228 protein-coding genes and 3 pseudogenes (1 of these 231 cut by a window edge) are annotated in these 227,059 nt (G+C 59.4%); 120 read left to right on the top strand and 111 right to left on the bottom strand.

Features of this window, described 5'->3' with window-relative positions:
* The 12 genes from C4S59_RS16990 to C4S59_RS16940 form a co-directional block, all read right to left on the bottom strand.
* A protein-coding gene (locus C4S59_RS16990) for a strawberry notch family protein (RefSeq protein ID WP_102875867.1) crosses the window boundary here: on the bottom strand, positions 1–2,372 show its 5' portion. It extends 1,891 nt beyond the left edge of the window; 2,372 of the gene's 4,263 nt are visible here — the first part of the coding sequence; it begins with the start codon at positions 2,370–2,372; its stop codon lies off the left edge, out of view.
* Between the two features lie 102 nt (positions 2,373–2,474).
* A complete protein-coding gene (locus C4S59_RS16985; RefSeq protein ID WP_043754116.1) occupies positions 2,475–2,627 on the bottom strand; it encodes an antitoxin PaaA2 family protein in 153 nt (50 codons plus the stop codon).
* Positions 2,617–2,781, bottom strand: a complete 165-nt coding sequence (locus C4S59_RS19735; protein WP_009819683.1) for a hypothetical protein — start codon at positions 2,779–2,781, stop codon at positions 2,617–2,619. The genes C4S59_RS16985 and C4S59_RS19735 overlap by 11 nt, the downstream gene beginning before the upstream one ends.
* Positions 2,782–2,875: 94 nt before the next feature.
* Positions 2,876–3,394 (bottom strand): type II toxin-antitoxin system YhaV family toxin, encoded by a 519-nt coding sequence (locus tag C4S59_RS16980; protein WP_024099306.1) that lies wholly within the window; start codon positions 3,392–3,394, stop codon positions 2,876–2,878.
* The gene (locus C4S59_RS16975) at positions 3,391–3,717 is read right to left on the bottom strand and encodes a type II toxin-antitoxin system PrlF family antitoxin (protein ID WP_005668772.1); all 327 of its coding nucleotides are present in this window, start codon (positions 3,715–3,717) and stop codon (positions 3,391–3,393) included. The genes C4S59_RS16980 and C4S59_RS16975 overlap by 4 nt, the downstream gene beginning before the upstream one ends.
* Before the next feature lie 124 nt (positions 3,718–3,841).
* Positions 3,842–4,495: a DUF6927 domain-containing protein gene (locus tag C4S59_RS16970; protein ID WP_043872250.1), complete on the bottom strand. Its 654-nt coding sequence runs from the start codon at positions 4,493–4,495 to the stop codon at positions 3,842–3,844.
* A complete protein-coding gene (locus C4S59_RS16965; protein ID WP_043872249.1) occupies positions 4,495–5,088 on the bottom strand; it encodes a hypothetical protein in 594 nt (197 codons plus the stop codon). The genes C4S59_RS16970 and C4S59_RS16965 overlap by 1 nt, the downstream gene beginning before the upstream one ends.
* Before the next feature lie 76 nt (positions 5,089–5,164).
* The gene (locus C4S59_RS16960) at positions 5,165–7,147 is read right to left on the bottom strand and encodes a ParB/RepB/Spo0J family partition protein (RefSeq protein ID WP_043754129.1); all 1,983 of its coding nucleotides are present in this window, start codon (positions 7,145–7,147) and stop codon (positions 5,165–5,167) included.
* Positions 7,148–7,301: 154 nt separating this feature from the next.
* The gene (locus C4S59_RS16955) at positions 7,302–7,691 is read right to left on the bottom strand and encodes a DUF3768 domain-containing protein (protein WP_043754131.1); all 390 of its coding nucleotides are present in this window, start codon (positions 7,689–7,691) and stop codon (positions 7,302–7,304) included.
* 88 nt (positions 7,692–7,779) lie between these two features.
* Positions 7,780–7,989, bottom strand: a complete 210-nt coding sequence (locus C4S59_RS16950) for a DUF6330 family protein (RefSeq protein WP_043754132.1) — start codon at positions 7,987–7,989, stop codon at positions 7,780–7,782.
* Between the two features lie 23 nt (positions 7,990–8,012).
* Positions 8,013–8,951 carry an ArdC family protein gene (locus C4S59_RS16945; protein ID WP_103911592.1) on the bottom strand — a complete coding sequence of 313 codons (939 nt, stop codon included), beginning with the start codon at positions 8,949–8,951 and terminating at the stop codon, positions 8,013–8,015.
* A gap of 40 nt (positions 8,952–8,991) precedes the next feature.
* Positions 8,992–9,477: a hypothetical protein gene (locus C4S59_RS16940; RefSeq protein WP_043754136.1), complete on the bottom strand. Its 486-nt coding sequence runs from the start codon at positions 9,475–9,477 to the stop codon at positions 8,992–8,994.
* Positions 9,478–9,921: 444 nt separating this feature from the next.
* Here C4S59_RS16940 and C4S59_RS16935 point away from each other — a divergent pair, with 444 nt between their 5' ends.
* Positions 9,922–10,272: an MbcA/ParS/Xre antitoxin family protein gene (locus C4S59_RS16935; RefSeq protein ID WP_027264271.1), complete on the top strand. Its 351-nt coding sequence runs from the start codon at positions 9,922–9,924 to the stop codon at positions 10,270–10,272.
* A complete protein-coding gene (locus C4S59_RS16930) occupies positions 10,272–10,784 on the top strand; it encodes an RES family NAD+ phosphorylase (protein WP_043754138.1) in 513 nt (170 codons plus the stop codon). Before C4S59_RS16935 ends, C4S59_RS16930 begins: the two co-directional genes overlap by 1 nt.
* Positions 10,785–10,958: 174 nt before the next feature.
* Here C4S59_RS16930 and repC read toward each other — a convergent pair whose 3' ends face one another.
* The 4 genes from repC to C4S59_RS16910 all read right to left on the bottom strand — a co-directional run bounded on the left by repC (position 10,959) and on the right by C4S59_RS16910 (position 15,673).
* Complete coding sequence (repC, locus tag C4S59_RS16925; RefSeq protein ID WP_103911591.1) at positions 10,959–12,014, bottom strand: plasmid replication protein RepC; 1,056 nt, start codon at positions 12,012–12,014, stop codon at positions 10,959–10,961.
* A gap of 240 nt (positions 12,015–12,254) precedes the next feature.
* The gene (gene repB, locus C4S59_RS16920; protein ID WP_223229246.1) at positions 12,255–13,223 is read right to left on the bottom strand and encodes a plasmid partitioning protein RepB; all 969 of its coding nucleotides are present in this window, start codon (positions 13,221–13,223) and stop codon (positions 12,255–12,257) included.
* Positions 13,223–14,422: a plasmid partitioning protein RepA gene (repA, locus tag C4S59_RS16915; protein WP_043754158.1), complete on the bottom strand. Its 1,200-nt coding sequence runs from the start codon at positions 14,420–14,422 to the stop codon at positions 13,223–13,225. The genes repB and repA overlap by 1 nt, the downstream gene beginning before the upstream one ends.
* 342 nt (positions 14,423–14,764) lie before the next feature.
* Positions 14,765–15,673, bottom strand: coding sequence for a recombinase family protein (locus C4S59_RS16910; RefSeq protein ID WP_043754160.1), 909 nt, complete (start codon positions 15,671–15,673; stop codon positions 14,765–14,767).
* Positions 15,674–15,899: 226 nt separating this feature from the next.
* On the opposite strand from C4S59_RS16910, the pseudogene C4S59_RS16905 reads away from it, so the two are divergent.
* From C4S59_RS16905 to C4S59_RS16885, 5 genes and pseudogenes are all read left to right on the top strand, one after another.
* Positions 15,900–16,961, top strand: a pseudogene (locus C4S59_RS16905) (hypothetical protein); the annotation flags it as partial.
* A gap of 163 nt (positions 16,962–17,124) precedes the next feature.
* Positions 17,125–17,718, top strand: coding sequence for a TetR/AcrR family transcriptional regulator (locus tag C4S59_RS16900; protein WP_095591009.1), 594 nt, complete (start codon positions 17,125–17,127; stop codon positions 17,716–17,718).
* 2 nt (positions 17,719–17,720) lie between these two features.
* Positions 17,721–18,800, top strand: coding sequence for an efflux RND transporter periplasmic adaptor subunit (locus C4S59_RS16895; RefSeq protein WP_095591008.1), 1,080 nt, complete (start codon positions 17,721–17,723; stop codon positions 18,798–18,800).
* Positions 18,801–18,804: 4 nt separating this feature from the next.
* Entirely contained in the window at positions 18,805–21,855 is a 3,051-nt protein-coding gene (locus C4S59_RS16890; RefSeq protein ID WP_103911589.1) for an efflux RND transporter permease subunit, read from the top strand.
* 434 nt (positions 21,856–22,289) lie between these two features.
* Positions 22,290–23,909, top strand: a complete 1,620-nt coding sequence (locus C4S59_RS16885; protein WP_456119752.1) for an ISL3 family transposase — start codon at positions 22,290–22,292, stop codon at positions 23,907–23,909.
* 410 nt (positions 23,910–24,319) lie between these two features.
* On the opposite strand, the gene C4S59_RS16875 is transcribed toward C4S59_RS16885, so the two are convergent.
* The 6 genes from C4S59_RS16875 to C4S59_RS16850 all read right to left on the bottom strand — a co-directional run bounded on the left by C4S59_RS16875 (position 24,320) and on the right by C4S59_RS16850 (position 28,066).
* Positions 24,320–24,769, bottom strand: a complete 450-nt coding sequence (locus tag C4S59_RS16875; RefSeq protein WP_103911588.1) for a DUF411 domain-containing protein — start codon at positions 24,767–24,769, stop codon at positions 24,320–24,322.
* An 11-nt stretch (positions 24,770–24,780) separates the two neighbouring features.
* Complete coding sequence (locus tag C4S59_RS16870) at positions 24,781–25,788, bottom strand: cation diffusion facilitator family transporter (protein ID WP_234994811.1); 1,008 nt, start codon at positions 25,786–25,788, stop codon at positions 24,781–24,783.
* Position 25,789: 1 nt separating this feature from the next.
* Positions 25,790–26,452: a TVP38/TMEM64 family protein gene (locus C4S59_RS16865; RefSeq protein ID WP_008327266.1), complete on the bottom strand. Its 663-nt coding sequence runs from the start codon at positions 26,450–26,452 to the stop codon at positions 25,790–25,792.
* Between the two features lie 3 nt (positions 26,453–26,455).
* Positions 26,456–26,905 carry a DUF6010 family protein gene (locus C4S59_RS16860; RefSeq protein ID WP_008327267.1) on the bottom strand — a complete coding sequence of 150 codons (450 nt, stop codon included), beginning with the start codon at positions 26,903–26,905 and terminating at the stop codon, positions 26,456–26,458.
* A gap of 161 nt (positions 26,906–27,066) precedes the next feature.
* Positions 27,067–27,504 carry an ion channel gene (locus tag C4S59_RS16855; protein ID WP_222481193.1) on the bottom strand — a complete coding sequence of 146 codons (438 nt, stop codon included), beginning with the start codon at positions 27,502–27,504 and terminating at the stop codon, positions 27,067–27,069.
* 88 nt (positions 27,505–27,592) lie between these two features.
* Positions 27,593–28,066, bottom strand: coding sequence for a rhodanese-like domain-containing protein (locus C4S59_RS16850; RefSeq protein WP_008327269.1), 474 nt, complete (start codon positions 28,064–28,066; stop codon positions 27,593–27,595).
* A 188-nt stretch (positions 28,067–28,254) separates the two neighbouring features.
* Here C4S59_RS16850 and C4S59_RS16845 point away from each other — a divergent pair, with 188 nt between their 5' ends.
* The 7 genes from C4S59_RS16845 (at position 28,255) to ccmI (ending at position 34,943) form a co-directional block, all read left to right on the top strand.
* Complete coding sequence (locus C4S59_RS16845; protein ID WP_103911587.1) at positions 28,255–28,977, top strand: response regulator; 723 nt, start codon at positions 28,255–28,257, stop codon at positions 28,975–28,977.
* A complete protein-coding gene (locus C4S59_RS16840; protein ID WP_009807480.1) occupies positions 28,977–30,443 on the top strand; it encodes an ATP-binding protein in 1,467 nt (488 codons plus the stop codon). Before C4S59_RS16845 ends, C4S59_RS16840 begins: the two co-directional genes overlap by 1 nt.
* A complete protein-coding gene (locus tag C4S59_RS19830) occupies positions 30,379–30,684 on the top strand; it encodes an SHOCT domain-containing protein (protein ID WP_228069713.1) in 306 nt (101 codons plus the stop codon). Before C4S59_RS16840 ends, C4S59_RS19830 begins: the two co-directional genes overlap by 65 nt.
* Positions 30,685–30,749: 65 nt before the next feature.
* The gene (locus C4S59_RS16830; protein WP_012187039.1) at positions 30,750–32,750 is read left to right on the top strand and encodes a heme lyase CcmF/NrfE family subunit; all 2,001 of its coding nucleotides are present in this window, start codon (positions 30,750–30,752) and stop codon (positions 32,748–32,750) included.
* 8 nt (positions 32,751–32,758) lie between these two features.
* Positions 32,759–33,325, top strand: a complete 567-nt coding sequence (locus tag C4S59_RS16825; protein WP_009807483.1) for a DsbE family thiol:disulfide interchange protein — start codon at positions 32,759–32,761, stop codon at positions 33,323–33,325.
* A complete protein-coding gene (locus tag C4S59_RS16820) occupies positions 33,322–33,795 on the top strand; it encodes a cytochrome c-type biogenesis protein (RefSeq protein ID WP_103911586.1) in 474 nt (157 codons plus the stop codon). Before C4S59_RS16825 ends, C4S59_RS16820 begins: the two co-directional genes overlap by 4 nt.
* Positions 33,792–34,943 carry a c-type cytochrome biogenesis protein CcmI gene (gene ccmI / locus C4S59_RS16815; protein WP_103911585.1) on the top strand — a complete coding sequence of 384 codons (1,152 nt, stop codon included), beginning with the start codon at positions 33,792–33,794 and terminating at the stop codon, positions 34,941–34,943. The genes C4S59_RS16820 and ccmI overlap by 4 nt, the downstream gene beginning before the upstream one ends.
* 28 nt (positions 34,944–34,971) lie before the next feature.
* Here the strand turns inward: ccmI and C4S59_RS16810 are convergent, their stop codons facing one another.
* The gene (locus tag C4S59_RS16810; RefSeq protein WP_009807485.1) at positions 34,972–37,101 is read right to left on the bottom strand and encodes a protein-disulfide reductase DsbD family protein; all 2,130 of its coding nucleotides are present in this window, start codon (positions 37,099–37,101) and stop codon (positions 34,972–34,974) included.
* A 283-nt stretch (positions 37,102–37,384) separates the two neighbouring features.
* Positions 37,385–37,687, bottom strand: a complete 303-nt coding sequence (locus C4S59_RS16805) for a DUF2933 domain-containing protein (protein ID WP_007803398.1) — start codon at positions 37,685–37,687, stop codon at positions 37,385–37,387.
* A 155-nt stretch (positions 37,688–37,842) separates the two neighbouring features.
* On the opposite strand from C4S59_RS16805, the gene C4S59_RS16800 reads away from it, so the two are divergent.
* The 7 genes from C4S59_RS16800 (at position 37,843) to C4S59_RS16765 (ending at position 43,423) form a co-directional block, all read left to right on the top strand.
* Positions 37,843–38,403, top strand: coding sequence for a L,D-transpeptidase (locus C4S59_RS16800; RefSeq protein ID WP_009807486.1), 561 nt, complete (start codon positions 37,843–37,845; stop codon positions 38,401–38,403).
* A 28-nt stretch (positions 38,404–38,431) separates the two neighbouring features.
* Complete coding sequence (locus C4S59_RS16795) at positions 38,432–38,890, top strand: c-type cytochrome (RefSeq protein ID WP_007803401.1); 459 nt, start codon at positions 38,432–38,434, stop codon at positions 38,888–38,890.
* Positions 38,891–39,259: 369 nt separating this feature from the next.
* Positions 39,260–39,853 (top strand): c-type cytochrome, encoded by a 594-nt coding sequence (locus tag C4S59_RS16785; RefSeq protein WP_007803403.1) that lies wholly within the window; start codon positions 39,260–39,262, stop codon positions 39,851–39,853.
* Between the two features lie 2 nt (positions 39,854–39,855).
* Complete coding sequence (locus C4S59_RS16780) at positions 39,856–40,773, top strand: c-type cytochrome (RefSeq protein WP_103911583.1); 918 nt, start codon at positions 39,856–39,858, stop codon at positions 40,771–40,773.
* Positions 40,774–40,816: 43 nt separating this feature from the next.
* Positions 40,817–42,211: a multicopper oxidase family protein gene (locus C4S59_RS16775; protein ID WP_103911582.1), complete on the top strand. Its 1,395-nt coding sequence runs from the start codon at positions 40,817–40,819 to the stop codon at positions 42,209–42,211.
* Complete coding sequence (locus C4S59_RS16770; protein WP_007803408.1) at positions 42,208–42,690, top strand: c-type cytochrome; 483 nt, start codon at positions 42,208–42,210, stop codon at positions 42,688–42,690. The genes C4S59_RS16775 and C4S59_RS16770 overlap by 4 nt, the downstream gene beginning before the upstream one ends.
* Position 42,691: 1 nt before the next feature.
* Positions 42,692–43,423: a DsbA family protein gene (locus C4S59_RS16765; protein WP_009807488.1), complete on the top strand. Its 732-nt coding sequence runs from the start codon at positions 42,692–42,694 to the stop codon at positions 43,421–43,423.
* A 42-nt stretch (positions 43,424–43,465) separates the two neighbouring features.
* Here the strand turns inward: C4S59_RS16765 and C4S59_RS16760 are convergent, their stop codons facing one another.
* A complete protein-coding gene (locus C4S59_RS16760) occupies positions 43,466–43,666 on the bottom strand; it encodes a heavy-metal-associated domain-containing protein (protein WP_007803412.1) in 201 nt (66 codons plus the stop codon).
* 152 nt (positions 43,667–43,818) lie between these two features.
* Between C4S59_RS16760 and C4S59_RS16755 the strand changes: the two genes are divergently transcribed.
* On the top strand, positions 43,819–46,329 hold the full coding sequence (locus C4S59_RS16755; RefSeq protein WP_040182674.1) for a heavy metal translocating P-type ATPase: 2,511 nt from the start codon (positions 43,819–43,821) through the stop codon (positions 46,327–46,329).
* A 12-nt stretch (positions 46,330–46,341) separates the two neighbouring features.
* On the top strand, positions 46,342–46,740 hold the full coding sequence (gene cueR / locus C4S59_RS16750; RefSeq protein WP_007803416.1) for a Cu(I)-responsive transcriptional regulator: 399 nt from the start codon (positions 46,342–46,344) through the stop codon (positions 46,738–46,740).
* 21 nt (positions 46,741–46,761) lie between these two features.
* Here cueR and C4S59_RS16745 read toward each other — a convergent pair whose 3' ends face one another.
* Complete coding sequence (locus C4S59_RS16745; protein ID WP_012187037.1) at positions 46,762–47,526, bottom strand: MauE/DoxX family redox-associated membrane protein; 765 nt, start codon at positions 47,524–47,526, stop codon at positions 46,762–46,764.
* Positions 47,527–47,538: 12 nt separating this feature from the next.
* Positions 47,539–48,375 (bottom strand): DUF305 domain-containing protein, encoded by an 837-nt coding sequence (locus tag C4S59_RS16740; protein WP_012187184.1) that lies wholly within the window; start codon positions 48,373–48,375, stop codon positions 47,539–47,541.
* A 179-nt stretch (positions 48,376–48,554) separates the two neighbouring features.
* Here C4S59_RS16740 and C4S59_RS19870 point away from each other — a divergent pair, with 179 nt between their 5' ends.
* The 4 genes from C4S59_RS19870 (at position 48,555) to C4S59_RS16720 (ending at position 51,858) form a co-directional block, all read left to right on the top strand.
* A complete protein-coding gene (locus C4S59_RS19870; RefSeq protein WP_012187183.1) occupies positions 48,555–49,136 on the top strand; it encodes a L,D-transpeptidase in 582 nt (193 codons plus the stop codon).
* Positions 49,137–49,261: 125 nt separating this feature from the next.
* Positions 49,262–50,524: a multicopper oxidase family protein gene (locus tag C4S59_RS16730; RefSeq protein WP_007803424.1), complete on the top strand. Its 1,263-nt coding sequence runs from the start codon at positions 49,262–49,264 to the stop codon at positions 50,522–50,524.
* Between the two features lie 113 nt (positions 50,525–50,637).
* Positions 50,638–51,150 carry a disulfide bond formation protein B gene (locus tag C4S59_RS16725; protein WP_456119751.1) on the top strand — a complete coding sequence of 171 codons (513 nt, stop codon included), beginning with the start codon at positions 50,638–50,640 and terminating at the stop codon, positions 51,148–51,150.
* Positions 51,151–51,192: 42 nt separating this feature from the next.
* A complete protein-coding gene (locus tag C4S59_RS16720) occupies positions 51,193–51,858 on the top strand; it encodes a L,D-transpeptidase (protein WP_012187180.1) in 666 nt (221 codons plus the stop codon).
* A gap of 76 nt (positions 51,859–51,934) precedes the next feature.
* On the opposite strand, the gene C4S59_RS19925 is transcribed toward C4S59_RS16720, so the two are convergent.
* Positions 51,935–52,492, bottom strand: a complete 558-nt coding sequence (locus C4S59_RS19925) for a hypothetical protein (protein WP_012187179.1) — start codon at positions 52,490–52,492, stop codon at positions 51,935–51,937.
* Positions 52,493–52,889: 397 nt separating this feature from the next.
* Here C4S59_RS19925 and C4S59_RS16710 point away from each other — a divergent pair, with 397 nt between their 5' ends.
* From C4S59_RS16710 to C4S59_RS16690, 5 genes are all read left to right on the top strand, one after another.
* Positions 52,890–53,501 (top strand): EF-hand domain-containing protein, encoded by a 612-nt coding sequence (locus C4S59_RS16710; RefSeq protein ID WP_228069711.1) that lies wholly within the window; start codon positions 52,890–52,892, stop codon positions 53,499–53,501.
* 141 nt (positions 53,502–53,642) lie between these two features.
* Entirely contained in the window at positions 53,643–54,029 is a 387-nt protein-coding gene (locus tag C4S59_RS16705; RefSeq protein ID WP_103911580.1) for a DUF302 domain-containing protein, read from the top strand.
* A gap of 96 nt (positions 54,030–54,125) precedes the next feature.
* Entirely contained in the window at positions 54,126–55,046 is a 921-nt protein-coding gene (gene lgt, locus C4S59_RS16700) for a prolipoprotein diacylglyceryl transferase (protein WP_103911579.1), read from the top strand.
* Positions 55,047–55,181: 135 nt separating this feature from the next.
* Positions 55,182–57,470, top strand: a complete 2,289-nt coding sequence (locus C4S59_RS16695) for a copper-transporting P-type ATPase (RefSeq protein ID WP_407703078.1) — start codon at positions 55,182–55,184, stop codon at positions 57,468–57,470.
* A gap of 48 nt (positions 57,471–57,518) precedes the next feature.
* Positions 57,519–58,844 carry an APC family permease gene (locus C4S59_RS16690; protein ID WP_103911578.1) on the top strand — a complete coding sequence of 442 codons (1,326 nt, stop codon included), beginning with the start codon at positions 57,519–57,521 and terminating at the stop codon, positions 58,842–58,844.
* A gap of 7 nt (positions 58,845–58,851) precedes the next feature.
* Here C4S59_RS16690 and C4S59_RS16685 read toward each other — a convergent pair whose 3' ends face one another.
* Positions 58,852–59,496: a hypothetical protein gene (locus tag C4S59_RS16685; RefSeq protein ID WP_103911577.1), complete on the bottom strand. Its 645-nt coding sequence runs from the start codon at positions 59,494–59,496 to the stop codon at positions 58,852–58,854.
* A 109-nt stretch (positions 59,497–59,605) separates the two neighbouring features.
* On the opposite strand from C4S59_RS16685, the pseudogene C4S59_RS16680 reads away from it, so the two are divergent.
* The 3 genes and pseudogenes from C4S59_RS16680 to C4S59_RS16670 all read left to right on the top strand — a co-directional run.
* Positions 59,606–59,725, top strand: a pseudogene (locus C4S59_RS16680) (IS5/IS1182 family transposase); the annotation flags it as partial.
* Positions 59,713–60,435, top strand: a complete 723-nt coding sequence (locus tag C4S59_RS16675) for a cytochrome c biogenesis CcdA family protein (RefSeq protein ID WP_007803446.1) — start codon at positions 59,713–59,715, stop codon at positions 60,433–60,435. The pseudogene C4S59_RS16680 and the gene C4S59_RS16675, both read left to right, overlap by 13 nt.
* Before the next feature lie 194 nt (positions 60,436–60,629).
* The gene (locus tag C4S59_RS16670) at positions 60,630–61,295 is read left to right on the top strand and encodes a L,D-transpeptidase (protein ID WP_103911576.1); all 666 of its coding nucleotides are present in this window, start codon (positions 60,630–60,632) and stop codon (positions 61,293–61,295) included.
* Between the two features lie 39 nt (positions 61,296–61,334).
* On the opposite strand, the gene C4S59_RS16665 is transcribed toward C4S59_RS16670, so the two are convergent.
* A complete protein-coding gene (locus C4S59_RS16665; RefSeq protein WP_005613342.1) occupies positions 61,335–61,604 on the bottom strand; it encodes a hypothetical protein in 270 nt (89 codons plus the stop codon).
* Between the two features lie 169 nt (positions 61,605–61,773).
* Here C4S59_RS16665 and C4S59_RS16655 point away from each other — a divergent pair, with 169 nt between their 5' ends.
* Together C4S59_RS16655 and C4S59_RS16650 are read left to right on the top strand one after the other, a co-directional pair.
* Complete coding sequence (locus C4S59_RS16655; protein ID WP_234994810.1) at positions 61,774–64,170, top strand: heavy metal translocating P-type ATPase; 2,397 nt, start codon at positions 61,774–61,776, stop codon at positions 64,168–64,170.
* A 99-nt stretch (positions 64,171–64,269) separates the two neighbouring features.
* Positions 64,270–64,746, top strand: coding sequence for a L,D-transpeptidase family protein (locus tag C4S59_RS16650; protein ID WP_043872282.1), 477 nt, complete (start codon positions 64,270–64,272; stop codon positions 64,744–64,746).
* 3 nt (positions 64,747–64,749) lie between these two features.
* Here C4S59_RS16650 and phnE (C4S59_RS16645) read toward each other — a convergent pair whose 3' ends face one another.
* From phnE (C4S59_RS16645) to C4S59_RS16630, 4 genes are read right to left on the bottom strand one after another with little or no spacing between them, the layout of a single operon-like run.
* Positions 64,750–65,508 carry a phosphonate ABC transporter, permease protein PhnE gene (gene phnE, locus C4S59_RS16645; protein WP_103911574.1) on the bottom strand — a complete coding sequence of 253 codons (759 nt, stop codon included), beginning with the start codon at positions 65,506–65,508 and terminating at the stop codon, positions 64,750–64,752.
* Complete coding sequence (locus tag C4S59_RS16640) at positions 65,508–66,290, bottom strand: phosphonate ABC transporter ATP-binding protein (protein ID WP_103911573.1); 783 nt, start codon at positions 66,288–66,290, stop codon at positions 65,508–65,510. Before C4S59_RS16640 ends, phnE (C4S59_RS16645) begins: the two co-directional genes overlap by 1 nt.
* Positions 66,287–67,132 carry a phosphate/phosphite/phosphonate ABC transporter substrate-binding protein gene (locus C4S59_RS16635; protein ID WP_234994809.1) on the bottom strand — a complete coding sequence of 282 codons (846 nt, stop codon included), beginning with the start codon at positions 67,130–67,132 and terminating at the stop codon, positions 66,287–66,289. The genes C4S59_RS16640 and C4S59_RS16635 overlap by 4 nt, the downstream gene beginning before the upstream one ends.
* A gap of 29 nt (positions 67,133–67,161) precedes the next feature.
* Complete coding sequence (locus C4S59_RS16630) at positions 67,162–69,042, bottom strand: cytochrome c peroxidase (RefSeq protein ID WP_103911571.1); 1,881 nt, start codon at positions 69,040–69,042, stop codon at positions 67,162–67,164.
* A 94-nt stretch (positions 69,043–69,136) separates the two neighbouring features.
* Here C4S59_RS16630 and mntR point away from each other — a divergent pair, with 94 nt between their 5' ends.
* The gene (mntR, locus tag C4S59_RS16625) at positions 69,137–69,607 is read left to right on the top strand and encodes a manganese-binding transcriptional regulator MntR (protein WP_009820125.1); all 471 of its coding nucleotides are present in this window, start codon (positions 69,137–69,139) and stop codon (positions 69,605–69,607) included.
* Between the two features lie 243 nt (positions 69,608–69,850).
* Here the strand turns inward: mntR and C4S59_RS16620 are convergent, their stop codons facing one another.
* Genes C4S59_RS16620 through C4S59_RS16565 form a run of 13 tightly spaced genes read right to left on the bottom strand, consistent with a single transcriptional unit; the run spans position 69,851 to position 80,406 of the window.
* Entirely contained in the window at positions 69,851–70,843 is a 993-nt protein-coding gene (locus C4S59_RS16620) for a cytochrome c oxidase assembly protein (RefSeq protein WP_040652273.1), read from the bottom strand.
* A complete protein-coding gene (locus C4S59_RS16615) occupies positions 70,840–72,759 on the bottom strand; it encodes a penicillin acylase family protein (RefSeq protein ID WP_043872280.1) in 1,920 nt (639 codons plus the stop codon). Before C4S59_RS16615 ends, C4S59_RS16620 begins: the two co-directional genes overlap by 4 nt.
* Before the next feature lie 24 nt (positions 72,760–72,783).
* Positions 72,784–72,951, bottom strand: a complete 168-nt coding sequence (locus tag C4S59_RS19730; protein ID WP_043872279.1) for a hypothetical protein — start codon at positions 72,949–72,951, stop codon at positions 72,784–72,786.
* Positions 72,951–74,522: an apolipoprotein N-acyltransferase gene (gene lnt / locus C4S59_RS16610; RefSeq protein WP_052453652.1), complete on the bottom strand. Its 1,572-nt coding sequence runs from the start codon at positions 74,520–74,522 to the stop codon at positions 72,951–72,953. Before lnt ends, C4S59_RS19730 begins: the two co-directional genes overlap by 1 nt.
* Entirely contained in the window at positions 74,519–75,013 is a 495-nt protein-coding gene (lspA, locus tag C4S59_RS16605) for a signal peptidase II (protein WP_009820121.1), read from the bottom strand. Before lspA (C4S59_RS16605) ends, lnt begins: the two co-directional genes overlap by 4 nt.
* Positions 74,994–75,779, bottom strand: a complete 786-nt coding sequence (locus tag C4S59_RS16600) for a ZIP family metal transporter (RefSeq protein ID WP_040652270.1) — start codon at positions 75,777–75,779, stop codon at positions 74,994–74,996. The genes lspA (C4S59_RS16605) and C4S59_RS16600 overlap by 20 nt, the downstream gene beginning before the upstream one ends.
* A 22-nt stretch (positions 75,780–75,801) precedes the next feature.
* Entirely contained in the window at positions 75,802–76,260 is a 459-nt protein-coding gene (locus C4S59_RS16595) for a DUF411 domain-containing protein (RefSeq protein ID WP_009820119.1), read from the bottom strand.
* Between the two features lie 3 nt (positions 76,261–76,263).
* The gene (locus C4S59_RS16590; RefSeq protein ID WP_103911570.1) at positions 76,264–77,637 is read right to left on the bottom strand and encodes a M23 family metallopeptidase; all 1,374 of its coding nucleotides are present in this window, start codon (positions 77,635–77,637) and stop codon (positions 76,264–76,266) included.
* Positions 77,634–78,260, bottom strand: coding sequence for an SCO family protein (locus C4S59_RS16585; RefSeq protein WP_043872276.1), 627 nt, complete (start codon positions 78,258–78,260; stop codon positions 77,634–77,636). Before C4S59_RS16585 ends, C4S59_RS16590 begins: the two co-directional genes overlap by 4 nt.
* Positions 78,260–78,727 (bottom strand): copper chaperone PCu(A)C, encoded by a 468-nt coding sequence (locus C4S59_RS16580; RefSeq protein WP_103911569.1) that lies wholly within the window; start codon positions 78,725–78,727, stop codon positions 78,260–78,262. Before C4S59_RS16580 ends, C4S59_RS16585 begins: the two co-directional genes overlap by 1 nt.
* Before the next feature lie 28 nt (positions 78,728–78,755).
* Entirely contained in the window at positions 78,756–79,415 is a 660-nt protein-coding gene (locus C4S59_RS16575) for a DsbA family protein (RefSeq protein ID WP_009820115.1), read from the bottom strand.
* Complete coding sequence (locus C4S59_RS16570) at positions 79,412–79,834, bottom strand: disulfide bond formation protein B (protein ID WP_009820114.1); 423 nt, start codon at positions 79,832–79,834, stop codon at positions 79,412–79,414. The genes C4S59_RS16575 and C4S59_RS16570 overlap by 4 nt, the downstream gene beginning before the upstream one ends.
* Positions 79,835–79,839: 5 nt before the next feature.
* Positions 79,840–80,406 (bottom strand): SCO family protein, encoded by a 567-nt coding sequence (locus C4S59_RS16565; RefSeq protein WP_043872275.1) that lies wholly within the window; start codon positions 80,404–80,406, stop codon positions 79,840–79,842.
* A 213-nt stretch (positions 80,407–80,619) separates the two neighbouring features.
* Here C4S59_RS16565 and C4S59_RS16560 point away from each other — a divergent pair, with 213 nt between their 5' ends.
* The 6 genes from C4S59_RS16560 (at position 80,620) to C4S59_RS16535 (ending at position 85,177) form a co-directional block, all read left to right on the top strand.
* Entirely contained in the window at positions 80,620–81,048 is a 429-nt protein-coding gene (locus tag C4S59_RS16560; protein ID WP_037239845.1) for a MerR family transcriptional regulator, read from the top strand.
* A gap of 1 nt (position 81,049) precedes the next feature.
* Complete coding sequence (locus tag C4S59_RS16555) at positions 81,050–81,376, top strand: YnfA family protein (RefSeq protein WP_043872274.1); 327 nt, start codon at positions 81,050–81,052, stop codon at positions 81,374–81,376.
* A 78-nt stretch (positions 81,377–81,454) separates the two neighbouring features.
* Positions 81,455–82,189, top strand: a complete 735-nt coding sequence (locus tag C4S59_RS16550; RefSeq protein WP_008282973.1) for a cytochrome c biogenesis CcdA family protein — start codon at positions 81,455–81,457, stop codon at positions 82,187–82,189.
* 93 nt (positions 82,190–82,282) lie between these two features.
* Positions 82,283–83,053 (top strand): transglutaminase-like domain-containing protein, encoded by a 771-nt coding sequence (locus tag C4S59_RS16545; protein ID WP_008282972.1) that lies wholly within the window; start codon positions 82,283–82,285, stop codon positions 83,051–83,053.
* Positions 83,043–83,987, top strand: coding sequence for a cation diffusion facilitator family transporter (locus C4S59_RS16540; RefSeq protein ID WP_008282971.1), 945 nt, complete (start codon positions 83,043–83,045; stop codon positions 83,985–83,987). Before C4S59_RS16545 ends, C4S59_RS16540 begins: the two co-directional genes overlap by 11 nt.
* A gap of 434 nt (positions 83,988–84,421) precedes the next feature.
* Entirely contained in the window at positions 84,422–85,177 is a 756-nt protein-coding gene (locus C4S59_RS16535; RefSeq protein ID WP_085976983.1) for a hypothetical protein, read from the top strand.
* 103 nt (positions 85,178–85,280) lie between these two features.
* Here C4S59_RS16535 and C4S59_RS16530 read toward each other — a convergent pair whose 3' ends face one another.
* The 6 genes from C4S59_RS16530 to C4S59_RS16505 all read right to left on the bottom strand — a co-directional run bounded on the left by C4S59_RS16530 (position 85,281) and on the right by C4S59_RS16505 (position 89,369).
* Positions 85,281–85,505, bottom strand: coding sequence for a hypothetical protein (locus C4S59_RS16530; RefSeq protein WP_008282968.1), 225 nt, complete (start codon positions 85,503–85,505; stop codon positions 85,281–85,283).
* A gap of 488 nt (positions 85,506–85,993) precedes the next feature.
* Positions 85,994–86,641, bottom strand: coding sequence for a glutathione S-transferase family protein (locus C4S59_RS16525; protein WP_103911568.1), 648 nt, complete (start codon positions 86,639–86,641; stop codon positions 85,994–85,996).
* Positions 86,641–87,543 (bottom strand): NAD(P)H-binding protein, encoded by a 903-nt coding sequence (locus C4S59_RS16520; RefSeq protein WP_103911567.1) that lies wholly within the window; start codon positions 87,541–87,543, stop codon positions 86,641–86,643. Before C4S59_RS16520 ends, C4S59_RS16525 begins: the two co-directional genes overlap by 1 nt.
* 42 nt (positions 87,544–87,585) lie before the next feature.
* Entirely contained in the window at positions 87,586–88,083 is a 498-nt protein-coding gene (locus C4S59_RS16515; protein WP_103911566.1) for a luciferase domain-containing protein, read from the bottom strand.
* An 8-nt stretch (positions 88,084–88,091) separates the two neighbouring features.
* On the bottom strand, positions 88,092–88,907 hold the full coding sequence (locus C4S59_RS16510) for a DODA-type extradiol aromatic ring-opening family dioxygenase (protein ID WP_103911565.1): 816 nt from the start codon (positions 88,905–88,907) through the stop codon (positions 88,092–88,094).
* A gap of 66 nt (positions 88,908–88,973) precedes the next feature.
* Positions 88,974–89,369 carry a DoxX family protein gene (locus C4S59_RS16505; RefSeq protein WP_160006931.1) on the bottom strand — a complete coding sequence of 132 codons (396 nt, stop codon included), beginning with the start codon at positions 89,367–89,369 and terminating at the stop codon, positions 88,974–88,976.
* Between the two features lie 145 nt (positions 89,370–89,514).
* Between C4S59_RS16505 and C4S59_RS16500 the strand changes: the two genes are divergently transcribed.
* From C4S59_RS16500 to C4S59_RS16480, 5 genes are all read left to right on the top strand, one after another.
* The gene (locus C4S59_RS16500; RefSeq protein WP_234994808.1) at positions 89,515–89,868 is read left to right on the top strand and encodes a winged helix-turn-helix transcriptional regulator; all 354 of its coding nucleotides are present in this window, start codon (positions 89,515–89,517) and stop codon (positions 89,866–89,868) included.
* A 239-nt stretch (positions 89,869–90,107) separates the two neighbouring features.
* Positions 90,108–90,716 carry a TetR/AcrR family transcriptional regulator gene (locus tag C4S59_RS16495; RefSeq protein ID WP_103911563.1) on the top strand — a complete coding sequence of 203 codons (609 nt, stop codon included), beginning with the start codon at positions 90,108–90,110 and terminating at the stop codon, positions 90,714–90,716.
* 67 nt (positions 90,717–90,783) lie between these two features.
* The gene (locus C4S59_RS16490) at positions 90,784–91,335 is read left to right on the top strand and encodes a TetR/AcrR family transcriptional regulator (protein WP_103911562.1); all 552 of its coding nucleotides are present in this window, start codon (positions 90,784–90,786) and stop codon (positions 91,333–91,335) included.
* A gap of 31 nt (positions 91,336–91,366) precedes the next feature.
* Positions 91,367–92,470, top strand: a complete 1,104-nt coding sequence (locus tag C4S59_RS16485; protein ID WP_234168062.1) for an efflux RND transporter periplasmic adaptor subunit — start codon at positions 91,367–91,369, stop codon at positions 92,468–92,470.
* 28 nt (positions 92,471–92,498) lie between these two features.
* Positions 92,499–95,579, top strand: coding sequence for an efflux RND transporter permease subunit (locus tag C4S59_RS16480; protein WP_050685819.1), 3,081 nt, complete (start codon positions 92,499–92,501; stop codon positions 95,577–95,579).
* A gap of 12 nt (positions 95,580–95,591) precedes the next feature.
* On the opposite strand, the gene C4S59_RS16475 is transcribed toward C4S59_RS16480, so the two are convergent.
* The gene (locus C4S59_RS16475; RefSeq protein WP_050685821.1) at positions 95,592–95,825 is read right to left on the bottom strand and encodes a hypothetical protein; all 234 of its coding nucleotides are present in this window, start codon (positions 95,823–95,825) and stop codon (positions 95,592–95,594) included.
* Here C4S59_RS16475 and C4S59_RS19820 point away from each other — a divergent pair.
* The 16 genes and pseudogenes from C4S59_RS19820 to C4S59_RS16390 all read left to right on the top strand — a co-directional run.
* Positions 95,782–96,204 (top strand): annotated as a pseudogene (locus C4S59_RS19820) (IS66 family transposase); the annotation flags it as partial. The gene C4S59_RS16475 and the pseudogene C4S59_RS19820 overlap by 44 nt on opposite strands.
* Before the next feature lie 123 nt (positions 96,205–96,327).
* Positions 96,328–97,539, top strand: a complete 1,212-nt coding sequence (locus C4S59_RS16460) for a CaiB/BaiF CoA transferase family protein (protein WP_050685825.1) — start codon at positions 96,328–96,330, stop codon at positions 97,537–97,539.
* A gap of 8 nt (positions 97,540–97,547) precedes the next feature.
* Complete coding sequence (locus tag C4S59_RS16455; RefSeq protein WP_082204796.1) at positions 97,548–98,702, top strand: acyl-CoA dehydrogenase family protein; 1,155 nt, start codon at positions 97,548–97,550, stop codon at positions 98,700–98,702.
* 105 nt (positions 98,703–98,807) lie between these two features.
* Entirely contained in the window at positions 98,808–99,662 is an 855-nt protein-coding gene (locus C4S59_RS16450) for an SDR family oxidoreductase (RefSeq protein WP_050685930.1), read from the top strand.
* 37 nt (positions 99,663–99,699) lie between these two features.
* Positions 99,700–100,506: an ABC transporter ATP-binding protein gene (locus C4S59_RS16445; protein WP_050685828.1), complete on the top strand. Its 807-nt coding sequence runs from the start codon at positions 99,700–99,702 to the stop codon at positions 100,504–100,506.
* Complete coding sequence (locus C4S59_RS16440; protein ID WP_050685830.1) at positions 100,499–102,418, top strand: AMP-dependent synthetase/ligase; 1,920 nt, start codon at positions 100,499–100,501, stop codon at positions 102,416–102,418. Before C4S59_RS16445 ends, C4S59_RS16440 begins: the two co-directional genes overlap by 8 nt.
* The gene (locus C4S59_RS16435) at positions 102,419–103,306 is read left to right on the top strand and encodes a branched-chain amino acid ABC transporter permease (protein WP_050685832.1); all 888 of its coding nucleotides are present in this window, start codon (positions 102,419–102,421) and stop codon (positions 103,304–103,306) included.
* Between the two features lie 3 nt (positions 103,307–103,309).
* Positions 103,310–104,383 carry a branched-chain amino acid ABC transporter permease gene (locus C4S59_RS16430; RefSeq protein WP_028095207.1) on the top strand — a complete coding sequence of 358 codons (1,074 nt, stop codon included), beginning with the start codon at positions 103,310–103,312 and terminating at the stop codon, positions 104,381–104,383.
* A gap of 10 nt (positions 104,384–104,393) precedes the next feature.
* A complete protein-coding gene (locus C4S59_RS16425; protein ID WP_050685932.1) occupies positions 104,394–105,203 on the top strand; it encodes an ABC transporter ATP-binding protein in 810 nt (269 codons plus the stop codon).
* A 33-nt stretch (positions 105,204–105,236) separates the two neighbouring features.
* Positions 105,237–106,475 carry an ABC transporter substrate-binding protein gene (locus C4S59_RS16420; RefSeq protein WP_027238720.1) on the top strand — a complete coding sequence of 413 codons (1,239 nt, stop codon included), beginning with the start codon at positions 105,237–105,239 and terminating at the stop codon, positions 106,473–106,475.
* Between the two features lie 97 nt (positions 106,476–106,572).
* Positions 106,573–107,823 carry an ABC transporter substrate-binding protein gene (locus C4S59_RS16415; RefSeq protein WP_027238721.1) on the top strand — a complete coding sequence of 417 codons (1,251 nt, stop codon included), beginning with the start codon at positions 106,573–106,575 and terminating at the stop codon, positions 107,821–107,823.
* A 79-nt stretch (positions 107,824–107,902) separates the two neighbouring features.
* Complete coding sequence (locus tag C4S59_RS16410; protein WP_027238722.1) at positions 107,903–108,679, top strand: enoyl-CoA hydratase/isomerase family protein; 777 nt, start codon at positions 107,903–107,905, stop codon at positions 108,677–108,679.
* Positions 108,680–108,690: 11 nt separating this feature from the next.
* On the top strand, positions 108,691–109,473 hold the full coding sequence (locus C4S59_RS16405; RefSeq protein ID WP_050685834.1) for an enoyl-CoA hydratase/isomerase family protein: 783 nt from the start codon (positions 108,691–108,693) through the stop codon (positions 109,471–109,473).
* Positions 109,474–109,515: 42 nt separating this feature from the next.
* Positions 109,516–110,274, top strand: coding sequence for an electron transfer flavoprotein subunit beta/FixA family protein (locus tag C4S59_RS16400; protein ID WP_027238724.1), 759 nt, complete (start codon positions 109,516–109,518; stop codon positions 110,272–110,274).
* Entirely contained in the window at positions 110,274–111,200 is a 927-nt protein-coding gene (locus tag C4S59_RS16395) for an electron transfer flavoprotein subunit alpha/FixB family protein (protein WP_050685836.1), read from the top strand. The genes C4S59_RS16400 and C4S59_RS16395 overlap by 1 nt, the downstream gene beginning before the upstream one ends.
* A gap of 222 nt (positions 111,201–111,422) precedes the next feature.
* Positions 111,423–112,580: an acyl-CoA dehydrogenase family protein gene (locus C4S59_RS16390; protein WP_103911560.1), complete on the top strand. Its 1,158-nt coding sequence runs from the start codon at positions 111,423–111,425 to the stop codon at positions 112,578–112,580.
* 21 nt (positions 112,581–112,601) lie between these two features.
* Here C4S59_RS16390 and C4S59_RS16385 read toward each other — a convergent pair whose 3' ends face one another.
* Together C4S59_RS16385 and C4S59_RS16380 are read right to left on the bottom strand one after the other, a co-directional pair.
* A complete protein-coding gene (locus C4S59_RS16385) occupies positions 112,602–113,768 on the bottom strand; it encodes a CaiB/BaiF CoA transferase family protein (protein WP_050685936.1) in 1,167 nt (388 codons plus the stop codon).
* Positions 113,769–113,801: 33 nt separating this feature from the next.
* Positions 113,802–114,947 (bottom strand): CaiB/BaiF CoA transferase family protein, encoded by a 1,146-nt coding sequence (locus C4S59_RS16380; protein WP_050685839.1) that lies wholly within the window; start codon positions 114,945–114,947, stop codon positions 113,802–113,804.
* 104 nt (positions 114,948–115,051) lie between these two features.
* On the opposite strand from C4S59_RS16380, the gene C4S59_RS16375 reads away from it, so the two are divergent.
* The 10 genes from C4S59_RS16375 to C4S59_RS16330 all read left to right on the top strand — a co-directional run bounded on the left by C4S59_RS16375 (position 115,052) and on the right by C4S59_RS16330 (position 124,162).
* Positions 115,052–115,429: a Zn-ribbon domain-containing OB-fold protein gene (locus C4S59_RS16375; protein ID WP_050685841.1), complete on the top strand. Its 378-nt coding sequence runs from the start codon at positions 115,052–115,054 to the stop codon at positions 115,427–115,429.
* Between the two features lie 3 nt (positions 115,430–115,432).
* Positions 115,433–116,584 carry a thiolase gene (locus C4S59_RS16370; protein WP_057817220.1) on the top strand — a complete coding sequence of 384 codons (1,152 nt, stop codon included), beginning with the start codon at positions 115,433–115,435 and terminating at the stop codon, positions 116,582–116,584.
* Positions 116,585–116,607: 23 nt separating this feature from the next.
* Positions 116,608–117,465, top strand: coding sequence for a MaoC/PaaZ C-terminal domain-containing protein (locus tag C4S59_RS16365; protein ID WP_173644469.1), 858 nt, complete (start codon positions 116,608–116,610; stop codon positions 117,463–117,465).
* A gap of 10 nt (positions 117,466–117,475) precedes the next feature.
* The gene (locus C4S59_RS16360) at positions 117,476–118,612 is read left to right on the top strand and encodes a CaiB/BaiF CoA transferase family protein (protein ID WP_103911559.1); all 1,137 of its coding nucleotides are present in this window, start codon (positions 117,476–117,478) and stop codon (positions 118,610–118,612) included.
* Between the two features lie 63 nt (positions 118,613–118,675).
* Positions 118,676–119,395, top strand: coding sequence for a transglutaminase-like domain-containing protein (locus C4S59_RS16355; RefSeq protein ID WP_103911558.1), 720 nt, complete (start codon positions 118,676–118,678; stop codon positions 119,393–119,395).
* A complete protein-coding gene (locus C4S59_RS16350; RefSeq protein ID WP_103911557.1) occupies positions 119,392–119,841 on the top strand; it encodes a MaoC family dehydratase in 450 nt (149 codons plus the stop codon). The genes C4S59_RS16355 and C4S59_RS16350 overlap by 4 nt, the downstream gene beginning before the upstream one ends.
* Positions 119,828–120,952 (top strand): acyl-CoA dehydrogenase family protein, encoded by a 1,125-nt coding sequence (locus tag C4S59_RS16345; protein WP_103911556.1) that lies wholly within the window; start codon positions 119,828–119,830, stop codon positions 120,950–120,952. The genes C4S59_RS16350 and C4S59_RS16345 overlap by 14 nt, the downstream gene beginning before the upstream one ends.
* Positions 120,949–122,100 carry an acyl-CoA dehydrogenase family protein gene (locus tag C4S59_RS16340; RefSeq protein WP_050685852.1) on the top strand — a complete coding sequence of 384 codons (1,152 nt, stop codon included), beginning with the start codon at positions 120,949–120,951 and terminating at the stop codon, positions 122,098–122,100. Before C4S59_RS16345 ends, C4S59_RS16340 begins: the two co-directional genes overlap by 4 nt.
* 28 nt (positions 122,101–122,128) lie before the next feature.
* Complete coding sequence (locus C4S59_RS16335) at positions 122,129–122,938, top strand: enoyl-CoA hydratase/isomerase family protein (protein ID WP_050685854.1); 810 nt, start codon at positions 122,129–122,131, stop codon at positions 122,936–122,938.
* Positions 122,939–122,965: 27 nt separating this feature from the next.
* A complete protein-coding gene (locus C4S59_RS16330; RefSeq protein WP_234994807.1) occupies positions 122,966–124,162 on the top strand; it encodes a phenylacetate--CoA ligase family protein in 1,197 nt (398 codons plus the stop codon).
* Between the two features lie 216 nt (positions 124,163–124,378).
* Here C4S59_RS16330 and C4S59_RS16320 read toward each other — a convergent pair.
* The 12 genes from C4S59_RS16320 to C4S59_RS16265 all read right to left on the bottom strand — a co-directional run bounded on the left by C4S59_RS16320 (position 124,379) and on the right by C4S59_RS16265 (position 138,379).
* Positions 124,379–125,337, bottom strand: a protein-coding gene (locus tag C4S59_RS16320; RefSeq protein ID WP_103911555.1) for an IS630 family transposase whose coding sequence is annotated in 2 segments (ribosomal slippage) — positions 124,379–124,981 and positions 124,984–125,337 — 957 coding nt in all. Because the reading frame shifts where the segments join, the coding sequence is not laid out codon by codon here.
* A gap of 184 nt (positions 125,338–125,521) precedes the next feature.
* Positions 125,522–126,361, bottom strand: coding sequence for an FAS1-like dehydratase domain-containing protein (locus C4S59_RS16315; protein WP_050685873.1), 840 nt, complete (start codon positions 126,359–126,361; stop codon positions 125,522–125,524).
* Between the two features lie 11 nt (positions 126,362–126,372).
* Complete coding sequence (locus C4S59_RS16310; RefSeq protein WP_050685875.1) at positions 126,373–127,524, bottom strand: acyl-CoA dehydrogenase family protein; 1,152 nt, start codon at positions 127,522–127,524, stop codon at positions 126,373–126,375.
* Positions 127,525–127,527: 3 nt separating this feature from the next.
* A complete protein-coding gene (locus C4S59_RS16305; protein WP_050685943.1) occupies positions 127,528–128,322 on the bottom strand; it encodes a citryl-CoA lyase in 795 nt (264 codons plus the stop codon).
* Positions 128,322–129,236, bottom strand: coding sequence for an SDR family NAD(P)-dependent oxidoreductase (locus C4S59_RS16300; protein ID WP_050685877.1), 915 nt, complete (start codon positions 129,234–129,236; stop codon positions 128,322–128,324). Before C4S59_RS16300 ends, C4S59_RS16305 begins: the two co-directional genes overlap by 1 nt.
* Before the next feature lie 12 nt (positions 129,237–129,248).
* Complete coding sequence (locus tag C4S59_RS16295; protein WP_050685879.1) at positions 129,249–130,208, bottom strand: hydroxymethylglutaryl-CoA lyase; 960 nt, start codon at positions 130,206–130,208, stop codon at positions 129,249–129,251.
* Positions 130,209–130,212: 4 nt separating this feature from the next.
* Complete coding sequence (locus C4S59_RS16290; RefSeq protein ID WP_103911554.1) at positions 130,213–132,219, bottom strand: ATP-binding protein; 2,007 nt, start codon at positions 132,217–132,219, stop codon at positions 130,213–130,215.
* Between the two features lie 10 nt (positions 132,220–132,229).
* Positions 132,230–133,837: an acyl-CoA carboxylase subunit beta gene (locus C4S59_RS16285; protein ID WP_050685883.1), complete on the bottom strand. Its 1,608-nt coding sequence runs from the start codon at positions 133,835–133,837 to the stop codon at positions 132,230–132,232.
* Complete coding sequence (locus tag C4S59_RS16280; protein WP_050685945.1) at positions 133,834–135,225, bottom strand: phenylacetate--CoA ligase family protein; 1,392 nt, start codon at positions 135,223–135,225, stop codon at positions 133,834–133,836. Before C4S59_RS16280 ends, C4S59_RS16285 begins: the two co-directional genes overlap by 4 nt.
* A gap of 26 nt (positions 135,226–135,251) precedes the next feature.
* Positions 135,252–136,412, bottom strand: coding sequence for an acyl-CoA dehydrogenase family protein (locus tag C4S59_RS16275; protein WP_050685886.1), 1,161 nt, complete (start codon positions 136,410–136,412; stop codon positions 135,252–135,254).
* A 9-nt stretch (positions 136,413–136,421) separates the two neighbouring features.
* Complete coding sequence (locus tag C4S59_RS16270; RefSeq protein ID WP_050685888.1) at positions 136,422–137,201, bottom strand: enoyl-CoA hydratase/isomerase family protein; 780 nt, start codon at positions 137,199–137,201, stop codon at positions 136,422–136,424.
* Positions 137,198–138,379, bottom strand: a complete 1,182-nt coding sequence (locus tag C4S59_RS16265; RefSeq protein WP_050685898.1) for an acyl-CoA dehydrogenase family protein — start codon at positions 138,377–138,379, stop codon at positions 137,198–137,200. The genes C4S59_RS16270 and C4S59_RS16265 overlap by 4 nt, the downstream gene beginning before the upstream one ends.
* Before the next feature lie 126 nt (positions 138,380–138,505).
* On the opposite strand from C4S59_RS16265, the gene C4S59_RS16260 reads away from it, so the two are divergent.
* The 3 genes from C4S59_RS16260 (at position 138,506) to C4S59_RS16250 (ending at position 143,556) form a co-directional block, all read left to right on the top strand.
* Positions 138,506–140,506, top strand: coding sequence for an FAD-dependent oxidoreductase (locus C4S59_RS16260; RefSeq protein WP_050685900.1), 2,001 nt, complete (start codon positions 138,506–138,508; stop codon positions 140,504–140,506).
* Positions 140,507–140,768: 262 nt separating this feature from the next.
* Complete coding sequence (locus tag C4S59_RS16255; protein WP_027238795.1) at positions 140,769–142,130, top strand: IS5 family transposase; 1,362 nt, start codon at positions 140,769–140,771, stop codon at positions 142,128–142,130.
* A complete protein-coding gene (locus C4S59_RS16250) occupies positions 142,075–143,556 on the top strand; it encodes a class I adenylate-forming enzyme family protein (RefSeq protein ID WP_050685902.1) in 1,482 nt (493 codons plus the stop codon). The genes C4S59_RS16255 and C4S59_RS16250 overlap by 56 nt, the downstream gene beginning before the upstream one ends.
* Positions 143,557–143,576: 20 nt before the next feature.
* On the opposite strand, the gene C4S59_RS16245 is transcribed toward C4S59_RS16250, so the two are convergent.
* From C4S59_RS16245 to C4S59_RS16225, 5 genes are all read right to left on the bottom strand, one after another.
* Positions 143,577–144,032 (bottom strand): PaaI family thioesterase, encoded by a 456-nt coding sequence (locus C4S59_RS16245; protein ID WP_050685904.1) that lies wholly within the window; start codon positions 144,030–144,032, stop codon positions 143,577–143,579.
* A 21-nt stretch (positions 144,033–144,053) separates the two neighbouring features.
* A complete protein-coding gene (locus C4S59_RS16240) occupies positions 144,054–144,758 on the bottom strand; it encodes a helix-turn-helix domain-containing protein (protein WP_234994806.1) in 705 nt (234 codons plus the stop codon).
* A gap of 4 nt (positions 144,759–144,762) precedes the next feature.
* Positions 144,763–145,617 (bottom strand): SDR family oxidoreductase, encoded by an 855-nt coding sequence (locus tag C4S59_RS16235; protein ID WP_050685908.1) that lies wholly within the window; start codon positions 145,615–145,617, stop codon positions 144,763–144,765.
* Positions 145,614–147,551, bottom strand: coding sequence for an AMP-binding protein (locus tag C4S59_RS16230; protein WP_050685910.1), 1,938 nt, complete (start codon positions 147,549–147,551; stop codon positions 145,614–145,616). The genes C4S59_RS16235 and C4S59_RS16230 overlap by 4 nt, the downstream gene beginning before the upstream one ends.
* A gap of 113 nt (positions 147,552–147,664) precedes the next feature.
* Complete coding sequence (locus tag C4S59_RS16225; RefSeq protein ID WP_103911552.1) at positions 147,665–148,426, bottom strand: glucose 1-dehydrogenase; 762 nt, start codon at positions 148,424–148,426, stop codon at positions 147,665–147,667.
* A gap of 89 nt (positions 148,427–148,515) precedes the next feature.
* On the opposite strand from C4S59_RS16225, the gene C4S59_RS16220 reads away from it, so the two are divergent.
* Entirely contained in the window at positions 148,516–149,916 is a 1,401-nt protein-coding gene (locus C4S59_RS16220) for a TetR/AcrR family transcriptional regulator (RefSeq protein ID WP_234994805.1), read from the top strand.
* On the opposite strand, the gene C4S59_RS16215 is transcribed toward C4S59_RS16220, so the two are convergent.
* The 6 genes from C4S59_RS16215 to C4S59_RS16190 are packed head-to-tail and all read right to left on the bottom strand — an operon-like array spanning position 149,898 to position 154,881.
* Complete coding sequence (locus tag C4S59_RS16215; RefSeq protein ID WP_050685913.1) at positions 149,898–150,299, bottom strand: PaaI family thioesterase; 402 nt, start codon at positions 150,297–150,299, stop codon at positions 149,898–149,900. The genes C4S59_RS16220 and C4S59_RS16215 overlap by 19 nt on opposite strands.
* The gene (locus tag C4S59_RS16210; protein WP_050685915.1) at positions 150,299–150,781 is read right to left on the bottom strand and encodes a PaaI family thioesterase; all 483 of its coding nucleotides are present in this window, start codon (positions 150,779–150,781) and stop codon (positions 150,299–150,301) included. Before C4S59_RS16210 ends, C4S59_RS16215 begins: the two co-directional genes overlap by 1 nt.
* Positions 150,782–150,793: 12 nt before the next feature.
* Positions 150,794–151,597, bottom strand: a complete 804-nt coding sequence (locus C4S59_RS16205; protein ID WP_050685917.1) for an enoyl-CoA hydratase-related protein — start codon at positions 151,595–151,597, stop codon at positions 150,794–150,796.
* Positions 151,590–152,405 (bottom strand): SDR family NAD(P)-dependent oxidoreductase, encoded by an 816-nt coding sequence (locus tag C4S59_RS16200; protein WP_268810636.1) that lies wholly within the window; start codon positions 152,403–152,405, stop codon positions 151,590–151,592. Before C4S59_RS16200 ends, C4S59_RS16205 begins: the two co-directional genes overlap by 8 nt.
* Before the next feature lie 48 nt (positions 152,406–152,453).
* Positions 152,454–153,653: an acyl-CoA dehydrogenase family protein gene (locus C4S59_RS16195; RefSeq protein ID WP_050685921.1), complete on the bottom strand. Its 1,200-nt coding sequence runs from the start codon at positions 153,651–153,653 to the stop codon at positions 152,454–152,456.
* Between the two features lie 13 nt (positions 153,654–153,666).
* Entirely contained in the window at positions 153,667–154,881 is a 1,215-nt protein-coding gene (locus C4S59_RS16190) for an acyl-CoA dehydrogenase family protein (RefSeq protein WP_103911599.1), read from the bottom strand.
* Between the two features lie 139 nt (positions 154,882–155,020).
* Here C4S59_RS16190 and C4S59_RS16185 point away from each other — a divergent pair, with 139 nt between their 5' ends.
* Genes C4S59_RS16185 through C4S59_RS16165 form a run of 5 tightly spaced genes read left to right on the top strand, consistent with a single transcriptional unit; the run spans position 155,021 to position 161,222 of the window.
* Positions 155,021–155,806 (top strand): enoyl-CoA hydratase-related protein, encoded by a 786-nt coding sequence (locus tag C4S59_RS16185; RefSeq protein ID WP_074964315.1) that lies wholly within the window; start codon positions 155,021–155,023, stop codon positions 155,804–155,806.
* Positions 155,807–155,827: 21 nt separating this feature from the next.
* Complete coding sequence (locus C4S59_RS16180) at positions 155,828–157,627, top strand: acyclic terpene utilization AtuA family protein (RefSeq protein ID WP_050685923.1); 1,800 nt, start codon at positions 155,828–155,830, stop codon at positions 157,625–157,627.
* Positions 157,628–157,639: 12 nt separating this feature from the next.
* Complete coding sequence (locus C4S59_RS16175; RefSeq protein WP_050685926.1) at positions 157,640–159,109, top strand: acetyl-CoA carboxylase biotin carboxylase subunit; 1,470 nt, start codon at positions 157,640–157,642, stop codon at positions 159,107–159,109.
* Positions 159,109–159,612 carry an acetyl-CoA carboxylase biotin carboxyl carrier protein subunit gene (locus C4S59_RS16170; RefSeq protein WP_234994802.1) on the top strand — a complete coding sequence of 168 codons (504 nt, stop codon included), beginning with the start codon at positions 159,109–159,111 and terminating at the stop codon, positions 159,610–159,612. The genes C4S59_RS16175 and C4S59_RS16170 overlap by 1 nt, the downstream gene beginning before the upstream one ends.
* 2 nt (positions 159,613–159,614) lie before the next feature.
* Positions 159,615–161,222, top strand: a complete 1,608-nt coding sequence (locus C4S59_RS16165; protein WP_027238778.1) for an acyl-CoA carboxylase subunit beta — start codon at positions 159,615–159,617, stop codon at positions 161,220–161,222.
* A 111-nt stretch (positions 161,223–161,333) separates the two neighbouring features.
* Here C4S59_RS16165 and C4S59_RS16160 read toward each other — a convergent pair whose 3' ends face one another.
* Positions 161,334–161,945, bottom strand: coding sequence for an acyltransferase (locus C4S59_RS16160; RefSeq protein WP_027238779.1), 612 nt, complete (start codon positions 161,943–161,945; stop codon positions 161,334–161,336).
* Positions 161,946–162,198: 253 nt separating this feature from the next.
* Between C4S59_RS16160 and C4S59_RS16155 the strand changes: the two genes are divergently transcribed.
* The 10 genes from C4S59_RS16155 to C4S59_RS16110 all read left to right on the top strand — a co-directional run bounded on the left by C4S59_RS16155 (position 162,199) and on the right by C4S59_RS16110 (position 173,033).
* On the top strand, positions 162,199–163,383 hold the full coding sequence (locus C4S59_RS16155) for a lipid-transfer protein (protein WP_027238780.1): 1,185 nt from the start codon (positions 162,199–162,201) through the stop codon (positions 163,381–163,383).
* 24 nt (positions 163,384–163,407) lie between these two features.
* Positions 163,408–164,238, top strand: coding sequence for an SDR family NAD(P)-dependent oxidoreductase (locus tag C4S59_RS16150; protein ID WP_027238781.1), 831 nt, complete (start codon positions 163,408–163,410; stop codon positions 164,236–164,238).
* Between the two features lie 180 nt (positions 164,239–164,418).
* Entirely contained in the window at positions 164,419–165,048 is a 630-nt protein-coding gene (locus tag C4S59_RS16145) for a TetR/AcrR family transcriptional regulator (RefSeq protein ID WP_027238782.1), read from the top strand.
* 4 nt (positions 165,049–165,052) lie between these two features.
* A complete protein-coding gene (locus tag C4S59_RS16140; protein WP_027238783.1) occupies positions 165,053–166,651 on the top strand; it encodes an acyl-CoA carboxylase subunit beta in 1,599 nt (532 codons plus the stop codon).
* A 9-nt stretch (positions 166,652–166,660) separates the two neighbouring features.
* Positions 166,661–167,455, top strand: coding sequence for a crotonase/enoyl-CoA hydratase family protein (locus C4S59_RS16135; RefSeq protein ID WP_027238784.1), 795 nt, complete (start codon positions 166,661–166,663; stop codon positions 167,453–167,455).
* Positions 167,452–169,455, top strand: coding sequence for an acetyl/propionyl/methylcrotonyl-CoA carboxylase subunit alpha (locus tag C4S59_RS16130; RefSeq protein WP_234994801.1), 2,004 nt, complete (start codon positions 167,452–167,454; stop codon positions 169,453–169,455). The genes C4S59_RS16135 and C4S59_RS16130 overlap by 4 nt, the downstream gene beginning before the upstream one ends.
* Complete coding sequence (locus C4S59_RS16125; RefSeq protein ID WP_103911550.1) at positions 169,452–170,618, top strand: acyl-CoA dehydrogenase family protein; 1,167 nt, start codon at positions 169,452–169,454, stop codon at positions 170,616–170,618. The genes C4S59_RS16130 and C4S59_RS16125 overlap by 4 nt, the downstream gene beginning before the upstream one ends.
* Positions 170,619–170,666: 48 nt before the next feature.
* Entirely contained in the window at positions 170,667–171,233 is a 567-nt protein-coding gene (locus tag C4S59_RS16120) for a biotin transporter BioY (protein ID WP_103911549.1), read from the top strand.
* A gap of 186 nt (positions 171,234–171,419) precedes the next feature.
* Positions 171,420–172,253, top strand: a complete 834-nt coding sequence (locus C4S59_RS16115) for an MBL fold metallo-hydrolase (protein WP_234994800.1) — start codon at positions 171,420–171,422, stop codon at positions 172,251–172,253.
* Positions 172,254–172,337: 84 nt separating this feature from the next.
* A complete protein-coding gene (locus C4S59_RS16110) occupies positions 172,338–173,033 on the top strand; it encodes a hypothetical protein (RefSeq protein WP_234994799.1) in 696 nt (231 codons plus the stop codon).
* A gap of 219 nt (positions 173,034–173,252) precedes the next feature.
* On the opposite strand, the gene C4S59_RS16105 is transcribed toward C4S59_RS16110, so the two are convergent.
* Genes C4S59_RS16105 through C4S59_RS16090 form a run of 4 tightly spaced genes read right to left on the bottom strand, consistent with a single transcriptional unit; the run spans position 173,253 to position 176,535 of the window.
* On the bottom strand, positions 173,253–174,626 hold the full coding sequence (locus tag C4S59_RS16105) for a TRAP transporter large permease (RefSeq protein ID WP_046212151.1): 1,374 nt from the start codon (positions 174,624–174,626) through the stop codon (positions 173,253–173,255).
* On the bottom strand, positions 174,616–175,137 hold the full coding sequence (locus C4S59_RS16100; protein ID WP_223229250.1) for a TRAP transporter small permease subunit: 522 nt from the start codon (positions 175,135–175,137) through the stop codon (positions 174,616–174,618). The genes C4S59_RS16105 and C4S59_RS16100 overlap by 11 nt, the downstream gene beginning before the upstream one ends.
* Positions 175,138–175,174: 37 nt before the next feature.
* The gene (gene lspA / locus C4S59_RS16095; protein WP_036538122.1) at positions 175,175–175,684 is read right to left on the bottom strand and encodes a signal peptidase II; all 510 of its coding nucleotides are present in this window, start codon (positions 175,682–175,684) and stop codon (positions 175,175–175,177) included.
* Entirely contained in the window at positions 175,681–176,535 is an 855-nt protein-coding gene (locus tag C4S59_RS16090) for a cation transporter (protein WP_028284971.1), read from the bottom strand. The genes lspA (C4S59_RS16095) and C4S59_RS16090 overlap by 4 nt, the downstream gene beginning before the upstream one ends.
* Before the next feature lie 56 nt (positions 176,536–176,591).
* Here C4S59_RS16090 and C4S59_RS16085 point away from each other — a divergent pair, with 56 nt between their 5' ends.
* The 3 genes from C4S59_RS16085 (at position 176,592) to C4S59_RS19920 (ending at position 178,040) form a co-directional block, all read left to right on the top strand.
* Entirely contained in the window at positions 176,592–176,936 is a 345-nt protein-coding gene (locus C4S59_RS16085) for an ArsR/SmtB family transcription factor (protein WP_046212131.1), read from the top strand.
* A gap of 51 nt (positions 176,937–176,987) precedes the next feature.
* Positions 176,988–177,455, top strand: a complete 468-nt coding sequence (locus C4S59_RS16080) for a DUF411 domain-containing protein (protein WP_074637346.1) — start codon at positions 176,988–176,990, stop codon at positions 177,453–177,455.
* Positions 177,456–177,680: 225 nt separating this feature from the next.
* On the top strand, positions 177,681–178,040 hold the full coding sequence (locus C4S59_RS19920) for a c-type cytochrome (protein ID WP_074637348.1): 360 nt from the start codon (positions 177,681–177,683) through the stop codon (positions 178,038–178,040).
* Here the strand turns inward: C4S59_RS19920 and C4S59_RS19725 are convergent.
* From C4S59_RS19725 to C4S59_RS16060, 3 genes are all read right to left on the bottom strand, one after another.
* Positions 177,944–178,150 carry a hypothetical protein gene (locus tag C4S59_RS19725; protein ID WP_162797850.1) on the bottom strand — a complete coding sequence of 69 codons (207 nt, stop codon included), beginning with the start codon at positions 178,148–178,150 and terminating at the stop codon, positions 177,944–177,946. The two genes, C4S59_RS19920 and C4S59_RS19725, sit on opposite strands and share 97 nt — an antisense overlap.
* 494 nt (positions 178,151–178,644) lie before the next feature.
* Positions 178,645–178,902: a helix-turn-helix domain-containing protein gene (locus C4S59_RS16065; protein ID WP_028284972.1), complete on the bottom strand. Its 258-nt coding sequence runs from the start codon at positions 178,900–178,902 to the stop codon at positions 178,645–178,647.
* A 124-nt stretch (positions 178,903–179,026) separates the two neighbouring features.
* Entirely contained in the window at positions 179,027–179,278 is a 252-nt protein-coding gene (locus C4S59_RS16060; RefSeq protein ID WP_317963157.1) for a hypothetical protein, read from the bottom strand.
* Positions 179,279–179,488: 210 nt separating this feature from the next.
* Here C4S59_RS16060 and C4S59_RS16055 point away from each other — a divergent pair, with 210 nt between their 5' ends.
* The 15 genes from C4S59_RS16055 to C4S59_RS15990 are packed head-to-tail and all read left to right on the top strand — an operon-like array spanning position 179,489 to position 190,987.
* A complete protein-coding gene (locus tag C4S59_RS16055; RefSeq protein ID WP_093363101.1) occupies positions 179,489–179,857 on the top strand; it encodes a hypothetical protein in 369 nt (122 codons plus the stop codon).
* Between the two features lie 43 nt (positions 179,858–179,900).
* Complete coding sequence (locus tag C4S59_RS16050) at positions 179,901–180,515, top strand: lytic transglycosylase domain-containing protein (RefSeq protein ID WP_103911547.1); 615 nt, start codon at positions 179,901–179,903, stop codon at positions 180,513–180,515.
* Positions 180,512–180,805 carry a TrbC/VirB2 family protein gene (locus tag C4S59_RS16045; RefSeq protein WP_009503803.1) on the top strand — a complete coding sequence of 98 codons (294 nt, stop codon included), beginning with the start codon at positions 180,512–180,514 and terminating at the stop codon, positions 180,803–180,805. Before C4S59_RS16050 ends, C4S59_RS16045 begins: the two co-directional genes overlap by 4 nt.
* Entirely contained in the window at positions 180,798–181,076 is a 279-nt protein-coding gene (locus C4S59_RS16040) for a type IV secretion system protein VirB3 (RefSeq protein WP_008282962.1), read from the top strand. The genes C4S59_RS16045 and C4S59_RS16040 overlap by 8 nt, the downstream gene beginning before the upstream one ends.
* On the top strand, positions 181,066–183,441 hold the full coding sequence (locus tag C4S59_RS16035) for a VirB4 family type IV secretion/conjugal transfer ATPase (protein WP_103911546.1): 2,376 nt from the start codon (positions 181,066–181,068) through the stop codon (positions 183,439–183,441). The genes C4S59_RS16040 and C4S59_RS16035 overlap by 11 nt, the downstream gene beginning before the upstream one ends.
* Positions 183,438–183,605 carry a hypothetical protein gene (locus C4S59_RS19720; RefSeq protein ID WP_008327378.1) on the top strand — a complete coding sequence of 56 codons (168 nt, stop codon included), beginning with the start codon at positions 183,438–183,440 and terminating at the stop codon, positions 183,603–183,605. The genes C4S59_RS16035 and C4S59_RS19720 overlap by 4 nt, the downstream gene beginning before the upstream one ends.
* Positions 183,595–184,749 carry a lytic transglycosylase domain-containing protein gene (locus C4S59_RS16030; RefSeq protein ID WP_200813242.1) on the top strand — a complete coding sequence of 385 codons (1,155 nt, stop codon included), beginning with the start codon at positions 183,595–183,597 and terminating at the stop codon, positions 184,747–184,749. Before C4S59_RS19720 ends, C4S59_RS16030 begins: the two co-directional genes overlap by 11 nt.
* Complete coding sequence (locus C4S59_RS16025) at positions 184,749–185,558, top strand: type IV secretion system protein (RefSeq protein WP_103911545.1); 810 nt, start codon at positions 184,749–184,751, stop codon at positions 185,556–185,558. Before C4S59_RS16030 ends, C4S59_RS16025 begins: the two co-directional genes overlap by 1 nt.
* A gap of 17 nt (positions 185,559–185,575) precedes the next feature.
* Positions 185,576–186,229 carry a virB8 family protein gene (locus C4S59_RS16020; protein ID WP_103911544.1) on the top strand — a complete coding sequence of 218 codons (654 nt, stop codon included), beginning with the start codon at positions 185,576–185,578 and terminating at the stop codon, positions 186,227–186,229.
* 5 nt (positions 186,230–186,234) lie between these two features.
* Positions 186,235–186,930: a TrbG/VirB9 family P-type conjugative transfer protein gene (locus C4S59_RS16015; protein ID WP_407658948.1), complete on the top strand. Its 696-nt coding sequence runs from the start codon at positions 186,235–186,237 to the stop codon at positions 186,928–186,930.
* Complete coding sequence (locus tag C4S59_RS16010) at positions 186,927–188,306, top strand: TrbI/VirB10 family protein (RefSeq protein WP_103911542.1); 1,380 nt, start codon at positions 186,927–186,929, stop codon at positions 188,304–188,306. Before C4S59_RS16015 ends, C4S59_RS16010 begins: the two co-directional genes overlap by 4 nt.
* 4 nt (positions 188,307–188,310) lie before the next feature.
* On the top strand, positions 188,311–189,297 hold the full coding sequence (locus tag C4S59_RS16005; RefSeq protein ID WP_103911541.1) for an ATPase, T2SS/T4P/T4SS family: 987 nt from the start codon (positions 188,311–188,313) through the stop codon (positions 189,295–189,297).
* Complete coding sequence (locus tag C4S59_RS16000) at positions 189,294–189,488, top strand: hypothetical protein (protein ID WP_072702183.1); 195 nt, start codon at positions 189,294–189,296, stop codon at positions 189,486–189,488. Before C4S59_RS16005 ends, C4S59_RS16000 begins: the two co-directional genes overlap by 4 nt.
* The gene (locus C4S59_RS15995) at positions 189,485–189,898 is read left to right on the top strand and encodes a hypothetical protein (RefSeq protein WP_103911540.1); all 414 of its coding nucleotides are present in this window, start codon (positions 189,485–189,487) and stop codon (positions 189,896–189,898) included. Before C4S59_RS16000 ends, C4S59_RS15995 begins: the two co-directional genes overlap by 4 nt.
* 12 nt (positions 189,899–189,910) lie before the next feature.
* The gene (locus C4S59_RS15990; protein ID WP_103911539.1) at positions 189,911–190,987 is read left to right on the top strand and encodes a type IV secretion system protein; all 1,077 of its coding nucleotides are present in this window, start codon (positions 189,911–189,913) and stop codon (positions 190,985–190,987) included.
* A gap of 248 nt (positions 190,988–191,235) precedes the next feature.
* On the opposite strand, the gene C4S59_RS15985 is transcribed toward C4S59_RS15990, so the two are convergent.
* Complete coding sequence (locus tag C4S59_RS15985) at positions 191,236–191,655, bottom strand: winged helix-turn-helix transcriptional regulator (protein ID WP_103911538.1); 420 nt, start codon at positions 191,653–191,655, stop codon at positions 191,236–191,238.
* 89 nt (positions 191,656–191,744) lie between these two features.
* Between C4S59_RS15985 and C4S59_RS15980 the strand changes: the two genes are divergently transcribed.
* Positions 191,745–192,488, top strand: a complete 744-nt coding sequence (locus C4S59_RS15980) for a YdhR family protein (protein WP_103911537.1) — start codon at positions 191,745–191,747, stop codon at positions 192,486–192,488.
* Positions 192,489–192,596: 108 nt separating this feature from the next.
* Here the strand turns inward: C4S59_RS15980 and C4S59_RS15975 are convergent, their stop codons facing one another.
* From C4S59_RS15975 to C4S59_RS15960, 4 genes are all read right to left on the bottom strand, one after another.
* Positions 192,597–192,734: an integrase core domain-containing protein gene (locus C4S59_RS15975; RefSeq protein ID WP_407703077.1), complete on the bottom strand. Its 138-nt coding sequence runs from the start codon at positions 192,732–192,734 to the stop codon at positions 192,597–192,599.
* 109 nt (positions 192,735–192,843) lie between these two features.
* Positions 192,844–193,728 carry an ArdC family protein gene (locus tag C4S59_RS15970; RefSeq protein WP_103911536.1) on the bottom strand — a complete coding sequence of 295 codons (885 nt, stop codon included), beginning with the start codon at positions 193,726–193,728 and terminating at the stop codon, positions 192,844–192,846.
* 621 nt (positions 193,729–194,349) lie between these two features.
* Complete coding sequence (locus tag C4S59_RS15965; RefSeq protein WP_103911535.1) at positions 194,350–197,988, bottom strand: hypothetical protein; 3,639 nt, start codon at positions 197,986–197,988, stop codon at positions 194,350–194,352.
* Between the two features lie 760 nt (positions 197,989–198,748).
* Complete coding sequence (locus C4S59_RS15960; RefSeq protein ID WP_103911534.1) at positions 198,749–199,624, bottom strand: LysR family transcriptional regulator; 876 nt, start codon at positions 199,622–199,624, stop codon at positions 198,749–198,751.
* A 109-nt stretch (positions 199,625–199,733) separates the two neighbouring features.
* Here C4S59_RS15960 and C4S59_RS15955 point away from each other — a divergent pair, with 109 nt between their 5' ends.
* The 5 genes from C4S59_RS15955 to C4S59_RS15935 all read left to right on the top strand — a co-directional run bounded on the left by C4S59_RS15955 (position 199,734) and on the right by C4S59_RS15935 (position 205,049).
* Positions 199,734–200,885: an ABC transporter ATP-binding protein gene (locus tag C4S59_RS15955; protein WP_103911533.1), complete on the top strand. Its 1,152-nt coding sequence runs from the start codon at positions 199,734–199,736 to the stop codon at positions 200,883–200,885.
* 1 nt (position 200,886) lies between these two features.
* Positions 200,887–201,849 carry a carbohydrate ABC transporter permease gene (locus C4S59_RS15950; RefSeq protein WP_103911532.1) on the top strand — a complete coding sequence of 321 codons (963 nt, stop codon included), beginning with the start codon at positions 200,887–200,889 and terminating at the stop codon, positions 201,847–201,849.
* A complete protein-coding gene (locus tag C4S59_RS15945) occupies positions 201,849–202,811 on the top strand; it encodes a carbohydrate ABC transporter permease (RefSeq protein WP_103911531.1) in 963 nt (320 codons plus the stop codon). Before C4S59_RS15950 ends, C4S59_RS15945 begins: the two co-directional genes overlap by 1 nt.
* Before the next feature lie 102 nt (positions 202,812–202,913).
* Positions 202,914–204,161, top strand: a complete 1,248-nt coding sequence (locus tag C4S59_RS15940) for an extracellular solute-binding protein (protein WP_103911597.1) — start codon at positions 202,914–202,916, stop codon at positions 204,159–204,161.
* Positions 204,162–204,221: 60 nt separating this feature from the next.
* Positions 204,222–205,049, top strand: a complete 828-nt coding sequence (locus C4S59_RS15935) for a metallophosphoesterase (RefSeq protein ID WP_103911530.1) — start codon at positions 204,222–204,224, stop codon at positions 205,047–205,049.
* Positions 205,050–205,150: 101 nt separating this feature from the next.
* On the opposite strand, the gene C4S59_RS15930 is transcribed toward C4S59_RS15935, so the two are convergent.
* The 9 genes from C4S59_RS15930 to phnG all read right to left on the bottom strand — a co-directional run bounded on the left by C4S59_RS15930 (position 205,151) and on the right by phnG (position 212,114).
* Entirely contained in the window at positions 205,151–206,347 is a 1,197-nt protein-coding gene (locus tag C4S59_RS15930) for an alpha-D-ribose 1-methylphosphonate 5-triphosphate diphosphatase (RefSeq protein ID WP_103911529.1), read from the bottom strand.
* A 147-nt stretch (positions 206,348–206,494) separates the two neighbouring features.
* The gene (phnN, locus tag C4S59_RS15925; protein ID WP_103911528.1) at positions 206,495–207,046 is read right to left on the bottom strand and encodes a phosphonate metabolism protein/1,5-bisphosphokinase (PRPP-forming) PhnN; all 552 of its coding nucleotides are present in this window, start codon (positions 207,044–207,046) and stop codon (positions 206,495–206,497) included.
* The gene (gene phnL, locus C4S59_RS15920; protein WP_103911527.1) at positions 207,043–207,726 is read right to left on the bottom strand and encodes a phosphonate C-P lyase system protein PhnL; all 684 of its coding nucleotides are present in this window, start codon (positions 207,724–207,726) and stop codon (positions 207,043–207,045) included. The genes phnN and phnL overlap by 4 nt, the downstream gene beginning before the upstream one ends.
* Before the next feature lie 3 nt (positions 207,727–207,729).
* Positions 207,730–208,512, bottom strand: coding sequence for a phosphonate C-P lyase system protein PhnK (gene phnK / locus C4S59_RS15915; RefSeq protein ID WP_103911526.1), 783 nt, complete (start codon positions 208,510–208,512; stop codon positions 207,730–207,732).
* Positions 208,512–209,420: an alpha-D-ribose 1-methylphosphonate 5-phosphate C-P-lyase PhnJ gene (locus C4S59_RS15910; protein WP_103911525.1), complete on the bottom strand. Its 909-nt coding sequence runs from the start codon at positions 209,418–209,420 to the stop codon at positions 208,512–208,514. The genes phnK and C4S59_RS15910 overlap by 1 nt, the downstream gene beginning before the upstream one ends.
* Positions 209,417–210,010, bottom strand: coding sequence for an HAD family hydrolase (locus C4S59_RS15905; protein ID WP_103911524.1), 594 nt, complete (start codon positions 210,008–210,010; stop codon positions 209,417–209,419). Before C4S59_RS15905 ends, C4S59_RS15910 begins: the two co-directional genes overlap by 4 nt.
* Positions 210,007–211,095 (bottom strand): carbon-phosphorus lyase complex subunit PhnI, encoded by a 1,089-nt coding sequence (locus C4S59_RS15900; RefSeq protein ID WP_103911523.1) that lies wholly within the window; start codon positions 211,093–211,095, stop codon positions 210,007–210,009. The genes C4S59_RS15905 and C4S59_RS15900 overlap by 4 nt, the downstream gene beginning before the upstream one ends.
* The gene (gene phnH, locus C4S59_RS15895) at positions 211,096–211,659 is read right to left on the bottom strand and encodes a phosphonate C-P lyase system protein PhnH (protein ID WP_103911522.1); all 564 of its coding nucleotides are present in this window, start codon (positions 211,657–211,659) and stop codon (positions 211,096–211,098) included.
* A complete protein-coding gene (phnG, locus tag C4S59_RS15890) occupies positions 211,659–212,114 on the bottom strand; it encodes a phosphonate C-P lyase system protein PhnG (protein WP_103911521.1) in 456 nt (151 codons plus the stop codon). Before phnG ends, phnH begins: the two co-directional genes overlap by 1 nt.
* Positions 212,115–212,230: 116 nt before the next feature.
* Here phnG and phnF point away from each other — a divergent pair, with 116 nt between their 5' ends.
* Positions 212,231–212,938 carry a phosphonate metabolism transcriptional regulator PhnF gene (phnF, locus tag C4S59_RS15885; RefSeq protein ID WP_103911520.1) on the top strand — a complete coding sequence of 236 codons (708 nt, stop codon included), beginning with the start codon at positions 212,231–212,233 and terminating at the stop codon, positions 212,936–212,938.
* Here the strand turns inward: phnF and C4S59_RS15880 are convergent.
* The 10 genes from C4S59_RS15880 to C4S59_RS15825 all read right to left on the bottom strand — a co-directional run bounded on the left by C4S59_RS15880 (position 212,935) and on the right by C4S59_RS15825 (position 225,493).
* Positions 212,935–213,552 (bottom strand): LbetaH domain-containing protein, encoded by a 618-nt coding sequence (locus C4S59_RS15880; protein ID WP_103911519.1) that lies wholly within the window; start codon positions 213,550–213,552, stop codon positions 212,935–212,937. The genes phnF and C4S59_RS15880 overlap by 4 nt on opposite strands.
* Positions 213,552–214,865 (bottom strand): phosphonate ABC transporter, permease protein PhnE, encoded by a 1,314-nt coding sequence (gene phnE, locus C4S59_RS15875; protein WP_103911518.1) that lies wholly within the window; start codon positions 214,863–214,865, stop codon positions 213,552–213,554. Before phnE (C4S59_RS15875) ends, C4S59_RS15880 begins: the two co-directional genes overlap by 1 nt.
* A 1-nt stretch (position 214,866) precedes the next feature.
* The gene (gene phnE / locus C4S59_RS15870) at positions 214,867–215,721 is read right to left on the bottom strand and encodes a phosphonate ABC transporter, permease protein PhnE (protein ID WP_103911517.1); all 855 of its coding nucleotides are present in this window, start codon (positions 215,719–215,721) and stop codon (positions 214,867–214,869) included.
* A 102-nt stretch (positions 215,722–215,823) separates the two neighbouring features.
* Positions 215,824–216,735: a phosphonate ABC transporter substrate-binding protein gene (gene phnD / locus C4S59_RS15865; RefSeq protein WP_103911516.1), complete on the bottom strand. Its 912-nt coding sequence runs from the start codon at positions 216,733–216,735 to the stop codon at positions 215,824–215,826.
* A gap of 52 nt (positions 216,736–216,787) precedes the next feature.
* The gene (phnC, locus tag C4S59_RS15860) at positions 216,788–217,588 is read right to left on the bottom strand and encodes a phosphonate ABC transporter ATP-binding protein (RefSeq protein WP_103911515.1); all 801 of its coding nucleotides are present in this window, start codon (positions 217,586–217,588) and stop codon (positions 216,788–216,790) included.
* 760 nt (positions 217,589–218,348) lie between these two features.
* Positions 218,349–220,349: a type IV secretory system conjugative DNA transfer family protein gene (locus C4S59_RS15850; RefSeq protein ID WP_103911596.1), complete on the bottom strand. Its 2,001-nt coding sequence runs from the start codon at positions 220,347–220,349 to the stop codon at positions 218,349–218,351.
* 8 nt (positions 220,350–220,357) lie between these two features.
* The gene (locus tag C4S59_RS15845) at positions 220,358–222,691 is read right to left on the bottom strand and encodes a relaxase/mobilization nuclease domain-containing protein (RefSeq protein ID WP_103911513.1); all 2,334 of its coding nucleotides are present in this window, start codon (positions 222,689–222,691) and stop codon (positions 220,358–220,360) included.
* Positions 222,678–223,271 carry a helix-turn-helix domain-containing protein gene (locus C4S59_RS15840; protein ID WP_103911595.1) on the bottom strand — a complete coding sequence of 198 codons (594 nt, stop codon included), beginning with the start codon at positions 223,269–223,271 and terminating at the stop codon, positions 222,678–222,680. Before C4S59_RS15840 ends, C4S59_RS15845 begins: the two co-directional genes overlap by 14 nt.
* Positions 223,272–223,818: 547 nt before the next feature.
* Positions 223,819–224,025: a hypothetical protein gene (locus tag C4S59_RS15835; protein WP_103911512.1), complete on the bottom strand. Its 207-nt coding sequence runs from the start codon at positions 224,023–224,025 to the stop codon at positions 223,819–223,821.
* Between the two features lie 538 nt (positions 224,026–224,563).
* Positions 224,564–225,493: a DUF2493 domain-containing protein gene (locus tag C4S59_RS15825; RefSeq protein ID WP_103911511.1), complete on the bottom strand. Its 930-nt coding sequence runs from the start codon at positions 225,491–225,493 to the stop codon at positions 224,564–224,566.
* A gap of 861 nt (positions 225,494–226,354) precedes the next feature.
* Between C4S59_RS15825 and C4S59_RS15820 the strand changes: the two genes are divergently transcribed.
* A partial coding sequence (locus C4S59_RS15820; RefSeq protein ID WP_103911510.1) for an Abi family protein occupies positions 226,355–227,059 on the top strand: 705 nt, incomplete at its 3' end.

Genomic DNA, 227,059 nt, shown 5'->3' with positions numbered 1-227,059 from the left:
GCATTGCCTGCCGCCAGGTCGTCCTTGATCGCACGGATGATGGTCGGGGCTTTCATGCCCATCAGGAGATGGTTGAAGAAGCGCTGCTTCGTGCTCTCGAAGCGGGACTTGGCCGAGGCGCGTGCGGCCGACGCATTAGTTTCCCCCGAGGCGTCGTTGACGCCGGTCGCAGTCAGCGCCGCTTCGAGATTGTGGTGGATCATCCGAAAAGCACCCGCGTATGCGTCGTAGATCTCGATCTGGGCCGGGGTCAGCGCGTGTTCGAGCACGTCATACTCCACCCCATCAAAACTGAGGGCACGCGCCGTGTAGAGCCCGAGCGTCTTGAGATCGCGCGCGACCACCTCCATGGCAGCCACGCCGCCGGCTTCCATCGCAGAAACGAAGCTCTCGCGGCTTGGGAAGGGGTATTCGGGGCCCTGCCCCCAGAGCCCCAGCCGCGCGGCATAGGCGAGGTTGTGGACGCTCGTCGCACCCGTGGCCGAGATGTAGAAGACGCGAGCGCGGGGTGCTGCCAGTTGCAGCCGGAGGCCAGCAAGGCCCTGCTGGGAGGGTTTGACCCCCCTGCCCTGCTCGGACCCGGCCGCGTTCTGCATGGCATGGGCCTCATCAAAGGCCAGCACGCCTTCAAAGTCTTCGCCCATCCAGGCGAGGATCTGGCTCAGTCGCGTGGTGCCGCATTTGCCCGCGGACCGCAGCGTGGCGTAGGTGACAAATAGGATGCCGTCGCCCATCGGGATGGACTGGTCCGGTTTCCATTTGGAGACCGGCTGGATGTCGGCGGGCGAGCCGCCGAGATCGGTCCAGTCGCGGATGGCGTCCTCGATGAGCGTGGCGGATTTGGAGACCCAGATCGCCTTCCTGCGCCCGGCCAGCCAGTTGACAAGGATGAGCCCCGCGCATTCGCGCCCCTTGCCGCAACCGGTGCCGTCGCCGAGGAAATAGCCAAGGCGATAGGCACGTGCATCCGGGTCATCATCGGCGCGCGTCAGCTTGGTCTGGTCGTCATCGATGGTAAACCGACCGGGCAGGTCGCGCCCATGGGCGTCATGCGCCATGATGATGGTTTCCAGCTGCGCCTCGGAGAGGTGACCCTCCTCGACCAACCGTGCGGGCAGGCGCAAGTCATCACGACCCGTATTTGAGGGCATGGGCGGGGCAACCGAGGCCATGGCGATGCTCTCGACGAGCGGGGTGGGATGTTCCTGCGCACCCGCGATCTCGATCCGTTGCGGACGGTAGCGCGCATAGATGTCCGAGATGGGCGTGTTGTCGCGCGGGATATCAAAGCTCGTGAAAGTTAGCGGGACAACGGCATTGGCCCGAGGCTTGGAGGCGGCGACAGGCGCAGCGGCGGTCTTGCGCGGAGCAGAGGATGGAACGGTCGGCCGAATGTGCGGGATCGCTGCTGCCCGTTGGGCGGGGTGCATCTCAGGCCGGGTTGCGGCCACGGCGTCGACAAAAGGAAGGGCTTCATCCAGATCGCACACAACGGCGCGGATCATCTCGCAATCCTCCTGCACCTTGTCGAAGATCATGAGCTGGGTTTCGACAGAGGTGCCGAGCTTGCGATAGACCTGTCCCGGCATCGTCAGCGCCAATCGCGGCGTCAGGAGACCGCAGGCGCGGGACCAATGCGCGGCATCGCGTTCGGGCGTGAATCCCGGCGGCATGATCGCCACCAGCCGCCCGCCGGGTGCCAGGCGCTTTGCAGCCGCGATGAGATGCTTGGCGGCGATGTGCTTGTCTCGGGAGCGATCGACCGAGGAGGCGAAGGGCGGGTTCATCACCACGACCTCGGGTAGAACCGGCGTCTGCAGCAGATCATCGATATGCTCGCCGTCATGGCCTGTGACCTCGCCGCCGAAAACCGCGCGCAGGAGGCGCTGGCGAAAGGGGTCGATCTCGTTGAGCAGAAGCGTGGCACCGGCCCGGGCGGCGAAAGCAGCCAGGGCACCGGTGCCAGCCGAGGGCTCCAGAACGGTCTCGCCCTTGCGGATCGCCGCGGCCCGCAAAACCAGCGCCGCGAATGGCAGCGGCGTGGAAAACTGCTGTAGCCGGATCTGCTGCTCTGACCGGCGGGTTTCCGTCAGGAGCCGTGAGGCAAGTAGCCTTGCAGCGGCGGTGTCACCTGCCGCGCCGTTCCCACGCAGCAGCACCTGGACAGCCGCTGCCTGCATCATGTCATAGGCCATGCGCCAGTCCCAGGCGCCACCGGCATCGCTGCCATGAAACGTCTCGCGCATGATACGCGCGAGCGCTGAACTGCGCAGGGGCTGGTCATCGACCTCCGTGCCGATTTGCGCGAGGGCAGAGGCGAGATCGGCTTCGGAGATTGCGAGAGCCGGGTTGGCCGTTCTGGGTTTGGACATGGGGATTTTCCTTTGGATCAGGGTCTGAGTTCCAAAGGACAAAAAGCCCGCTTTCGCTTTTCAGGGTGACGTAGTCAGACCGCGCCGACCTCAAAGGCTTGGTCAGGACTTGGGTTCGACCTGCCGCTTCGCATCAATCAATGCCTGTGCGGCCTGCATCACCTGAACCTGAGATGTTCCCGAGCGTGCATCCTCCAGCGCGGCCTGCACCTGCGCGCAAAACCACGTGTCATAAGAATTCGCTTCAGCGGCCACGGAAATGCTCCTCGAGCCCGATATCCAGCAGCTTGCCGAGGTCATCGGGCATGTCTGCAACGCGCACAGCAATTGGGAAACGGTGCCCCGTCAGGTCAGGCGCGCATTGCTCCTCTAGACCGAGGTGCTGCCTATCCTTTTCCGTCTCATTCATTGTGCTTTCTCCGACCGCATTATCAGCCGATGCTACATCTTCGATCGTGGCGTCGTAAATGATAATGCCAAAGGGTCATAGCAAGCTGGCCCACTTACCGATCGGGCACCGCTTCAAGGGATTTCTCGAACCGCTTGCCTGCCGCTGCAGCTTCTTTCAAGAGCGCGTCGAAATTGTCAGGTGGGTTGCCATCTTCCAGCATCCCTTTGAACGTCGCATAGGCATCCGTCTTGCTGCCATAGGCGCGCAGGGTCTTGTCGTCGTTCACCCATGCCACCACGATGACCTTCGCATCGCTGTTGAACCGGTAGAACAGCCGATACTGCTGGAAGAATTTCGCCCGGAACCAGTGCTTGCGGTGATCGCCGAGTGTGCCGCCTTGCCGGAAGGCGGCGGCACCCGGATCTGCAGGTATGGCCTCGGTGACCAGCTTGAAGATGGCGGCCAGCCGTTTCGTCGGGTTTTTCTTGTGCCAGGTCTTGGGATCGCGAGCCTTACGCGCCTCTACCTCCTCGACCAGCCCTTCGAGCTGGTCCAGAAAGAGTGGGTGCGCATAAATCGACCATCCATTCACGACAAGGGGCGCTTGGGCGGGCACGCTATCGCCGCTCATTCATCCTCGAGCGATAGCGGCGCATCGAGATCGACATCAACGTCTCCGACCAGTGCTGCAAGACGGTCATGCAAAGCCCCATCGAAAGCCCGAATGCGGTCCGGATGCGCCTTGATATCGGCCTCGACAAAATCGAGAAAGGCTCCGAGCACGGGATCTTCCTCGTCGCTGCGCACGGGCTCGATATAGACCCTGCCACTCGGCTCGGTGCAGTAACGAATCTGGTCGCCCTTGCCCAGCTTGAGCTGTTTGCGCACACCCGCCGGCACGGTCGTCTGATACCGATCCGTGAGTTTCGAGACATCTTGTGCGAGGGCTGTCATGGCAGTCTCCTGAAGAAAAGGTTCTTTGCTGCCCGCGATAGGTAATGCATTTGCATTGCCTTGTCAAGACAAGCCGCAGCATCTGCTGTCGCCGGGCAGGTCGATGAACCGTCCGGCGCAGGACCTAATTTCGCCCCGCCAGGAACTCCGCCAGCACCGGGCTAGCCGCACCTTTCGCGGAGCTGAGCAGCTCCGAGCCCGCAAGCGAGGCCTTCGACAGGCGTACGAGCCCACCAGTTTCCTCGATGCGGTAGCAGCGGCGCTTTTGCCGCCCGCGCCTGTAGTGGGTCGCGGTGACAATCTGGCAGGTACTGCCATCGGTGAGCGTCACAGGTGCTGCGAGCTTGATCTTGTCGCCTTCCTCGTAGTCCGGGATCGCAGCCCAGTCCTGGCAGCGCTGGCGCCAGGCATGAGCATAGCTGTCTGGGTCTTTCAGCTCGGACAGCAGGGCCAATAGGCTCAGTGGCGCGCGGGATTCGACCGGTCCCGCGCTTTCCTCCATGTCCTTGTAGCCCCAGCAGCCGTCATCATATCGGGTAAGGAATACGGCGGCGAAAGTGATGGAGCCATCCGCATCGGTGACATAGGTCGTGTCTTCGACAGGGGTGCCGTCGATATTTGTGACCTTTGCCGCCGCGTACCAAGTCGAACCCACCTTGCAGGCTTTGACCAGTTCCGTCTTGCGCCTTTCGCCATGAGAGGTGCAGAGCCGGGCAATCTCCGCTTTCTCATCCGCGTAGGTCTGGACGCGGCCGTCGGTGTAGAAGAGCCAACCCATCACGCCGCCCTCCGGTCATCGATTTCCATCAGCGCATCGAGCGGCACGCGGTAGGGCTGCATGGCGTCGAAATCCTCGCAATTGCCGCAGTTCTGCACGATCGCGAAGGTGTCGCAGGCATCCTTGAGGATGACCCGGAAGGTGCCGCCGAGGCCCGAGGGCACCTCGTAGGTCCCGCCGATGAGATAGTCCGAGGCCCGGCGTTTGAGGACGCGGATGCTGTGGCCATCGGTGGCGAGCCGGATCGCACCCCGCCCCCGGTCGATGAGCACCTGCACGTCATCCAGGATGTCGGTGTAGAACTGGCCGGTCAGATCGCGAAACGCCATGCGGCGCTGCGCCATCCAGTCGGTGTCCCGAAACGGGTTCATGCCATCGGCGAAAGCAAAGGACGGATCGGCCTGCTCGGTGGTGACGATACGGGTGGTCGTGCCATCGATGCCGTTTGAGCGCAGATGCACGCCATTGCCGACGATGAGGATCAGGGCGGGCCTGTCCACGGGCCCGTTCCAGTTGGGCAGGAAGGTTTTGCAGGCGCGTGCATGGGCGATCTGCGCCGCAACAGCGGACGCAGAGAACTTGAGAATAGCCATGGGGATGTCTTTCTGTTCGGTTTGGAAGGGTCGACCCGCGCGGGCGGCATGGTCCACGCGCGGGTCGCGTGAGGACTCAGGCCGCTTGCGCGATGTCGCCGTCAGGCTCCGGGGTTTCCGCCGCGGGCTCCGCCTCATCACAGGCGACACCGGCTGTCTGCATCATGGGCGGGCACCAGGCGGCCACGGCAGCGCGCTGCGCGTCCGTGAGCGTGGCGAAGGGCTCGGCGAAGAGCTTGTCACAAAAGGCGACGATCTCCTTCTTGCTCGACGAGGCCAGCGTCACCGCCTCCTGGGCGAGACCCAGATCCTCGCCGAGGATCTTCAGGAGCCAAGCCTTCTTGAAGCGGTTGAAGAGCGCCGCATTCGGCGTCCAGTGGGAGCGGATGTCGGGCATGATCTCGATCTCGAACGCATGCATCAGGCTGTCGCGCTGGCGGTCCCGCGCGAAGCAGGACTGCGTGGTGCTGGCCGTGGCATAGGCCACGAGCTTGGCCTTTTCGCCTGCCTCCAGCGCGCGAAACGCCGCGAACTGATCGGCGGGCGCGCGGGTGTCATCGAGCCAGGAGAGGTCCAGCGCCTCATGCGCCGCCGCCACCTGCTCGAGCGAGGTTGCGTCGATCTCGTCCATCTTGGCATGGCTGCGGTATTCCTTGCGGGCATCGATCTTGATCGCCTGCGTGACACTCATGCCGCTGGCCAGAACGTCGCTCACCAGCTTGAAGAGCGTCAGATCGAGCGTAGCTTCCGGATGCAGCGCCATCGCGGCCCCAAGCGCCATGGCTCGCTCGGTCTTGAGGTCCTCAGCCAGTGAGGCCGGATAGGTGATTTCGCCGGCGTCTGGGGCCTCCTCCCCGGTCGGGCTAGCCGAGGAGCCGCGCGCGCCCTCCTTTTTGACGGTGTCTTCCGGGCGGACGAGGCCAACATGGAGGGTCACCTGCCCGCCCGACCAGGACGCGATTACCCCAGACCGCGCGAGGTCCTCGGCGCTGTAGGCCTCCTGCAGGTCGCGGGCTTCCTCTTCCAAGGCGTCCACGCGCTCGTAAAGCGCGTTGTAGGCACCGTCCTCGAGCCCCTCATCCTCCATCTCGAGCTGCAGTTTCTCAAGCTCGGCGGTGATCTCATCGATGCGCTTTTGCGCAGCCTCATCAGGCTCGATCGGGCCGGGATAAACGCGGCCGTAGTCGGCCATGGTCGCGTAATCATAGCGGACCATGGCATCGGCCCAGGCAAAGCCCAGCTTTATGCGGGCCTCTTCGGCGGCGGCACCGAGCTTCTCGAGCAGGATGGTCTCGACCAGCGCGGCGTCTTCGAGCACGGAATGCTCTTCCAGAAGGTCAGCGGCGACAGCGCCGCCCCGCGCCTCGTAGTCCGCGCGCACGAAGGCCCCGATATCGTCACTGACCTGCACGCCGCGGGATTTGAGCGCCTGGCGGACCGTATAGGCCTGCAGGTAGCTATCTTCCTTGGTGAGCGCCTCGAAGACTTCGCGCTGCACCTCCTGGCTCGGATGCTCCGCAAAGGCCTTCATCGTGTCGAGCGTGATCGTCTTGGCCCGGGCCGCGGCGCGGATGTCGGGGTGGATTAGGCCATAGCGCAACCGGCCTTTCACGGCCGCCACCGTGGTGCCGAAGGTCTTTGCGATCGTCTCGGGCGTCTGGTCGTCGACCTCCATCATCCGCGCGAAAGCCTCGAACTCGTCGATGGCATTCATCGGCGCCTGGGTGATGTTCTCAGCGAGCGACAGGGCCGTGGTGACATCGCAATCCTCTGGCACAAGACGGCAGTCGATCTTGGCCTTCGCCGTGAAGCCTTTCGCGGCCCTGTCCGCGACCAGCTCCTTCAGCGCGGCATGCCGACGGCCACCGGCGAGGACAGCATATTTGCCGTCGAGCTTCTGGACCATGAGCGGCTGCAGGAGACCCAGAACGGCGATGCTTGCCTTCAGATGGGCGATGTTCTCAGGATCATAGGTTTCCGGCGAGTTGCTGCGCACATTGGCGGGATGTGAGACCAGATCGCCGATGGCGACGGAGACGGGTTTGAAGCTTGTGGTCATGGCGTTTCCTTTTCGGTGGGTTTGGAGCGGCCCGCGCATTCAGATGCGCGGCCAATCCCCGTCTTCAGGGATCACCACAACAAAAGGCCCACTCTCCCTTTGAGGGGTCAGCGGGCCTTCATCGCCTGGGCTGTCAGGAGGGGTGTCCCCTCCCCTACCAGTCGCGCGCCAGCATGATGGTCAGCACGCGCATGGTGGTGGCGGGATTGTCCGGGGCCTCGGCGCCATAGCGGAAGTCGGAATCCGCTTCGTACAAATCCAGTTTCCAGAACACGGTCTCGCCGCGGACCTCGACCGCCCCGAAATCATGCCATCCTTCGGGATCGTTCTCGGGCTCGAAGGTCTCGAACATGCCCGTGGCCTTCACCGCCTCGGCCATGAAGCCGTCACCGGCATTCATAATTGAGCGGGTGACATGCATGCGGCCCTGAATAGACTGGGCGGTTGGCACACCGAGGCACGCGAGCTTGCGAAACGCGTCGTTCTGCGCTGCGATCACACTCGGATCAGGGCGGTCTGTCTGGGGTTGTCCTGTCATGGACATGGGGTGCTCCTTTGAGAAGTTGAAACACCCTTCCAAAAGCCAGCTTTTTCTTTTTCCCCCTGGCGGCAGGACAGAAGCAGAAGGGGCCCTACCCGAACAATCGCTTGGGTCTGTAATTCGGGTTGGGGATGGTTTCGATCCAGCCGCCTTGGTGCTTGATGGTCTCAAGTGCCGCCGAGAGCGGATAAGCGCCCTCGGACGGGCTCCACCAATAGGCGCCGTGCTTGAAGGTGATGATCTTGCGGCGGCCGTCGTTGAAGCAGGCCACCCGCAGCGTCTTGGGTTCCTTACGTGACATGGGCGTCTCCGTTCTCCCTGTGGTCAGGCGGCCTTGGCTCGGCCCCCTGCCCTGCCCGCCTCCGATCTGGCGATCAGGTAATCACAGGCGCGCTGCGCATCCGCGGCGTGCTTGAAGATCGCACCCTTGTCCGACCGAAGAACGCGCAACCAGTTATGGAGGTAGGCAGCATTCATCTCGAGCGTATGCGCCGTAAAGCCGAGCGTCTGACCCAGGAACACCGAGGTCAATTCCGCGACGATCTCCTCGCGCGCGTAAGAGGTGTTGCCAAACTTCGAGAACCCGAAATCACGGTTCAGTCGATGCCGGGCCTTCGTGGCATGGGCCAGCTCATGCGCCCAGACCCCGTAGAAATTGCGCGGGTCCTGGAACCGCGTGATGGATGGCATGTAGACCTTGTCCACGGGGGGCAAATAGTACGCCTCCGTGCCCGTGAAGACGGTCGTGATGTCGATGGCATCGAAAAACGCCTGCATGTGCGGGATGGGCTCGGACGGCGGATACTCGGGCGCGGGCTCCGGGTCTGGGAAGAAGCTGTCGGGCAGGCCATCGATCTGGCAGGCATTGAACACGCGGTAGGATTTCTGGAAGCGGAAGATGCGGGCTTCCTCGGAGCGATCATCGCCATCGCTGCGGTCGTCCTCGCCGCCCGCGTCTTTCCGGCTTTGGCCGTAATAGACGACGACAGAGGATTTCTCGCCCTTGCGGACCTTTGCGTCCAACGCATTGGCCTGAGGCAGAGTCATCCAGAAGGGAGAGCTGTGGCCCGCCATCACGGTCCGCATCGTCAGCAGGAAGTTGTTCACCCCCTGGTAGGGTTCGCCGCCCACGCGCAGGGGGCGTGAGCTGCCGCCTGCGGTCCAGGGCTTGCGCCACGGCAGGACGCCGCGCTCGATGATGCGGATGATTTCGTTTGTGATGACCTCGGAGGCATCGAATTTGGGCGTGGGGGATCGGGCCATGGCTGGCCTCCTTTCGAATGTTTGTGAGAGGGAGTGGTGATCAGATTGACTGACGGGGCCGCGGATCGTTGACGATCCTCGCGCCGAGCCGCTCGACCGTGTCGATGTAGGTGGTCAGCGAGACGCACCTGCCGGCACCTGAAAGGTCAGGATCGACAGATCTGTCCCGCGCCACCCGCGGCAAGTTCGCGAATGCGATAACATCGGTGACGGGTCGGATATCGATGAACGGGGTCCCTCGTGCGACCGCAAGAGCGGCCAAGGGAAAGCGTTCGATCGGCGCGAAAGTCGACACTGTGGTCCAGCCGAGATGAAGGAACGTCCCACCCTCCCCGCAGATCACATGCGCGTTTGGCAATAATGCCGCCTGCCTGAGGTAGCCAAGATCGCGCAGGACGGTCTCGCGCTCGAGTTGCCGCGATAGCGCCGTCTGGCCAGTTCTGCGCAGCTCTCTATGCCGCCACCAGGAGGCGGCGGTTGTGCGGAGCACGCGCAAGACACCTGTTTCCATTAGAATGCCCTTCATTAGGAAAGACAGACCGGAATCCGGTCCGGACCCATCCGAGGGACCCCAAAGGCCCTCATCCGTCAGTCACAAAACCCGAAGGACACTTTTACTTTTCAGCAGCCAACTGGTCCGGGGTAACGGCCGAGGGTCCGACACCACCGCGGACCCCAGTGACGGCATGCAGTAAGTGGCGGTTTCGATCCAAGATCGGCAAGCCATATCGGCAACTCCGGCCCGACTGCTGCAGTCTTTCTCATATTATCAATAGCTTATCTGACGTTCTCGATCGGCAAAAGCGCTCCAACGGTGACCTCTCAGGCCCAAAGATCAGGATTTGCTTCGTTCAGAGCACTGCAGCGTTACGGATAAGCACGGGAAACGAAGGCGCAGCGCCTCCTGTCAGCTTGAATTTCAGCGATGTTGCCGCTATATACCGTCAGTATCACCGTAGGAGCATAGATCATGCACATCACGAACTTTGCTGAAGCTGGGCAATTCGAACCGCGCAAGATCGCCGCGGTGCTACGCACATCAGCAGAAGAGATCGCATTGACCGTCGGCTTGGGCAAAGACGCGTTGCAGAGGCGAGCCCGCATCGGTTCGGACAAGACGCAGCGCCGCCTGCGCGAATTGGTAGAGGTGCTGAACAAAGTTGAGCCCCGCTTCGGCTCGGAACTGATGGCCTATGCATGGTACCGGTCAGAGCCCCTGCCCGGCTTTGATGGCCGGACAGCCATGCAGCTGGTGCAGGAAGGCAAAGCTCAGCAAGTTCTGGAATACATCGATGCGGTCGATGCGGGCGTCTTTGCCTGATGCCGCTGAAAGATGGACGCTACACAGGGCCACTCTATCGCGCCCTGAACCCGGTCTATGCGCGTGAACCTCTGTCCGGACGAGGCGCTGAACTCTATGGAGGGCGCTTTAACGCCAAGGGCACCCCTGCCCTCTACACCTCGCTGGATCCCGCGACCGCTCTTAGAGAAGCCAACCAGGTAGGCAGCCTGCAACCCACGATCCTGGTGTCCTACAAAGCCGACCTTGGGCCTATTTTCGATACCCGCGATCAGGACAAGCTCGAACGGTATGGTGTGACCGAGGCGATGCTTGCCGACTCTGCATGGCGCATGAAGATGCTCGATGGCCAATTGGTACCGACACAGGAGCTAGCACGCGCCCTTATAGCAGATCGGTTTGCGGGGCTTCTGATCCAAAGCTTTGCGAAGGGTGCGTCATCAACGGACTTCAACATCGTCCTGTGGGCCTGGACTGCCAACAAGGGTTCTTTGGAAGTGGTGGATGACGAAAAGCGGCTGTCGCGCATGTGAGTTGTGAGACTTGGTGCCGGATCTGTCCACCGCGGTGGACATCGGCGGGTCGGAGGTACATGGATTGACTGTGTAGTATCGCCCTAGTGGAATTTGGCTCTGTCGCTTTGATGCATGTGGCGAGACCGCGCGTCATTGGACTAGTTGATGGCCAGACGTCCACCGCGGTGGACACTAGGCGGTTTGCATAGCAGTTTTGGATAGACGCTTGATCAAAGCCACTGGATCAAACTGGTCTTGACGTTGGCCCAAGGTGATACTGTGAAAGTACGCTCCAAAATCCCTGATGCGTTGTCCAAGTTGTAGCATGATGAAGATCGCGCATGACGCTTTCTGAGCTCCTACTGCATTCTTGGCTTTCTCAAATGTTTCTGGGTGAATCCCCATCATGGGTGCAAGAGTTCGAGCATGGTTTTCAATGTCCAACCAGTCTCTAAGTCTCTCTGTGGAGAACGATGTCGCTTGATCGCAGACTGAGGTTAGCAAGTCTGGTTTCAGAGCTTCATTGCCTGTGTTGCTATCTAAATCTTTTTTTTCTTCTTCAGACATAGATTGGTGCCGGACAGTTTGTCCGTCATTGGCGGGCAACTCCACAGTTTCTGGTGGGTTATCTGGGGTATACAAAGTCTGGCATTCTTTGTCCGTGTCGGCGAGCAGCGCGTGGTATTCGGTAAGGCTCAGCTTCCTGCGTAGAGCTCTCCGTGCGTGGTTGATGAATGTGTTGCTGGGATCATGCTCTTCCAAATGGGCGAGCTTTGTCAGGATCTGTTTGCGGACAAATATCCGATCCCGCCGGTTATTTTCCATCTCATGTGCGATGGCGATAAGCTCGCTCGCACGTTGGAGGAGGGGGGTTAGAGACAGTCCATAGCTGATGCATTCCCCGCTGGATGAGCGAACGCGGTAGCGCTTTCTGTTCGAGCTGTCATTGCGTTTGATGAACCCGAGTTCGACGAAGCGGTTGATGTGCCTGCGGAGTGTCCGTTCGTCGATTCCGCCGACGCGCTGGCAAATCGAGTCGTTGGACGCGAAAACCGTTTCGCCATGGCCGGGCTTCAAGAAACTGAGCATGGCTTGAAGTGTTTGGATATGGCCAGGACGCAGACCGAATACGCTACGTGCATCTCTTAGTGCCCTGAAGATGGTCCAGATGTCGGTTTCAGCCGCAGAAATTGAGCCGCGTGATGAATCAGCATCAGCGGTTCTGATCGATAGTTTTGTAAATGCCATGGTTTCTTCACGACGACCGTTCGGCCCACAACTTCCCAGTCTCTTCCCGAGATTTCGCTCAGAAAAAGGCAATAAAAACCCGTCCACCGAATCGGTGACTCTTGACCGGTTTGCTGGAGGTTGCTACATCATGAGTGCTAATCGAATGATGAGGGCTCTCCAGGGGAAACTTTGGGGGGCTCTTTTCTTTCTGGTCTTCGCTTTTCTCCTCTGCTCGAGTTACTCTGTGTGGCTCGGGGCTTAGGACCCAGAGCCGCTCTCATTCCGCCACTGTTCGAAGAGCTTCAAAAGCGCTGCCTCCGCGCGCTCTTCGATCCATTGGCCGAATTCTGGGTTGTCCTTCTTGGTGATCTTGATAGCGATCGTTTTCTGGTCGACTGTCAGCGTTCCCACAGAGCTACCGTCCCCATCTTTGACAACGGACGTTAGGCTGCGGTTGGCTTGCTTCTTGTCGCTACGCGCCTTGTTCGAGCAAGCCGAGTAGACTGCCTGAAACTTATCCGCGCTTGGAGTGTCGTCGGGCAGGGCGGCGATCACCTCTTTGGCTGTGTTCACCAGATCTATCTTTTTCGACAAAGCGGCCAGGTCACCCCATTGCCGTCGTCCGATGCCATGTGCCGGCCCGATCAGCTGTACAAGCCCTTCTGGCAGTTGCTCTATGACGACGCGATGATTGGACACGCCCTGCCGTGTCAAGCCGAGAGCATCCTGAATGACGTTTGGCTTGTAACCTGATTCCTGCATCTCTTTGATAAAAAGAGATTTCTCAATGAAAGACGGGTCTAGTCGGAGGTTGTTCTCTTGGCCCTGTGCGATCAGAGATGCGTCGTCATCCAGGCTTCGAACGATCGCCTTGACCGTTCCGCCGACCATGCGGATCGCTGCGAGCCTGCGTCGTCCGTAGATGATACGGTATCTGTCCGGTTGCGCTGATGGACGGACCATAATTGGTACTTGTTGTCCATGCTTGCGAATGCTTTCGGCCAACTCATCAATACTGGAATCCTCCAGCACCAACCGATCGCGCAGACCATCCATGTCAATCTGATCGGGCTCGATGTCACGGATCGAATTCGCGGTAATCTCGCGCAAAGAGTCGCGCAATCCGCCAACAGATCCTGGCAGTTTTGCTGCTTTTGGCGGGGTAGGGGAGGGGGCCGCGCTCTCCTTCTCGTCCTTTGGAGGCTGATTGAAGATATTTCGGGCCATCAGCGACGCCCCCATGCCATTTGGATTGTCTGTTCCAACTCATCTCCAACGCCATTCACGCTGGTCAGAGCGCGATCAATCGTTTTTCTAATGAATTGGCTCGGATCAACTTCGTAGACGGTTTGCTGGGTCATACCGGCGTCCGAGATTGCTGTAGATTTCAGCATTGGCTCAGTCATGACCTGTCCGGCCAAGATCGATCTCAGGTAGCCCGCCATCTGGGTCTGAGGCCCGTCCGACGGCTCGTATCTCGTGATCAAGAACTTTACGAAGTCCCATGTAACGCGCCTGCCAATGGCTTCTTCGACAGCCTTTACCGTTTCCGAAGCAAGTTTCAGGAACTGGCTCATTGAAGCAATGTCGAGCATGCCAGGCACGACCGTTACTAGGAGTCCCGTCGAGGCTGCCAACGCCGTTAGGGTCAGAAAGCCAAGTTGAGGTGGGCAGTCGATCAGAACGATGTCGTAATTCGCCTCTACTTCCTCAAGCGCTAAGGCAAGACGCTCCGCAAATATGGGTTGCACCCGGCGGGCGAGGGCGTTTGCCGTCTCAGTTTCGTATTCCGAGAGCATCAGGCCCGCTGGGACCATATCGAGCTTATGGAAGTAGGTTTTTTGGATGACGGCTGAGAGCGGAACTTGTTCCTCATATCTCAGGGCATCATAGATTGTGCCGCCTTCGGCGAACTCGAGCTCTGGCCGAAAGCCGAAAAAGGTGGTCAAACTTGCCTGCGGATCGAGATCCAAGACCAACACTCGGTAACCTCGCAAAGCATACCGTTGTGCAAGATGGATCGTTGCTGTTGTTTTTGACGATCCGCCTTTGAAATTGACGACAGATATCACCTGGAGACGATCGCCTTCACGTCGACCGGGGCGGTAGCTTTCTGCGTTCTTTCCGGTGCGCCCCAGAATGTCGCGCAGCTTATCGATCTCTTGGGCTGTGTAGAACCGGTGTCCGCGGTTGTCTGTATGAACTTCCGGGAAGCTGCCGTCCTTGTGCCGGTTGCGCAGGTTAGATGTGCTAACGCGCAGGAGGCTGGCAACTTCGGTAGAACTGAATCGGCGCAGGGACTTTCGTTCTTCGGGCTCGAAAGCGATCTTCATCTGGCGATCCAAAGATTCAGCCAGATTGTCGGCAAATGCTCCGATGTCGGAAGAGCCTATGCCTTGCGCGTATCCAACGTTACGATCATCCATGTCCTGCCGCCCACTCTCGGCCTCTGTTGAGGCTCTTGGTCATTCTGACGGTGTACAGCGCGACTGACGCGTTTTACCGTCAGAATGGGAATGCCACGATCAAGTGAGTCCGGCAAGAAGAATCTAGATGTAGTGTGAAAGTTATCCACAGCACCAATACGTACAGTCACATCAAGATAACTGCAAGTTGTTGATTTTATGGTGATAAATCCAAAAGACCGTGCTTCAAGCCATTCATGGGGATTGTTTGGATGGTATTGGCTAAACCCATGCAACCAATGGCACAATTGACCTTCTGACGGTGTTTAGAGCGATAGATTCAGCTGTTTGAGCCTCTGCTAGTTACAGTTGGGAGTGAGCCGATTCTGATGAAATTAGGCCAAGCCGCTCCGCTCGTTCGAGCAACATTTTGACCGAAGACGGCTGCCAGCTGGCACGACCTCGAGGGGTCCGTTCGCGCATCGACTCTAGCCGATCGCAGATCGCCTGCAGCGTGATTTCGGGGTCCGCGCCTTTGATCGCTGCGACGATGGCCGGCAGGCGGTCATCGGTTTCGCGGCGTCCGGCGCGGCCAAGCACCTCGGCAGGAAGGAACCCGTCGCGCACATATGCCTTCACAGCGCGGAGCAGTCGGCCTTGTGTCCAATGGTGATCTGGGGGCAGGGGGGCATTGATAATTCGCAGCACGTCTTCCCAAGCCATATCGGGGCGCAGGCGGCGCACATGAGGCACCCAATCCTGCGCGGTCTCGTTCAGGCGTTCCATATAGCCGTCCTGCCGTGCCAGCCGCACCTTGCGCAGCGCGGCGGGATCCTTGGCGCGTAGCCCTGGGTTGCCGCCTACGCGCCCTTTGGCGCGCGCAGAGGCAAGCCCGGCCTTTGTGCGCTCGCGGATCAGAGCGCGTTCGAACTCAGCCGCAGCGCCCAGAACCTGCAACGTGAACTTGCCCTGGGGCGAGGCAGTGTCGATCGGGTCCTGGAGCGAGCGGAAGAACGCCCCCTTTCCCTCCAGTCTTTCGATCACCTCCAGCAAGTGCGACAGAGATCGCGCAAGCCGGTCGATCCGCACAACGACCAGCGTATCGCCGCTCTGGACGCGTTCGAGCACGCGTGCCAGCACCGGTCGCGCGCGATTGCCGCCCGAGGCGTGCTCTTCAAAGATCTCGGCGCATCCCGCAGACTGCAGGGCCTCAGACTGGGGCAGGGGGGTCTGATCCTCTGTGGAAACACGGGCGTAGCCTATCAGGGGCATGAAAACGGGCCGTTTGCAATTTTATGTATCATCAATAAACGACCGTTTGTAAACGAATGCAAGTAAGTGCTCTCTCGTCGTGCTCGTCCAAAAACCCTTGGTTTCCTTGTGCTGAGCCCGATCTGAGAGGTTCCGCCGACAGCCGCGCACGCGTACCATATAAAGAGCGTGGGCAACTGCATCAAAATCACTTGGGTAATGTGCAAAAACACAGTATTTTGCACATATGAGACCACAGGCCTCTACTTTGAATGATGATTTTGACGACCCCCTCATCACAATCGAAGGGGAGGAAGAGGCTCGCGAGGATGATCTCTGGTTCCTGCCTGGGCCACTCGAAGAAGAGCCGGATGATTTGCCTCCCGGGCCGCGGGCAGAACCGCCCGACACTGCTGTCATCGAAGACTGGACAAGGGCAGAGGGGCTTCACGCTGCGCGGCTGGCCCGCGTGGCTGGACGCCTGGGGGCTCTGGATGACCGGCTGCTGCGAGGCCCGGAAGGTTGGCGGCATCGGCTCGCGTTGATCGAGGCGGCGGACCTCAGTTGGTTTGCAGGGGATCGGGTGAGTTTTGATCGTCTGGCGCTCTGGGTATCGATGCGGCTGTCAGGTGCACAGGATGACCCAAATGCGCTGGCACGCGCCCACTGGGCTGTTCGACGCCTGACAGGCGGTCCCGGACCGGAGGCCGATTTGGCCGCCTTCCTGGATCGCCGCGACCCCGAGAATATTGAAGACAGCGCTGAGCGTTTCGGGGATCGCGCAGGCGGATGGCTGGACGTCATGGCCGCTGCGGGCGACTTGCATCCAATCACGCGGGCTTGCATGGGTTTTCATCTCTGGGGCTTGGCGGGCCTCGGTGGGCACGACGACCTGATGGAAGCCGCCGTCACCGCGTCCAGGATCGCGGCCAGCGACGGAAGCGGCGCCATCTTCGCACCGCTCGCCATGGGCGGGGCAGGGGGGCTGCGTGTCTCGGGCTTGCCACCCGAACGCCTGGCCCACTGGCTGGATGGGATGAACAGCGCAATTCTAACGGCGACGCGAACACTTGACGATATCGAAGCGTGGACCGCGCGCGCAGAGACCATCATGGCGCAATTGTCTGGCCGCACGCCGGTCGCCTTGCGAAACACTTTCTCTCAATGGCCCTTGGTCTCCGCCCCAATGGCTGAGTCCATGACCGGAGCCAGCCGCGCCGCCGTTCAGCGCAATCTGGCGTGGATGGAGGAAAAGGGTTTGACCCGCGAAGTGACTGGGCAGGGGCGATATCGGATGTGGCGCATCGATACCGAGGGTATGCGCACAGGTCGCAATGCCTGACCCACAAGACCGCACCAGGCGGCCGACTAGGAGAACCGCGGCTTTCTGGACGCAGTTTTACAGATTTACAGATTGACAATCTTGGTGCTTTTGTCCACTTTCGGCCTTCATGCAAAGGCAGAACGGGTCGATGGCCGAACTGGAATCAACAATATTGGACGCAGCACTGCATGTCTTTTCGCGTTACGGCGTGAAGCGCACCAGCATGAGCGACCTGTGCGAAGTAGCGAGCGTGTCGCGTCAGACGCTCTACAATCATTTTCGCAACAAGGACGATATCCTGCGCGGATTGATCAAACGATACACGGACCTTGCCCTTGCAGAGATCCACGCAGACTTGCAGGCGGCGAATTCATTGGGGGCCAGGCTTGACCTGATCTTCGACCGAATGGTGGTCCGTGGGTACGACACGATACAGACAATGCCGAATGCGCAGGATTTCATCGACGGGGTCAATGCCGTCAGCGAAGAGGCTCTGCAGCAGTCGGCCGAACGTTTTCGCGCGGTAATCTTCGACACGCTTGTACCGCATGCGCAGGTTTTTTCGAAAAGGGGTCTGGACGTGGCCGAGCTGTCGGACTTCGTGCAGCGTGCGGCCAAAACCGCCGGCATGACCGCACGGGATCGCGCAGACCTGATTCAGCAACTCGTAACGCTTCGGCAGCTTTGCACCACGGCGGCATCGCAACCCGAGGCAGACCCTACAGAGAACAAGGAAGGCTAAGCATGGTCAAAGCTTATGAGATTGCCCATCGGGCGATGCGATTCACTTGCCGTTTTGGCGGTATGCTGGGCATTGCGTTGGGAGTGATCGTCACGGCGGCCCACGCGGACGACGCTCCTTTCGTGAAGCTTGCGCCAGTCACCGCGGGCGCGTCCCAATTAGAGCGCGTTTTCTTTGGCAAGGTTGTTGCACGGGCTACCGTTGATCTGGCGTTTCAAGTCAGTGGACAGATCGTCGAATTGTCGCTGGACGAGGGGGCGGCGGTCTCCAAGGGCAGCGCGTTGGCTCGGATGGATCTGGAGCCTTTTGAGCTGGCGCTGGAACAAGCGCAAGCGAACGAAGATCAGGCACGGCGCACTGTGGAACGGTTTGAAAAGCTGGCCGGGTCTTCGGTCGCGGAAACCAACCTTGAGGATGCGCGGACAACTATGACAATCGCCGATGTTGCTCTGCGTGACGCACAGCGGAACCTGGAACATGCCACGCTGGTTGCGCCCTTTGACGGTATTGTCGCCTCGCGTCTGGTGCCGAATTTCTCAACGGTAACCGCTGGCACGCCGATTGTGCGGCTGCACGATCTGTCCGAACTGCGGATCGAGATCGACGTACCCGAAACGCTATTTCAGCGCGCGGGCCAAGATCCCAACGTGGTGTTCACGGCCCAATTTCCGGCAAGCGATCGCAGCTTCCCGCTTGAGGTGCGTGAATACAATGCCGAGACGGCGGAGATCGGGCAGACCTACTCCATCACGCTTGGCATGCCCTTGCCCGAAGATCTGATCGTTCTTCCGGGGTCCTCCGTCGAAGTCACAGCGGTCTTGCAAACCGGCGGTCAAAGTCTTGAGGTGCCAACCTCAGCCGTCGTGATTGGGAATGACAATGAGACCTATGTCATGGTCTTTGGCCCGACCGGAGCCAGCAGGGGCACTGTGACCAGAACCCCAATCACAATAGAGCCGACCAATCGCGGCACTGCTCAAGTCGTTGAGGGTCTGAGCGACGGTCAAGAGATTGTCGTCAGCGGCGCGAGCGCGCTGGCCGATGGCACTGCCGTGCGCCGCTTTATTGGCTTCGGAGACTAACACCATGGATGTTGCGCGCGGATCCATCGACCGCCCGATCTACACTTGGATCATCATGTTGATCTGCCTGCTGGGTGGTATCTGGGGCTTTGCGAACCTCGGCCGACTGGAAGACCCTGCCTTTACTATCAAGACCGCTGTGGTTGTCACCCAGTATCCCGGCGCTTCTGCCGAAGAAGTGTCGCGTGAGGTAACTGAACCGCTGGAATCCGCGATTCAGAAGATGGGCGAGGTCAAGGACATTGAGTCCATGAACCAGCCTGGCCTGTCTTGGATCACTGTGAACATGCAGGATACCTATGACGGCTCCGAGTTACCCGAAATCTGGACCAAGCTGCGCAATCGCGTGGCCGAGGCGGCGTTGCCCAGCGGGGCGACGCCGCCCTTTGTGAACGATAGCTTTGGAGATGTGTACGGGCTCTACTATGCAGTCACAGCGCCGGGCTTCTCCGATGCAGAGGTGAATGATCTATCTTCCTTCCTCAGGCGGAAGTTGCTGCTGGTGGATGGCGTGTCAGATGTTGTGCTCTCAGGCGTGCCTAACGAAGTGATCTACATCGAGCCGCACCTTGCGCTTACTGCGACGCTGGGTATTCCGCCCGCCGCTGTTGCCGGCGCCGTGAACAGCGCCAACGAGATTGTTGACGGTGGCATGTTGTGGGGACCGGATGGGCGAACTCTGCTCCAACGGCCCGAAGGATCCGATAGCGTATCCGAAATCGCAGCCCTTTCTGTCGGCGCGGGTGGACAGGTCCTCAACCTTTTTGATTTTACCGATATCTTTCGTGGGCGCGAAGCCAACCCCAGTCTGATTACCCGTCATAACGGGCAGGAGGCCTTCACACTTGGCGTTGCGGGCCTTGCAACAGAGAATATCGTCGAAGTCGGGAAGCGGGTCGATGCCCAGCTGGACAAGTTGCGCGCGGAGTTGCCGCTCGGCATCTCGATCCAGTCGATCTATCGCCAACATGTTGTGGTCGAAGAGGCCTCGAACGCCTTTCTCGTCAACCTTGCCATGTCGGTTGGTATTGTGGTCGCGGTTCTGGCGGTTTTCATGGGGTGGCGCGCGGCCATCGTTGTGGGATCCACGCTGCTGCTGACCGTGGTGGGGACGCTGTTTTTCATGGCGCTTGGTGCGATTGAGATGGAGCGTATCTCGCTGGGTGCTTTGATCATCGCAATGGGGATGCTCGTCGACAACGCCATCGTGGTGGCGGAGGGCATGCAGATTTCAATGCGGCATGGCAAATCCTCGCGCGACGCCGCCACAGAGGCCGCAAGCAAGACGCAAATCCCGCTGCTGGGTGCGACCGTGATCGGCATCATGGCCTTTGCCGGAATTGGCCTGTCTCCAGATGCCACGGGGGAATTCTTGTTCTCGCTCTTTGCGGTGATCGCGATTTCGTTGCTGTTGTCCTGGGTGTTGGCCCTGACCGCGACCCCTCTTTTGGGGCATTACTTTTTCAAGAAAGGCGAAGAAGGGACGGCAGATGGGTATGATGGCGCGCTCTTCCGGGGCTATGCCGCCGTGCTGCGCGCCTCTTTGAAACTGCGTTGGCTGGTCATTCTTGCGCTGATCGGCGGCACCGTTGTTTGTTACGCGATGTTCGGCCAAATCAAGCAGCAGTTCTTTCCCGACAGCAATACGCCGCTCTATTTCGTGCATTACAAACTGCCGCAGGGCGCATCAATCCACCAGACCTCTGATGATCTCGCGGTTCTCGAAGACTGGTTGCGCGACCGCGACGCGGTTTCTGCCGTGACAGCCTTTGTCGGGCAAGGGGCGGCGCGGTTCATGCTGACCTACCAGGCTGAGGATCCGAACCCCAGCTACGGTCACCTGATCGTGCGCGTGGACTCGCTCGAAGTGATCGAGCAAGAGATGGACGCGTTGGAAGCCTTTGCAAATGCAAGTCTTCCGCAGGGTGAATTCCGGGTAAAACGGTTGGCCTTTGGCCCCGGCGGAGGTGCGCCAATCGAGGTGCGGTTTTCTGGCCGTGACCCTGATGTATTGCGCGCCTTGGCAGATCGGGCGATTGCCCGGATGCAGGCCGCTTCGGACAACATCATCAGCCCGCGGCAGGACTGGCGCGAACGTGAATTGGTGCTGCGCCCTGTTTACGCTGCGGAGCGCGCACAGAACGCGGGCGTGTCCCGGACTGACATCACAGAGACGCTACAATTCGCCACCGAAGGAAATAGCGCCGGGACCTTCCGCGAAGGAGATCGGCAAATCCCTATCGTGATCCGGGCACCGCAAGATGCGGCGATCGCGCTGACCGATCACATGATTTATTCAGAGAGCGGTGGCACCCTGGTGCCTATGGAACAAGTAATCGAAGGCTTCCGCTTCGTGCCGCAAGACACGCTGCTACAACGTCGAAATCGCGAAGAGGTGATCACCGTCGGGGCTGATATTCCGCGCGGCCTGACAGCGGCAGAGGTGCAAGCCGAGGTCCAAAAAACCATTGAAGAGATGGACATCCCCGAGGGCTATACCATGGAGTGGGGCGGAGAGCTTGAAAGCGCGTCCGAGGCCCAAGCCGCCCTTGGCGCGCAATTGCCATTCAGCGTCATTATCATGGTGTTGATTTCGGTGCTTTTGTTCAACGCGCTGCGCCAGCCAATCATCATCTGGCTTCTGGTGCCAATGGCGGTCAACGGCGTGAGCCTGGCTCTACTGGCGTCAGGTTTGCCGTTTACATTTACCGCGCTTCTGGGGCTATTGTCGCTGTCGGGGATGCTGATCAAGAACGGCATCGTGCTGGTTGAGGAGATCGATCTGATCCGAGCAGCCGATCCGGCTCTGTCTCTGGACGAGGCCATTGTCAGTGCCTCCACCTCGCGTCTGCGGCCGGTGTTTCTGGCCGCGGCGACGACAATTCTTGGGATGTTGCCACTGTTGTCGGATGCGTTTTTTCAGTCGATGGCGGCGACGATCATGGGCGGGCTTGCCTTTGCCTCGATCCTTACGCTGATCGCAGCACCCGTGCTGTACTACGTCTTTTTCAAGCGCGGCGCCGAGCGGGCCACTACGGTCATGAGCGCCGCATAACCGAGGCTGACCAAGCGGTCTGGGCTCTGTGTCACGAGAAAGGGACACAGGCTGGATGAGTTGCGAGGCGTGTCCGGAAGATTGGCAATGTTGTATAGTAATTACTTCGGTTCTCGCAGCGCCGGAGCTGGAAATATCCAGCTTCCGAAGGTCCAAACTTGGGGAGCAGCGCACGTAGATACGGACCTCTACATCAAAACGAGGGAAGTTCAGGGTAGCAGGTCACGCGATCTACGCATTGGTAACGATCGTTTCAGCAACAGGCACTAAGGCACCGGATTGCTGCACGACACGCCCAGCTAGCTCGCAACCCTGCTGAATGCTTGTGTGTAGACTGAGCCCCCTTAACAGGTGTCGCGTAGCCCTTAATTGGGTTCTGCCTCAATCTGTGTGGTGCAACTATCCTGAGCTTGGAGCTTTCAGGAGGGATAGTCGTGATTTCAAAAAAGCACTGGTCGCCCGGGAGCGACGTTTGGGTTCAAGGCGTTAAGCGGCGTGATTCCGGCGAGTGGCTTGTATCGGGCGTTTTGGCACCGAGAGGCATCTGCCCAGATTGTGGTTTGCATTCTCGGCGTCGTCACGGGTGGCGGCAAAGGCGACTGCAGGATTTACCCGCACATGGCGACAAGGTAACAGTCGCACTCTGGGTCTGCAGATGGCGATGTCCCGCTTCCACGTGCCCGCGACGGACGTTTTCAGACTACACCTCGTCAATTGCGCGCCCATTTGCACGTCGAACTTCGCGTGCTGATGACATTGTCGGTCACCTGGGGCATGCCACGGGTGGACGGCCTGCCGAGCGGCTCTTGCGCCGTTTAGGCGTCGGTGTCAGCAATGACACGGTGCTGCGACACCTCAAGAAGTGTGCGGAAAGCGTCGCCCCGCCGCCAACGGTCATTGGCATCGACGATTGGAGCTGGCGCAAGTCGCAGACTTACGGAACCATCATCGTCGATCTCGAGCGGCAGACCGTAATTGATATTCTTCCGGATCGGAGCGTTGAAAGCTGTGCGAGCTGGCTGCGGCAGCACCCTGAGATTGAAGTCATCAGTCGGGATCGTTGTGGCGGATATGCGAAGGCCGCACGTCAGGGTGCACCGCAAGCCCTGCAGGTCGCAGACCGTTTCCATCTCGTCCAGAACCTGCGCCAGGCCATTGAAGAGCAGATGAATATGCATGGCCGCGCCACCGGGCGGGCGCTATTGTCAGATGCCGAAAACATCAGCACGGCCAATCATCTACTGCGATCGCGTCTTGCTCATCGGAAATCACGTGAGGAAATTTTCCGAAACATCCATGCACTTCGTGATCAAGGGCTGTCTTGTAGCGAAATTGGACGTCGGACCGGCCTCCCGCGTCGTAGTGTGGCGAAGTGGTTGAGCTCCGACTCGCCACCAGACCGCCGCCGAGCTGCATTGAAGCCCACGTCGCCGTGGTATTTTGAGAGCATACTGGCCGATCTCTGGAAACAGGGTATCCGGTCCGGCCAGGAATTATTGGTCGAAATTCAACGCCATGGCTATGAGGGCAGCTTGTCTCATTTGCAACGTCTGCTGGCCGGATGGCGAAGGGATGAACAAACCGTTCTAGCAGGCCCGACCGACACGCCGCTGCCCCTGGCGCCTGTGCGGGACCCGCAAACCGGTCACGCCATTTCGCCGGTTGTCGCAGCGGCGCTCTGTATCAAGCCGCGACGCAAATTGACCGCAGACCAGGCCCAAAAGGTAGATGCATTGAAGGCCGGATCGCCAAGCTTTGCCACGATGCGGAGCCTTGCCATGCGGTTTCAGGGCATTTTGCGCGGCGACCAGTCCGCCCCGCTGGACGCATGGATCGACCTGGCCATTGAGACTGGCATCCCACCAATCATGCGCTTTGCCCGCACGCTGCACCGCGACATCGAGGCCGTGCGCAATGCCATTGAACTTCCTTGGAACAACGGTCAGGCTGAAGGCCAAGTCAATCGCCTGAAGACACTCAAACGCGCCATGTACGGTCGCGCCGGACCAGAACTCCTCAGAGCCCGAATGCTGCCTCTGCGCCACACAGATTGAGGCAGAACCCTTAATTGTGAGATGAGAAATCCAACCAAATCAACGGCTGTGCTTTGCCCTTAAACATGAGATTTTGCCTTTAGTTCTGATATTTTTTGCCCTTAAATCTGAGGCAAGGTTCGACCAAAGACTCCGCAGAAAAACGAGGAAACTCCACTCGAAGGCGCTGGCATCTCGCATTTAAGGGCAAAATTCGGTGCTCAACGCGCCATATCTCGGACTTATGGGCTACGCGACAACCGGGTAATGGCGGGGTTGGTCGCGGGCGTGCTCGACGGCTCCGTCGTCGAGTTCGCCGCCCGGTTACAGCTGAGCCATGAGGCAACCTACAGGGCGCTGCGAAAGCTCGTGCAGGACGGGCGGGTCAAAAACACGTGCCGCGGGATTTATCACTTGCGCCCATGACCCAATCAGCTGTGGCTCGCGAAGACCGAGGTCACCCCGTCGGAGCCGACAAGCAGGGTATCAAAAGCGTCACCGGCCCCGGGACCGCCCATGCCGGGCGAACTCATCGGCATGCCGGGTACCGTCAACCCGCGCGCCACCGGTTGCTCTGCCAACAGCCGCGTGATGTCAGCGGCAGGCACGTGGCCCTCGATGAAATAGTCGCCCAAGAGCGCCGTATGGCATCCAGCAAGCTCTGGTGAGATTTGCAGCCGCTCTTTGAACGCCCAAAGTTGATCCTGATCGACATCCTGCGCCTCGACCGCGAACCCCGCTTGCCGGACATGATCGATCCAGGCGGAGCAGCATCCACAGGTTGGTGTTTTGAGCACCTTCAGAAGGGGTGCCGTGTCAGCGGCAACGGGTAATGCGAGGGTGGCAGCCGCGCCTGTCATCAAAAATGTGCGTCGTTTCATTCGGAGGTCCTCTAGGAGTTGTCAGTGAGTCTAGCGTCTTGCGCTGCGCTGTCGAGCGGGTCCGCATGGGCGGCATGGCTATCGGCGGCGTCGGGCGACACACGTTGGCTTTCTGGGAGCGTCACATCGAGATCCCGCGCGTGGCGCTCGTCGAGACACGCGGTTTCGAGCTGCAGCGTGACCATGTGAAACCCATATCGTTCCGTCAGTCGATGATAGGCCCGGTTCAGCAGGTCCGCGGCCTCTGCGGGCACACCATGGCGGATATGGGCAGAAAATGCGTGTTTGCCGCTGGTCAGCGTCCAGGCATGCACATGGTGAACGTCCAGAACCCCGTCCTGGCCGCGCAGGTCCGCCGTCACAGCCTCGAGATCCGTTCCCTCTGGCGTGCCTTCCATGAGGATGTGGACCGCTTCCTTGATGACGCCGACGGAGGCCCAGAGGAGAACCACCCCGAACGCCATGCCGAGGATCGGGTCAATCGCCAGAAAGCCGGTGAACTCGATCACTAGAGCGGTGACGATGATCAGGAGGCTGCCGACAAAGGTCTGGATGATGTGCCAGAGCGCACCACGGGCATTCAGATCGTCCTTGCTCGATTGCCACATCAGCCCCAGCGAGATCACTTCGGTGACCAGGCCTCCGAAGGCGACCCAGAGCATGGGACCCGTGGCCAGGTGAATCGGATTCCCGAGCCGCATCGCGCCCATCCAGATCACCAGAAGCGCCATACCGAGAAGAAAGCCGCCATTCACCAGTGCCCCGATGATCTCGGCGCGGTACCAGCCGAAACTCCGCGCCGAATCCGCCGGGCGGCGCGCAATGCGCTGCGCGATGATGGCCACCAGAACGCCGCCAACCGCCGACAGGGTGTGAAACGCATCCGACAGGACGGCAATCGAGCCAGTCCAGAGCCCGACGGCCAGTTCAATCACGAAGTAGACGCCGGTGAGCCAGGCCGAAATCACAAGGGCCTTGCCGGAACTCGGCATATGCCCGGCGTGGGAATGACTGGCCATATCAGCTCTCCTTCCGTTTCGTACCGGTCTTTCGCGTCGCGGCGAAGAGAACCGACAGGCCGGTAAAGCCACCCAGCGCAAGTGCGGTCCATGTGGCAGTGCGGGCATCGCCGTTCATCGCCTGGCTGCCCATGTGAGCGAGCAAGAAACTCGCTGGAATAATCCCGGCCATCGTGGCCAGCGCGAACCTCCAAAGATGCAGCTTGCTCAGACCTGCGGCGTAACTGATCATATCGAAGGACAGAAACGGCAGCAGGCGACTGCCGAAGACCAGGAAGGTCAGAGTGTTCTGGGACCCGAACAGGCCTGCGTTAATCTTCTGACCGAGATGACGCTCAACGAAGGGACGACCCAAGCCGCGGGCCAGACCAAAGGCGGCAAGCGCACCGAGTTCCGCACCTAGAACGACGAAGAGCGTCCCGTACGTGTGTCCATAAGCCGCTCCGGCGGCGAGTGCGATTGGCGCCGAGGGCAGGGGGCTTGCGACAATAGCGATTGTCATGAGCGCCACGATGACAATTGGTCCGGCAAGACCTGCCGCCTCGATCCAGCGGTCAATTTCCGCGCGATCCGGCAGGCGAATGTCAACGCCAAGGACGTCCGGGAAGGCCAATGCGACGACTCCCATCAGGAACACCGCCATAAGAAGGATGCGCATCATCATGGATCAAAACACGGCATAGAGCAGAACGAAGAACGTCGCTGCCAAAAGGTCAAAGGCCACGCAGAATGGAATATACCAGTTCGGAATCCGGGCGAGACGATAAGAATTGTGGTGTGACATGTCCCAAAGGGCGTGAAGGGCCAAGCCCAAGGGGAGGAAGGCCCACTGCCATATCAGCCCCAGGAACGCTGCTAAGCCGAACAAAAGGGCGACCGCGAGCTCTGCCCAGAACACGCGCGCTCTGCCGTCCGCAGCGCCAAAGCCGATATAGGCACCGCCAATCAAAGCAAGCGTGATCGAAGCAAGAGCTATCGAGCTTTGCTCATCCAAAAAAAGGTGAGCCGGCAATGTGAGAACGACAAGCAACACGCCAACCCATACGGGAGATTTCAAGATATCCCCGTGTCGATGGTGCGATACGTGATCGCCTGTCTTTTCGAAAATCTGTGCCATGGCTTTGTACCTAGGGATTCCAGCAACTGGAAGGTCAAGGGCTATTCATCCACGCGCGCAACGCAGCGCTCACTCAACCGTTCCACGGTGAGGTCAAAGGACCGATATCAGGACGTATTTGACGCTGACGCCAAGCTCATGTCCGACGCGCGTGGCGATTTTCAGTCATCTTTCGCCTTCTGCCAGACTTGCTGGCAGGCTGAGTAAAGAAACGTCGCTGACCAGGTCAGCAACATGAAGCCCAAAAGCGATTGCAGCATCAGCAATAGTCGAAAGGGCCCGACCACCTCTATGGACGAATAGCCAAGGGTCGAGAACGAGATGCCCGTAACATAGAGAACATCCTGAAACATCGGAGGGCTGTTGCTGAACGATTGCGGCAGAACGCTTGCCACCACCATCGTGTTGAACACGGCGAGCGTCACAAGTTCCAAGACATGCAGCAACAGCAACGTGGAAAACGTCAGGATGATCCGAAAGCCGGAGCCATCCGACCGCTGCGGGGAAAACTTCAGAATGCCCGACAACGCATAATGATGGACAATTCCCATCACGATCGCCGCGCATATTCCGACAAACATAGCCATCAACTCGGTCATACACCCAAACCCGTCTTCCTGTTCAAACAGGTCAATTTGACCATACATCAGGCTTTTAGCACAACGGGACCAATTGATTCTTCACTGGTCAGGCCAACGCGGGGGGCAACCCGTTCAGGGCGACATCCACCGGAACGGTCGGCAAGTTCGATGCGATCCAGCCAGGCCCTTCGCCTGATCCCAACATCCCTTCCGAGATATCGGCGTAGCCCGAATAACCAGCTTGTCTCAACGCTCGAAGCAGCGATGCGGAGCGTCCGCCAGTGGCGCAGATCAGTCCAACAGTGCGATCACCGCTCAGTTCCTTGGCCCTGAACAATCGGTCCGGAAAACCGGACGCGTGCATGCTTATCGGCCATACACCAGCACCTACGCCGGTTTCTTGCCACTCTTTGTGCGTTCTGACATCGATGATCCGCGCCGTATCCGATAGAAGCGCGTCAAAGGCATTCTCTGCCGACCAGACAGATCGGCTCTGCGCCAACAGCGGTGACGCCGCGACGGTCAGCACCGTCATATGAGCACCCAGAACGAAACGGCGCCGGTTCAAATCAAGAGCCATATTCGAAAACCTCATCCTTTGATCGGTTGCGATCCCAAAGGTCACATAACATACGCGCGACGCTACCCGGGAGCACGACACGGTGCAGGCACAGATTTGTATCCATCTGTAGCAAGGGACTGACCTGATACAAACGGCTACAATTCTGCCCATGAAACAGAATGCAACGATGATCTAGGAAGGACGCCATGGGACCGCTACCTCATATCCTTATCGTGGACGACCACGCTCAGATACGCGAAAGCGTCGCGCGCTTCCTGGAGAAGAACGGAATGCGCACGACCGTCGCCAGGGATGCCGTGGAGATGGATGCCAAGCTGGCCACTGGTCACTTCGACCTCCTCGTGCTCGATGTCATGATGCCGGGCGAGGACGGTTTGTCGGTTTGCCGCAGACTTGCGCCAGAGGGTGATCTTCCGATCATCATGCTGACGGCGCTTGGTGAGGAAACGGATCGGATCGTGGGTCTGGAAATCGGTGCGGACGATTATCTCGCCAAGCCGTTCAATCCACGAGAACTGCTCGCCCGCATCAAGTCGGTTCTTCGGAGAAGCAACCGCGACGAACCTGTGGCCGGAAGCCTCGCTGGGAGGAAAGTCTCTTTTGCGCACTGGATACTGGATACCGACCGGCAGGTGCTGATTGACGAGTCCACCACCGAGACCCCATTGACGACCTCCGAGTTCAAATTGCTGGCGGTCCTGCTGGAACGCGCGAGGATGGTGCTCAGCCGTGACCAGTTGCTTGACCTGACCGCTGGTCGGACGGCAGGCCCGATGGATCGCACCATCGACAATCAGATCAGCCGTCTCCGCCGCAAAATCGAGCCGGATGTACTTAGGCCCAGTGTCATCAAAACGGTGCGGAACGGCGGATACTGTCTGGCTGCCGATGTCGAGGATGCGCCGTGATGCGCCGTGCGATGAGATCTCTGAGCGGCCAATTGATCCTGCTTGTGGTCGCGGCACTTGTCGTGGCCCAGGTGATCAGCCTGTTCCTGTTCGCCGACGAGCGCAGCCTTGCGATCCGTGCAGCTTTAGGATTCGAGGCCGCGGGTCGCGCAGCGAATGTCGCGCGGTTGATCGAAGAGGCCCCGCTGGATCTGCAGGACTCGATCCTTCGCGCGGCAAATTCGCCTCTGATCCGGTTCGATCTGTCGGACGCTCCGATCGTGGATCACACCGGTCATTCGGACGGCGGCATCGTGGAAGCACGCATACGCGCCCTGATGGATGACAGCTACAGCCGGGATATTCGCGTTGAATTGCACGAGGTCGAGGGCGAGTTGCGGCCTCTTCCCAATCTCTCGGACGAGATGACAGAAATGCATCTCGCGATGATGCGCGGAGAGTTGACAGCGGTTGAAATGAACCTGTCCATCGCCATCAAGGGAGCGCGTTGGCTGAATGTCGGAACGCGGTTCGAGCGACCGCCGATCCAATGGCCTTTCTATTCGATGCTGACCTTCGGGATTTCCGCCGGACTGCTTCTGGTGGCGATCTTCTGGTTTGTAATGACGCGCCTGACGCGTCCTTTGCGGCACCTGTCGAAGGCCGCGGACCATCTTGGCCGGGGCGAAGATGTGGGCGAATTGGCGGTCACAGGGCCGACCGAGGTCAGAGATCTGACCGTCGCATTCAACCGCATGCAACGACGGCTGACCCGGTTTGTCAGTGATCGTACACGTATGCTCGCAGCCCTTGGCCACGATTTACGCTCGCCGTTGACTGCCATGCGTGTCCGCGCGGAGCTGGTTGACGAAGAAGAGACGCGGGACAGCCTCATCGCATCGGTCGAAGAGATGCAGAGTATGGTCGAAGCGACGCTCACCTTTGCACGCGGCCTTACCGGATCCGAAGGTGCCGAAGTGGTCGATCTGCGCAATTTTCTGGACAGCTTGTGCAGCGATATGGCGGCACACTGCACCTTTGCCCCGAGTGATGATGTTGCCGTGCGGCTTCGACCCAACGCGTTCCGAAGGGCACTGAGGAACTTGCTTGAGAACGCCGTTCGCTACGGTGGTGCCGCAAAAGTCAGCTGGGCGACCCACGGTTCGAACCTCGTACTCAACATCGATGACAATGGGCCCGGCATTCCCGTCGACCAGTTGGAAAAGGTCTTCGATCCGTTCTATCGCCTCGAGCAATCGAGGTCTCTGGAAACGGGCGGTTATGGGCTTGGGCTCTCAATCGCGAGGACAATCGTCCAATCCCATGGCGGCGATATCCAGCTGGTCAATCAGAACAGCGCGGGTTTGCGCGCTGTTGTCACCATCCCGTTGGATGAAACCGAACTGATCGAAGGAGAAACAGATGAAACTGAACGCGTTGATCCTGCCGTTGCTGGCCAGCTTGCCCGCCAGCATGGCGCAGGCTGATGGACCAGGCTCCTGGACGGGGCACATGTGGGGCAGTGGCTATGGCTTTGTGGGCGGCTTCATGATGCTCGCCTTCTGGGGTGCGCTGATCGCATTGGTGGTGTTTCTGGTGTTCAGGCTGCGGGACAATGGCACCCGTCCCCCGGACTCGGACGCGCAGGAAGCGCTCAGGCGCCGCTTTGCAAATGGGGAAATCGACGAAGAAGAGTTCCGTCGCCGCAAAGCAACGCTCGACGAATAGACCCCGCCGCGGACGCCAAAGCCGTCCGACGCGACGCCCACCGACGCTGAATAGGAAAGAACGCCATGGTCCCGGAAATTGGTCACTTCGCACTGGCCCTCGCACTGGCGCTTGCGCTTGTTCAGAGTGTTCTACCGATTGCAGGTGCGTCGCGTAGAAATGCCGTCTGGATGAAATCCGCCCAGGCGACGGCAATAGGACAAGTGCTGTTTGTGGCCATCGCCTTCGCAGCGCTGATGCAGGCTTTCATCGTCAGCGATTTTACCGTCAGGAACGTCGTCGAGAACTCCCATTCGCTCAAGCCAATGCTCTACAAGGTGGCCGGGACCTGGGGCAGCCATGAGGGTTCGCTGCTGCTCTGGATCCTGATACTCGCGGTGTTCGGCGCGGGCGTCGCCTGGTTCGGATCGAACATCCCCGCCGAGACCAAGGCGCGCACCTTGTCGGTGCAGGCGTGGATCAGCGTCGGCTTCCTGTCCTTCCTGCTGCTGACGTCGAACCCCTTCGAGCGGGTGTTTCCGCCGCCGCTCGACGGCAATGACCTCAACCCGTTGCTTCAGGACATGGGTCTCGCCATGCACCCGCCGCTCTTGTATTTCGGGTATGTCGGCTTCTCCATCGTGTTTTCCTTTGCCGTTGCGGCTCTTCTGGAAGGGCGCGTCGATCCGGCCTGGGCCAGATGGGTCCGCCCGTGGACATTGGCCGCGTGGGTCAGCCTTACGGCAGGTATCGCTCTTGGATCGTGGTGGGCCTATTATGAACTGGGCTGGGGCGGCTGGTGGTTCTGGGACCCGGTCGAGAACGTGAGCTTCATGCCCTGGCTTCTGGGCACGGCGCTGCTGCATTCCGCCATCGTCACCGAAAAGCGCGACGCGTTCAAAAGCTGGACCATCCTACTTGCCATCCTGACTTTCTCGCTTTCGCTGCTCGGGACGTTCATCGTCCGGTCAGGCCTGCTTACATCCGTGCATGCCTTCGCCGTCGATCCAGAGCGCGGGCTTTACATTCTGGGTCTGCTGGCCGTGTCCATCGGTGGGTCGCTGGCGCTCTACGCCTGGCGGGCGCCCGAAATGGAGCCGGGTGGTCTGTTTCGCCCGATCAGCCGCGAGGCCGGGCTGCTCGTGAACAACCTCATTCTGGCCGCCGCTACGGGAACGGTCCTGTTCGGGACGCTTTATCCACTGATCCTGGAGGCTGTCACCGGGGACAAGATCTCGGTCGGTCCACCTTTCTTCAACGCGGCCTTCATTCCGATGATGCTGGCACTGGTCGTGTTCATGGGTCTTGGTCCATTCCTGTCGTGGAAGCGGGCTGATATCGCCGGTTTGCTCGATCGCATCCAATTCGTGGCCGTGCTGGCGGTCATTGCAGCCTTGGCCGCATGGTATCTTCTGAACGGTGGGCCGATCATGGCCTATCTTGCCATCCTCGGCGCAGCGTGGCTGCTTTTTGCGACCCTGCGGGAATGGGCGCTACGCATCCGTCTGTTCGAGGTTTCCCTTGCAGAGAGCGCGAGACGCGTGCGCAACCTGCCACGCGCCTCTCACGGTATGACGCTTGCCCATGCCGGCGTCGCTGTGTTGATGATGGGGATGATCGGCTCGACCGGATGGAAGAGTGAGGAGATCGTCTTTGCCGCCCCCGGGACCGAAGTCACGATCGCCGGGTTCGACATCACCTTCGAAGGGGCCGCAAAGGTTCAAGGGCCGAACTACATCGCGGATCGCGGCACCCTTGTGGTGCGTCGGGATGGCGAATTGGTCACGACACTTTTCCCGGAACGGCGGTATTACCCGGTCGCGGAAAGCCAGACGACGGAGTCGGCCATCCGCTCCACATTGGCGGGTGATCTCTATACGTCGATTGCAACGCCAGCCTCCGATCAAGTGAACAACGCCGGAGCATGGACCCTTCGGATCCTCTATGAACCGCTCGTCAACCTGATCTGGATCGGCTCGATCCTGCTGGTGATCGGTGGCTGTTTGTCCTTGTCGGATCGCCGTTTGAGGGTCGGGGCGCCGCGCCGTGCCAAACAGCCAGCCACCGATGCCGTTCCTGCCGAGTAGGAGAGAAGATGAAACGTCTCATTGCCGGGCTGCCGTTTATTGCGGCGGTCATATTCGGTGGGTTTTTTCTCTGGGGGCTCAATCCCGACCGGGATCCCAACGAGATCCCTTCCGTCCTGATCTCGCAACCGGCCCCGGCGTTCGACCTCGATCCCGTGCCGGGGTTGGAGACACCCGGCCTGGCCCGAAGCGATCTTGTCGGCAACGAACGACCGGTCGTGGTCAATGTCTTTGCGTCCTGGTGCGTGCCCTGCCGCGCGGAACATGCCGTGTTGACAAGATTTGTCGAACGAGACGGCATGCGGTTGTTCGGAATAAACTACAAAGACAAACCTGAGGATGCCGTGAAGTGGCTCAATGACCTCGGCAATCCCTACGAGCGGATCGGGTCCGACCTGTCGGGCCGGACCGGGATCGAATGGGGCCTGTCGGGCGTGCCGGAAACCTTCATCGTCGATAGCGATGGCACCGTTTTGTTTCGCTATGTCGGGCCGGTCGTGGGTCCGGACGCCGTCGAACGGTTCACGCAAGCCCTGAAGCAGGCAGGCGCACTGCCAAATGGAGCAGGTTCATGAGACAGTTGATTTTCGCGTTTTGCATCGGGCTCCTTCCCTTTGCCGCCAATGCGGTGGAACCGGACGAAATGCTGACCGACCCGGTATTGGAACAGCGTGCGCGGGAGATTTCCAAGGATCTACGATGCGTCGTCTGTCAGAACCAGGACATCGACAGTTCGAACGCGGGTGTGGCGCGGGACTTGCGTCTGCTCGTACGCGAGCGCCTGGTCGTTGGAGACAGCGACGCGGAGGTGATCGAATACATACGGGCGCGGTACGGGGATTACGTGCTGCTCAAACCGCCTCTGGAGCCTGCGACCTACGCGCTTTGGTTTGCGCCGATCGCTTTCGTTCTGATCGGGGTTTTCGTTGGTGGCGGGGTACTGATGAGTCGGCGAAAGCAAGAGGCTTTTGAAGATTTGGGCGCGGAGGATGAGAACACCGTGTCCGAAATTCTCAGACAAAACGAAGCGGGGGATGCGTCATGATCTGGGGTATTTTCGGTCTTCTGACGCTGGTCGCGATCGGAATAGTCCTCTACCCGCTGCTGCTGTCCAAATCGAACACTCTCACCAGAGGAGATGCGGTACCGGCCATCCTCGCCGATCAGATGCGGGAAATCCAACGAGACATGGACCGCGGTTTGATTTCTGAACAGGAAGCTCAAGCGGCCAGACTCGAGATCAAGAAACGGATCCTCGCGACGACCCGCAATTCGGAAGAAAAAGCCGGATCATCCCGTAATGGTGGCAGAGGCACTCTTGTTGTCGCGGCGGTCCTCGCGCCGGTTATTGCCGCGGGCTACTATCTGACAATGGGATCGCCGGAGGTGCCTTCAATGGCCTTCGCTGCCCGTGCAGAGGAGCGCGCACAGACTGATGAAGTGACGGCGCTGGCAATACAACTTCGCGAAAGGCTTGTATCCGATCCGACCGGCGGCCCTAGCGAAGGGTGGATGCTGTTGGGCCAGACCTATCAGCGCATGGGCAGAGCAGCCGATGCCGTCGAAGCCTTCGAAGTCGTTGCCGAACGGGAGGATGCCACCTCCGCGACATTCTCCATGCTGGCAGAGGCTGTCGCGGTTGCCAATGACGGCGTTGTTATTCCACGGGCGAAATTGGCCATTGATCGCGCTTTGGACCTTGACCCATCCAATCCTGCGGCAACCTACTTCGAGTCTCTGTATTACTTTCAGCAAGAAGAGACGCGTAAGGCCTACGATCTGCTTGTTTCACGACTGAATCAGGAAGAGGCTTACGTTCCCTGGATGGAGACCTATGCAGCGCAGATCAACCGGATTGCAGCGGCAGCTGACCTTCCGGTCGTCAATCTACCCAGCGGGCCGACGTCGCAACCAGGCCCGAGTGCCGCAGATGTCGCGGCGGCGTCGGAGATGAATGACGCGGATCGCGCGGAGTTCATCCGATCGATGGTCTCGCGGCTGGCCGAGCGTCTTGAGGATGAACCGGACGATCTGGATGGTTGGATGCGGCTGGCAAATGCCTATACCGTCCTTCAGGAGCCCGATCGCGCCGTTGAGGCCTACCGCAAGGCTGAAGCGCTGTTGGAGCAGCAGCCCGCCAGTGATCCTCGGCGTGCGGCGGTCCGTGCCGCGCTTGAGCGGCTCGGCGGCTGACTACTGCTCGGTGTCCCGGTCGAGCAGGTCACTCCTGTCCGGCAACCTTTGCGGAAACATCCCGACCACTGGCTTGCGCCAAGGCGTTCATCACGTCCTCGGTTTTTAGCAATTCGGACAGCACAATGCCGTTCGGTGCCGATGGTCCGTAGACGGCATTGAAGGGGATGCCGTATCTGCCGAAACTCTCAAGGTAGCGGGAAATGCGCGTGTCCGGGCGTGTCCAATCTGCCTGCATCGCCGTGACTCCAGGCGCTTCAAGCGCGCTCCGGACTGGCTCCCGATCGATGATAAGTGTCTTGTTCGCTTTGCAAGTCAGACACCAGTCAGCGGTCACATCGACAAAAACGACCTCTCCTGCGGACACGCGTTTCGCTATTTCCGAACGATCAAATGCGATCCAAGCCATTGCCAACTGCGGCGTCGAACGCGCAGGTGCTGATTGCTGCAAGAGAGGACCTGCGGCAATGGCCAGGACAAGGCTGGCTATGGCAATAGACCACCTGAATTGGGACTGCACATTCGGGAGAGATAGTATCAGAACGGCGAGACCGGACAACGCCGCGACCGCGATGACAGACGCAAGCCCGGCGACACCGTCGAGCACCCAGAACAGCCACACGGCGGTTGCAAGCAACAAAACCCCCATGACGCTTTTGATGATCAGCATCCATCGACCAGGCTTGGGCATGAATGCGACCAGACGCGGGAACGCGGCGATGACGAGATAGGGCAGGGCGAGGCCGAGCCCGAGGCTCGTAAAGACGATGAGGATGTCCACGCCACGCCCGGCCAAAGCAAAGGCCACCGCGGTGCCGAGGAACGGTGCCGAACAAGGCGTCGCCATGACGGCACCGAACATGCCAGTGAAAAAGTCGGCGGAATACCCGTTGCGTCCTCCGGCCCCTGCAAGCCGCGTCTGCATGCCGTGTGGAAGGGCGAACTCGAACGCTCCGAACAGATTTGCCGAAAAGACGAGCAGGACAGCGATCATCGCCGCAAGAAACAGCGGGCTTTGAAACTGCAAACCCCACCCGACGCTGAGGCCTGCCGTCTGGAGCGCCCAGAGGACGAGCGCCAGACCCCACATGAACGTCATGATGCCGGCGCTGGCAGCGACGAAACCGAACCGGACACGGGTTGTGTCGTGATCGGTGTGTTTGAGCACAGACGACACCTTGATGGACAGCACCGGCAGCACGCAGGGCATCACATTCAGGATCAATCCGCCCAGCAGCGCGATCGCGGCAATCCAGATCAGTTCCATCATGTCCGGTGTCGTGGCGGCCAGTTCAAAGGGTGGTGCTATTCCTTGCGCCACGCGATCCGCGATGATCGTGAAGGCCCGGTTCTCGCCGTCGGTGACGGTAATCGACGGAGCCACTGTCACATCCGTATTCGACGAGAGGATCGGCAAGCGCGCCCAAAGCAAACGATCCTCTTCTCCCAAACGGATATCGGGTTTGCCAAGCGCAACACCCATACCCAGTTCGGGAAACACATCCGGCGACTGGAGTGGTTCATCGACGCGAAGGCTGACGATCAACTCCGTGAGGTCTTCGTCGATGAAGGCATTTGCCTCGCTGACGCCGCTCGTCTTGGCCCCTTCGGGGACGCGCTCGGAAAACGTACCGATCAGCCCAGCCGAAGTGCTGTCGATGACGTTGCCCCGTCCGAGGCGAAGTGACAGGTCAAACTCTTCCGGGACACAGACATTGGAGCACACCAGCAGTTTGACCTGCGCGGAAAGAGTCACAGGTGCGCCGGGATCTTTGAGCGTTATGCGCAGCGGAAAGACGACTTCACCCGCATAACCAAAATTTTCGATGCCGAAGGCGGTGAAGCGCGTCGGGGCGGGCCACATGAATTCGACATCTGCGACGTTTTCGGAACCGCTCCATTCGACCGAAGGCGGTATTCCCACCTCGCCCGCCGACCGCCAATAGGTCTTCCAGTTTTCGTTCAGTTGAAGGTGAAGCCCGGCTGACAGAGTCTGTGTGTTCTCGGGAACGCCGTCCTGTACACTAATGAGATGCGCGGTGAGTGGCGCGCTCTGGTATTCAGCAGAGGTTGCTGCCGCGACACTTCCAGAGACAACGGCCAGGAGCACGAAGGGAATAAGCAAAACCCGTCGCAGGATCAAAAGGCAATCGATCAAGATACCTGCTTCCTTCCCATATTTTCCGCAGATTTCGCCAGGACGGCGGAAATTGCGTCAAAGTCCACCTGTGGCAAAACCCTGACGACCGTCCGCACAGACAATTCGCGCAACGCCAGTCGCAGAAGATGAAAGGGTTCGACACCCATCCGGCAGAAGGTCTGACGCTTGCTTCGTGGACACGATAGCCTTCAGATCTAGGCAGTCTGCAAGGCTTCCCGCGCAACCTCCAAGTAATGTAACCATCAACAGCAATACGAATACCTTTGCTTTCCCTCGCACATCACTGCCTGTTGCGGGCGACGCTAGGAATCACGGAACTTATGGGCTCGGGCGCTTCCTCGATAGTATCGTTTGCCTTGTCGGAATGGCACGATTTCCCCATGAATCTATGCATCACAAGATGCGCTCCAACGCACAACAGGAGCGGGGCGAAAGCCGATGCATTGCCCCACATACCCGCAAGCGTTCCGCCAGCGAGAAAAAAACCGATCACGGGCAACAGCATCACAATGCAACACGCCATCATTCCGTAATGCATGAGCTTGTCTGTAATCGGCTTATTCTTGGGATTTTCGTCGTCCATGACACCCTCTTTGTCTCGTTCCTGGCGTCATTTGCGACCCTCCAGCAGGGTAAGGTCAAGGATACAAATGGATACACTTCTCGCGGCCTTGTCAGGTTGCCTGATGCCGGGTCTCCCGTAAAAGACATGTACAAACCGTAGGCTAGGAGTGTGTCATGACGACATCGCGAAACAACAAGATCAATCGACGAAGCCTGTTGGGGTATGCGGCTGTCGCTTTGGTTGCACCAAGCGTGGTTCGAGCCGAAACCATTCGCCGCAACATTTCTTCTTTCCGAGTTCATGACTGGCAAGACCATTTCGACACGCTCGGCAAAGGGATCATCATCTCAGACACCGTGACGATGGCGCTACAGCACTGGACAGCGGACGGCGAGATGCGGATTTACCCGACATCCGTTCCGCTGACCGACGAACTCACCAAACGCGGTTACACTGAAGTGGTGGAAAAACGCAAAAACCCCAGTTGGGCGCCGACGCCCTCCATGCGGGAACGCAATCCGGAATGGCCGGCACGTATCGAGGGGGGTGATCCGGACAACCCCTTGGGTACTCGCGCACTGTACCTGTCGTGGCAGTACTACCGTATTCACGGGACACAGGACACGCGCAAGATCGGCCGCCGGTCGTCAAACGGCTGCATCGGTTTGTTCAACGAACAGATCGAGGAAGTCTACGAGCGAGCGCCTGTCGGCACTCAAGTCAAACTCATCTGACCCAACGGGCAAGGCGGAAGATACAGGCATGGACAAATTAACTGCGCTGATTGGTGCCGTTTTTGTTATCGGCGGGGGTTTTGCCGTTTGGCAGTTCGTTGGAGCCGAAGATTTAGCGGTTGGCCACTCCATGACGCCACCTGACACAAGCGAGATTGCCGAAGGCGATCCGATCGTCCAGGTCCAGCTGCCTGACGCACTCTCGCAGCAGGCGGCGCTTGGGAAGAACATATTCGAGGCAAAATGTTCCGAGTGTCACGGCGAAAATGCCGCCGGTCGCAACGGTGTTGCGCCGCCTCTCGTGCACAAGATCTACGAACCGAGCCACCATTCGGACATGGCTTTTGTTCTGGCAGCTCAAAACGGCGTCCGTGCACATCACTGGAATTTCGGTAATATGCCTAAGATCGAGGGATTGACCCAAGGAGACGTCAAGATGGTGGCCGCCTATGTCCGCGAATTGCAGCGGGCCAACGGGATCAACTGATGCGTTGGTCGAAGACGAACCGATGGATTCTGTCGGCCGTTTTCGGCCTTTTCCTTGTAGTACTCGGGGTGCCAGAGGCGCCGGTATATCATGGTGAAACGTCGTTGGGGCAGGAATACCATGGTCACGAAGACGCAGGGCCATCGACCGAGGCCTCTGGCCACTGCCATCCAGGCCTCGATTGTTCTGTCCCGGCAGCGTTATTGCTTCAGCCGAACATGGCGTACGAGCCTTCTTTTCTGAAAGCCGTCATGCAAGACGGCGCGATCCAACGAACCGAATTGCGCCCGATCAGCGATCCTCCACCGCCCCGACGGTGGGTCTGATTTCACATCGCTCGAAAAGCAGACCCAAAGAAGGATCGAAGACATGAAAAAGACGACTATCGTAGCGGCAGTGTTGATTGCAGGTACTGCGGTCACGGCATTCGCGCATAGCGGTGCCACCGGCATCGTGAAAGAGCGCATGGATGCCATGCTTGCAATGGGGAAGGCGGTCAAGACCGTGGCCCCGATGATGCGGGGCGAAACGGCCTATGACGCAGAAACAGTGCGCGATGCCGCGCGCCTGTTCCAGCAGCACGCCGGTGAGAGCATGACAAAGCTGTTCCCAGAGGGCACAGGGGGCATGCCCTCGGAAGCCAAGGACGAGGTGTGGACCGACTGGGAGCGCTTCGCGGCATTGGCAAGTCAGCTGGAAGAATACTCTGAGGGCCTGGAACGCGCAGCCGACAATGGATTGGGCGGCATGAGCGGCAATACCTCCATGGATGGCGCCTCGATGATGGGCGGCGGGTCAATGATGGGAGGCGATACAACCATGATGGGCGGGAGCACGATGATGGGCCGAGGCGACATGATGGATGCGGCCGCCATTGCCGAAATGCCCGCCGACGCAGCATTCGCGATGACGACCCAGGTCTGTTCCGCATGCCATGAACGCTTCCGGGCGGAAGAAGACTGACCATGCGCCGGTTCTTGACACTCGTCAGCGGGGCCGCCGTGCTGGGCGCGGCCAGCCTCGGCGTCGTGATTGCATGGCCTGTCGGCAGTGCAGTGACTCCGATTGCAATAGAGGGCAATGTCGACCGGGGCGCATATCTGGCGCGCGCCAGTGGGTGCATTGCCTGTCATACCAATTTTGAAGCGGGCGGCGCACCACTTGCCGGAGGGGCGCCGCTCGAAACCCCGTTCGGAACGTTCTACCCGCCCAACCTGACGACAGACCCGGAACATGGCATGGGCGAATGGACGGCAGAACAGTTCGCAAAAGCCGTGCGGCAAGGCATCGGCCCCGATGGAACGCCGTACTATCCGTCTTTCCCGTACACCTTCTATGCGGATTTTTCTGATCAGGATATCGCTGACCTCTGGGCGGCGTTTCAAACCGTGCCGCCCGTGGACGAGCCTGCACCAGAAAATGATGTCAGCTTCCCATTCGACCAACGATGGGGGCTGAAGCTCTGGCGAGCGGCGTTCTTCTACGATCCGGATACCGAACCGATTGAAGGGCGAAGCGACGCATGGAATCGCGGACGGGAATTGGTGCGCGGTGCGGCACATTGCGGAGCCTGCCATACGCCGCGCAATCTTGCGGGAGGCCGCGATATCGGTGCTTCCTTTGCAGGCAACGCCCAGCTTCCCGGTGGCAGCAAGGCCCCCGCGATACGGCCAAAAGACCTGGCCAAAAATGACTGGACGGTTTCAAACCTCGCTTATGCGCTCCAGACCGGCATCACCCCTTCGGGCGATGCGTTCGGCGGCAGCATGGCGGAAGTCGTTCGCGACGGAACTCGGTTTCTGACACCTGCCGATCGCGAAGCGATGGCGCTTTTCCTACTGAACAAGGACACGGTCGAGGCGGAGAACTCCGCTTCGAACTAACATCACGCGGGGGCGACACGCCCCCGCTTTCTCGAGGATCGAAATGAAACAAACACGTAGGGATTTCTTGCGCAATGCAACTCTGGCGGCCTGTGCGGCCGCCATCCCGCGGTCGGCTTATGCCGCAACCCCGTTCGAGGACGTGGTTACCAAGGTTGCGCGTCGACAACTTCTTCCGGACACCTACCCGGAAACAGAGATCTGGGGCTATGACGGTCTTGTTCCGGCCCCGGAAATCCGGGTTGCACAAGGCGATCGGGTGCGTCGCAGGTTCCGCAACGAGGTACCCGATCCCAGTTCGGTTCACTGGCACGGAATCCGGATCGATAACGCGATGGATGGCGTTTCAGGACTGACCCAGAAAGCCGTGGCACCAGGTGAAACCTTTGACTACGACTTCGTCGTACCGGACGCGGGCACCTATTGGTATCACGCGCATAATCGCTCATACGAGCAAGTCGCGCGTGGTTTGCGCGGTGCCTTGATCGTCGAAGAGGTCGATGGACCGGACATCGACCGCGAGGAAGTCATCGTTCTGGAGGACTGGTTGCTCGACCCTGAGAGCGGGCAGCTGTTCGACAATTTCGAACAGCCTATGATGATGAGCCACGGTGGACGCATCGGCAACTTTATCACGACCAATGGGCGCTATGACCTGACCTTGCCCGCGAAGCGCAACGAACGCATTCGCTTGCGGATCATCAACGCAGCAAGCGCTCGAATTTTCCCGCTGAGGCTCTCTGGATTCAGTGGCTGGACGGTGGCCGTGGATGGAATGCCAACCGGCCAACCCCAGTCGGTTGACGGCGAGTTGATCCTCGGCCCGGCACAGCGCGTCGACTTAATTGTGGATGTGACCGAAGGCGAAGGCGGCACCGCCCAATTGCTTCGCATCGGCGATGATGATCAACTGACCCCGTTGGTGAGTTTTCTGGTCAACGGCACAGCCAGTTCAGTACCAAGAGGCAAGCCACTGCCGTTGCCGCCGAACCCCGCGGCACACGCCCCGGACCTTGCCGATGCGCGTGATTTGCGACTGGTCATGTCCGGCGGGGCAATGGGGCGAATGCAGTCCGCATTGCTTGGCGGGGAACGTCTTGGATTCCGTCAGCTTGCCCAAGCGGGCAAATTCTGGGCCCTGAATGATGTCGCCGAAATGACCTACACGCCACTGGCCGATCTATCCCTGAACGAGCCGGTGCGCCTGAAGATCGAGAACCAGACCGTTTTCCCACATGCGATGCACCTGCACGGGATGCATTTCCGCGAGCTGCGCCCCGGCGGCGCGTTCGGGCCGATGCGGGACACGATCCTGTTGGCCGGCAACGAGTCCCGGGAGATCGCCTTTACGGCAGACAATCCCGGCAAGTGGCTGTTCCATTGCCACATGCTCAGCCACGCCGCATCTGGCATGACAACCTGGATACGGGTCACATGAGATATCTCGTTTGGTCCCTTCCGATCACTGTCGCAGCAGCCGCCTTCACGTATTGGCTCTCGACCAGTGCATCCTCGGATGTCGGCAGCGCGTCCAGGGCGGAGAGCTACGACATCGAAGAAGGCGCGTTGCTCTACGCAGAAAACTGTGCGTCTTGTCATGGCGCGGGTCTGGAAGGCCAGCCGGAATGGCGAACGCCCGGCGCGGATGGGCGCCTGCCAGCACCACCACATGATGAGACGGGTCACACCTGGCATCATCCTGACAGCCTGCTCTTCGATTACACAAAACTGGGGGGTGCGGCGCTTCTGGCGCGTCAGGGCGTCGAATTCGACAGTGGCATGCCCGGTTTCGCAGACGTGCTGACCGACCAGCAAATTCACAACATCCTGGCCTTCATCCGGTCCACCTGGCCAGACCGCATCCGCGAAGTCCAGGCCGCGCGGACAGAAGCCGACGAACAACGGGGAGAGAACTAAAATGCGTTTCAGACAAGCCTTCACGACGGTCGCGATAGCTGCCTTGCTTCCGATACCGGCACTCGCGGACGAACTGTCAGAGTCCCGGGTCAAGGAACTTGTGCTCGAGGCAATCCGCGAGAACCCGGAGATTGTCATGGAGGCCGTGGCGATCCTCGAACAAAGGCAGGCGCAAGCGCAGGAGCTCAGTCAGGCCCAAGTTCTGAATGACCAGCGCGATCTGATCGAGAACGATCCGAATGCGCCGGTTCTCGGCAACCTGGAAGGGGACGTCACTGTTGTGGAATTTTTCGACTACAACTGTCCCTATTGTCGGCGGGTCAAACCCGAGGTGCGGGCTTTGATCGAAGACGATCCCAACATTCGCCTCGTCTATCGTGAATGGCCCATTCTCGGAGACGGATCGGTGTTTGCCGCGAAAGCGGCCTTGGCAGCGCGCAAGCAGGACAAATACGAAGAGTTTCACTGGGCAATGATGGGGCTGGAAGGCCGCGCGGAAGAGGCCTCCGTGCTGCGCGTGGCCGAGGAGATCGGCCTGGATATCGCGCAGTTGCGCAAGGACATGGAGGCCCCCGAGGTCGAAGAGCACATTGCGACCTCCATGCAACTGACCCAAGCTCTGGGCTTTAACGGCACGCCGTCTTTCGTGATCGGGGATGCGCTGGTCCCGGGCTTCGTCGAAAAGGCGCAGCTTGCCGACTTGGTCGAGGAAGCCCGCAAAGTCGAAGACTGAAATTCTGTGCCCGGACCACCCTTGGGTGGTCCAGGCACTGCATCAAGCGGCCGCAGGTTCCACGTTGTAGCCCGCATCCCGAATGATCGCTTGGACCTGATCGGCTGGTAACACGCTGTCGACATGCACCTGTCGGGCAGAAAGGTCACATTCTACGCCTGCATTCGGATCTGCGCTCTTCACCGCGCTTTCGATTGCTGCGGTGCAATGCCCACAGCTCATGTCCGGAACGCTGAACTTCATCGGAACCACTCCTTGATCTGATTTCTATCGGTGACATGGGGCTTCCCCCCGCTGGAAGGTCAAGTGAAGAAATTTATTTGGCGCCCTCCCATTGACCCTCCAGTAACTGGAAGCCTCATATTCCACTTCGAATGGAAAAACAGGTGACACATATGCCCGAACCCAAACAGATCAGCCTGCCGATCGAAGGCATGTCATGCGCGTCCTGCGTTGGCAGGGTCGATCGCGCATTGAATGCAATCGACGGCGTAGAGGATGTGTCGGTGAACCTTGCCTCGGAAACTGCTCGCATGAGCGTGGACGCGCTCAAGCGCATTCCCGACATCATCGAATCCCTTCGCGAGCTGGGCTACCCCGCGCGGAAGGCCAGGGCCGAACTCACGATTGCAGCGATGTCCTGTGCCTCTTGCGTCGGGCGGGTCGATAAGGCGCTTGCCGCGGTGCCCGGGGTGGTCGAGGTGAACGTCAACCTCGCCTCAGAGACGGCGACGGTCGTTTACGTCGAAGGTCTTGTCACGACATCCGATCTGATCGAATCAAGCGGCGCGGCAGGGTATCCAGCAACCGTGGCAACGGCCCAGGCCGGTGACGACAGAGTTGCGCGCAAGGAGGAAGAGGCTCAGGCGCTTGCCAAACGGGTCACCTTTGCGGCCATCCTCGCCTTGCCGGTCTTCCTGATCGAAATGGGTGGCCACGTCATTCCGGCCGTTCATATGCTGATCGAGACCACGATTGGCCAGCAGACGAGTTGGCTTCTTCAGTTCGTGCTGACGACAATCGTTCTCTTCGGCCCGGGCCGGACGTTTTACACCAAGGGTTTCCCGGCCTTGTTCCGGGGTGCCCCCGACATGAACAGCCTCGTCGCGGTCGGCACCGGGGCGGCTTACCTTTATTCCGTGGTTGCGACATTCGTACCGTCGGTCCTGCCTGACACGCTGCGCACCGTCTATTTCGAGGCGGCAGCGGTCATCGTCGTTCTGATCCTTCTGGGGCGGTTTCTTGAAGCGCGCGCCAAGGGGAGAACGGGCGCGGCCATCCAGAAGCTATTAGGGCTTCAGGCGCGGACTGCACGCGTGATGCGGGACGGAGAAAGCGTCGAGATCGAGATCGATGCGCTGGTTCAGGGTGACATCGTCATCGTGCGCCCTGGTGAACGCATCGCGGTCGATGGCGAGGTCATCGAGGGGACCAGCCGCGTCGACGAAAGCATGCTGACAGGCGAGCCGATCCCCGCTGAAAAAGGTGCCGGAGATACGGTGACCGGCGGGACGGTCAACGGCGCCGGAAGCCTACAGTTCCTCGCCACGCGGGTCGGCGCCGACACGACCCTGGCGCAGATTATTCGCATGGTCGAAGAGGCCCAGGGCGCCAAACTGCCGATCCAGGGATTGGTCGACCGGATCACCTTGTGGTTCGTGCCTGCCGTGATGGCGATCGCGGCGGCGACCGTGCTGGTCTGGCTGTTTTTCGGGCCTGATCCGGCCCTGACGATGGCGCTGGTCGCCGGTGTGTCGGTGCTCATCATCGCGTGCCCCTGCGCGATGGGGCTTGCGACGCCGACCTCGATCATGGTCGGGACGGGACGTGCTGCGGAAATGGGTGTCCTGTTCCGTAAAGGTGACGCCTTGCAGCAACTTGATTCCGTTGATGTGGTCGCCCTCGACAAAACAGGCACGGTGACCGAGGGGCGACCCGCACTGACTGACCTTGTGCTGGCGGAAGGGTTCGATCGCCCAACAACGCTCTCGAAGATCGCTGCCGTGGAGTCGCTCTCCGAGCATCCTGTCGCGGACGCCATCGTGCGGGCCGCGCGGGCCGAGGGCGCACCTCTTGTGGCGGCCGAAGGCTTTCAATCGGTCACAGGTTACGGCGTGCGCGCCGTGGTCGAAGACGTGGAGGTGTTGGTTGGGGCCGACCGCTACATGGCGCGCGAAGGCATTGACGTCTCGGCATTGGCTCCAGAGGAAACGAAGATCGCAAGCAAGGGTCGCACGGCGCTTTACGCTGCCATAGATGGGCGTGTCGCCGCCGTGATCGGCGTGGCCGATCCGGTCAAACCGGCAAGCCGCGCAGCCATCGCAGCGCTGCACGAAAAGGGTCTTGCGGTTGCGATGATCACCGGCGACAAACGCGAAACCGCCGAAGCCATCGCCCGCGAAACCGGTATCGACCACGTCATCGCCGGCGTCCTGCCGGACGGCAAGGTTGCGGCGCTCGACAGTTTGCGCCAAGGGAACAAGCGCATCGCCTTTGTCGGCGACGGGATCAACGACGCCCCGGCGCTGGCGCATGCCGATGTGGGCATCGCCATTGGAACCGGCACCGATGTGGCCATCGAATCTGCGGATGTCGTCCTGATGTCGGGCGATTTGCGCGGCGTGGTGAACGCCTTCGAAGTATCGCGGCGGACCATGCGCAACATCCGGCAGAACCTGTTCTGGGCCTTTGCCTACAACGTGGCACTTATTCCGGTCGCTGCCGGGGTGCTTTATCCCGCCTTTGGGTTGCTCCTGTCACCAATCCTTGCGGCGGGTGCGATGGCGTTGTCCTCGGTGTTTGTCCTGACCAATGCCCTGCGGCTGCGGCGCATCGCGCCTGCGATGGACGAGCAGCGCGCAATCCCGGCAGAGCTGGCAGCCGCCACTCCTGCTCCAGCAGAATAACGGAGGTTCGACATGAACATCGGAGACGTTGCCCGACAATCGGGTGTGCCCCCAAAAACAATCCGCTACTACGAGGACATCGGGCTGATCCGCCCGAACCGTAGCGAGAACGGCTACCGCGCGTTCACCGAGAGCCACATTCACAAGCTGGCGTTTCTGGGTCGCGCACGGGCCTTGGGGTTCACCATCGAAGATTGCAGGACGCTCCTGTCGCTCTACGAGGATGAAAACCGCGAAAGCATGCAAGTGAAGGCGGTTGCGGAAGACCATCTGCGCCAGATCGAGGAAAAGATCGCGAAACTGCAATCCATGCGCGCGACGCTCGCCGAACTGGTGGAAAAATGTGCCGGGGATCACCGGCCCGACTGCCCCATCATCGAGGATCTGTCGCCGGAGCGGTTGGCCAAGTGACAGGCAAGAAGGGGCTGTACCTCAGAACCAGATCGCGCGGACCGGCATCCAGATACCCATGAAGATCATCATCAGGTTTTCCGTCAGCGAAATGAACCCCAGCGGGACGGAACTGTCACCGCCGACGCAGGCGCATTTCAGCTCTCTCTTGTCGATATAAACAGCCTTGAACACGCTGACAGCGCCGACCGTGCCGATAAACAGGGCGACAGGCGCCGAGAGCCACAGCAGCGCGCCGGCAGTCATCAGGACACCTGCCAACGCTTCGCCGAACGGGTAGACCTTGCCGTATCGCACCCATTTGCGCGCCAGCAGATCGTAGTTGAGGAACATCGTCGAAAACCCTTCGACATCCTGCAATTTCTGGATCGCGAGAATGGTCATGGACAGCGAAATGAACCATTCGAACCCCCGCAAGGTAAGGACCGACCCGTACTGGTGCCAAGACAGGCCCAATGCCAACAGCGCGGCAACGGAAAAGATCGCGATGACCGGCTGGTAGGTCGTGTCGCTTTGCTCTTCCTCGGGTGGGTCAATGTCGAAAAACACCCTGAGATCATCGTAACCGCCGATCCGTTCGTCCCCGATGAAAGTCTGCGGCGTCGTCTCGACCCCGTGCTTCTCCATGAAAGCATCGGTGTCTTCACGGGTGTCAAGCGGATGGTCTTCCACCTCGAAGCCTTGCCGCTCCAGCAGGTCTTTCGATTTCAGACCGTAGGGGCAGACATGGCCCGGCATGACCATGCGATAAAGCTGCGCGGATTTACTGTCTGTGTCGCGGGGCATGTCCTTTCCTCCTTATCCGCTGCACGTAAGTTGACCACGGAACCCGGCTTCGTAGTCGGTTCCCGCGCTGACGATCAGATCGGTCAGGTCACCGTTCGTCTCTGCGATCTCGGCCGACAGCGGGCCTTCAGAAAATGCATTTTCGCCCTGCGCATTCAGGCGCACCAGATCACCGCTGATCTTCATTGCGGCGGCAGACCCTTCGCCGGTTTCACCAGTCACCAGTACAGCCGGACTGTCCGAGGTGTAAGCAAAGCGGCAATTTCCGCCATTCGGGAACACCGCAGCGATTTCGTCTTCCGTCAGAAACTCAGGATCGACCTTCGACACGACCTCCGTTTGAAGCGCCTGTTGCGCATCCACAACCTGCGCCGGCGTTTCGCTTCGCGTGGCCGATGCTTCGCCGTTTGCTCCAATGTCAGCAATAAGGTAGCGCATTTCGGCGATTTCCTTGTCCTGCGCATAGATAATGTCGTCTGCGAGCCCCCGGACGCGCGGGTCGGTGATCTCGGCACGAGTCGACGTCATGATGGCGATCGAGTGGTGCGGGATCATGGCGCGCATGTAGGACCTGTCCTGCACCGTGAATTGTCCGCGAACCAGCCAGAGGCTCGCCGCGAAAAGGACTATTGCGCCAACGAAAATCGCGATGTTGGCTTTGGTGTTCTGATACATGGACAACATGTACGCCAACATGATCACGGCCATGGTCGCCCCCATCAGGATGGCCATGTAAAGGCGTGTCTCCGAAAAGAAGATATGGCCCCAAAGATAGGTGTTCAGGTACATCAGAACGAACATGACCACGGTCGATGTTCCGATCATCATAAAGAATCGTGAGTAGTGCATTTCCAGTCACCTCCTTGCAGTTCTCTGTAAAACAACAACATTCCAGCGCTGGAGAGTTCCAAAAGCACGAATTTTCGTAGTTTCAAGGCAACAAAGGCGCGTCGTTTGCCCCGGTTCACGGCTTCTTTTCTTTGCCCCTGACGCGCACTGAATTTTCATGGGTCCGAGGAGATCGCGCCATGCAGAATTTCACGAGACGAGAATTGATTTGTGCCGGAGCGATGGGTTGCTTTCTGCCCACAACTGCCTGGGCCCACAAAGTCAAATTGCCCGAACGGTTCGAACCACAATTGGTAAACACCCGTCGTGGTGACTGGGTTAAAGGCGATGTCCACGTCGTTCCCGACGATTTTTTCCTTTATTTCATGCTCGAGGACGGGATGGCGATCCGCTACGGGGTCGGGGTAGGGCGCAAAGGTTTGTACGAACCCGGAGAGTTCACGGTAGCGCGCAAGGCCAAATGGCCATGGTGGCGGCCAACGAACGCCATGATCCGGCGCGAGCCACGCAAATACGCAAAGTACAAGGATGGACTGAAAGGCGGGCCAAACAACCCGCTCGGGGCCCGCGCGCTCTATCTCTACGATGCCGAGGGACGCGATACCTATCTTCGCATTCATGGAACGAACGCCCCGGAGACAATTGGGTCTGCCGTGTCGAATGGATGCGCGCGGTTGACGAATGAACATGTGAAGGATCTGTACGAACGCGTTGAAATCGGCGCCCGCGTCTTCCTGTATCCCAAAGTGACAACGGCGTGAGGAGTGTTCTGTCGCCTTGAAGTTCCTCTTCCGGAAATGGCACAAGTGCGGCAGTTGGCGAAAGCCAGTCTATCATTCATGAGGTGACGGAATTGTCTTTGAGCCGGAGGTCTTTCCTTGGCGGGATGACCGTTGCGCTGGCTGGTACCCGCTTGCCAGCAGCGACACACGAGTTGATCCTCGCGCCCCAATCGATCAAGGCGCACCTTGCTGGGTACGACGTGTCGATGTTGGGCTTCAACGGTGGTCTGCCGGGCCCAGAAGTCAGAATGCGACAAGGACAAACCGCCCGCATTACCCTCGATAACCGATTGGAGGAGGGCGCTCTCGTTCACTGGCATGGGTTGCGGGTTCCAAATCGGATGGATGGTGTCAACGTCCTCACTCAGGATGTGGTCATTCCGGGCGACTCGTATCGTTATCAATTCGGCGTCCCGGATGCCGGCACGTATTGGTATCACTCGCATTACCTGTCTTACGATCAGGTCAGCCGCGGTCTTTTCGGCGCCTTCATCGTCGAGGAGCAAAATGCGCCGGCTGTCGACCATGACATCGTTGTTCAGTTCTTCGATGTCTTGCTGGATCAGTCCGGGCAGTACGACGAAGCGTTCAACCCGGCCCACTTCGCAACCGAGGGCCGTATCGGCAATACGGTCACGGCACTTGTTTTCAATGGAACCGGCAAGACTGTGAAACGAGGCGACCGTCTGCGACTGCGTCTCATAAATCCCTCTATCGACAGGGTGTACCGTGTCGGCCTGGATGGTTTGATAGGCAAGATCGTTGCACTGGATGGCATGCCTCTGGCGCATCCTCGGACGCTCGAACCGATCCTTCTCGCTCCGGGGCAAAGATGCGATGTGATTGGTGATGCGACCGGGCCTATTAGATTCGACGACAGCTTTGGAGAACAGACGTTGAGCCTTGGCGAAATCGCTGTTTCCGGTTCCCGTGAGCCCGCGAAAGCGCCCATCACCGCATTGCCCGCCAACCGAATGCCCGCCCCGAAAGACCCCGGCCAAACCGCGGAGCTGGTGCTCCAGGGAGGTGCGGGAAGCGCGTCCCACAACGGCACAGGGACATGGGCGCTCAATGACGTATCCGGCCTGCCTCGAAGGCCTTTCCTATCCGCCGCGCAGGGGACGACCGCGCGCATTTCGATCCGCAACGAAACCGGGTTCCCACACGTCATGCATCTGCATGGCCACCATTTCTGGGAACTCGATGCGGCGGGTGAAGCCGGTCCATACCGGGACTCGACCTATCTGGATACCGGCGAGACGCGGGATATTCTCGTCGTCCTGGACAATCCGGGATCCTGGATGCTGCATTGCCACATGTTGAGCCATCAAGCCGACGGTATGGCAACGTGGATCAGAGTCGGCTGAGGGTCGCGACGGATACATACCGTTACAAATCTCTGAATGATAACAGGCCTTCTGCCGTTTACGTAACCTGACAAGCGAGAAACAGGTCCATCGATTGCCAACGGGAGCGTTCATTGACCCTGACACCAAAATCTCTCGGCATGACTGCGGCGGCAGGATCAGCCGCCTTGCTGTTAGGGGCCTTCGTTTTCCAGGCTCTTGGCTACGCGCCTTGCGCAATGTGCATCTGGCAACGCTACCCACACGCAATCGCCATTGGAATGGGCGCTATGTTGCTCTTTGCTCTGCCGATCCTGCCAATCCTGATAATCGGTGCCCTGTCGGCACTCAGCACATCCGCGTTGGGAGTGTTTCATACCGGGGTCGAGCGCGGCTGGTGGGAGGGACCGACTTCTTGCACAGGATCCGGCGTCGATGTCTCCCAAATGTCGGTATCGGAATTACTGCCCTCTGCCAGTTCAAGTGCTTCGACCCTTGTTCTGTGCGATGAGGTTGTCTGGGAATTTCTGACGTTGTCCATGGCCAGTTGGAACGCGATCCTAAGCGGTGTCCTTGCTTGCCTCTGGTTGGTCGCGATCGCAAGACATCAAAAGGTTCGGTGGCATGGGGTCGCGGACGTTTCTTGAATCGTCCCGCATTCATCGAAAACAAACAAAGGGCTTCGCTTCATGGTTACAAGACGACACTTCCTTGCACTTTCCGGCTCGCTGTTTTCAGCGTCTCTGAGTTCGCCAGCATTCGCTAAGACCTGGCCGTCAACAGCCGAAAAAGCAGCTTGGGATGCGCAGATCACGCCCGCCAACTATGACCCGGCAACAACCAACCCATGGGGGCTGCATCCCAGGCTGCTGCCGCAACGCGTTTTGGCGAATGACGGTTTGCGCCCGGGTGACATTCACGTCGATGCGATCGCGCGCTATCTGTACCATATCGAGGAAGGTGGCACCGCGATGCGATACGGGGTGGCGATTGCCAAGGGCGATCTCTATGAACCCGGCACCTATACGATCCGCCGAAAGGTCGAATGGCCGCACTGGACGCCAACGCAGTCAATGATCGAACGCGATCCGGAGGCTTACGAGCGGTTTGCCGACGGTATGGAGCCCGGCCCCAACAATGCCTTGGGCAGCAGGGCTTTGTATCTATTCGTCGGAGATCGGGATACGTACCTTCGAATTCACGGAACGCCGAGCCCTCGCAGCATTGGCGGCCGGGCCAGTTCGGGATGCGTGCGCATGGTGATGGCCCACATCAATGATCTCTATCCGAATGTCGCTGTCGGATCGACGGCGTTCCTTTACTCGGCCGAAGACAGCGTTACCGCTCGAAGCTAACCTATTGCATCTTTGGCTCACACGCCGAGGACTGCGTCGTGCAGGGACATCTTCCAATGAATTGTTGGACGAACACTCACGGCTGTGTCGCAAGTGAACTTTCGAACTGTGCGATCGCTACGGATTTGTCGTCCTCATCGTTCTCGAACAGCTTTGTGGTTCGCACGCCCGGCAACTTGCCAAAATCCGCCATCAGGCGCTTTGGAAAAAATGTGCGTCCGATGGATTCAAATCCTGGTAATTGTCTGAGTACCGCGGAGGTACTGGCACTACAAAAACCGGAAGCGGCTGGGCCGCTGGCAATTGCAAGGCGCAAAGCCTGCTCCGCGACTTCGGGAGACACATCGATCTCTTGTATGACGACATGGTAAGTCTCGCGAGCATGAGCCCGCGCATAAAAATCGGCCACTTGTGGAGTAATGCCATAAAGCACATCTCCCCGTTCCGGTACAGCGCTCAGCCGGACCGTTCCTGCCGGATCGAAGATAACACGCTGCGACCCATTAATCATGACGCTGCTATGCGCACCCGCCCCGGACCTGTTGTTGATCATGGTGTACAACGTCAGCGCGGCCGGTCCATCGTGACGGTAGGATGCGCTACTGATGACTTCGGCTGAAGCATCCGGGCGCATGTCGTTTCCTGCACCGCACCCCGCCAAAATTACCAAGGTTAGAACTGAGAAAATGCGGTTCAAAAAGAGCACCCTGCAGCCTCCTGCCATGGGTTGAATGATTGAATTTTCGGGATATTCAGGGCCTCTAGCAATCTCGACATCAACTCTTCCGGATTTCACCTCTACCGAAACATGGGTTCGGTTTCGGTTGGTATACGGATCCTCGACACCTTTTTTTCTGGATATCGCATGTTTCAGATGAAGAGGAGCGTTCGCCCCGAATTGATTTGTCGCAATTTGTAACAGACCCCGCCTTTGTGACCTCGCGATACAAAACACCGGCTCGCGTGGCATTCCGCATCTGCAGGTGCCCCCCATATGCTGGGTATCGCAACACTGACACGAGGTGATCGAAATGAAACGCAACACTTTACTCGCTGCAATGACCCTGGCTGCAACCGCCCTTGGCGGTGCCGCATTCGCGGACGCCAACCACGGGCGTGGGGGACAATTTGGCGCCCAGAGCGGACCAGGCATGATGCAGAACGGTGGTCCCGGTATGATGGGGAACATGGGCGGAATGATGGACATGATGAAGCGCATGCACGGAAACATGATGGGCGCAGGCATGATGGGCGCAGGCATGGGCAGTGGTATGATGAGCCCAGGCATGGCTGGCGGCATGATGCAAATGTTCGACACTGATGGAGACGGAACAACGACGCCGGAAGAAATGCGCACGCAGCTGGAGGCCAAGCTTTCCGAGTTTGACAGCGACGGGGATGGAAGCCTCTCGATTACTGAATTTGAAGCTCTCCACAGCGCGATGATCCGCGAAATGATGGTGGATCGCTTCCAACACCTCGATGCCGATGGCGACGGCGCGGTGACGCCGGAAGAGATGGCCGCTCCGGCCGATAGGATGGAACGGATGCAGATGATTCGGTCGAACATGGCAGATGACGCGCCCGTGCGGCCCGGCAATGGCCAGGGCATGGGCGACGGCACCATGATGCAGGACAACTGAGTCGTGGCGTGCCGGTTCTTTTACCGGCACCCTTTCTCGAAGCGCCAAAACCATACGCCGGTGGGACATTGAACCCAACAGCGGCATGAGGCGTTCAGCCTCCGTAGGCAGACAGTTTTAGAAACGGAAAGGAAACAACCCATGTCATATACCCATGATCGCGTCTTGAAAGATACCACTATCGATGACGCGGAGATGCGCGTCCGAGACGCTCTGTCAGACAAGGGATTCGGCGTTCTGACCGAGATCGACGTCAAGGCGACGATGAAAAACAAGCTGGATGTGGATATGCCAGCCTACCGCATCCTGGGGGCCTGTAATCCGGGCATGGCGCACAAAGCCATCGAGATCGAGCCTCGTATCGGCGCGATGCTCCCGTGCAACGTGATCCTGCGGCAAGTGGACGGCGGTACCGAAATCAGCGCCGTCGATCCTGTCGCTTCGATGCAGGCGGTACAGAACGAAGACCTGGCCGCGGTCGCCGGCGAAGTCCGCGATCTACTCCGGGACGCCCTCGACGCCGCGTGATGGGGATTGGATATCCTATCTCCGATTGAGCACCTTTGGCATTGCTCGATCAATGCCATTTGAACCCACATCTGTCTTTTATTAGGAACTCACCCAGTGTTGCCAGCGGCTTTGCCATTTCCGGACATCGGAACCGACCTCTTCTCCTTCGACATCGGGGGGGTCACATTTGCACTCCGCTGGTACGCGCTAGCCTATATCTTCGGTATCCTGATTGGCTGGCGCATTTGTTTGAGTGCCATAAGCCGTCCAGCGCTCTGGACGTCAGCTGGACCGCCGCTTGACCGAACGCAGATCGAAGATCTTCTGACGTGGATTATCATCGGCGTGATTGCTGGCGGGCGTCTGGGCTTTGTATTGTTCTACCAGCCCGCATATTATCTCGCCAATCCCTTGGAAATTCTGATGGTCTGGCAAGGCGGCATGTCTTTCCACGGGGGGTTCGCGGGAGTTGTCATCGCGGCCTTGCTGTTCTGCCTTAGACAGAACGCGTCATTGCTCAGCACTGGCGACTTGCTGGCTTTGGCAACACCACCAGGCTTGTTTCTTGGAAGGCTGGCGAACTTCACCAACAATGAGTTGTGGGGGCGTCCAACGGACGTTCCCTGGGCGGTGATCTTTCCCGGCGAAGTCGCGCAGGCCTGCCCAGGGGTTAGCGGCCTCTGCGCCCGACACCCGTCCCAGCTGTACGAGGCGGTATTGGAGGGGCTCATTCTTGGAATACTGCTCATTTATCTCGCTTGGGGCCGGGGCTGGCTGAAAATGCCCGGTGCCTTGGCTGGCGTGTTTCTGACCGGCTATGGTCTTGCCCGAAGTTTCGTCGAGATGTTCCGGCAACCGGACCAACAATTTGTAACGGCGGACAACCCGATTGGCCATGCGTTTCATTTTGGTGAGTGGGGTTTGACGATGGGCCAGTTGCTCTCCATGCCGATGGTGTTGGTCGGGCTGGCGTTGATGGTGTTCGCCAGGCGGGTATGGGGCCGGAAAGCGCCACCCCGCAGAGCCGCAATGTAATCTCCATACTGATCTCTCTTGACCTTCCTGTGGATGGAAGCCTTAGGCAAGAGAAGCATTCTCGGAAAGGACCGCAAAATGAGCACCCCCGACAGTTCTCAAACCACAGCAGCTTCTTCGGTATTCGTTTGCCCCATGCACCCTGAGGTGCGGCAGGACGAGCCCGGCAATTGTCCGAAATGCGGGATGCACCTCGTGCCGGAATCGGAGCTCGAGGTCCATTCAGCACATGATCATCACGAACACCACGCGGGTGCCACGCCGGCCGATGGCCGATATGATCTGGTTCCTACAGGACATGATGGTCCCATTTTCACCTGCCCGATGCACCCTCAGGTGCGGCAGCCTGATCCGGGCGCGTGTCCGATCTGTGGTATGGGATTGGAACTGGAATCCGGTGTGCCGGGCGATGAAGGTCCAAATCCCGAACTGGTGGATTTCACACGGCGGTTCTGGGTCGGCACAGTCCTGACGATCCCGCTCCTTGTCCTCACGATGGGGCCATTCGTCGGTTTCCCCGCAGTCCGGACTTTTTTTGGCGAAAGCACCACACAATGGATCGAATTGATCCTGGCAACGCCAGTGGTCTTGTGGTGCGGCTGGCCGTTTCTGGAACGCGGATGGATTTCGTTCCGCACATTGAACCTCAACATGTTCTCCCTGATCGGCATGGGCGTTCTTGCCGCCTGGCTCTTCAGCGTCGTTGCCGTTCTCGCACCGGACATATTCCCTGATGGGTTCCGAGACTCCGAAGGCCATGTCGGCGTCTATTTCGAGGCGGCGGCGGTGATCGTGACGCTGGTGCTGCTCGGCCAGGTGATGGAATTGCGCGCACGTGAAGGAACCGGTAAGGCGATCCGTGCGCTTCTCGACATGGCCGCCAAGACCGCGCGGGTCATGCGGGACGATGGCTCCGAGGAGGAGATTCCGCTGGAGGACGTACAGGTCGGCGACCGTCTGCGCGTGCGGCCCGGCGATAAAGTGCCTGTCGATGGCGTGGTTCTGGACGGCCGGTCCTCGATCGACGAAAGCATGATCTCCGGTGAACCTGTGCCGGTCGAGAAGACCGAAGGCGACCCGGTAACTGGTGCGACGATCAACGGCACTGGCAGTCTGGTGATGGAGGCGACGCGTGTCGGGTCCGACACGATGCTGGCTCAAATTGTCGAGATGGTGTCGAACGCGCAGCGCTCGCGCGCCCCGATCCAGAAATACGCCGACAAGGTGGCGGGATATTTCGTTCCGGCCGTCATCGGTATCGCGGTCCTGTCCTTCATCGCCTGGGCGATCTGGGGGCCCGCGCCTGCGCTTTCCTACGCATTGATTTCGGCGGTGGCGGTTTTGATCATCGCCTGTCCCTGTGCGCTTGGCCTGGCGACACCGATGTCGATCATGACGGCGACGGGACGGGGGGCTCAGGCCGGGGTGCTGATCAAGAACGCCGAGGCGCTGGAGCGGTTCGAGAAAGTCGATACCCTGATCGTCGACAAGACCGGCACGTTGACCGAAGGCAAACCGCGGCTTGTCGACGTACTCCCGCAACCCGGCCACGACGAAGCCGAAGTCCTGCGTCTCGCCGCATCGCTTGAGCGCGGATCGGAGCACCCTCTCGCCGAAGCGATCGTCAGGGGCGCGGAGGCGCGTAACGTCACGATGGCCGATGCCGACGACTTCGAGGCGGTTACCGGCAAGGGCGTAAAGGGGGTCGTAGACGGCAAGGCCGTCGCCCTCGGCAATCTGGCGATGATCCGCGAATTGGGGCTTGAGGCAGGCGACCTGACCGCCAAGGCCAACGCCCGCCGCGACGAAGGCGAGACGGTGATGTTCGTGGTGCTGGACAGTGAGATCGCCGGTCTTGTCGGTGTCGCCGACCCGGTGAAGGAAACGACGCCCGTAGCCATCAAGGACCTGCACGAGCTGGGATTCCGGGTCATAATGGCAACCGGCGACAATGAACGCACGGCCAAGGCCATCGGCGCGCGGCTCGGCATCGACGAGATCCGGGCCGACGTTCTGCCGGAGGACAAGGCGCGGATCATCAAGGAATTGCAGGCCGAGGGCCGCAAGGTCGCCATGGCCGGGGATGGCGTCAACGACGCCCCCGCGCTCGCGCAGGCCGATGTCGGCATCGCGATGGGCACCGGCGCAGATGTGGCCATCGAAAGCGCGGGCATCACGCTGGTCAAGGGCAACCTCGACGGTATCGTGCGCGCGCGGCGGCTGGCTCGGGCCACTATGCGCAACATCCGCCAGAATCTGTTCTTCGCGCTGATCTACAATGCCTCCGGAGTGCCGGTCGCGGCGGGAGTTCTGTTTCCCTTCTTTGGCATCCTCATCAGTCCGATGTTTGCTGCCTTCGCCATGAGCGCGTCGTCAATCTCGGTGGTGCTCAATTCGCTGCGCCTTCGCGGCGTTCGTATCTAGAAGCGCGCAACAGCGTTCGGACGAACCAAAATTAAAAGGGGATCATTTATGCAGAGCGATCAAGACACGTACCGCGAAGGTTCCATAAGTCTGGGCGGAGCCATTGCGATGGGAACAGGCGTGATGATCGGCGCCGGAATCTTTGCGTTGACGGGGCAAATCGCGCAGCTCGCCGGCCCTCTATTCCCGCTTGCATTCATCGCCGGCGCGGTCGTCACAAGCTTCAGCGCCTACAGCTATATCAGGATGTCGAACAAATGGCCTTCCTCGGGTGGCATCGCCATGATCCTGCAAAAATGCTATGGCCCCGGAGCCATCGCAGGCGGGGCCGCGTTGCTGATGGCGCTCAGCATGGTGATCGCGGAAAGCCTCGTCGCGCGAACCTTCGCCACCTATGTCCTGCGCCCTTTCGATATCGAAGGTGGCCCACTGGTCCCCGCTCTGGCCGTGGCCGTGATCATTTTCGCCTTTTTGGTGAACATCGCCGGAAACCGCTCGGTCCGGCTGTTCTCGCTGATCATGGCAGCGATCAAGATCGGAGGCATAGCTCTGTTCGGCATCGCGGCCCTGTGGTCCAGTGGTTTTGCGTTCGCCGCGGCCTCCGAGACGCTTCAATCCTACGGGCTCACCGGGTTCATCGCCTCTACGGCGCTGGCCATCCTCGCCTTCAAAGGGTTCACAACGATCACAAACAGCGGGGCCGAGATCACCGAACCCAACCGCAACGTTGGGCGAGCGATCATGTTCTCGATCGGAATCTGCGTCGTCGTTTACCTGTTGGTCGCCTTCGGGGTCGGTTCGAGTCTGACGATCGAGGAGATCATTTCGGCGCGGGACTATTCACTGGCACAAGCGGCGCAGCCCGCCCTTGGACAAACCGGCTTCATATTGACGGTGATCCTGGCCGCTGTCGCAACCGCATCGGGCGTTCTGGCCAGCGTCTTCGCGGTGTCGCGTATGCTGGCGATGTTGACCGACATGGAAATGATCCCGCACAGCCACTTCGGTATGTCCGGCCCAATCCAACGCCACACGCTGGTCTATACCGTTGTCATCGCATCAGCGCTGGCCGTGCTTTTCGACCTGGGCCGAATCGCATCCCTCGGTGCTTTCTTCTACCTAGTCATGGACATGATCATACATTGGGGCGTGTTCCGCTATCGTCGAACAGACGTCGGCGCCTCCGGTATCGTGCTTTTGACTGCCCTGTCGCTCGATGTAGTTGTATTGGCAGCTTTCACCGTGATGAAGCTTCAAAGCGACCCGATGATCGTTCTCTACGCCGCTGTCGGAATGATCGCTGTCTTCGCCTTCGAGCGTGTTTACTTGTCGCGGTGGGTGGCACCGCAAGTCGCACACGCCCACGGTGATTAGCCTGCCATCACTTGGCCTGAAGAGATGCGATGGCTTGTGCGCCGATCGTGATCAGCCCGACCGACAAGGCAAACGCAGCCAAGGCAAGCAACATCACGCCCGTGTTCATGGGAAAGCGACGACAAATCGGTCCAAGAAAGTTCGACCGCCCGAGAGCCGAAACGTAGAGCGGCAACGCGCTAATCATGGTCGCATAGAGGTAAACGCCGGAGATGTTCTCGAAAAACGCCGAACGCGCAAGAGTCGGGGACACGACCGCCAAGGCGGTTGAACGATTGCCACCGAATGACCCGAACCAGTCGGCAGATAAAACGTAGATAAGCGCGTGGAGGCCTAGAAAGAGAAGGGCTCTGAGCAAGACATCGACCAGCACGAAAAACGCCGTGTCTCTTGGGCCGGCCTTTGGATGTTTTGTAATGGCGAACAGGAAAAAACTGACATAGTTGACGGCAAACACTACGAGCAAACCGTTGGTCGCAACCTGCCTTAGAAAGCGCATGAGTGCCGGTCCGCCGGCAGCAAGAGCCTGAGCAAAGCCCGGAGCCAGTAAGACATAGAGAAACAGGACTGGCAGTAATGCAGCGAAGCTGACCAGCAGGACATTCCTAACAAACTGAGCCGCGGGCATACTGATAGAGAAAAATCTATCCATTGAAATAGCCTGCCATGTGGGCACCACTAGGTCGATGATACGGGGCGTTGTTGCACAAGTCTGACGCCTCAGGATTCCCTTCGCGAACCCATGCTGTTAGCCGCATTCCATGAGCAACCCATCTCCCGCCCGCTATCGTACGACCAACTGGTCCAGCTACAACGCATCGCTGCGCAAGCGGGGGTCCCTGCTGATCTGGGTCGACGAAGACATCACTTGGCGCGCGCCCTCACCGCCGCCCTCCTAGCCGGCACGATATCATTTCTGTCCCCCTGCGTGCTACCTCTTGTGCCAGGTTATGTCTCCTACGTAACCGGGCGCACAGCCGCTGAGGGCGGGGTGGTCGGCGCTTCGCCGTCGCGCGCGGTCTGGCTGAGCCTGTGTTTTGTCCTCGGCTTCTCCACCATCTTCATGGGACTTGGCGCATCCGCGACTGCAATGGGTCAGGCCCTGCTTCGGTGGCGGTATGAACTCAACCTCGTTGGGGGCGGCATCATCATTTTCTTCGGGCTCTTCATGATAGGAGCCGCGCGTGTTTCGGTCATGGAACGCGACTTCCGATTCAATCTCAACATCCCCGGGGGCCAACCCGCTGCGTCCTATGTCCTCGGTCTTGCCTTCGGTTTCGGCTGGACTCCGTGCATCGGCCCGATCCTCGGCGCGATCCTGACAGCCAGTGCGGCGAGTGCCACGATGGGCGAAGGTATCATGCTGCTTGCCGTCTATTCCGCCGGCCTTGGAATACCGTTTCTGATCGTGGCCGGATTCACCGACCAGATCGCGGGACGGTTGCGGGCCATCGGCCGGGTTGGCCGCCGCCTCCACCAGCTTGCGGGCATAGTGATGATCTTGATGGGGCTGGCGATGATGACAGGGCAGTTGAGCGCGCTGTCATACTGGATGCTCGACGTATTTCCGGTTCTGGGACGGATCGGATAGCTCCATTAGTAGCAGCGTCTATTGATAACAGAAAATTTCTCTTGAACCTCTAGTAGCTTTAGGAGTTAAGCCACCGACATAGAACGGCACCATGGAGCAAGTTGCCAATAACGCCTCACTCTTTCCCGGGCGAACAACACTGCGTTCGGGGTAAGGTTCGGTTTGCCGTCCAATGCGTGAACGGAGCAATCTATATGCTGACAAGACGACACTTCATCCAGACGACTGCCGCATTGTTCTCGGCGTCTATCTCGAGTCCGCTCCTCGCTGACACCTGGCCCACTGAAGCGGAAAAGGCGGCTTGGGATGCACAGATTACACCGCCGGGCTATAACCCAGCCACATCAAACCCGTGGGGCCTGCACCCGCGCTTTCTGCCGCAGCGGGTTATAACTAAAGATGGTCTTGTGGCCGGTGACATCCATGTCGATGCTGTCGCGCGCTATCTTTACCATATCGAGGAAGGCGGCACGGCGATGCGCTATGGCGTAGCGATTGCTCGTGGCAAACTTTATGAGCCGGGTGTCTACACGATTAAGCGCAAGGTCAGGTGGCCGCATTGGCAGCCAACACAGAACATGATTGACCGCGACCCGGAGCTCTACGCCGATATCGCTGACGGTATGGAACCCGGACCTGAGAACGCGCTCGGGTCACGGGCGCTTTATCTCTTTGTCGGGGACCGAGACACCTATCTGCGCATCCATGGTACACCACAGCCGCGAAGCATCGGCGGCCGAGCAAGTTCCGGTTGCGTCCGGATGGTCATGGCGCACATAAACGATCTGTATCCGAATGTGGAGATTGGCTCGATGGCGTTCCTATATTCGGCCGAGGACAGCGTGACTCCGCAGAGTTGACCCAAGCCGCGCCGTCAATCCGACGCTTGGACGCGTCAATCAGGATTGGCGCGCGACGCAGATGGGATTGCCGCCTGCCGATCGCAACGGGACCAAGGTCGTTTCCACAGGCCCACTATGGGCATACCAATAGCAATTATCTTCGGGACGTAGCCGTGCCGTGATGAGATCCTGGTCGGGTGCAGCGAGGGCTGCGACAGATTCTGGAACATTGCCGATCCTGAATGGATCGTTGTCTTCCTTAGAAGGCACCGCGCAGCCAGCCAGGGCCAATGTTGCAACCATGATCACCGCATATTTTTGAAGCATATCTATCTCACTCTTTGGCAGGTCAGCCGCGTCTTCAGACTTAGCGGCGCGTTTCAAGGTTCCGCAGGTCTGTGTCCTTACTTGACCAAATTTTTGTTTTAGCTCTTGAAGCTCTAGTTACTGTAGGGGTTATTTCAATGTGGAATGAACGAATCCCGAGGTCAATCCCATGTCTTCCAATGGCCACCGCCACGACCACAAGCACAGCTCTGACTGCAGTCACGATCATGTTGATGATCACAAACATGCGAGCGTAGCTCGCTACTCTCATGGAGATGGTGCTGCGTGCTGCGGTGCTGGAGCCAACACGGGACCGGCAGAATCCATCCCGTCGAATGGGCGAAGTTTTCAAGTTTCCGGTCTGGATTGTGCCGAAGAGGTGGCAATCCTGAATAGGGTGGTCGGTCCAAAAGTCGGCGGGACTGAGCATCTGGCGTTCGATGTCATCAATGGGCGGATGACAATTCTGGATACCGCAGTCGGGATTTCGGACAACGAGATTTCGCAACTGGTCGCGAGTACCGGCATGAGCGCAAAACCGTGGGACGCCGACAACGCAGCAGAGAATCAGGCCGCGCATCTGGCACGTCAAAAGCGGTTTACCGCGCTCAGCGGCGGCTTCTGGGTGGCAGGTTTTCTCTACCACATCGTCGAAACCGGCATGGGTGGTGCGCTCGGGCTATTCGCAGGGCACGGAGAAATGCCGATGCCACTCGCGGAAGCAGGGTTATTCGCGGTGGCAATTCTCTTCGGGGTCTGGCTGGTCGCGCCCAAGGCTTGGTCTTCCGCGCGACGGTTTTCCCCTGACATGAACTTGTTGATGGTGGTCGCAGTGGCGGGTGCCATCGGGCTGGGCGAATTCTTCGAGGCCGCGACGGTTGCGTTTTTCTTCTCACTTTCGCTTTACCTTGAGAGCTGGAGTGTGGGGCGGGCCCGCAACGCGGTATCGGCCTTGCTGGATCTGGCGCCGCCGACAGCTCGGGTGATCCGATCAGATGGCAGCGAAACCGATGTGCCTGCGGCAGAGGTCGCCGTGAACGATCGCTTCATTGTGCGCGGCGGCGACCGCATCCCCCTCGACGGTGAAGTGGTGGAGGGGGCGGGAGCCGTCGATCAGGCTCCCATTACCGGAGAAAGCGCGCTCGTGCCAAAGGAGCCGGGCGATGAGGTCTATGCCGGCACGATCAACGGCGAAGGCACACTGACGGTACGAGCGACCAAGGCAGCTTCCGACACAGTGTTGGCCAAGATCATCCGTCTGGTCGGTGATGCCCATGCCCGCCGCGCGCCGGTCGAGCAATGGGTGGCGAAATTCGCGCGCATTTATACACCCATCGTGATGGCGGTGGCGATCACCATCGCGGTGGTGCCGCCACTCTTGCTCGGCGGCGCCTGGGACTATTGGTTCTACAATGCGCTGGTCCTTCTTGTCATCGCATGTCCTTGCGCACTGGTCATTTCTACGCCGGTGTCCATTGTAGCAGCGCTGGCCGCTTCGGCGCGAGCAGGGGTGCTCATCAAGGGCGGCGCTTATGTCGAAGCGCCAGGGCGCACCACAGCGCTGGCGATGGACAAGACGGGAACGATCACCATGGGCGAGCCTGAGGTGGCGGCGGTTCACCCGCTGGGTGAAGCCTCCGCTCGCGAAATCATCACGCTGGCAGCCAGTCTGGAGGCGCGGTCCTCGCACCCGCTGGCACGCGCCATCCTCGCGCGCGCAGAAAGCGATGGTGTTTCCGTGTCTGCCGCAGAGGACACGCGGACCGTGCCTGGGCGCGGGCTCGAAGGACGCGCCGACCGGCGCGCGATCTGGCTCGGATCAGATCGGTTTGCCCAAGAGAAAGGTTTCAGCAATGCCATTCCGGCGGATCTTCGGGACCGGATCGAAGGGGCAGGCAGCACCCTGGTTGCCGTGGGTGACGAGACCGGCGTGACCGGCGTGCTGGAGCTTCGTGACCGCATTCGCCCCGATGCAAAGGGTATCGTTGCGCGTCTGCACGCGCAGGGTGTGAAGACAATCGTGATGTTGACGGGCGACAACGAACGCACCGCACGTGCGGTGGCGGCCGAGGTCGGCATTGACGAGGTGCGCGCCGAACTCTTGCCAGAAGACAAGGTGAAGGCCATCGAGGAACTGGTGGAATGCCACGATATGGTGGCGATGATCGGCGACGGCGTGAACGACGCGCCCGCAATGGCGCGCGCGCATTATGCCATTGCCATGGGGGCTGTCGGATCGGATGCGGCGATCGAAACGGCAGATATTGCACTGATGACCGACGATCTGGCTCGAGTGCCGTGGCTGATTACTCACTCTCGGCGGACAATGACGATTATCCACCAGAATATCGGTATATCGCTGGCAACAAAGGCGCTGTTCGTCGGGCTGACCGCGTTCGGGATGGCCTCGATGTGGGGCGCCATCGCTGCGGATGTAGGCGTTTCCCTGTTGGTGGTCGCCAATGCGCTGCGGCTTTTGAACGGCCATCGGATCAAGGACGGGCCTTCGGGCGGTGAACCGGTGGGCGAGCAGATGGCGAAGGGAGCACTGGCGCACGGTCATTGATCCGACGTCTTCGGTAGAGTAACCTCTGGCACCAACAGACCTCGCAAAAAGGGGCGTCGAGCAGTGACAAACACCAGATTTCCACGGCGCGCCTTTTTGATGGGCGGATTGGCCTCCTTCCTGTCAGGTTGTGCCAGCAAGTTCCGGTCTTACAACGGACCCGAAGTGACCCGGCTACGCATGTATAAGGCACAGCGGTTTCTGGTTCTGGACGGGGTGGATGACGTCTTGCGGACCTATCCCATCGGATTAGGCTTCGCGCCCGAAGGTCACAAGCAGTTCGAGGGGGACGGCCGTACGCCGGAGGGCTCCTACGTGATTGATCGGCGCAACCCGGAGAGCCTCTTTCACCTGTCGATTGGCATCTCATATCCCAACGCGGCAGACATCGCTTTTGCGCAGGCTCAAGGAAAGTCGCCCGGTGGCGACATTTTCATCCACGGAGGACCGCGCAAGGGGATCGACCCAATGAATGTCCGCGACTGGACGGCAGGCTGCATCGCCGTCACTGACCGCCAGATCGAGGAAATCTATGCCATGGTCAGGGACGGGACACCGATCGACATTTACGCCTAAGGATCAGGTGAAGCGGCGCCGCAGTGCGACGTTGATCGCCTCAATGGCCATGACCATGACGACGACCGCAATCGTGACGCTGGCGGCCTTATCATACTGGAAGGATCTCACGTAGGTCTGGATGTAGAAGCCGATCCCACCCGCGCCGACAATGCCGAGGATCAGCGACTCGCGCAGGTTCAGTTCGAACCGGAAAATCGTGTCGCGGGCAATGACTGGGGCCATCTGCGGCCAGATCGCATGCCTGAGCCGCACGAGCGGTCCGGCGCCCGCGCTTTCCAGCGCGGCGATCGGCGCGCGGGACACGCCGTCGATCGCCTCGGCATAGAACTTGGCGAGCATCCCCGTTGCATGAAAGGCGACCGCGATGATGCCGGGCAGCGGCCCGAGCCCGACAGCGCCCACCATGAGCATGGCCACGAGGATCAGCGGAATCGCCCGGATGAAGGCAAGCAGCGTTCGGATCGACCGGAACACCGCAGGGGATACCATCGTCTCAGACGCGAGAATGCCGAGGGGAACGGACAGGATCACAGCACCGAGGGTGCCGAGGATCGCGATCCTCAGCGTTTCCGCGCTGCCCTTCTTGATCTCGGCCATCACCGTCGGGTCAGGCGGAAACATGCGACCGAGGAAATCGGCAATGCGCGGGCCGGCCGACATGAGACGCGACAACTCGACATCGGTCGTGGCGAAGGACCACAGGATCGCGGCTGCGATCAGACCGCTCGTCGCAAAGCCGCCAAACCCGCGGAACGCCATCAGGACACCGCCCTGAGGCCGATACCGGGGATTGGCTCTACCTCCCGATAGAGCTCCGCCGTCGCATCATCGTTCAACTCGGAGGTCGGCACATCGAAGGCGATCCGCCCGGCCCGCATGCCGATGATGCGCTGCGCGAAACGCCGCGCCAGGTCGGGCTGGTGCGACGAAAACAGCGCCGTCGCGCCGCGCGCTTGCGCCGCCCCGGCCAGCAGCGCCAGGATCTCACCTGCACGCGCGGGGTCGAGGTTGCTTACCGGTTCATCGGCCAGAATAAGCCGTGGTTCCTGCGCTAGACACCGCGCGATGGCGACGCGCTGCCGCTGCCCGCCGCTGAGGCTGTCGACCCTGCGTTCGGCAAGATCGGAAATGCCGCAATCGGCAAGTACCGTGCGCGCAATCTCCAGATCGTGCTTGGTCGATGACCCCATCAGGGCGCGCAGGGGAGACATGCGCCCCAGGCGGCCATTGAGGACGTTACGCAGAACCGTGGAGCGTTCGACCAATGCAAACTCCTGAAACACGAAACCGGTATCCGAACGGCGCGCGCTCGGCGGCGGGAGGTCGGGATCGAGCGGCGCACCCAGAACCGATACCCGCCCGCTCCAGCCTTGGAGCCTGCCGTCGAGCAGTGCCAGCAGGGTCGTCTTGCCCGCCCCGGACGGGCCGAGCAAAGCGACGCTCTCGCCCGCCGAAACCCGAAACGAGACCCGCTCCAGCGCCGGGAGGTCCGCGCCCGTATGGGCAAAACTCAGGTCGTCTATTTCGATAGCTGTGCTCATCGCAACAGCCCGTATTGCTTCGCCATATCGCGTACGCCGTCATAGGCGGCCCCGTCGGCCCTGACATAGCCATCCGGTCCATAAAGAAAGCCCAGCTTGTTGCGGTGCTCCGGCTCGTTGAGCCGCAGCATTGCGTCGACAAAACGGTCCCGCAGAGCGGCATCGAGCCCCGGGCGAGCGATCACCAAATGGCTCGGGATCGGCGCGCTTTCCGCGATCCAGGCTACCTCCGCCTGTTGCTGCGGCGTCAGAAGCAGGTCGGCATACTGGCTGGCGCCTGCGGCATCGACCAGGCCTTCGGCCATCGCCTGCATCGCCTGCTGGTAGCCGCCCGCGAAGAAGATGCGGCCGAAGAATGCCTCTGCCTCTCCGGGGCCTTCGACCAGCCCGGCCTCAACGAATTCGGCGAGCGGATAGAGATAGCCCGATTCCGAGATCGGATCCGCGAATGCGATGTCGCGCCCGCGCAGGTCGGCGAGCGCTCGGATGCCGCTGTCGCGGCGCACGAAGATGCGGCCCGTATAACTCGGCGCGTCGCGGTAGACTTCGGACAGGAGCGGCACGGCACCGATCTCGGCCTCGGCCAGAACGAAGGGCAGGGCGCCCATGAAGGAGATATCCGCGTCGCCGTTTCGCAGCGCCTCGACCGCCGCTGCATGGTCGATGGTAACGAACCCTTCGACAGGGACGCCGATCTCACTGGCCAGCCAGCCGGTGATGGCCTCGATATCGCCAAGCAGCTTCTCCGGGTTCTCCTGCGGGATGAAGGCAAGCCGCAGTGCATCGTCCTGCGCGGCGAGAGGTGTCGCCAAAGACACCGCGCCCGCGCCGATCAAGGTCATTATCGTTCTGCGGGTCAGATGGACTGGCATCAGAATGCCCTCTCTTCGATTGCGTCGGCTTCGGACTTGAACGCGGTCCAGCTTGCTTCAGCGGCCTCCCAGTCTTCCACGCGAACAGCGGCGCCGACCGCGGCCAGACGTTCGGCCAGCGCATAGACCTCGGGCCGGGCGGGGAGGTTCGACATGGTACTGGCGTCCGCCGAGAGGTCCGCGGCCACGGTGTCGGTCAGCAGCAGGATATGCTCCGCGTCCCGCCGCGGCAGTAGCGTATCGATTGTCGAGGCGAAGGTCGTCAGTTCGGCGAATGCCAGCCGGAAAGCGGTGTTCTCGGTGTCGAAGGCCTCATAGGGCTCGTCTGCCGCGCCAACGGTCTCGAGATAGGCGGTCAGATCGGCGCGGTCATCCTCGGTCAGCCCAAGCGATTTCGTCTCGTCGAACCAGTCCACGACGGCGGCCAGCGTCGGCAATGACCCGTCGTGGAAATAGGGGGCGGTATAGGCCGTGCCGAGCAGCGTGGGCGTGTCCAGCGCACCGGCGCGAGCCCCCTCGTAGCCCGGCGCGACGGAGCCGATGTCGTGGGCCTGCCGGTCGAGGAAGTTCGCGTCTGGCACGTGGCAACTGGCGCAGGACCGATCGCCGAGCCCGGCGAAGGGCCGGTTGAAGATCTCCTCGCCGCGCCGGGCGGCCGCTTGGGCCGTGTCGGTCAGGCGGCCATCAGTCGTCAGCATGGAATTCGGCAGGAAGTCGAACTCGAGCATGTAGGCGACGAGAGCGTCCATCATGAAGGGCGTCGGTTCATCCCCGCCGAACTCGTTGACGATCACGTTGCGGGTGAAATCGCGCAAGGAGGCGAAGCGGCCATCGCGGCCGTAGGGCCCGGTGAAGCGCAGGCCACGGAGGCTGGGGATGTCAATCGGATCATCACGCCGGTCATTGAAGATCGGGTTGAAGAAGGCGCCATCGACATCGATCGCGCCTGGTTGATGGCTCGCACCCGGAATGAAAAGCCTCTGGTTAACGTCCGATCGGTTGTGACAGGTCGAACAAGCGACCCCGAGACCCTGCGCCGGATTGCCAAAGATTTGCGCGCTGTCGAATAGCATGTCGCCATAGGCCACCAATGGCAGGTCGGTCTCGTCGATGCCCTGCTCCTCGAAATTGAGGACGAGGCGCGGCAGCGGATCCTGATCGAAGATGTCAAACCCCGGCGGCAGGCTAGGCGGCACCTCGATGGTGCGGCCACTCAGGACAACAGTTTCCGGCAGCGCGCTCAGCGTCCGGCGCGGCGCGAAATCGTCAACGAGGTAATTCTCGGCGAGATAGAGGGAGATGACTTCGCGCGCGGCTTCCATGGTTTTGCGACTCGCGGGTGTGGCACCAGCACCAAGAACACCGGCGGAACCTGTGCTGCTGTTGAGTTCCAGCCAGGCGAGGCCGATGCGTCTCGAAGCGTCGGGATCAGCAGCCGCGATACCGTCCGCGAACGAGCGATAGAGTTCTCGGGCTGTCCGCACGGCCTGCTGCGCACGTGCAGGGTCGTCGGCCATGACTGCTCGGTCCAGTTCCTCGTCGATCCGGCGCGCGATCAGCCGCGTCGCCTCGGCGAAGACCGCCTGGCGGTCTTCGCGAGTGATGGCGTCCAGAAGGGGGGCGGGTCCGATGTCGCTGTTGCCGTCCAGCCATGCCAATGCACCAACAGAGAATTCCGAACCCCGGTAGGGTTCGGCCCAGGCGGTCCCGACGTCATCCCAAGGCAGCGGTTCGAGATTTCCGAGGAAGAGAGTCAGCCGGTAGGCCGCCGCCTCGGGAAGCCATGGAGCCTCCTTGGCAGGCGTCGCAGCGACAGGTCCGGACAGGACGAGCGCACTTGCGAGTGCGACAATGAACGCTCCAAGGAATTTCTGAATCACCGCAGTCTCCGAATTCAAAAGTTAGACACGGCTAATTTATCTACCCTAAGCAAACAAGTTGTCAATCCTGCAGTTTCCCTGCAAAGTCCCAACTATGACAAAGCTGCAATCACAGGAACATGAACCGTTCGAAACTGTCGACAGGGCTCCCGAAGCACAGGCTGAGGGGTTCGCGACCGTGCGTCAGGCACATGAGAGCGAAATGGCGGAAGATTACGTTGAACTGATCGCCGAACTGATCGAGTCGCGCGGAGAGGCAAGGCCGGTGGAAATCGCCGAACGTTTTGGAGTGAAGCCGCCGACCGTGACCAAGAACATCTCGCGGCTCAAAGCTGCTGGCCTGGTGCGGCGGGAACCTTACCGCGCCATATTCCTCACGGATGCCGGTCGGGAGTTGGCCGAGGCCTGCCGCCGACGACACAGGATCGTCGTCGCGTTTCTCCTCAGCCTGGGAATCGACGAAGAGACTGCGGAACGCGATGCGGAAGGGATCGAGCATCACGTCAGCACGACCACGCTGGAGGCCTTCGAACACGCCCTCCTGCAATCTCAAAGCGGCAAGTAGCGCAGCATCAAGTTCTCGCGAAATTCAGAAAAGCAAGACTCAGGAGGCGGCGGCGTCAGCAGTCAAAGGCTGGTGGGTTGGCATTTGTTCTGATGGTCAACCTTAGTGCAGAAAATCGTTCGTGTCCTCTGAGCTTGGCCAGCCCGAGATAGTGTGCCCAAAATCTCTGACTGCGACGACGGTGCAGCGAGAATGTCGATCGCGGGAAAAGACGTGGATACAACCTTTGATTTGCTCCTCTGTTCAAAGCGCATAGACAATTGTCACCACCGTCGTCATGACGATGAAGAACATGACCAAGGCACCTATGGCGAGCGTCCGGCCCATGTCGCGGTTTGGCTCTGCTACTTTCAGACGCAATTCTTCGGCCGTTTCCGGAAACTCGAGCGCCGCGGAGTTTGACCCTCGCACCAACTCGTATCGTGAATTCCAGCGACGCACCTCGGCCGCGTTCCACCCGTTCATGACCAGAATGATCGCGGCGATCATCAGCATCGAGGACGGGACCCAGATCGTGTAGCCACCCATGGTTTCGTCGGACAGGGGATCGAGAAACCCGGTTCCCGCCGTTTGGTAGGAAGCATAGAGGCTCACCTCTTTGAGTGTCGTCAAGGAACCCAGAAAAATGTTTGAAACGATCACCGCGAAACCGGAGATCAGCCTTGCGCCGCGCCTCGCGCCCTCAGGGGGATCTCTCGGGTCGAAGAGCATGCCGAAATACCAGATCCCTGCCAGCACCATCGCAAAATGGGCGAACACCTCGATCGCCGCGATGCGCTGAGCAAGTCCGTAAAGCACTGGAATCTGCCAGATAAAGAGCGACGTGATGAGCGCGGCAGTGGCGGTTACCGGATGTGCCAAGAACCGAAATGCAAAAGATTTTCCAAGAGCGTCGAGGTATCGACGCCACCGTCTGTTCAAACCGGCTTGCAATAATCGCCACGGCTGAGAGACCGCGAAGAGTAGTGGTCCTGCAAGGCGGAGGAGAAGGTGCTCCACTTGGTGCACCGAAAAGAGGCTATGCCCCAACGAAGCCAGAGGCGCATTTGTGGCCGCGAGAATGCAGGTCAAGCCAGCGAGGAACAGGGCTTGCCGCCACATAGACACCGTCCCGCGAATGCGAGCGGATCGCACGAGGCCGCGCATGTAGACCCATGCGGCCAAGCTGACGGAAACAAGGGACACTGGCGAAATCGCATACCCAAACGGGTCGAAAAGGAGGAAGTAAGTGATCATCGGCTCCTGTCATTTTGTATTGTCGGCGTATCGACGGATACCGGTGAAAGTCGGGATGTTCCCACAGCGCCACCCCGGGCCAAGGACAGATCAGTGGACATCGTGAGATATTTGCCCTGCATCCACATGAGAAAAAGGTTTTCATAGAAACGTGAGAGCGGGTGGCCGGACTGACCGGCTGGCGCGATGAAATAGGATCCGGCTTCTTCCGAAAACGACATGACCGCCTGAAAATTGGTGCCCGCGCTGGCCGCGAAGGGGCGGTCATTGTCAGAAGATAACAGCGTTGCAATCAGTGTGTATGGATCGCCCGAAGATGGGGCTTCGAGAGACAGCAGATCGCTGATGATCCCACTCGATCGGATTGGCGCCCACCCCATATTCAAAGCGTGTGCTTCGCCCCAGACCCAATCTGACGGATCGGGTCCGTAGCGGTCGACAAGCCAGCCGATGGCATCATCCAGGGCCGCACGAACCTGATCCTGGCAGGTCTCGATGCGGGTGGACGGGCGGATGTCGCACCAGATTGCGCTCCCTCCGCGATCTGAAAGCACCGCAAATAGGATATCGGCATTTGGCCTGGCCCAGACCGTTGTCGCGGATGGAAATTCATCCTGAAGTATCCGTTTTTGCAACGCGCGCGCCCAGGCCCAGAACACGAGCGGTTCCGGTGAAAAGCGATCCATGTCGCCATTCCATTGGGCAAGTTGACCCAGAATATCGCCGCGAAACTCATCTGCGCGGTTCTCTTCGAGAGCGCCTGCGGAACCCACGAACCAGAGCTCTTTTGCCATTATAGGAAGAAGCGCCCGCGCGGCAGTGCTGACCGTGTCGCGCTGCGCCGCAATCGCGCCCTCGACCGAGAATATCGGTTGCCGCACATCAAGAGCTGCCAGACGGGCGTCTCGAAACGAGAAAGGCGTTTCGACCTCCCTGTCAGGCCAGCGAGCAAGGATTTCTCGGCCGATGGCAAGAATCTCCAATCCGGCTGGTGCCAGGTTCATGCTTGCGTCCATAGCATCGTTCACATCGGCGGACCGCGCCAGACGGTCAAGCATCATCAGAAAATTGCCGGCCTTGGCAGCGGTGGGACTCACTGGCTCTTTAAGGGCAGTCAGTGACAGAGATCGGAACGCCCAAGCGACGCGTTCGCTGCGACCGACGACAATGAAGGGCACACCCGGCATTGTAGCCCCAATCGCGGCTCCGGTCGGGAGTTGAATATCCGCCAGGTACCATTCAGAAGGCAGCGATAAGGGGCCACGTATATCGGCGGCGAGAATTGGTGCTCCCGAAGCTGTTCTGTCTCCAGGCAACGCCCAAGCATCGAGGCTGACCTTGGGCGAGGTCACAAACAGCTCGGGCAAAAGAGGTCGATCTGACAAGCCGGACAGGTCACTCTGGCGTCTCTCGGGTTGAAGATCGTTCAGAAACGCTTGGGCAAGTCTGAGACTATCGACGGGTCTCCAGGCAGCGATCATTCTCTCATCCGCGATCAACAGATCGGGTGAGCCTCTGCCGCGCCCGCCTTCGGATACCAGACCAAGCCACGCGTTGACACCAGCGGCATATGCGTCGAGCGCTTGGGCTGTCGAAGGCTCGACTTCGATCGTCTGGTCAAGTGGCAACAAGGCTTGCGCTGCCCGCCTTGCCCTCAATAACTGGCCAAGCCTGTCCTGAGCGTGAACGAAACCAAGCGCGAAATAGGCGTCCGCAGCGGAGTCTGCAGAAATGTGCGGTATGGCCGCAGCATCTCGCAGAATATCGACTGGACCTTCGATTCCCGCAACACTGAAATCCTCGTCATAGTCGGGGACGGAGGCGCGCAAAAGAAAGTAGACGACACCGGATACGGCCAGTCCTGATGCAAAAATCGCCAGGAGCAAGTACAGTAATATGTTGAACAGTCGTTTCAATTCGTTGCCGGTGCCAAAGCAATCTCAAGACGTGATGCGCAAGAGGATCACCGAGGCGAAAAAAGCGAGTAGGCCGAAAGCAATACCGAAGCCTGTCGCGTATTGAAGTATATCCAGGCGGTTCCCTTTCTGCCGTTGCGCCAGATAGCCACCCCAGAGCGCCCCTCCGACAAAGCCTGCGAGCACCAGCATCACGATTCCTCCGATTTTGATTTTTCTGAATTGAAACGTCGTCTGGCCGATCCGACGGTAAAGGCTAAGGCCCAGACCGCACAGATGAGCGCCAGCGATGTCCAATCACCGAAACGTGCGTAAGGTGTAGGCGCAAGCGCTGTCGGCAGGGTGGCATCTATGACTCCAGTTTGTCCGGTCTCGAGGCGCGCGATGATCTCTCCCTTGGCGTCGATGATCGCGGAAATCCCCGTGTTGGCCGCCCGGACCACAGGAAGCCCTTCTTCGACCGCGCGCATGCGCGCGGAGGCGAGGTGCTGCTCGGGGCCGATGCTGGTACCGAACCAGGCATCATTTGTTGCGTTGAAAATCCAGTCGGGGCGAAAAAGGTCATCGACCACCTGGCCCGGAAAAATGATCTCGTAACAGATCGCCACCGCGACCAGAGGCGCACCCGGGATCGCCAGCGTGCGTGGCCCTGGTCCTGGCGTGAAATCGCCCAAACCTTCGGTGAGCCGCTCGATCGGCAGCCAGCCTCTCAGGGGCACATATTCCCCGAACGGAACAAGATGATGTTTTGCATATCCCGTCAGAATTTCGCCGTTGCCGTCATAGGCTTGAACCGTGTTGAAATATCGGGTTTCCCCATCGCCCTCTACGCGGTCAGGCACTCCTGTCAAAAGGATCCTGCCGTCTGGCAGAACCGTGGATAACCGCCTGCGCGCCAAGGCGTCCTCGTCCAGAAAACCGGGAAAGGCCGTTTCCGGCCACAGCAGCAGGTCGAAGCGTCCAGGTTGCGCAGACAAGCTCAAGTATTTTTCCAGTGTTCGCTCGCGGCTGCCCGGTGCCCACTTCTCGACTTGCGGCACATTGCCCTGGACGATGCGCAAAGCGATGTCCGTCGGCGGCACATCCGTCCCTGAACGCAGCGCGCCGCCACCCCAGAGGCCCATCACCGCAGCGGCGAAGAGCACGAGAACAGGCACGCGTCTGTTTGGTGCCGCCACAATCAACACACCGGGCAACAGCCCGATAAAGACCGTGAGAAAGCTTAGCCCATAGCTTCCGACCCAGGCGGCCGGTTGGCGCAGGGCGGCATGTTCGACAAGAGCATAAGCGGCAAGGTTCCAGGGAAACCCCGTCAGGACATGACCGCGCAGCCATTCTGCGGCAACCCAGCAGGTTGCAAGCAGAAGACCTGCCGTAATGCCGCCGACAGCACGGCGCTGCATGATGGTGGCAAATAACATCGCCGCAATCGCTGGGAATATGGCCAGTCCGGCGGACAGTCCCGCGACTGCCGGGATCGCAAGGGCACCGAAACGTTCGGCATCGACGTAGAAGCTCTCGGCGATCCAGGAAACTCCAAACCCGAACTGGCCCATTCCGAAGACCCAGCCGATGAAGAAGGCGGGCGCTGTCGAAACCTGCCGGAGGACGAGAAAGAGTGCTGAGAAGGCGACCGGAACAACGATCAGCCATGAGAATGGTGGAAGGGTTAAAACCGTTAAACCGCCCGCTGCAAAGCTAATCCCTGATCGCAGGGGAATGTAACGGCCACGACCCGTCAGTGGTCGCAAGCCCGCCATCATGTGCCAGTTTTCAACTTGGCGCTCAACCAAGGGGCTATGAGCAGTAGGCCCACGCCACTGACCACGAAAACATCCGCCATGTTGAAGGCGGGCCAATGCGTGGATCCGACATAGAAATCGAGGAAGTCCGTCACACCCCGAAACCGGATGCGGTCGAGGACGTTGCCGAGCGCGCCACCGATAATCGCACCATAGGCGATAGCCTCGGCCCGGTTGTCAGTGCGCAATAACATGACAGTCAACCAGCCGCAGACCGCGAGGGCCAACACTGTAAGGCTCCACCATGGCGCTCCACCAAGTAATCCAAATGTCACGCCATCGTTGCGCAGGTAGATGAGATTGAAACCGGGAAAGACCGGAACTCCGGCGCTCAAATCTGCCGCATTGGCGACGACAATTGCTTTTGTCACCTGATCAACAAGAAAAGCAGTTCCAGCCGCAAAGAAACCTTGGAAATGGGACTGTTTCATCTCATCCTCCCAGCCATACATCGAGGAACAACATGATCACCAGGCCAACCGCGAGACCGAGTGTCGCCCTGTTTTGATGGCCAGAACGGTGGGTTTCGGGAATGATTTCGTGGCTGATGACGTAGAGCATCGCCCCGGCGGCGAAGGCGAGGCCCCATGGCAACAGCGGCTGCGAGATGCTGATGATCCCAGCCCCAAGAAGCCCGCCTACCGGCTCGACAAGACCTGTCAGGGCGGCAATGCCCCACGCACGGCGCCTGGAATATCCCTCACCAAGCAATGAGACCGCTACGGCGAGACCCTCGGGAGCGTTTTGCAGCCCAATGCCAATCGCAAGCGGCAAGCCACCAGAAAGACCGTCAGCCCCGAACCCGACACCAACGGCGAGTCCTTCGGGGAAATTGTGGATCGTGATCGCGATGATGAAGAGCCAGACGCGGCGCAGCGAAGCAGAGTCAGGGCCTTCCCGCCCCGACTTGAAATGCTCATGCGGCAGCCGTTCGTTCATCAGAGCGACCGCGCCCATGCCAAGCAAGATAGCAACACAAACGATGGCCGCCGGGAGAGCACCGTTGTCGAACTGTCCTTCGGCTGCATCGAGAGCCGGGATGATCAGCGAGAAAAACGATGCAGCGAGCATGACACCCGCTGCAAAGCCAAGTAGCAGATCGCGTGTAGCCCGGGATGGGATGCGCCCGAAAAGAACGGGGATCGCCCCGACCGCTGTCAGCGATCCGGCGGCCAGACTTCCTAGAAAGCCAAGGGTAATTGGGGAGAGGGGTTCCAAGCGTTGAGGTCTCGTCGATACGTCAGTCAGCGGCCGAATAACTGCTAAAGATCTCGGTCGATCCATCGCCGCGGATCAGGAAGACCTCATAAGCCTCTCGATCGTCTTCCGGTCCCATGCCCGGCGATCCATAGGGCATTCCGGGCACCGCCAACCCCACTGCATCTGGACGCTCATCCAACAAACGCTGAATGTCTGATGCCGGTACATGTCCTTCGATCACGTAGCCGTCGACCAAAGCCGTATGGCAGGAGACCATGCGCTGAGGCACGCCATTGTCGAGTTTGAAGCGCACAAGAGATCCCCCGAACATGTCCTCGCCTGTCGGCGCGAATCCGCTTTCCTCGAGGTGCTTCATCCAGGACAGACAACAGCCGCAGCCGTTTGTCTTCCGGACATCAATCTGGATCGCATCGGCGACCGCTTGCGCTGCGGGAAACAAGGCCAGCGTGACTGCAAGGGCGGGAGCCAGTCGTTTCATGGATTAAAGCCTTTCGGTTGTTGTTTGCACAAATTCGCTGGTGAGCCTCTCGGCCAGTAGCGAGCGTGCCTCAGCCAATCGCTCAAGTGCAGCCGTGTCATCCGCATCCCGCTCGGCCGCCTCTGCCAGTCTGTCGTCTGAGAGAGGATCGGTCGGGCGACCATCGACTAGAACCTCATAATGGAGATTTGGGCCGGTCGCGGTGCCGGTCGCACCGACGCGACCGATCATGTCTCCGGCCAAAACGCGCTGCCCTTGTTCGAGTGTGTCCGGCACCTCGCTGAGATGTGCGTATCGTGTCAGGGTGTCGGATCCATGCGCTATCTCCACCACCCGGCCATATCCACCACGACGTCCGATGAAGCTCACGCGTCCGGGTGCTGTCGCTTTCACCGGCGTACCGCGGGCCGCAGCAAAGTCGACCCCGGTGTGCATGCGCACATTCCCATAGACCGGGTGTGTGCGACGGCCAAAGACGGAACTCAGCCGCGCTCCTTCCACCGGTTGGGCAAAAACACGCAGGACCTCTCCATCGACATAGATCGTTGCTTCACCGCTGCCGTCATCCGGCCAGACGATCTCGTAGACCGTTTCACCAAGGTCCAGTGTGGCAAAGGCAAGTTCGGGCTGACCGATCCTCTCGTTTCCGTCGCGGGCTTCGCGCCAAAGAATACGCATCGTCTCGCCACCGGAAAGTTCGCGTCGAAAATCTACTGTGCCGCCCAGCACCTGCGCCATGTCGACCGCAAAACGAGCAGGGATGCCTGCTTTGTCCAACGCCGCGAAGACAGAGCTTTCGATCACTGCCTCGCCCGCGAACGTCACCATTTCAGGGTCTGGCTCCAACACGCGTGTGACAAGTTCTTGACCAAAGACCGTTTCGATCCGCACCCCATCGTCAACTGCCAGTTCCACGCGGCTCGGATTTCCGTCCACCTTTGAGATCACAGTGATCTCATGGCCCGGGCGCAATCGGCGCAGGTCATATTCTGCACCAAGCGCGAGCGCGATTTCGGCACGCGCAGGCGCAGCGATACCCGCGTTCGCCAGGACCGCATCCAGCGTCTCGCCCGACGCGATCTCACGCGACCAAGTGATCAAAGGCGGTTCAATCTCGGGCAAGGCGGTTTCTGCGAAGACAGATTGCAAGAGCGGCAGAGGTCGCATTGGGCTAGCATTGTCGGCGTGAAATGCAGCGGGCGGTGTCACATCGTAGTCGGCGATCTGAGGCATCGAGAGCGGATCGGGAGTCCAGAGGGTCGCTTCAGCAATCGCAGGAGGCACTGGCTCTTTAGAAAGAACGCCAGAAATGGCGATGGCGGTCAGCGAAAAAGCGCCTGCGACCACAGCGCTCGCCAAAACAATTCTAATCTTCATGTTGCCCCCTCTACGTCTTCTGTCAGTGCACGCCGGATCTTCGGCACTGCGAATTCTCTTGGCTCGTGATAGTCAATCATGGTGACGAGTTCACCCTTGGCATCGAACAGGAATACGCTTGCCGTATGGTTCATTGTATAGTCGCCGCCTTCGGTCGGGACGCGCTCATACGAGGCACGAAATCCTTCTGCAGCGCGGGCAACCTGGTTTGCCGGCCCAGTCCAGCCGCGAATAGCCGGATGAAAATAGCCGACATATTCGGCCATGGCCTCGACCGTGTCCCGCTCCGGATCGACTGTGATGAAGACCACGTTCATCCGCGCGGCGTCGTCCCCGAGATCTTCAAGCCAACCTGAGATATCCGATAACGTCGTGGGGCAGACATCCGGGCAGTAGGTGAACCCGAAAAACACCATGGTCGGGCGTCCGATCAGGGTTTCCGGGCCCACTTCATTGCCTTCGTGATCGGTCAGTCGGAAATCCATCGCCGACAGGGGGAGAGGCCTTTGGCCGGCCGGTTTTGGTGCACCGGGACCATCCACCCGCCACCAACCGACGCCGAGCATCAGAGCGACAGCGCCTACACCGGCTGCACCGTATTGGACCACATGTCGACGCTGCATCAGCTCTCCGGCCCGCGCGCGGCGATCCCCAGAATTGGGACCTCGACCGTCACCTTGCCGCCATCCGAGAAGGTCAGTGTCAGCGGGAAATTCTCGCCTTCGGTCATCGGCTCTTGCAGCTTCATGAGCATGGCGTGCAACCCGCCCGGCTCCAATGCCACGCTTTGGCCGGGCTCAATCGTGATTTCGTCAGCAGGCGCCATAGAACTGACGCCGTCGGCGTTGGTTTTCGACTCATGGATCTCGGGCATCACGGCCAGTGGTGTTGTAAGCCCGGTCAGCGTAACGGCGTCTTCACCCGTGTTGCGCACGGTCATATAGGCGGCACCTGGCCTGTTGACGCCGATCGAGGCGCGGGACCACGCATTCTCGACCACGACATCCTCCGAACCGGCAAATGCCGGAGTCGACATGCCCGAGAGTAGCAAGACAAGGGGCAAACCATTGATGTAAGATCGTTTTGTCATGAAGAATTCTCCTGTATCTGGCCGAGCATCAACTTTGGCTGGCCGCAACTTCCGCAGCCACCAGTCGCCGCAGTTCGGCCTCACCGAACGGGTCTAATGGCTTGGCGTTGACGAAGAACGTGGGCGTTTGTCGCACGCCTACCGCTTCGACATCAGCGCGGTCCTGATTGAGCACCGCCACGACACCGGGGGCCAGCATCTGTGTCCGGGCAGCTTCGACATCCAGACCACCGCTTGCGGCAATCTCAAGGATCAAACCCGGTGCCGGAGTGCCATGGGACGCCCATCGCGGCTGCTCGCGCAGGACCGCTTCCAGCACGGGTTCGAACACATCCTGCATCCGCGCAGCTTCGAGAACACGGATCGCTTCCACCGAAGCGTCCCCGTGAAACGCGGTGTATCGAATTACGACACGGATCGCATCACCGTGCTCAGCCATGATCTCTTTGACCACGGGATAGAATGCGCGGCATGCCTCGCAAGCTGGATCGAAAAACTCGACAATCGTGACAGGTGCCGTTTCGGGGCCGAGGATCGGGGAATAGGGCCGGATCAGCACATCGTTCACTTCGGGCGCGACAGGGACTGCCTCTGCCATGGGTTGGGGGCGGGTGGCATACCAGGCCGCGCCGCCAAAACCTGCGGCGCCAACAGCCAGAACGGATAGAACGAGGCCGCGTCGATTCATGTTTGTTTTTCCTTCAGTGAAAGGGCCGACAGCATCCCGATCATCGTGAAGGCGACAAGCGCCAACAGCGGAATCGGAATGCCGAAGACCACCTGGTTGTCGTCGGTACAAGAGGGGCCGGTCGCCGTGCAGGGCTGGATCGCCTCGGGGATCAGCCCGACATAGAGGCCGATGTGATACAACGCCACTGCCGCCCCCCCAAGCGCTAGCGCAACGCCATAGCGCCCCACGCGGGGATCCTGCCACCACAGCCCGAGCCCAAGAACGATAGCCAGGGGGAACATGAAGGCGCGCTGGAACCAGCAAAGGACGCAAGGCGTTTGACCAAGCACCTCGCCAATAAAGAGCACGGCAAGCGATGCGATAAGCGCAATGATCCAAGCAAGAACAAGGGCCGCTTCTCCGGAAAGGCGGGTCATGGCAATCAGATCCTCTTTCTCAGATCCGCAAGGATCTCTTCGGCGGGTGTGCCGTAGGGCCAGGAATTGGCGAAGCCCGCCCGCGGATCAAAAAGAAACAGGTGCGATGTGTGCCCCATTGTGTATCCACCCGGCGCGGTGGCCTCCTCGATCCTCTCAAAGAAAATTGGGAAGGTCTCGGATGTTGCGGCGATCTGCTCCGGCGTGCCGGTCAGCCCGATGATCCCAGCGTCGAACAGGGGCACATACCCGGCAAGTGCTGTCGGCGTATCCCGCTCCGGATCAATCGTTATAAAGATCGGCTGGACCTTTGCCGCCTCGTCGCCCAAGCCCTCCATCACGGCCGCGACTTCGGACAGTGTTGTTGGACAGACGTCGGGGCAATTGGTGAAACCAAAGAAGACCAGCATCCAGCGCCCTGCGAAATCTTCGTCTGTTTGGACCATGCCGCGATGATCCGTGAGTTCGAACTGCGCAAAGAAAGGTGGTTCGGTCTCGGCTTGGGCAAGGTCGGCGCGGTAGTCCGCCCACATTAGCAGCCAGATGAAAACGAACGCCGCCGCGCCCGCCAAAACCCATAGTACTTTCTGAAGATTTGAAAGCTTCACGCGCTCCGCCCGAATTTGATTCTATATTTTCAGCGAGTTTACACCCTCTAGCTACTGTAGGTTCAAGACTTATTATGGATGGAAGAGCGATGTTCACTGACCTGTGAGATGCCAAGCGGAACTTGTGCAAAAAAACGCTTAAAGCTACACGGGCTGTAGATAGTCTGGAGAGATGATATGCTGACAATCGGCACTTTGGCAAAAAAGACCGGGACGAAGGTGCAGACGATCCGCTATTACGAGCAGATCGGACTCTTGCCCGAGCCCGGGCGATCGGCTGGCGGTCAGCGGCGCTATGGAGATAGTGAGCTTGACCGTTTGTCTTTCGTCCGGCATGCGCGGCAACTCGGGTTCTCGCTGGACGCGATCCGTGAGCTTCTCGATCTGAGCGATCATCCGGACAAGTCTTGCGCGGAGGCCGATGCCATCGCTCGCAGGCAACTTAAGCAGGTTGAGCAACGTATGGCCCGACTTGAAGCCCTTCGGACAGAATTGCAGAGGATGGTGCATGAATGCAGCGGCGGGCACACGGCCGATTGCCGTGTGCTGGAGGTGTTGCGCGACCATTCCGAGTGCCTGACGGACCACGACGAGATCGGCGCCTGAGATGACCGCAGTGCTCGTCTATCCGCTCGCGGCCTTGGCTGAGATCGCCGGATGCTTTGCCATCTGGGCATGGTGGCGTCTTGGCGCGTCCCCTCTTTGGCTTGTCCCCGGTGTAGCGGCGCTGGTGGCGTTCGGCTGGCTTCTGGCTCAGGTCGACACTGTGGCTGCGGGACGCGCCTTTGCGGCCTATGGTGGGATCTATATTGCCGCGTCCATTCTCTGGATGTGGCTCGCCGAAGGGCACCGGCCGGACAGGTGGGATCTGCTCGGCACCGCTGTATGCTTGTTGGGTGCCGCTATCATCCTCGCGGCACCCCGCGGAGCGTAAAAAACGGCATTGCTCCTACAGTAGCTTTAGCTTTTACAACGGTGCGCGTTTCACAGGCTAAAGCAAGGCAGGAATTGAATGTTCGAAATCTCAGGTGTTGGAATCGTCGCGGCTTTTCTGGGTGGCGCTATATCCTTTCTGTCGCCTTGCGTCTTGCCTCTTGCACCTGGCTACGTCTCTTACATCGCGGGACAGCCCGCCGCGAAATCCGGGGCGGCGCGCAGCATTGCCGAACGGGCGCGCAGCGTGGTCCTGAGTTTGTGGTTCGTGCTCGGGTTTTCGACAGTCTTCGTGGCGCTCGGGGCCGGGGCAAGTCTTTTGGGCGGGATGCTCTTGCGCTGGAAATACGAACTCGGGCTTGCGGGTGGCTTCTTGATCGTCTTGTTCGGACTTGTCATGATGGGCGCGATCAAGATCCCCGCAATGATGCGTGACACGAGGCCCGACGTAAAAGTTGACGGCGGCAGCGCCGTTGGAGCCTACCTTTTGGGTCTTGCCTTTGCCTTTGGCTGGACGCCCTGCATAGGCCCTGTGCTTGGGTCGATCCTGGCAGTAAGCGCGACATCTGGAGCGGACGGGATGGCCTTGCTGGCAATCTACTCCGCAGGGCTTGGACTGCCGTTTCTAATCATAGCGCTCTTCACCAACGAGATTGCAGGCAGGCTAAAGCGGATCGGTGCGGCTGGTCGATGGCTCTATCGTATATCGGGCGGACTGATGGTGCTGATGGGTATCGGCGTGATGACAGGTCAGATCAGCCGCCTTGCCTTCTGGCTGCTCGAAACCTTCCCGGCCCTTGGCACTATCGGATAGAGCTGTGATCGAAAGTAACATTTGAGAAAAGGCTTGTCTCTCTAGTCACTGTAGAGATTAAGACTCCTCGTGAACGATTCGAGGAGAGACCCTGTGGCACCCACCGATTCCTATTTAACCGCAACAAGACTGCTGGATTTTGACTCGCCCTCAATCTCGAACCTGGTACGAGATCGTGGCTGGCATGACCTTGCCCGTGTCGACCGGATTGGCGCGGTTTATGACTTTGTCCGGAACGTGATTGCGTTCGGCTACAACCGCGTCGACGACATTCCCGCCTCTGCGGTGCTGACCGACGGCTACGGGCAGTGCAACACGAAAGGGACGCTTCTCATGGCACTGCTGCGCAGCGTAGGCATCCGCTGCCGACTGCACGGCTTCACCATCCACAAGGCCCTGCAGCGTGGCGTGGTGCCCGAATTGGTCTACCCCCTCGCACCGTCCGAAATTCTGCACTCGTGGGTCGAAGTCGAAACAGAAGAGGGCTGGATCAATCTCGAAGGCTTCATTCTGGACGCCCCCTTCCTGCAGTCGCTTCAGAAGGAATTCAGCGAAACAGAAAGCCTTTGCGGCTACGGCGCTGGAACGGATTGCCTGAGTGCGCCACCAGTCAGTTGGAACGGCGGCAGCACTTATATTCAGAAAACCGGTATCGTTCGTGATTTTGGAACCTTTGATGCGCCCGATGACTTTTATTTGAAATATAGTCAGAACTTCGGATTTGCGCGTGACTTTCTCTATCGCCACGTCATCCGTCACTGGATGAATGCCCGGGTTCGCCGCATCCGTCGTGGAATGTTGCCAAAGGTCCCTGGTCTCAGTCGACCGAACCACAGCCATGAGGAGAACAACCGTGCCGCATGATCATGGCCATACCCACATTGATCCTGAATCAGGTGATCGTAGGGTCTCCATCGCAATCTGGGCCAACGGGCTTCTGACCGTCGCGCAGATCGTTGGCGGCATCCTTTCCGGCAGCCTGGCGCTGATCGCAGATGCCCTACACAATTTTTCGGACATGGCGTCACTGGTGATCGCGTTCGTTGCGCGCAAAATCGCCAGACGACCCGCCGATGAACGCATGACATTCGGCTATGGTCGGATTGAAATCGTCGCGGCACTCATCAACTACACGACCCTGATCCTGATCGGTTTCTACCTGATCTATGAGGGTGGCATGCGGATGATCGACCCGCCCGAGGTCGCTGGTTGGACGGTGGTGATCCTGGGCGGTGTGGCACTCGTCGTCGACACGTTGACGGCGCTGCTCACCTATTCGATGCAGAAAGGCAGTGTGAACATCCGTGCGCTTTTCCTGCACAACCTGTCGGACGCTTTGGCCTCTGTGGCAGTCATCATTGGAGGGTCCCTGATCATCCTCTACGACATGCGATGGGTCGATCCCGCAATCACCATCGGCATTGCCCTTTACATCCTCTATCTGGCTTTCACTGAGATTGGCGGTCCGATCAGAACCCTGATGCTCGGCAGCCCACCCGACATCGACAATGCAGCCGTCGTTGAGGCGCTGCGGAGCGTCGATGGTGTAGCGGACGTTCACCACGTGCATCTGTGGCAGATGGAGGAGCACAAGGCGGCGCTGGACTGCCACGTGGTGCTGACAGCGGGCGGCTGGGGTAAAATCGAAAAGATCAAGGCAGCGATCAAGGACCGGCTGAAGGAGGACTTCAACATCGCCCATTCCAGCCTGGAGTTCGAACACGAAGACCGCGCACACGAAAACGCCGACCTCTACGGTCACGGCAAGCCTGAAGAGGAGGAGAACCGTTTTCACTGAGCTTGTGAGAGGTCATGAAGGTGTGATCGACGTCGATTGCGAGTGCAAGCTAAGCGACAGCGACCTGAAACGGGTGCACGGCCTGCTTCAAGCCAGCCTGGCCTGGTCCTCGAACTCACGAGGTTCGAAGCCTTCAAGGTTCCGTCTGCTTCTGAGCCGTTGCAGAACTGCTGAGAGCCCGAATGCGTCCTATTCGCCAAACAGATTTAGGTAGAACCGATTTAAGGGCAATTCGAGACTCATTTGACGATCGAGATGGCTCGGACGCTTTGACATGCCGTGGGATTGGCGCAGCGCGGAACGTGGCGGATGACGACGGGCGGCTCGGTCACCTCGCGATCTTGCTGACCGCCGCAACCGCAACACGCATCATCATTGTTGCAATAGTATATTTTCGTAGGTATGCTGGGTGAAGATTGTCAAGGGTCCTTGCCATGCGTTTCGAATTCAAAAACCTCCCTCTGGCGGCCTTTTTAGCTCTCGCCTTGACCGGCCCAACAGTTCCGACACAAGCACGCGCCCAAACCTATCAGATCGATTGTGCCATCCTGCTGTGTTTGTCCGGTGGATGGCCAGCTTCCGTGCCCTGCGCCCGCGCACGGGCCGAGTTCATCCGGCGCATAACTCCATGGCCGGTGGAGCCGCCGCTTCAGATTTGGCGCTGCCCGATGGGTGCGTCTTACGATGGACCTGCTAGATCGCGGCCCGCGGACCGGATCTTCGATGCCCTATATGGTGATTCAGGAACCCCTCCAAACTCTTCAACCCCGCTCTTCGATCAGGCAGCCAGGGCAGGCGGGATGCTTGGGCGCAAAGGCTCCAACGCGGCTTGGGACAACCTCGTAAGGGCTGATTACGCCCTCCAGCTCGTAAAAGACCGCGCCGACATCGATATCAGCGGGCCGGAATTCAACTTCGTGCGTTCCATCCGCGTCTTTGACGTTCGTTATGCCCGCCAGCACGAATCCGGGCGAGATGGCGACTGCAACCGCAGCGCCGCCGTTGTCCTCGGCACCTACGGGATCCAGGGCGATTTTTCTTGGAGGGTGTCGTCACCCGCAGCGCTTCCTGATGCGCATGCCGGTCTCGAGCGATGGGGCGAGCACTGCCCGAGCATTTATCACAGATCCGTCTTCGTTGAGTGGCGTGACTATAGCGGGAATTACGGTTTTGAGCAGGTCAATTACTGACTATTGAGCCGCAGCGAAGTCGCGCAGGGCCTTGTACGAAATCAAACCTGCAACGCAGGCACACTCACACAATCGAGGGCCATAAAGGCCATATTCTACCATGTCAGTCGTTGCGACAGGGCAGCTGCATGAGAGACGCGAAGTCAATTTCGGCTTTATCCGCATCGCAGAGCTCCGGGTAAATCTTTGAGACACGCTGCGGGCCATGGATGTCCCACCGGATTGCCAGAGCACCTGTGTTCCAGCGATATACCCAGCCGACAATGGTTTCTTCATCGGTTGCAATCAAATTGGCGATCGCGACGCCTTCGACCTCATTTTCGTTCACTGTTTACTGACTTCCTGCAATTTGGCGTTGCGGATAGCAGCTGTCGCGTAGCCCTTAATTGTGAGATGGGAAATTCAAGGAAATCAACGGCAGTGCTTTGCCCTTAAATATGAGATTTTGCCCTTAATTCCGATATTTTTGCCCTTAAACCTGAGACAGGGGTCAAAGACTTGTGCTGCAAATGTCGATGGAAAATGATGGCGAAGACTCGGTTGCCTTCGGTGCTGAGGAGGAGCGTAGGGCTGCGGTGCCACGTCTGCTTGCCGCAGTTGGTCACATTGCACAAAGGCGGGCGAGAAGCAAAGGCCCCATGACAGCCGAATCTCGCAATTAAGGGCAAAACTCGATGCCGAAAGCGTCTCGTCTCAGATTTAAGGGCAACGCGACAACTGTCCGGTTTTCTGGGACCACTTCACATGTCTAAATCTGATAGCGCGCCGATCGCCGGACGTCATGCAGACCGACCAATCATCGCGGCGAGCGCGATGTCAGGCGAAGAGCGCAAGAAGCGGTGCTACGGCCTTCTGCCAGCTGTCACGCGCTTCAAGCCGGCCGATCCAGCCCGCGATTCTGGGGAATTCGTCCAGCGAAATCCCCGCTTGGTCGCGATACATGAATGTGGTCGCCAGATAGAAGTCGGCAAGGCTGAGTGTGCCTGCGATCCAATCCCTATTGTCGAGTCCGGTTTCCAGAACGGCAAGAAACTGATCTGTGGCTTTCCGTTCCGCTTCGACTACAGTCGGATCAGGATCGCCCATGCCGAATTTCTCTTTGAGGAACAGCTCAAAGGACAACTTCTGCATCGCAGGGCCAAGGTGGATGGCTTGCCACCAGGCCCATTGATCGACGAGGGTCCGCGCCTTGAGGCCATCAGGATAGGGCCCCGCCTCGGGCCGGATCCCGGCCAGATAGGCACAGATCGCCCGGGATTCCCAAAGCACGAAATTCCCGTCCTCCAAAACAGGCACCTTTGCATTGGGATTGCGGGCAAGAAATTCCGCCGCGCGGTTGTCCCCGGCACGGATGTCAACCTCGACGATTTCGAGTTCCACGCCCAGTTCGTGCGCCACCGCCCGCACACGCAGCGCATTCGGTGAGAAGTTCGCGTTGTAAAGCCTCATGACATTCACCAGCATTATTGTTCCTGCGGCGCCTGAAGAAGCGCCGCGCGGTTAGCAGCCAGGAAATCGGCCACCGACTGTCCGGGCTTGCCGGTGAGCGATTCGAGATCGCCGCTGGCCACATCGAGATAGCCCTGCGCGATTGCTTCGTCGAAGGAGGCAAAGACCCTCGCCATGAACTCCGGCAGTCCATTTGCGATCATCGCCTGCACCAGATCCTCGGCGGGCAGGGCGACATAGGGGATTTCCTTACCCGCAATTTCGGACAAGATCGCCGCGACCTCGGCCTGGCTGACCGTCTCCGGCCCGGTGATATCGAGGGTCTCCCTTCCCGTAGCTTTCATTAGCGCCGCGGCTGCCGCACGGGCGCAATCCGCCCGCGTCACATACCCGGTCTTGCCATCTGCCGCAGCGGCGAAATGCGTGCCCATGGCGACGCTCTGCTGGCCGCCCATCAACAGAAAGTCGGTGTACATATTGTTGCGCAGGATCGTATGATCCGCCCCACTTTCCGCGATCAGCTTCTCGGTCCCTTCGTGGTCTTGAGCGAATCCGATCGGACTTTGCGCGACTGGGCCTGCGAAGGAGGTATAGACGATGTGGTCGATACCTACCGTCTTGGCCGCAGCAATCGCGTTGGAATGAGCTGCGAGCCGCTTGCCCGGCTCCAGATCGTCGGTCGAGATGACGAGAAGACGCCTGCCGCCCGCGAAGGCTGCTTCAAGAGAAGCCGGGTCGTTGAAATCGCCCTCGCGCGCCTCGACTCTTTTTCCCGCCAGATGGGCAAGCTTGTCGGGGGTGCGCGAAATCGCGATGACCGGACCGGCTCCTTCCTGAACCAGCAGATCGACCACCTGCCGGCCAAGTTGGCCGGACGCGCCGGTCACAATGAAGGGGCCGTTCTGGATGTTGGACATGGTATCTCTCCTGTCTTGGTACTTCTGCAAGCGCGCTTGCGATCAATCGTGGATTTGGATGGGGGCGGGATTTGCCAGCTTGCCGCGCGCGAAACCCCAGCTAGTGGTCAGGATTTTGATCATCACATCGATCTCTGCCTCATCGCGCGGCGCAAAGGCCATGACCGCATTGGCCGGGATATATCCGGTCGACGCCATCGGGTGCGGTTCGCCCCAGCCTTTTGCGATGAGTTCCTCGACCGCCGCCAGCGGCAGCATCATGTGCGACGAACCGTCATAGGCGGGATGCACATGGGCAAATTCCCGCCCGATCATGAAGGCTTCGCGCGGGCCGCAGGCATGTTCCCGCGGCAGGACCAATGCCTCGGCACCGGGGACCGAAATACCCGATCGGCAACGCTCGACGAAGGGCAGGGCGAAGGCCTTCTTCTTGAACAATGCGTGAATCTCGGCCGAAGAGTTCTGCGACACTTGCTCATGCGGGGCGCACTCGGTGGTTTCGGGGCGCGGACCCTGCCGCAAGGGAAGTTCGAAGCACATATCTGGTCCTATCCAAATCTGAACGCGCTTTCGACCGCGCCCAATACGTGATCCTCGAGGGTCTTTTCCCCCCGATCCGCAAGCGCGGCGCCGGCCACGACGTGCAATGGAATTAGATGTTCCTCGCGCGGATTGGCGTCGCGTGCGCCGGGTGCCCGATCCCAAGCAGCCAGCATGGCGCGGCGCGCCCCGGGGTCTTCATGGGTCACCGCACCCGTGAGCCATCGGTCAAAGTCGCCGCCGTTCACCGGGCCATCCGGTCCGCCCCTCATCGCCCGCATCATCTTGCCCATGTTGTGATAGGTGTTGCCGGACCCGATGATCAACACACCTTCATCGCGCAAGGGCGCCAACGAGCGACCGGCAGCAAGATGTGCCTCAGCGTCGAGATCGTCGCGCAGGCTCAATTGGACGGTGGGGATGTCGGCCTCAGGAAAAGCCACCTTTAGCGGAACGAACACCCCATGATCGAAGCCACGCGTAGCGTCGGCCCGGGTTTCAAACCCCGCGCCGTTCAATAGCTCGCTTGCACGGGCCGCCAGCGTAGGATTGCCTGGCGCGGGCCAGGTCAGCTGATAAGTATGGGGGGGAAACCCCTGATAGTCGAACAGCAGCGGCGGCGCGGGGTTGGTCTGCACGGTAAACACCCGTTCCTCCCAATGGCCTGAGATCACGAGAAGCGCCTTGGGCTTTGCCGGCAGGCTCGCAGGCAAAGCCTCAAGGAATCTGCGGTGCCTGTCCCAGGTGTCAGGCGGGTTCCAGTCCATGAAGAAGCAAGGGCCGCCTCCATGGGGAACAAACACTGTCGGCTGCCTTTCGGTCATTCTGTCTTCCTTTTGAACCCCAAGTCCGAGGGTGGATGGCCAGCGCCGTGGCAACTCCGCATCGGATTAATTCGTCTCTGTCGGAAACGTCGGCGCATATGCCGACTTTACCGCACGCACGCGATTGGCTGTCATCCACGAGGCGATCAGAAGCACCCAGGTCGCAAGAGCCGGTGGCCAGCCTGGATCGCCCGCGCCCACATGCGCCCCGAACGCCAGCACCAGATGCCAGAACATCGCCGCATAGGCCCAGTCCGCCAGCATCGCCGAAGGGCGCCAAAGAACCACCACCGCGCCGACGATCTTCAATATCGCGAGCGGCCAGATGATGTATGTGGGATAGCCCAACACCTCGCGATACATGCCCGCGACCAAGTCGTGGGATGAGATGTAGAAAGTCGCCGCACCCATATAGACCAGCGCCACAAGGCCGGTCGCGATCCAGTAGACATACTTTGCCACGTTGTCACTCTTCACCATACTCCCTGTTTGCAAGGGCTTGTTCAGCCGTAGTTTCCGCTTTAAGTATCTTTAGGTGTCTCGCTTCGTTCTTGAAAGTAGGCACTTAAAAGTAACTAGCTTACTTGGACCGCGAGGATTATCCACGATGAAGAGAGTCCAGCCCCCCTCATGCCCGATGGAGGCGCTTTTGCGTGTCATCACAGGCCCTTGGACGATCTATATACTCTGGGTTCTGTCCGAGCAGGGACCGCAGCGATTCGGCGCGCTCAAGCGTTTGGTGCCCGGAATTTCCACTCGCGTCCTGACCGAGAGGCTAAGAATGCTGGAACATGCTGGCGTTGTATGGCGCGAGCAGGCCATGACCATACCACCCGCTGTCACATACGGGCTGACTGAGCGAGGCGCGGAACTGCGCGGCGTGCTGGACACGCTTGGCTCGATCGCACGCCGCTGGGAGGCCGAGGGTGCCTTTGTCGGGACCGCAAGCGCGGCGGAATGACGTTGCCCCTCCTGTTCGCGGGATAATCCCGCGCCCGAGAACAACTCAGGCGGGCTCAGACCCGAAGTTCATGACGAATTGAAAACGGCGCTAGACAAAGCCGCGCCAGGCGGCGCTTGGTCGGGTAAATCCGCACAGCTCTATGACTTGCAGCAAAATCAACTATTATTCACTATACCAACTAGACGGTACAGTAAAGTTTGCAACCGCATAATCCCGCGTGGGATAGGGAGAACGAGATGCGCGAGAGAAAAATGGCCGACGTTTTGGTCGGTGCGCGCGAGGTCTTCTTCCGATGCGGCTATGAAGGCGCCAGCGTCGATGCCATCGCCGCCGAAGGAAAAGTGTCAAAAGCGACCATGTATTCGTATTACCCAAGCAAGGAGCAGCTGTTCCTCGGCGTGGTGGAATCCGAATGCGGTCGGCTTGCGGAAGAGATCCTCCGGTCTTTGACGACAGCATCGGAGCCGCGCGCCCAATTAGAAGAACTCGCTCTGCGCATTGTCGACCTCACCTTGGACGACACCTACATCCGTCTCCTGCGAACGTGCATTGGCGCTTCCGAGGCGCTGCCCGAAGTGGGTGAGGTGTATTTTCGCGCAGGCCCGAAACCTGCGCGCGAACTCGTCGGTCGGATTCTGGAGCGCCTTACACGCGAAGGCGCGCTTGATGTCGATGACACCCGGCGCGCGTCCGATTACTTCATACACCTGTGCGTTTCGGGGTTACTTATGCCGCGCCTTCTCGCAGTGAAACGAGCAGTCAACCGCGAGAAACATGCAGGCGAAGCGGTCGCTGCATTTCTACGACTTTACAGTAGCGGCCACAGAGACAAATTTTCAGATTGAGCTCGCTTGCCAAATACGGGGCAGCGCATTAGCTCGCCCAATGACTTCACCGACCGGACGGTACAGGATGACTGCACAACTAAAAAAGCAACCGAAAAACGCATCGCCGAATATTCTCGGCGCCGCGCGGGCAATTGCACTGCGAGAAGGCGCGGGAAAGATCACGATCGACGCCGTCGCTCGGGAATCCGGCCTCAGCAAGGGTGGGGTGTTGTACAATTTCCCCACCAAGAAGGCACTTCTGGCCGGGCTGCTCGACGAAATGCTGGCCGAGCACCGCGAACGTCTGGCGTCCGTCCCGGAAGGGCAGAGTTCCCGCACCCTACGAGGGCATCTGGAAACAGTCCTGCAAGCCGGAAGCACCGATGATGACCTTTCGATGGCTATTCTCGCGGTTTCGGCGTCGGATCCGAATCTTCTGGACCCGCTGAGACGAGAGCTGTCCCGTGATGTCGAGCGCATCCGTTCGGACGCGCAGGACGACACTGCGGCGATGGTTCTCTTGTTGGCGATCCAGGGTCTTCGTTTCCAGCGGCTCCTTCGCCTCGCAGATGGTGATGCCGATCAGCAAGACGCCGTCATAGACCGATTGAAGGACATGATCGATGAGCTCGAATAGAACCGGATACTTCCGAGGAGGCGCCGCTGGATTGATCGTCTTACTGCTCGCCATTGTCCTTCTCGTGCAATTCAGCCCGGACATCGCATCCAAGGTCTTCGCGCAGACTACGGATGAGGTTTCCGGTGCCGATGCGCAAGGAAGCGCCGAGCAAGATTTGGTCCAGCCGGTCACGGTCGAAGTTTCGCGCGCTGAGCTTCGCGACAGCGATAGGGCGCGCAGCCTGGCAGGTCGCGTGGAGCCCGCCCGGACCGTGGATATTGCCTTTCAGGTTTCGGGTCAGCTTTCCGACCTCGCGGTAGATGCTGGGACTCGGGTTGAGAAAGGCGATTTGATCGCTGCGCTCGACCCGGTCGATTTCGAATTGGCCTTGGACCGGGCACAGGCCTCTTTCGACCTCGCAAAATCCGAATACGATCGTGCGTTGAGTCTGACCGAGAGGGGGGTGGCGACGGACGCCCGTCTCGAAACGAACCGCGCGCAGCAGGTCCAAGCAGAAGTCGCCCTCCGTGAAGCGGAGCGACGCCTGGCTCAAGCCACGATCACCGCGCCCTTCGACGCCATTGTCGCGCGCATCTTTCTGGAGGAGTTTTCGAACGTCACCCCTGCGGCTCCGATTGCCAGGTTGCAGGACATCAGTGAAATGCGGGTCCGGATTTCCCTGCCCGAGGAACTCGCCGCGATGGCACGGGCCCAGCCCGATGCATTCAGGGTAACCGCCACTTTCCCCGCCGTGCCGGGATATGAGGCAACTCTTTATCCGCGGACATTCGTGACCGATGCGGACACCACGGCCCAAACCTATGACGTCGAGTTCGTGATAGAGGGCGCTATCGACCCACGATTACTGTCCGGAATGACGGCGAATGTGCGCGTAACCGCCGCCGCGGAGGGTGCGCAATCGCGGTCGGTAGTGGTTCCCGTCTCGGCGATCGACACGACGAGCCGGAACGAGCCGTCCGTCTGGCTCTACGACAAAGACTCCGGCCGGGTGTACCGAAAGACAATCCGGCTGGGGCTACCCAACGACGACGAAATCGTCGTGCTTGAGGGACTCGCCGGGGATGAACTGGTGGTGTCAGGCGGCTGGTGGCGCCTGAAGGAAAACGAACCGGTCGCGGTTCGCGGCCTCTGAACACCCCTGGACCGGACAAGTCGAAACCATGACAATGAGTATTTCACGCGCAAGCATCCGACGTCCGGTCGCCGTTTGGCTGGCAATTGTCTTTTGCCTTATCGGCGGCTTGTGGGGACTGAACACGGTCGGACGCCTCGAAGACCCGAGTTTCACGCTCAAGACGGCGCTCGTTTTCGTGCCCTATCCGGGCGCGACCGCGATGGAAGTGGAAGAGGAAGTCGCCGATGTCGTGGAGAGCGCACTCCAACAGATGAAGCAGCTCGACCGGGTGGAATCGAAATCCATGCCGGGCATGGCCCAGATCACGGTCGAGATCGAGATGACCTATGGGCCCGACGAGATCCCGCAGGTCTGGGACGAAATGCGCCGCCGCATCCGCGACATTGAAGGAGATCTCCCCTCCGGTACGCAGCCTCCGATCATCAATGACGATTTCAGCGACGTCTACGGCATGTTCTATGCTGTAACGGTCGATGGGTTGAGCGCCACGGAACAGCGAGACCTCGCGACTAAACTGCGGCGCGGCCTTGTCGCCGTCGACGGGGTGGCCAAGGTCGAGGTTCAGGGGCTGGCGGAAGAGGAGATCATCATCTCGGTCCCTTCGGCGCGCCTGACCGAACTGGGGCTGCCACCGGACCAGATCCTCGGTATCATCGCCGACGAAAACCAGGTTTTCTCCAACGGCGAGATCAGCGAAGGGCTGTCTCGACTGGGAGTGTCCGTTCCGCCAGGTTATGTCAGCGTCGAGGGCATTGAGGCGCTGCGGCTCGGCGCTCCCGGAGAAGTTGGGCAGATTGCGCTCTACGACATCGCCCGCGTGGTTCGAGAGGAGACGGAGCGACCGAGCCAGATCGTGCGCCACAATGGCACGCGGGCTTTCACCCTCGGGGTCTCGGCGCTCGTCGACCGCAACGTGGTCGAGGTCGGCCGATCGGTCGAGGCGCGGCTGGACCAGCTGAAGGCCGAACTGCCGGACGGCGTCGAGATCGTACCTATTTATGAACAGCATAAGGTCGTCGACGAAGCGGTCTCGAGCTTTCTCGTCGGCCTCGGTCAATCCGTGGCCATCGTCATCGGGGCGCTGATGCTGACGATGGGTTGGCGCGCGGGTCTGGTCGTGGGTGCCACGCTGGGCCTCACGGTGTTTTCCACGCTGTTCTTCATGTCCGTCTTCGGCATCGAGATGGAACGGATCAGTCTCGGGGCACTGATCATCGCTATGGGTATGCTGGTCGACAACGCCATCGTGATCGCCGAAGGCATGCTGATTGGCATGGCGCGGGGCAAGTCCGCCGAAGACGCCGCCGCCGATACCGAGACCGCGACAGCGTTGCCCCTGCTTGGGGCCACCGTGATCGGGATCATGGCGTTTTCGGGTATTGGGCTATCGCCAGATGCTACCGGAGAATTTCTGTTCTCGCTTTTCGCGGTTATCGCGATTTCGTTGCTGATGAGCTGGATCCTCGCGGTAACCGTCACGCCCTATTTGGGCAAGCTCCTTCTGAAGGCACCGAAAGACACATCCAAGGACCCCTATGGTGGCTTCATCTATTCGGCCTATCGCGGTTTCCTCTGGATGGCGCTGCGCGCCCGTGTGCTCGTCGTCCTGACGATCGTCGGAATCACGGTCTGGTCGGTCATGGCCTTCGGCCAGGTCAAACAGGCGTTCTTTCCGGCGTCGAACACCCCGATATTCTACGTCGAGCTCCAGATGCCGCAAGGCACGGACATTCGAGTCTCGAATAAAGAAATGGCCCGGCTTGAGGAGATCATCTTAGGCGAGGGGATCGTGACGGACGTGACGACGCTTGTGGGGCGAGGGGCCAGCCGCTTCATGCTGACCTACAACCCTGAGCAGGCCGATGCGAGCTACGGTCAGCTGATCGTGCGTGCGACCGATGCCACACTCATCCCCGATGTTGCGGCGCGTCTCAATCGCGAACTGCCGGCGCAATTCCCCAATGCTCTTGTCCGCGTCGAGGAAATCGTCTTTGGTCCGCCTGCCGGGGCCGATGTCGCCGTTCGTTTTGCCGGACCAGATCCGGTGGTCCTCCGGCAGCTATCGGATAATGCGCTTGCAATCTTCGACGAGGCCGGCACAATCACAAACCCGCGCACAGACTGGCGGCAGCGTGAGATCCTTATCGAACCCATCGTCGACGAGTCCCGGATGCGGCTGGCCGGTGCGACCCGCGGTTCGATCACCGACACCGTGCAATACGGCACCTCGGGCCTGCGGGTCGGCACCCTGCGCGAAGGCGATGCCGAAATCCCGATGTATCTGCGGCTTCCCGAGGTCGAGCGCGACGGGCTGGACCGTTTGCGCGATCTCTCCGTCTGGTCGCCAGGTGCAAATGGCTATGTGCCCATGGCCAACCTCGTCTCCAGTTTCGAGCCCCGCCTCGTCGAGGCGCTTATCCACCGCCGCGACCGTGAGCGCACGATAACGGTCCTCGGCGGTGCAGGCGGCGACCTGACAGCAGATGAGGCATTTCGCAGTGTTCGCACTGATATCGAAGCCATTCGGCTTCCCGAAGGCTACACGATGGAATGGGGAGGCGAATTCGAAAGCGCGGGAGAGGCGCAGGCAAGCCTCGGCAAACAGCTTCCCTTGGGTTTTCTGGTAATGCTGACAATTTCGATCCTGATGTTCAACAAAGTGCGCCAGCCACTGATCCTATGGCTCGTGGTTCCGATGTCGGTCACGGGGATGGTTCTCGGTCTGCTGTTCACTGGGCTACCGTTTACGTTCACGGCGCTTCTCGGCTTCTTGTCCCTTTCCGGGATGCTGATGAAGAATGCCATTGTGCTGGTGGAAGAAATCGATCAGCAACGCGCCGAAGGTGTCGAGGACTATCAGGCGGTGATCGATGGCTCGGTCAGCCGTTTGAGGCCCGTCGTGCTGGCTGCGGGCACAACGATTTTCGGTATGATTCCGCTCTTACCAGACGCCTTCTTCGCATCGATGGCCGTGACGATCATGGGTGGCCTCGCGTTCGCCTCGATCCTGACCCTGGTCGCGGTTCCTGTATTTTATGTACTGTTCTTCCGGATGAAGCCGCCCAAAAAAGAAAACGCTCCTTCAGGTTCCCCAGCGACAGCCTGAACGCAGATGCAGTTATAAGCGCTTCTCTGCGCGCCCTCGACCCGTCTTAAGGACGGTGTAGGCATATTCCGCCGCCTCAAGCGCGCCTTCGAGAAAACCGCCGAATGTCGGAGCCACTTCGGAGCCGCCAAAGACGAGCGCTTCGTCCCGCAGGCCTGAAAGAACGCACGGCAAGCCATAGTTCGGGTGGGCAAAAAAGACAGCGGAACTGCGGCTGGCAGCACGCCAGACGCACTCCCGCTCCATGGTCTAGGCCTTCAAGGCATGGACCGAGGCCCAACTGCTACGCATTCCCGGCAAGGGCGATCTCGTGAAGGCCTTCCGCTATGGTCTCAGCTGCTGGCCGTCATTCGAGCTCTTCCTTGGAGATGCCCGCGTCGGCATCGACGACAACACGGCCGAGCGCGTCATGCGCCCGATCTGCATCGGGCGAAAAAACTGACTTTTTGCAGGCTCCGACAGCGGTGGCGAAACGCTGTCCCGGGCGATGTCCCTTGTCGAGACAGCCAAGATGAACGGCCACGATCCGCAAGCCTGGCTGGCCGAAATCCTCGACCGCATCCACAATCACATGACCAACCCGCTCAACGAACTGCTTCCATGGAACTGGACGCCGATGAACTGATCCGCGGTAACAACCGGGCGGTTACGTTTTCGGGAAGGTGATTACCTTTGAATCTTGAGGTCCGACTTCGCCTTTGCTAGGAATCGAACAACAATTAGAAAAACAGCAAAGTCGAAAGTGCAGATGTCTGGACCCCTTGAGCAACTGAGGATTGTAGAACTTGGTCACGTAATTGCCGGACCACTTGCGGCAGCTTTACTCTCGGATTTTGGTGCAGATGTCATCAAGATCGAAGCCCCCAACCGGACGGATATGATGCGCGACCTTGGACCCAAGGCAGAGGATGGGGTGGGCGTCTGGTGGAAGACTTTGGGCCGCAACAAGAAAACACTAGGCCTGGACTGGAAGTCCGACGAGGGCCGGGACATCCTGCGCAGGTTGGTTGAAGATGCCGACGTGCTGATCGAAAATTTCCGTCCGGGTGTGCTAGAACGTGCTGGTGTTGGGCCAGACGTGCTGCACGATTGGAACCCGGACTTGGTTGTCTTGCGGGTTTCAGGTTACGGACAGGACGGTCCGATGCGCGACGTGCCAGCGTTTGGGCGTGCTGCAGAGGCCATGAGTGGATTAGCGCATCTGACCGGTTTTCCCGACGGGCCGCCGATGCACCCCGGCTTTCCGGCGGCCGACAGCACGACAGGGCTGATGGGCGCTTTGGGAATCATGATCGCGCTATTTGCTCGCGAAAAGGGCATTGCACGCGGTCAGGTCGTCGATCTTGCGGTGTTCGAGGCGTTGCTTCGGTTGATGGACTATCCTGTTCCCGCATTGACTGGCGCTAACCTCTCGCCGCGACGCAATGGGCTGCGCCAGCCGATGGACTTTGCTCCGGGGGGGATGTTCCGAACGTCCGATGGGGTGTGGCTGACCGTTTCGGCAGGGAGCGCGGAAACCGCGCAGCGCCTGTTGCGGGCGGTCGGAGGCGATGCCCTCGCCGATGACCCGCGGTTCGCGACATTGGGCGAGATGTCGCGGCACATGACGGTGGTCTTTGACGCGATCAATGATTTCGTCACGCAGCACACGGCTAAGGAAGTGGAAGCGGTATTCGCCCGCCATGATGCGGTTGCCTCGCGTGTGTTGAGCGTCGAAGAGATCATGACGAACGAGCAGATACGCCATCGTGGGGACATCGTGTCGGTCGACGGCAAACAGACCAAGGTCATCGGCCCGATCCCGCATCTAAGCGCCACACCTGGCGAAGTTCGCTGGCTGGGACGACCGCTTGGCGCGGACAGCCGAAGTATTCTGCGTGATCTTGGCTTTGACGATGATCGGATCATTGCCCTTTGTGAGGCAGGGCTCGTTAGTCTGGAAGAGAAGGGGACACCGTGACATTTCGAATGACGGACGATCAGAAGGAAATTCGCGACCAGATTCTGCGGATTTGTGCAAGGTTCGACGGCGACTACTGGCTGGACCGGGATCGTAACGGTGGTTTTCCCCATGATCTGCACAGGGCAATGGCCGATGGCGGCTGGCTGGGTATCGCCATGCCAGAAGCTGTCGGCGGCGCGGGTCTGGGGATCACCGAAGCGACCATCATGATGCAGGCAATTGCCGAGTCGGGGGCCGGCGCAAGCGGAGCCTCGGCCATCCACATGAACATTTTCGGGCTCAACCCGGTGGTGAAGTTTGGGACCGATGAGCAGCGCGCGCGTATGCTTGGCCCTCTAATAGCAGGCGATGAAAAGGCCTGTTTCGCCGTAACCGAACCGACGACCGGGTTGGATACCACAAAGCTGAAGACCATGGCGGTGCGGCAGGGGGACAGATATGTCGTGCACGGACAAAAAGTCTGGATTTCTACCGCGCAGGTGGCGGACAAGATGTTGCTTCTGGCCAGAACAACGCGGCTAGAGGATGTGAGCAGCCCGACCGAAGGGCTGAGCCTATTCTATACAGATCTCGACCGAAATTTCGTTGACGTGCGAGAGATCGAAAAGATGGGTCGAAAGGCTGTCGATTCGAACGAAGTCTTCATCGATGGATTGCCGATTCCGGCTGAGGACCTGATCGGGGAGGAGGGCAAAGGCTTTAGGCAAATTTTGCACGGGTTGAATCCCGAACGCATCCTGGTGGCCGGTGAATGCATCGGTATTGCGCGCAACGCACTGGCGCGAGCGGCGCATTATGCAAACGAACGTGTGATTTTTGACCGCCCGATCGGCCAAAATCAGGGTGTTCAGCATCCACTCGCCAAAGCCTGGGCGCGAGTGGAATCTGCCAATCTCATGGTGATGCACGCTGCAGCCCTCTACGATGCGGGAGAACCCTGCGGCGTCGAGGCGAACGCTGCCAAGCTTTTGGCCGCCGACGCCGCGGTCGAGGCGACCGAAGCCGCGCAAATTACATTTGGCGGATTCGGATACGCCAAGGAATATCACGTGGAGCGACTGGTACGGGAGGCTCTGCTGTTCCGCATCGTACCGGTGACACCGCAGATGCTTTTGTCGTTCATAGCAGAAAAAGCCCTTGGGCTTCCAAAGTCTTACTGATCGGAGATGACGGGCGGGGCTGGTGCGAAAAGTTGTCTTGACCAATTTTCTAACACCCGTTAGATTACTGGCAGCTGCCCCTAATGGGGAATGGGAGGAGGCGTCATGAATAAGACGCAGTTTGGGTCTTCGAGGGAGGACCTATTAAAACGTGCAACCGTTTACGCAAGCGGTTTATTCACCGGCAAAGTCGTTGTGGTGACCGGGGCCGGAGGCGGATTGGGGCTGGCAATTGCGACTCTGTTCGCAAGGCTCGGGGCCAATCTGGCGATCAATGGACGCAACGAAGAGAAACTGGCTTTGGCCAAGGAGTTCCTTGAAAGTTTCGGGGGCGAAGTTTTCGCTGTGCCTATGACCATCCGGGAGCCTGAGCAGGTCGAGGATTTTGTCGCCAAGACGAACCAGGAGTTCGGGGCGATTGACGTATTGGTGAACAATGCTGGGGGTCAGTTTCCGCAAGCAGCGTTGGAGTTTAGTCCAAAGGGCTGGAATGCGGTCATAGACACCAACCTGAACGGCACGTGGTGGATGATGCAATCCACGGCGCGCCACTGGGTTGCCAACAAGCAATCGGGCTCCATCGTCAACATCGTGGCCGATATCTGGCGCGGCATGCCCGGCATCGCGCATACCTGTGCGGCCCGGGCAGGGGTAGTTTACCTGTCCAAGTCGGTTGCGGTGGAGTGGGCCCCGCACGGTATCCGAGTGAACTGCGTGGCGCCGGGTTGCTGCGAAAGCAACGGTTTCGGGAACTACCCTCCGGAGGGTTCTGCGACCTTTCAGGACTCCAACCCGATGCGGCACGCCGGGGACGAATGGGATGTCGCTGAAGGGGTTGTCTATATGGCGGCGAATTCAGGGAAATTCGTAACCGGAGAAGTTCTGAACATCGACGGTGGGCAGCAATTGTGGGGGGATCCATGGCCAACGGGGCGGCCGGACTACTTCCGGATTACCTGATGTTGGCCGTGAACCTTAGGGGGACAATGATATCTAGATGACGACAAGGATTAAAACAGCAATCGGAGCCGATGATGGGGCGATACTGGAGTGCAGCGGGGTCGAACGACGGTTCGGCGGCATCGTCGCTGTCACCGGTGTTGACCTCGTTATTCGACAAGGGGAAATCTTTGGACTTGTCGGTCCGAATGGCAGCGGCAAGACAACGCTAACAAACGCAATTACCGGATTTTACCCGCCAAACGAGGGCAGGGTCCGGCTGGCAGGAAACGACATTACGGGTACGGCGCCTCACAAGGTTGCCAAGCTCGGCGTTGCCAGAACGTTCCAAAATCTTGCCCTGTTCAACGGGATGAGCGTTCTGGACAACATCCTGCTCGGGCGGCACATCCACATGAGCCCAGGCGTTTTGCGTACGGCGCTATATTGGTGGGCAGCACAGCGTGAAGAAATCGAGAACCGTAAAATCGTCGAGGAGGTGATCGAGTTTCTACAGCTCGAGAGCATTCGGCATGAGTTGGTCGATGGTCTTCCGATCGGGTTGAAAAAGCGGGTCGAGCTGGCGCGGGCATTGGTGGCCGAGCCACAGATGCTGATTCTCGATGAACCGATGGCCGGCATGAACCAGGAAGAGAAAGGGTATATGTCCCGTTTCATTCTGGATGCCCGTGCCGAACGCGGCGTCAGCGTTCTGCTGATCGAACACCATATGGATGTCATCACCGGCATTTGTGATCGGATGCTGGCACTGAATTACGGTGAAATGATCGCCAGTGGCATCCCCAAGGAGGTTGTGAAGGACCCGCGGGTCATCGAGGCATATATCGGAGGGTCGCATGACTGATTTGACGAAGAACCGGTCTTCAGGCGGCGAAACGATTGGTGCACTTCTGGCGAAGAACGCGTCGCTCCACGGAAAGGATATCGCCCGTCGCGAAAAAGAGCGTGGGATATGGAAAGAAACCACCTGGGCGGAATACGCCCAAGAGGTGGTGGCCTGTGCGGCTGGGCTTGAAAAAATCGGCGTGAAGCCTGGCAAAGCAGTGCTTGTTCTGGGCGATAACCGTGCGCGGCTCTATGGCGGCATGCTGGCTGTTTCGTTGCTTGGTGCCTACGCCATGCCCGCTTATCCGGGCGCAACTCTTGAGGAACTAAGGCACTTTCTTGGCGAAGTCGAGATCGTCGCGGCCATTGCGGAAGATCAGGAACAGGTTGACAAGATCCTGGAACTGAAGGACGCGGGCGCCGAGGGCATCGACCACATCATTTATGATGAAGCGCGCGGTCTTGGCTTCTACGAGGTTGAAGGGTTGTTGTCCTGGGATCACCTGATCGAAGTTGGTCAGCACGATCTGAACGAAACCCCGGGCCTGCGTGAGGAACTGCTTAGTCGTGCGAAGCCGGAAGATCCGGCCATTTTTCTGCACTCCTCCGGAACGACGGGCGCGCCGAAGGGCATCGTACTGAGTCAGAAGAACGTTCTTGCTGCTGCTCGGAATGGACATGCGGCGGGTGCCTTCGACGAAAATGAGGAGATCCTCGCGTACTTGCCGATGGCCTGGGTGGGAGACTACGCCATAACCGTTGCCGCGGCACTCCTTTGGCGTTTCACCGTGAATGTGCCTGAGCGCCAGGAAACGGTCGTGCGCGACATGCGCGAGATCGCTCCGACCTTCTATCTGGCGGCTCCGAGAAGCTGGGACCAGATGCTGACGACAATCCAGGTGGGTATCGAAAATTCGACCCCTTTAAAGAAACGGCTGTACCATTTTTTCATGGATCGGGCCATCGCGGCGGAAACGCGCAAGCTGAATGGCAAAAGCGGCGGTGTTCTTGAGCCTTTGGGCCGACTTTTGGGCGAGGCAATCATTTTCGGTCCGGTCAAGGACCAGTTCGGAATGAGCCGACTCAAGAACGCGTTCACCGGCGGTGAAGCAATCGGCGAAGACACCTTTGTTTTCTACCGAGCCTTGGGAATCAAATTGCGCCAACTCTACGGCCAAACCGAAAACAGCGCGATCAATGCAATTCAGTCTCCGGGTGAAGTGCGCCTTCATACGGTTGGCAAACCCGCGCCCGGCGTCGAGGTGACCATCGCCGAGGACGGGGAGATCTTGGTACGCTCGGACAGCGTATTCGAAGGGTACTTCAACAAACCCGAAGCGACCGCCGAAGCCCTTGAGGGCGGGTGGCTGCATACAGGTGATGCCGGGTATTTGGAGGAAGATGGACACCTGGTTGTTCTGGGGCGCGTCTCCGAGGTCATGCATACGGCCGGAGGCGAGCGGTTTGTGCCAAACTACATCGAGAACCGGTTGAAATTCAGCCCTTATATTAAGGATGCTGCCGTAATCGGCGCCGGGCTTGACGAATTGACGGCTATGGTCTGCGTGGATTTCGAAGCCGTTGGCCACTGGGCAGAGGTGAACGGCGTGCCCTATGTGTCTTATGCCGATCTTTCTCAGCGTGAAGAGGTCGCGACGTTGCTTCGCGAGGCCTTCCAACGGGTCAACAAGGCCGTCACCGAACCATTGCGCCTGCAACGCTTTGTAAGTCTGCCGAAAGAATTCGACCCGGACGATGGTGAAATCACGCGAACCCGAAAACTGCGGAGGAAGGTCGTTCAGGAACGCTATGCCGACGTGATCGCGGCGCTCTACGACGGTTCAAAAGAGGTCCATGTAAGCGCGCAGGTGACTTACGAGACCGGGGAAGTAGGGAAGGTCGAAAGAAGCCTTCCCATCAGGGAGGTATAAATGGACTGGGTCTTTCTATCAGAGCTTGCGATCAACGGAGCCTTGACGGGTCTGCTGTACTCGCTATTCGCCATCGGCCTTGTGCTGATTTACAAGGCATCTTCGGTGCCCAATCTGGCTCAGGGCGGGTTGACCATGGTAGGGGCCTATGTGGTCCTGGCGCTGGCACGCGACGTGGGTTTACCCTTGTGGCTGGCCATCCCTCTGGCTGCGGTTGTCATGTTCGGCCTTGGGTTCGGCATTGAGCGTGTTGCTCTGCGCCGTCTCGCAGGTCGGCCGGTTGTCATGATCTTGATGCTGACACTCGGCCTCGACATTTTCCTGCGGGGTACAACGCTTGCGATTTGGGGCGGGACGTCACGTTCGATGGAATTGGGCGTCAGCTATGATCCACTGTTTTTTGACGACATCTTCATCAGCCGCATCCATCTGGTTGGTGCCGGTGTTGCGCTCGCCTTGTTTGTCGCATTCATGCTGTTTTTCCGAACCCGGACCGGGATCAAGTTGCGGGCGATCGCGGATGATTACATGGCTTCGTGGTCGGTAGGTATCTCGGTTGAACGCGGAGTTGGCCTGTCCTGGGCGCTGGCATCCGTTGTTGCCGTCGCTGCGGGCGTTATCTGGGGCGAGATTCAGGGTGTCGATCAGGCGCTGTCGCTGTTGCTTCTCAAAGGTCTGACAGTTGCCGTTCTCGGTGGTCTCGACAGTATCCTTGGCGCCGTGATCGCAGGCATCATCCTGGGCGTCGTCGAAAACGTTGTTTCTGATTTCCTCGATCCGCTTGTCGGAGGCGGAAGCCGTGAGCTTATCGTCGCCGCCGTGCTCATTCTTACCGTCATGATCCGTCCGCACGGGCTGTTCGGTCGTCACGACATCGAAAGGGTGTAAGGGATGTTTTACAGACTTTCCGGCGTCCATCACGCCAACTACGTTTCGGACAGCCGTATCTTCAAGGTGCCTGCCGACAGAAATCTGACAGCATTCATCTTTCTGATCGGTCTTGCCGCGCCATTCATCATCCCGTCGCTTTATCTGAACAGCTACATGCTTCCCTGGCTGATCTGGACGGCCGCCGCGCTTGGATTGAATCTGGTGACAGGTTGGGCAGGCCAACTTCACTTGGGTTATGCTGCGGTCATGGCCGTCGGAGCGTATTCGTCGATCCATGCCGCGCGTTTCGGGGTGCCGTGGGAATTCGCCCTGATCATCGGCGGATTGACGTCATCCGTGATCGGCAGCCTGTTTGCTTTTGCCGCTTTGCGGGTCAAGGGACTGTATCTCGCCCTTACCACTCTTGCGATGCAATTCGTGATGGACTGGGTTCTGACCCACTCTCCGGCGATCTCGGGGGGTTCACACGCGTCGCTCCAGTCACCGACATTGGCTCTGCTCGGGCAAGAGATTACCACTGATACTGGCTTCTACTATGTCGCCTTCGGCTGGTGTGTGTTGGTGACGATCTTCATGCTTAATCTCAAGCGTACTGGACTCGGTCGCGCCTTGGTCGCTGTCCGGGAAAAAGACTTTGCGGCCGCGATCCTGGGTGTGAACAGTTTCTACTACAAAATCCTCGCGTTCGCGACTTCGTCGTTCATCGCAGGCGTCAGCGGTGCGTTGCTTGTTGCCACCTTTTTCTTTCTCGCCGCACCCGAGCAATTTTCGGTTGCCGTTTCGATCCAGGTTCTTGCGATGGTGATTGTTGGCGGCCTTGGCAGCATTATCGGTTCCTATTTCGGTGTTGCCCTGATCCTTCTTGTTCCGGGTATCGTGAACGGTCTCGTCGTCACGCTGAGTGACGGGCTTGGCATGCAGATCGATGTTGAAACACTCGCTCACATCCCGAACGCAGTCTATGGCGCACTGATCGTCATTATCCTTCTGATCGAACCACTCGGTTTGGGAAAACTCTACGGCAACATCAGAGACTATCTGATGGTCTGGCCCTTCGATCAGTTCAAGAAATAGGGGAATGCCGATGCAAGAAAAAGTTGAAGCCCAGAACATTCTATCCATGAACAGCGTCGAAGTACTGTACGACAATGTAATACTGGCGATCAAAGGTGTTTCGGTCCAAGTCCCAAAGGGCGAGATGATCGCACTCTTGGGATCGAACGGAGCGGGAAAAAGCACCACGTTGAAAGCGATCAGCGGTCTTTTGAAGGCTGAGCGCGGACGCATCAGCCGAGGTGAGATAACGTTCCAGGGAGTGGACATTACCGAAGCGCTCGCGCAAGAACGCGTCGAGATGGGCATCTGTCATGTCATCGAAGGGCGGCGGGTCTTCGAACATCTGACCCCCGACGAGAACCTGACCGCCGCCGCGCCGCGCGGAATGTCCCGATCAACGCTGAATGCGGAAAAGGACAAGATCTACGGATATTTTCCGCGGCTTGCCGAACGCAAAAGTTCGCAAGCAGGCTATTTGTCGGGTGGTGAGCAACAGATGCTTGCCATTGGGCGGGCCCTCGTGACCCAGCCGAAGCTGTTGATGCTTGATGAACCAAGTCTCGGGCTTGCTCCGTTCCTGGTCGAGGAGATCTTCGGCATCTTGCAAAAGATCAATAAGGATGAGGGCCTGTCCGTCCTGCTGGTGGAACAGAACGCCCTGGCGGCTCTGGAAATCGTTTCGCAAGGGTACCTTATCGAGAACGGCCGCGTTGTTATGCACGGCACCGCCGAGGCGCTCAAATCTAACTCCGACATTCAGGAGTTCTATCTAGGCGGCGGAGAGACCGACTTTCACAACGTCAAGCACTACAGCCGACGCAAACGTTGGTTGAGTTGAGGTACTAATCAGAAGTTGTTCAGGGAGGAACAAATGAAGAAATTTACCAAAGCGTTGGCTGTACTATCCATGTTCGGAGGAGCAGTGTTCAGCACCCAGGCGCTGGCCGAGCCATTCAAGATCGGCATCTGCTACGACCTCAGCAAAGCCTATACCTTTGCCACGCCGCAGGTTTCGCAGGCCGCGATGGACCTTGCCAAGCTCATCAACATGAAGGGCGGCATCGGTGGCGAACCGGTCGAAGTCATCGTGCGTGACCACGGGAACGAACCGCAGCGCGGAATCGAGTGCTACTCGAAACTCAGCCGCGAGGGCGTCTTTGTTTTCGATACCCTGTCCACTCCGGTGTCTCTGGCTATCCTGCCGCGGGCCATGGAAGACGGGCGTATCCTGATGCAGTCTCTTGTCGGGCGCGGCGATGCCGTTGATGGCACCGTCTTCGATTGGGTCTATCCGATCGGGCCGACCTATTGGGGACAGGCCGCCAACGATGTCGCCTACATCAAGCAATTGCATGACGGCGATCTGTCAGATGTGAAGGTCGGGTTTGTTTACTTCGATTATCCCTTCGGGCAGGAGCCGATCGAGATCCTGGAAACCCTGTCCGAGAAAGAGGGTTTCGAGCTTGAACTGTACCCCGTGCCACTGCCTGGCAGCGACCAGGCCGGCGTGTGGTCGAAGGTGCGCCGCGACAAGCCCGATCATGTGATCGTCTGGATGCTGGGCGGTGCCCATGTGGTTGCCTCGAAAGAGATGAAGCGCAATCGCATTCCGATGGACAAATACATCTCGGTCAACTGGCTGAACGAAGTCGATATCGCCAACATCGGTAAAGAGGCCGCCAAAGGTATCAAGCGCGGGACCAATGTCGTGGGCGGTCAGGATATTGCCCTGTATCAGGAAATCATGGCCGAGCTTTATGACAAGGGCGAGGGATCCGGCCCGATCGAGAAGACGCAGGACGTTTTCTACAACACCGGGCTGGCCATGTATTCGATCATGTTCGAAGCCGCGCGCAAGGCGGCGGAAGCCGAGGGGCTGCCGATCACTCCGACATCCTACAAGGCCGGACTGGAGTCGCTTGAGGGCTATGACGCGAACGGGCTGATGGCCCCCGTTACGGTGACGGCCGAAGATCATGGCGGCGGGGGCAAGACCCGTATCGAAATGTGGGACGGAGAGACTTGGGTGCCGCAAACCGACTGGATCTCTGCGTACACGGACGTTGTGTGGGGTGTGGTTAAAGAGAGTTCCGCGAAATACGAGCAGTGAAAGACTGGTAGCAGGAAGGGCGACGCTACGCGGGGCGGCAGCGGCGTTTACAAAGCGGTATCACCGCCCCAAACCAAACCAACGGGAGAGAGAAAACATGAAAGTCAAACAGCACATTAAGGCAGTGGTACTTGCTACTGCGCTGGCAGCAAGCGCGACTGTTGCCTCAGCGCAGGACAAGGAGCCGATCCGCTTCGGACTCTGCTTCGACCTCAGTAAATCCTACACGTTCATTTCGCCGCAGGTGGCCCAGGCCGCGCAGGACCTGGCGATGTACACCAACGAAAATGGCGGTATCGAAGGGCATCCGGTTGAAGTCATCATTCGCGATCACGGCAACGAACCGCAGCGCGGTGTGGAATGCTACGAGCAGCTCAAGCGCGAAGGCGTTTTCCTTTTCAATTTTCTGTCCACGCCGGTCACGAACGCGGTTCTGCCGCGTGCGATGAAGGACGGCAACGTGTTGATGCAGTCCTTTGTTGGCCGCGGTGACGCGGTGGACGGCGAAGTGTTCGAATGGGTTTTCCCGGTCGGTCCGACGTACTGGCAGCAGGCGGCAAATGACGTTGCCTTCATCAAGGGTCAGATGGGCGGTGACTTGAGCAAGGCGAAGATCGGGTTCATCTATCTGGATTATCCCTTTGGCCAGGAACCGATCGAGATCCTGAAAACGCTTTCCGAAAAGGAAGGGTTCGAACTGGAGCTGTATCCCGTGCCGCTTCCCGGGTCGGATCAGGCCGGCGCATGGAGCAAAATCCGCCGCGACAAGCCTGACTACGTGATCAGCTGGCTGCTGGCGGGCGGGCATGTGGTCGCCTCGAAGGAAATGCGCCGCAACCGTTTCCCGATCGACCGCTATCTGTCGGTGAACTGGCTGAACGAAGTTGATATCGCCAATATTGGCGCACAAGAGGCGAAAGGCATCCTGCGCGGGACCAACGTGGCCGGTGGCCAGGAAGTTCCGATCGTCAAGACGATGCTGGACACCTACTATGCCAATGGCAAGGGCAGCGGTCCCGAGAGCCTGGTGCGCGACGTGTACTACAACACGGGCATGGCGATCTACTCGGCCGGTTTCGAAGCCGCGCGGATCGCAATTACTGAAAACGGTTGGCCGATCACACCGGAAAGCATGAAGAATGCCTATGAATCGATCGAGGACTTCGATGGAAACGGCATCATGGCCCCGGTTACAGTGACCGACAAAGACCACGGTGGTGGCGGCAAGACTCGGGTCGAACAGTGGAATGGCGAAACCTGGGTTCCGCTGACCGACTGGAGCGCCGACTATCTCGACGTTGTTTGGGATGTCATCAAGCACAGCTCCGCGACGTTCACCGTCGAATAAGACAGAGCTTCCCCGCGGCAGACATGTCGCGGGGAAGCTTTCCGCAGTTAGATTGTCCCGAGAAAGCGAAGCAGGTATCATGAGCCCCATTGACGTGAAGATCGAAGACGGAATTGCGACCGTCTGTATCAACCGGCCCGAACGTAAAAACGCGCTTTCCGTGGCGGCGACGAACGGGCTGACCGATGCTTGGGAAAAGATCGAGGCGGATGACAGCGTTCGTGTGGCCATTCTGACTTCTGCCGATTGCGGCGTTTTCAGCGCCGGACTGGATCTGAAGGAAGCCACACAAATCGCACGCGACGAGGGTGTCGATATTCTGACCAAGATGCGCGACCCGTTTCACGAGACCATGCGCGCCTGCAAGAAACCGATCATCGCGGCGATGACAGGGTCGCTGATGGCGGGCGGCATGATGCTGACCTTGAATTGCGATCTGCGGGTCGGTCTCAAGGGGACCAAGGTCGGTATCACCGAAGTAAAGATCGGTCGTGGATCGCCTTGGGCATCGCCAGCATTGTCCATGCTGCCGCAGCCCATCCTTATGGAAATAGTTCTGACCGGCGACTTGATGCCGATCGAGCGCCTGCACGAATACGGGTTCACCAACTATATCGAAGACACTCCCGATGCTGTCCGCGCACGGGCCTTCGACCTTGCCAAACGCATTGCCAGCGCGGCCCCGCTGTCGGTTGTTGCCGCGAAAGGCAGTGTTCGCGCAACCATGGATCTGGGCTGTGCCGGTGGCCTGAAAGAGGGCAAGCGCCTGCACGAGGTGGTTTACGCCAGCAACGACGCGATTGAAGGCCCAAAGGCCTTTGCTGAAAAGCGAGCACCCGTCTGGACCGGGACCTGATGGAGACTTGAATGACTGAGCTTATTCGCCTGGACAGGGATGGCCCTGTCGGAATCCTGCGGTTTCTTCAGCCGACAAAACGCAACCCTTACAGCATCGGGTTCGTCGAAGAACTGGTGGCGCTTCTGCGCGAAGCCGAACGGGACGCTACGATCCGTGTCGTTGTCATGACCGGCGGCGATCATTTCAGCAGCGGCGGCGATCTTGTCGGGTTTCAGTCCGAGATCGCCAAAGGCGCGCGGGCGACGTCGGAAATGGTGGACCTGGTTCACGATGGCGGACGCGCGGCCTATCTGTTTCGCAAACCTCTGATTTCCGCGGTATGCGGCGTGGCTTTTGGCGCGGGCCTCAGCCTGGCCTTGTCGGCGGATATTGTCGTTGCCGCCGAAGATGCCCGGCTGTGCGAAGTATTTGCACGCGTCGGCGGTTGTCCCGACACGGGATCAAGCTGGCTGCTTCAGCAGCGCGCCGGTGCGGGCGTTGCCCGGATGCTTGTGCTCACGGGCCGTGAAATCGACGGGCGCACCGCCAGGGACCTGCGCGTTGTCGAAGAATGCGTGCCGGCCAACCAGGTCGAGGTACGGGCGCTGGAAATTGCCCGCGAGATTGCAACGCACCCGATGTTTGGCGTTCAGACCGCCAAGCGTGTGATGCGCGCCGCAGCCGAGTGCAGCTATCTCGAGGCGCTGGATATCGAGCGCGATGCCCAAAGCGTTTTGCTGTGCGCGCATGACTTTCCCGAGGCCATGAAAGCGTTTTCGGAAAAAAGAACTCCAGAATTCAAAGACCGTTAGCTCGGTTGAAACCTTATCGCAAAACTCAAGGAGACCACGCCAATGAAGGTACTCGTGCCTGTGAAGCGCGTGATCGACTACAACGTGAAGGTTCGTGTCAAAGCGGACGGAAGCGGTGTCGATCTGGCCAACGTTAAGATGTCGATGAACCCTTTCGACGAAATCGCCGTCGAAGAGGCGATTCGCCTGAAAGAGGCCGGCAAGGCCGAAGAAATCGTCGTGGTTTCCATTGGCGTCAAACAGGCGCAGGAAACCCTGCGCACTGCGCTGGCCATGGGTGCGGATCGTGCCATTCTGGTGGTTGCCGCCGATGATGTGCACACCGACATCGAGCCGCTGGCCGTCGCGAAAATCCTGGCCAAGGTGGTCGAGGAAGAGCAGCCCGGTCTGGTTCTGGCGGGCAAACAGGCCATTGACAACGACATGAACGCCACCGGCCAGATGCTGTCGGCGATCCTCGGTTGGAGCCAGGCGACCTTTGCCTCGGAAATGGGCATCGATGGCGACAGTGCCGTCGTGACCCGCGAAGTTGACGGCGGCCTGCAGACCATCAAGGTCAAGATGCCCGCGATCGTCACTGTGGACCTGCGCCTGAACGAGCCGCGCTATGCGTCGCTGCCCAACATCATGAAGGCCAAGAAAAAGCCGCTGGATGAGAAAACCGCCGATGATTACGGCGTTGATGTCACGCCGCGTCTGGAAATCGTCAAAACCTCCGAGCCCGCGGCACGCGCGGCCGGTATCATGGTCGGCTCGGTGGACGAGCTGGTCGCAAAACTCAAAGAAGCGGGGGCTGTGTAATGGCTGTTCTTCTTCTCGCAGAAGTCACCAATGGTGAACTGGCAATCGACGCAACCGCCAAGGCCGTGACCGCGGCCAAGGCCCTGGGCGATGTGACCGTTCTGTGCGCGGGCGCCTCTGCTGCTGCCGCAGGCGACGCCGCCGCCATGATCGACGGTGTGGCTAAGGTTCTGGTCGCCGAAGACGCATCGCTGGGTCACCGCCTGGCCGAACCGACCGCCGCGCTGATCGCATCGCTGGCCGGTGACTATGAACATATCGTCGCCCCGGCCACCACGGACGCCAAGAACGTCATGCCGCGCGTTGCCGCGCTGCTGGACGTGATGGTCCTGTCGGACGTGTCCGGCGTTGTCGATGGCAACACGTTCGAGCGCCCGATCTATGCCGGGAACGCGATTCAGACCGTCAAATCGTCGGATGTGAAAAAGGTCATCACCTTCCGCACCTCGACCTTTGATGCCGCTGGCGAAGGCGGGTCTGCCTCGGTCGAAAGCATCGGCGCCGGGGACGACCCCGGCTTGTCGGAATGGGTCGAAGACAAGGTCGCCGCATCGGATCGTCCCGAACTGACCTCGGCCGGTGTGGTCGTGTCCGGCGGGCGCGGCGTTGGCTCCGAAGAGAACTTTGCCCTGATCGAGAAACTGGCCGACAAGCTGGGCGCCGCCGTTGGCGCATCCCGCGCCGCCGTCGACTCGGGCTTTGCACCGAACGACTGGCAGGTGGGTCAGACCGGCAAGGTCGTGGCACCGGATCTGTACATCGCCGCCGGCATATCGGGCGCGATCCAGCACTTGGCCGGGATGAAGGACAGCAAGATCATCGTCGCGATCAACAAGGACGAAGAAGCCCCGATCTTCCAGGTCGCCGACTTCGGACTGGTCGCCGACCTGTTCCAGGCCGTCCCCGAACTGACCGAGAAGCTGTAAGGGCCACGGCCCAACCCGCCAAAACGCATCAAAGGCCCGCCGAACCCCCGGCGGGCCTTTTTTGGTACGAGCCGAATGGGCGGCGAGCGGATCGGACGGACCAGGATGCGCGCGGTCCTAAGCCTTGTGACGCCTCGTCAGAACGGCTCCGGTTCATTGTCAAGAAGCAAAACACTTGTTAGATTTTGGCTCAACACAAGCTTGAATCGATAGGAAAAATTCATGTCTCTGATTAAGAACTCCCCTAGCTGGGCAGTGGATGAACACAAGATGTTCGCCGATAGTACACGCAGGCTTTTCGATGCAGAGATGGCTCCGAAGATTGAAAAATGGACGGAACAGGGAATTGTTGACCGCGACTTCTGGAAAACAGTCGGTCAGCAGGGTGTCATGGGTGGCTCGATTGCCGAAGAATATGGTGGGTTCGGTGGCGGCATCGGGTTCGACGCGATTACCGTCTACGAGCAGGGGCGCACCGGTGATACGGGTTGGGGCTATGGGATCCAGTCCATCGTAATCCATTATCTCAACGCATATGGCAGTGAGGAACAGAAGAAAAAGTGGTTGCCGAAACTGGTCAGCGGCGACAGCGTTGCGGCGATTGCCATGACCGAGCCTGGAACGGGCTCTGACCTCCAGAACGTACAAACCTATGCGGAAAAGGATGGCAACCACTACAAGATCAACGGATCGAAGATCTTCATCACCAACGGGCACGCGGCGGATCTGGTTGTGATCGTGGCAAAGACCGACCGCAACGCCGGCGCCAAGGGCCTTTCGTTGATCGTTCTGGAAACCGAGGGTGCCGAGGGCTTTCGCCGGGGACGGAACCTGAAGAAACTGGGTATGAAAGGTTCGGATACGGCTGAGCTGTTCTTCGAAGATGTACGCGTGCCTACGGCGAACCTGCTTGGTCCGGAAGAGGGGCAGGGGTTCTACCAGCTGATGAAGCAGCTGCCTTGGGAGCGGCTGATGATCGGCATTACCGCGCTCGGTTTTATTGATTTTGCGATCGATGAAACGGTCAAATATGTTCAGGACCGCAAGGCATTTGGAAGCCGGATCATGGACTTCCAGAATACGCGCTTCAAACTGGCGGAATGCAAAACCAAGGCCGAATTGCTACGTTCCTTCGTCAATGATGGGCTCGCGCGTCTTGAAGCGGGCGAACTTGATACGGCCACGGCTTCGATGGCGAAATGGTGGGGCAGCCAGACGCAGAACGAGGTCATGCATGAATGCCTGCAACTGCACGGTGGTTACGGTTTCATGATGGAATACCCCATCGCGCGTCTTTATGCCGACAGCCGGGTCCAGATGATCTATGGCGGCACCAACGAGATCATGAAGGAATTGATCGCACGTTCGATGGACGTTTGATCCGTCCGGTGCCGGGTGGGGCTATTCCCTACCCGGCCCCAGAATTTCGTCGCTGTGTTCCCCAAGTCGCGGGGCCGGGCGATGATCATGTCGCGCCGGGGTCGCTGAGAAGCGTATCGGCGGGCGTGTCGTCCAGATCGCACCTTCGGTCGGGTGATCAATCCGTTGAAAGAACCCGGTCGCGGCAAGATGGGGATCGTTCGGCAAATCTGACAGGTTGCGCACCGGCATGGCTGGTATGTCTGCCTGCTCCATCAGGGCAAGCCAGTCATTCGTGGTCCGGGTCAGCGCAATCTGCGCCACCATATCGTATACCGCGCCGATGTTGCGGCTACGGGTGTCCATGTCCGTGACCCAGACATGGTCGATCATGTCATTGCGCCCAACCGCCTTGAAAAACCGTGCCCATTGTACGTTGGTGTAGGGCAGAATGGTGATGTAGCCATCAGCGGTCTGAACTGGACGCCGGTGCGGAACCAGCATGCGGGCATAGCCGAAATCCTGCGGAGTCTCTTCAAAGGTGGCCCCATCCATATGTTCGGCCAACAGGAAGGCGGCCAGCGTTTCAAACATCGGAACCTCGACATGCTGGGCCTCTCCAGTACGTTCGCGGTGGAACAGGGCACCCATCACGGCATAGGCGGCGGTGACCCCGCCAAGCTTGTCGGCGAGAATTGTCGGGGCATAAGCGGGCGGTACCCCAGGGTCGCGCAAGGTTGCCAAGCTGGCCAATCCCGACACCGACTGGACGGAATCGTCGAATGCAGGCTTGGCGGCATAGGGCCCGTCCTGCCCGAAACCGGTGGCGGATACCATGATCAGGTTCGGGTTTTCCTGGCGTAGAGTTTCGGGATCCAAAGACAATCTGGCCAGCGCCGCAGGCCGAATGCTCGAAATCATCACATCGGCATCGATGAGCAGTTTGCGCAACTGATCGCGACCGGTTTGCGTTTTTAGGTCCAGTACGACACTGCGCTTGTTACGGTTGGCCCCCAGAAAAGCGGCACCCATCAGCTTGTTGCGCGATGGCTGGACCTGGCGAAGAAGATCGCCCTCGGGGCCTTCCACCTTGATCACATCGGCCCCCAGATCGCCCAGCATCTGCGTCGCCAAAGGTCCGAAAACCACAGAAGTCAGATCGACGATCTTCACGCCTTGAAGAAGCCCCGGTTTGTTCTCAGCGGTCATTTGGTTGTCCACCCTTTTAGTTGCCCACCGTTTTTATGAACGACGGCCGAACTCGGCGCGAAGGGCTTTGCCTTGCGCATCGAAGGCCGGGCAGGGGCCCAGTGCCGTTTCGCCGAGGCTGCGCCGGATCGGGGGGGTCGGGACGTTGATTTCACCGGAAGGCGTGCGAATTACGGACCGGTCAAGCTGGGGGTGACCGGACAGGGTCGCCACGTCGTTCACCGCGCCCGAGGCAATGCCCGCAGCGTCAAGCCGCTTCAGCATCTCGGCGCGGTCATGCGAGGCGAACACGGCCTTGATGAGAACTTCGAGCGCGGGTTTGTTTTCAATTCGCGACGTGTTGTCATGGAACCGGGGGTCGGTTGCCAAAGCCGCATCGCCCAGTATGTGTTCACAGAACCGTTGCCATTCGCCGCTGTGCTGAACGGTAATGACGACAAGCTGACCGTCCTTGCATTCATAGGCCCCGTACGGGCAGATGACCGTGTGGTTCAGTCCGACACGAGGTGTCGGCTTGCCAAGGTGATCGTGATACAGCAGCGGAACCGACATCCAGTCGGCCATCACATCAAACATTGCCACGGAAACGCCGCTGCCCTTGCCGGTGCGATCACGCCCGACAAGTGCTTCGCAGATTCCAGCATGGGCTGTCATACCGGTGGCGATATCGCAGACCGACACGCCCACCCGTCCTGGTCCGTCGGGTGTACCGGTCACTGATGCCAGACCGCTCTCGCATTGCACCAGAAGGTCATAGGCCTTGGCGTCGCGCATCGGGCCGTCTTCGCCATATCCGGTGATGTCGCAGGTCACGAGACGCGGGAAGCTCTCTCGCAGAGTCGCGGAATCGAGCCCGAGCTTGGCCAGCGCGCCAGGCAGCAGGTTCTGAATAAACACATCTGCGTTTTCCAGCATCCTGAGCAGGATTTCACGGTCTTCGTCGGCTTTAATGTCCAAGGCGACCGATTCTTTGCCTCGGTTCAGCCATGTGAAATAGGCGCTTTCACCGTTGGCGGCGGTATCGTAGGCGCGGGCGAAATCGCCTGCGCCCTTGCGTTCGATCTTGATCACGCGCGCGCCGGCGTCGGCCAGCCGCGAGGAGCAAAAAGGCGCGGCGACTGCCTGTTCCAGCGCAACGACGAGTTTGCCGGAAAGGGGGGCTAAGTCTGAACCTGGCATGAGTTTCTCTCAATTGATCCTGAAAGGTTGACTAAATCTAACAATTGTTAGAAAGATTATCAATACGCTTAAACAATGACTGGGTCGCTTGAAGGAGAACACCTATGCAGGATGCCAAAGGACCAGACCAGCTTTTCCAACGCGCGCTGGCAGAGGGCGAGATTCTGCTGCCCAAGTGCGACGACTGCAGGGCCTATCACTTTTTCCCGCGAGTCTTGTGTCCACATTGTCATGGCACCGCGATTTCGTGGAAGCAGGCTGGCGGCAAGGGACGGGTCCACACCACAACAGTCGTGCGCCGAAAGCCCGAACGGGGCGGCGACTACAACGTATGCGTCGTCGAGCTGGACGAGGGTGTCCGGATGATGAGCCGGGTCGAGGGCATTGCCCCGGGTGAGGTCGTCATCGACATGCCTGTAACCGCATTCGTGGGCGAGGCCGAGGGTGTTCCGGCCGTGCTTTTCAAACCGTCGGAGGGATAGGCCATGACCACTGAACTTCGGGGAAAATCCGCCATCGTGGGAACCGGTCATGCCGGTTTCGGAGAGGCCCATGGCCTGACGGCCTATGATGTCATGGCGCAATCCGCGCTTGCGGCGCTTGGCGATGCCGGGCTGAAACTGTCCGACGTCGACGGGCTGTTCTGCACCATGATGGAAGACAGCATGCCGGCGCTTATGGCGGCGGAGTATCTGGGCATCCAGCCCCGGTTCATTGATGGCACGATGTCGGGCGGTTCGTCCTTCGTAAACTACCTGACGTCCGCGACCATGGCGCTGGACGCCGGTCTGTGTGATGTCGCGCTGATTGTTTATGGCTCCAACCAGCGCACCGCGTCGGGCAGACTGGTGACCGCTTCACGTCCGCCGGCCTACGAGGCGCCGTATAATCCGCGCTATCCGATCTCGGCCTATGCGATGGCGGCGGCGCGGCACATGCATGAATATGGTACCACCCGCGAACAGCTGGCCGACGTGGCCGTTGCCGCGCGGGCCTGGGCGCAGCGCAACCCCGAAGCGTTCGAGCGCGGCCCGCTGACCCGCGAGGACGTGTTGGGTGCGCGCATGGTGGGCGATCCATTGACCGTGCGCGACTGTTGTCTTGTCACCGACGGTGGCGGCGCGATCGTAATGGTCCGCGCGGACCGCGCCCGGGATTTCCCGAAGGCACCTGTCTATGTGCTGGGCAGTGCTGCGGCAAGCTCGCACCGGCAGATTTCCCAGATGAAGGATTTCACCGTGACCGCGGCCCGCGACTCGGGCGCGCGCGCCTTTGCGGCGGCCGGAGTGACCCCTGCGGATATCCAGGCGGTCGAGCTCTATGATGCCTTCACCATCAACACGATTTTGTTTCTCGAAGATCTTGGGTTCTGCGCGAAGGGCGAGGGAGGGGCCTTTGTCGAGGGCGGACGCATCGCGCCTGGCGGCGTGTTGCCGGTGAACACGAATGGCGGCGGCCTGTCCTGCGTGCACCCCGGGATGTACGGCATCTTCACAGTGATCGAGGCTGCTCGTCAGATCCGTGGCGACGCGCCGGGCATTCAGTTGAAGGATATCGACCTGGCGCTGGCGCATGGCAACGGCGGTGTGCTGTCCAGCCAGGTCACGGCGATACTTGGATCGCAAAACACGCTCTGACGGCAACTAAGGGAGGAAAGTAAATGCCATTGGATTTCGAGGCATTGTCGAACTGGGACTTTGAGGAAATCGAACAGACGCTGACCGAACGGGATACCATCCTGTATGCACTCGGCCTTGGGTTCGGCGAGGATCCGACCGACAAAAAGGAGCTGGCCTATGTCTATGAGGACGGGCTCAAGGCAGTTCCCTCGATGGCGGTCATTTTGGGGTATCCCGGCTTCTGGCTGCGCGATCCCAAGACCGGCGTAAACTGGCAGAAAGTGCTGCACGGCGAACAGTGGCTCGACATCTACAAGCCGCTGCCGACAACTGGCCGGATTGTCGGCCGCAGCAAGATCGACTTCATCGCCGACAAGGGCGAGGGCAAGGGAGCCGTCATTTACCAAAGCCGTGATATTATCGACGCGGACAGCGGTGAAAAACTGGCGCGCGTGGCGATGTCGGCTTTCTGTCGCGGTGATGGGGGGTTCGGCGGTGAAAACCAAGCGGGTCCGGCACCCGCAGTGCTGCCTGATCGGGCGCCTGATCATGTATGTGATATCGATACCCTGCCGCGCCAAGCCCTTATTTATCGTCTCAGCGGTGATTTCAATCCGCTTCATGCTGACCCGGATGTTGCCCGTTCTGTCGGGTTCGACCGCCCGATCCTGCATGGTCTGGCGACCTATGGGCTGGCGGCCCGGGCGATTCTAAAGACGTTGCTTGACTATGATTCTGCCCGGCTTGTCGGTCTGGATGTTCGGTTCTCGGCGCCGGTCTATCCCGGCGAAACCGTGCGGTTCGAAATCTGGGAAGAGGACGGCGAGGCCCGGTTTCGAGCATCTATTCCGGCACGCGACGTGGTTGTTCTGAACAACGGCGCGGCGCGCTTCGCCTGAGGCAGTGAAGATGGCTCAACCGCTCAAGGATATCCTGGTGCTGGATTTCAGCACCCTTCTTCCCGGTCCGATGGCGACGCTCATGCTGTCTGAGGCCGGCGCCGAAGTGATCAAGTTCGAGCGTCCCGGAGTCGGCGAGGACGCGCGCCACACGGAGCCAAAGATCGACGGAGAGAGCATCGGATTTGCTGTGTTGAACCACGGCAAGCGATCGGTGGCCATCGACCTCAAGTCAAGGGGCGCAGTGGAACGTCTGCGCCCCTTAATCGAGAAGGCCGATGTTCTGGTAGAGCAGTTCCGTCCCGGAGTGATGGACCGGCTGGGGCTTGGTTATGAAGCGGTGCGAAAGATCAATCCCGGTCTCATCTATTGTTCGATCACCGGCTATGGCCAGACCGGACCAAAGGCCAGCTCCGCTGGCCACGACCTCAACTACGTCGGTGATGCGGGTATCCTGTCGCTCAGTCGCGGACCGGATGACCAGCCAACGACACCGTTCGGGCTGGTCGCCGATATCGGAGGCGGAACATATCCGGCGGTGATGAATATCCTGCTGGCCCTGATAGCGCGGCAGGCAAGCGGGCAGGGAACGCATCTGGATATCGCAATGGCCGAGGGGGCGTTCGCCTTTGCCTATTGGGCACATGCCGAAGGTGTGATTGCCGGGCAGAACATCGAAAGCGGTGGCAGCCGTCTGACGGGTGGCCTGGCCCGGTATCGGCTTTATTCGGCTGCGGACGGGCGTCAGATCGCCGTCGGCGCGTTGGAAGAAAAGTTCTGGCAGTCGTTCTGCGATGTCATTGGTTTGCCGGTGGCCCTTCGCGATGACTGGTCCGATCCAAATGCCTGTGCCGCGGAGGTTGCACGTCGTCTGAGGGAACACCCCTCGACCCATTGGGAGCCTTTGCTGGCTGCGGCAGATTGCTGCTGTTCGGTCGTGAAGACGCCCGCCGAGGCGGCGCGTGACCCGCATTTCAAAGCGCGTGACGTGTTCGGGCGGACAGTAAAAATCTCCGGCCGGGACGCGCCTGCTTTGCCGCTGCCAATTGCGCCGGAGTTCCGTTCTTCGGGAAATTCGGTCGGAGTTGCAGCCACTCTGGGCGAAGACAATACGCGTTATGGCGTGGACCAACCAAAGACAGAGTAAATCCCGTTGACGGGCAGGTTTTGAATCGGTAATCTAACACTTGTTAGAAAAAGGGAGGGGCCAATGGACAAGTCTGACGATGACCTGCCGACTGAAGCTGAGCGTTATCTCATGCCATCGCGCTTTGTGGAAAGCGATAGCTTGGAAGTGCAGGGTTTCGTGACATCGGCTTTGCGTGATCTTCCTGTGGACGCAACCAATCGAGATAAGGCGATCCGCCTGTTCGAAGCGGTGCGCGACGATATTCGCTATGATCCCTATTGTTTTGCGCTGGATGAGGACTCGTACCGTGCCAGCCGTATCGCTGGGGCGGAAGCGGCGTTTTGCGTTCCCAAGGCAATTCTTCTGGCGGCTTGTTTGCGTGCTGTGGGTATCCCCGCCGCTCTGGGGTTCGCGGATGTGCGCAACCACCTGAATACACCCAAGTTGCAGGAGTTGATGGGGACCGATCTCTTTATCTACCACGGCTATGTTCAGCTGTGGTTGGGGAATGAGGCCTACAAGGTGACACCTGCATTCAACATGGAACTGTGTGAAAGATTCGGGGTCAAACCCCTGGTCTTCGACGGCTATAACGACGCGCTCTTTCACGAGTTCGACGAACAGAATCACCGGCACATGGAATATGTGAACGACCGTGGTCTCTATTTCGACGCGCCGATGGGTGAGTTCCTGGCGGCGTTCAAGGAAACCTATCCGAAGCTGGAAGAATTCAACCGCATCCGGATATCCAAGGATGCGAGCGGATACGATGACGGTTTCGCAAAGGAGGGTGCCTCTTGAGGTATCTGGAAGACTTCTCGCCGGGCCAAGTCTATCGCTTTCGCAGCGCTCCGATGAGCGCGGATTCGATAAAGGCCTTTGCCAAGGAATGGGATCCGCAGCGACTGCACACCGATGAAGACTATGCAATCGCCATACATGGTAGCCTGATCGCCTCGGGCTTTCAGACCATGCTTGAGGTGTTCAAGCCGGTCATGACCGAGATGATGGTCAATGTTGCCAATATCGGCGGCATGGGCTTTGACAATTTGCGCTGGCTGCGGCCGGTGCGCCCGAACGAACCCCTTGATGTCGAACTGACGGTCAACTCGGTCACACCGTCAAAAAGCAAGCCCGACAGAGGTGTTTTGCACTATACACTCAGCGCCAAAAACCCCGAGGGCGAGGTCGTTTTTTCGACCGACACCCCCGTGATGATCCAGCGAAAACAAAATGACACAAACTGATATCCTTTCCAGCGAACAAGAAGACCTTCGCCTTTTGCGCGAGAGCGCGCGCACGTTGTTTGAACGGGCGGGCGGAAGTGACAGGGCCCGACAACTCCGTGATGCCGGGAGCGGTTTCGATCCGGAGATGGTCCGGGAACTCGCCGAGGCCGGTGTTTTCGGCGTGGCGGTGCCCGAAGATCAGGGCGGGCTTGGCATGGGCCTAGCCGCCGGGGGTGTCATCGCCGAGGAAGTCGGCCGTGTGATTGCACCGGAACCGGTCGTGTTGACAATCGGTCTGAGTCTTGGCCTTCTGCGCCGCCTTTGTCCGGATCATCCGAAGATGGCACAGCTCATCGGCGGCGAAATTTCCTTGGCGGTTGCCTGGCAGGAACGCGGCCCCGATGGGGCGCCTGCCGATGCGACCTGCCGATACGCGGACGGAAAGCTGACCGGTGGCAAGGCCTGGGTCGTCGGTGCGATCGGTTCGCACGGGTTCCTTGTCGTGGCCGAACAGGATGATGGTCCGGTTCTGGTTCTGGCCGAGGCAGACGCGCAGGGGCTTGTCATCGACAAGCGGACGCAGGCGGATGGCAGCTCTCTGGGCGAGCTTTCGTTTTCGGGAACTCCGGCCGTGGAATTGGCCCGCGGCGGTGCGGTTCCCACTGCACTGGCCGAGGCTGTCGCCGATGCAACGGCGCTTGCCGCGGCCGAGCTTGTCGGCCTGAGCGAGCGTGCCTTCGAGATCACGCTCGACTACATCAAGACGCGCGAGCAGTTCGACAAGCCGATCGGGTCTTTTCAGGTCATCCAGCACCGTGCCGTCGAACTCAACGTGATGTGCGAGGTCGCGCAGGCCGGAGTGCGGGAGGCGCTTGCGCAGATGGACAGCGAAACCGATCCGAAGGTTCGGGCCCCGATTGCCAGCCGTGCGAAGGCGCGGGCGGTTACGGCCGCCAAAAGAATTACCCGTGATGCGATCCAGTTGCACGGGGCGGTCGGGTACACGGATGAGTTCGATATCGGGCTCTACCTGAACCGGGCGCTGGTGCTGTCGGCCTGGTTGGGCGACGATGCCTATCACAGGCGGATTTGGTTCGAGGCACGCGAAGCAGAGGGGGCAGCACAATGACCGACTGGAATGCAATTAGCGATGTGGAATTCCGCAAAGAAGTGCGCCAGTTCTTCGAAGCGGAATATCCCGAGGAGCTGCGTCATCTGCCGCACCGCCCGAAGTTCGCCGAGATCGAACATTGGCACCGCAAGCTGCACGCCAAGGGCTGGGTTGCGCCAGCTTGGCCCGCTGAATTCGGCGGTATGGGCCTAAACGCTGCTAAGCTGCTGATCTTTTATGAAGAGCAGCAGCGCTGGGGCGTCAATCGCGGTCGCGACATGGGCGTGCAGATGGTCGGTCCCCTGATCATCAAATTCGGCACCCAGGAACAAAAAGACTACTGGCTGCCGCGTATCCTGAGTTGCGAAGACATCTGGTGCCAGGGATACTCGGAACCCGGCGCCGGGTCCGATCTGGCGAACCTGCGCACACGCGCAGAGATTGACGGCGACGACTTTGTCATCAACGGACAGAAGATCTGGACCACGATGGCGCATGACGCCACGCATATTTTCATGCTGGTGCGCACCGATCCCGATGCGCCCAAGAAACAACAGGGTATCAGTTTCCTGCTCGCTCCGATGAATCAGCCTGGAGTCGATGTACGCACCATCACGACCCTGTCGGGCGAGACCGAGTTTTGCGAGGTCTTCTTTGACAATGCACGGACGCCCCGCGAGAACCTCGTGGGCGAGCTGAACAAGGGTTGGACGATGGCCAAGGCGCTCTTGAGCTTCGAACGCATTTTCATCGGTTCGCCAAGTCTGGCCCAGAACGCTCTGGGACAGCTTGAAAGCTTTGCCCGTGGCCGTGGCGCGTTTGACGATCCGGTGTTCCGTGACCGCTTTGCCCAGGCGGCACTGGATGTGGAAGATCATGCCGCGCTTTATGCCCGTTTTGCAGATCAGCTCAAACGTGGCGAGACGCTGGGTGCGGATGTCTCCATGCTGAAGATTTGGGTGACTGAATGCTTCCAGCGCATCACCGAACTGATGATCGAAGCAGCCGGTCCCGATGGCGGCTCCATCGGGCCGCTTCAGGTTGGCAATGTTAGCGTCGACGTTTTGTCGAGCTTCTACAAGGCCAGACCTACCACGATCTATGGTGGATCGAACGAAATCCAAAGAAACATCCTGTCCAAGGCCGTCCTGGGACTGCCTGGCTGACTCAATACCCCACGGAGGAAATAGAACCATGTCGGAGCGTTACGCAAAATACGACAAACTGAAATTTGACTACCCGGCGGATCGCGTGCTGCGCATCACGTTCGACCGGCCCGAGACGTTTAACTCGGTCGATGCCGAAACTCACACCCAGATGACGGACATGTGGATCGATATCGACCGTGACCCAGACATCAATTCGGTCATCGTGACCGGTGCGGGCAAGGCGTTTTCCGCCGGGGGTGATTTCAGCCTGATCGAAAACATGATTGGCAACTCGCACGAGATCATGAAGACGTGGAAAGAAGCCAAGGATCTCGTCTATAACATCATCAACTGCAACAAGCCGATCATTTCCGCGATCAATGGCCCTGCGGCCGGCGCGGGCCTTGTGGTTGCCATTCTGGCCGATATCTCGATAGCCGGAAAACGGGCCAAGATCGTTGATGGTCACCCGCGTCTGGGTGTTGCCGCCGGTGACGTCGCGGCGATCATCTGGCCGCTGCTGACCTCGATGGCCAAGGCGAAGTACTATCTGATGACCTGCAAGCCCGTATCGGGCGAAGAGGCCGAGCGTATCGGTCTGGTATCAATGTGCGTCGAGGATGATGAGCTGCAGCAGATCGCGCTGGATACAGCCGTCGAACTGGCCAACGGCTCGCAAAGCGCGATCCGCTGGACCAAGTATTCACTGAACAACTGGCTGCGTCAGGCCGGGCCGATCTTTGATGCGTCGACCGCGCTGGAGATGCTTGGCTTCATGAGCGAGGACGTCAAGGAAGGTGTGTTGTCGCACCGCGAGAAGCGCGCGCCGAACTTCCGTAAGGACTGCCCGCTTTAACGCCCGATTGGACGAGGAGGCATGGAAATGTCTGATGATATCTACAAAGATATAGCGCAAGCCTATGCCGCTGCGGCCAACAAGGCTCCTGGCCTGAAATCGCGATTTACGGCTGCCGGATTCGATCCGGCAGCTGTCACATCGGTGGCGGACCTCTCGCGTCTTCCAGTGATGAAAAAAGAAGAGCTTCTGAAGATCCAGCGCAAAAATCCGCCCTTTGGCGGGTTCCTGGCCTCGGATCTGAAGGATGTCGGGCGGATCTACGTGTCCCCCGGCCCGATTTTCGAACCGGCCCTTTCGGACGGTGGCGGCCACGGCCTTGAACTGCTGTTCAAGGCGGCAGGCGTGGGGCCGGGGGATATTATCCTGAACACATGGATGTATCATCTGGTGCCCGCGGGGCTTTTGTTCGACGAAGCGGCACAGGCCGCAGGCGCCACGGTTATCCCCGGCGGCGTCGGCAATACGGAGCTTCAGGCACAGATCATCGTCGAAACCGGCGTGACTTCGATCTGCGCTTCGACCGCGTTTTTCCTGACGCTGGCGGACAAGGTGGTCGAAACCTATGGGCGCGACGCCTGGAAGGTGAAAACAGCCTTCCTCGGCGGAGAGATGGGCGACTGGATGGCCAAACGCCGCCGGATCGAGGAAGACTATGGCGTGTCGACCTGGGCTGCCTATGCCACCGCCGATCTGGGCCTTATTGCATATGAGGATGGCGGCGAAGGCTATGTGGTTCATCCCGGCCGCGTGGTGCAGATCTGCGATCCGGTCAGTGGCGAACAGGTCGCTCACGGGGAACCGGGCGAGGTTGTTGTGACCGCGCGCGATGCCACCTGGCCGATGATCCGGTTCGGCACCGGCGACAGCGCCTTTGCCCTGGAAAGCAACGCGGATGGCACCGTCAGCCGGATTTCAGCATTGCAGGGCCGTGTCGGGGCAGCGGTCAAAGTGCGCGAGATTTTCGTTTATCCGCGCGTGGTTGAAGAAGTCGTCATCGGCACGCCGGGCGCAAAGGCCGCGCAGGCCGTGGTAGTGCGCGAGAACGATCGCGACATGATCCGCCTCTCGCTTGTGCTTGAAGACGGTGCCGACGCTTCTGCTGCGGAAGCAGCCGCCGCCGAAAGCTTTAAACTGCATGCGCGAATTCGCGCCGACGCGGTGAGCATCGTTTCGGAACTACCCGAGAATGCAGAACTGATCGTCAACCAAAAAGACGTCTGAGATCGCGTCTCGATCTTCGGCGACAACCGCAGAAACAGATGGGCGGCCGGGTGACCGGCCGCCCTCTTTCGTCAGGAACAGAGCGCATCTTTGGCGGCGTGGTATTCTCGGTCGAGACGGTCGATGTAGGCCGCCGTGGTCATCACCTCTTTCACCGCTCCGATCCTGAGCAGCCCGATCTGATTGGCCCAAGGTAATTGTTAAAGCGTTTCGATATTAACCTGAGACATATCCGGCAGCCCTGAAGTAATTCCAGCACTCTTCTGGATCGTAGAGATCGCAGATTGATCCGATAGCGTCGAAGACCTCGGTGAAGCTTCTAGCCCCGATCCGTCGCAAGTGGGCTTTCAGCTTTGAATATGCCTGTTCGATGGGGTTCAAATCGGGCGAGTAAGGCGGCAGGTACAGAAACCAGCAGCCGTGGTCGCGCAGGGCCTGCGCGGCGTCCTTGTTGCGATGCGTCGCGAGGTTGTCGAGGATAACAACGGTTCCTGGTGCGATCTCTGGGACCAGCACTTGGCGTATGTAGGCGGCAAAGGCCGGGCCGCCCATCGCACCCTGTATAACCCAAGGCGCGATCAGTGCATCCTGCGTCAGGCCCGCGATCAGTGTCTGCGTCCCCCAGCTTCCAAAGGGCGCGTCCATGGTCAGACGCTCGCCTCGTCTGGATCGGCCACGCAGGCGGGTCAGGTTCGTCTTCACTGCAGTTTCGTCAATAAAGACAACGCGGTCTGGCATCCGGGAGATGGTGGGCAAGCGATGCTTGAACCAATCGCCGCGCTGTTGCCTTACCTTGGCGCGACGGCGCTCGGTGGCAACCGGAGACTTTTTTTGTATGTGAACCCGAGCCGGGACAGCAGGTTGGAGATGGAAGAGTGATGCACTTGCACGCCCTCTGCCTCGGCCAGCGCGTCGCGTAGCTCGAAGAGGGTGATGTCGGGGTCTTGTGCAATCAACTCCTCAAGGAAAGTCTGATGCGGTGCCAGCTTGCCTTTGCCGCGCGGCGGTCCCTGCGGTGCGGGTTCCGCGTGACCCTTGGTCCTCACTTGGCGCGCCCATCGCGCACCTGTCGCAGGTGACAATTTCAGACGCAACGCCGCCGCACGCCCGCTTAACCCTTCGTCAATATATCTCTGAAACCGCGTCCTTAGTGCCGAAGGTAAAGGTGCTGACATGATCCATCCTCCCAAACAGGATGAAACAAACCTGATGCCTTAAGGGAATCCCTCGCGATTCAGGTTCAATCAGAAATGCTTTAATTCAGAGGTTTGCCTGGTCTATTTACCAAGCCTCTCCGCAAAGCCTAACAGATGTTAGAAAAATTGGTCAACAACTGAATCCGCTACCAAAGGAAACTGATCAGATCGCCGCGTACTCTGCGGAAAAGCTTCGAAGACCGTTTTGATCCTGACACCAGACTGTCCCGGAGGCGCCGGTCCCTTCATTGTGCAGTTGCAATTCGCAGGGCAGGGTGAGCGGCGCGAGTCCGCGGAACGAAAACCGGTGGGGCGATGTTTTTAACGCATCCGCCGCCAGATTCAGAAGCAGCGTGGCCTGCAATGGGCCATGCACAACAAGTCCGGAATAGGCTTCGGTTTCGGTGGCGTAGATGTGGTCATAGTGAATGCGATGGGCATTGAACGTCAGCGCCGAATAGCGAAACAGTAGAACAGGATCCGGTGTCAGGGTCGATCTGAGCGTGGTGGGGTCACCCGCGTCAGGTGCGCTCTCGCCCGTGCGGGGGGCGGAAATCTCACGATAAACGATCGTTTGCTGCTCCCGGATACAAAGCCGGTTGCCACTCGAATACTCATGTTCGACGGTCACAAAGACCAATGGGCCACTGCGGCCCTGCTTGGCCACTATGTCCCCGATCACCGAGCGGCGGGTGATGGTTTCGCCGATTTTCAGCGGCGCGATATGCGTAACATCGCCGCCAGCCCACATGCGGGCGGGCAGCGGAACAGGGGGCAGAAATCCACCCCTCGCGGCATGGCCGTCTTCTGACAGGGCGGCAGCTGGCACGGTATCAAGGACAAGGCACCAATGAATTCCCAGCGGGACATCGCCTGATCCGTCCCAAAGATGCGGACCGAGCGTGGCGCGGAATTTGTCGATCAGCCCCTCCGTCAGAACATCTTCCTTAGTCTCGGTGCGTCCCAGCCAGGGCGCCAGCGCGTCAAGGTCGATCTCACCCATAACCCTGGCCTTCAGAACGATCTTGGCATGCCGAGGATATGTTCTCCGACATATGACAGGATCAGGTTGGTCGAGATCGGGGCGACCTGATAGAGGCGCGCCTCGCGGAACTTGCGCTCGACATCGTATTCCCGTGCGAAACCGAAGCCGCCATGGGTCTGGATGCAGGCATTGGCCGCTTCCCAGCTGGCCTCCGAAGCCAGCAGCTTAGCCATATTCGCCTGCGCTCCGCAATCCAGCCCGGCATCGAAGCGCCTGCAGGCTTCAAAGCGCATCAGATTGGCGGCCTCGATGTTCACATAGGACCTGGCGATAGGGAATTGCACGCCTTGGTTCTGGCCGATGGGACGGTCAAAGACCACGCGGTCACCGGCATAGGCGCGGGCCTTGTCGACGAACCAGTATCCATCACCGATACATTCCGCCGCAATCAGGGTCCGTTCGGCGTTCAGCCCGTCAAGAATATGGTAAAATCCGCGCCCCTCGGTGCCGATCAGGTTCTCGGCGGGGATTTCCAGGTTGTCGAAAAACACTTCATTGGTTTCGTGGCCGGGCATATTGGCGATGGGGCGGACCTCCATCCCGTTGCCGATGGCCTCTTTCAGATCGACCATAAAGATCGACAGGCCCTGCGACTTTTTCTTGACCTCGCTCAGCGGCGTGGTGCGTGCCAGCAGGATCATCAGGTCGGAATGCTGGATACGGCTGATCCAGACCTTCTGGCCATTGATCTCATACCGGTCACCCTTCTTGACCGCGGTGGTCTTCAGTTTGGTGGTGTCGGTCCCGGTTGTCGGTTCGGTCACGGCCATGGATTGCAGGCGCAACGCGCCGCTGGCGATGCCGGGCAGGTATTTCTGCTTTTGCTTCTCCGAACCGTGCCTGAGAAGCGTGCCCATGTTATACATCTGCCCGTGGCAATGGCCCGCGTTTCCGCCGCAGCGGTTCACCTCTTCCATGATGATCGAGGCTTCCGTCAACCCCAGATCCGAGCCACCGTATTCCTCGGGGATCATCGCGGCGAGCCAGCCCTCGCGGGTCAGCGCATCGACGAATTCCTCGGGGTAGGTTTCGCGGCGGTGATAGTCGGGCGGGAACTGCGCGCAAAGCGCGCGCATGGCGTCGCGCAGGTCGTTATGGCTGTCGGGGGCCGAGGTCTGCATCGCTTATGCCGCCCCCGGACCCGACGTTTCAAGAATTTCCTGCTCGGCACGCTGCCACAGCTCATAGGAAATCGGGTTTTCGCTCTCTTCGAGGATATGACCGACCAGCCCGATGGACCGCGCCATGACGCCAAAGCCGCGCACGATCTTCCAGGGAAAGCCGAATTCACAGCAGATCGCCCCGATCGCGCCGGTGGCGTTGATCGGCAGCATCTTACCCGATTTTTCTTCGGCAACGGCCTGAATTTTCTGGATCAACTCGATGTATTCACCGGACTTGCCGTTCTCGGCAGCGATCTGGAACAGGCGCGGGGTGCGCGGATCGACCGGTTTGTGCACCGGATGGCCCAGCCCCGGCACGATCATCTTGCGGGCGCGAAATTTTTCTACCGTCTCGACGGCCAGCGCATCCAGATCGACACCGGTGCCCAACTTGTCCTGTGGCAGTGCCTCGTAAAGCATTTTCGAGGCACCTTCCATAGAACCGACAAAGACGGTGCCCAGCCCACACAAGCCAGCCGCCACAGCCGCCTGAAGCGATTCCGGCGCCCCCATATAGGTCATCCGCGCCGCCAGGGCCGAGGGCGTGATACCATGTTCGACCAGGGTAATGACGATGGCGTTAAAGACGCGGCTTTCCTCGGGCGTGGCCTTGCGGCCCGTTAGTTGCAGGAACGCCAGATCGCCAAGGTTCATATGGCCCAGGATCTCGTTGGGCAGGTCGAGGCCACGCACGCTGATCTTGTCAGGGGTGCTCCAGGCAATGCTGGAGCTGATTTTTTCTTTGCGTTTTCCCATCAGACCGGATCCCATGAAAAGACATCCGCCGAAACCTCGAGCGGCGTGAATTGCGATTTGAGCGCGGGAATGGCGCGCTCGGCGATTTCATCTGCGGTCCAGCCATCGCCGGAATGAACCGAGCGCACCGGGCGGGGCTGGTTGAACAGGAAAATCTCGTTGTTGCGCACGGCAAAGATCTGTCCGCTGACGCCTTCGGCCCTGTCCGACATCAGGAAACAGGCCATCGGCGCCACTTTGGCGGGCGTCATCTGCTTGAGCTTTTCAACCCGCGCCTCCTGTTCGGGCGTGTCGGTCTTGATCGAGGAAATCATCCGGCTCCAGGCGAAGGGCGCGATGCAGTTCGACCGCACGTTCCAGCGTTTCAGGTCAAGCGCGACCGATTTCGAGAAGGCCGCGATGCCCAGCTTTGCCGCCGCGTAATTCGCCTGCGCCAGATTGCCGATCAGCCCCGAGGTCGAGGTCATATGCACCAGCGCGCCGCCCTCCTGTTCGCGGAAATAATCGGCCGCCGCGCGGCTGGTGTTGAAGGCGCCATAAAGATGAACCTTCACCACCGCGTCGAAATCCTCGTAGGTCATTTTGTGGAAGAACCCGTCGCGCAGGATGCCGGCGTTGTTCACCACCGCGTCGATGCGGCCGAATTCCTTGACACCCGCCTCGATCATCGCGCGCGCGGCGTCCGGATCGGTGACGTTGCCGCCATCGGCGATCGCATCGCCGCCCGCCGCCCTGATCTCGGCAACAACTTTCTGCGCAGCGGTTTCGGTCTGGCCCGTGCCTTTCAGCGAGGCACCCAGATCATTGACCACCACGGCGGCGCCTTCTGCGGCTGCCATCAAGGCGATATCACGCCCGATCCCACCGCCGGCCCCGGTGACCAGAACGACCTTTCCGTCAAGTGCTTTTGTCATCTTCTTGCTCCCTCAGCGTGACTTGCGGTATTTGTCCAACCCGCCGGTGTGCATGACCCGGCCCATGAGCGGCACACCGATGATCTCTTCTGCTTTGACCGCCGCTGCGATCAGCTTGTCCAGATCAATGCCGGTTTCGATGCCGAGCTCGTGACACAGGAACACTGCATCCTCGGTGCAGACATTTCCTGCGGCGCGCGCGTGGCCGTGGCCCGCGAAAGGACAGCCGCCAAGACCGGCGACGGAGCTTTCGAACATGTCCACGCCCATCGACAGGGCCGCATAAACGTTGGCGATCCCCAGCCCACGTGTGTCATGGATGTGCATACCGATGCGCGCCTCGGGCGCCAATTCGCGCAGGGCGCCGATCATCCGTTTGACCGCCTCGGGGTTTCCCCAACCCATGGTGTCGGCGATCACAAGGATCGGCACGGGGATGTCCTCTTCCTCGCACAGTTGGAGGATAAAGCGGAAATCGTCCAAGATGCGTTCTTGGGGGATGGGGCCCTCGAGGTTGCAGCCGAAGGCGGTCATCACATAGGCCGCGTCGACGGTATATCCCTCTTCCTTGTAAAGACGGACCCAGTCACGTTGTTTTTCCCGCATCTCGGCCGAGGAACAATTGTTGTTCGATTGGGCGAATGCTTCGGAAGGATAGAACAGCAGACGCGGGTCGATATCGACCTCATGCGCGGTCAGGGCCTTGCGAAACCCTTTGTCGTTCAGCCACAGCGATGTGTAGTTCACGCCCGGTTTGCGCTTGATACGCTGGAACAACTCGCCGGTGTCCGCCATCTGAGGAACGTATTTCGGGCTGACAAAGCTGCCGACCTGAATGCGTTTCAGACCGGTTTCGCTGAGCATGTCGATCAGTTCGATCCGCTCTTCGACCGGATAGATCTTTTTTTCGATCTGGAATCCCTCGCGCGGGCCTTCTTCACGAAATTCGACGAATTTGGGAAAGTCGCTCATTTCATCACTCCTCGGATGGCAGGATCTCGGCGATGACCTGGCCGCGATCGACCATGTCCCCATTCGAGACGGATATATTGCTGGCGATCCCGGCCGCGGCCGCCCGGATCGAGATTTCGAGTTTCATGGATTCCATGACCGCGACCACGTCGCCTTCGGCTACGCTCTGACCACCGGAGACCTTGATTTCGACAATCATGCCGGTCAGCGGAGAGGTCACGGCGCGATCCCCCGCGGCATCGCCGCCGGCAAAGGCAAGGGGCGCGGCGGGGCGGAAGACCAGGCGGCCTTCGGGCGTGTCCAGTTCGATCACGCCCGCGTGCAGACGTGCCTCGATCAGATGGACGGTGTCGCCTTCGCCGACACGCCAACAGCCCGGGGTCAGTTCACGTGCCGACAGTGTCAGCGCCTCGCCGTTTTCCGAATAGACGGTGTATCTGGCACCCGGTTTGACAGGGCCGATGCGCAGTTCTTCGGATACCTCGTCAGAATCGGTGAGCGTCACGCTTTGCCCTGCTTCCATCGCATCGCCGCCCAGGCCGAGCCGCCAGCCGGTAAAGGCATCACGGTTGGTCCAGGGATTGGCATCCGTATCGCCGCGCGAGGCGGCCACGAACAGAATGGCGGCAACCGCTTTCCACAGATCAGGGCGAACGAGGGGGGACGCCTGTGTCAGCTCGGCCAACCGGCCGTCGATCCACCGTGTATGAACCTGCATCCGTTCGAATTCAAGGTTTCGCGCCAGTGCCCTCAGAAAGGCGCGATTGGTCTCGACGCCTTCGACCGCGACATGATCAAGCGCCGTGGCCAGACGTGCCAATGCGGTTTCCCGGTCGGGCGCGTGCACGATCAGCTTGGCGATCATCGGGTCGTAATAAGGCGTGACCGCATCGCCTTCCTCGACGCCGCTGTCGATGCGCAGGCCCGACGGCAGGCTGAGCGTGGTCAAGGTGCCGGTCGACGGGGCGAATTGCATCGCCGGATCTTCGGCGTAAAGCCGCGCCTCGACCGCGTGGCCGTTGATCGTCAGATCGTCCTGCACCAATCCAAGGCCCGCGCCTTCGGCAATCCGCAGGTGAAGCGCGACAAGGTCCAGCCCGGTGATCGCTTCGGTGACGGGATGTTCCACCTGAATGCGCGGGTTTACCTCAAGGAAGAAATACTCGTCCCCCGCGACCAGAAACTCGACCGTGCCCAGCCCGCGATAGTCCAGCGTTTCACCAAGGCGCACCGCGTCGCGCGCGATGTCGTCCATAAGCGTCCGGGGCAGACCCCAGGCCGGGGCTTCCTCGATGACCTTCTGGTGGCGGCGCTGAAGCGTGCAATCGCGTTCGAACAGATGCACCACATGGCCCTTGCCGTCACCTGCGATCTGCACTTCAACATGGCGCGCCTCGGGCAGGAAACGCTCCAACAGCAGCCCTTCGGAGCCGAAGGTGGATTTTGCTTCGCGCAGCGCGCCTTCGATGTCCTCGACCAGCGTGGTTTCGTCAGTGACGAGCCGTTGCCCTCGCCCACCACCGCCGCCGACAGCCTTGAGCAGCACCGGCAGGCCCATTTGGCGCACCTCCTCTACAATCTGCTCGGGATCGGACCGCGCACCTTCGGCGCCCGAAATCACCGGGACGCTGGCCGCCACGGCGGCCTCTTTGGCGCTGGCCTTGTCGCCGAAACGTTCAAGCGTTTCCGGCGTCGGCCCCATGAAGATCATGCCAGCGGCTTCGACCGAACGAGCAAAATCGGGGTTTTCGGCCAGAAAGCCATAACCGGGATGGATCGCATCCGCGCCCACTGATTGCGCAGCGGCAATCACCGCGTCGATTTTCAGATAGCTCTCGGATGCAGGTCCGGCGCCGATACAGACCGACCTGCCGATTTCGCGGACATGCAGGGCATTGGCGTCGGCCTGCGAATGCACGCCGACAGGGGTGATCCCGCTGGCCCGCGCGGTGCGCGCGATCCGGCAGGCAATTTCACCGCGGTTGGCGATCAGAAGCGTTTTGATTTTCACGGTTCGCTCCTCACATCCTGAACACGCCGAAGTTGGTATCGACCTTGGGTCTGCGCGATGTCACATCCAGCATCAGCGCCATGACGTCACGGGTCTCACAGGGTTCGATCACGCTGTCGATCCAAAGGTTGGACGCGAAATTATAGGCCCCCTGAAAATCCTCGTATTCCTTGCGGATCGGCGCCTTGAAGGCTTCCTCCTCCTCGGGGGTCCAGCTTTTGCCTTCGCGCTCGTTGATCTGGGCGCGGACCTGGGCCAGCACGCTTGCGGCCTGTTCCGGCCCCATGATCGCCGACCGTCCCGTCGGCCAGGCAAACATTGCGTCCGGCTGGAACGGGCGGCCCAGCATCGCCAGGTATCCGGCCCCGTAAGAGCCACCGGTGATGATTGTGAATTTCGGCACCCGGGCCGAAGACATGGCCGTGATCATCTTGGCGCCGGCCTTGGCAATGCCCATCTGCTCGACCTCGCGGCCCACCATGAAGCCGTTCACATCGGCCAGGAACAGCAGCGGAATATCACGCTGGACGCAGAGATTGATGAAATGCGTCGCCTTCAGCGCGGCTTCGACGAAAAGCACGCCTGTATTGGCGATGATCCCGACCTCATGGCCGTGGATGCGCCCCCAGCCGGTCATGATCGTGTCGCCATAAAGCGGCTTGAATTCGTGAAAATCGCTGTCATCCACCAGCCGGGCGACGATCTCGCGGTTGTCGGTCGGCACCTTGGGGTCGCGGCTGACGAGACCATATATTTCCTCGACCGGATAGGCAGGTTCACGCGGCGTTTCCGGCGTCTTGCGGGGCAGGGGCTTTTCGCCCAGGTGTCGGACGATATCGCGGGTGATGGCCAAAGCATGGGCATCGTCCTCGGCCAGATGGTCGGTCACGCCGGAGACAGAACAATGCATCTTGCCGCCGCCCAATGTTTCGGCATCCACTTTTTCGCCGGTCGCGGCAAAGGTCAGCTCTGGTCCGCCCAGGTACATGAAGCCCTGGCCGCGCACGATGACCACCTCGTCGCAGAGCGCGGGGATATAGGCACCACCCGCGGTGCAGGGCCCCATGACCACGGCGATTTGCGGCACACCGTCACCCGACATGCCGATCTGTTGGTGAAAGATGGACCCGAACTGGCCTTCGTCGGGGAAAAGGTTGGCTTGGTCGGGCAGGAAGGCCCCGCCGGAATCCACGAGCGTGATAACAGGCAGGCGGTTTTTCCAGGCGATCTTTTGTGCCCGGACATGTTTGCGGCAGGTGATCCCGAAATAGGTGCCGCCTTTCACTGTAGCATCGTTGGCGATGATCATGCACTGGCGGCCTTCGATCACTCCGATACCGGTGATGATGCCGGCGCCGGGCGGAACACCCTTGTGCATGTTCAGTCCGGCCAGCTCGCCGAGTTCCAGAAAGGGGGTGCCCGGATCGATCAGCCGTTCGATCCGTTCGCGGGGCAGGATCTTGCCTTTTTCCACATGACGTTCGCGCGCCATTTCGGGGCCGCCGACGCGCTGTGAGAGCCGGAGGGCATGCAGTTCATCGACCTTTTCGCGGTAAGACGCGTCGTTGGCGCGGAAGTCGTCCGACGCAGTGTCGAGAAGGGATTTCATTCTAGTCATGGCAGGTCTGGATATTTCCTGAGAACGAAGGCGACCTTCGCGGCGCCGGGTTTTTCAAAAGTGTCGGCCGCAACCAGGTGAACGTCGGCCTTGAAGACCAAGGAGTCGCGCAGCCGCTGCTCGATTTTCTTTTTGAGGGTGACGTCATCGGCCGGATCGCGATCGGGGCCGCGTTCGACAATCACCGTCAGCGCGCCCTGCGTGGTGTGGCCCTCGAAATCGGCCACGATTCGCATGACGCCGTTGGTGTCCGGCACCATTTCGGTAATGATGCTGTTGATCGCCGACGGGAAGACATTGGCCCCGCGCACGATCAGCATGTCGTCGGTGCGGCCGGTGCAGCGGATCTTCGGTCCGGTGCGGCCGCAGGAGCATTCGGTATCGATCACTTCGATATAATCGCCTGACCGGAACCGCACGAGCGGGCTCGCCTGGCGGCCGAGCGCGGTATAGACCATCTCGCCTTCTGCGCCTTTTTTCCAGGGAATGATCCTGCCGCTCTCCGGGTCGAGCAGCTCGGTCAGGACATAATCCATGTTGACCATGTGCATACCCGACTGGGCGTCGCACTCGGCCCAGTATGTCACGCCCAGATCGGTGCCGCCCAGCATCTCGGTGCATTTCGCACCCCAGGCCTTTTCGATCTTTGCCCGAATTGCGGGAATGCCGCCGCCGGGTTCGCCGCCGACGATCACGCGCTCGATACCCAGTTCGCTGGCCTTGCAGCCAAGCACCTCGGGAGCCTTTTCGGCCAGGTGCAGCACAAAGTTCGGGGCGCCGACCACGCAACGCGGGCGGGTGTCGGCGCAGGCGCGCAGCAGCCGTTCCGCACCGCCATCGGCGCCCACCGGCACATCGATCGTGCCCATGTACTGCAATCCCTGCATCACGGGGATGCCGCCGACAAAGCCCTTGGCGAGCGAAAATGCGTGCAGCACCATATCGCCGGGACGCACACCATTGGCAAAGAAACAGCGCGCTGTCATCTCGTGCCACATTTCGGCGTCGGATTCTGTCAGGGCCACATATGAGGGGCTGCCGGTCGTGCCCGACGAGGCCTGCATCTGGATGATGTCCGACATGGGCGCGGTACGGTGCTTGCCAAAGGGCGGCTCGGCGGCGAGGCTTTCGCGGATCTCGGTCTTGTAGGTATAGGGAAGTTTTTGCAGGTCTTCGATAGTGCGGATATCGTCGAATTCCACACCGGCCTCGGCGAACTTTTCCTGATAGAAGGTCGAGTTCGCCTTGAGATACGCCATCTGATCGCGCAGCCGCTCTTCCTGAATACGGCGCACCTCGTCGAGCGGTGTGCCCTCGATCAGGTGCCAGAAGCGATCATTTACCTTGTCGGCGGCATCCTCCCGCCGGAAGCGCATTCCAAATTGCATGTCGTTCTCCATGTCGGGCAGAGCGATCAATAAGACCGCGGCAGACCCATGACCTTTTCGCCGATAAAGCTCAGGCACAGTTCGCGATTCACCGGTGCTGTGCGCAAAAGGCGGACCAGCGGGTACATTTCGTAAAGCCCCGTATCTTCGGTAAAGCCCGATCCGCCATGCGCCTGAAGCGCCGCGTCGACCGCTTCGATCCCGGCCTCGGCGGCGGCATATTTGGCCATGTTCGACGACGCACCGGCGGGCAGCTTGTTGTCAAACTCCCATGCCGCGCGCCGGGTCATCAGACTGGCCATTTCGACTGCCGCATGCGCCTTGGCCATCGGGTGCTGCACGCCCTGGTGCGCACCGATGGGTTGGCCGAACACATTGCGTTCGGAGGCATAGGCCACGCCCTTGTTCAGGGCGAACCGGCCGATGCCGCAGCACAGTGCGGCCAGGATGATGCGTTCGGGGTTGAGGCTGTCGAACAGAATCGAGAATCCTTCGTCAACTTCGCCGACCACATCCTCGGGGCCGAGATCCACCTCGTCGAAGAACAGTGTCCACTGCTCCTCGGGCAGGGGGATCGAGATCTTCACCCGCTGCTTGTCGACGCCTTTTTTCTTCAGATCGACGGCGAACAGGGTAAAGCCGTCGGTCTTGCGGCTGACCTCGGTATGCGGTTTGGTCCGCGCCACCACGAGGCAGTAGTCGGCCACTTCGGCCCCGGTGATGAAGGTCTTTTCGCCCGACAGGCTGAACCGGTTGCCTCGACGCTTGGCAAGCGTAGTGGCCTTCATCGTGTTCGACCCGGCCCCCGGTTCGGTGATCGCGAAACAGAACTGGATATCACCGCGGCAGGCGGCCGGCAGTAGCTCTTTCTTGTGGAATTCGCTCCCGTGGCTGGCGATATGGGCCAGCGACATGGTCGGCCCGACCACCATCATCAAAAGCGGAATGCCGTGATTGGCGGTGCCTTCCATGAACAGGGCCATTTCGGTCATGCCAAGGCCCGCGCCGCCATATTCCTCGGGCACCATGATGCCGAGGAAGCCGTCATCGGCGATCTGGTGGAACATTTCGTGCGGAAACTCGTGCTTGCGCGCGTGTCTCAGCCAGTAATCGTTGTCGAACTTCTGCGCCAGCTGGCCGCCATACTCGTAAATCTGGCGTTGTTCGTCGTTCAAAGTGAAATCCATGTTCTGTCCTCAGGCCTTGAATCTGGGGGCGCGCCGGTTCTCGAATGCGTCGAGGCCCTCGGCCACGTCATCGCTGGGCAGTGCACGCACGGCGGCATCGCGCTCAAGCCGCATCTGTTGGTCGATACCAAGGTCCGCGCCTTCACGCGCCAACCGCTTCATCTCGGCGATGCCGGGACGTGAACGGGTGGCGATCTTCTGGCAGTATTCCAGCGAGATCTTGTGCAGATCCGCATCCGGCACGACGTAGTTGACCAGGCCGGCCTCTTTGGCCTCGTCCGACTTGAGCCAGCGGGCCGAGAACATCAGGTCGAGCGCCCGGCGCTGCCCCATCAACCGTGTTAGCCGCTGCGAGCCACCCCAACCGGGAATCAGCCCGAATTGCGCGTGCTGATCGCCAAACTGGGCGCTTTCGGCCGCGAAACATACATCGCATGCCAGCATCAGTTCGATCCCGCCGGCCAGACACAACCCCTGCACTGCCACCACGACAGGGAGGGAGGAGGTTTCGAGCGCACGCAGGTTGTTCATGCCAAAGGCGATGAAATGGTCCAGCGCGGCGGGATCGTTCAATTTACCCTTCACTTCCACCAGATCGGCGCCGGTGCAAAAGTGCTTGCCCTGCGCCCGGATGAGGATCGCCCGGATATCCGGGTTCGCCTCGAATTCCGCACGCGCGACAGAAATACGCTCATGCACCTCAAGTGACAGGCAATTGAATTTCTCGGGGCGGGCCAGTTCGATGATGCCGGTGTTGCCCTCGGAAGTGACGAGGATGGGGTCGCTCATTTCGCGGCTCCCTTCGCCTTCTTGTCATACTGCAGCGCCATGCGACCGACCTTTTCGCGGGCGATCACCAGCTTCTGGATCTGCGCGGTGCCGTCACCGATCTGCAGGCCGAGCACATCGTTGTAGCGCTGGTGGTGGGGCAGGTCGGTGGTGTAGCCGTAATGTCCGTGCAGGATCAGGCACTGGTGAAGGATCTCGCAGGCGGTTTTGGGCAGGTACCACTTGCACATGGCGGCCTGAGAGGTGTGCGGCAGGCCACGGTCGCGCAGGTCCAGCGTGTAATAGCAAAGCTGGCGCATCATGGTCAGTTGGGTCTCGGCCTCGGCCAGGGGAAAGCTGACACCCTGATACTGCACGATCGGGGCTCCGAATGCCTCGCGCTCCTGAACGTAGGCCCAGGTTTCATCCACCGACGCTTGCGCGGCCCCCAGGCACTCCAGCCCGATCAGTGCGCGGGAATAGTCGAAGCCCGCCATGATCGTGCCAAAGGCACGGTCCTGTTCCGCCATCATATTTTCGGCCGGAACGAAAACATCGTCAAAGAACACCGACCCGCGCCCGACAGGCTTGGTGCCGATGTCGTCAAAATGGGTGCGCTTGATGCCTTCCTGGTTCAGATCGACGAAAAAGGCGCTGACCCCGCGTGAGCCGCCGTTAGGATCGCCGGTACGGGCAAAGACGACCGCCGCATCCGCCTGACTGGCAAAACTCATGGATGTCTTTTCACCGTTCAGCCGCCAGCCGTTGCCGGATTTCTCAGCTCTCAGAATCAGGTTCGCCGCATCCGAACCGCCGCGCGGCTCTGTCAGGCCCAGGCCAATGACCGCATCACCCGAAACAACCTTGGGCACCCATTCCGACGCGATGTCCTTGGAGGCATGTTTGGCAACCATTCCGCCCATGAGAGAGCCCAGAAGCTGCACGTAACTTGCGTTGAAATCGGCATAGGCGATCTCTTCGACGATCAGCCCTGACGTGACAGAGCTTTCGCCGAGTCCCCCGAATTCCTCGGGCAGATCGGCCCCGATCAGCCCCAGTGCGCCCATCTCCTTGATCAGAGCACGGTCGAATGTATGGCCGCTGGCGCGTTCTTGATATGTGGGCGCAAGCCTTTCAGTTGCGAAGCGCTTTGCGGTCTCGCGAAACGCCTTCTGATCGTCTGTAGGCTGGAATTGCATCGGTGCTCCTCCCCATGAGCGAAAATCTTCTTTCCAAAAATCTAACAAATGTTAGAATGTAGATCAAGTGCAGTTTTGAGGAGGAGAACCAAAGTGAAAAATAGACCAGATGGAAGCTTTGAAACCATGCTCTCGCCCATCCGCGCAGGCCAGCATACATTGCGAAATCGTGTCATCATGGGGTCGATGCACACGCGGTTGGAAACCGAGCCTGACGGCATAGCCAAACAGATCGCGTTTTACGCCGAGCGTGCGCGGGGGGAGGCGGCGATTCTGATCACCGGCGGGTTTTCGCCCAATGCCGAGGGCATATTCGATCCAGAAGGTCCGCGAATCGATGATCCGGAAGAAGCGCTTAGCCTGCGCCCGATCTGCGAGGCGGTGCAGGCCGAAGGCAGCCTGATCTGCGCGCAACTCCTCCACGCCGGGCGCTATGCCAAGATCGAAGGGTGTGTGGCCCCGTCACCGATCCGCGCCCCGATCAACCGTTTCATCCCGCGTGAAATGACCGACGCCGACATTCTCCGTACCATCGAGGATTTTGCCGTGGCGGCCGCCAATGCGCAGGCCGCAGGCTTTGATGGCGTCGAGATCATGGGGTCCGAGGGATACCTGATCAACGAATTCACCGTCACCCATACCAACAAGCGCCAAGACGACTGGGGCGGCAGCGCCGCGAACCGCCACCGATTCCCGGTCGAGATCGTGCGCGCGGTGCGCGAACGTTGCGGCCCCGAGTTTCTGGTCATCTACCGGATTTCGGCGGCCGATCTGGTCGAGGGCGGCGCGCCCGCCGATGAAATTGCCGCACTGGCCCGCAAGATCGAGGCCGCAGGTGCGGATATTCTGAACACCGGCATCGGCTGGCACGAGGCCCGTGTGCCGACGATCGCCTATCCGGTGCCGCGCGGTGCCTGGCGCAAGGCGGCAGCCAACGTGAAAGCGGCCGTGTCGATCCCGGTGGTCGCCTCGAACCGGATCAACACACCCCAGCTTGCCGAAGACATACTTGCCTCTGGCGATGCGGACATGATCTCGATGGCGCGCCCGTTTCTGGCCGATCCGCATTTCGTGAAAAAGGCGCGAGAGGGCCGCGCGGACGAGATCAACACCTGCATCGCCTGCAACCAGGCCTGTCTGGATTTCATCTTTTCGGACCGGCCGGTCGGATGTCTGGTCAATCCAAGGGCCGGGCGTGAAACCGAATTCCAGGATACGCCAACCGACGCGCCAAAGAAAGTGGCCGTCGTCGGCGGTGGTGCCGCGGGCATGGCCACAGCCGCCGAGGCGGCGCGGCTGGGCCATGCTGTCACGCTGTTCGAGGCGCAGGACAAGCTGGGCGGTCAGCTGAATCTGGCCCGCGCCGCACCCGGCAAGGACGAATTCGACGAAACCCTTCGGTATTATGCCGGTCAGATGCAGAAACACGGGGTCACGCAGCGTCTGGGACAACGGGCAGAGGCGAGCGATCTTGAAGGCTTCGACCATGTGGTCATCGCTACCGGGGTCACGCCGCGGGTTCCCGACCTGCCGGGTATCGACCATCCCAGCGTCGCGACCTATGCCGAAATTCTGTCCGGCGACCGTGTGGCGGGCGACCGTGTCGTCGTGATGGGGGCAGGGGGCATCGGTCATGATGTGGCCGAGTTCTTGGTGACCGAACCCGCCGAGACTGCCAACTCCGACGTCTTTTGCGAAACCTGGGCTGTGGACCCCGAATTTGTCTCCTCGGGTGCCCTGAGTGGCGACCCTCTGGCCCCGGAACCATCGCGCCGCAAAGTCGTCATGCTTCAGCGCAAGACATCGAAACCCGGTGCAGGTCTGGGCGTCTCGACAGGGTGGATTCTGCGGAATGCGCTGCGCAAACACGGGGTCGAGGCCATGGGCGGCGTGACCTATGAATATATCGACGACGCGGGGCTGCACATCGTTGTGGATGGAAAGCCAAAGGTCATCGCGGCCGATACAATCGTGTTGTGCACCGGTCAGGAGCCGGAACGGGCCCTGGCAGAAGAGCTTGCCGCGCGCGGCGTCCCGGTTACAATGATCGGCGGGGCAAAGGAGGCCGCCGAACTGGATGCGCTGCGAGCCATTGATGAAGGCGTGCGCCTGGCGCAGGGTCTCTGAACCGAAGCCCGCGCAAGGGGGGATACCATGCTGACCGAAGTTTCGCGTGCAGGACGCGCCGACCTTTATTCGATCTTTCGAACCCGCGCACAGGATTGCGCGGGGGATCTGGCCATCGAGGACGGCAGCAAGAGACTGAGCTAGTTCACCCTGAACAAGTCCCAACGCATTGATTTTGTTTTATGAAGCGGCGTTTTCAGTATTCTGGAACTGCAGGATTTGGTAGGTTTCGGGCGAGAAGCCTGCAATTTCGGATCAACGTATGAAGCCCAAATCCCGCGCCCCTGAACAGGACGACCTGTTGCGCCCACGCCTGACGGACATGATCGACATGCGCCACGAGCTGGTGAAGCTGGCCGCCCTGATCGACTGGGAGTTCTTCGAGGATGAGTGGGCGGGGTTCTTCACGTCGCACACCGGCCGCCCGGCGACGTCGCCGCGACTGGTGGCGGGGTTGCTCTATTTGCAGCATGCCTACCGGCTCTCGGACGAGGCGGTGGTGGCGCGGTGGGTGGAGAACCCCTATTACCAGCACTTCTGTGGCGAGACGTTCTTCCAGCATTGCTTCCCGCTCGATCCTTCGTCGCTGACGCGGTGGCGCAAGCGGATCGGGGAAGAGGGCGTCGAATGGCTTCTGACCAAGACGATCGAGGCGGGCCGTGAAGCTGGAGTGATCTCCGAGCGGAGTGTCGAGGCGGTGATCGTGGACACGACGGTGATGGAGAAGGCGATCGCGCATCCCACGGACGCGCGGCTCTGCGAGAAGGCGCGCCGGCGCCTGGTGGCGCTCGCGCAGGAGGCAGGCCTGTCCCTGCGCCAGAGCTACGCGCGGCTTGCGCCGCGGCTGTCGGGCCAGGTCGGGCGCTACGCGCATGCGCGCCAGTTCAAGCGGATGCGCAAGGCCCTGCGGCGGCTGAAGGGCTATACCGGGCGCGTCCTGCGCGACATCCAGCGCCAGTTGGGCCGTGTGGCCGACGCCGGTTTGCGGGAGCGGATCGAGGCGGAGATTGCCTTGTCGGGCCGGCTCTTGCGGCAGAAGCCGAAGGACAAGGGCAAGCTCTACGCACTGCACGAGCCCGAGGTGGACTGCATCTCCAAGGGCAAGGCGCGGGTCCGTTACGAGTTCGGCACTAAGGTGTCGGTGGCAACCACGCACCGGGAGGGCTTCGTCGTCGGCATGCGGTCGATGCCCGGCAACCCCTATGACGGGCACACCCTTCGCGAGGCGCTGGAGCAGGTGGAGATCCTGACCGAGACCCGGCCCAGGAGGGCCTTCGTCGACCGCGGCTACCGCGGCCACGGTGTGCAGACGACCGAGGCGTTCATCTCGGGCCAGCGCCGCGGGATGACGCCGGCGCTCCGGCGCGACCTGCGCCGGCGCAGCGCAATCGAACCTGTGATCGGGCACATGAAGACCGACGGCCGCCTTGCCCGCTGCGCTCTCAAGGGCACGCTCGGAGACGCGCTCCACGCTGTGCTCTGCGGCTGCGGGCACAACATCCGCATGATCCTGGCCCATCTGAGGGCTCTCGTGGCCGAAATCCTCGCCGCTCTCATCGCCGCGATCGGTGCGATCATCGCTCTACCGCGGCCGAAATGCGGCATCAGAGCCGCAGCTGCGTGATGTTCAGGGGCGACTGAGCTATGCCGAATTGCTGGGGAGGGTCGATCGTCTGGCTGCCGTGTTTCTGGCCAGGGGCGTGGCGCCCGGCGACCGGATCGCGATTCTGTCGCATAAACGCTCGGAGTACCTGGAGGTCGAACTGGCAGCGGCAGGAATTGGCGCGATTGTCGCTTGCCTGAACTGGCGGCTTGCCCCCGATCAACTGTGGCACTGCATCGATCTGGTCGAGCCGGTGCTCGCGATCGTCGAACCGGACTTTTCAGAAATGTATCACGCCGTCGCGTCGACACCCTGTCTGACCATCGGGCCAGACCTGGAAACGGCCATTGCCGGGGCCGAGCAAGACCCGCGCATCGGGACCATGGTCGACGATCCAGAGGCTGGTCTGACGATCTTGTATACCTCGGGGACTACGGGCCTGCCCAAAGGGGCGCTCATCAGCCACCGCGCGCATATCGCCCGATCCATGGTTTTTGCGGCGCAGCTGGCGCTGGATCCCGGCGACGGGTTCATCGCTTGGGCACCTATGTTCCACATGGCGTCCACCGATCATGCGCTGGCGACGGTCCTGCGGGGCGGAACCGTGGTGATGGTAGACGGTTTGCAGCCTGCGGTCATCAACGAGGCGTTGTCGCGCCACCGGATCGGCTGGTTCGTGATGATGCCCGGTGCGCTGGACGCCTTTATCGCAGAACGACGCGCCAACCCTTTGCCGCTGAAGGGAATCAAGGTTTGCGGCGCAATGGCCGATCTGGTGCCGCCGCATCAGATCGCGGAACTGACGGCCCTTCTGGACACGCCCTATCTGAATTCCTTCGGCGCAACTGAAACCGGCCTGCCGCCGGGGACCGCCGATCTGATTGCGCCGGGTGTGACCCCGGACCGGCTTTCCAAGCGCATAAGCGCATTTTGCGAGGTTCGGCTGGTCGATCCCGACGACCGCGAAGTGCCGGATGGAACGCCGGGCGAAATGGCTGTGCGGGGCCCGACATTGTTTTCAGGCTACTGGAACGCCGACGACGCCAACGCCCGCGACTTTCGCAACGGCTTTTTCCACATGGGCGATCTGTTCCGGCGCAATGCGGACGGCACCATCGACTTTGTGGACCGGGCGAAATACTTGATCAAGACTGGCGGCGAGAACGTCTATCCTGCGGAAATCGAGCGTGTGCTTCTTTCCCATCCCGATGTGGTCGATGCCGCCGTGATCCGGGCCTTCGACGCGAGATGGGGGGAAAGCCCGGTGGCCTTTGTCGCCTGTGGCGATGACGGGCCGGATGCCGAGGCGCTGATGAATTTGTGCCGCGAAAACCTCGCTGGCTACAAACGGCCGCGCGAGTTTCTTTTCATCGCGTTCGAGGATTTTCCCAGATCGACCAGCGGCAAGATCCAGCGCCATATGCTCGAAGCCCGGCTCGCGGATTAATTTGCGCCCCGGCCCGATCGTCACCCCGCCACGCCCGTTCGCCCCACCAGCGCCATGAGCGTTCCGGTCATCGTTGCGACGAGCTTTTCATCCTGGCCCTTCACGGCATAGGCACGCGCCTCGCATATGGTCAGCGTCCTGCCTGGTTTCACCACGTCAGCGACGAAGCGAAACCGTTCGCCGTCCGCCGGGTTGAGTAGGTTGATCTTGAATTCGGCCGTCAACACTGCCGCGTCCGCTGGCATCAGCGAAAAGGCCGCGTATCCGCAGGCGCTGTCCAGCGCTGTCGACACGATTCCGGCATGCAAAAACCCATGTTGCTGGGTCAGAGCATCCTCATGTGCCATCTCCAGAACAATGCGGCCGGGCGATAGCTCGGCAATGCTGATCCCCAGCGTGTGCATCACCTTCTGGCGATTGAAACTGTTGCGCACGCGTGCGTCATAGTCGGGGTTTTTCGGTTTGAATTGCGTCATGGCGGGTCTTCCTCTTCGATTTCATTCGTCAATGACCAATCTTAGGCGGTCTTTGAGGCGCGTATCTTGTAGCGAAAGGTCAAAACGACGCGGAACGGACTGAGCGCGCAACGCGCCGGGCGGTTTGCCGGCGAAGACCCGGCAAGCGACGGACATATGGGATTGATCGCAATATCCGGCGTCCAGCGCCAGATCGCTCAGCGGAAGGCTCTGTGACGCGAGCTGCCCAAGAGCCTGGCGAAAGCGCCGCGAGGCGGCAAGCCGCCGCCGCGACACGCCGGTTTCCGCCCGCACCTTTCGACGTTCGGTCCGGTCGCTGTACGCTCCGGGTGGCGCGGCAAAGCCCATGCCTTTCGCGAGGCCGTCAAGCACTGCGATGAGCGCGGGCAGGTCACCGTCCCCGATCTGAACCCGGGCCAGTTCTGCGGCCAGCATGTCCAGCCCTTTGGAGTCGGGTAAGTGCTTCGGTCGTGACGACAACCTCAGCCCGGCCACGACACCATGGAATGGCCTTGGGCGGGGAGTGAAACCCGAGCGCGGTGGCGCCAGCGATACACGCGCCCCGCCGCTGTGGTCGCGCGTTACCGAAAGGGTAAAGAGGTCGGTTGCGAACCGCCCGCGTCCACCACCGCTCAGCACACCGGTATCGCGAAACACGAACAGATGATCGATCTCAGTGGCCGCTTCCTCAGGCGGCGCCCGTTCGAGATAAAGCGGCACCGCCATCAGGTTACTTGACGAAAGCATCCCGGTTCTCGGTGACGAAATCGGCAAATCGGCGCGCCGGGCGCTCCAGCACCTCGCTGACCGTGGTCTCGATGCCGGCTAGGTAGCCCCTGGGCGCGATAGAGGCCAGTTCGACCATGGCCCCGGCGACCTCGTCCTGCATTCCGCCGGCCACCATGCCCGCCCTGGCATCCTCGGCCGAAAGGGACACGCACGACACTGTTCGTCCCGTCACCCCGGACAGAAGGGCCGCGATGTCATCCCCTGCAAGAGCTTCGGGCCCGGTCAGACCAAGAGCCTTGCCTTCGTACCCCGGAGCGGTCAGCGCCTCGGCGGCGACATCCGCGATGTCGCGAGCGTCGATCCAGGCCACGGGTCCGCCCAGGTCGTCATAGTACACGGCGTCCTTTGCAATGTTGCCGGCCTGCCACAGCAGGTTCTGCATGAAATAGGTCGGCTGGACAAAAGTCCAGTCAAGGCTGCTTTGCTTCAGCAGTTCCTGGGTTTCGGAATGCCACTTTCCAAAGGTCAGCCCCGCCTTGGGCGACGCGCCAAGCCCCGTGGCCACAACGATATGGCGCACGCCCGCGGCCTTGGCCGCCTCGATCACGTTCGCCTTCCACTGACGCATGTCCAGATGGGCAGGCGTGACCAGGTATATCTTTTCCGCCCCGTCACAGGCCCGCGCCAGCGCGGCAGGGTCCGTGAAATCCGCTGCTACCGCCTCGCATCCTTTGGCTTTTAGCGCGTCTAACTTGAAGGGGTCGCTGGTGACAGCGCGCACGGTCGCGCCTTTTGCCATAAGCGTATCGACGAGGGGCGCGCCGGTGTTGCCCGTGGCTCCGAAAACAGTAATCATGGCTTTTCCTTTTGCAGGTCTACGATGGGTTGAATGGTTTCCGGGTTGCTGATCGACGACAGATCGCCCAGATCTTCGCCCAGCAAGGCGGCGCGCACGATCCGGCGCATGGTCTTCATGCTACGCGTCTTGGGCAGGGCCTCGATAAAGTGGATCTCGCGCGGGCGGAAGGGTTTCGAGACGATCTCTCCGACCCGATTCTTGAGCCGGTCCACAAGCTCTGCGTCAGGCGTAACACCTTGCGCCGCCACGCAGAAACAGACGACGGCCACGCCTTTGATATCGTCGGGTGCGGCAATGGCAGCGGCGTCAACCACCTCTCCGGTTTCGGTCAGGGCCGCCTCGATCTCGGGCGGACCGATGCGTTTACCTGCGATGTTCAGCGTGTCGTCGGACCGGCCCAGGATATACCATGTCCCGTCCGGATCGCAGCGCACCCAGTCGCCGTGCCGCCAGATGCCGGGGTAGGTGGACCAATAGGTTTCAAAATAGCGATCGCGGTCGCCCCGGATGGCCGGGGTCAGACCCAAAGGCGGCTGGGTCACGACCAGTTCGCCGACCTCGCCCGGTGCGGCTTCGCTGCCGTCCTGGCGCAACACCTTGGCGCCGACACCCAGGGCCTGGGCCGAAAATCCGCCGGGCTTGATTTCATGCAGCACGGTCGAGGTAAGGATCGCGCCAAAAAGCTCGGTCCCACCCGAGATGTTAAGCGGCACCGCGCGGCGGCGACAGATATGATCCAGTTGCCAAAGCCAGGCATCGTCGGTCCAGGGTTCACCGGTCGAGGCGACAATGCGCAGGGGCGACAGGTCGTAGCCCAACAAAGGTTCAGTATCCTGCGTCATGAACTGCCGTACCAGGGTCGGAGCCACACCAAGATGCGTGACCTCCATATCGAACGCAAGACGCAGCAGCCTGAAGGGATCGCCGGGCATTGATGGTGCGCCTTCGGCCAGCACCAGAGTTGAACCGGACAAGAGCACCGACAAAAGGGTGAGCGGCCCCATGACCCACCCCATGTCAGTCATCCAGAGGTGCCGGTCGTCCCGTTTCATGTCGAGGCAAAGCAGGAAATCGGCCGTGGCCTTGGCCTGTACGCCCAGATGGGTATGCACGACACCCTTGGGCCGCCCGGTCGTGCCCGATGTATAGGCGATCAGAAAGGTGTCATCGGCACTGACGGGAACGGCGGCAAACTCCGGACTGGCGCGGCCCACTGTTTCGGTCCAGTCCAGATCGCGGGCCGGATCGGCCACCGCACCGCCGAACCGTCGCAGGCTGATCACGGTATGAACCGATGGCAGGTCGGTCAAAGCCTGGGCAAGGGTCGCTTCCATCCAGACCGGCTTGCCTCGCCGGGGTGTGGCATCCGCCGTCAACACCGCCACGGCATCCGCGTCGTTCAGGCGCGATACGATGGCATGGGGCGCAAAACCGGAAAACAGCGGCACCGCAACCGCGCCCAGCCGGGCAATACCCAGAAGCGCGGCCTCGATTTCGGGGATCATCGGCATATAGATGCCCACCGCCTGACCCGGCTTTACACCGCGTGCGGCAAGGGCCGAGGCGACGCGGGAGGCTTCGGCGGCAAGGTTGCAATAGCTCCAGCGGCGGCGGCTTCCGTCTTCGCCGACCCAGTCGATAGCGACCTTGTTACCCAGGCCATCGGCAATTCGGGCGTCAAGACAGGTTTCCGTCAAATTCAACGTACCTTCCACGGCCCATCTGATCGATTCAGGCCCTGTGGAGATATCTCGCAACCGGCTGTAGGGCCGCTCGAACCATATCCCGGCATGGTCAATGATCTGGCCCCAGAACCAGTCTGGGTCTTCATTCGAACGGCGGACGAGTTCCTCGTAACTGTCAATGCCGCAGCCCTTCAGAAATGAGGTCAGAGTGCTTGTCCGCTGGATGTCAGAGCCTGGCTGAAACATTCGCAACCTTTCTAGAATGAAAAAGGGCCGCACTTAAGGCGCGGCCAGTCGGGGAGGTAACTCTTGGCACGGTTTGGCAGCAGCGCCTTGAGTCCGGCGCTGCTGCCAGCGTTTTAACCGTGCATGGACAGGCCGCCCGAAACCGAAATCACCTGGCCGGTAATGAACCCTGCGTCGTCCGACGACAGGAAGCAGATGATGCCAGGGTAATCCGTCGGCTGCGCAAGACGCTTCATCGGAATCGCCCGCTTGAGACCTTCGGCGATCTTTTGACCGGCCTCGCCTTCGGCAACCTGAGCGAACAGCGGCGTATCGGTCGGGCCGGGGGCGACCGCATTCAATTGAATACCTTTACGCGCCAGTTCACGCGCTACGGTTTTGGTGAACGAGATGATGCCACCCTTGCAGGCCGAATACACGGCTTCGCCGGATGATCCGACGCGTCCGGCGTCGGACGCGATGTTGACCACACGGCCGCCACCGTTCTTGACCATGCCCGGAAGCACCGCGTGATGCATATTCAGCGGACCGTAAAGATTGATGTCGATGACCTTCTTCCAAAGGTCGGGATCGGTGTCGAGGAACGGTTTGATCACGTCCCAGCCCGCGTTGTTCACCAGCACATCAATCGGTCCGCCGGATTCGAACTCGGCAACGGCGCTGTCGACCTGGGCACGATCGGTAATATCCGCCTGAAATGCCGTCGCTTTTCCGCCGGATTCAGTGATTAGTTTGGCGGTTTCATCCGCTCCGGCTTTGTTCAGATCGAAAACGGCGACTTCGGCACCCTCCACGCCGAACCGTTCGCAAACCGCTCGGCCAATGCCGCTCCCACCGCCGGTCACAACGACCCGTTTTCCACTCAACCCTCGCATGTGGAGGTCCTCCTCTTCCGTTGCACCTTGAAAAGAGTTTGATTCGACACTCTCTCCGATGTATTCTAACAGTTGTTAGATTTATTGCAATGGACAGCCTCATCTACGACAAGTATCGACAATGGATGGCACGACAGATTGAAGATACCAGGATAGTGAATGACGATCTAAGCAAGTCGGAGAGGACCCGCGAAGCCATACTCGCTGCGGCTGCGCGACTTTTTCGGTATGAAGGCTATCACGCAACGACTATGCGCGACATCGCGCAGGAAGCTGGCATTGAGGCCGGCAGCATTTATTATCATTTTCAATCCAAGGACCAGATGCTGTGCGAAGTTCTCGATCTTGGCGTCCGTCAACTATATCAGGCGGTCAGTGAAATCGTTCGGTCGGCACCGACAAGTTCGGAGGATTTTCGCAAGACTTTCAGACTGCTGATTGAAACACACCTTACATACCTATTGACCGACAGTGACTTTACGTCAGCCAATATTCGTAACTATCCGATGTTGTCGGACGAAACACGCGCCCCGCATCGCGAATTGCGTGCATCATATGCGGATGCCTGGGGCAAATTCCTGAATGACGCCAAACGCGCCGGCCACCTTCGAAGCGACATATCCACTGCTGTGATCCGCCAGTTCATCCTAAGTGCCATGAACTGGACCGTAGAATGGTACGATGTCGACAAGTATCCGGTGCGCATCCTCGCGGAACGAATGTGTAAGCTGATACTTGACGGAATGTGTCCACATCGCAAGGCGGGTACCGAAGGCTTGAAGCTGTGCCCCGCCACTCCCGCCAAAACCCCGGATCCCGACGGCAAGGCGGCTAAGACCCGTGCAGAAATTCTAAAGGCCGCAGCGCGCGTTCTGAGGGACAATGGCTACAAGGCGACCACGCTGAGAAAGATCGCGGAAGAAGCGGACATGAAAGCGGGAAGCGTCTATTACCATTTCAACTCCAAAGAAGCGATCGTTGACGAAGTTCTAAACGCCGGACTGAGAGACTTGCTATCAGGTGTCGAAGCCGCCGTTCGGAAATTCGATGCCCCGTACGATCATCACGCCAGGATAGCGACTGCAATCTGGGCGCACCTGGATTTCCTCTTCAAGGCAAGCGAATTCACCTCGGCGAATATCAGAAGCTATGGAATGCTCCCCAATCATTTCAGGGAGAGGCACAGGGGTATTCGCCATGAATATGGAAAACTCTGGGATCGGATACTCCGTGAAGCTCAGGACGACGGTGCCATACGGTCGGATATCAAGATCGTCCCCTTGCGCCAGGTGATGTTGGGCGCTTTGAACTGGACGGTGGAATGGTTCGACCCGAACAAGGCAGGAGTGGAAGGATATCTATCACTGCCTGAATTCTCCAGCATGCTCATCAATCTGTTACTGGAAGGAATTTGTAACCGGGAAGCGGCCCCGTCCACAGGACAAGGTAGCCCAGAAAGCGGTTGCCCCGGTCAGACCAGAAGGAAGTGATACAGCCCTTCGGCAACCGCCTTTTCCCGATCCGTCTGCCAGCTGAGCACGCTGACGCTTGCCATCCGCTTGCCCTTGCGCGTGACGTTTGCGCGCGCAAAAAGCGGTCCCTTCACACCGGGTCTGAGGTAATCGACGGTCAGGTTGATCGGCTTGGCCGGAACGTCGGCGAAATCGGGCTGTACCGCGACGGCGGCAGTGGCCTCCATAAAACTCGCGATTATGCCGCCATGGTAGTACTCCATGATCGGGTTCCCGATATGGCGGTCATCAAAGGTCATTTCCGCTTCGGCATGGAGGCTATCCAAGCTTTGGACCTCAAAGTTGAGAAATCGGAAAAACGGCACCCGGGATACGTGGGCATTGACAGTTTGCAAATCCATCACGAGGCTTTTCCTTTGGTCATCGCTTCAAACAGGCTGGTTTCCCCACGCGTCAATGCAAACGAGGCGGTTCCACGGGCGATTTCAGCATTATCATGGCCCTCGAACCAGACGCTGCCGGAATTGAAGGCGATGTGGCGGGTCTGGCGAAAACAATGCGCTTGAACGATGACATCCGCGCGCGAACGAGCAGGGCGCAGGTAATCAACTCTCAGATCAAGAGTGGCCATGGTACTGACGCCTTCGATGGCGACAAAGTTAGCCAATCCAAAGACACTGTCCAGAAGCGCCGTCAGGATACCACCATGGAGCAGCGTTTGTTCCGCATCGGCGCAAAAGTCCGGATTGAACGGCATCCGAACGCGAACGCCTTCGGTCGAGACCTCTTCGATCTCAAGCGCCATATGCGTAATCAGACCCTTGCCGCGCGCATTCCACATCTGCGCGATTTGCTCCATTTTCTTTTTGGAGATATCAGACATGCAATTCTTCCATTAGCGCCCTGTGAAGTTGGGTTTTCGTTTCTCGATGAACGCAGCAACCGCCTCGTGATGGTCTTCGGTCTGATGCATGAGCGCCTGATAGGCCGCCGCAGAATTCAGGAAATCCGGTAGATCCATCCGTTCGGCATTGCGCATCAGACGCTTGGCGACGCGCACCGCACGCGGTGGTTTCGCTGCGATGACGGCGGCCCGTTCGCGAGCCCGTGCCATCAATTTTTCATGAGGCACCAGCTCAAGCACCATGCCAAGCTCCAGCGCTTCCTTGGCCTCGACCATGCGCCCTGAGAAGGTCAGATCGGCGGCCTTCTGGTGGCCCAGACGACGCAACAGGAACCAGCTGCCCGCATCGCCCGGAATGATTCCGAGATTCAGAAACACCTCGCCGAACCTTGCTTTTTCGGACGCGATGCGCATGTCGCACATCATGGTCAGGTCGCACCCCGCGCCCACCGCCGGGCCGTTGACTGCGGCGATGGTCGGAATATCCATGTTGTAGAGCGCAAGCGGCAGCCGCTGCACCCCATCAACATAGCTCTGCGCCGCCGCCAGCGGCTCCTTGCGGAACACGCTGTCGGAATCGTTCATTTCCTTGATGTCGCCGCCGGCACAAAAGGCCGGGTCGGCGCCGGTCAGGATCATGACGCTGACCTGCGGGTCTGCCTGCACCTTGGCGAAGGTCTCCAGAAGAGCAGCGATCATGTCGTTTCCGGTGACCGGGTTGCGCCGCTCGGGATCGTTCAGCGTAACCGTGGCGATCCTGTCGGACATCTCCAGAAGGACTGGGTGTTTACTCATTCTTGCCATCTCCCCGTTCGCGTTTCTCGAACATCGCGGGGTTGATCATGTCCCGCGCGTCATGACCCATATGCAAGGTCTCACCGCCGTCTACATAAATGTCTTCTCCGGTGATGAAACCGCCAAGTTTCGAGGCCAGGAAAATGATCGTGCCTGAGATGTCCTCGGCCGCCCCCATCCGGTTTAGCACCGAGCGGTTCAGCTTTTTCCACTGTTCCGGCGGAATCGGATAGCGGCCAAGCGCATCGGTCTTGATCGTGCCCGGCGCGACACAGTTCAGCCGGATGCCGTATTCGCCCCATTCGGCGGCCAGCGTTTTCATCATGCCCGTCACACCGGCGCGGGCGGCGACGGTGTGTGTAAAGCCGGTAAGCGCGGTGCGCGCCGAGATGGCGGTGACAAACACAACCGATCCACCATTGTCGTACATGAAGTGATCCGCCGCTGCCCGGGTCATCTGCCAAGACCCGATCAGGTTGTTGCGGATCACGGCTTCGAAGCCCTTGTTGGTGATATCGCGGGCGGCCGCGATATACTGGCCGCCGGCATTGTTCACCAAAACATCCAACTGCCCATAGTGCTCCTTGATCCGCCCCATCGCAGCTTCGATACTGTCTTCGTCGCGGGTGTCTCCGGGCACGACAAAGGCCTCGCCCCCCGCCGCCCGGATCATTTCGGCGGTCTCTTCCAGCGGTTCTTCGCGGCGCGCGAACAGCGCAAGCCTGGCCCCGCAAGCGGCCATTTCGATCGCCGTCGCCCGGCCCATTCCAGATCCGGACCCCGTGACCAGGGCAACCTGGCCCGCCATGAGATCCGACGCGTAACGCCTTGATTTCGCTTCGTTCATGTTCCGCCCCTAGTTCTTCAGCAATTCGCCAGAGATGATGAGTTTGCGAACCTCCTGGGTGCCTGCGCCGACCTCAAGCACGCGACCGGTCCGGTACAGCCGGTTCACTTCTGTATCACGCATGTAACCCGAGCCGCCGTGAATCTGGACAGCTTTGTCCAGCACGAAGGATGTCGCCTCAGCGGCCTTGTAGATCGCCGCAGCGGTGAGCTTGTGGATTTCGCCGCGCCCGCCTTCGCCCTCTTCGAGGCCTTCACACATGGCAGCGGTGCGCAAGGACAGGCTGCGCGCGGCCTCGATCTGCGTATACATGTCGGCCAGCATCGCCTGAACCATCTGAAAACTGGCGATCGGTTTGCCGAATTGCTGGCGTGTCTTGGCGTAATCGATGGAAATATCCAGCGCCCGCTGCGCAATGCCCAGAGCGTTGAAACAGACGATGGCACGTTCCAGATCAAGTCCGGACATGGTAACGGCAACCCCGCCATCCAGCTTGCCGACCATGTTTCTGGCCGGAACACGGCAATCTTCGAATACCAGTTCGCCCGTCGGCGAGCCGCGGAATCCCATCTTGTTGAGCTTCTGCGCCACCTTGAAACCGGGCGTGTCGGTTTCCACGATAAAGGCGGAAATGCCCTTGGCCCCTTTTTCGGGCGATGTCTTGGCATAGACCAGCACCAGATCGGCAATCGGCCCATTGGTGATGTAGATCTTGGCGCCGTTCAGGATGTAGTCGTCGCCATCCTTTTTGGCCGTGGTCCGCATCGAGCCAAGCGCATCAGACCCCGCGCCGGGTTCGGTCAGGCCCAGGGCGCCGATCAGCGTGCCGTCGCACAGACCTGGCAGGTATTTTCGGCGCAACTCGTCATTGGCGTTGCGATAGATGTTGTTGACGCACAAATTGTCATGCGCCACATGGGTCAGTCCGATGGCCGCAGAGGACCGCGACAGCTGTTCGGTGATGATGCAGGCCGAGGTGAAATCCAACCCAGCGCCGCCGAATTCCGGCGGCACGTTCAGTCCCAGGTAGCCCATTTCGCCCAGCTTGGGGAAAACCGAAGACGGCAGATCATCAGTATCGTCCATTTCGGCGTTCAGATGGTGGAATTCTGACATGAAGAACTTGCCGGCCTGATCGGCCAGCGCCTGCTGTTCGTCCGTCATGAAATGTGTCGGCAGAGCGATGTCGTTGCGCAGTTGCTTGTTCATTGTCTCGTCTCCCTCAGGCGCGCAAAAGTTCTTCGGCAATGATGATCTTGCGGACTTCGCTTGTGCCCGCGCCGATTTCCAGCAGCTTGTTGGCGCGGAACAGCCGGTTGATCTCGGTGTCCTGCATGTAGCCAGAGCCACCATGGATATGGCAGGCTTCGGTCACCGCCTTGTTGAATGCCTCGCCGGCGTAAAGACAGGCCGCCGCTGTCAATTTGTGGATTTCGCCGCGGCCCCCGGCCCCTTTTGGCAGGCCGGTACAGGCGGCCAGCGCACGATAACTGAAGGCACGCGCGGTTTCGACCTCGGTGTAGATCTCGGCCAATTTCGACTGCATCATTTGGAAACTTGCAATCGGCTTGCCGAATTGTTCGCGAATCTTGGCGTATTCCAGCCCAAGTTCCAGCGCGCGTTCGGCCATGCCAACGCAGACTGAGGCAACCATGGCACGCTCCAGATCCAGCCCGCTCATTACCACCGAAACGCCGGTGTTTTCCTGTCCAACCATGGCGGACGCGGGTACGCGGCAATCCTCAAACACCAGTTCTCCGGTTGGCGAACCGCGAAAGCCCATCTTGTCAAGCTTTTGCGCCACCTTGAAACCGGGATTGTCCGTCTCGATGATGAAAGCAGAAATGCCCTTGGCGCCCTTCGACTTGTCGGTTTTGGCGTAAAGCAGGATCACATCGGCAATCGGTCCGTTAGTGATATAGATCTTCGAGCCGTTGATGATGTATTCGTCGCCGTCGCGGCGCGCGGTGGTCGCCATGGACCCAAGCGCATCGGACCCCGCGCCCGGTTCGGTCAAGCCCAAAGCACCAACCAGTTCGCCCGAGCAAAGACCCGGCACGTATTTCTTTACCTGCTCTTCGGATCCATTGCGCAGCAGGTTATTCAGGCACAGGTTGTCATGCGCCCCGTGTGAGAGGCCCACAGCCGGATTCCACTTCGAAATCACCTCGGATACCAGCGCCTGGGTGAATTCGTTCTGTCCCGATCCACCTAGCTCTTCGGGTGCGGTAATCCCCAGCAGGCCCAGCTCGCCCATCTGCTTGAACAGATCATCGGGCCACCATTCCTCGTCATCCATACGCGCTTGCAGCGGGTGCAGCACCTCGCGCGACACCCGATCCACGTGGTCGACGATCTGGCGTTGCTCATCAGTCAAAGAATAGTTCGCCCTGATGGCTTCCAGATCAGCCGAGATGGCCTCACTTTGAGTGGTCATATAATCCTCCCGCAAAATGTCGTCCGCAGTGTTGACCAAAATCAAACACATGTTAGAAAATAGATCAAGCCAAGCTTTTGGCGACCTGACGTTAGAAAGCGCGGTGGTCAGAATAGAATACAGGGGGGGAGCTTCGGAAATGACTGAGAGCGTTGTTCAATCGCAGGCGCGCGGCAAAGAAGTGCGTATCACGATAAAACGTCCTGACCATCGAAATGCCCTCAACCGCGAGGTCGCGGACGGGATCATGGCCGCCATATGTGCTGCCGAGAGGGACAGCGATTGCCGCGTGATCGTTTTGACCGGCGAGGGTGAGCGCGCCTTCTGTGCCGGGGGCGACATCAAGGCGGGTGCGGATGGCGGCCCGTTTATTCAGGATCCGGCGGACCCGGATCATTTTGCCGGAAGGTTGTTCGAGACGGTACAGGCGTGCCGAAAGCCAACGATCGCACGCATCAATGGCGTCGCGATGGGGGCGGGGGCGGGCATCATCTGTGCCTGCGATCTGGCTGTGATGGCGGATCACGCCCGCATCGGAACGCCCGAGGTCAAGGTGGGCCTGTTTCCCATGACGATCGTGCCACCCATGATGCGCGTGCTGCCCCGACGGAGACTGATGGAGATGTTCATCACCGGCGTTCCTTTGACGGCCGAGGAAGCCCTGCAATTCAATCTGGTCAACTATGTGACCGATGCTGTGGGGTTGGACGACAAGGTTGCAGAACTGGTTTCCCAGATTGCTGCGCAGTCGCCGAGCGCGATCCGGCTGGGGAAATACGCCTGCCACGCGATGGAGGACATGACCTATCCACAGCAGATGCGGTTTGCAGAAACGCTGTTGCCGCGAGTAGCGCAGACCGAAGACGCGCGCGAAGGCTTTGATGCCTTTGTTACGAAGCGCAAACCTGAATGGACAGGCCGCTGACCAAGCGGGGAGGAGAGGTATATGTCAGAACAAAAACTGCGCATCGGATGTGCATCGGGCTTCTGGGGCGATACGCCGGAAGCGATCGGTCAACTGGTCTCAAAGGGCGAGATCGACTATCTGGTGTTTGATTATCTGGCAGAGGTGACAATGTCGCTGATGGCGCGGGCCCGCGCCAAAACACCCGAGTCGGGCTATGCGCCGGATTTCATCAAGGCGCTGGCACCCTGGTTACCAGACATCAAGGCAAAAGGGATCAAGGTCGTTGCCAATGCCGGAGGTGTGAACCCGCGTGGTTGCAGCGATGCGCTTGCCAAAGCCGCCGCCGGGGCCGGGATCGATCTGTCCATCGGAGTCGTGCTGGGCGATGACCTGTTGCCTAGGGCCGATGAAATTCGCAAAAGCGGTCAGACGGAAATGTTCTCGGGTGTCGAATTTCCAGACGATATATGGAGCATGAACGCCTATCTGGGTGCCCGCCCCATTGCTGCCGCGCTGGATGCCGGGGCCGACATCGTGATCACCGGACGCTGTGCCGACAGCGCCGTCGCGCTTGGCCCCCTGATGCATGAATACGGCTGGGGCGATGATGACTGGGACAAGCTCAGTCAGGGATCGCTGGCCGGCCACCTGATCGAATGCGGCCCCCAGGGAACCGGCGGCAACTTCACCGACTGGCAGGACGTGCCGGGTTGGGACAATATGGGCATGCCCATCGTCGAGGTGTCCGAAGACGGCAGTTTCATCATGACCAAGACGCCTGACACCGGCGGGCTGGTCGTGCCCGGGTCAGTCGGAGAGCAGATGCTCTATGAAATCGGGGACCCGCGCGCCTACCTGTTGCCCGACGTGATCTGCGACTGGTCCGGGGTCACCCTGGAACAGGTCGGACCCGACCGGGTGCTGGTCAAGGGCGGCAGGGGGCTTGGGCGCACCGACAGCTACAAGGTGTCGGCGACCCATGCCGATGGCTGGCGCGCGGTCTCTACCCTGACACTGGCCGCGATTGATGCCCCTGCCAAGGCCGAACGTGTGGCCGAGGCGATCCTGACACGCTGTCGCCGGATTTTTCGCGACCGCAAAATGGACGATTTTCGGCAGGTCAGCGTCGAGGTGCTGGGCGCCGAGGCGGCATATGGCGCAAACGCGCGCGCGCGGACCCGCGAGGTGGTGCTCAAGATCGGCGCGGTCCATGACAATCGCGCCGCGCTGAACATCTTTGCCGGTGAAATCGCACCGATGGCGATTTCGACCGCGCAGGGTCTGACCGGGTTCTTCGCCGGACGGCCAAAGGTGCAGCCGGTGGTCCGTCTATTTTCCTTCCTTCAGAGCAAGGCCGAAACCCCCGTCGCGGTCGAGGTCGACGGCAAGGATGTGCCCGTGAGCGTGGCCACTACGCCAGTCCACCTTGATCCGCCTGCCGCACCGCCCGCAGATAGCCGCGAGCCCGGCCCGGACGTTGTCAAGGTCCGCCTCGTCGATCTGGCCTGGGGCCGCTCGGGCGACAAGGGGAATATCGCCAATATAGGCATCCTTGCGCGTAAGCCGGACTACCTGCCATATATCCGCTCGGCTCTCAGCGAAGAAGTGGTGAAAGACTATTTCGTCCATGTCTGCGAAGGCACGGTCGAACGGTTCGACCTGCCCGGAAGCCATGCGCTGAATTTCCTGTTGCATGACTCGCTTGGCGGTGGCGGAATCGCCTCGGTCCGCATCGACCCACAGGGCAAAGGCTTCGCGCAGATGCTGCTTGATATTGAAATTCCCGTGCCCGCCGATCTGGCCGCACGTGACCGGCTAAACGCCGCGAACCCGAACTAAGAGGACAGGCCCATGACCATTTCGAAACTCCTGGTCGCCAATCGGGGTGAGATCGCGGCGCGCGTGTTGCGCACCGCCAAGGCCCGCGGGCTTGAGACGGCCGTTTTACGCCATGTCGCCGAGCAAGAGGGGCCGGCCCATCTGATCGCAGATGAGGTCGTGATGATCGACGGCCCGACGCCCGTGGCCGCCTATCTCGACATTTCTCAGATCGTCGCGGCGGCAACAAAGATCGGCGCGGACGCGGTGCACCCCGGCTATGGCTTTCTGTCAGAGAATGCCGGTTTTGTCGCGGCGCTGGAAAGAGCCGGAGTGACCTTTGTCGGTCCGACGTCCGAGGTCATCGACCTGATGGGCGACAAGGTCCGCGCCCGCGCCTTTGTCGAGGAACGCGGGTTTCCCGTCGCCCCCTCGGCGATCGAGGATGACGATCCGGCGAGCTTTGTCGAACGCGCCCGCGCCGTTGGCTATCCGCTGCTGATCAAACCCTCGGCCGGCGGCGGTGGCAAGGGCATGCGCGTCGTACGCGAAGACAGCACGCTGGAGACCGAAATCGAAACCGCGCGCCGCGAAGGCGAACGGTATTTCGGTGACGGCCGTCTGTTTGTCGAACGCTATATCGAACGCCCGCGCCATATCGAGGTGCAGGTGATGGGCGACGGGCAAGGCAACGTGGTACATTTCTGGGAACGCGAATGTTCGATCCAGCGCCGGTTCCAGAAGATTATCGAGGAAACGCCCTCTCCGGCGCTGACCCCCGAGCAACGGGGTGAGATCTGCGAAACCGCTGCCGGAATTGCCCGCGCCGTCAACTATCGCGGGGCAGGGACCGTTGAATTCATCTATGCGCAGGACGGGGCCTTTTATTTCCTGGAAATGAACACCCGCCTTCAGGTCGAACATCCGGTGACCGAGATGGTAACCGGCTTTGATCTGGTTGCTGAGCAACTGCGCGTAGCGGCGGGCGAGTGCTTGAGCGCCGCGCAGGCGGATATTCCCCAGATTGGCCATTCGATCGAATTGCGCATCTGCGCCGAGGACGCAACGGCCGATTTTCGTCCTGCGATAGGGGATATCCTGCTGCTGGACGAACCGATGGGCGAGGGTATCCGTGTGGACAGCGGCATTCTGGATGGCGGCAAGGTGACGACCGACTTCGACCCGATGCTGTCCAAGCTGATCGTGCATGGCCGGGATCGCGCGCAGGCCATCACCCGTGCCCGAAATGCGGTGCAAAACTATGTGGTTCTGGGGGTGACGACCAACACCGGCTATCTGGATGAAATCCTTGCGCATCCCGATTTTGCCTCGGGCGACGTATCAACCGGGTTTCTGGCTGAACAATCCGAAACGCTGACCGCGCCGGGCGAAGATGTCTCTGACCTGTTGATGGCGGCGGCGGCTCTATCGGACGAGCGACTGGTGAGTGACGTAATGCAGATACCGGAAATGTACCGCAAGATGGGCGGGTGGAGAAACTGATGCAACGGATTTTTCAGATCGACGGAGTAGAGACTGATTGCTGGCTGGGTCATGATGGCAGCCGGTTCGTGCTCAATACCCCCACTGGCGCTGTTGCCTGCCAATTGGACCCGACGGGTCTGCCGGGCGGTTACAAGCTGCGGGCCAAGGGTGTTGTGCGCGAATTGCGACTGGCCGTGGGGCCGGAAGCAACTTTTATGCACATGGACGGGCGAACCTACGAAGTCGGGCGGGTTGATCCCGCCGAACGCCTGGCCGGAAGCGACGGTGGCGCGAGCGACGACCGATTGGTGGCGCCCATGCCGGGTGTCGTGGTGTCAGTTGCGGTTAAACCCGGCGATGCGGTTGAAGAAGGCCAGCCGCTTCTGGTGATCGAAAGCATGAAGTTGGAAACCACACTGACGGCGCCGCGCGACGGGGTCGTTGCCGAAATGCCATTCGCCGAAGGCGACAGTTTCGGTCTGAAAGACATCTTGGCCCAATTGGCTCCGGAGGAGGAGTGACCATGCGCAGAATTGAAAGTCAGATCGACACCAATGCCGCCGACTACAAGGCAAATTATGCCGCCATGTCCGAACGGCTGAAGGAATTTCACGCCCGCCAGCACGCTGCACGCTATGAGCGCCCGCAGCGCGACTTTGACCGCCTTGCCCGCCAGAACAAACTGGGCGTGCGCGAGCGGCTGGAATTGTTGCTGGACCCCGGCACGCCGTTCCTGGAGTTTTCGACCCTCGCGGCCTGTCGTGAATATGACGGCGCGGTGCCCGGCGCAGGTGTGGTTACGGGGATCGGCATCGTGCAAGGCCGCGAGGTCGCCATCCACGCCAACGATGCCAGCGTCAAGGGCGGTGCCTGGTATCCGCATACCGTGAAAAAGATCGTGCGCCTTCTGGATGTCGCCTTGGAAAACCGCCTGCCGGTCATCCATATCTGCGACAGCGCGGGCGGATTCCTGCCGCTGCAGCACGGGGTGTTTCCCGACCGGTATCTGGGCGGGCGGGTGTTCCGCAACCAGGTCAAGCTGAGCCAGGCCAATATCCCGCAGATTGCCGTGGTTGGCGGACACTGTACGGCTGGCGGCGCCTATGTGCCGACGCTGAGCGACTACAACATCATCATCGAAGGCACAGGCGCGATTTTTCTTGGCGGTCCGCCGCTGGTCAAGGCGGCCACCGGCGAAGAGGTCGGTGTTCAGGAGCTTGGCGGCGCGGTCATGCACACCTCGGTCTCGGGCACGGGCGATTATCGCGCCGCGACCGAACAGCATGCCTTTTCACTGGCGCGCGAAATTGTCAGCCAGTGGAAGCGCACACCGAAAACGATCATCGAAACCGCATCTTTTGAGGAACCGTATTACGACCCTAAAGAACTCTACGGGATCATTCCGAAGGACCGGAAAACCCAGTTCGACATGCGCGAGGTTCTGGCCCGGATCGTGGACGGATCGCGGTTCCACGAATATCAGCCGGACTATGGCACCACGATGGTGTGCGGCTTTGCCCATATCTGGGGCTACAAGGTCGGCATTCTTGCCAACAACGGGGTGCTGTTCAACGACAGTTCTCTGAAGGCAGCGCATTTCATGCAGCTGTGCAATCAGAACCGCACGCCTCTGGTCTTCTTCCAGAACATCACCGGCTATATGGTGGGCCGCGAATACGAAGAACGCGGCATCGCCAAGGACGGCGCCAAGATGCTGATGGCACAGGGTGGCTCGGTCGTGCCGAAGTTCACCGTGATCGCCAATGCCTCTTACGGGGCAGGCAATTACGGCATGTGCGGGCGGGCCTGGGATGCGCGCACGTTATTCATGTGGCCCCAGGCCGAGATCGGCGTGATGGGTGCGGATCAGGCCGCCAATACTATGGCTGACGTCAAGATCCGGCAGCTTCAGCGCGAAGGCAAGGAATTGACCGAAGAAGAAATCGCCGCGATCCGCGAACCGGTGCTGGAAAAATACAAGCGCGATGTCGAGGCTTATACCTCGACCTCGGAATTGTGGGACGACGGCATCCTCGATCCGGCGGACACACGCAACGCGCTTGGCATGTCGATTTCCGCCTCGCTCAATGCACCGATCGAGGAACCACACTACGGGATCTTCCGGCTGTAAAGGCTTGAGGGACGGCACACCGGGTCGGGGAGTGCCGTTCCGCATCAAGGCGCTTCCAACTGGCGCTTTCGAAAGCTGAAGTAGTCCTGACCGGTCCGGTTCCCGGACAGGTCAGGACGATGTCTGCCGCGCCTCCTGAATCGAAACGACGTCAGAGGCCGCCATGCCGGGCCGGTCTGCCTCGACCGCCTTCAGCGGCTCGACCGGCGTCAATCCGGCCAGACAATCGCGCGCAAGTTGCTGGTATTCCGCGGTGCCGCGCGTTTTCCACGCGATTTCTTTCTCGCTGACCTCGCGGATCACCTTTGCCGGCGATCCCACCACCATCGAACGCGACGGAATCACGGTTTCGCCACGCACAAACGCCTGCGCGCCGACAATCGATTCCGCCCCAAGCTCTACACCATCCATAATGACGGAATTCATTCCGACCAGAGCGTTCCGGCCCACCGTGCAACCGTGCAGGATCGCGCCATGGCCGATGTGGCCGTCGCTTTCCACCACGGCGTCGCGGCCGGGAAAGGAATGGATGATGCAATTGTCCTGAACATTGGCTCCATCCCCGATCACGATCCTGCCGAAATCGCCCCGCAAGCTTGCCCCGGGGCCGATGTAGCATCCATGACCCAGGATGACATTCCCGATCAGAACGGCCTGAGGGTGGACATATGTATCCTCGGGCACGACGGGTATAAAACCCTTGAACTCATAACAGTATGCCATTCCGACCACCTTTCGTAAGCTGAGTGCTAAACGCTTGTCGGCGGTTGCGCCGGGACCAGAATCCCTCAATTGTGCCGCCGATCAGGGCGTGTGGCCCGAAATCAAACACAAGTTAGAAAATAGCGCAAGCTCCCTACGTCACAGCTTGGCGATATTGACACTTCCCAAGGTTAGAATTAAAAATCTAACAAATGGTAGAAAATAGACTGGCGGACCGATTAGGGTGGCCTGACCGAACTTGGGAGAGAGAGAAATGACAGACAAAGCCTATGTTGCAGGCGTTGGGATGGTCCCGTTCCAGAAGCCGGGAAAATCCGAAAGCTACGATGTGATGGCGACCGCTGCGACCCGGTCCGCTCTGGCTGACGCGGGGTTGGATTATGATAAAGTCCAACAGGCCTATGTTGGCTATGTCTATGGCGACAGCACCTGCGGTCAGCGCGCCCTGTACCATGTCGGAATGACAGGCATCCCGGTTCTGAATGTGAACAACAACTGCTCGACCGGATCGTCCGCCCTGTTCCTGGCCAGGCAGGCAGTTGAAAGCGGCGCGGTCGAATGTGCTCTGGCACTAGGGTTCGAACAGATGCAGCCCGGCGCAATCGGTGCGATGTTCCATGACCGGGTCAGCCCCTTTGCGGCATTCGACAGAGAAACCGACGAACTGGTTGGCAGTGCCGAGATCCCGCTGGCGCTGCGGTACTTCGGCGGTGCGGGCAAGGCGCATATGGACGAGTTCGGCACCCCCCTGGAAACCTTCGCAAAAATCCGCGCCAAGGCCAGCCGACATGCTGCGAAGAATCCGGTTGCCCTGTTCCGGCAGGAGGTGACGGCGGAAGACGTCATGGCCACCCAGGTCGTCTGGCCCGGCATCATGACCAAGCTCATGGCCTGTCCGCCAACCTGTGGCGCGGCCGCCGCGATCATTTGTTCCAAGGAATTCGCCGACAAGCACGGACTGGACAGTTCGGTTCGGATCGCGGCGCAGGCCATGACGACGGACGGCCCGGAAACTTTCGAAGCCCATGACATGCGCGAAGTGGTCGGCTTTTCGATGGCCAAGCGCGCCGCCGATCAGGTTTACGAGGACGCGGGCATCGGGCCCGAGGACGTGGATGTGGTCGAACTGCACGACTGTTTCGCCCACAACGAGCTGATCACCTATGAGGCGCTTGGCCTTTGCGGTCGCGGCGAAGCGGCGAAATTCGTTGATGATGGCGACAACACCTACGGCGGAAAATACGTGACCAACCCGTCGGGCGGTCTATTGTCCAAAGGCCATCCGCTTGGGGCGACCGGCCTAGCGCAATGTACCGAGCTCGTTCAGCAGCTTCGCGGCCAGGCAGATGCGCGCCAGGTTGATGGCGCACGTCTGGCGCTTCAGCACAATCTGGGCCTCGGCGGGGCCTGCGTCACCACGCTTTATGAAAAAGCCTGATAGCGACTTTCGGGAGGAATCAATATGACTGGAAAACTCGACGGGCGCGTGGCGCTGGTCTCGGGCTCGGGCCGGGGCATTGGCCGCGAAATCGCTCTCAAACTGGCCTCGGAAGGGGCCCGGCTGGTGATCAACGATCTGGATGCGGATCCGGCCAATGAAACCGCCGAGGCGGTACGCGCAACGGGAGCCGAGGCCGTGGTCTGTGCCGGCAGCGTCACCGAAGACGGTTTTGCCGAACGGTTCATCAAGACCGGCATGGACAGCTTTGGCGGGCTGGACATCATCGTGAACAATGCGGGCTATACTTGGGACAGCGTCGTTCAGAAAATGACCGACGAACAATGGCAGGCGATCATCGACGTTCACCTGACGGCCCCCTTCAGGATCCTGCGCGCCGCGCAGCCGGTGATCAGCGCCAAGGCCAAGGAAGAGGCCGCCGCCGGACAGGAAGTGTTCCGCAAGGTGGTCAACATCTCGTCCATCGCAGGGACCGGCGGCAATGCTGGCCAGATCAACTATTCCGCCGCCAAGGCCGGCATTCTGGGTGTCACCCGGACGATGGCCAAGGAATGGGGCCGCTACAAGGTCAACGTCAATGCCGTGGCTTTCGGCCCGATCCGCACCCGCCTGACCGAGGGCAGCGCCGACGGAGACAGCACGATCCAGGTCGAGGAAAAAGAGATCAAGGTCGGCGTGAATCCCGATCTCCTGTCCCAGATGGAGCACATGATCCCGCTGGGCCGGGTCGGCACTCCGGAAGAAGCTGCCGGTGCTGTCTATCTGTTCTGTGCGCCGGAATCGAACTTCATTTCAGGCCAACACATCATCTGCGGTGGCGGTTTCGTGATCTAAGGCATTTGCCCGGACCCCGTCATCGGGCCCGGGCAAGCACATTAATGTCTGGGCGGCCTCTTGGCGGTCGCCAATGCGGAATTTTCCGCAGACTCTAGTCTGGCACGATCACGACGATTTACTCACTTGGGCTATTAACCTAACAGGCGTTAGTTAGGCGTTGGGGCGATACGAAAGTCTATGGCACAAAACACGGCAATCAAAGTCAACGAGACATCGCGCAGCGCGGTTGGACGGGACGGGGTGCTGGACATTGCCGCGCGGCTTTTCCGCGAACAAGGCTACGGGTCCGTTTCGCTCCGAAAAATTGCCGAGGCCGCCGGGATCAAGGCGGGTAGCATATACTATCATTTCGGTTCCAAGGACGAGATCGTCGCGGCCGTTCTTGATGCAGGGATTCGGGTCGTTCACGCGAGTATGAGAGACGCCATCACCGACCTGCCAGCCGATACCGATGGCGAAACGATCCTGCGCTCTGCGATCCGGGCGCATTTGCGCGCGCTTCTTGATGTGAGCGATTATACATCGGCGAATGTGCGTATTTTCGGGCAGGTGCCGCAATCCGTCCGGGATGCCAACTTGCCCACGCGCAGGACCTATGAGGCTGAGTGGGACAGTCTTCTGTCCCAGCTTAAGAAAGATGGCACGCTGAAGCAAGACGTCGATATCCGTCGCCTGCGCCTGATGCTGATCGGTACATTGAACGCCACGCTCGATTGGTTCGACCCGGACCGCGGTAGCGCCGATGCGTTGTCACGCACCTATGCCGATGTGTTCCTCAACGGGATACTCCAAAGACAGGATACCTGACTTCATGGCACGTCTTGAAACAGCGGTGCTGACCGCATCAGAGACCTACACCCGCAACCACGCCGCACAAAGCGAGCGCGTCGAAACGCTGCGCGCGCGGATCGCCGAAGCAACGGCTGGCGGCCGCCCCGACATGGTCGCGCGGCATCGCAAGCGCAGCAAGCTGTTGGTTCGCGAACGGATCGACCTGCTGGTAGATACGGGCACTGCGTTTCTTGAGCTGTCGTCGCTTGCCGCCTACGGTCAATACGGGGGCGAGGTGCCCGGTGCGGGAATCGTGACCGGTATCGGGATCGTCCACGGGCTTCCCTGCGTTGTGATCGCCAACGATGCGACAGTGAAGGGTGGGTCTTTCTATCACGAAACCGTGCAGAAACACATCCGCGCCCAGGAAATCGCAGCCGAGAACCGGCTGCCCTGCCTCTATCTGGTGGATTGCGGCGGTGCCTATCTGCCAGAGCAGGACCGGGTTTTCCCCGATGCCCGCCATTTCGGCAATTCCTTTTATCGTCAAACCAACATGTCCGCGAGCGGCCTGCCGCAGATCGCGGCGGTCTTTGGAGGCTGCACGGCCGGTGGGGCCTATATCCCGGCCCTGTCGGACGAAGTCATCATGGTACGCGGCAACGCACGCATCCATCTGGGCGGCCCCTCGATCGTCAAGGTGGCGATCAACGAAGAGGTTGATGGAGAAACATTGGGGGGGGCCGAGATGCATTCGCGCGTCTCCGGTGTGTCTGACCATCTGGCCGAGGACGAGTATCATGCGCTTGCTCTGATGCGCGACATCGTATCCGAACTGGGCCTGTCGCGCCCGATGGGTCCCGATGCAACCTGCGCGCCGCCGGCGCGCAACCCAGAGGAACTGCTTGGCGTCATCAGCGCCGATCGCAAACAGCCCTATGACATGCGCGAGGTTCTACTGCGCATGATCGACGCCGGCGAATTCCGCGAATTCAAGCCCGGATGGGGTGAGACGCTGGTCTGCGGCACCGCGCGGATTCACGGCTATCGAGTGGGCATTCTCGCAAATAATGGGGCGCTTGTGTCCGACAGTTCGCTCAAGGGCGCGCAATTCGTGTCGATGTGCGATCAACGCAACATCCCGCTTTTGTTCCTCCACAACATCTCGGGCTTCATGGTCGGCACCGAAGCCGAGCGCGGCGGCATTGCCAAAGACAGTGCCAAGCTGGTCTATGCCATGTCGGTTGCCAAGGTGCCGCGCCTGTCGGTCCTCTTGGGCGGCTCATACGGGGCAGGCAACTACGGCATGTGCGGACGTGGTTTCGCCCCGAATTTTCTCTTTGCCTGGCCCACGGCGGAACTGGCCACCATGTCTGCCGACATCGCTACAAATGTGATGCTGGAACTGCGCCGCCAGAAAGGGGGCGACCCGGGCAAGATGGAGGCCGACATGAAGCTGATCGAGGAGCAGGTTCGGGCCCAGTATGGTGAACAGTCCGATCCCTATTATGCCACCTCGCGGCTTTGGGATGACGGGCTGATCGAACCCGCGCAAACCCGCGATATCCTTGGCCTGTGCCTGGCCATCGTGACATCGGTGCCCGAAGCCGGTCGCCATACGCCTGTATTCAGAATGTGAGGCTTCAAGTTGAACAATACCTACAACACGATCCTTGTCGAAACTGATGCGCGCGGCGTCGCCACGCTGACGCTCAACCGCCCCGACAAACACAATGCGCTGAATGGCGAATTGATCGCAGAGCTATACGATGCCGCCGAAAAGCTGGCTGCAGATGACGATGTGCGTATTGTGGTCCTGACCGGCGCGGGCAAGAGCTTCTGCGCGGGCGGCGATTTCAACTGGTTCTCGTCAAACATCGAAAAGTCCCGTGCCGAACGGGTAGACCAGAGCGCCACGCTGGCGCGGTTGTTGCGCCGTCTCGACACGCTGCCCAAACCCTTGATCGGGCGGATCAACGGCCCGGCCTACGGTGGCGGTGTCGGCATGATTTCCGTCTGCGACTACACCATCGGCGCCGAAGGCGCGCGCTTCGGTCTGACCGAGGTCAAGCTGGGCCTTCTGCCCGCGAATATATCGCCTTATGTGGTGGCCCGCATCGGCAAGGTGCATTCGCGTGAGACCATGCTGTCGGGGGCGTTGTTCGACACCGCCCGCGCCGAGCGGATCGGTCTGTTGACCGAAGTTGTCGCGTCGGGCGACTTGGACGCCACGGTGAACCGGGTGGTGCATGATCACCTTCAGGCCGCGCCGGGTGCCGTGGCCGATACCAAGGCGCTGATCGCCTATGTCGCGTCCCACGATCTGGAGACCAACATGATCTACACCGCCGACCGGCTGGCCGATGCGTGGGAGACGGAGGAAGGTATCGAAGGCATCAACAGCTTCATCAACAAGGGCGTTCCGTCATGGCGGGTGAAATGAGCTTCACCCGCGTTCTGATCGCCAACCGGGGCGAGATTGCCCGGCGCATCCAGCGCGGGTGCCGCAAACTGGGGCTGGAAAGCGTAGCGGTGTTTTCGGACGCGGACCGCGACGCGCCCTTCGTGGCCGAGGCCGATCATGCCGTCTGCATCGGTGGGGCCGCCCCGTCGGACAGTTATTTGAACGTCGAGGCCATCCTTGAGGCTGCGCGGGCGACGGGCGCGGGTGCGGTGCACCCGGGCTATGGTTTTCTGTCTGAGAATGCCGGTTTCGCGGCGGCGGTCGAGGCGGCGGGCCTTGTGTTCATCGGGCCGGAACCCGACGCTATCGCGCGGATGGGCTCCAAGATCGAGGCCAAGGCTGCCGCCGAAGCCGCAGGCGTGCCCGTCCTGCCCGGCTATCGCGGCGAGGATCAGTCCGACGCGCGCCTGCTGCAAGAGGCCGAGGCGCTTGGCACCCCCTTTCTGGTCAAGGCCAGCGCCGGCGGCGGCGGACGCGGGATGCGGCTTGTCTCCGATCTGGGCGACGCACCCGAAGCGATTGCATCTGCCCGGGCCGAAGCGCAGAGCGCCTTCGGCGATCCGGCGGTGTTCCTCGAACGCTATGCGCCCCGTGCCCGCCACGTCGAAGTGCAGGTTCTGGGCGACACTCACGGCACCGTGCTGCATCTGGGCGACCGCGATTGTTCGCTGCAACGCAACCACCAAAAGCTGATCGAAGAAGCCCCCGCCGCCGATCTTCCCGAGGCTGTGCGCGACCGCATGCGTGCGGCAGCGGTGCGGTTGGCGCAGGCGATCGGCTATCGCTCCGCCGGGACGGTGGAATACCTCTATGACCCCGGGCGCGGTGAATACTACTTTCTGGAAATGAATACCCGGTTGCAGGTGGAACACCCCGTGACCGAGGCGATCACCGGCATCGATCTGGTCGAATGGCAGTTGCGCATCGCGCGGGGCGAGCCGCTGGCGCTGACGCAAGGCGATGTGCAGTTTGACGGGCACGCCATTGAAATCCGCATCGCCGCCGAAAACCCGGACGAGAATTTCCGCCCCGAAACGGGCGAGATCAGCCTTTGGGCTCCGCCCGCCGGCGTGCGGCTCGATACCGGGGTCGAGGCAGGCTCGGTCGTCAGCCACCATTACGATTCGATGATTGCCAAGCTGATCGTCCACGCGCCGGACCGGGCCGGTGCGATCCGTCAGGCGGTTGTCGCAATGGATGCCTTTGCAGTCGGTGGCGTCGGTCTGAACCTGGCCTATCAGCGCGCGTTGCTGACACACCCGGATTTTGCGGCGTTCCGGCACCATACCTCGGGCCTGCCCGAGATGTTCTCAGGCGGCTGGAGTGAACCGTCCGCTGATCCCCGGGACATGGCCCTTGCCGCGATGGCGCTGCATCTGCATCTCGCCCCGGCGGGCGCGTCGCCCTGGGAAAGCCTGGGGTCATGGCGGCTCACGGCCCCTGCGGGGTGGCCCGGTGCAGCATCCTATTGGGCGACGACCAAAGACGACCAGATCCGCGTAAACGGCTCCGGGTCGGTGTTGACAGCCGTACAGCCGGACGGCCAGGCCATAACGGTCGAGAGCGCCGCTTTAGCCGAATGCCGTCTGAGCGGACGCTTCGACGGGGTTCCATTTTCGCGCACCGCCTATGTCGCGCGCGCGTCGAGTCACTGGCGGGTGCACCTGCAAACCCCTGCCGGAATGACCGCGACAGACCTGCGCACGCTGGAAGACCAGCATCTGCAACGTGCCACCGGTGGATCTGGCGGCGCTGACCTGATGTCCGCACCCATGCCCGGCGCCGTTGCCGAGGTGCGTGTCGCACTCGGCGATCGCGTCAAAGCCGGCGACACGCTGGTGGTTCTGGAAGCCATGAAGCTGCTGCAAAGCCTGCCCGCGCCGGTCGCGGGCGTGGTGACAGAAATCTATTGTGCACCCGGCGATACGGTCGCCGGGCACGCCCCACTTATCAAACTCGATCCAGAGGAAAACACATGACCAGACAAGACAGCATTACTCAGGTCACCGGCCCGTTCAACGAAGACCTCGAGATGATCCGCGACCAGCTGCGCCGGTTCATCGAAACCGAGGTGACAGCCAAGGCCGAGCCCTGGGAAGAGGAGGGCATGGTGCCCCGCGACGTGCTGCGCCGGATGGGTGATCTCGGCGTTCTGGGGATGCGCTATGACGAACAGTATGGCGGCGCGGGGCTGGACGTGATGTCCAGCGTGGTTTTGGCCGAAGAGGTCGGGCGATCCACCTTCGGCGGATTCTCGGCCACGGTTCTGGTCCACACCGACATGGCCTCGCCGCATCTGGAAAACGCCGGCACGCCCGAACAGAAGGCGCGGTGGATGCCGTCGATCACCTCTGGCGAAATGATCACCGCCGTCGCCGTGACCGAGCCGGGCGCGGGCTCGGACGTGGCCGGCATGCGCACCCGCGCGGTGCGGGACGGGTCGGATTGGGTGCTGAACGGCACCAAGATGTTCATCACCAACGGCGTGCATGGCGATCTCTACTTTGTCGGCGCCAAGACCGATCCCGATGCCAAGGGGTCGCGCGGGATCACCATGTTTGCGGTCGAAAAAGGCACGCCGGGCTTTTCGGTCGGACGGGCGTTGAACAAGACCGGCTGGCTGTGCTCGGACACTGCCGAACTGATCTTCGAAGATGTCCGCATCCCGGCCGAAAACGTTCTGGGCGAGGTCAACCGCGGTTTCTATTCGGTGATGAAGAACTTCCAGAACGAACGCATCGTCCTGGGTGCGATGGCCTGTGCCGAAGCGCAAACCGCGCTGGACATGACCGTGGATTACGTCAAGCAGCGCAGGGCCTTTGGCGGCGTTCTGTGGGACAAGCAGGCCGTGCGCCAACGGCTGGCCGACTGTCAGACGCGGATCGCGGCAGGACGTCAGCTGGTCTATCACGCCGCCGGTCTGGATGCCGCGGGCGGTGACTGCGTGAAAGAGGTCTCGATGGTCAAAGCCTATTGCGGCGAACTGGTGAACAGCGTGCTTTATGACTGCGTCCAGTTTCACGGCGGCATGGGTTATATGCGCGAAACACCGGTGGAACGCATGTCACGCGATGCCCGTGTGCAGGCCATCGGCGGCGGGGCGAGCGAAGTCATGTTGGAAGAAGTCGCCAAGCGCATGTGAGCTTACTATCCAAAAAAATAACAATCTTCAGAAACAAGGACGAAAAAGATGAATCTGGAAACCACTCAAAGCCAATCAGTCGCAAGACTGACCCGAGAGATCTCGATAATACTCGTCGGCACAATTCTTCTGACAATATCCGCCAAAATCGTGGTGCCGTTCTACCCGGTTCCCATGTCTACACAAACCCTGGTTGTCTTGGGTCTGGGCCTTTTCCTGGGGCCGGTGCGCAGTAGTCTTGTTGTTGTGGCATACCTTTTTGAAGGTCTGCTTGGCCTGCCGGTCTTCGCAGGCACGCCTCCGGCGCCGGCCGGACTGGCGTATATTGCGGGTCCCACAGGCGGATACCTGGTAGGCTTCGCACTTGCAGCGGCCGCTGCCGGATGGATTGTTCAAGCACTGGAAGGACTTCGGCCTTCATTCAGAGCATCTGTCGCGGTCTTTTTGGGCTCGATACTCATGTATTGCGCAGGGCTGTTATGGTTGGGTGGCTTTGTCGGCTATGGCGAAAAGTTGCTGAACGCCGGTCTTTACCCGTTCCTTCTCGGGGATCTGACGAAGGCGACAATTGCTGTAGTTCTGTATACTGCTTACCATAATCGCCGCGCTGTGTGACTGCCAGCCCAAGACTGTATCAGACTGTTTCAGTCTCATACGGGCCTGGTCCAATGTAAGTTGAAATGGTCCGATGCCGGATTTGACAGGCACCGGACGCCAGCCTGAGGTTTCCGGCGCCATGCGAGAGCAATGCGCAAAACTGTGCGAACCAAATTGTTCGCAATCAATACCTGGTCGCACACAATGAAAAGAAGCAGCATGTTTTTCTCAGAGCCGGAGCCTTGCCGCGCGAAGGGAGTCGAATTGGCCCCTGGAATTCTGAGGATCGTCGCGAACAATCCCGGAAAGATGACCTACCACGGGACAAATAGCTACATCATTGATACGCCTGATGGTCGGTTCATAATCGACCCCGGCCCAGCAGAAGACAGTACACATTTCGAGGCAATCATCGAAAATTTGGGGGCCAAACCATCCGGGATTCTGCTCACACACCACCATTCTGATCATTTTGGAGTCGTCCCAGCCCTGCGAGCACGGACAGACGCACCTGTTTATGCCTCACGGGCATTCCCTGACGATGCATTTCGACCTGACCGGTTTCTGGAGGACGGACAGGTCATTGCCGGTCTTACCGTCCTGCACACACCTGGTCACGCGAGCGACCACCTTTGTTTCGCGAGACCTGACGGAGTGCTCTTCACGGGCGACCACGTTATGAGTTGGAACAGTTCGATCGTCAGCCCCCCTGACGGAAACATGCACGACTACTGCGCGCAGCTACAGCGGCTGATTGAGCGCGACGATAGGATCTACTTTCCGGGGCACGGACCTATACTCCGGGATCCGCAACCTTACGTCAAACGGTTGCTTTCCAACCGCATGCGTCGCGAGGCGGAGATCCTCGCCCACCTCTCAAACACCCCGGATTCGGTCCAGAATATCGCCGCTTCCGTCTACCAGAAAACCGACCCACATATCGCAATGGCCGCAGAACGAAACGTTGCGGCGCATCTGGAGAAGCTGTTGTCTGAGTCGCGGGTGGCACAAGATGGCGGAGTCTGGAAATTAACATAAACTTCATTATGCGGCTTTATATTTTGCGTTGCGATAGTATATTATCGTATGTATGCTGAACTCCTCTCACGGAGGTCCCCCAGTATGCGCCATTTACTCAAGAAGCTCCTCCCCTCGGTCGCAGTCGCTTTGGCCGCGACAAGCTTTTCGCTGCCGGCACCCGCCCGCGCGCAGACCTACCCGATCGATTGCGCGATCCTCTTGTGCCTGTCTGGCGGCTGGCCCGCTTCCGTCCCTTGCGCCGGAGCCCGCGCCGAGTTCATCCGGCGGATTACGCCTTGGCCAGTGGAACCGCCGCTGCAAATCTGGCGCTGTCCCATGGGCGCGTCCTATGAGAGCGATCGGCAATCAAACAACGCTGACCGCATAATTGAAGCCTTGTACCGGACCGACAACCGTCGACCGCTCCAATCCTTGCCAGTAGATAATCTCGTTCCCACAGACTTCACCCTTCGGCTTGTTCAGGACCGCGCGGACATCGATATCAGCGGGCCAGAGTTCAATTTCGTGCGGTCCATCCGCGTCTTCGATGTACGGTATGCACGACAGCACGAGTCCGGGCGCGATGGGGATTGTAACCGAAGCGCGACCGTGGTCCTCGGCACCTACGGGACCCAAGGCGATTTCTCATGGCAGCGATCTTCCATAACTGCCCTGCCCGAGGCCCATGTGGGACTTGAACGTTGGGGCCAGAATTGCCCGGGTATCTATCACCGATCTGTCTTCGTCGATTGGCGTGACTATGAGGGCAACTACGGCTTCGAACAGGTGAACTACTAGCGCTGACAAAGACAGCTTTGCCATCATGCTGCGAGAATTTTAGCGTGCTGAGTTGTTCAAATACCGGCCCTTCGCTGCTTTCGGTGCGTTTGTCCGGAGAGCGGACTAAGCACCATTTCGCTGCGGCTGCGCCAGTGGCCGCTTCAGCTCAATCCGAAAAAACGGTTAAACCTAGAGAACCCACAAGGGAATGCTTTCCCCCGCTGCAGGCTACATCACTCACCGCTGTATCAATTGCGGCGCATCGGCATCCCCAAGGGCCATTTCGGGCAGCCAAGTGATAAGCTGAGGAAACGAGATCAGCGCCGCGATCAATGCAATCTCAATGGCAACAAGGGGTACCGCTCCGCGATAGATATCAGACAGATTGATACCCTTCGGTGCGGCCATCTTGGCAAAGAACAGGGCATAACCGAAAGGGGGCGTCAGAAAAGACGTCTGCAACGCCAAGGCTATCAGGCCAGCGATCCAGATTTGTGCAAAGTAGGCAGAGCCGACGTGATCTGCGAAGTCGAGCTCTGAAATAATCGGCATCAGTACGGGTACAAAGACCAGCAGCACCTCGATCCAGTCAAAAACAAACCCAAGTATGATGATCACGCCAAGGAGCATGGCCAACAGTTCCCACCGGGTGAGATCGAATGCGGATATCCAGTCGAAGATCACATTTGGTCCACCAACGAGGTGGAAACTGAGCGAAAACACCGATGCGCCAAGTACGATGAAGAAGACCATCGACGTCATCGTGCTTGTCTGCACCGTGACAGAGTTTAACGACGAGAAAGACAGACGCTTTCGCGCCAGAGCAACCAAAAGCGCGCCAAAAACCCCTACTCCAGCCGCCTCTGTTAGTGTCGCAAAGCCCAGAATGATGCTGAGCGGAATGGATGCGATGACCGCGACAGACGCGAGTACAAACAAGAGGTCTGACACAAGATTGGTCTTGGGTGTGTCCAGCGGGATTTCGACCGTTTTTCTCAAGGTGACCGCAAAGTAGACCGCGAAGGCCATGACCATCAGAAGCACAGGTACGATGAGGGCCACATACATCAATCCGATGCGCAGATAGAACACGTTCGAGATGAAGAACAGCATCACGGCTGGCGGGAACACGACACCCAATGCTCCAGAAGCTGCGACAGCGCCTCCTGCGGTTCGCGGTGCGTAGCCCGACGCCATCATCGGGGCATAGGCCACCAACGCCACAGTTATGACGGAAGCACCGATCACCCCGGCGGCGGGCGCAAGAACGAGGCCGATCAGCAAAGTCGCAATGGCGTAGCGACCGGGAACGCCTGTCAGAAGACGCCCCAGCAAGCGAAACATGGTTTCGGCAATCCCGCTGGCATTCAGGATCAGGCCAAGAAAAATCAACATTGGAACGCTGGTGAATTGGACTGATTCATTGGTCAGTACACCACGGGCCCGCAGGTAGATCAGCCCCAGATGCTGAAAATCAGTGATCCCCACCCAAACCGCAGCGACAAACCCCAAGAAGCCTGTCCCCGCGAGCACCAGCGCCACCGGAAAGCCACTGAAAACCCCAATCGCCATCACGACAAGCATGGCAACCGTGAGGACCTCATTCACCATTGTGCAGGCCGCTTGCTTGTTCCGGTGCACCTTGCGCACGTCTCCCTGTCAGAAAGGCGATGTTGCGAAGGGCTACGATCATCCCGGCAAGAGCCAGCAAGATGGGGCCGATGACCCCGGTGATGCGTTGTGCCCACAACTGGGTTTCCGCGTATTTCGTGGTGCGCATCAAACCGTCCCATCCGTAGTAGGTCAGGATGGCGGCGAGCGGCAGAAGGACAAAAAGGCCGCCAATCAGTTCGATCCAAGCAATGCGGCGGGCGGACCAATGTCTGCGAAGAACATCAACGCGCACGTGACCGTCGCGCAGATAGGTATACCCAAAGGTCAAGAAAATTAGGATGAACAGCAGTGACGTGGACAGGTCCGGCAAATAGCTCGACACGCCAAGTTGTAGCTTGCGATCCAGCATCTGAAGCGCGCCATAAGCAGCAATCGAAACAACTGTCAGCCACGCAGTCACGACGCCGATGCCGCGAATGCCACGGTCAATCCAATCCAAAAATCTCAAGCCGAATTCCCTCCCAAAGTTCTTTGCCTGTTAGCTGTTATCCCCCCGTGACATCTCCCTTGCGATTGTCTTGTTCCCGATTTTCCGGCCTAACTTTCGAGGTGCGAAAGCTGTCCCAGAACAGCAATGCTGCCCCACAAAAGATCGCCACGTCAGCCAAGTTGAAGGACGGCCAGTGGTATGACCTGTAATGGAAGTCGAGAAAGTCAGGGACGGCCTGATAGCGCAGACGGTCAAGGATATTGCCAAGCGCGCCTCCGATGATCAGACCGAGCGCCGCACCTGTCAGCCTGTCCGGAGCCTTCCACAGCCAGATCAGCAGCCATGCCACGACCACGGCAGCAAGTGCGACCAGACCCCACCAGGGTACGACCCCGCCGAGCATACCGAAGCTGACCCCATCGTTCAAAACCCGCACGAGGTTGAGAAAGGGCAGAACCTCGACCCCGTTCTCAAGCGCCGGGGAGTTCAGGGCAAGAGCCTTGGTGCCCTGATCAACACCAAACGCGGCGATGGCGCAAAGCCCACCGAGAACGCGGCTGTTCATGCCACCGCCTTCAGATCGGCCCGCGCGTCGCGGATGATCGCCCATGACGAGTGCAGGAACAGTCCGGCGATCCCGAAGGCTACGATGAGATCGGGCCATGCGCTGCCTAGCCAAACCACCAGCCCGGCGGCGATAACGACTGCGGCGTTGCCGATGGCGTCGTTGCGCGAGAACAGCCAGACAGCGCGCATGTTCGCGTCGCCCTTGCGGTACCGCAGCAACGGCAGCACGGAGATGACATTTATCACAAGAGCAATCAGGCCCAGAATCCCCATCAAAGTGGCGTCTGGGGTTGTCGGCTCGAATGCCCTTATGATGGTCGTGCCAAAGACTCCAAGACCAAGCAGGCCGAGGAAGATGCCCTGGATCAGAGCCGACCGCGCTCGCCAAGCGAGGCTCCAGCCGATGGCCAACAGGCCGAGGAAGGTGATTGCGCCGTCGCCGATGAAATCCAACGCGTCGGCCTTCACGGCCTGTGACCCGGCAATGAACCCGCCGATCATTTCAAGAACGCCATAACCAACATTCAGGATCACAACGATCCAGAGCGCGCGGCGATAGCCAGGGTCCTGATGGGCCGCACCTTGCTGAATATCTTCGTCGCTCTCGATGCGGTCAAACCCATACCCTGTTGTCTCGACGGCTTTTTCAATTTCCGGCAAGCGCGCTTCGGGAGCTGTCAAAGTCATTATGTGCGTTGCAGTAGACACTTTCACGGCGTCAGGCGCGATACCTGCAGATTGCGCCGCCCGCTCGATCTGGGCGGCATCCTTGGCGCAATCCATACCGGAAACGCGGTAACGGAAGGATGGGATATCTGCCGCCGAACCGGTGCTATCAGCGTTGGCCATGATCGCAGTTCTCCTGCTAAAGTGGATCAAAGGATAATATATCAGTGAGCAATGATATGACGCAGATCGTTGTGGACCGCAAGGTCGGTACCATTGAACAACGCGCAAAACTATTTCGCGGCTTTGCCGACCCAAGCCGCTTGTCTATTCTCGGCGCGCTGTGCGGGGAGCCGCTGGTTGTTCACGAACTCGTCGAGCGTACGGGACTATCACAACCAAACGTATCCAACCACTTGCGATGCTTGTTGGAGTGCGGGCTAGTTAACAGCGACCGAGATGGGCGCTTCATCCGCTACCGTATCAGTAGCGCACGTATCGCAACGCTGTTGAGCGATGTGGACGCACTTCTCGATGTGGTCGCAGGGGGCGTTGAGGCCTGCGACAACTATCGCGGGAGATAAGCAGCCACTAAGCGATGAAATAGACTAGGACAGAGCTAAAGGACGACTGATATTGATGTAACGCGCCGTCAAATTATTATAGCCGCTGTAGGTCTTACCAGCATTGCACCCTTCGCCGCGATTGCGCAGGGAGCTCCGTCGATCCACGTTCTTAAGGACCCGAATTGCAGCTGTTGCCGGGTTTGGGCTGATATTCTTCGGGCTGAAGGCTTCCGTGTGACCGAGGAGCGCAGCTTTGGAACACTGCTGGTCCGACACAAGTTGGACAATGGCATCCCCCAAGAGATGATATCGTGCCACACAGGCGAGATCGAAGGCTATATGATCGAGGGCCATGTGCCCGCAGCAGACATTCGTCGCCTTCTGGACGAACGCCGAGACGCAGTCGGTCTCGCCGTTCCCGGCATGCCCTATGGATCACACGGAATGGGGCCAGAAGATCAGCGTGAAGCCTACGATGTATTTCTGATCCGGCGCGACGGTAACACCGAAGTGTTCACGAGTTACGAAGCAGCCTGACGGCAATTTCATTGATCGGAAACCATAAGGAGAAGACTATGAAGCAGCATAAATCACGCTATTTTGGTAAGGTTGCGGTGTGTATGATCTCTGCTACTGTAGCCTTCGCACAGCAGCAGCGAGGCGATTAGGTGGGGTCACGGGCCAATGGGACCGAACCACATGTGGTCTGAACGCATGCCTGGCTGGGGACACGGCAACATGGGTCCGGGCCAGCAATAGCGCATGCAACGACATTGGACTTACATGAACGAGTGCGTGCCCGCAGCTCATCGGGGCGCTCGGAGCACTATTCGCGCGACGCCTGAAGTTATCGCGGAAGGCCAGACGCTATACACAGCGAACTGCGCAAGTTGTCATGGAGCCGAGGGTCTCGGGGATGGTGAGGCCGGTCGGTCTCTCGTGCCTTCTCCGGCTCTCCTTAGATGGTTTGTTCAGATGCCGATGTCGGGAGACGAGTATCTGCTCTGGGCAATTTCTGAGGGCGGTCAGCGCTTCGGAACAGAAATGCCAGCCTTCAGGGAAGCGCTGACTGAAGAAGAAATCTGGAAAATCATCGCATACATGCGTGCGGGGTTCCCGTGATACCGCGCACCGCGAACACTTTGTAGAGCTTTTGGCGGTGCTTCCAAAAATACACAATTTCGCCGATCACCACCAAAACTGACATTGGTGGAGCGCGCAGCATCGCTCACTCTGGGCTCCTTCGAGACCTTCGCTGCCATCAGCTCAAATGACCGGTACGCTCGCAGACCCTTTCCATCAATATGAACTGGCGGCTGCGTGAGAATCCTATCCACTGTCACTTTTTCGAATCCGCGTGAGCGCATCGAAGTCGATTTCTTGCTTCTGTTCGTCACTTATATCCGGCCGGGTTTCCGATACCGGCTGGGGCCCTTGGACGTCCCACATCACCGCATGTGAGCCTGTACTCCAGCGATAAACCCAACCAACAACACTGCACCCATCGGTCCCGATCAGATTGGCGATCGCGACGCCCTCACCCCTATCATCGTTCACTGTTTACTAACTTCCTGCACTGTGGCGCTGCAAACTGCGGTGTGAGGTTGCAGAGCGTTCACTACGACCGCGCGCCGGACTTCGTTGATTTTGGCTACCTGGTCCTCGATGAGGGAATGATCATCAGACCGAGAAAATGGGTTCCCGCGTTCTCAACAATTCATTGGCTTCAAATCCTGTGGTCGGGCTCCGTGGCGGCTTCGACAATCGACAGGACTTCATCTTTGTCAAAACCAATGACCCTCGCCAGAACTGTAAACTCCACGACGTCGATACGACGCTCGCCACTTTCGAGACGTGCCACAAACGACTGGTGGCGTTTGAGCTTCGCCGCCAACTGCTGCTGGCTGAGACCCGCATTCTGACGTGCATCAACCAACGCACGGACGAGCGCCAACTGGCCATTTGTTCTGATTGTCTTTGCCACGCGTCACATACCTTTTGTGACGTCGCTAGCGGATGAAATCTGTTATCTAAAAAGTAGATATATGAGGGTGTTATCGGCGTCTGGTTTCCATGGGCTGCAAGTCTGATGCTCCCGAGGTTGCCCATCAATCCCCTACCAATTGCAGGAACCGGCCATAGTCCTCGCTGACTTCGCGCGCTTCTTCGAAAGCGCGGGCGCGTTCGCTGTCGAGGCAACGGAAGTAGCTCTGGATATCCTGGATGTAATTTTCGAAATCGCCGCGGATGATAGCCGCATAGTCCCGCGCGGCCTGCGAATCACTTGGCAGGAAGGGGCGGGGCGGGGCGAAGCAGGATTCCGCCAAAACCGGCCCGGGAACGCAGATCAGAAGGGCCAGAGCTTGCAATGGGAGCAGGCATATCAACCTCGGGTTTCTCAAACCTGTTATCTCCTTGATCGCGGACACTGGCCGAGACTAGTGTTTGCGTGACCAAACTACAGCCAAAGCATGATATTACATCTTGCGGTTGATAATATACTATCGTAACTCTGGGCTTCAAGTGGGAATGCCTAGGGTCGCGCCATTGGAGAAAGCGTGAGCCGGGCCATGAACTGGGACATCGAAGCACCAAATGTGGTTACGGAAGCACGTTTCCGCGAACTCGTGGAAAGCGGCTATAGCGCAGAAATCCTGTGCCAAGAATCGGCACACAAGAAAGGCCCCAGCTATTACGGGGTCTGGATCATGCGTGTGGTCTCCAACGAAGGCGTGGAGAAGCTGCTGGTCACGGCCCGTACTCGGACGACCTATAACGACATCAAGATCCGCGAGTTCAAGACGATCTCTGGCGTGGTGTCTTTCTTCATTGGCCTTGGTTTTGCGCATGTCGACCTGCCGCTTGAGGCGGGGACAAGCCGTACGCACAAACTCGCCCCGCCAGACAAAGCCCCATCAGAAAAGGGCACTGGCAGCTAGCCTCGTCTGTCTCTGGCTGGTCACAGCGCCAGCTTCAGCGCAAATGGTCCTGGTCATGGAGAGCGACGGCTCCCTGACCCCGTCCCGCTCCCAAAGCAGCTTTGCCCGAAACTACAATGACGGGATTGGTCAGGGTTCGGCCTCCGATGGGATCGCGATCTTCGGCGAGGTAGAGGCCGAGCAAGAGGGCGTCCAAGTTGCGGCCCTTGCCCGCCTGACTCCCCTGCCCCGCGCCGATGTCCTCTCCGGGATTCAGACCACGGCCTTGCGCTATGCCGGCCATCCCGGCCTGCGTCGCGCGGGGCTTTCCGTGACGGATTGGCTGGCTCTCTTTCGGGCCAATATCGAGGTTGAGAGCGCCTACCGGCAGGATGCGATTTCAAATGCAGGTGCTATTGGCCTTGGTCAATTGATGCCTGCGACGGCGCGTGATCTGGGCGTCGACCCGCGTGATCCGCTGCAGAACCTCGACGGCTCCGCCCGCTACCTCGCGATGATGCTGGAGATGTTCGGCGATCCGCACCTGGCGCTGGCTGCCTACAACGCCGGACCCGATGCGGTCCGCCAGTATGGCGGCGTCCCCCCCTACCGAGAAACCCAGAACCACGTGGCCCGCGTCATGGCCGTCGTGGCCCGATTGGAAGGATCAAATTCATGAAACAGATTTCAAACCTCTTTGTCGCCTCGCTGGCGCTATTCCTGCTGATTGCCGAGCCCGCCCTTGCACAGAGCATCGATCTCTCCCCGATCCAGAGCTTGCTGCAGGGCATTGTCGATGCGCTGACCGGACCTCTTGGTGTGGTCATCGCCACACTCGCGGTCCTCGGCGTTTTCTTGAGCTGGTTCTTCAACATCATCGACCTGCGCCAAGCGCTTTGGGTCCTGGTCGGCATCGCCGGTGTTGCCGCCGCCCCCACCATCGTTGCCGCGGTCTTTGCCGGTGGCTGAGCGCTCGCCTCTCTTTCTTGGGCTCGTGCGCCCGCCGAAGCTTCTGGGCCTGCCCATCATGTACGCGATGGTCTGGCTCTTCGGATCGGTGCTCCTGTTCGTCTGGGTCCAGCACATCGCGGTGCTGGGTTTCGCCGCCTTGCTCTATCCGGTGCTTTGGAAGGCCGCAGATTGGGACCCGCGCTTCATAGATGTGATGATGACGGCCCTGCAGGAGACACCGCCCACGCGCAACCGCAGCATCCATGGCGGGGACAGCTATGCCCCGTGATGACGCCCCTGATGCAGCGATCGATCCCCGCACGATGACGCCGGAGTGGTATGCGCGCGAGACCCGCCTCGCGCATATGCTGCCCTATGTGAGCCTCGTCGACGACCAGACGGTGCGCACCCGGGTCAACGAGCTCTTCCGGTGCATTCGGCTCGAGGGGATCAACAGCTACACGACGGACGATGCCTATCTCAACAAGGTGACGGCGCTTTTTGCCCGCATCGTCGCGCAGCTTGGGCCGGAATTCAGCTATTACGTCCACAAGGTCTCCAAGGCCATCAAACCTGATCTCGACCCCATCCGTGAGGACAGCTTCGCAGGCGAGGTGGACCGGCGCTGGCGCGCGAAACTCGAGACCAGTGGGCTCCGCGACAAGACGCTGACGCTCACCGTCATTCACCGCCCACCCCCGAAAAGCCTCCTGCCGTTCCTCAGCCGCAGCGCACCGGACCGCCTGAGAGAGGAAACCCGCAAACGCCTGCAGCGCCTCGGTGAGGCCGTGAACGTCTTCCTCTCGGGGCTTACCGAGCTCAAGCCGCGCCTGCTGTCAGCCGGATCGGGAGAGTTGGTGGGATTTTTGGGCGCGCTCAACACGGGCACCGAGCTGCCGCTCTACCCGGCCAACACCTACGGATTTCTGTCCTTCAACGTCGCCAATACCCGCGTGACGTTTCACGGCGATCATTTCGAGCTTTCCGAGGGCGTCGTGGGCCACCGCTACGGCAAGAGCTTCACCATCGGAGAATACTCGGAAGGCACCTCCTGCACCATGTTCGACATGCTGAACCTGCCGGTCGACATGATCGTGACGCACTCCTTTACGCCGATCAATTCGAACCTCATGGCGGGCCGCATCAAGCGGCAAAAGCGCCAGATGCAGGCGAGCCAGGACGCGGCCCTCTCCCTCCTGGAAGCCCTCGACATCGCCGCCGATGATCTCGAGGCCAAGCGCCAAAGCTTCGGCGAGCATCACATGGTCGTGACGCTCTTTTGCGACACGCTCGAAGAACTGCAGACCCTCAGCGCGGAGATCGTGAACGCCGCCGCAACCGAAGGCGTGAAGATGATCGGCGAGCGGGTCGCGGCCAAGGCGCATTACCTCAGCCAGCATCCCGGCAACCAGCCCAAGCGCGTCCGCGCCAGCGCCGTCACCAACCGCAACTTCGCGGATTTTGCGGCCTTCCACCGGACACAGCTCGGCAAACCTGCAGCACTTACCCCCTGGGGCCGGGTCGTCACATATTTTCCCACGCCGGAGCAGAGCGCCTACCGGTTTTCCTATCACGAGCAGGGCGCGCCCGACAAAGAACCGACCAGCGGGCATACCCTGATCATGGGACGGCCCGGGTCGGGCAAATCGGTGCTCTCGGCCTTCCTGATGACCCAGGTCCGTCGCGCAGGGGCGCGGATCTTCGTCTTCGATTACCGTCTTGGCATGGAGATGGCGGTCCGCGCCAATGGCGGGCGCTACGCGTCTCTGAACGCCGGTCAGCCCACGGGCCTCAACCCGCTCTGGACAGAGACCGATGCGCGCGGCACCGCCTGGCTCTCGGACTGGCTCACAACACTGCTTTACCGCGCCGACAAGCCCCTGACCCCGGCACAGACCAACCGCATCCAGGAGGTCGTGCGCCAGAACGCCCAGGCCACCAATCCGGCCCTGCGGAACTGGCGGGATTTCGCATCGCTTTTTGTGTCCACCGACGATGGCGGCGATCTGCACCAGCGCCTGCTCGAATGGACCGAGGACGGCCGCTATGGCTGGATCTTCGGGCAGAGCCTCGAGGACACGTTCTCGCTCAAGGGCGATGTGGTGGGCTTCGATCTGACCGGCATTCTCGACAGCGAGGCCGACAAGGAACGGATGGCGGTCCTGTCCTATCTCTTCCGCCGGGTCGAGCGCGAAATCGAGGACCGCCGCCCCACCATCATCGTGATCGACGAGGCCTGGAAGGCCCTCGATAACGCGTATTTCGCCGAGCGGCTGTCGAACTGGCTGGTGACAGCGCGCAAACAGAACACGGTCGCGGTGATGATGACGCAATACGCAAGCCAGCTCGAGCGCACCCGGACCGGCAAGACCATCATCGAGGCGGTGCCGACGCAGATCCTGCTCCCCAATATCCGCGCGCAGCCAGCGGACTACGCCATGCTGAACCTCACGGAGAAGGAGCTCGATGTCCTTCTCAACACGGGCAGCAACAGCCGCTTGGCGCTGATCCGCGACGATCAGGGCTCGATCGTCGTCGATGCCGATCTGAGCGCGCTTGGACCCAATCTCACCATCCTTGGCGGCATGGAAAAGGGCGAAGCGCTTGTCGGCGCCGATTACCGCGACCGCCCTGATTTCTGGAGGCTTTCATGACCCGTATTTTGATGTTCGTTGCCGCGCTCGGTGCGTTGGCCTCCTGTGCCCAGTACCAGGAACCGCAGGCCAATTGCTTCACCTTCCTCGCCTCCACGACAGCCATCTCGCCTGATTGCACCTTCACGCCCCTTGGCGCACCGGAGGGCGACATTGAAGTCTAGCCTGCCTCATATCCTGGCCCTTTGCCTGCTGCCCGGTCTCGCTTTGTCTCAAGGCGTGCCGACCAATGACAGTGGGCTGACCGCGCGTGACATCGTCGAGACTGGCGATCGCGAGGCTGACTTGGCCGTTCAGGCCGACAAGCTTGCCGTGCGCGAACTCATTGCCGAGATCGAACGGGAGCAGCTGGAAACCCTGCAACGCATCCTCGATGCCCAGACCAGCTTCGGCGGTCAGGGCTTGCCGGCTATGGTCTCGGGGCTGGAAAGCGGCAGCGGGGATCCGGCCCGGTCAGTCGAGGCGGTCTATGGCAATGCCGACATCGACCCCAATCCCGGCGGTGCGCAGATGTTCGGGGATGCGGCGGAAAACATCGAGCAGCTCATTATCCGCGTGGCTCAGGAGACCAGCGGCTTTGCCGGCGTTGGCCGCGCGGGCCTCTCCCCGGTCCAATGGCGCGCACTCCTACAGGCGCTGATCTGGCAGGAAAGCCGTTTCACCATCGGTGCACGCTCTCCCGTCGGCGCCTTTGGCCTCACCCAGATCATGCCCGGTACCGCCAGCGATCTGGGCATCAATCCGGAATACTATGACAGCCCCTACCTGCAGGTGCATGGCGGTGCACGCTATCTCGCGACACAGCTCAACACCTTCGACGGCAATATCATCAATGCGCTCGCGGCCTATAACGCGGGACCCGGCCGGGTTTTCGAGTATGGCGGCGTGCCACCCTTTCGCGAGACCCAGCACTACGTCCAGGTGATCCCCGAACGCTATAACCTCTATTTGACCCGTATCGGCGGGATCGAAGCGCTTGGCACGATCGACCCCGCGCTTCTGGCCAATGCCAACCTCTCGCTCACTGGGCACGGCGCGGCCTTCTATGGCAACAACTCACCCGCCGCGATCAGGCAAGCCGCCCTACGTATTGCGGATATCGTCGAACGGATTTCCGAGACCGAGGATGTGCAGGAGAGCGTTGCGCTCAACACCTATGCCCGCGCCGAACTCGTGCGACTCGTCGCGGCCCGCATCCGGCTACAGGCGGCGCGCACCCGCGTTCTCTCCGCCGAAGAGCTGGCCCAGGCCAGCGCCCGCATGGCCGAGGGCGCGTTCATGGAATTCACGATCAGGGAGATAGACTGATGAGAGACTTACTCGTGAGGACGGCCTTGGCCACGACGCTTGGGATCGGTTTGCATGTCGGCACACTGTCCCCTGCCCTTGCGCAAGGTGTGCCCGTCGTCGACACCCAGAACATCGCGCAAAATATCCAGCAGCTGCGGCAGATGATCGAAGACGAGATCCTGCAAAACGAGCAGCTGACGCAGCTCCGCGAACAGCTTGCGACACTCACGGAACAACTTGGCGAATTGCAAAGAACCTATGAAGCCCTCACCCGCCTTGCCGAACTGCCGGAAATCATCCGCACCGAGATGGAAGACGAGTTGAACGGCCTGCTCGATCAGGAATTCGGCGATATCCTCGCCACCATCGAAGCCATCAAGACGGGGGATTTCTCCGGCCTGTCGGGCTCCGGTGCGGGCGAGATCGAAACCCAGATGGACCGGGTCCTGGCCGATCTCGGATTTGACGATGACACGCTCTCGGAAATGGCCACCAGCGGCAATCCCGGGGCCAATCGCGTGGCCACGCAAGCCACGACCGGCGCGCTGGTCTCTGCTGCCGCCCAGAACAGTTATGACGATGCCGGCCAGTCACTGGAACGCGTGGACCGGCTCGTCGGGCTGATCGATGACATGGATGAGCTTAAGGAAAGCATCGATCTCAACACGCGTGTCACGGCGGAACTGGCGATCGCGCTCGTCGCCATGTGGCAGCTCGAAGCGGTGCAAACCGTGGGTGACGGCACGGGCGGCGTGATCGACGCCGCCACTATCGCCGAGGAACAGCGCTTCATGGATTTCACCCTGCCGGACCTGCGGGCTGACTGATCGTGAGGGAATGAGGGGTGGCTACTGAACAGGACATCATCGAAGAAGAGCTGGTCTATGGGGCGCTGCGCCGCGAACGGCTCTGGCAGCGCCTTGGGCTCATCGGGCTCATCTTCGGCATCATCGGATGTCTGAGCGCCGCGGCTGTCGCGATCCTTGATGTCGATCCGCCGCCTGTGGTCGTGCCCTATGATCCCGAGACAGGCTTTGCCCTGCCAGAGGCTTCGGTCGGCGCGACTTCGATCACAGCCAACCAGGCGGTCATCGAGGCGGAGGTCTTCCGCTATGTGACCGACCGAGAGGTCTATAACCAGCTCGACAACGATCTGCGCATCCGCAGCGTCTTGCGCCGCTCGGACGGGGCTGCCGAGAGCGGGCTGCGCCAGATCTGGAACAGCGCCAACGAGAACTACCCGCCGACGATCTATGGCCCTAATGCCCGTCTCGATGTGGAAATCCTCAGCATCAATCGCATCGGAACGAACCGCGCCACGGTCCGCCTGCGCAAACGTCTGACATCCATCAATGGCGTCCAGACCGGGCTCTTCACCGCCACGCTTCTCTTCGAGTTCCGCCCTGAGACTCGCCGCTCCATCGATGAGGTCTGGACCAATCCTTTTGGCTTTACGGTCCTCGAATATTCCATCCGCTCCGACAGATTGGAGAACTGATCTTGTTGCTCGTACGAATTACAGTTGTTGTCTTTATCGTTTTGCTGCCGGGTCTGGTCGCAGCCGAAGCCATCCCGCGTGGCGGGCCTAATGACAATCGCGTGCGCTTGGCCACCTATCAAGAAGGTCAGGTCTATCGCCTCAATGTCTCGCTGACCCATGTGACCACCATCGAGTTTGGCGAGGGCGAAAGCATCCGCTCGATCATCGCCGGCGACACGGAAGGCTTCGAAATCGACGGCGTGCCGGGCGGGCAGGCCTTCGCGATCAAGCCCGTTGCCCGCGGCGTTCATACCAATGTGACCGTCTATACCAACCGCCGCAGCTACTACTTCAACGTCCAGGAGACCCGCAGCCCGACCTTCTACGTGGTCCAGTTCCGCTATCCTGAAGACAATGCGCGTCCCACGCGTGCCATCGCGGCCCAAGCGCCGAACTACAACTACGGTGCCAGCGCGCGCACCGAGTTCACCCCGACCCGCGTCTGGGATGACGGGACCTTCACGTATTTCGAATTCCCGCGGAACGCGCCGGTGCCCGCGATCTTTCGCTACGCGAATGGCCGCGAACGGACGGTCAACACGCAAGCCACCGAGGATGGCGTGATCCGGGTTTCCGGGGTGAACAGGCAATGGGTGCTGCGGATCGGGGAAGAGGTGGTCTGTATCGAGGCCACACCACCTGCGGGGGTCGGATCATGAGCGACACCGGAAACGCGGACCTGGAGAAACGTCTCGCTGCTCTAGAACAAGGCAAAGGCGCAAGTTCGCCCCCTGCCCCACGGCGCTCACCGCTGCTCGCTTTGGTCGTCGTCCTCGTGATCGGTGCCGGCGGTGCATTGCTCTATCTCCTGTCCCAACCCGAGGAAGAAGAAGCCCTGCCCACGGCCACGCCAGACGTGTTCCAGAACGAAGGCGACGGGTTCGGCGCCATCGAAACCCTTCCCCCACCGGAGCCCGAAGTCGTTTTGGTCGCGCCGGAACCGGTGGAACCGAATGCCGAGCTTCTGGCGCAGCTCGCCGCCCTTCAGGCCCAGATCGAGGAGTTGCGCAACGCGCCCGAACCGGTGGTCGAAGAAGATACCGCTGCCGCCGAAGCCATCGATGCACTAACCGCCCAGATCGCGGCGCTGCAGTCCGCCTCGGAAGCCGCGCAACAGCAGTTTCGCGATGAGCTCACGGCGCGCGACCGCGAGCTGGAGCAACTCCGCATGGACCTCGAACTTGCGCAACTCGAAGCCAATCGCCCGCTTCCGGCACCCATCGGCCCCACTGAGGACGAATTGCGCGCTCGGGAAGAAGAACGGCTGCGTCGCGAGCAGGAAGCAAGACGGCTCGCGGAACTTGAACGCCGCGCGGCTGAAGAACGTGCGTTTCAGGAGCGCCGCATCACCTCGCCCACCATCGCCTTTGGCGGCACGTCCGGTGCGAATGAGACGGCGCTGACCGAGCGCACCTTTGGCGAAGTGACGGATTTCGTGCTGAACGGCGCGCTGCCCACGTCCGTGTCGCAAGCCGAGGTCATCGCCAATCCGTCCAACACCATCATCCAGGGCACGATGATCCAGGCCGTCATGGAGACCGCCCTCGACAGTTCCCTGCCCGGCCAGACCCGGGCCGTCGTGTCCGAAGATGTGTTCAGTTTCGATGGCGCGCGCCTCCTGATCCCGCGCGGATCCCGCCTGATCGGGCGATATCGTTCCGGCGTTGATATCGCGCAGCGCCGCGTCACCATCGCCTGGGACCGGATCATCCTGCCTGACAATCAGACGATCCAGATCAGCTCCTTCGGCGGTGATGAGTTGGGCCGCTCGGGCGTGACCGGCTTTGTCGATACCCGCTTCGATGAGCGTTTCGGCTCGGCGGCGTTGATTTCACTGATTTCGGCAGCCCCAAGCGCCGCCGCCGCAAATGTTCAGGAAGAGACCGCCGCGGATGTGCTCGAAGACGTGGGTGATGATCTTGCCGATGCCACGGACAGCGTGATTGGCGACTATCTCTCCATCGGCCCCGTCATCTATGTCGACCAAGGGGCCCGCGTCACGGTGATGGTCGACCGCGATCTGGAGATTTTCTGAGCCCATGTCGCTGAGCTATCTCCAGACCTCGCTTGATCGGATCGACGCCGCCGCCCGCAACGATGTCATCGAGATCTGCATCAACCCCGACGGGACCTGTTGGGGAGAATTCCAGGGCGATCATTTCATGCGGCAGCTGGACCAGAAGCTGACCGCAACCGAAGTGAAGGACCTCGGCAACCAGATCGCCTCTTCCGCCAACACCACGATGAGTAAGGATCGCCCGATCGTCTCGGTCTCGATCACCTACAAGGGCCGACCGATCCGAGCGCAGGTCATCACCCCGCCTGCCGTGCTCTCGGCCATGTCGATCAGCCTGCGGTTTTTTTCGAGCCTGCCGCTCGGCGGGATCGCGCTCGATTTCCTGTATGGCAAGGAGCGCAAACTCGAAGAACTCCGCCTCGAGAAAACCCGGGAACTGCGGGAGGTGGTCGCTGCGGGCGTCATCGACGATGCGCTGGCCTTCTGTGTCGAGAACAAGCTCAACATGATCGTCTCTGGCGGCACCTCCACCGGCAAGACCGTCGCCGCGCGCAAGATCCTCTCTCATGTGCCTGCCGAGGAGCGCATCGTCACCATCGAGGAAGCCGCCGAGCTTCTGCCAACCCAGCCTAATGCCGTGACGCTCATCGCCAATCGGGATGCGGAATTCCAGACCGCCGATGTGCTGCTCACTGCCACGCTGCGCATGCGCCCCGACCGGATCATCCTCGGCGAGGTGCGCGGCAAGGAGGCCATGACTTTCTTGGAGGCTATCAATACCGGCCACGGCGGGTCCATGACCACCCTTCATGCCGAAACCCCGCAACTTGCCGTGCAGCGTCTGGCGATCGCGGCCCTCAAGACCGAGATCCCGATGACCTATGCCGACATGATCCAGTACATCGAGAACTCCATCGATGTGATCATCCAAGCCGGTCGGAATGACGGCAAACGCGGCATCACCGAATTCTACCTCCCCGGCGCAACCGAGATCGGAGCTTCCCAATGAAGACCTTTGAATATGACATCCTCAGCTTCCCCATGACCCGGAAGACCAGCCTTGCCGACATGCAGGACAGCCTAAATGTGAAGGGGGCCGAAGGCTGGGAGGTCGTGTCGATCAGCTCCTCGGAATTCGCCAACGTGGGACACACTGTCTTCCTGAAGCGCGAGACTACACCCGCCAGAGCCACGGCATGAGGCAGGCGGGCTGTATTCTCGTACTGACTGCGCTGGTCCTGGGCCTGACGTCGGCACCCGGCTTCGCTGAGCGCAATCTCGTGCCGAACCTCGCGCGCAGTTTCGACGTCTGTCCAGACCGGCCCGCTGAACCCATTTGGATGCAGGAGATCCCCCTGCGCCAAGCCTATCAGCGCGTGTTGGCTCAAGACATCTACCGAGCCCAAAATCTTGAACGCATCGTAGAGACTGGCAGCTGCGCTTGCGAGATCCGGTTCCCATCTTGGGACGATGCCGAGGGGGCGTTTCGTGAGCGCCACGCCAGTGACGAACGCTGGGAAATGTTGCAGGCCTCGGACGCCTACAACCGCCGCGCCAGCGCCGTCCGCCCTGCCGCCAAAGCCATCTGCGAAGCTGCAGGCAATTGGTAAGGCAGCCCCGTTATGAGCGTCGTCACCTATTTCGTTGAAACCTCCCAGGGCTATCTCGACACCGCAGCAGAAACCCAGTTCGGGTCGGTCGCGGCAACGGTGGGCACGCTTCTCGTCCTGGGAACAACGCTCGTGGTGATTCTCGTCTTCCTGAACATGATCTACCAATACAAGGCGATGGACGGCCGCACGGCCTTCTGGCTGGCAGTCAAGATCGGACTGATCGGGATATTCGCGACCAACTGGGTGCAGTTCAACGCGCTCTCCTCTGCGATCCTGGCCGGCATCGACAGCATTGCGGGCGCGCTTGTCGCTTCAGTCGGTGGCGGCACCCCGGGTCCCTCTGGGACCTTTGCCGAAGAGTTTGACCGGCTGATCGCGGAACTCGGCGACTACCTCAATGCAGCCGGATCAGAGCTGAACTGGATGGCCGGTGCCATGCTCGACATTGTCGGTGTGCTGTTACTTTCGATCCTCGGCGGGCTGGCCGCCTTCATTCTCGTGGCCTCTCGACTGATGATCGCGCTCCTGATTGGGATTGCCCCGGTGATGATCTTCCTGACCCTCTTCGAAGTGACCAAAGATTACTTCGCGCGATGGCTTTCGGCACTGGTTTCCTTTGCGCTCTACCCCATCGTCGTGGCCGGCGTGTTCGCCACGATCACCGGCGTTTCCTCCGCCCTGATTGGTGAGCTTGGGGACCCGGAAGGTGCCTCCAACATTGGCGCGCTCATTCCCTTCTTCATGATGGTGCTGATGGCCAAGGGGTTCATCATCGCCACGCCCTTCATCGTCCGCGCGATTTCCGGGAACATCATGATGCCCGCCATCTCCGGTGGTCTAGGCGGCGGCTACAGCTTCGCCCGCGCTGCCATGGGCAGTCAGCAGGCCTACAACCGCTACTTGATCGGCGGGGCAAGTGGCGCGGAATATGCCGCCCTTAGGGCACGGCAGTTCTTCGGTGTGCAGCAGATGCCTGTGCGACAAGGCATGGGACAGGCCGGACAGGCAAGTGGCACTGGGTCACCGGGGGCCGGGTCTCAGATGCTGGCGCAACTGGCCCGGTTGGGAAGGCTGGGGCGGCGTTGATAGCCACCTGACAAAAACCTGCCAAAACCGCAAAGGTTTTGCCGGGGGTTTTTGTCTTAGCCAAGCGGTTGATCCTAGGTAGGGTGGGGAGTTCGGACAAAAACGACCGTTTTTGGCGCATGGGTTCTGTCAGGGGGTTTATGTCCGGTGTGTGGGACAAAGCTGCCGTTGAAGAGCATTCGCTCAATGTTAGCTGTGAGCCCGCCTTTCGGGCGGCCGTACCAAGAAAGCTCTGCGCGAAAGCCTCCTTAGTTCTCACCACTCTCTGCATCGAGAATGTTGCGCTCAAACCCCACGCGATCAGAGCGAACCTGTGTAACGGTGTCCGTCATAGGGTTTTCGGCCTTGTTGTATTTCCCGCCCCACAGGATGAGCTCTGAGAGCAACGGCGCGAGATCGCGGCCTTTTGGAGTAAGCTCGTAGTTGAAGCTTCGCCAGTTTGTCGGGTTCTTTCGTTTTTCTAAGACACCCGCTTCTTCCAGATGCCTCAGGCGTTGCGCGAGGATATTCGTCGAAATCCCCTCCCAGCCTTCCAGCAACTCCGCGTAGGTCCTTGCGCCCTTTATCGCGATGTCGCGAATGATCAGCAAAGTCCAGCCATCACCCACCACGCTGAGGGCGTAGTCGATGGGGCATCCCGAGAGGGCTCTTTTGGTCGTCTTGCTCATGGAGCCACTTTGAACTTTATACTTGCGTTTTGCAAGTTATTAGCCGAAAACCTATCAGCTTGCAAAAAGCAAGTTGATAGGAGAGCGCTATGAAGCCATCTGAAACGACCCCCAACGCCTTTCTCACGCGTCGTGAGATGATCTTGGCAACCACCGGAGCTGCCATGGCTCCATCAGTAATTCTCGCAAAGGATAACTCAATGACACCCAAAGCTTTTGTCTATACCGAAGTCGCGATTTCGGTGCCCTTCGATCAGGCGCCGTGGCCGTCGATCAATGAAACGATCAAGAAACAGCCCGGCTTTCTGAACAAAACATGGCTGCACGGCCACGGCACTGGTTCAATTGGCGGCTTCTATTCGTTCGCCAGTCGCGAGAACGCACGCGCTTTCGTCACTGATTACTTTCCTTCAGAACCTCGTGTTTTTGGTGTCGCCCATAACACCCGGGTCTTCGACGCCGAGATCGTCCGAGAGGCGAGCGAAGACCTCGGCTCGGTTCATTATGGAGCCGCCTCAGCAAAGGCCCCGGGCGCATTCGTCTATACCGAGCTGCAACTTTCGCAGCCCTTCGACAGTTTTGATTGGCGCACACGAAATGCGGCTTTGAAACGGACGGCAGGCCTTCAAAGCAAGGTCTGGCTCAGCGGCGTTTCCACCCAGACGCTCGGCGGTTTCGATGCGTTTGACAATATGGAAACAGCACTCGACTATGCCATCAACCAGTTCCCGGAGATCGTCGCGCCCCTGGGGGCCGCGCTTTACACAAGGGTCTTCGACGCGGCGACAACGGCAAACGCGAGTCGCGAGATGGGCTCACCCTTCTACTCTTGATCGAAGGCTGAGTTGCGCCCCGGGACCGCCCTGGGCGCAACGCAATCCACGCATCGTCTGTGAAAATAGACATTTGCGATCATGACCTGCTCCCTTGGGAGTCCGCGTTTATCGGTTAGCTCTGTTCAGGTTTTGGTCTTCCGTTGACCGGTTATCATATTCGTGTGGCGTCAGACCAGCGAGGCTGGAGTGGGGCTGGTTGTGATTGTAGTCGGTGCGCCATGCCTGTCGGCGGGTGGCCTTCAGGTTGCCCGTCGACAGGTCATCCAGAAACCGCTACCACCTGGATAACGCCAAAACGCAAAAGACCCCCGCCAAGCTGACGGGGGCCTCAATGATTGCGGCGGTCGGGCTGCTACTCCACGGCCATCCGGTCGCCCCCCGCTGTGCGCTCCATGATGTAATCCACTGCCTTCTGCGCCTCGGACGCGGCGCGGAATATCGCGCGGCTGTCTTCCTTCATCGCTTCCAGCCACCCTTCGACATAGGCTGCGCTCTGATCGAATTCAGGCTCCACCCCGATCTGCGCACACAACATGCAGTTGCCAATCTCCGCGACCAACTCCTCGAAGGCATAAGCCTTGCGGTCATTGAACCGGCCCAAACGATCCAGCCGCTTTGCCGCGCCTGTCCAGTGGACTGTCTCATGGGCCAAGGTGCCAAAATACCCAGCCGCTCGATAAAACGTGCCAATCGGCGGCATATGAATACGGTCGGTCTTGATGTTGTAGTAGGCGCGCGGCTCCTCGGTCACATCGATCTGTGCGCCGGTCGCGGCAAAAAATGCCTCCAACTCGGGATCGGCCACGGTGCCAAGATCACGGGGCGGATCGGGCAGGATGTAAAATTCAGCGGGCAAGCCGTCGATCTGGTCGGCGTTGAACACGCGGTAGGCCTTGGCATAAGGGATCTGGCGTTCCTCGCCGTTTTCGTCCTCGCGCTCAACGGTGCCGTATTTCACGACGGTGGCGGATTTCTCACCCTTACGTACATGGCCCCCAAACTGCTTGGCCTGATTGAACGTCATCCAGCGGGCTGAGCTGTAATCCTTGGCCATCGCGGTTGCCCAAAGCATCAGGATGTTGATGCCCCTGTAAGCCTCGCCGTTGAACCGTTCCGGCAAGCTGACCCCTTTCCCTCCGCCTGTCCACGGCTTGCGCCGGGGCGGCGTCCCCGCCTCAATCTGCGCGATGATCTGATTGGTGACATGGGAATAAACGTCAAACTTCGCTGCGGTCAATTGTGACCCTCCTTCGCGTGACGCGGGCCGGGTCTCTTCCCTTTCCGCCAATGGGCGATCCTTCCTGTTCTGATCTTTGGAATGCCCATGCATTCCGAAGGGCAGAGCGGGTAAGGGCAAAGCCCGTCCTGCGGCCCGGCGGGGCCGTGACAACCGGGTGGAGGGCGTGAATTTGGGAGGGAACCGCGCGCCTACGCGTGGGAGGAACCGGAATTCTCGACCGGAACCGACGCCACAGGCGGCGCTTGCCGGTTTTCTCGGACCTGCCGGGATGGCAGGTGGATCAACAGGATTTAGAAACTGTCAGGGTTGGCCGTCGGCCTAGGCATTGCCCCAGAGAGATCGCCCGCAAGACTTGGAACCGCAGGTGAAGAGTTTGCATAAGTGCGCCCTTAGGGGCGCCACGACCTCTGCCAGCCTTACATTTTCACGCTTTTCATTCGCGACGCGAACGGCCCAAAGCGGTCACTCGATCAGGTACTCGCGTGCTGCGGTGCGGCCAGGTGTTCCGGCCATTCACTTCAGCTCCAAAGCTTTCGAAAGGGCGGGTTTACACAATCGACGAGGTCTTGCTGTACTTCTAATTCTGCGATGCGCGATTTTCCCCCACATAACTTGCTCCTAGATCAAAGACCTTTTTTGCACAGCAAACACCGTGCCTTCATATTGCTCTTGGGTGAGTAGCCCGGCACTTACTTGCTTTGAAAGAAACGGCAAATCATCTCGCGTCCCGAACAAGGCCAACAGTTCTGCAAAGAATTCAGCGGCGTCGCTGCTTGCTCGGCTTTGGACATAGCGAACAGCCGTGTCGATGAGCTGCCGGGGGGAGTTTGAGTCGCGTCGCCAGATGCTTGACCATAAGTAAGCCGCCATTTCTACGCTGCTACGATTTGCCAGTCTTTCATCTATATCGCGAAAAGCCGCTTCGTCGTTGATTTGATTGAAGGCCCAATTCTTTTCAGAAAGCCGTTTGTCTAAGTGTTCTTTGCGCCAGTCTATGAACCCTTTATCGTTACATTCATCCCAAAGCTCATCAATCAAACTGGCTTTGAAGTGATCGAGGTATGGTTCAAGAGCCTTTAGTTGGGTGACCTCAGTTATGCCTAATCTGTCTGGGTTACGGAAGCCATATGCAAAGCCAAGAAGCTTGAAATATTCCTCCTTGTCCTCAATGCCTTCGACGTGAAGCGCATGGATCCTGAGAGTTGCGGGTGTGGCAATACACAACAAAACATGGGGGTAGTTGTAGCGATGCTGCAAATCTTCCCAATGTTCGACAATCGTCCTCTCTGCGAACTCATCGCGGCGATCAGCCAGTATGCCAGTTATAGTCCTATCCGCGCTGCAGTCTGGCTTGCTGCCTGTTTTCAATGCGACAGCGATCTCTTTTAACTTCCACAAAATGAGATCTTCGAACAAGCGACTGTCGAATTGGCGAATGAACTGAAACCAGTAGATGCCGTTTGAACGACGCTCTTTAATCTTTTCCCTTAGGACAGGAACCGCCGTGATATCGCCGATGCGGCATCTGGAAAGCAGCAACTCATCTTCAAGCCCTTTTGGCGAGCATTCCGCGAGCCGTTGCAACTGTTTCACGCTGGCAGATGCTCGCCAAAGCTGAAAGCATCGCTTTCGGAAGAAATATTCGTTCTCTGTGTTCTCCCATTCAGATCTTAACAATTGCAAGGCGGGCGTCGTGTACCGAACATTGTGGTCCATGTCTGAGCCGAAAAGCCCAAACCTTGAACTTGCGAGCGAGTTGAACGAGCCTTTTTCACCTTCGACACGCTTGTCGATACCGGCGATATAAGAAGCCACAAAAACGGCAGCTAGTGGATGGTCAATCTGCTCTAGGCACACATAAATCACATGCCCCATGTCTTCATTGGTTGTAGCTAGTTGGATTAGGGGTCGCAGCGTCCTGTCGCTACAAACTCGCCTCAAACCGCCAGCCAGACAGTATTTCGCTACATTGTATCGACGGTTACTCAGCCCTGAAGTATCTTTGCCCTCTGGATCTTCGGTGGGCAACGCCTCCCAAGCCTTGAAAACATCTTCCAATGTCTGCTCGTCGAAGCCACTTAAACAGGAGACTGCGGCAAACAGCATCCCGTAAGATAACTCACTTCCGTGATCTTTCATCATTTTCCAAGACTCAGTGACGGACTCTGCCAATCGTTCGTCGGCACACTCCCCAGCGAGGTAAAGTGCTGCTTCCCGTTGTTTCTCCGTGTTGGTCGTGTCGCTGACAATCGCAGCTATGTCTTCAAGCCACTTGGTTCCATGCCGTGCACGAACATGTGCAATGAGACGATCCCGGAAAGGCGCATTGGAATAGGGCTCTACTTTGTAGCAAAGGTTCGCTGCTGCCTTGACTTCGCCATTTAAGACTCTGGCTTCACGACCCGCATGTGTGTCCTTATCGGTGGCCTCAATAAGTTTTTTGAAGTGACTACCTTGCAGGCCAGCGATTTGCCATTCAATAGCCCATCGAATTTGCTTCGGGACACTCTCGAGCAAGCCAGCGTCAACCAGTTCTTCACAATCTTTCAGCAAGCGCTTTGCAATCTTTGGGTCCCCCCCCTGGCAATGCTTCAACGCACCAAAGCAAATCAAAGGAATGCTGGATTTTGCAAAATCCCAAAACGCTACCGGTGTGTCCGCTCTGATAGAAGCTCGAGCCACCAAGTCGGAGTAGAACGGGTCGGATAGGTAGTTTTGAGAATAGTCCTCCCGGGATAATGCGTTCGAGATTGCTTCAATCAGCAGAAAGTCCTTTACGCGATCATGTCTAAAACCGAGTTTCGACTGATTTCCTTGAGGAACTTCTCTTAATAGATGCCCCGCACTGCATAGAGCTTCAATATCTACGAAGATTGGTGTCGAGCTAAATCTGGCAGATAGCTGTTCAAACGAAGGATCATTGATGCGATTTTCAAGCATCCAAGCGCCAATTGAAATCACTGACTCACGGAGCGAATATACGGAGCGGGTGTTCGCCTTAGAGACTTTTGAAAGGGAATTTTTGACATACTTGGAGAGGACTTCACTCGCACTTTCAGAACCGTGCCCCGTCCATAACCCAATCAAAAGGGGGTCGTTGCCAAGGTGTTCGCGCACCTCATCAGCCTCTACATTCGTCAACTCAACACCAGAGGCTTGGCTTCGCCTCCGGATTGCTTCTCTGGCTTCGTGATCACTAAAACCCGCAAGGTCAGCGACAAGACTTTGAACGTCTTTGCTCACTTCTGGTGGAAGATCGCGAAGGTTCTCTGGCCAAACAGGGCACAGAACTTTCAAAATCCTAGCTTGCGGGTCTTTGTTTTGCTTGTCGAAATCTCTGGAAAAACGATACAGCTTTGTTATCAGATCAGTGGGCGATTTTGATTTGTTAATATCTTCGATCCAAATCTGCACCCCTTGCCCTTGAGATATGCGAACAAGTTCGTCGACTGGATCGTCTAAAGTCAGGGAGGGAACTTCCGCGACTAAGCTCTCGCGGATGGCTTGGGAAAAAGACGAACTCTTCTCCAAAGCATCATGGGTAACAACAAAACTCAAACCGCCGCTATCAACTATACCTTTGCAAAGTTGGTGACAAAATGCGGATTTGCCCGCTCCTGAGGAACCATTTAGAAAGACGACAGAGGATGATATTGTTTCAAGAGCCCTACACGCGGTCAAAACATCTCGTACTATCAATTGGTCCCTGGAGGCCAACGGTGCATAACTCGACAACTGAGTTTGTGAAATATCATTTGCGAGATCACGTGAAAGTCTCGTCTGAGCCGTACCGAAGAACTTTGAGCGAATGAATTGGCCATCTGGATGAACGTCTAAAACGTTGGACAGTTTGTCGTTTGACCAAACGTCCAATTCCACCGAGTGTTTCGCAGCCTCGGTATGGGCGCTTTGAATCACGTCTGATGGAGGAATGTTTTTACTGGTCAGCACTAATTTGAGGGTGACATCAGGATTCTCGGCTTTGTATGAATTAAGCCTACCGACGGCTTTAATTAGATCTCCCTTTTTGGGATCAAGCCATTTTTCAGCAATGCTTGATCGTGCTGTGATCGTGTGTTCACAAGCAATGGCGTAATCAAGTCCCATTTCATCTTTGCAAATCGAAATCCCGTCTAACGGGTCTTTAATTGTTTGGCCTGATGTGTTCACTCCAGTATGAACAATCTTCTGGTACAAAGGATCGGCAATCCTCAGAACGCTCGTCGCAAGCCGCTCAAATTCTGCTGCGTCCGTCATGGCTGCGATTGCCGTTTCTGTTGAGTTACTTGACTGAGACATTTCCGACAAATCTATTCACAATACGTCATGCATATGTCTTGCACGTATAGGCTGTGAATCCCAGCTATAGTGTTCCTCCCACACTTTTTTGCTCTAAGAACTCGAACCTTCACCCTCATGTCTGCTTTCGAAAACCCGCGTCGCTTTGATGCGCTTGCAGCGAAAGTCGGCTCTCCGCCCTTCTTGCGTGAGGATGCGCCAACGCGATCTGCCAATAGCCGCCACTGACCAAGGGGCTTCGCCGCTGCGATACTTTCAATTGTGTAACATCCGAACGCGACGCCGCCCCTGGCACCATTTAAATCAAAGCCTTAGCGAATTTTGGGAAAGCTTGAGACATGGATTGTCTCGCTTTTTGTTTCATCGAATATGGCCAATCTTGAGGTGTTCGCCGCTGTTTTGCAACGTAAGACGGGCGGTTGCCGCCATTCGCTGCGCTTGTTCGATCACGACGGCGGCCAATGTCGAGCCAACGAGATCAGCTGAATTTCAATCTATATCTATGGCTGTCTATCCTATAGCCTGACGTGACGGTTCTAGCTTCTTGTCAGGAAAGCGGCCGCGCGCTTAGTTTAGATTCAACCTATTCTATTCGCTGGAAACCACTCTCGATGCCCTTTCACGATGGCGCATAGGAAAAATGGGCTGTTCGCAGGGGGCGTGATGAATATCTAAACTTCAAGTTGGAAACTTCTTGGCCGCGGGCGCGACCATTCAGTTATTGAAAAGTAATCGCGAGAGCCGCAGCGCGAAATTCATTGATTAACTTTAGGCGGGCACGATCTTTGGGTGCCACAAAACAAGTTTGATGAATCTGGTGAAAATCTCGAATTGGAATTTCAACCAAGCCATCATAAATGTGACTGCTGTTTTTTAAGAATATTGCCGCACCGAGGCCCTGCCTAACTGCCTCGCACATAACAGGAAAGGTCGTCATTGTAATAAGTTGAGGCAGCTCCATTTGGCGCTCCGCCAATTTCTGGTGAACAACTTGCTGCGTCAGCGATCCTTGTTCGGGTAGAATAATGGTCTGATCCATCAAATCTTCGATTCCAACGATATCGCGATCTGCCAAAGCGTGGTCAGATCGGCAATACAAGACATATCGCGTTTCTTGCAGAACCACCCGCTCCCAGTCATCGCGCTCTGACGCATCTGTTATCAAGCCCACATCCGCCACACGATCTCGAATGAGTTGGTTGGCTGTTGTCCAGTCGCACAAGCGGAAATCAATGTGCACATTCGGAAAGCGGTCGTTAAAAGTTGCGATCACTTGTAACGCCGGTTGTGGCGCGTTCGCGATCACTTTTAGACGCCCTTCATTTAAGGATGAATAGCCACGAAGGCGCTCACCAATTTCGCAGTCCAAAGCGACAAGGCGGTCCGCCAATCCGAAAAAATCCCGACCTGTCGGTGTGAGGGAAACGCCATCACGACGACGAAGCAGAAGCTCTGAGCCCACAAGCTCTTCTAGTTTCGATACGTGCTGCGTCACGGTTGATTGAGTGACCCCCAGACGTCGTGCCGCTGCGGAAAAACTTCCTTCGCGCACGACATAGGAGAACGCGATAAACTGGTGATGGTTCGGGCGCATGTGACTCTCCTTGCGTCACGCTACTATCAGCCATCGGTTTCACTAATATGACGTCATAGGAATTTCGCCTTCGCCTCTTAGGAGTTCCACCAAGTGATGGGGGAATCAGATGGCCGATCTACAGATTGATCAAGTCACCAAAACCTTTGGTGACACGCAGGTGCTCAAAGGGATCTCCTTGGATATCGCTGACGGGGAATTCGTGTCACTGGTTGGCCCGTCTGGATGCGGAAAATCTACGCTACTCCGCATCATCGCCGGGCTCGAAGGCCAGACCTCCGGCGCCATTCGCATTCACGGACAGGACGTATCGGGAATTCGCGCGGCGGATCGCAACCTATCAATGGTATTTCAATCCTACGCATTGTACCCGCATTTGACTGTCGCAGAAAATATTTCAGTGCCTCTGAAGATGCGCCAATTAAGTGCTGTACAGCGGCTTCCTGTGATCGGGCCGTTTTTGCCGGGATCTCGTGACAAAAACGTCGAAATTGCTGCTGCTGTCAAACACGCAGCGCAGACGCTTGAAATTGACAAGCTTCTCGATCGCAAGCCCGGTCAGTTGTCCGGTGGTCAGCGCCAGCGCGTTGCTTTGGGGCGCGCCTTGGTCCGTGAACCAGCTGCCTTTTTGCTTGATGAACCATTGTCGAATTTGGACGCCAAATTGCGCGTTCAAACCCGTGCCGAGATCGCAGAATTGCACCGCCGAATTGGCGCGACCTTTGTGTATGTGACCCACGATCAAGTCGAAGCGATGACGATGTCGAGCCGTATTGCCGTGATGATGGACGGCGAGATCCTGCAATGCGACGCACCAGACGAAGTGTACCATAACCCGTTGGACATCCGTGTTGCTGAATTCATCGGCTCTCCGAAAATCAACATTTTGCCCACAGAAGCGTCCGGTGGGGTCTTAAGGTGCGGCGATGTGCTTTTGCCGACCTTGGCCCCTAATGAACTGAATGGCCCTGTGCTTCTGGGTCTGCGCCCAGAGGCACTGCGCCTTGCGAGCGAGGATGCAGTGCTAAAAGGTCAGGTCGCCCATGTCGAAAACCTCGGCTCCGAGATTTTTGCGCAGATTAGTCTTGTGGGACAAGAGGGCCGCGTCACTCTGCGCGCTACTCCTGTTCAGAGACGCTCATTGAGAATCGGGGCCAACGTCGGCATAGCCTTCGAAGGGCGCGCCGCCCTCTTGTTCGATTCCAGCGGCAAACGCGTCTTCAACCCGCACCTAATCCCTGCGCACAGCGAAGTCGCGTAACATGGCTGTTGCGGAAACCCATACGCCCGAGATTGTTTCTGCGGAGACCGCGCAGCGCCGCACAGCGTGGTGGCTCACAGCCCCTGCGCTTGCTCTAATGATCTTGATCCTTTTGGTGCCAGTCGTGATCGCAGGCATCCTCTCTTTCACGGATTATTCGCTGGGCAATGATACCTTCGATTGGGTTGGTACGAAAAACTATGATCGTCTGTTTTCTCGCTCGACCTACGAAAAGATGTTCATCGCCACCTTTACCTATGTGATCACAGTGGTTCCCCTGTCTGTTGGTTTGGGCCTTGGTGCCGCGCTGTTGATCAACTCGCTGGGCAGAATTGGCGATCTTTATAAAACCATTTATTTTCTGCCTGTTATGGCCACACTTCTCGCCATGGCTATCGCGTGGGAATTCATGCTGCATCCATCGATCGGCATGGTTAACCGTACGCTGGAAATGTCCTGTGGCACATTTCTAGAGATCATTCCTTTCTTGAAGAACGGCTGCGCGGATCGCTTTCCGCTTTGGCTTGGAGACAGAGATTACGCGATCTGGGTGATCTGTTTTATCGGCGTCTGGCAAGGGTTTGGCTTTAACATGGTGCTCTATCTCGCGGGCCTGACCGGCGTGCACCGCGAGCTGTACCACGCTGCGGAAATGGACGGCGCGAAATCCGGGTGGGAAAGGTTCCGCCTGGTCACATGGCCAGCGCTTGGGCCGACAACTGTTTTTGTCGTGACCATTTCCTGCATCCGGGCCTTTCAGGTCTTTGACACGATCGAAGCTTTTTGGCCGCAAGGCGGCGGGCCGAACAAATCCACCTATGTGATGATGTTCGCGATTTTTGAAAAAGGCGTTCAACAGAACCTGATCGGGATCGGTTCGGCCATCACCGTCCTGTTTTTGGTCTTTGTGATGTTCCTGACATTGATCCAGCGCTGGCTGGTCGAACGCAAGGTGCACTATTGATGACACGCGATCTTTGGAAACATCTGATCCTGATCCTGGGCGCACTCATTGTCATTGCCCCATTTTACATGATGGTCAGCTACTCGTTCAAATCGCCGGGCGAAATCGACCGGGGCGAAGGCGGCTTCTTTGGACGGCAAGAAATGATGGTCGATGAACGCTGTGTAAAACTGCGCGACCCGAACCGTGAAGATGTTGCTGCCGCTGTGCCACGTTTTCCGAATAAGACGGACAGCCAAATACGAGATGCTTTGGTGGCAGAAGCGGTATCCGACTGCCAGATGCGCCCGATTGTTTTCAACTATTCCAAAGCCTTCACCGAAGCGCCTTTGCTGCGCTACTTGCTCAACGGTGTGATCGTAACGGCGTCAATCTTTTTGATCCAGATTGTGGTGGCTTTGCCCGCCGCCTACGCGCTTGCCAAACTCAAGTTTTGGGGCCGCGAGGCGGTGTTTTCTTTGGTACTGTTCTGCCTGCTGATCCCTGTGCATGCGATTGCGCTGCCGCTCTATATTATGCTGGCCAAAATTGGGCTTACCAACACATATGCGGCGCTCGTCGTGCCATGGACAATCTCTGTTTTTGGTATTTTCCTGATGCGTCAATTTTTCATAACGGTGCCCGATGACTTGATCGATGCGGCACGCATGGACGGTATGGGAGAGTTCGCTATCGTCTGGCGCGTCATGCTGCCTACCGCGATCCCAGCCCTACTGGCCTTTGCGATCTTTTCTGTTGTCGCCCATTGGAATGACTATTTCTGGCCACGCATCGTGGTAACCGGCAATCGCGATCTGTTTACGCCGCCGCTCGGCCTGCGCGAATTCAAAGGCGATGGAGACGGAAGTTTCTTTGGCCCAATGATGGCCACCGCCACCGTTATCGTCACGCCGCTGATCGTTGCTTTCTTAGTCGCTCAACGGCGCTTTATCGAGGGGATCACCCTATCCGGAATGAAGTAAGCCGGGCAAAAGCCCGGCCTACCAACGCAATCCCAAAAGGGATGACTTGAGATGACCGCCGCAGTCGCCAAACCAAAGGCGGTCAACAATTGGAGAGAGAACATGAAATTCACGACTTCTGCAATGGCCCTAATCTTGTCTGCCACTGCCGCCCTGGCGGAAGACAAAGTCACGATCGATTTCGCTTACCCTTACAGCCACCTGTTTGACGTAACCTACGAAGCGATGATGCCTGGGTTCTACGAAGCGCATCCAAACATCGAAGTTAACTTCCGCGCGACGTACGAATCCTACGAAGACGGGACAAACACCATCCTGCGCGAAGCGGTGTCCGGTAACCTTCCAGACGTGACGATGCAGGGCCTGAACCGTCAGCAAATCCTTGTTGAAAAAGGCATTGCCAAGTCTCTTGAGCCCTTCATCGCGGGCGAAGCGGACTTTGAGAAAGACGGCTACCACGACGCGATGCTGTCGCTGTCCACATTCGGTGACAACGTACACGGCCTACCGTTTTCCGTGTCCCTGCCCGTCGGCTACTACAACATGGACATCATACGCGCAGGCGGTATCGAAGAGCTGCCGCAGACATGGGACGACGTGATCGCGGCCTGCAAGACCATGAAGGCCAACGGCATCGACAACCCTATCTTCTGGGGCTGGAACATCACCGGTAACTGGTTCATGCAGGCGCTTTTGTGGTCGCAGGACAAGGCGATTGTTGAAAATGGCCATGTGACCATGGACAGCCCCGAGGCGTTGGTCGCGCTGGAGCAGATGCAGGAGATTTTCACCGAATGCGAGATGCAGAACCTTGAGTGGAAGGCCGCGCTGGCGTCCTTCTCGGCCGGTGAGATCGGCATGATGTTCTGGTCCACCTCTGCTCTGGGCGCGGTTGAGCGCAGCCAAGGCGATTTCGAACTGGTCACGGGCCCCTTCCCGGGTCTGGACGGCGCGCCCATGGGTCTGCCTGCGGGCGGCAACGCGGCGATGCTGACATCAACCTCTGACGATCCAAAGGTGCGAGAAGCGGCCTGGACCTGGCTCAAGTACATCACCTCGGGCGAAGGCGCGGCCGAAGTGGCCAAAACCACGGGCTATATGCCGCCGAACAAGGCCGCGAACGAGATCATCCTCGCCGATTTCTACGATAAGAACCCGAACAAGCAGACCGCCGTAGATCAGCTGCCGCTGCTGCGCGACTGGCTGGCCTATCCGGGCGACAATGGTCTGGCAATCACGCAAGTGATTTACGACGGCATCGAGCGCATCGTCACCGGCGACGCCACCGACATGAAAGAGCTGCAACAAGAGCTGGCCGAAGAAATCGCTGACCTGCTGCCAAACGGTTAACCACAAACGCGGCCGTCGGCTTTTGCTGGCGGCCGCCTCCTATTTAGAAGGGCCGAGCAGATGAAAATCGTCCATATTTCCGACATCCACTTTACCGTTCCCGGCGAACGAATGGGCGGGCTAAACCCGCACAAACGGCTAGCCCAAGCACTCAATGATGTGAACGAAAATCATTCTGACGCTGCGCGTATCGTGATCACAGGTGACTTGACCCACTGGGCAGAGCGCGAGGCTTATGCAGCCCTGCGCGATGTGCTGGCCCAACAGGCTATCTCCGTCCGTCTATTGGTGGGAAATCATGACAACCGCGAAACCTTCCTCTCGGTTTTTCCGGAGCAAGAAACAGATGCACATGGTTACGTGAATTATTCGGAAGTGGTTGGGGACAGCTGTTTCATCTATCTAGATAGCACTCAACCGTTGACGCATGCTGGCCATTTTGGGCCTGATCGCTGCGCTTGGTTACAGGCCGAACTCGAAAAAGCGACACACGCGCGCATTTTCCTGCATCACAACCCGATGGAGATCAAACTGCCTGCCGAAGATCAAATCGCCCTGGTCGCCGAAGATCGCCCAAGGTTACGGGCTTTACTTGAAACCTATAAAGCCAAAATCGACTATATTCATTTTGGTCATGTGCATGCCCCAATCCATGGAACCTATTGCGGCATTCCATTTTCAAGCGTGCCGTCCACCTGCAACCAATCCTACCCGGACATGAAAGAAACCAAGTTGCTGGCCGGTGGCCCTATGGAGCCCGCGTATCATGTACTTCTGATCCAAGAGCGCGACACCATCATTCACCAGATCCCGTTTAACTGGGACGGTCCACTGTTCGCGACTGGTGCAGAATGGGAAGACTGGTCTAAACCAGTAGCCGCACAATGACGTCAGCAAGAACCTCTTGTCTTTCGAATTGAAGCAAGGCGAAGGAGCAGAGGTTCGCCTTTTATATTTTTTGCACGCACTCTGAATCGAATGTTTTCAGGCTAGCCGACTTGTCGGCCTTGACTCCAAACCCCACGCAAAATGGGTTTGTCGTCAAAGGTTCGGACACGGAGCAGATCCCCACGCAAGCCAGTCTCCAAGGCACCACGATCGGTCAACTTGGCAGCTTTCGCAGGATTTCGCGTCACTGTCGAAACGGCACGGCACAAGTTGCCCCAGACCTTCGCAAGCTCAAATGCCGAGAGCAAAAGTCCTGCGGGCACGTAGTCTGAGGACACAATGTCCAAAAGACCTGCCGATGCAAGTTCAATGGCTGCGACGTTGCCTGAATGAGAGCCGCCTCTGATTAAATTCGGCGCCCCCATCATGACTGCGATGCCGTGCTCTTTACAGGCTTCGGCTGCCTCAACTGTTGTCGGAAACTCTGCAAAGTTGACACCGTTTTCCGACGAGGTCGCGACGTGTTCGGCTGTTGTATCATCGTGACTGGCGAGCACGGCACCCAACCGTTTTGCCTCGGCCAAGGCGCCGGCTTCGTGTTTCGCCCCAAACTGATTTTGTAGGTTCAGCAAATTAGCCACGTGCGCTTTGAATTCTTCGTCATTCATACCGCGCTTTTTCGCAACATAGGTCTTAAGCGCGCTCAGGTCGCGGAACTGGCGTTGATACGGCGTGTGATCCATAAGACTAACAATGCCCACACGATCTTCTGGGCTAAAGCGGGCCAATTCTTCGAGCAGCGTTTGGGAACAAATCTCTGCGCGAAGGTGGATAAAGTGACTGATTTTGAACACGCCCTGAGCGCGCGCGGCCAGCAATTCATCCGCGACCGTTCGGGCATATTCACCATAGCCTCCTTTGCCACTGGTATGGATCGAGCCAACGCGCAGCGCGTCAAATACGGTGGTGATCCCTGTTGAGGCAAGCTCGGCATCATGCGCCAAAAGCGCCGGAAGGTGCGGCCAATCTACATCCGGGCGCGGTTCAAGGTGACGCTCGAGATTGTCTGTGTGCAGTTCTACCAACCCAGGCAGGACATAGTCTCCCTCACAGTCAATCGCGCCCGACGGGATGTCTCCACCCTCGGTGATCTCCGTGATCACGCCGCTTTCAACGGTAATCGACCCGCGCACCACTTGGTCGCTGAGAACCAATTTTGCATTTGCGAGGCAAATATCACTCACCTGCGCGGCGTCGCCAGAATTCGGAAGATTAGTGTGATCGATGGGAGAATTCATGGTTAACTCTTCTTGAAAATATTGGCGTTTGGTTGTTTTTCCGGAGGCCGGGACCAAGTCAGCGCGCCGCATTTGATCTGATCTACTTAGGGGATGTTACAGCGCTGTGACGCCCTGTCTGACCGGTCTTCTGACGCGCAGGCCTGTTCATTGCGAAACCTTCTCAAGCTTCAAAAGCGCAAGTGCCTGCAACACGGTTGCATCCAGTTCCGCTTCATTTGCGAGATGAACCACATCCAATCCTTCGGGCAGAGGTTTATCCGCTTGCTTGAGACGTTTTTCAATCTGCGCGTCGGTTTCGCGGCCTCGGGCACGTAGGCGCTTTGCTAGCACCTCAGGCGATGCCGTGATGTTGAGGACCCGAAAGGCATCAAACGCTTCGGCACCTCTAAGAAGCGCTGAGCGCGAGAAATTCGCGAGGCAGGTTTGGCCCACGGCCAACTTGGCCTTTACGCTCTGAGGGATCGCATAAAACAAATCATGGGCGCCCCAATGGACAGCAAACTCCCCCAGCTCAGCACGGCGTTCGAACTCGGGCACTGTCACCGCAGTATAGTCTTCACCGCCAAGTTCAGGCGCGCGGGTAATCACACGTTTGACGAGATGCACCTCTGGACAGGCCGCTTTTATTCCCATCATTACACTGTCTTTGCCAACTCCAGATGGGCCAACGACGGCAATGAGACATCCCCGTTTCATGCGGCTTGTCCTCTGGTGAACTCCGTCACATCAATTTCCCGATCACAAACCCGCTCACGCGCCGCCTCGTCGTGAAAAATCCCAATGATGGCAGCGCCGCGTGATTTGGCCTCTTCGATGAGGGACAAGACAACCTCGCGATTTGCGGCATCCAAACTGGCTGTCGGCTCATCTAGCAGCATGGCGGGATAGCTATGGGCGAAGCCGCGGGCAATATTTACACGCTGCTGCTCGCCGCCTGAAAACGTTGTTGGCGACAAGGACCAGAGGCGCTCAGGGATGTTCAGCTTCGACAAAAGCTCTTCGGCACGCGCGGTTGCCTCTTCGGACGTTGCGCCAACCGCACGCAAAGGCTCGGAGACAACATCAATCGTTGGCACGCGCGGCACAACCCGGAGGAATTGGCTGACATATCCCAGCACCTCACGGCGCAGAGCGATGACCTCGCGGGGCTCAGCTTTGACCAAATCCGTTTCGCCGATCTTAATCTCGCCCGCTTGAGTCAAGTAGTTGCCATAGATCATCCGCATCAATGTGGATTTCCCCGCCCCCGACGCGCCAGTGAGCGCCACGCACTCACCCCGAGCGACGCTCAGCGAAACACCCGAAAGCACATTGATCACAGCGCTACCCTGATTGTGCAAAGTGAAGGTTTTGGAAACGTTGTTCAGTTCAATCATGGCTCACACCTGCAAAACAGAGCTGACAAGAAGTTGGCTATAGGCATGCTGTGGATCATCGAGCACCTGGTCGGTGAGACCTGCTTCGACCACGTGACCTGACTTCATAACCATCAATCGATCCGCCAGTAGGCGCACAACGGCGAGGTCGTGGGTGACAATGATCGCAGACAGTCCCATGTCGCGCACCAATCCCCGCACCAGATCCAGCAAACGGGCTTGTACAGAGACATCAAGACCGCCCGTCGGCTCATCCATGAACACAAGGCGCGGGCCGGTGACGAGATTCCGTGCGATTTGCAAACGCTGCTGCATCCCGCCTGAAAAGGTGGTCGGACGGTCATCGACGCGATCCGCGCTAATCTCGACCCGCTGGAGCCAATCGGTGGCCTTGCCGCGAATATCACCGTAGTTGCGCGCGCCAACGGCCATGAGCCTCTCGCCCACATTGCCGCCCGCGCTGACCCCCATGCGCAGACCGTCCCGCGCATGTTGATGCACAAAGGCCCAGTCTGTGCGGCTGAGCATGCGCCGCTCTGGTTCGGACATTTGAACCGTATCGCGTGGTCCATCGGCGCGGGTATCAAACACCACTTCGCCCCGATCAGGCGCGAGATGCCCCGCCATACAGTTAAGCAAAGTCGATTTGCCGGAGCCAGATTCTCCAACGATGCCCATGACCTCGCCCGGGTAGAGATCAAAGCTCACATCCTTGCAGCCAATATGAGCGCCGTAGAATTTTGAGAGGCTTTTGACGGACAAAAGCGGTTGATCTGCGCGGCTCATCACAACACCTCCAATGTGGGTTTGGTCATGGTGGTCGCAGCCATCTGATCTGTCGCCGCCATTGCGCCGACAAATCCTTTGGCGCGGCGCCCCTCGCAGTAGTCCGTGTCTGAACAAACAAACATGCGCCCGCCCTCATCATCCACAATGACCTCGTCGAGATAGCTGTCTTCGGCCCCGCACAGACCACAAGGGTGATCTGCTTTCGAGGCTTCAAAAGGGTGGTCCTCAAAGTCGAGGCTCACGGCCTTTGTGTAAGGAGGCAAGGCATAGATCCGCTGTTCACGGCCCGCGCCAAACAGCTGGATCGCTGCCATGTCACCCAATTTCGGGTTGTCAAACTTCGGGATCGGAGAGGGGTCCATCACGTAGCGGTCCTCGACCTTGACCGGATAGGCGTAAGACGTCGCGATATGGCCGTGACGCGAAATATCCTCGTAGAGTTTTACATGCATGAGGCCATATTCCTCGAGGCTATGCATCTTGCGCGTTTCACTTTCTCGCGGCTCCAAAAAGCGCAAAGGCTCGGGAATAGGAACTTGGTAAACAAGGATTTGATCCTCGGTCAAACCCTCTTCCGGGATGCGGTGGCGCGTTTGAATGACTCTCGCTTCAGACGTGCGCGTGGTGGTTTTGACCTGCGCGGTTTTTTCAAAGAACGTGCGGATAGACACAGCATTGGTCGTATCATCAGCGCCTTGATCTATGACCTTGAAGGTATCTTCGGGGTGCAGCACCGCCGCAGACACCTGAACGCCACCCGTGCCCCAGCCATAAGGCATCGGCATCTCACGGCTGGCAAAGGGTACTTGGTAGCCTGGAATGGCCAGCCCCTTGAGGATCGCACGGCGGATCATCCGTTTTGTTTGTTCGTCCAAATAGGCAAAATTGTAGGCGCTCTCGCTCATAGCAGCCCCCTCTGTTTGAGACCCTGCGCGAGCGCGTCTGGCCCCGTAAAATGAATTGCGTCCATGCCCGCGGTCCGCGCGCCGACACAGTTGTGAAGCCCGTCGTCGATAAAGACGCAGTCACTGGCCTCCACCCCCGCCAAGTCGCAGAAGTGCTGGAAAATTTGAACGCTTGGTTTGATCATGCCGACTTGCCCAGACACGACCGTCGCCTCGAAAACCTCGGCAAGCTCTGGATGCGCTTTGCAGCCCTCGGGCCAGGTTTCAGCGGACCAATTTGTGATGGCAAAAACGCGCACGCCTTCATTTTTGAGAGTGTAAAGAATGTCCCAAGTTCCTTGGATTTTATGCGGCACCGTCTTTGTGTAGCGCTCGACATATTGGCGCAGGTGCTCGGCGTCTTCGGGATCATCAATCAGGCGCGCGGCCTGCTCAAAACGTGCTCCAGCATCACAGGCCAGATTCAATTTATCGAAAGAAACCCGTTTCAAAAACGCCTCGGTTTCCGCCCTGCCCAGATCCTGAGCCCATGCCAAAGCAGGCTGCCAATCGATCAAAACCGCGCCAATGTCAAAAACGACATGTTTCATTCGGCGGCCTCCTGCGCGGTATTCTCCATCGCCTCGCGGCGCAGTTTGCGCACAAGCTCGAGCTCGGATTGGAAATCCACATAATGCGGCAGCTTGATGTGTTCGAGAAAGCCCGTCGCTTGGATATTGTCCGCGTGATAGAGGACAAATTCCGCATCTTGCGCTGGCGCGCCAACAAAGTCTTCGCCCAGTTCTTCCCAGCGGAGCGCGCGATCCACAAGCGCCATGGAAATCGCTTTACGCTCGGTCTGACCAAAGACTAGCCCATAGCCACGGGTGAACTGGGGAGGCTCGGTTTTAGACCCTGTGAACTGGTTCACAGTTTCGCATTCCGTGACCGTCACCTCTCCTATATCGATCGCAAAACCCAGCTCTGGGATGTCCATTTCAACGGGAACGCTACCGATGCGCAATTCACCGACAAAAGCATGGTTTCGGGCGTAGCCACGCTGGGTGGAATAAGCGAGGCCCAAAGTGAACCCCTCGTCTGCGCGGGTGAGCGCTTGCAACCGCAGCGCGCGATCTGCCGGCATCTCAAGCGGCTCACGCGTCAAATCAGGCGGCACGCTATCGTCACGTGGCGCTTCCTCCATCAAACCTTCGCCATTGAGGAACTCGGCAACATGCGGCACATCTGAGCGCTCCGTCGCGCGCGTCGGCGCCTCTGGCGTCTCCCCATCGGCGGCAAGTTTGAAGTCCAGCAAACGGTGTGTATAGTCGAATGTTGGGCCTAAAACCTGCCCCCCTGGCAAATCCTTAAAGGTCGCCGAAATGCGGCGATCACAGGCCATCACACCTGTATCAATCGGTTCGGACGCGCCAAAACGCGGCAGTGTGGTGCGGTAAGCCCGAATGAGGAAAATCGCCTCGATCAGGTCCCCCCGCGCTTGTTTGATCGCCAAGGCCGCAAGGTCCGGATCATAGAGCGATCCTTCGGCCATCACGCGGTTCACGGCAAGTGCGAGTTGCTCTCGGATCTGCGCAATCGACAGCTCGGTCACAGATGGATCGCCGCGTCTCTCTTCAGCCAGCCAAGCATGGGCGTTTGCGATCGCGGCCTCGCCGCCTTTGACTGCAACATACATTTAGGACACCTCCGTCGATCTGGGTAGAGCCGCGACCTGATCGCCGCAGGTGAAAATGAAATCGAGGCCAAGCGGGAACTGCCCATGGTTCGTTTGAAATGCCGCTGTTTCGGGCAAGGACAACGCTGCGGTTGTTTGTATGCCCGGGCCGGTCAAGGTTGCGCCCGCTGCCTCAAGGCTGGGCAATTCGACGATCAAGGTCGCAGAACGGTCCGGATATTCCGAGGTCCCGATCTGGTATTGGGACAGCTCTCCCAAATCTTCCCAGCGTCCGAGCACAAAGTCCGCATGATGAGGGCCTACAAATGGCGCGCCTGTGTGGAACGCGAGCCAAGCACGCACCGCGTCGCAATCGGTAGGGCCTGTCAGATGAACTGATGTGTCAGGGTCGCAAAGCGTGAGCAAAACAGCGCCCGCAGCAGGTGACAGAGGCGCGGGCGGCAGAGCGCCCATGATGTCGTAGATGCGGCCCGGCCGCGCCATGGCTTCCATGACCGAGCGAAAGGCTTGGGCCGCGTCTATCGCGGGATTGGCAAAGCCTCCTGAGAGAACGTCGGCGTCCATCAATCCTCTCCTCTGACCATGGTGAAAAACTCAACTTTCGTGGCCGCAGCTTTCTCAGCACGCTTTTGTTTTTGCGCAGCAATTTCCTTGGCAATCGGGTCGAGAATGGCGGTCTGGACTAGCGTGGCCTGATCGGTCTGCATCAACGCATCGACAAGGGCCGCAGCCGTTGCGTCCTCTTTTCGGCGCCCCTGTATATAGGCGTGACCAACCTCACCTGAGCTCAGCTTGAGCGCGCAGCGTGTGAGGGTCATTTCACCTAAATTAAACGGCGCACCTGTCGCGCCAGCACGGCCGCGCACCATAGTGCTACCGATCTCGGGCGCGCGCAGCCACGTAAAATCCGGGCGCTGGGTTGCGGCGTTCAAAAGCTCTGAAACTCGACCCTCAGGTGCCTTTGCCAAGAGGCTCATCCAGATTTTTCGCGGGTTTTCCGCCTCTACAGTATCTTTCATGTCGACAACTTTGCGCTATCCTATACAACTATACACATTTTATCGAAGAGCTTGATTCACTGCGATAAGAGTTTTGTGAAACTTCCGTGACGCAGCGTTGAAAAAATGAGGTCGGTTTGAGAAAGACACCGATTTGGAAGGCCATTGCCGATGCCCTGCGCGAAGACATTTCAGAGAGGCGCTATGGAGAGGGGGGCAAGCTGCCCACAGAAGCGGCTTTGGCCGAACGATTTGGGGTCAATCGCCATACGGTGCGCCACGGGATTGCCGCACTGGTGGACGAAGGGCTGCTGCGCTCCCGCCGCGGTTCGGGCGTTTTTGTCTCGGCGCGCCCGACTGATTACCCTCTCGGAAAACGCGTGCGCTTTCATGAAAATCTGATTGCTGCGGGGCGTTCGCCGTTACGGAAATTGCTCCATTTAGAAACGCGATTTGCCACCGAAGGCGAAGCCATAGCATTGGACATTGCCCAAGGAGATCCGGTCTGCGCCTATCATGGGCTATCCTTTGCAGATGAGCAGCCGATTGCCTTGTTCGAGAGCCTGTTTCCGCTCGAACGTTTGCCCGAGATCGAGACGGCTTTACGCACGATCAACAGCGTTACAAAAGCACTCACCCATGTTGGGGTCGAGGATTATACACGTGCCTCAACGCGGCTGACGGCGGTCCGCGCCACACCCACGCAGGCGCTACATCTCAATCTGATCGAAGGTGATCCTTTGCTCAAATCGACCAGCGTGAACGTGGATGCTCAAGGACGCCCTGTTGAATACGGCCGCACGTATTTTGCGGGCGACCGCGTCACACTCACCTTGGAAAACTAGCCTTTGTATTTCTCCAAGAACTCTTCGACGGGCAGCTTGCGAAAATCATTGAGGGTTTCACGCAGCCGCTCGTGCGGCCAGTCCCACCATGCCAAAGCAATGATCCGCTCGGCGATCTCGCGCGGCTGACGTAGACGCAACACCTTAGCCGGTGTGCCCGCAACGATCGTATAGGGTTCGACATCTTTGGTCACGACAGCGCCTGAGGCGACGACCACGCCATGGCCAAGCGTGACTTCCGGTTTGATCATCGCTCCCGCACCGATCCATGTATCATGGCCGACATAGGCGAGCCGTGACTTCCGGTGCGCGAAGAAATCGGGATCGGCCTCAGCGTCATCCCAATAGTCATCGGAGCGATATAGAAAATGGTGACAAGACGCTGTGTGTAGCGGATGGTCCGTCGCGCCAATACGCGTAAACGCCGCAATGTTGGAGAACTTGCCAATCCGCGCGTTGGCGATGTCTGCGTAGCGATCACAATAGGAATAATCGCCAAAATGCGCATTATTGAGACGGCTGCCCTGCCCCACTTCAGTGTAGGCGCCAAATTCACTGCCTGTGATATGGCAATCGGGATGGATGAAGGGTTTGGTTGGTTTGAGGCGGGCCATCAATCTTTCTTTCCGATGAGTTTGTGACGCAACCAGCCAGAGAATTGGTCCATCAGCATCACGAGCAAGATCACCAAGATGATGTAATAGGTGACCTCTTCCCAATCTTTTTGCGTATAGATCGCTTGGGTCAGCAGCAGACCGATCCCGCCGCCTGTTGTCGCGCCAATGATGGTCGCGCTGCGGGTACTGGATTCAAGCGAGAAGAGGATCTGGGACAGGAAGATCGGAGTGACTTGCGGGATCACGCCGAAACGGTAGCGCTGGATCGTTTTCGCCCCTGTCGATTCAATGCCTTCGATCTGCTTCTTGTCGACGTTTTCGAGCGATTCCGAGAACATTTTGCCAAAGGTCCCCGTGTCCGTGATCAGGATCGCCAAGGTACCCGTGAGCACACCGGGCCCAAAGGCACGCGACAGGATGATCGTAAAGATCAAGCTGTCGACGCCGCGGATAAAGTCAAAGACGCGGCGGACGGCGAAACGGATCGGGCCAAGCGGTGTGAAGTTTTTCGCCGCAAGGAAGGCGAGTGGCAAAGCGATGATCGCCGCACCCATGGTGCCCAGAAAGGCCATGAGCAGGGTTTCAAAAATCGCCCATGCCACCTCAGAATGGCGCCACATCGGATTTCCCCAAAAATCATTCCAAGCGCCTGCGATGTTCGACCGCGTTGGATCAATCTGTTCACCAAAGAGGATGCTGAACACCCCATGTCCATGATACGGGCTCGAGAGCGTAAAGAAGAACAGTTCCCAGCCAATGAAATAATTGAATGCCTCGGTTTTGTTCCGCGTAAACGTCACACGGCCATCTGGCAGGGTAACGTCCAGACGGGACCAGGAAAGCGAGACCCATTCAGGCAGGTTGTTCGGATCCAGATTGGTAACGACAGCGCGGCCATCCATGCGGGCCTCGACAGGGCCGAAATCGGGCACATCAACGCGCAGTTCATTGCCCGGCAAGAAATGAGCAACCAAACCGCCATCGAGATCCACGCTGATGGTCTGAGTTTCCTCTCCTAAAACCCATGTGGGCCGCTGCCCTTCTGGATAGTCACCTTTGCGCTCACCTTCGACGCTATAAGAAATCTCACCATTGCGGTTGTCACGTGTGACCAAAACCTTGTGGGAATACATATCCGAGATCAGGACGCGCGCATTTTCCATCCGTGCCCGCTCGGCAAGGCCGAGAATATCAAAGGCAAAGAACACATAGACGAGATAGGCGAGGATCACCGCAGGCACGGCAAAACCAAACAGGCGCTTGCGGGCAAATAGCCGGTCTGCGTTTTGATAGTAGTCGGCAGCGGCCATATCAGTGCCCTCCTTTAGAGATCAAACGGTCACGCACGTAGCTGGAGAGTTGATCGAAAACGACGATGGTGGCGAACAGCAGGATGAAGATCGCAGCTGCATCATCATATTTCCCCTGCCCCCAGGACATGGCATTTTTGAGCTCGTACCCGATGCCACCTGCGCCGACAAAGCCCAGGATCGCTGAGGCGCGAATGTTAATTTCGAACCGCAGGATCGCGTAGGAAAAATAGTTCGGCGCCACTTGCGGTATCACGCCCAGCCACATGCGCTGGGTCCAAGTCGCCCCCACCGAAGAGAGACCTTCAATGGGTTTCAAATCGGCGTTCTCATTGACCTCAGAAAACAGTTTGCCCAGCGAACCCGCCGTATGAAAAGCAATCGCGATCATCGCAGGCACAGGACCGCCGCCCAAGATAAAGATCAGGACAAGCGCGATCACGATCTCGGGGAACGCACGCAAAATATCCATGATGCGGCGCACAGGACCAATGAGGGCTGGGTATTTTGCCAGACCTCGGGTCGCAAAAAGCGAAAGAAGAATAGCAAGCATAGACCCGAGCAACGTGGAAACCGCCGCGATATTGATCGTCTCGATCAAGGACGGGAAATAGGTCGCGAAATGTGAGGGCAGTTGATCGAGCTTTGGCAAAGTGTCTTTCCAGACATCTCTGGGGAAATCAAAAATATTCGGGATACCTTGCCAAAACCCGCCGGCATTCCGACTGTCCGCCAACATAAAGCCAGAGACCATAACGAGCGCAAAAAGACTGAGCGCGGCACCGCCATAGAGGCGTTTGCGTCTCACCATTTCCATATAGTTCGATTGGATGGAGGCTGTGGACATATCCGTCATTTCTGGTCCCCGCTGCAGTCTTTGCAGTATGTTTCGTGGCATCACTACGCTGCGCACGAAAAAGGCCCCGCGCAAATGCGCGGGGCCAGAACTATCAGCTGCTTACTGAGACTTCAGCTTGCGTGCTTCGATGATGGAGAGATAGGCGTCATGTGTGATCGGCTTGAAGCCGAGCGTGTCGCCTGCGGCGATGTTGTAGGCGCATTCAGGATCGTTCTCATACATGTCGTCGATGAGTGTTGTCATCTTCGCTTTCACGTCTGCAGGGAGAGCTTTGCGAAGAACAACTGGACCTTCTGGGATCTCTTTGGAGCGCCAAATTTCTGTCAGATCGTTCATGTCGATGAGACCTGCGTCAACCGCCTTGCGAAGCGCACCGGAGTTAAAGCCGTCTTCCCATGCGCCTTGACCGTCCGCCCAAGTCACCCCGCCGTCGATGTCGCCGTTGTTTACGGCAACGATTGTTTGCTCATGTCCACCTGTGAATTTCACTTCTTTGAAGTACTCACCGGATTCCATTGTGATGCCGTCTTTATATGTCGGGATTTCGATGGACGGGATGAGGTAGCCAGAAGTGGAGTTCGGGTCACCGAAACCGAAGACCTTGCCTTCCATCGCGTCGATGCTGTCGATACCGCTGTCTTTGCGCGCAAAGCCGATGGAGTAGTAACCGATGGAACCGTCGAGGTTCACTTTCACGAGAACGGGCTCAACCGCTTCTGGGTCAGACAGGTATGTTTTCGCGTAGCCAGACGCACCGAGCCATGCGTAGTCGATGGTGCCGCCGAGAAGGCCTTCGATCACACCGGCGTAGTCTGCTGGCGCGAAAACTTTTACAGGAACACCCAGCGCTTCTTCTGCGTAGTTCTTAAGACACTCGTGAGATGTCATGCGGTCCTGCGCATTTTCTCCGCCAAGGATACCGATACGGAATTCAGAGATTGTGTCCTCTGCAAAGGCCGCAGAGCTCAGGGAAGTCGTTACAACAAGTGCAATTGCAAGTGTCTTTTTCATCGTGTGTCTCCGTTAGATGAAGGGTCCCGCGAGATGCGGAGTGGCAGCTGGCTCAGGCAAACTCTTTTTGTCTGTCCAGTGTTTCGATCTCGGTTGATGTGGCGGCTTCTGAAAAGTCAGCGCCGGCTCCGTAGATGTCTCGTGCAACGCCAGTGGTCAGTTGCTCAGGCGTGCCATCAAACACGATACGCCCGTCGCGCATGCCGATCACACGGTCGCAATACCGGCGTGCTGTATCGAGGGTGTGCAGGTTTGCGATGACCATGCGGCCGTCTTCTTCGTGAATTTGACGCAAGGATTGCATTACGATCTGCGCATTCATCGGATCGAGCGAGGCAATCGGTTCGTCCGCGAGAATTATCTTGGGGTCTTGCATCAAGGCGCGGGCGATCGCGACACGCTGTTGCTGACCACCGGACAGGGCTTCTGCGCGCTTGGGCGCTTGTTCCGCGATGCCAAGACGATTGAGAATGTCGATTGCTTTGTGAATGTCGTCCTGAGGATAGAGGTTGAACATCGTCGACAAAGTGGACCGGCGGTTCAACGTGCCATGGAGAACGTTGGACACAACATCCATACGCGGCACGAGGTTAAACTGTTGAAAGATCATCGCACAGCGGGACTGCCAATTGCGTTTGGCCGCGCCGCGCAAATGGGTCACGTCTTCGCCTTCATATACAATCGACCCACTGGTGGCGTCGCTCAAACGGTTGAGCATGCGCAACATCGTCGATTTACCGGCGCCCGAGCGCCCAATGATGCCAATCATCATCGGTTTATCGACGTGAATGTTCGCAGAATCGACAGCGATTTTCTCGCCGAATTGCTTTGTCAGTGCGTCTATTGACAGCATTCTTACCCCCGAATTTGGCGGGGTTCTACGGGCGCTTCGCGAAACAAATGCTAAATTTTTGATTCATAATCTTAAAAGTTTTACGTCGCATTTGTGACGGCAGGTCGCATTTTGCACATTGAGCTCGCGCCCATGGCGATTGCGCTACGCGGAATTATCCACAGCCTGTCATGTTTTTGTTACAATTCTCACCACCTCGGGCTAAACTGTCCCTATGCGGATATTTCGTGCAATCTTTCTGGTGATCACAGTGGCGCTACCAAACGTGGCTCAGGCCAATTTGGGAGATATTAAATGTGACGACACTGCACGCCTTCGCACAACATTGACCGGTCCCCTGGGCGCTCAGCGTCAGGCTGGCGGCCTTCGTGATCCAGAAACAATGCTTGAAATTTGGGTAACTCGGCGAGATCGCGATTGGATGATCGTGCAAAACTACGCCAACGGCACCTCATGCATCGTTGCGATGGGTGAATACTGGGAAGAGGCACCCAAGGACCCCACTCTTTAAACCTACGCAAATTGGTGAGGTGCGCCGCTAGAAACGCGTCACCCGCAACATGTGCACTGCTCACAAGCTCCCGTTACTGCCGCTAGTTCAAATCCATTATTTCAGACGCATCCTACCATCGAAGGACAGCTTTGGTGAAAGCAAGGTCAAAACCAAATCTGCAGCCAAGGTCGGCTTTCCGCCCATCATGCAGATTTCTGCACCGCAAAAGGGTGTCGAAGCGCCGCCGGACAAGCGATTCTCGACTCCCTATCGAGAAACCAGCTTTTCGTGAGCCCCCTCTCGCAACATCGCTTCCATATCGTCCAAGCCATCGACGGCGGAACGCATCTGCGCCTCACCCGAGGCGCTCGCAGCTTCGGCATCCACAACCTGCCCCTCAAAATCCATTTCTATCTGCCGCTGTTCCTCTGCGACAACGGCTTGAACGACAGGCGCAGTCTTCTTTGGGGCGACATCCGTTTTCTCTGACGATTGGCCTTCAGTAGCCTGGCGTCCGGCCACCATATCAGCTTCAGACCCACGGGGCCCGCTTGACGGCGGTGTCATCGGCATGGCCCGCATACTCAGCGGCAGCGTGCCTTGCGATCCCCCTCCCCCCGGCTCCGGAAACAGCAACTCGCCCGTCTGCGCCGCATGGATCGCCTTGAACAGCCGATCGCCAAAATATTGGATCCGCTTCGCGCGGACAGGCATTTGCGCGTCGATGACCATGACGATCTCGTCAAGCGGCAGGCGGCGCGCCTCATCCTCGGGCAGGAGGGAGCTTTCTTCGGTCCGTGTCGATTGGCTGCGTCCTTCGAAGGGGTTCTTACCGATGGACTGGGATCGCGTGATGACGGTCTTTGTGGTCTTTCCGACCGCTTTGCTCAGCTCTTCGACGGTCTTTTCATCGGAGGGCGTGAGGTAGAGCTTCACGCCCGCGTTGCCCTGCAGGGCACGACGGGTGTTCTCGCCATAGATTTCATCGAGGGCGGGGATGGTCTGGGTGACCACGGCCAAATGGCCGCGATAAGTCCGTAGGGTTTCGATGCTCTCGACCACGATGGGCATTTTGCCCAAGCGATTGAACTCATCGAGCATGATCATCACCGGCCAAGGCTCGTCTGGCCCGGGGTCCTTTTCCTGCATGGCCGAGAGCAGGTCGGAGAAGAAGAGGCGGATCAGTGGCGCGAGGGGCTTCACCATAAGTGGCTGGACCACGAGATAGACCGAGAAGGGTTTCTTGCGGATCGTCCGGAAATCAAAGTCCGACACCGCGGTCGCCTCGTCGATCGCCGGGTTCTGCCATTGGTCGAGCCCCGAGGTCATCAGAAGCGAGACGTAAGAGGTTAGCGTATCGTTGTTGGTCGAGGCCAGCCGCGTGAAAATCAGCTTGGCGGCCCTGTTGTCGACCTCGTGACCGCGGGCAAAATACTCCTTCTGTTTGTTCCCGCCCGACGCGGCGATGCGGTAGATCTCGCCCAAGGTTGGGCGCTTGCGCTGGAAGGCCAAGAGCCCTGCCGCCACGAAGAGATCGATCCCGCCCTTGAGGAGGCCCTGCACCCGGTCGTTGTCGCTTTGCAGGAAGAGCGTGGCTAGAAGCTGCAATTCCATCTGCTGCCGCGCGGGGTCCTTCAGTTGATAGATGCGCAAGAGCGGGTTGTAGCGATGCGTGCGCTTGCCCTCCCAATCGGTAGGGGCAAAGCGATAGACCTTGTCGCCGTGGGCGGCACGGTGCCGGGCCGTGGCCTCAAAACACTCGCCCTTCACATCGAGCGTCACGGCGGAGCCCTGCCAGGTCAGCAGGTTCGGAATGACAAAGCCCGTGGTCTTGCCGCGACCCGTGGGGGCCACGATTAGCGCATGGGGAAAGACCTTCGAGCAGATGTATTTCGCACGGGAGGCGGGCGTTCCGAGTTTGCCGAGGATGAACCCAGTCCCGGGTGCGCCGAAGAATCCGTTGGCCTTCATCTCACGCGCGGTCTGCCAATGGGTCTGGCCAAAGCGTGTCAGGGCGGAGCCCGAGAGGGCGAGGCTCAGCATCAGGCCGGCAGCTGCGAAGCTGCCGATGATCAGGTGAATAAGTTGCGCGTCCTCTGGTCGGCGATTGAGGATCGCCATGTAGTTCTGCGCGATATAGGCAAAGTCGATCTCGGCCCCGAAGCCAAGGTCCTGGTAGGTCAGCACCGCCGAGGCGATGGTATAGCCCATGGCCCCTGTCACCAGCGTTACCAGCAAAACGCCGGTCGCGATCCGCGCTTTGCCCATCACGGCGCTCAATGGACCTGTCCCCGCTCGGTCTCGCCATCCACGTCCGCTGCGCGATGCCGTTCGTATTCGGTGTCCGCCAGTTCATCGACCACCTGGCGCAGGGCCTCCGTGTTCGCCGTCGCGGCATCCGATTGCAGGTAGACCTTGGCGACATAGAGCCGGTCGAGACGGTCCTCGAGAACCTTGTCCAGCGCATCGGCATCGCCGGATGTGAGGCGGCCCAATTGGCGGTCATCCAGCACCCGCGTGATCTCCTCGCGGAAGGCGTCCCGCTCCGCCTCGGTCTCGAAGGGCGCCGACAACTCCCCCGCCCGCTCATGCTCCAGGACACGCGCAATCTCGTTTGCGAGACGGTCGGTGCGGTCGGACTGCGGCGCAGTTTCATCGCGGGTCGCGTGGGCATCGTCGCGCGTGCCAACCGCAAGCCCCTCGCGCAACTCGGTTTCGCGGCGGACCTGATTGATGGCTTCCGTGTCCCGTATCTCCACGACGGCCGCATAGGTCGCACCGAGCCCACGGGCGAGGTGGGACGGCATGTCCGGACAGCGCGCGCGCAAGTCATCCGTGACAGCACCCGCAACGGACGCGCGGAGGTCGCGTGCCTCCATGATGCGGTCGACCTCACGGGTGATCTCGCTGGCGCGGGTCGCATCGGTGATGGTCTCCCGGTATGGCTCGGCTCGGTCGATCACGTCGCCCGGGCGTGCGAGCAGGTCCGGATGTGCCTCGAGATACGCGCGCTGCTCCGCCTCGATCCGGCGCTCCGCTCTTGACTCCACCTCCCAATCCCGGTCCTCGATCTGCGGCGCTGTCAGGCCCTCGGCGCGCATCTCCTGACGGATTGTCCCTTCCATCGCCCGCACGGCATCCTCGTGATAGTGGAACCGCTCGCTCACCGCTTCCGCATCCATGACACCATCCCGGCGCAGCACGTTTTCCCGCTCCAGAAGCGTGCCAAGCGCGACATGTACGTCGTTGAGAATGTCGCGCGCCTGTTCCAGATCGGCGCGGCGTTCGAGGTTCAGATCGCGCGCCTCGGCCATCTTGGAGAGATCATCGGCGATCCATTGATGCTCGAGTGCTGCATTTGAGGCGCCGGTTTCGATCCGGGCCACCACTTCCGATGTGCTGATCCCGGTACCCCGAAGGACCGCGTCGATCCGTGAGCGCAGGCGCGGCTCAGTGAGGCGCTCCAACTGGCTCTCTTGGATGTTCGCTTCGGAGTAAACCCCGCCTTCCGATGGCGCTTCAGACAACGTGCTCGAACGCAATCCGAGCGGCTGCATGTGCTGGACCTGCGTCTGGATCTCGATGAGGCGCTTTTCCAGCGCGGGACGATCCGTATCGGACTTCTCGGCGATCATGCCCTGCACCCGCGCGAGCTTCTCCGCATAAAGGCTTCTCAGATCCTCGAAGCTTTGATCCTCGGCCATATAGACATCTCCTGTTCGGTCCACCTGCCCGCCGCGCGCCAGCACCTCGCCCGCGCGGAAGAGAGCCGCCGCAATATCCTTGCGGGCTTCTCTGGAGGCTTCCGCTGCAAGCGAGTGGTAGACAGTTCTGGTGTTGGCGATCTCCGCCAGCGTCCGCGTCAGGTCGGTGCCCACGCGTTCACGCTCACGGGGCGCGCGCCCCTCGGCTTTCGCCGCATAGACCTCGCTGGTAGGAGCGGGATAATGCACGACGCCGCGATCCACCCGGCGCGTGGCTTCCAGGCGCACGCCATACTTTTCCGCCTCCTCGACCATGGCGAGGCGGAAATCGTCATAGTTGAAGCGGTGGTTGCGCCCCAGGAAGAAGAACTCGCCTTCCTGCGAGCGGCGGTTCAGCACCAGATGCGCATGGGGATGATCTCGGTCCTCATGCACCGCGATGATATAGTCGAAATGCCCCTCATCGGTCTGGAAGAACCGCTCGGCCACATCCGTCGCGATGTCGCGCACATCCTCCCCGCGCGTGCCGATGGGGAACGACATGAGCATATGGGTGGTCTGGCCCAGCTTGGGCTTGAAGCCCGCATCCCACCGCTTGGCAAAGCGCTCGGTGAGGTCCTTGATGTCCTTCGCTTCGAGCTTCGCCTTGCCATCCAGGAACCCGCTACTATCCACGATATGGGTGGACTTGGTGGTGAGGTAATCGAGCTGGTTCATCAGCTGCGATTTGGTGTGCGCCCCCCCGCCCCGGATCGCCTTGAAAACCGCCGGGCGGTGCCCTGCCGCCGCGCGCACAAGCTGGCTCTGCTTTGCAACGTGAAGCCCTTGCATCGAGCCCCGGATCCGGCTCCAGCCATCCCGGAAGACCTCGCCCGTGACGGCATCGACAGCATCATTCAGCCGCATGAGCAAACTCCCTCAAGGCGGCCGTGGCCTCGAGCTGCATCGCGTCGCGCCGACGCCGCAGCAGTAGGTCGATCTCGTCGGCGGAATCCAGGATGAACCGCGCCAGCCCGCGCAATTGCGCGAGGCGCAATTCGGAGAACTCGGCACTCGTGCCACCTATGGACCCCTGCCCCATCCGGTTGGCCCGCGCCATCTGCTTGGCGATCTGCGCGACCCCATTGCCAACCTCGTGCAGCGAGGCGCGGTAGCGCACCATCTCGGCCGCCATCTGCGCGTCCGGAACGAACACCCCGCATGCCGCCTGAATGAGCCGACGCAGCCCCTCGGCCCGGCTCTCGATCCCGGCTGTCACCAGCGCCGCATCGAGGGCTGCAAGCTCCGCAGAGGTCACCTTCACACTGACCGCGAAGACCGGGATCGCAGCATCCGTTTGGCGCTCGGCATCGGCTTTGAGGGTGTATTGGATCGCCCGCGGAGACACTCCAAACCGCTCCGCCAACACGGATGTCGACACACCTTCTGCAGCCTCGCGAACGATCTCCATGCGGTCCGCATCTGTGAGACGTTTTGAACGAGACATGCGAAGAAAGACCCCCTATTTCCTGCCACCTTCCACCAAGGCTGCCCCCACCTTACGATAATATACCAAGCTGTCAATTATATACTTCCGTTGAGTTCAGGCTCAGCAGCCTTGGTGTCCGCTTCCCCCGCGGCCCGCAGGGACGCGGGCCTACCCACTCACCATCAAGAACCCCACTTGTCACATGGGCCCCCTTCCACAACTCCGCCCGATGGTCTGACCGAACACGCATGTGTTCGGACGGAACCGCGGGCGGGCGCAAACCCCACCGACAGGGCGGACAGGCAGGGTTAAGGAGGGCCAGATTTGGCCTGCCAAATCTCTGCCGCAAAAACCGGGAGGCCCTGGCCGATAGGATTTTGTGGATGGCCCCCTTGAGGCTGACTGGCCGGTCTGTCGCGGCCTGACCCTTCCGGTCGGCGATCATCCTTTGATCGCGCAGCGACCGGCGGCTTGTGAGGTCGCCTCGGGCGATCTGACCGCCGGACTCGGCATCCCTGGAACAGGGACCGGGCCGCCTGATGGCGGCCCATCCTCGTCAGAGGATTCAGTCCTGCGGTTCCTTTGCGCTCGGCGGGAACATCACCAGCTCCGAGACCGCGACCGGAAAGTCGAGCTTGAGGCTGAAGAACTCCGAGCCGTCCCCGTTGCGGGTGTTGCGGAACATCGCACCCACGCGCTGAAATCGGGTGCGCTCCTGGCCATCGGTATCGGTGAACTTGACGGGGACAGTGGCGACGTAGTGGTTGGTCATTTGGGTTACTCCTTGTTGCGATGGGGATCACCCGGCACGGGGGCAAGAGGCCCGGTCGCAAGCGCAAATGCGGAGGGTCCGCGGCTCCGCCGTGGAAGCCGTATTTGTGCTTGCCGGAGCGAAGCGCAGGGCACGATTGGGCCGACCCCGTGCGATCCACATCTATGAGCAAAAAGGAGTGATCCGGATGACCCCTGCCATCACGCCGACGCCACCATCCGCGTCCTCGTCCCGCCAAGCCTGGCCGGGGTGCTGACGGAGCCCGCCTGCGCGGGTGCGATGTTCTGAGACACCACCCGAGGGACGCGCAAGTCTTCGGCCTCAAGTGCGACGTCTCGACCCCTCGCGTCTTGCCCCGCTGACGATGTGCGTGAGGTGCGCACCATCCCGAGCCCATACAGATGCGGATGGGCCGCGCTCTGACGGACCGGGTAAAGGAATAACGGTGCAGGCCGCCGCAGACTGCCGATCACGCGTGACCGACCGCACGCGCCATGAGACATGACGAAAGGGCCGCGCCAAGCGCGACCCCCTATCTTCAATCCTGCGACGCCTTCTTCGCCGGGTCCGCAACCCGCATGACCGTCAGACCTTTCGCTTCCGCCTTCTGCCCGAGGTTCAGCGCGACCCCGTTGCCGCCGAAGAGTACAACCCCCGTCGCCGCGAACTTGTCGTCCAGCATTTCGTCGTTGCACTTGAACGGTGCCGCCCGCCCATGCGCGGACCAGCGAGGATCAAAGCGCGCTTGTGCGACCCCGCGTGCCCGGGCCCACCGCGCCGCGATCATCTCCGCCCCGTGCTTGCCACCCTTATGGCAGAGGAAGATCTCCTGATTGCGGTTCTGTTTGATCCGTTCGCGAACCTTGTCGAGCGTGTTGAAGATCACATCAACATCGGTCCAGTCGGTGGCGCCTGAGACGATCAGGGGAACCCCCTCGACTTTCGACTTCTCGGCGGTCTCGCGGTCGTGCTGCTCGAGGAGCTGCCGCGCCTCGAAGACCGCCCCGGTCTCCTGCGCCCGGACGCTTGCGCGCGACCCGGCTGCCGGGATGAAGGCGTGGCCCGTTTCGATCTCGTAACATTCCGCCGCCGCCTCGCTCATCACCTCGATGGCGCCGACAATCTCGCGCAGTTGCACAAAGCGCGCCTGCGCCTCTTCGAGCGCGGTCTCGGCGATCTCCGATCCGTCGTGGGATTTTGCCAGCGCGCCGATCTTGTCGGCGGTGCGGTCGACCTCCTTGCCAAGCGCCACCTTGCGGCGCTGCAGGATCGTCGCGAGCCCATGGGCCAGCGGTTCGATTTCTGCTTCAAGCCCGGTCCCGCGCAGCTGGCCGAGCAAAGCCTCGAAGCTCTCGCGGACGATGTGGTCGGTCAGAACGTGATCCTCCGGGATCGGCAGCTGCGCGTCCTTTTCAGTCAGTCCGAAAAGTTCGATGGTCTCGTAGGTGTTTGCAGTGTCGTAAGCCATGTCTGGTCTCCAGTGTTCGGTTCCAAGGCCACCACGTGAGTGTGGTGGCATGGCCGTACGTCTGGTTCACCGAATCTGTCCGGGTCAGGGACGGCGAAGCCGCCGGCGTGCCGGGCGCAAAAGTTTTCCGCGCGCAGCACCCGACACATGCGCGCGCTCACGCACGGGACCGCCCAACGCCATAGACCCCGCCCTCGCCGAAAAGTTTTGCGATCCTTGACGCGGGCTGATTTGGGGGCCATCCGGAGGATATGCTTCCGCGCTCATGTGTGTGTGTTTTGACGGTAGGTTTGCCCGACCCGAGCAGGCAAACGGCCCGACCGGACGCGGGAGACGGATGGAGTGGCGGGATCGTTTTGGCCTAAGGCCAAAACAGACCAGAGCGCAATCCGGCGGAGCGACCGGGGAGGGACGTGCTCGCGAGGCGGGCAAACCGGGATGCCGGGCGCAACGCCGCGGTGAGGCCGCATGGCCGAATGCGCGACGGACCGAAGGGCCGTTCTCCCCTGCGACACGCGAAGCCGAGCTGGGGAGGCCGCAAGGCTCTGGCCAGGGTTGATGTGCTGGCGACGCCGCTACCGACTATACGGATTACTTGTCCAAGCATTCGATGTAATGGGCGGGTAGCGGAAGTTCGCTGTAATTGGCTCCAATGGCCGCAAAGCGCAGCCATGATCAAGTCTCGGCGCACCGAACTGACATCCCGCGTTGCCTCACCGTTCGGTGCCCCGTCTACAATGTTGACATCGTCAGCGCGGACACTATTATACATTATTGCCTTATGACCGGTGCTCCCTGACCTGGCCTCAGTCGCCTCGTTACAGCCCGGTCTTCTAATTTCTGGACATCGCCGTATCAACATTGAAGTACCTCAAGCAGCACAAGTCGATCGATGAATGCATCGACATCATGTTGATGAGGGGTATGGAAATCCCTGACCGAGGCCATGCCGAGCGCTCCCTGCACCGCATCGGATACTACCGACTCAGCGCGTTTGGGTATCCTTATCGTGACTTCTGCCCGATCCCAACTCCAGACGGCGAGACGGAGCAGAAGGTTCGATGCGACAAGTTCAAAGAGGGTACGTCCTTCGATCAGGCTATCAACTTCTATCTCTTCGACAAAACCTTGCGCATCGAGCTTCTGGACGCGATTGAGCGCATCGAGATCGCGGTTAGAACCGCGATGATTGAAGTCCTTGGGGAGCTGGGACCACATGCGCATCGCGACAGACGCTCATACAAGGATCGCTTCAGCGAAAAGGGCGAAGATGGCAGCACGCCTCTCGAGCTCTTCATAGCCGGACTGGATCAGCACTTCAGAAGCTCTAAAGAGGACTTCGCGAAGCACTTCTCACTAAAGTACTTTGGTCCTCCACCGATTTGGATCGAGGCTGGGACATGGACCTGGGGCAACCTGACCCACATTATCGCCCACCTGTCCGACAAAAACAAAATGGCAATCGCGGCGCGTATTCACCCGGACCTCCCCATGAAGACATTCGCTTCATGGATCACAGCGCTCAATGACGTCCGCAACAGCTGCGCACATCACGCCCGAACGTGG

Source organism: Thalassococcus halodurans (assembly GCF_900108225.1).
Lineage (GTDB): Bacteria > Pseudomonadota > Alphaproteobacteria > Rhodobacterales > Rhodobacteraceae > Thalassococcus > Thalassococcus halodurans.
Note: the sequence above shows the minus strand (reverse complement) of the source record. Positions and strands in the feature narration are given on the sequence as shown.

Excerpts from the sequence above, each read along its gene's own strand:
- C4S59_RS19735 (WP_009819683.1), bottom strand. The coding sequence starts at position 2,781 with ATGAATGAGACGGAAAAGGATAGGCAGCACCTCGGTCTAGAGGAGCAA.
- C4S59_RS16980 (WP_024099306.1), bottom strand. The coding sequence starts at position 3,394 with ATGAGCGGCGATAGCGTGCCCGCCCAAGCGCCCCTTGTCGTGAATGGA.
- C4S59_RS16975 (WP_005668772.1), bottom strand. The coding sequence starts at position 3,717 with ATGACAGCCCTCGCACAAGATGTCTCGAAACTCACGGATCGGTATCAG.
- C4S59_RS16970 (WP_043872250.1), bottom strand. The coding sequence starts at position 4,495 with ATGGGTTGGCTCTTCTACACCGACGGCCGCGTCCAGACCTACGCGGAT.
- C4S59_RS16965 (WP_043872249.1), bottom strand. The coding sequence starts at position 5,088 with ATGGCTATTCTCAAGTTCTCTGCGTCCGCTGTTGCGGCGCAGATCGCC.
- C4S59_RS16960 (WP_043754129.1), bottom strand. The coding sequence starts at position 7,147 with ATGACCACAAGCTTCAAACCCGTCTCCGTCGCCATCGGCGATCTGGTC.
- C4S59_RS16955 (WP_043754131.1), bottom strand. The coding sequence starts at position 7,691 with ATGTCCATGACAGGACAACCCCAGACAGACCGCCCTGATCCGAGTGTG.
- C4S59_RS16950 (WP_043754132.1), bottom strand. The coding sequence starts at position 7,989 with ATGTCACGTAAGGAACCCAAGACGCTGCGGGTGGCCTGCTTCAACGAC.
- C4S59_RS16945 (WP_103911592.1), bottom strand. The coding sequence starts at position 8,951 with ATGGCCCGATCCCCCACGCCCAAATTCGATGCCTCCGAGGTCATCACA.
- C4S59_RS16940 (WP_043754136.1), bottom strand. The coding sequence starts at position 9,477 with ATGAAGGGCATTCTAATGGAAACAGGTGTCTTGCGCGTGCTCCGCACA.
- C4S59_RS16935 (WP_027264271.1), top strand. The coding sequence starts at position 9,922 with ATGCACATCACGAACTTTGCTGAAGCTGGGCAATTCGAACCGCGCAAG.
- C4S59_RS16930 (WP_043754138.1), top strand. The coding sequence starts at position 10,272 with ATGCCGCTGAAAGATGGACGCTACACAGGGCCACTCTATCGCGCCCTG.
- repC (WP_103911591.1), bottom strand. The coding sequence starts at position 12,014 with ATGGCATTTACAAAACTATCGATCAGAACCGCTGATGCTGATTCATCA.
- repB (WP_223229246.1), bottom strand. The coding sequence starts at position 13,223 with ATGGCCCGAAATATCTTCAATCAGCCTCCAAAGGACGAGAAGGAGAGC.
- repA (WP_043754158.1), bottom strand. The coding sequence starts at position 14,422 with ATGGATGATCGTAACGTTGGATACGCGCAAGGCATAGGCTCTTCCGAC.
- C4S59_RS16910 (WP_043754160.1), bottom strand. The coding sequence starts at position 15,673 with ATGCCCCTGATAGGCTACGCCCGTGTTTCCACAGAGGATCAGACCCCC.
- C4S59_RS16900 (WP_095591009.1), top strand. The coding sequence starts at position 17,125 with ATGGCCGAACTGGAATCAACAATATTGGACGCAGCACTGCATGTCTTT.
- C4S59_RS16895 (WP_095591008.1), top strand. The coding sequence starts at position 17,721 with ATGGTCAAAGCTTATGAGATTGCCCATCGGGCGATGCGATTCACTTGC.
- C4S59_RS16890 (WP_103911589.1), top strand. The coding sequence starts at position 18,805 with ATGGATGTTGCGCGCGGATCCATCGACCGCCCGATCTACACTTGGATC.
- C4S59_RS16875 (WP_103911588.1), bottom strand. The coding sequence starts at position 24,769 with ATGAAACGACGCACATTTTTGATGACAGGCGCGGCTGCCACCCTCGCA.
- C4S59_RS16870 (WP_234994811.1), bottom strand. The coding sequence starts at position 25,788 with ATGGCCAGTCATTCCCACGCCGGGCATATGCCGAGTTCCGGCAAGGCC.
- C4S59_RS16865 (WP_008327266.1), bottom strand. The coding sequence starts at position 26,452 with ATGATGATGCGCATCCTTCTTATGGCGGTGTTCCTGATGGGAGTCGTC.
- C4S59_RS16860 (WP_008327267.1), bottom strand. The coding sequence starts at position 26,905 with ATGGCACAGATTTTCGAAAAGACAGGCGATCACGTATCGCACCATCGA.
- C4S59_RS16855 (WP_222481193.1), bottom strand. The coding sequence starts at position 27,504 with ATGACCGAGTTGATGGCTATGTTTGTCGGAATATGCGCGGCGATCGTG.
- C4S59_RS16850 (WP_008327269.1), bottom strand. The coding sequence starts at position 28,066 with ATGGCTCTTGATTTGAACCGGCGCCGTTTCGTTCTGGGTGCTCATATG.
- C4S59_RS16845 (WP_103911587.1), top strand. The coding sequence starts at position 28,255 with ATGGGACCGCTACCTCATATCCTTATCGTGGACGACCACGCTCAGATA.
- C4S59_RS16840 (WP_009807480.1), top strand. The coding sequence starts at position 28,977 with ATGCGCCGTGCGATGAGATCTCTGAGCGGCCAATTGATCCTGCTTGTG.
- C4S59_RS19830 (WP_228069713.1), top strand. The coding sequence starts at position 30,379 with ATGAAACTGAACGCGTTGATCCTGCCGTTGCTGGCCAGCTTGCCCGCC.
- C4S59_RS16830 (WP_012187039.1), top strand. The coding sequence starts at position 30,750 with ATGGTCCCGGAAATTGGTCACTTCGCACTGGCCCTCGCACTGGCGCTT.
- C4S59_RS16825 (WP_009807483.1), top strand. The coding sequence starts at position 32,759 with ATGAAACGTCTCATTGCCGGGCTGCCGTTTATTGCGGCGGTCATATTC.
- C4S59_RS16820 (WP_103911586.1), top strand. The coding sequence starts at position 33,322 with ATGAGACAGTTGATTTTCGCGTTTTGCATCGGGCTCCTTCCCTTTGCC.
- ccmI (WP_103911585.1), top strand. The coding sequence starts at position 33,792 with ATGATCTGGGGTATTTTCGGTCTTCTGACGCTGGTCGCGATCGGAATA.
- C4S59_RS16805 (WP_007803398.1), bottom strand. The coding sequence starts at position 37,687 with ATGGACGACGAAAATCCCAAGAATAAGCCGATTACAGACAAGCTCATG.
- C4S59_RS16800 (WP_009807486.1), top strand. The coding sequence starts at position 37,843 with ATGACGACATCGCGAAACAACAAGATCAATCGACGAAGCCTGTTGGGG.
- C4S59_RS16795 (WP_007803401.1), top strand. The coding sequence starts at position 38,432 with ATGGACAAATTAACTGCGCTGATTGGTGCCGTTTTTGTTATCGGCGGG.
- C4S59_RS16785 (WP_007803403.1), top strand. The coding sequence starts at position 39,260 with ATGAAAAAGACGACTATCGTAGCGGCAGTGTTGATTGCAGGTACTGCG.
- C4S59_RS16780 (WP_103911583.1), top strand. The coding sequence starts at position 39,856 with ATGCGCCGGTTCTTGACACTCGTCAGCGGGGCCGCCGTGCTGGGCGCG.
- C4S59_RS16775 (WP_103911582.1), top strand. The coding sequence starts at position 40,817 with ATGAAACAAACACGTAGGGATTTCTTGCGCAATGCAACTCTGGCGGCC.
- C4S59_RS16770 (WP_007803408.1), top strand. The coding sequence starts at position 42,208 with ATGAGATATCTCGTTTGGTCCCTTCCGATCACTGTCGCAGCAGCCGCC.
- C4S59_RS16765 (WP_009807488.1), top strand. The coding sequence starts at position 42,692 with ATGCGTTTCAGACAAGCCTTCACGACGGTCGCGATAGCTGCCTTGCTT.
- C4S59_RS16760 (WP_007803412.1), bottom strand. The coding sequence starts at position 43,666 with ATGAAGTTCAGCGTTCCGGACATGAGCTGTGGGCATTGCACCGCAGCA.
- C4S59_RS16755 (WP_040182674.1), top strand. The coding sequence starts at position 43,819 with ATGCCCGAACCCAAACAGATCAGCCTGCCGATCGAAGGCATGTCATGC.
- cueR (WP_007803416.1), top strand. The coding sequence starts at position 46,342 with ATGAACATCGGAGACGTTGCCCGACAATCGGGTGTGCCCCCAAAAACA.
- C4S59_RS16745 (WP_012187037.1), bottom strand. The coding sequence starts at position 47,526 with ATGCCCCGCGACACAGACAGTAAATCCGCGCAGCTTTATCGCATGGTC.
- C4S59_RS16740 (WP_012187184.1), bottom strand. The coding sequence starts at position 48,375 with ATGCACTACTCACGATTCTTTATGATGATCGGAACATCGACCGTGGTC.
- C4S59_RS19870 (WP_012187183.1), top strand. The coding sequence starts at position 48,555 with ATGCAGAATTTCACGAGACGAGAATTGATTTGTGCCGGAGCGATGGGT.
- C4S59_RS16730 (WP_007803424.1), top strand. The coding sequence starts at position 49,262 with ATGACCGTTGCGCTGGCTGGTACCCGCTTGCCAGCAGCGACACACGAG.
- C4S59_RS16720 (WP_012187180.1), top strand. The coding sequence starts at position 51,193 with ATGGTTACAAGACGACACTTCCTTGCACTTTCCGGCTCGCTGTTTTCA.
- C4S59_RS19925 (WP_012187179.1), bottom strand. The coding sequence starts at position 52,492 with ATGCGCCCGGATGCTTCAGCCGAAGTCATCAGTAGCGCATCCTACCGT.
- C4S59_RS16710 (WP_228069711.1), top strand. The coding sequence starts at position 52,890 with ATGAAACGCAACACTTTACTCGCTGCAATGACCCTGGCTGCAACCGCC.
- C4S59_RS16705 (WP_103911580.1), top strand. The coding sequence starts at position 53,643 with ATGTCATATACCCATGATCGCGTCTTGAAAGATACCACTATCGATGAC.
- C4S59_RS16695 (WP_407703078.1), top strand. The coding sequence starts at position 55,182 with ATGCACCCTGAGGTGCGGCAGGACGAGCCCGGCAATTGTCCGAAATGC.
- C4S59_RS16690 (WP_103911578.1), top strand. The coding sequence starts at position 57,519 with ATGCAGAGCGATCAAGACACGTACCGCGAAGGTTCCATAAGTCTGGGC.
- C4S59_RS16685 (WP_103911577.1), bottom strand. The coding sequence starts at position 59,496 with ATGGATAGATTTTTCTCTATCAGTATGCCCGCGGCTCAGTTTGTTAGG.
- C4S59_RS16670 (WP_103911576.1), top strand. The coding sequence starts at position 60,630 with ATGCTGACAAGACGACACTTCATCCAGACGACTGCCGCATTGTTCTCG.
- C4S59_RS16665 (WP_005613342.1), bottom strand. The coding sequence starts at position 61,604 with ATGCTTCAAAAATATGCGGTGATCATGGTTGCAACATTGGCCCTGGCT.
- C4S59_RS16655 (WP_234994810.1), top strand. The coding sequence starts at position 61,774 with ATGTCTTCCAATGGCCACCGCCACGACCACAAGCACAGCTCTGACTGC.
- C4S59_RS16650 (WP_043872282.1), top strand. The coding sequence starts at position 64,270 with ATGGGCGGATTGGCCTCCTTCCTGTCAGGTTGTGCCAGCAAGTTCCGG.
- phnE (WP_103911574.1), bottom strand. The coding sequence starts at position 65,508 with ATGGCGTTCCGCGGGTTTGGCGGCTTTGCGACGAGCGGTCTGATCGCA.
- C4S59_RS16640 (WP_103911573.1), bottom strand. The coding sequence starts at position 66,290 with ATGAGCACAGCTATCGAAATAGACGACCTGAGTTTTGCCCATACGGGC.
- C4S59_RS16635 (WP_234994809.1), bottom strand. The coding sequence starts at position 67,132 with ATGACCTTGATCGGCGCGGGCGCGGTGTCTTTGGCGACACCTCTCGCC.
- mntR (WP_009820125.1), top strand. The coding sequence starts at position 69,137 with ATGACAAAGCTGCAATCACAGGAACATGAACCGTTCGAAACTGTCGAC.
- C4S59_RS16620 (WP_040652273.1), bottom strand. The coding sequence starts at position 70,843 with ATGATCACTTACTTCCTCCTTTTCGACCCGTTTGGGTATGCGATTTCG.
- C4S59_RS19730 (WP_043872279.1), bottom strand. The coding sequence starts at position 72,951 with ATGCTGGTGCTCGCAGGCTTTGTCGGAGGGGCGCTCTGGGGTGGCTAT.
- lnt (WP_052453652.1), bottom strand. The coding sequence starts at position 74,522 with ATGATGGCGGGCTTGCGACCACTGACGGGTCGTGGCCGTTACATTCCC.
- lspA (WP_009820121.1), bottom strand. The coding sequence starts at position 75,013 with ATGTATGGCTGGGAGGATGAGATGAAACAGTCCCATTTCCAAGGTTTC.
- C4S59_RS16595 (WP_009820119.1), bottom strand. The coding sequence starts at position 76,260 with ATGAAACGACTGGCTCCCGCCCTTGCAGTCACGCTGGCCTTGTTTCCC.
- C4S59_RS16590 (WP_103911570.1), bottom strand. The coding sequence starts at position 77,637 with ATGAAGATTAGAATTGTTTTGGCGAGCGCTGTGGTCGCAGGCGCTTTT.
- C4S59_RS16585 (WP_043872276.1), bottom strand. The coding sequence starts at position 78,260 with ATGCAGCGTCGACATGTGGTCCAATACGGTGCAGCCGGTGTAGGCGCT.
- C4S59_RS16580 (WP_103911569.1), bottom strand. The coding sequence starts at position 78,727 with ATGACAAAACGATCTTACATCAATGGTTTGCCCCTTGTCTTGCTACTC.
- C4S59_RS16575 (WP_009820115.1), bottom strand. The coding sequence starts at position 79,415 with ATGAATCGACGCGGCCTCGTTCTATCCGTTCTGGCTGTTGGCGCCGCA.
- C4S59_RS16570 (WP_009820114.1), bottom strand. The coding sequence starts at position 79,834 with ATGACCCGCCTTTCCGGAGAAGCGGCCCTTGTTCTTGCTTGGATCATT.
- C4S59_RS16560 (WP_037239845.1), top strand. The coding sequence starts at position 80,620 with ATGCTGACAATCGGCACTTTGGCAAAAAAGACCGGGACGAAGGTGCAG.
- C4S59_RS16555 (WP_043872274.1), top strand. The coding sequence starts at position 81,050 with ATGACCGCAGTGCTCGTCTATCCGCTCGCGGCCTTGGCTGAGATCGCC.
- C4S59_RS16550 (WP_008282973.1), top strand. The coding sequence starts at position 81,455 with ATGTTCGAAATCTCAGGTGTTGGAATCGTCGCGGCTTTTCTGGGTGGC.
- C4S59_RS16535 (WP_085976983.1), top strand. The coding sequence starts at position 84,422 with ATGCGTTTCGAATTCAAAAACCTCCCTCTGGCGGCCTTTTTAGCTCTC.
- C4S59_RS16525 (WP_103911568.1), bottom strand. The coding sequence starts at position 86,641 with ATGCTGGTGAATGTCATGAGGCTTTACAACGCGAACTTCTCACCGAAT.
- C4S59_RS16520 (WP_103911567.1), bottom strand. The coding sequence starts at position 87,543 with ATGTCCAACATCCAGAACGGCCCCTTCATTGTGACCGGCGCGTCCGGC.
- C4S59_RS16515 (WP_103911566.1), bottom strand. The coding sequence starts at position 88,083 with ATGTGCTTCGAACTTCCCTTGCGGCAGGGTCCGCGCCCCGAAACCACC.
- C4S59_RS16510 (WP_103911565.1), bottom strand. The coding sequence starts at position 88,907 with ATGACCGAAAGGCAGCCGACAGTGTTTGTTCCCCATGGAGGCGGCCCT.
- C4S59_RS16500 (WP_234994808.1), top strand. The coding sequence starts at position 89,515 with ATGAAGAGAGTCCAGCCCCCCTCATGCCCGATGGAGGCGCTTTTGCGT.
- C4S59_RS16495 (WP_103911563.1), top strand. The coding sequence starts at position 90,108 with ATGCGCGAGAGAAAAATGGCCGACGTTTTGGTCGGTGCGCGCGAGGTC.
- C4S59_RS16490 (WP_103911562.1), top strand. The coding sequence starts at position 90,784 with ATGACTGCACAACTAAAAAAGCAACCGAAAAACGCATCGCCGAATATT.
- C4S59_RS16480 (WP_050685819.1), top strand. The coding sequence starts at position 92,499 with ATGACAATGAGTATTTCACGCGCAAGCATCCGACGTCCGGTCGCCGTT.
- C4S59_RS16475 (WP_050685821.1), bottom strand. The coding sequence starts at position 95,825 with ATGGAGCGGGAGTGCGTCTGGCGTGCTGCCAGCCGCAGTTCCGCTGTC.
- C4S59_RS16460 (WP_050685825.1), top strand. The coding sequence starts at position 96,328 with ATGTCTGGACCCCTTGAGCAACTGAGGATTGTAGAACTTGGTCACGTA.
- C4S59_RS16455 (WP_082204796.1), top strand. The coding sequence starts at position 97,548 with ATGACGGACGATCAGAAGGAAATTCGCGACCAGATTCTGCGGATTTGT.
- C4S59_RS16450 (WP_050685930.1), top strand. The coding sequence starts at position 98,808 with ATGAATAAGACGCAGTTTGGGTCTTCGAGGGAGGACCTATTAAAACGT.
- C4S59_RS16445 (WP_050685828.1), top strand. The coding sequence starts at position 99,700 with ATGACGACAAGGATTAAAACAGCAATCGGAGCCGATGATGGGGCGATA.
- C4S59_RS16440 (WP_050685830.1), top strand. The coding sequence starts at position 100,499 with ATGACTGATTTGACGAAGAACCGGTCTTCAGGCGGCGAAACGATTGGT.
- C4S59_RS16435 (WP_050685832.1), top strand. The coding sequence starts at position 102,419 with ATGGACTGGGTCTTTCTATCAGAGCTTGCGATCAACGGAGCCTTGACG.
- C4S59_RS16430 (WP_028095207.1), top strand. The coding sequence starts at position 103,310 with ATGTTTTACAGACTTTCCGGCGTCCATCACGCCAACTACGTTTCGGAC.
- C4S59_RS16425 (WP_050685932.1), top strand. The coding sequence starts at position 104,394 with ATGCAAGAAAAAGTTGAAGCCCAGAACATTCTATCCATGAACAGCGTC.
- C4S59_RS16420 (WP_027238720.1), top strand. The coding sequence starts at position 105,237 with ATGAAGAAATTTACCAAAGCGTTGGCTGTACTATCCATGTTCGGAGGA.
- C4S59_RS16415 (WP_027238721.1), top strand. The coding sequence starts at position 106,573 with ATGAAAGTCAAACAGCACATTAAGGCAGTGGTACTTGCTACTGCGCTG.
- C4S59_RS16410 (WP_027238722.1), top strand. The coding sequence starts at position 107,903 with ATGAGCCCCATTGACGTGAAGATCGAAGACGGAATTGCGACCGTCTGT.
- C4S59_RS16405 (WP_050685834.1), top strand. The coding sequence starts at position 108,691 with ATGACTGAGCTTATTCGCCTGGACAGGGATGGCCCTGTCGGAATCCTG.
- C4S59_RS16400 (WP_027238724.1), top strand. The coding sequence starts at position 109,516 with ATGAAGGTACTCGTGCCTGTGAAGCGCGTGATCGACTACAACGTGAAG.
- C4S59_RS16395 (WP_050685836.1), top strand. The coding sequence starts at position 110,274 with ATGGCTGTTCTTCTTCTCGCAGAAGTCACCAATGGTGAACTGGCAATC.
- C4S59_RS16390 (WP_103911560.1), top strand. The coding sequence starts at position 111,423 with ATGTCTCTGATTAAGAACTCCCCTAGCTGGGCAGTGGATGAACACAAG.
- C4S59_RS16385 (WP_050685936.1), bottom strand. The coding sequence starts at position 113,768 with ATGACCGCTGAGAACAAACCGGGGCTTCTTCAAGGCGTGAAGATCGTC.
- C4S59_RS16380 (WP_050685839.1), bottom strand. The coding sequence starts at position 114,947 with ATGCCAGGTTCAGACTTAGCCCCCCTTTCCGGCAAACTCGTCGTTGCG.
- C4S59_RS16375 (WP_050685841.1), top strand. The coding sequence starts at position 115,052 with ATGCAGGATGCCAAAGGACCAGACCAGCTTTTCCAACGCGCGCTGGCA.
- C4S59_RS16370 (WP_057817220.1), top strand. The coding sequence starts at position 115,433 with ATGACCACTGAACTTCGGGGAAAATCCGCCATCGTGGGAACCGGTCAT.
- C4S59_RS16365 (WP_173644469.1), top strand. The coding sequence starts at position 116,608 with ATGCCATTGGATTTCGAGGCATTGTCGAACTGGGACTTTGAGGAAATC.
- C4S59_RS16360 (WP_103911559.1), top strand. The coding sequence starts at position 117,476 with ATGGCTCAACCGCTCAAGGATATCCTGGTGCTGGATTTCAGCACCCTT.
- C4S59_RS16355 (WP_103911558.1), top strand. The coding sequence starts at position 118,676 with ATGGACAAGTCTGACGATGACCTGCCGACTGAAGCTGAGCGTTATCTC.
- C4S59_RS16345 (WP_103911556.1), top strand. The coding sequence starts at position 119,828 with ATGACACAAACTGATATCCTTTCCAGCGAACAAGAAGACCTTCGCCTT.
- C4S59_RS16340 (WP_050685852.1), top strand. The coding sequence starts at position 120,949 with ATGACCGACTGGAATGCAATTAGCGATGTGGAATTCCGCAAAGAAGTG.
- C4S59_RS16335 (WP_050685854.1), top strand. The coding sequence starts at position 122,129 with ATGTCGGAGCGTTACGCAAAATACGACAAACTGAAATTTGACTACCCG.
- C4S59_RS16330 (WP_234994807.1), top strand. The coding sequence starts at position 122,966 with ATGTCTGATGATATCTACAAAGATATAGCGCAAGCCTATGCCGCTGCG.
- C4S59_RS16315 (WP_050685873.1), bottom strand. The coding sequence starts at position 126,361 with ATGGGTGAGATCGACCTTGACGCGCTGGCGCCCTGGCTGGGACGCACC.
- C4S59_RS16310 (WP_050685875.1), bottom strand. The coding sequence starts at position 127,524 with ATGCAGACCTCGGCCCCCGACAGCCATAACGACCTGCGCGACGCCATG.
- C4S59_RS16305 (WP_050685943.1), bottom strand. The coding sequence starts at position 128,322 with ATGGGAAAACGCAAAGAAAAAATCAGCTCCAGCATTGCCTGGAGCACC.
- C4S59_RS16300 (WP_050685877.1), bottom strand. The coding sequence starts at position 129,236 with ATGACAAAAGCACTTGACGGAAAGGTCGTTCTGGTCACCGGGGCCGGC.
- C4S59_RS16295 (WP_050685879.1), bottom strand. The coding sequence starts at position 130,208 with ATGAGCGACTTTCCCAAATTCGTCGAATTTCGTGAAGAAGGCCCGCGC.
- C4S59_RS16285 (WP_050685883.1), bottom strand. The coding sequence starts at position 133,837 with ATGACTAGAATGAAATCCCTTCTCGACACTGCGTCGGACGACTTCCGC.
- C4S59_RS16280 (WP_050685945.1), bottom strand. The coding sequence starts at position 135,225 with ATGCAATTTGGAATGCGCTTCCGGCGGGAGGATGCCGCCGACAAGGTA.
- C4S59_RS16275 (WP_050685886.1), bottom strand. The coding sequence starts at position 136,412 with ATGGATTTCACTTTGAACGACGAACAACGCCAGATTTACGAGTATGGC.
- C4S59_RS16270 (WP_050685888.1), bottom strand. The coding sequence starts at position 137,201 with ATGAGCGACCCCATCCTCGTCACTTCCGAGGGCAACACCGGCATCATC.
- C4S59_RS16265 (WP_050685898.1), bottom strand. The coding sequence starts at position 138,379 with ATGCAATTCCAGCCTACAGACGATCAGAAGGCGTTTCGCGAGACCGCA.
- C4S59_RS16260 (WP_050685900.1), top strand. The coding sequence starts at position 138,506 with ATGCTCTCGCCCATCCGCGCAGGCCAGCATACATTGCGAAATCGTGTC.
- C4S59_RS16255 (WP_027238795.1), top strand. The coding sequence starts at position 140,769 with ATGAAGCCCAAATCCCGCGCCCCTGAACAGGACGACCTGTTGCGCCCA.
- C4S59_RS16245 (WP_050685904.1), bottom strand. The coding sequence starts at position 144,032 with ATGACGCAATTCAAACCGAAAAACCCCGACTATGACGCACGCGTGCGC.
- C4S59_RS16240 (WP_234994806.1), bottom strand. The coding sequence starts at position 144,758 with ATGGCGGTGCCGCTTTATCTCGAACGGGCGCCGCCTGAGGAAGCGGCC.
- C4S59_RS16235 (WP_050685908.1), bottom strand. The coding sequence starts at position 145,617 with ATGATTACTGTTTTCGGAGCCACGGGCAACACCGGCGCGCCCCTCGTC.
- C4S59_RS16230 (WP_050685910.1), bottom strand. The coding sequence starts at position 147,551 with ATGTTTCAGCCAGGCTCTGACATCCAGCGGACAAGCACTCTGACCTCA.
- C4S59_RS16225 (WP_103911552.1), bottom strand. The coding sequence starts at position 148,426 with ATGCGAGGGTTGAGTGGAAAACGGGTCGTTGTGACCGGCGGTGGGAGC.
- C4S59_RS16220 (WP_234994805.1), top strand. The coding sequence starts at position 148,516 with ATGGACAGCCTCATCTACGACAAGTATCGACAATGGATGGCACGACAG.
- C4S59_RS16215 (WP_050685913.1), bottom strand. The coding sequence starts at position 150,299 with ATGGATTTGCAAACTGTCAATGCCCACGTATCCCGGGTGCCGTTTTTC.
- C4S59_RS16210 (WP_050685915.1), bottom strand. The coding sequence starts at position 150,781 with ATGTCTGATATCTCCAAAAAGAAAATGGAGCAAATCGCGCAGATGTGG.
- C4S59_RS16205 (WP_050685917.1), bottom strand. The coding sequence starts at position 151,597 with ATGAGTAAACACCCAGTCCTTCTGGAGATGTCCGACAGGATCGCCACG.
- C4S59_RS16200 (WP_268810636.1), bottom strand. The coding sequence starts at position 152,405 with ATGGCGGGCCAGGTTGCCCTGGTCACGGGGTCCGGATCTGGAATGGGC.
- C4S59_RS16195 (WP_050685921.1), bottom strand. The coding sequence starts at position 153,653 with ATGAACAAGCAACTGCGCAACGACATCGCTCTGCCGACACATTTCATG.
- C4S59_RS16190 (WP_103911599.1), bottom strand. The coding sequence starts at position 154,881 with ATGACCACTCAAAGTGAGGCCATCTCGGCTGATCTGGAAGCCATCAGG.
- C4S59_RS16185 (WP_074964315.1), top strand. The coding sequence starts at position 155,021 with ATGACTGAGAGCGTTGTTCAATCGCAGGCGCGCGGCAAAGAAGTGCGT.
- C4S59_RS16180 (WP_050685923.1), top strand. The coding sequence starts at position 155,828 with ATGTCAGAACAAAAACTGCGCATCGGATGTGCATCGGGCTTCTGGGGC.
- C4S59_RS16175 (WP_050685926.1), top strand. The coding sequence starts at position 157,640 with ATGACCATTTCGAAACTCCTGGTCGCCAATCGGGGTGAGATCGCGGCG.
- C4S59_RS16170 (WP_234994802.1), top strand. The coding sequence starts at position 159,109 with ATGCAACGGATTTTTCAGATCGACGGAGTAGAGACTGATTGCTGGCTG.
- C4S59_RS16165 (WP_027238778.1), top strand. The coding sequence starts at position 159,615 with ATGCGCAGAATTGAAAGTCAGATCGACACCAATGCCGCCGACTACAAG.
- C4S59_RS16160 (WP_027238779.1), bottom strand. The coding sequence starts at position 161,945 with ATGGCATACTGTTATGAGTTCAAGGGTTTTATACCCGTCGTGCCCGAG.
- C4S59_RS16155 (WP_027238780.1), top strand. The coding sequence starts at position 162,199 with ATGACAGACAAAGCCTATGTTGCAGGCGTTGGGATGGTCCCGTTCCAG.
- C4S59_RS16150 (WP_027238781.1), top strand. The coding sequence starts at position 163,408 with ATGACTGGAAAACTCGACGGGCGCGTGGCGCTGGTCTCGGGCTCGGGC.
- C4S59_RS16145 (WP_027238782.1), top strand. The coding sequence starts at position 164,419 with ATGGCACAAAACACGGCAATCAAAGTCAACGAGACATCGCGCAGCGCG.
- C4S59_RS16140 (WP_027238783.1), top strand. The coding sequence starts at position 165,053 with ATGGCACGTCTTGAAACAGCGGTGCTGACCGCATCAGAGACCTACACC.
- C4S59_RS16130 (WP_234994801.1), top strand. The coding sequence starts at position 167,452 with ATGAGCTTCACCCGCGTTCTGATCGCCAACCGGGGCGAGATTGCCCGG.
- C4S59_RS16125 (WP_103911550.1), top strand. The coding sequence starts at position 169,452 with ATGACCAGACAAGACAGCATTACTCAGGTCACCGGCCCGTTCAACGAA.
- C4S59_RS16120 (WP_103911549.1), top strand. The coding sequence starts at position 170,667 with ATGAATCTGGAAACCACTCAAAGCCAATCAGTCGCAAGACTGACCCGA.
- C4S59_RS16115 (WP_234994800.1), top strand. The coding sequence starts at position 171,420 with ATGAAAAGAAGCAGCATGTTTTTCTCAGAGCCGGAGCCTTGCCGCGCG.
- C4S59_RS16110 (WP_234994799.1), top strand. The coding sequence starts at position 172,338 with ATGCGCCATTTACTCAAGAAGCTCCTCCCCTCGGTCGCAGTCGCTTTG.
- C4S59_RS16105 (WP_046212151.1), bottom strand. The coding sequence starts at position 174,626 with ATGGTGAATGAGGTCCTCACGGTTGCCATGCTTGTCGTGATGGCGATT.
- lspA (WP_036538122.1), bottom strand. The coding sequence starts at position 175,684 with ATGAACAGCCGCGTTCTCGGTGGGCTTTGCGCCATCGCCGCGTTTGGT.
- C4S59_RS16090 (WP_028284971.1), bottom strand. The coding sequence starts at position 176,535 with ATGGCCAACGCTGATAGCACCGGTTCGGCGGCAGATATCCCATCCTTC.
- C4S59_RS16085 (WP_046212131.1), top strand. The coding sequence starts at position 176,592 with ATGACGCAGATCGTTGTGGACCGCAAGGTCGGTACCATTGAACAACGC.
- C4S59_RS19920 (WP_074637348.1), top strand. The coding sequence starts at position 177,681 with ATGCAACGACATTGGACTTACATGAACGAGTGCGTGCCCGCAGCTCAT.
- C4S59_RS16055 (WP_093363101.1), top strand. The coding sequence starts at position 179,489 with ATGAACTGGGACATCGAAGCACCAAATGTGGTTACGGAAGCACGTTTC.
- C4S59_RS16050 (WP_103911547.1), top strand. The coding sequence starts at position 179,901 with ATGGTCCTGGTCATGGAGAGCGACGGCTCCCTGACCCCGTCCCGCTCC.
- C4S59_RS16045 (WP_009503803.1), top strand. The coding sequence starts at position 180,512 with ATGAAACAGATTTCAAACCTCTTTGTCGCCTCGCTGGCGCTATTCCTG.
- C4S59_RS16035 (WP_103911546.1), top strand. The coding sequence starts at position 181,066 with ATGCCCCGTGATGACGCCCCTGATGCAGCGATCGATCCCCGCACGATG.
- C4S59_RS19720 (WP_008327378.1), top strand. The coding sequence starts at position 183,438 with ATGACCCGTATTTTGATGTTCGTTGCCGCGCTCGGTGCGTTGGCCTCC.
- C4S59_RS16025 (WP_103911545.1), top strand. The coding sequence starts at position 184,749 with ATGAGAGACTTACTCGTGAGGACGGCCTTGGCCACGACGCTTGGGATC.
- C4S59_RS16010 (WP_103911542.1), top strand. The coding sequence starts at position 186,927 with ATGAGCGACACCGGAAACGCGGACCTGGAGAAACGTCTCGCTGCTCTA.
- C4S59_RS16005 (WP_103911541.1), top strand. The coding sequence starts at position 188,311 with ATGTCGCTGAGCTATCTCCAGACCTCGCTTGATCGGATCGACGCCGCC.
- C4S59_RS16000 (WP_072702183.1), top strand. The coding sequence starts at position 189,294 with ATGAAGACCTTTGAATATGACATCCTCAGCTTCCCCATGACCCGGAAG.
- C4S59_RS15995 (WP_103911540.1), top strand. The coding sequence starts at position 189,485 with ATGAGGCAGGCGGGCTGTATTCTCGTACTGACTGCGCTGGTCCTGGGC.
- C4S59_RS15990 (WP_103911539.1), top strand. The coding sequence starts at position 189,911 with ATGAGCGTCGTCACCTATTTCGTTGAAACCTCCCAGGGCTATCTCGAC.
- C4S59_RS15985 (WP_103911538.1), bottom strand. The coding sequence starts at position 191,655 with ATGAGCAAGACGACCAAAAGAGCCCTCTCGGGATGCCCCATCGACTAC.
- C4S59_RS15980 (WP_103911537.1), top strand. The coding sequence starts at position 191,745 with ATGAAGCCATCTGAAACGACCCCCAACGCCTTTCTCACGCGTCGTGAG.
- C4S59_RS15965 (WP_103911535.1), bottom strand. The coding sequence starts at position 197,988 with ATGACGGACGCAGCAGAATTTGAGCGGCTTGCGACGAGCGTTCTGAGG.
- C4S59_RS15960 (WP_103911534.1), bottom strand. The coding sequence starts at position 199,624 with ATGCGCCCGAACCATCACCAGTTTATCGCGTTCTCCTATGTCGTGCGC.
- C4S59_RS15955 (WP_103911533.1), top strand. The coding sequence starts at position 199,734 with ATGGCCGATCTACAGATTGATCAAGTCACCAAAACCTTTGGTGACACG.
- C4S59_RS15950 (WP_103911532.1), top strand. The coding sequence starts at position 200,887 with ATGGCTGTTGCGGAAACCCATACGCCCGAGATTGTTTCTGCGGAGACC.
- C4S59_RS15945 (WP_103911531.1), top strand. The coding sequence starts at position 201,849 with ATGACACGCGATCTTTGGAAACATCTGATCCTGATCCTGGGCGCACTC.
- C4S59_RS15940 (WP_103911597.1), top strand. The coding sequence starts at position 202,914 with ATGAAATTCACGACTTCTGCAATGGCCCTAATCTTGTCTGCCACTGCC.
- C4S59_RS15935 (WP_103911530.1), top strand. The coding sequence starts at position 204,222 with ATGAAAATCGTCCATATTTCCGACATCCACTTTACCGTTCCCGGCGAA.
- C4S59_RS15930 (WP_103911529.1), bottom strand. The coding sequence starts at position 206,347 with ATGAATTCTCCCATCGATCACACTAATCTTCCGAATTCTGGCGACGCC.
- phnN (WP_103911528.1), bottom strand. The coding sequence starts at position 207,046 with ATGAAACGGGGATGTCTCATTGCCGTCGTTGGCCCATCTGGAGTTGGC.
- phnL (WP_103911527.1), bottom strand. The coding sequence starts at position 207,726 with ATGATTGAACTGAACAACGTTTCCAAAACCTTCACTTTGCACAATCAG.
- phnK (WP_103911526.1), bottom strand. The coding sequence starts at position 208,512 with ATGAGCCGCGCAGATCAACCGCTTTTGTCCGTCAAAAGCCTCTCAAAA.
- C4S59_RS15910 (WP_103911525.1), bottom strand. The coding sequence starts at position 209,420 with ATGAGCGAGAGCGCCTACAATTTTGCCTATTTGGACGAACAAACAAAA.
- C4S59_RS15905 (WP_103911524.1), bottom strand. The coding sequence starts at position 210,010 with ATGAAACATGTCGTTTTTGACATTGGCGCGGTTTTGATCGATTGGCAG.
- C4S59_RS15900 (WP_103911523.1), bottom strand. The coding sequence starts at position 211,095 with ATGTATGTTGCAGTCAAAGGCGGCGAGGCCGCGATCGCAAACGCCCAT.
- phnH (WP_103911522.1), bottom strand. The coding sequence starts at position 211,659 with ATGGACGCCGACGTTCTCTCAGGAGGCTTTGCCAATCCCGCGATAGAC.
- phnG (WP_103911521.1), bottom strand. The coding sequence starts at position 212,114 with ATGAAAGATACTGTAGAGGCGGAAAACCCGCGAAAAATCTGGATGAGC.
- C4S59_RS15880 (WP_103911519.1), bottom strand. The coding sequence starts at position 213,552 with ATGGCCCGCCTCAAACCAACCAAACCCTTCATCCATCCCGATTGCCAT.
- phnE (WP_103911518.1), bottom strand. The coding sequence starts at position 214,865 with ATGGCCGCTGCCGACTACTATCAAAACGCAGACCGGCTATTTGCCCGC.
- phnE (WP_103911517.1), bottom strand. The coding sequence starts at position 215,721 with ATGACGGATATGTCCACAGCCTCCATCCAATCGAACTATATGGAAATG.
- phnD (WP_103911516.1), bottom strand. The coding sequence starts at position 216,735 with ATGAAAAAGACACTTGCAATTGCACTTGTTGTAACGACTTCCCTGAGC.
- phnC (WP_103911515.1), bottom strand. The coding sequence starts at position 217,588 with ATGCTGTCAATAGACGCACTGACAAAGCAATTCGGCGAGAAAATCGCT.
- C4S59_RS15850 (WP_103911596.1), bottom strand. The coding sequence starts at position 220,349 with ATGGGCAAAGCGCGGATCGCGACCGGCGTTTTGCTGGTAACGCTGGTG.
- C4S59_RS15845 (WP_103911513.1), bottom strand. The coding sequence starts at position 222,691 with ATGCGGCTGAATGATGCTGTCGATGCCGTCACGGGCGAGGTCTTCCGG.
- C4S59_RS15840 (WP_103911595.1), bottom strand. The coding sequence starts at position 223,271 with ATGTCTCGTTCAAAACGTCTCACAGATGCGGACCGCATGGAGATCGTT.
- C4S59_RS15835 (WP_103911512.1), bottom strand. The coding sequence starts at position 224,025 with ATGACCAACCACTACGTCGCCACTGTCCCCGTCAAGTTCACCGATACC.
- C4S59_RS15825 (WP_103911511.1), bottom strand. The coding sequence starts at position 225,493 with ATGGCTTACGACACTGCAAACACCTACGAGACCATCGAACTTTTCGGA.